The sequence below is a fragment of the Photobacterium sp. S4TG1 genome, assembly GCF_036040035.1.
Classification (GTDB): domain Bacteria; phylum Pseudomonadota; class Gammaproteobacteria; order Enterobacterales; family Vibrionaceae; genus Photobacterium.
This window is the reverse complement of the sequence record NZ_JAYXUH010000005.1, coordinates 1-230,686: the sequence shown is the minus strand read 5'-3', so window position 1 is coordinate 230,686 and position 230,686 is coordinate 1. Positions and strand designations below refer to the sequence as shown.

Annotated in this window: 207 protein-coding genes, 1 pseudogene and 1 riboswitch (1 of these 209 cut by a window edge); of the genes and pseudogenes, 74 read left to right on the top strand and 134 right to left on the bottom strand. The window is 36.7% G+C overall.

The features are described 5' to 3' along the window. The 8 genes from VXS03_RS09240 to VXS03_RS09205 form a co-directional block, all read right to left on the bottom strand. Window positions 1-282: the start of a response regulator transcription factor gene (locus tag VXS03_RS09240; RefSeq protein WP_327763378.1), read on the bottom strand. The gene continues 378 nt to the left of window position 1, outside the view; the window shows 282 of its 660 coding nt (coding positions 1-282); it begins with the start codon at window positions 280-282; its stop codon lies beyond the left edge, outside the window. Beyond that, the gene (gene vxrA, locus VXS03_RS09235) at window positions 257-1,696 is read right to left on the bottom strand and encodes a sensor histidine kinase VxrA (protein ID WP_327763377.1); all 1,440 of its coding nucleotides are present in this window, start codon (window positions 1,694-1,696) and stop codon (window positions 257-259) included. The genes VXS03_RS09240 and vxrA overlap by 26 nt, the downstream gene beginning before the upstream one ends. Before the next feature lie 171 nt (window positions 1,697-1,867). Further along, the gene (pntB, locus tag VXS03_RS09230; protein ID WP_080155971.1) at window positions 1,868-3,244 is read right to left on the bottom strand and encodes a Re/Si-specific NAD(P)(+) transhydrogenase subunit beta; all 1,377 of its coding nucleotides are present in this window, start codon (window positions 3,242-3,244) and stop codon (window positions 1,868-1,870) included. Window positions 3,245-3,254: 10 nt separating this feature from the next. Beyond that, window positions 3,255-4,808, bottom strand: a complete 1,554-nt coding sequence (locus VXS03_RS09225; RefSeq protein ID WP_327763376.1) for a Re/Si-specific NAD(P)(+) transhydrogenase subunit alpha — start codon at window positions 4,806-4,808, stop codon at window positions 3,255-3,257. Between the two features lie 376 nt (window positions 4,809-5,184). Beyond that, window positions 5,185-5,463 carry an HlyU family transcriptional regulator gene (locus VXS03_RS09220; RefSeq protein WP_327763375.1) on the bottom strand — a complete coding sequence of 93 codons (279 nt, stop codon included), beginning with the start codon at window positions 5,461-5,463 and terminating at the stop codon, window positions 5,185-5,187. Between the two features lie 339 nt (window positions 5,464-5,802). Then, complete coding sequence (locus VXS03_RS09215; RefSeq protein ID WP_327763374.1) at window positions 5,803-5,997, bottom strand: hypothetical protein; 195 nt, start codon at window positions 5,995-5,997, stop codon at window positions 5,803-5,805. Window positions 5,998-6,227: 230 nt separating this feature from the next. Next, window positions 6,228-7,979 (bottom strand): bifunctional metallophosphatase/5'-nucleotidase, encoded by a 1,752-nt coding sequence (locus VXS03_RS09210; protein WP_327763429.1) that lies wholly within the window; start codon window positions 7,977-7,979, stop codon window positions 6,228-6,230. A gap of 234 nt (window positions 7,980-8,213) precedes the next feature. Then, window positions 8,214-8,609, bottom strand: coding sequence for a VOC family protein (locus VXS03_RS09205; RefSeq protein WP_327763373.1), 396 nt, complete (start codon window positions 8,607-8,609; stop codon window positions 8,214-8,216). Between the two features lie 148 nt (window positions 8,610-8,757). Here VXS03_RS09205 and VXS03_RS09200 point away from each other — a divergent pair, with 148 nt between their 5' ends. Further along, on the top strand, window positions 8,758-10,431 hold the full coding sequence (locus tag VXS03_RS09200; protein WP_327763372.1) for a DUF2813 domain-containing protein: 1,674 nt from the start codon (window positions 8,758-8,760) through the stop codon (window positions 10,429-10,431). A gap of 172 nt (window positions 10,432-10,603) precedes the next feature. Then, window positions 10,604-11,602, top strand: coding sequence for a sensor domain-containing diguanylate cyclase (locus tag VXS03_RS09195; protein ID WP_327763371.1), 999 nt, complete (start codon window positions 10,604-10,606; stop codon window positions 11,600-11,602). Window positions 11,603-11,691: 89 nt separating this feature from the next. On the opposite strand, the gene VXS03_RS09190 is transcribed toward VXS03_RS09195, so the two are convergent. From VXS03_RS09190 to rlmF, 14 genes are all read right to left on the bottom strand, one after another. Further along, window positions 11,692-12,246: a DUF3833 domain-containing protein gene (locus tag VXS03_RS09190; protein ID WP_327763370.1), complete on the bottom strand. Its 555-nt coding sequence runs from the start codon at window positions 12,244-12,246 to the stop codon at window positions 11,692-11,694. A 47-nt stretch (window positions 12,247-12,293) separates the two neighbouring features. Further along, window positions 12,294-12,791, bottom strand: a complete 498-nt coding sequence (locus VXS03_RS09185; protein WP_327763369.1) for a hypothetical protein — start codon at window positions 12,789-12,791, stop codon at window positions 12,294-12,296. After that, window positions 12,788-13,303: a DUF2878 family protein gene (locus tag VXS03_RS09180; protein WP_327763367.1), complete on the bottom strand. Its 516-nt coding sequence runs from the start codon at window positions 13,301-13,303 to the stop codon at window positions 12,788-12,790. Before VXS03_RS09180 ends, VXS03_RS09185 begins: the two co-directional genes overlap by 4 nt. Then, on the bottom strand, window positions 13,303-14,541 hold the full coding sequence (locus VXS03_RS09175) for a cyclopropane-fatty-acyl-phospholipid synthase family protein (protein WP_327763366.1): 1,239 nt from the start codon (window positions 14,539-14,541) through the stop codon (window positions 13,303-13,305). Before VXS03_RS09175 ends, VXS03_RS09180 begins: the two co-directional genes overlap by 1 nt. Before the next feature lie 14 nt (window positions 14,542-14,555). After that, a complete protein-coding gene (locus VXS03_RS09170; protein WP_327763364.1) occupies window positions 14,556-15,386 on the bottom strand; it encodes a DUF1365 domain-containing protein in 831 nt (276 codons plus the stop codon). Beyond that, complete coding sequence (locus tag VXS03_RS09165) at window positions 15,379-16,653, bottom strand: NAD(P)/FAD-dependent oxidoreductase (RefSeq protein ID WP_327763362.1); 1,275 nt, start codon at window positions 16,651-16,653, stop codon at window positions 15,379-15,381. The genes VXS03_RS09170 and VXS03_RS09165 overlap by 8 nt, the downstream gene beginning before the upstream one ends. Then, window positions 16,650-17,396 carry an SDR family NAD(P)-dependent oxidoreductase gene (locus tag VXS03_RS09160; RefSeq protein WP_327763361.1) on the bottom strand — a complete coding sequence of 249 codons (747 nt, stop codon included), beginning with the start codon at window positions 17,394-17,396 and terminating at the stop codon, window positions 16,650-16,652. Before VXS03_RS09160 ends, VXS03_RS09165 begins: the two co-directional genes overlap by 4 nt. Then, on the bottom strand, window positions 17,393-17,830 hold the full coding sequence (locus VXS03_RS09155; RefSeq protein WP_327763360.1) for a nuclear transport factor 2 family protein: 438 nt from the start codon (window positions 17,828-17,830) through the stop codon (window positions 17,393-17,395). The genes VXS03_RS09160 and VXS03_RS09155 overlap by 4 nt, the downstream gene beginning before the upstream one ends. 24 nt (window positions 17,831-17,854) lie before the next feature. Beyond that, window positions 17,855-19,351 (bottom strand): deoxyribodipyrimidine photo-lyase, encoded by a 1,497-nt coding sequence (gene phrB / locus VXS03_RS09150; protein ID WP_327763359.1) that lies wholly within the window; start codon window positions 19,349-19,351, stop codon window positions 17,855-17,857. A gap of 28 nt (window positions 19,352-19,379) precedes the next feature. Beyond that, window positions 19,380-20,180, bottom strand: coding sequence for a MerR family transcriptional regulator (locus tag VXS03_RS09145; RefSeq protein ID WP_327763358.1), 801 nt, complete (start codon window positions 20,178-20,180; stop codon window positions 19,380-19,382). Between the two features lie 46 nt (window positions 20,181-20,226). After that, window positions 20,227-21,174 carry a YbgA family protein gene (locus VXS03_RS09140; RefSeq protein ID WP_327763357.1) on the bottom strand — a complete coding sequence of 316 codons (948 nt, stop codon included), beginning with the start codon at window positions 21,172-21,174 and terminating at the stop codon, window positions 20,227-20,229. Window positions 21,175-21,374: 200 nt separating this feature from the next. Further along, complete coding sequence (locus VXS03_RS09135) at window positions 21,375-21,962, bottom strand: YceI family protein (RefSeq protein ID WP_327763356.1); 588 nt, start codon at window positions 21,960-21,962, stop codon at window positions 21,375-21,377. 51 nt (window positions 21,963-22,013) lie between these two features. Then, window positions 22,014-22,559, bottom strand: coding sequence for a cytochrome b (locus tag VXS03_RS09130; protein WP_327763355.1), 546 nt, complete (start codon window positions 22,557-22,559; stop codon window positions 22,014-22,016). 158 nt (window positions 22,560-22,717) lie between these two features. Beyond that, window positions 22,718-23,740 (bottom strand): 23S rRNA (adenine(1618)-N(6))-methyltransferase RlmF, encoded by a 1,023-nt coding sequence (gene rlmF / locus VXS03_RS09125; protein WP_327763353.1) that lies wholly within the window; start codon window positions 23,738-23,740, stop codon window positions 22,718-22,720. A gap of 260 nt (window positions 23,741-24,000) precedes the next feature. Between rlmF and VXS03_RS09120 the strand changes: the two genes are divergently transcribed. After that, entirely contained in the window at window positions 24,001-25,134 is a 1,134-nt protein-coding gene (locus VXS03_RS09120; protein ID WP_327763351.1) for a transporter substrate-binding domain-containing protein, read from the top strand. A gap of 85 nt (window positions 25,135-25,219) precedes the next feature. Here VXS03_RS09120 and viaA read toward each other — a convergent pair whose 3' ends face one another. Further along, entirely contained in the window at window positions 25,220-26,677 is a 1,458-nt protein-coding gene (gene viaA / locus VXS03_RS09115) for an ATPase RavA stimulator ViaA (protein WP_327763350.1), read from the bottom strand. Window positions 26,678-26,737: 60 nt separating this feature from the next. Further along, window positions 26,738-28,393 carry an ATPase RavA domain-containing protein gene (locus VXS03_RS09110; protein ID WP_327763349.1) on the bottom strand — a complete coding sequence of 552 codons (1,656 nt, stop codon included), beginning with the start codon at window positions 28,391-28,393 and terminating at the stop codon, window positions 26,738-26,740. 398 nt (window positions 28,394-28,791) lie between these two features. On the opposite strand from VXS03_RS09110, the gene VXS03_RS09105 reads away from it, so the two are divergent. Further along, window positions 28,792-29,613 (top strand): phosphate ABC transporter substrate-binding protein, encoded by an 822-nt coding sequence (locus VXS03_RS09105; protein WP_327763348.1) that lies wholly within the window; start codon window positions 28,792-28,794, stop codon window positions 29,611-29,613. A gap of 112 nt (window positions 29,614-29,725) precedes the next feature. On the opposite strand, the gene VXS03_RS09100 is transcribed toward VXS03_RS09105, so the two are convergent. The 3 genes from VXS03_RS09100 to VXS03_RS09090 are packed head-to-tail and all read right to left on the bottom strand — an operon-like array spanning window position 29,726 to window position 32,047. Beyond that, entirely contained in the window at window positions 29,726-30,583 is an 858-nt protein-coding gene (locus tag VXS03_RS09100; RefSeq protein WP_327763347.1) for a sulfurtransferase, read from the bottom strand. 9 nt (window positions 30,584-30,592) lie between these two features. Beyond that, complete coding sequence (locus tag VXS03_RS09095; RefSeq protein WP_327763346.1) at window positions 30,593-31,153, bottom strand: nucleotidyltransferase family protein; 561 nt, start codon at window positions 31,151-31,153, stop codon at window positions 30,593-30,595. A 45-nt stretch (window positions 31,154-31,198) separates the two neighbouring features. Then, window positions 31,199-32,047, bottom strand: coding sequence for a DUF5718 family protein (locus tag VXS03_RS09090; RefSeq protein ID WP_327763345.1), 849 nt, complete (start codon window positions 32,045-32,047; stop codon window positions 31,199-31,201). A gap of 200 nt (window positions 32,048-32,247) precedes the next feature. Between VXS03_RS09090 and VXS03_RS09085 the strand changes: the two genes are divergently transcribed. Both VXS03_RS09085 and VXS03_RS09080 read left to right on the top strand, forming a co-directional pair. Further along, entirely contained in the window at window positions 32,248-33,375 is a 1,128-nt protein-coding gene (locus VXS03_RS09085; RefSeq protein WP_327763343.1) for a S1 family serine peptidase, read from the top strand. Between the two features lie 110 nt (window positions 33,376-33,485). Continuing rightward, window positions 33,486-34,424, top strand: a complete 939-nt coding sequence (locus VXS03_RS09080) for a precorrin-2 dehydrogenase/sirohydrochlorin ferrochelatase family protein (RefSeq protein WP_327763342.1) — start codon at window positions 33,486-33,488, stop codon at window positions 34,422-34,424. Between the two features lie 78 nt (window positions 34,425-34,502). Here VXS03_RS09080 and VXS03_RS09075 read toward each other — a convergent pair whose 3' ends face one another. Beyond that, complete coding sequence (locus VXS03_RS09075) at window positions 34,503-34,976, bottom strand: DUF1097 domain-containing protein (RefSeq protein WP_327763427.1); 474 nt, start codon at window positions 34,974-34,976, stop codon at window positions 34,503-34,505. A gap of 240 nt (window positions 34,977-35,216) precedes the next feature. Between VXS03_RS09075 and nagZ the strand changes: the two genes are divergently transcribed. Continuing rightward, complete coding sequence (gene nagZ, locus VXS03_RS09070; protein WP_327763341.1) at window positions 35,217-36,221, top strand: beta-N-acetylhexosaminidase; 1,005 nt, start codon at window positions 35,217-35,219, stop codon at window positions 36,219-36,221. 55 nt (window positions 36,222-36,276) lie between these two features. On the opposite strand, the gene VXS03_RS09065 is transcribed toward nagZ, so the two are convergent. From VXS03_RS09065 to VXS03_RS09050, 4 genes are all read right to left on the bottom strand, one after another. Next, entirely contained in the window at window positions 36,277-37,785 is a 1,509-nt protein-coding gene (locus tag VXS03_RS09065) for an EAL domain-containing protein (RefSeq protein WP_327763340.1), read from the bottom strand. Window positions 37,786-38,752: 967 nt separating this feature from the next. Beyond that, a complete protein-coding gene (locus VXS03_RS09060; protein ID WP_327763339.1) occupies window positions 38,753-39,232 on the bottom strand; it encodes a hypothetical protein in 480 nt (159 codons plus the stop codon). A 157-nt stretch (window positions 39,233-39,389) separates the two neighbouring features. Then, window positions 39,390-40,076: a VC0807 family protein gene (locus VXS03_RS09055; RefSeq protein WP_327763338.1), complete on the bottom strand. Its 687-nt coding sequence runs from the start codon at window positions 40,074-40,076 to the stop codon at window positions 39,390-39,392. A gap of 243 nt (window positions 40,077-40,319) precedes the next feature. Then, window positions 40,320-41,084 carry a hypothetical protein gene (locus tag VXS03_RS09050; RefSeq protein ID WP_327763337.1) on the bottom strand — a complete coding sequence of 255 codons (765 nt, stop codon included), beginning with the start codon at window positions 41,082-41,084 and terminating at the stop codon, window positions 40,320-40,322. A gap of 560 nt (window positions 41,085-41,644) precedes the next feature. On the opposite strand from VXS03_RS09050, the gene nagA reads away from it, so the two are divergent. After that, on the top strand, window positions 41,645-42,778 hold the full coding sequence (gene nagA, locus VXS03_RS09045) for an N-acetylglucosamine-6-phosphate deacetylase (RefSeq protein ID WP_327763336.1): 1,134 nt from the start codon (window positions 41,645-41,647) through the stop codon (window positions 42,776-42,778). Between the two features lie 76 nt (window positions 42,779-42,854). On the opposite strand, the gene VXS03_RS09040 is transcribed toward nagA, so the two are convergent. Beyond that, complete coding sequence (locus VXS03_RS09040; protein WP_327763335.1) at window positions 42,855-43,277, bottom strand: NADH:ubiquinone oxidoreductase; 423 nt, start codon at window positions 43,275-43,277, stop codon at window positions 42,855-42,857. Between the two features lie 840 nt (window positions 43,278-44,117). On the opposite strand from VXS03_RS09040, the gene VXS03_RS09035 reads away from it, so the two are divergent. The 4 genes from VXS03_RS09035 to VXS03_RS09020 all read left to right on the top strand — a co-directional run bounded on the left by VXS03_RS09035 (window position 44,118) and on the right by VXS03_RS09020 (window position 47,425). Beyond that, window positions 44,118-44,774: a hypothetical protein gene (locus VXS03_RS09035; RefSeq protein ID WP_327763333.1), complete on the top strand. Its 657-nt coding sequence runs from the start codon at window positions 44,118-44,120 to the stop codon at window positions 44,772-44,774. A 238-nt stretch (window positions 44,775-45,012) separates the two neighbouring features. After that, window positions 45,013-45,930, top strand: coding sequence for a DUF368 domain-containing protein (locus VXS03_RS09030; RefSeq protein WP_327763332.1), 918 nt, complete (start codon window positions 45,013-45,015; stop codon window positions 45,928-45,930). 182 nt (window positions 45,931-46,112) lie between these two features. Continuing rightward, the gene (locus VXS03_RS09025) at window positions 46,113-46,709 is read left to right on the top strand and encodes an SCO family protein (RefSeq protein ID WP_327763331.1); all 597 of its coding nucleotides are present in this window, start codon (window positions 46,113-46,115) and stop codon (window positions 46,707-46,709) included. A gap of 452 nt (window positions 46,710-47,161) precedes the next feature. Then, complete coding sequence (locus VXS03_RS09020; RefSeq protein ID WP_080156012.1) at window positions 47,162-47,425, top strand: Lpp/OprI family alanine-zipper lipoprotein; 264 nt, start codon at window positions 47,162-47,164, stop codon at window positions 47,423-47,425. Window positions 47,426-47,677: 252 nt separating this feature from the next. On the opposite strand, the gene VXS03_RS09015 is transcribed toward VXS03_RS09020, so the two are convergent. The 3 genes from VXS03_RS09015 to VXS03_RS09005 form a co-directional block, all read right to left on the bottom strand. Continuing rightward, window positions 47,678-48,583 (bottom strand): L,D-transpeptidase family protein, encoded by a 906-nt coding sequence (locus VXS03_RS09015; RefSeq protein ID WP_327763330.1) that lies wholly within the window; start codon window positions 48,581-48,583, stop codon window positions 47,678-47,680. A gap of 284 nt (window positions 48,584-48,867) precedes the next feature. Further along, entirely contained in the window at window positions 48,868-50,001 is a 1,134-nt protein-coding gene (locus VXS03_RS09010) for an acyl-CoA desaturase (protein ID WP_327763329.1), read from the bottom strand. A 91-nt stretch (window positions 50,002-50,092) separates the two neighbouring features. Then, entirely contained in the window at window positions 50,093-50,575 is a 483-nt protein-coding gene (locus tag VXS03_RS09005) for a hypothetical protein (protein ID WP_327763327.1), read from the bottom strand. 145 nt (window positions 50,576-50,720) lie between these two features. Between VXS03_RS09005 and msrP the strand changes: the two genes are divergently transcribed. The 5 genes from msrP to VXS03_RS08980 all read left to right on the top strand — a co-directional run bounded on the left by msrP (window position 50,721) and on the right by VXS03_RS08980 (window position 58,407). Continuing rightward, on the top strand, window positions 50,721-51,734 hold the full coding sequence (msrP, locus tag VXS03_RS09000; protein ID WP_327763325.1) for a protein-methionine-sulfoxide reductase catalytic subunit MsrP: 1,014 nt from the start codon (window positions 50,721-50,723) through the stop codon (window positions 51,732-51,734). Beyond that, window positions 51,734-52,405, top strand: coding sequence for a protein-methionine-sulfoxide reductase heme-binding subunit MsrQ (gene msrQ / locus VXS03_RS08995; RefSeq protein WP_327763324.1), 672 nt, complete (start codon window positions 51,734-51,736; stop codon window positions 52,403-52,405). The genes msrP and msrQ overlap by 1 nt, the downstream gene beginning before the upstream one ends. Window positions 52,406-52,595: 190 nt before the next feature. Then, window positions 52,596-53,939 (top strand): MATE family efflux transporter, encoded by a 1,344-nt coding sequence (locus VXS03_RS08990; RefSeq protein WP_327763323.1) that lies wholly within the window; start codon window positions 52,596-52,598, stop codon window positions 53,937-53,939. 436 nt (window positions 53,940-54,375) lie between these two features. Further along, entirely contained in the window at window positions 54,376-56,673 is a 2,298-nt protein-coding gene (gene pflB / locus VXS03_RS08985; protein ID WP_327763322.1) for a formate C-acetyltransferase, read from the top strand. A 264-nt stretch (window positions 56,674-56,937) separates the two neighbouring features. After that, window positions 56,938-58,407, top strand: coding sequence for a DASS family sodium-coupled anion symporter (locus tag VXS03_RS08980; RefSeq protein WP_327763321.1), 1,470 nt, complete (start codon window positions 56,938-56,940; stop codon window positions 58,405-58,407). Between the two features lie 86 nt (window positions 58,408-58,493). Here VXS03_RS08980 and VXS03_RS08975 read toward each other — a convergent pair whose 3' ends face one another. Next, window positions 58,494-59,516: a methylenetetrahydrofolate reductase gene (locus VXS03_RS08975; protein WP_327763320.1), complete on the bottom strand. Its 1,023-nt coding sequence runs from the start codon at window positions 59,514-59,516 to the stop codon at window positions 58,494-58,496. 262 nt (window positions 59,517-59,778) lie between these two features. After that, window positions 59,779-60,093 (bottom strand): divalent-cation tolerance protein CutA, encoded by a 315-nt coding sequence (cutA, locus tag VXS03_RS08970; protein ID WP_327763319.1) that lies wholly within the window; start codon window positions 60,091-60,093, stop codon window positions 59,779-59,781. A 301-nt stretch (window positions 60,094-60,394) separates the two neighbouring features. Between cutA and VXS03_RS08965 the strand changes: the two genes are divergently transcribed. Then, the gene (locus VXS03_RS08965) at window positions 60,395-60,751 is read left to right on the top strand and encodes a YibL family ribosome-associated protein (RefSeq protein ID WP_080156023.1); all 357 of its coding nucleotides are present in this window, start codon (window positions 60,395-60,397) and stop codon (window positions 60,749-60,751) included. A 169-nt stretch (window positions 60,752-60,920) separates the two neighbouring features. Then, window positions 60,921-61,028 (top strand): hypothetical protein, encoded by a 108-nt coding sequence (locus VXS03_RS08960; RefSeq protein WP_045036908.1) that lies wholly within the window; start codon window positions 60,921-60,923, stop codon window positions 61,026-61,028. Between the two features lie 11 nt (window positions 61,029-61,039). Here the strand turns inward: VXS03_RS08960 and VXS03_RS08955 are convergent, their stop codons facing one another. The 3 genes from VXS03_RS08955 to VXS03_RS08945 form a co-directional block, all read right to left on the bottom strand. Further along, complete coding sequence (locus VXS03_RS08955; RefSeq protein WP_327763316.1) at window positions 61,040-61,798, bottom strand: SDR family oxidoreductase; 759 nt, start codon at window positions 61,796-61,798, stop codon at window positions 61,040-61,042. Between the two features lie 107 nt (window positions 61,799-61,905). Further along, window positions 61,906-63,105 (bottom strand): enoyl-CoA hydratase/isomerase family protein, encoded by a 1,200-nt coding sequence (locus VXS03_RS08950; RefSeq protein ID WP_327763315.1) that lies wholly within the window; start codon window positions 63,103-63,105, stop codon window positions 61,906-61,908. Between the two features lie 152 nt (window positions 63,106-63,257). Beyond that, complete coding sequence (locus VXS03_RS08945) at window positions 63,258-63,539, bottom strand: hypothetical protein (RefSeq protein ID WP_327763313.1); 282 nt, start codon at window positions 63,537-63,539, stop codon at window positions 63,258-63,260. A 256-nt stretch (window positions 63,540-63,795) separates the two neighbouring features. On the opposite strand from VXS03_RS08945, the gene VXS03_RS08940 reads away from it, so the two are divergent. After that, window positions 63,796-64,929 (top strand): hypothetical protein, encoded by a 1,134-nt coding sequence (locus VXS03_RS08940; RefSeq protein WP_327763311.1) that lies wholly within the window; start codon window positions 63,796-63,798, stop codon window positions 64,927-64,929. 70 nt (window positions 64,930-64,999) lie between these two features. On the opposite strand, the gene VXS03_RS08935 is transcribed toward VXS03_RS08940, so the two are convergent. The 6 genes from VXS03_RS08935 to ppiC form a co-directional block, all read right to left on the bottom strand. After that, window positions 65,000-65,350, bottom strand: coding sequence for a hypothetical protein (locus tag VXS03_RS08935; protein WP_327763309.1), 351 nt, complete (start codon window positions 65,348-65,350; stop codon window positions 65,000-65,002). 164 nt (window positions 65,351-65,514) lie between these two features. Beyond that, complete coding sequence (locus VXS03_RS08930; RefSeq protein WP_327763307.1) at window positions 65,515-65,985, bottom strand: hypothetical protein; 471 nt, start codon at window positions 65,983-65,985, stop codon at window positions 65,515-65,517. Window positions 65,986-66,107: 122 nt separating this feature from the next. Further along, window positions 66,108-66,617: a superoxide dismutase [Cu-Zn] SodC gene (sodC, locus tag VXS03_RS08925; RefSeq protein ID WP_327763306.1), complete on the bottom strand. Its 510-nt coding sequence runs from the start codon at window positions 66,615-66,617 to the stop codon at window positions 66,108-66,110. Window positions 66,618-67,106: 489 nt separating this feature from the next. Continuing rightward, on the bottom strand, window positions 67,107-67,556 hold the full coding sequence (locus tag VXS03_RS08920) for a GNAT family N-acetyltransferase (RefSeq protein WP_327763304.1): 450 nt from the start codon (window positions 67,554-67,556) through the stop codon (window positions 67,107-67,109). A 261-nt stretch (window positions 67,557-67,817) separates the two neighbouring features. Continuing rightward, window positions 67,818-69,335 (bottom strand): hypothetical protein, encoded by a 1,518-nt coding sequence (locus tag VXS03_RS08915; protein ID WP_327763302.1) that lies wholly within the window; start codon window positions 69,333-69,335, stop codon window positions 67,818-67,820. A gap of 460 nt (window positions 69,336-69,795) precedes the next feature. Next, the gene (gene ppiC / locus VXS03_RS08910) at window positions 69,796-70,077 is read right to left on the bottom strand and encodes a peptidylprolyl isomerase PpiC (RefSeq protein WP_327763301.1); all 282 of its coding nucleotides are present in this window, start codon (window positions 70,075-70,077) and stop codon (window positions 69,796-69,798) included. A gap of 312 nt (window positions 70,078-70,389) precedes the next feature. Here ppiC and VXS03_RS08905 point away from each other — a divergent pair, with 312 nt between their 5' ends. The 3 genes from VXS03_RS08905 to VXS03_RS08895 are packed head-to-tail and all read left to right on the top strand — an operon-like array spanning window position 70,390 to window position 72,615. Further along, window positions 70,390-70,632 (top strand): PepSY domain-containing protein, encoded by a 243-nt coding sequence (locus VXS03_RS08905; protein WP_232585121.1) that lies wholly within the window; start codon window positions 70,390-70,392, stop codon window positions 70,630-70,632. Next, window positions 70,629-71,288, top strand: a complete 660-nt coding sequence (locus tag VXS03_RS08900; RefSeq protein WP_327763299.1) for a response regulator transcription factor — start codon at window positions 70,629-70,631, stop codon at window positions 71,286-71,288. The genes VXS03_RS08905 and VXS03_RS08900 overlap by 4 nt, the downstream gene beginning before the upstream one ends. After that, window positions 71,278-72,615 carry an ATP-binding protein gene (locus VXS03_RS08895; RefSeq protein WP_327763298.1) on the top strand — a complete coding sequence of 446 codons (1,338 nt, stop codon included), beginning with the start codon at window positions 71,278-71,280 and terminating at the stop codon, window positions 72,613-72,615. The genes VXS03_RS08900 and VXS03_RS08895 overlap by 11 nt, the downstream gene beginning before the upstream one ends. 100 nt (window positions 72,616-72,715) lie before the next feature. On the opposite strand, the gene VXS03_RS08890 is transcribed toward VXS03_RS08895, so the two are convergent. Continuing rightward, entirely contained in the window at window positions 72,716-73,015 is a 300-nt protein-coding gene (locus tag VXS03_RS08890; protein WP_327763297.1) for a hypothetical protein, read from the bottom strand. A 235-nt stretch (window positions 73,016-73,250) separates the two neighbouring features. Here VXS03_RS08890 and ltaE point away from each other — a divergent pair, with 235 nt between their 5' ends. Beyond that, complete coding sequence (gene ltaE, locus VXS03_RS08885) at window positions 73,251-74,255, top strand: low-specificity L-threonine aldolase (RefSeq protein ID WP_327763426.1); 1,005 nt, start codon at window positions 73,251-73,253, stop codon at window positions 74,253-74,255. 224 nt (window positions 74,256-74,479) lie between these two features. Beyond that, window positions 74,480-74,938 carry a hypothetical protein gene (locus VXS03_RS08880; RefSeq protein WP_327763296.1) on the top strand — a complete coding sequence of 153 codons (459 nt, stop codon included), beginning with the start codon at window positions 74,480-74,482 and terminating at the stop codon, window positions 74,936-74,938. Window positions 74,939-74,943: 5 nt separating this feature from the next. Here the strand turns inward: VXS03_RS08880 and VXS03_RS08875 are convergent, their stop codons facing one another. Then, entirely contained in the window at window positions 74,944-76,656 is a 1,713-nt protein-coding gene (locus VXS03_RS08875; protein ID WP_327763295.1) for an SgrR family transcriptional regulator, read from the bottom strand. Between the two features lie 362 nt (window positions 76,657-77,018). On the opposite strand from VXS03_RS08875, the gene VXS03_RS08870 reads away from it, so the two are divergent. Both VXS03_RS08870 and VXS03_RS08865 read left to right on the top strand, forming a co-directional pair. Beyond that, on the top strand, window positions 77,019-77,759 hold the full coding sequence (locus tag VXS03_RS08870) for a nitroreductase family protein (RefSeq protein ID WP_327763293.1): 741 nt from the start codon (window positions 77,019-77,021) through the stop codon (window positions 77,757-77,759). 99 nt (window positions 77,760-77,858) lie between these two features. Then, window positions 77,859-78,245, top strand: a complete 387-nt coding sequence (locus VXS03_RS08865; protein ID WP_327763292.1) for a hypothetical protein — start codon at window positions 77,859-77,861, stop codon at window positions 78,243-78,245. A 15-nt stretch (window positions 78,246-78,260) separates the two neighbouring features. On the opposite strand, the gene VXS03_RS08860 is transcribed toward VXS03_RS08865, so the two are convergent. The 4 genes from VXS03_RS08860 to VXS03_RS08845 form a co-directional block, all read right to left on the bottom strand. Then, window positions 78,261-78,632, bottom strand: a complete 372-nt coding sequence (locus VXS03_RS08860) for a VOC family protein (protein WP_327763290.1) — start codon at window positions 78,630-78,632, stop codon at window positions 78,261-78,263. A 162-nt stretch (window positions 78,633-78,794) separates the two neighbouring features. Beyond that, window positions 78,795-79,409: a nucleotidyltransferase family protein gene (locus tag VXS03_RS08855; RefSeq protein ID WP_327763288.1), complete on the bottom strand. Its 615-nt coding sequence runs from the start codon at window positions 79,407-79,409 to the stop codon at window positions 78,795-78,797. 373 nt (window positions 79,410-79,782) lie between these two features. Next, on the bottom strand, window positions 79,783-80,241 hold the full coding sequence (locus tag VXS03_RS08850) for a GNAT family N-acetyltransferase (protein WP_327763287.1): 459 nt from the start codon (window positions 80,239-80,241) through the stop codon (window positions 79,783-79,785). Window positions 80,242-80,755: 514 nt separating this feature from the next. Next, window positions 80,756-81,190: an Ivy family c-type lysozyme inhibitor gene (locus VXS03_RS08845; RefSeq protein ID WP_327763285.1), complete on the bottom strand. Its 435-nt coding sequence runs from the start codon at window positions 81,188-81,190 to the stop codon at window positions 80,756-80,758. Window positions 81,191-81,433: 243 nt separating this feature from the next. Between VXS03_RS08845 and VXS03_RS08840 the strand changes: the two genes are divergently transcribed. The 3 genes from VXS03_RS08840 to VXS03_RS08830 all read left to right on the top strand — a co-directional run bounded on the left by VXS03_RS08840 (window position 81,434) and on the right by VXS03_RS08830 (window position 84,447). Further along, entirely contained in the window at window positions 81,434-81,955 is a 522-nt protein-coding gene (locus VXS03_RS08840) for a hypothetical protein (RefSeq protein ID WP_327763284.1), read from the top strand. A gap of 193 nt (window positions 81,956-82,148) precedes the next feature. Next, the gene (locus VXS03_RS08835) at window positions 82,149-82,688 is read left to right on the top strand and encodes a heme NO-binding domain-containing protein (RefSeq protein WP_327763283.1); all 540 of its coding nucleotides are present in this window, start codon (window positions 82,149-82,151) and stop codon (window positions 82,686-82,688) included. Between the two features lies 1 nt (window position 82,689). After that, window positions 82,690-84,447, top strand: a complete 1,758-nt coding sequence (locus VXS03_RS08830) for an ATP-binding protein (protein ID WP_327763281.1) — start codon at window positions 82,690-82,692, stop codon at window positions 84,445-84,447. 20 nt (window positions 84,448-84,467) lie between these two features. Here the strand turns inward: VXS03_RS08830 and mrdA are convergent, their stop codons facing one another. Next, window positions 84,468-86,477 carry a penicillin-binding protein 2 gene (gene mrdA / locus VXS03_RS08825; RefSeq protein WP_327763280.1) on the bottom strand — a complete coding sequence of 670 codons (2,010 nt, stop codon included), beginning with the start codon at window positions 86,475-86,477 and terminating at the stop codon, window positions 84,468-84,470. Between the two features lie 231 nt (window positions 86,478-86,708). Here mrdA and VXS03_RS08820 point away from each other — a divergent pair, with 231 nt between their 5' ends. Together VXS03_RS08820 and VXS03_RS08815 are read left to right on the top strand one after the other, a co-directional pair. Continuing rightward, entirely contained in the window at window positions 86,709-87,323 is a 615-nt protein-coding gene (locus tag VXS03_RS08820; protein ID WP_327763279.1) for a 3'-5' exonuclease, read from the top strand. 130 nt (window positions 87,324-87,453) lie between these two features. Further along, a complete protein-coding gene (locus VXS03_RS08815; RefSeq protein ID WP_327763278.1) occupies window positions 87,454-88,500 on the top strand; it encodes an endonuclease/exonuclease/phosphatase family protein in 1,047 nt (348 codons plus the stop codon). Window positions 88,501-88,609: 109 nt separating this feature from the next. Here VXS03_RS08815 and VXS03_RS08810 read toward each other — a convergent pair whose 3' ends face one another. Next, window positions 88,610-90,058 carry a DEAD/DEAH box helicase gene (locus VXS03_RS08810; RefSeq protein WP_327763277.1) on the bottom strand — a complete coding sequence of 483 codons (1,449 nt, stop codon included), beginning with the start codon at window positions 90,056-90,058 and terminating at the stop codon, window positions 88,610-88,612. 168 nt (window positions 90,059-90,226) lie between these two features. Beyond that, window positions 90,227-90,385: a DUF2986 domain-containing protein gene (locus VXS03_RS08805; RefSeq protein WP_419182542.1), complete on the bottom strand. Its 159-nt coding sequence runs from the start codon at window positions 90,383-90,385 to the stop codon at window positions 90,227-90,229. A 236-nt stretch (window positions 90,386-90,621) separates the two neighbouring features. On the opposite strand from VXS03_RS08805, the gene VXS03_RS08800 reads away from it, so the two are divergent. After that, on the top strand, window positions 90,622-91,242 hold the full coding sequence (locus VXS03_RS08800) for a DJ-1/PfpI family protein (RefSeq protein ID WP_327763275.1): 621 nt from the start codon (window positions 90,622-90,624) through the stop codon (window positions 91,240-91,242). 10 nt (window positions 91,243-91,252) lie between these two features. On the opposite strand, the gene VXS03_RS08795 is transcribed toward VXS03_RS08800, so the two are convergent. Next, on the bottom strand, window positions 91,253-91,579 hold the full coding sequence (locus tag VXS03_RS08795) for a DUF1840 domain-containing protein (RefSeq protein ID WP_327763274.1): 327 nt from the start codon (window positions 91,577-91,579) through the stop codon (window positions 91,253-91,255). Window positions 91,580-91,801: 222 nt separating this feature from the next. On the opposite strand from VXS03_RS08795, the gene VXS03_RS08790 reads away from it, so the two are divergent. Then, the gene (locus VXS03_RS08790) at window positions 91,802-93,196 is read left to right on the top strand and encodes a hypothetical protein (RefSeq protein ID WP_327763273.1); all 1,395 of its coding nucleotides are present in this window, start codon (window positions 91,802-91,804) and stop codon (window positions 93,194-93,196) included. 11 nt (window positions 93,197-93,207) lie between these two features. Here VXS03_RS08790 and VXS03_RS08785 read toward each other — a convergent pair whose 3' ends face one another. After that, window positions 93,208-93,654, bottom strand: coding sequence for a hypothetical protein (locus VXS03_RS08785; protein WP_327763272.1), 447 nt, complete (start codon window positions 93,652-93,654; stop codon window positions 93,208-93,210). Between the two features lie 297 nt (window positions 93,655-93,951). On the opposite strand from VXS03_RS08785, the gene VXS03_RS08780 reads away from it, so the two are divergent. Continuing rightward, window positions 93,952-94,134 (top strand): hypothetical protein, encoded by a 183-nt coding sequence (locus VXS03_RS08780; RefSeq protein ID WP_327763271.1) that lies wholly within the window; start codon window positions 93,952-93,954, stop codon window positions 94,132-94,134. 73 nt (window positions 94,135-94,207) lie between these two features. On the opposite strand, the gene aroG is transcribed toward VXS03_RS08780, so the two are convergent. Next, window positions 94,208-95,260: a 3-deoxy-7-phosphoheptulonate synthase AroG gene (gene aroG, locus VXS03_RS08775; RefSeq protein ID WP_327763270.1), complete on the bottom strand. Its 1,053-nt coding sequence runs from the start codon at window positions 95,258-95,260 to the stop codon at window positions 94,208-94,210. 451 nt (window positions 95,261-95,711) lie between these two features. Here aroG and VXS03_RS08770 point away from each other — a divergent pair, with 451 nt between their 5' ends. The 5 genes from VXS03_RS08770 (at window position 95,712) to VXS03_RS08750 (ending at window position 100,246) form a co-directional block, all read left to right on the top strand. Next, the gene (locus tag VXS03_RS08770; RefSeq protein ID WP_442957433.1) at window positions 95,712-96,449 is read left to right on the top strand and encodes an amino acid ABC transporter ATP-binding protein; all 738 of its coding nucleotides are present in this window, start codon (window positions 95,712-95,714) and stop codon (window positions 96,447-96,449) included. A gap of 10 nt (window positions 96,450-96,459) precedes the next feature. Next, window positions 96,460-97,260, top strand: a complete 801-nt coding sequence (locus VXS03_RS08765; RefSeq protein WP_327763267.1) for an amino acid ABC transporter permease — start codon at window positions 96,460-96,462, stop codon at window positions 97,258-97,260. Between the two features lie 28 nt (window positions 97,261-97,288). Further along, window positions 97,289-98,104, top strand: a complete 816-nt coding sequence (locus tag VXS03_RS08760) for a transporter substrate-binding domain-containing protein (RefSeq protein WP_327763265.1) — start codon at window positions 97,289-97,291, stop codon at window positions 98,102-98,104. A gap of 35 nt (window positions 98,105-98,139) precedes the next feature. Beyond that, window positions 98,140-99,045, top strand: coding sequence for an ABC transporter permease subunit (locus tag VXS03_RS08755; RefSeq protein WP_327763424.1), 906 nt, complete (start codon window positions 98,140-98,142; stop codon window positions 99,043-99,045). A gap of 376 nt (window positions 99,046-99,421) precedes the next feature. Further along, on the top strand, window positions 99,422-100,246 hold the full coding sequence (locus VXS03_RS08750; protein WP_327763263.1) for a DUF2797 domain-containing protein: 825 nt from the start codon (window positions 99,422-99,424) through the stop codon (window positions 100,244-100,246). 88 nt (window positions 100,247-100,334) lie between these two features. On the opposite strand, the gene VXS03_RS08745 is transcribed toward VXS03_RS08750, so the two are convergent. Together VXS03_RS08745 and VXS03_RS08740 are read right to left on the bottom strand one after the other, a co-directional pair. Then, a complete protein-coding gene (locus VXS03_RS08745; protein ID WP_327763262.1) occupies window positions 100,335-101,045 on the bottom strand; it encodes a putative ATP-dependent zinc protease in 711 nt (236 codons plus the stop codon). A 97-nt stretch (window positions 101,046-101,142) separates the two neighbouring features. Further along, window positions 101,143-102,033, bottom strand: a complete 891-nt coding sequence (locus VXS03_RS08740) for a phosphotransferase (protein WP_327763261.1) — start codon at window positions 102,031-102,033, stop codon at window positions 101,143-101,145. 600 nt (window positions 102,034-102,633) lie between these two features. Between VXS03_RS08740 and VXS03_RS08735 the strand changes: the two genes are divergently transcribed. Beyond that, the gene (locus VXS03_RS08735; RefSeq protein WP_327763260.1) at window positions 102,634-104,280 is read left to right on the top strand and encodes an ABC-ATPase domain-containing protein; all 1,647 of its coding nucleotides are present in this window, start codon (window positions 102,634-102,636) and stop codon (window positions 104,278-104,280) included. 197 nt (window positions 104,281-104,477) lie between these two features. Then, the gene (locus tag VXS03_RS08730) at window positions 104,478-105,776 is read left to right on the top strand and encodes a DEAD/DEAH box helicase (RefSeq protein ID WP_327763259.1); all 1,299 of its coding nucleotides are present in this window, start codon (window positions 104,478-104,480) and stop codon (window positions 105,774-105,776) included. Window positions 105,777-105,895: 119 nt separating this feature from the next. On the opposite strand, the gene VXS03_RS08725 is transcribed toward VXS03_RS08730, so the two are convergent. Together VXS03_RS08725 and VXS03_RS08720 are read right to left on the bottom strand one after the other, a co-directional pair. Then, the gene (locus tag VXS03_RS08725) at window positions 105,896-106,915 is read right to left on the bottom strand and encodes an HAD family hydrolase (protein ID WP_327763258.1); all 1,020 of its coding nucleotides are present in this window, start codon (window positions 106,913-106,915) and stop codon (window positions 105,896-105,898) included. Between the two features lie 76 nt (window positions 106,916-106,991). Then, window positions 106,992-108,842, bottom strand: coding sequence for a beta-ketoacyl synthase (locus VXS03_RS08720; protein WP_327763257.1), 1,851 nt, complete (start codon window positions 108,840-108,842; stop codon window positions 106,992-106,994). Window positions 108,843-109,006: 164 nt separating this feature from the next. Here VXS03_RS08720 and VXS03_RS08715 point away from each other — a divergent pair, with 164 nt between their 5' ends. Then, complete coding sequence (locus tag VXS03_RS08715; RefSeq protein ID WP_327763256.1) at window positions 109,007-109,987, top strand: GlxA family transcriptional regulator; 981 nt, start codon at window positions 109,007-109,009, stop codon at window positions 109,985-109,987. Window positions 109,988-110,068: 81 nt separating this feature from the next. Here VXS03_RS08715 and VXS03_RS08710 read toward each other — a convergent pair whose 3' ends face one another. Beyond that, window positions 110,069-110,350: a hypothetical protein gene (locus VXS03_RS08710; RefSeq protein ID WP_327763255.1), complete on the bottom strand. Its 282-nt coding sequence runs from the start codon at window positions 110,348-110,350 to the stop codon at window positions 110,069-110,071. 260 nt (window positions 110,351-110,610) lie between these two features. After that, window positions 110,611-111,225 (bottom strand): histidine phosphatase family protein, encoded by a 615-nt coding sequence (locus VXS03_RS08705; RefSeq protein ID WP_327763254.1) that lies wholly within the window; start codon window positions 111,223-111,225, stop codon window positions 110,611-110,613. Between the two features lie 442 nt (window positions 111,226-111,667). Between VXS03_RS08705 and VXS03_RS08700 the strand changes: the two genes are divergently transcribed. Continuing rightward, a complete protein-coding gene (locus tag VXS03_RS08700; RefSeq protein ID WP_327763253.1) occupies window positions 111,668-113,554 on the top strand; it encodes an FAD-dependent oxidoreductase in 1,887 nt (628 codons plus the stop codon). 98 nt (window positions 113,555-113,652) lie between these two features. Here the strand turns inward: VXS03_RS08700 and VXS03_RS08695 are convergent, their stop codons facing one another. From VXS03_RS08695 to VXS03_RS08675, 5 genes are all read right to left on the bottom strand, one after another. After that, on the bottom strand, window positions 113,653-113,943 hold the full coding sequence (locus tag VXS03_RS08695; protein WP_327763252.1) for a putative quinol monooxygenase: 291 nt from the start codon (window positions 113,941-113,943) through the stop codon (window positions 113,653-113,655). A 3-nt stretch (window positions 113,944-113,946) separates the two neighbouring features. Continuing rightward, complete coding sequence (gene nfsB / locus VXS03_RS08690) at window positions 113,947-114,600, bottom strand: oxygen-insensitive NAD(P)H nitroreductase (protein ID WP_327763251.1); 654 nt, start codon at window positions 114,598-114,600, stop codon at window positions 113,947-113,949. Window positions 114,601-114,730: 130 nt separating this feature from the next. After that, window positions 114,731-115,582 (bottom strand): patatin-like phospholipase family protein, encoded by an 852-nt coding sequence (locus VXS03_RS08685; RefSeq protein WP_327763250.1) that lies wholly within the window; start codon window positions 115,580-115,582, stop codon window positions 114,731-114,733. Between the two features lie 215 nt (window positions 115,583-115,797). Beyond that, window positions 115,798-116,058, bottom strand: coding sequence for a 4Fe-4S binding protein (locus VXS03_RS08680; protein ID WP_327763249.1), 261 nt, complete (start codon window positions 116,056-116,058; stop codon window positions 115,798-115,800). Then, complete coding sequence (locus VXS03_RS08675) at window positions 116,051-116,656, bottom strand: molecular chaperone TorD family protein (protein WP_327763248.1); 606 nt, start codon at window positions 116,654-116,656, stop codon at window positions 116,051-116,053. Before VXS03_RS08675 ends, VXS03_RS08680 begins: the two co-directional genes overlap by 8 nt. A 144-nt stretch (window positions 116,657-116,800) precedes the next feature. On the opposite strand from VXS03_RS08675, the gene VXS03_RS08670 reads away from it, so the two are divergent. Genes VXS03_RS08670 through VXS03_RS08660 form a run of 3 tightly spaced genes read left to right on the top strand, consistent with a single transcriptional unit; the run spans window position 116,801 to window position 120,728 of the window. Next, complete coding sequence (locus VXS03_RS08670; RefSeq protein ID WP_327763247.1) at window positions 116,801-119,245, top strand: DmsA/YnfE/YnfF family dimethyl sulfoxide reductase; 2,445 nt, start codon at window positions 116,801-116,803, stop codon at window positions 119,243-119,245. Further along, window positions 119,245-119,874, top strand: a complete 630-nt coding sequence (locus VXS03_RS08665; protein WP_327763246.1) for a DMSO/selenate family reductase complex B subunit — start codon at window positions 119,245-119,247, stop codon at window positions 119,872-119,874. The genes VXS03_RS08670 and VXS03_RS08665 overlap by 1 nt, the downstream gene beginning before the upstream one ends. Next, window positions 119,874-120,728: a dimethyl sulfoxide reductase anchor subunit family protein gene (locus VXS03_RS08660; RefSeq protein ID WP_327763245.1), complete on the top strand. Its 855-nt coding sequence runs from the start codon at window positions 119,874-119,876 to the stop codon at window positions 120,726-120,728. Before VXS03_RS08665 ends, VXS03_RS08660 begins: the two co-directional genes overlap by 1 nt. 91 nt (window positions 120,729-120,819) lie before the next feature. Here VXS03_RS08660 and VXS03_RS08655 read toward each other — a convergent pair whose 3' ends face one another. The 4 genes from VXS03_RS08655 to VXS03_RS08640 all read right to left on the bottom strand — a co-directional run bounded on the left by VXS03_RS08655 (window position 120,820) and on the right by VXS03_RS08640 (window position 123,359). Continuing rightward, window positions 120,820-121,209 (bottom strand): DUF2541 family protein, encoded by a 390-nt coding sequence (locus VXS03_RS08655; protein ID WP_327763244.1) that lies wholly within the window; start codon window positions 121,207-121,209, stop codon window positions 120,820-120,822. Window positions 121,210-121,492: 283 nt separating this feature from the next. After that, window positions 121,493-121,705 (bottom strand): hypothetical protein, encoded by a 213-nt coding sequence (locus tag VXS03_RS08650; protein ID WP_327763243.1) that lies wholly within the window; start codon window positions 121,703-121,705, stop codon window positions 121,493-121,495. A gap of 93 nt (window positions 121,706-121,798) precedes the next feature. After that, window positions 121,799-122,059 carry a hypothetical protein gene (locus VXS03_RS08645; protein ID WP_327763242.1) on the bottom strand — a complete coding sequence of 87 codons (261 nt, stop codon included), beginning with the start codon at window positions 122,057-122,059 and terminating at the stop codon, window positions 121,799-121,801. A 271-nt stretch (window positions 122,060-122,330) separates the two neighbouring features. Next, window positions 122,331-123,359: an ion channel gene (locus tag VXS03_RS08640; protein ID WP_327763241.1), complete on the bottom strand. Its 1,029-nt coding sequence runs from the start codon at window positions 123,357-123,359 to the stop codon at window positions 122,331-122,333. 412 nt (window positions 123,360-123,771) lie between these two features. On the opposite strand from VXS03_RS08640, the gene VXS03_RS08635 reads away from it, so the two are divergent. Continuing rightward, the gene (locus VXS03_RS08635) at window positions 123,772-124,077 is read left to right on the top strand and encodes a hypothetical protein (protein WP_327763240.1); all 306 of its coding nucleotides are present in this window, start codon (window positions 123,772-123,774) and stop codon (window positions 124,075-124,077) included. Window positions 124,078-124,141: 64 nt separating this feature from the next. Here VXS03_RS08635 and VXS03_RS08630 read toward each other — a convergent pair whose 3' ends face one another. The 16 genes from VXS03_RS08630 to VXS03_RS08555 form a co-directional block, all read right to left on the bottom strand. Next, the gene (locus VXS03_RS08630) at window positions 124,142-124,429 is read right to left on the bottom strand and encodes a hypothetical protein (protein WP_327763239.1); all 288 of its coding nucleotides are present in this window, start codon (window positions 124,427-124,429) and stop codon (window positions 124,142-124,144) included. A 56-nt stretch (window positions 124,430-124,485) separates the two neighbouring features. Further along, a complete protein-coding gene (locus VXS03_RS08625) occupies window positions 124,486-124,728 on the bottom strand; it encodes a hypothetical protein (RefSeq protein WP_327763238.1) in 243 nt (80 codons plus the stop codon). A 129-nt stretch (window positions 124,729-124,857) separates the two neighbouring features. Continuing rightward, on the bottom strand, window positions 124,858-126,093 hold the full coding sequence (locus VXS03_RS08620) for a RidA family protein (protein ID WP_327763237.1): 1,236 nt from the start codon (window positions 126,091-126,093) through the stop codon (window positions 124,858-124,860). Window positions 126,094-126,206: 113 nt separating this feature from the next. Beyond that, window positions 126,207-127,913, bottom strand: a complete 1,707-nt coding sequence (ureC, locus tag VXS03_RS08615; protein WP_327763236.1) for an urease subunit alpha — start codon at window positions 127,911-127,913, stop codon at window positions 126,207-126,209. Further along, the gene (gene ureB / locus VXS03_RS08610) at window positions 127,906-128,232 is read right to left on the bottom strand and encodes an urease subunit beta (RefSeq protein WP_327763234.1); all 327 of its coding nucleotides are present in this window, start codon (window positions 128,230-128,232) and stop codon (window positions 127,906-127,908) included. The genes ureC and ureB overlap by 8 nt, the downstream gene beginning before the upstream one ends. 9 nt (window positions 128,233-128,241) lie before the next feature. Further along, complete coding sequence (gene ureA, locus VXS03_RS08605) at window positions 128,242-128,544, bottom strand: urease subunit gamma (protein ID WP_327763233.1); 303 nt, start codon at window positions 128,542-128,544, stop codon at window positions 128,242-128,244. 647 nt (window positions 128,545-129,191) lie between these two features. After that, window positions 129,192-129,809 (bottom strand): YoaK family protein, encoded by a 618-nt coding sequence (locus tag VXS03_RS08600; protein WP_327763232.1) that lies wholly within the window; start codon window positions 129,807-129,809, stop codon window positions 129,192-129,194. 240 nt (window positions 129,810-130,049) lie between these two features. Then, window positions 130,050-131,156 carry a polysaccharide deacetylase family protein gene (locus VXS03_RS08595; protein WP_327763231.1) on the bottom strand — a complete coding sequence of 369 codons (1,107 nt, stop codon included), beginning with the start codon at window positions 131,154-131,156 and terminating at the stop codon, window positions 130,050-130,052. 303 nt (window positions 131,157-131,459) lie between these two features. Further along, complete coding sequence (locus VXS03_RS08590) at window positions 131,460-131,933, bottom strand: ankyrin repeat domain-containing protein (RefSeq protein WP_442957432.1); 474 nt, start codon at window positions 131,931-131,933, stop codon at window positions 131,460-131,462. 81 nt (window positions 131,934-132,014) lie between these two features. Next, window positions 132,015-133,523 (bottom strand): catalase, encoded by a 1,509-nt coding sequence (locus VXS03_RS08585; protein ID WP_327763230.1) that lies wholly within the window; start codon window positions 133,521-133,523, stop codon window positions 132,015-132,017. Window positions 133,524-133,991: 468 nt separating this feature from the next. After that, on the bottom strand, window positions 133,992-135,011 hold the full coding sequence (locus tag VXS03_RS08580; RefSeq protein WP_327763229.1) for a transposase: 1,020 nt from the start codon (window positions 135,009-135,011) through the stop codon (window positions 133,992-133,994). Window positions 135,012-135,153: 142 nt separating this feature from the next. Further along, entirely contained in the window at window positions 135,154-136,398 is a 1,245-nt protein-coding gene (efeB, locus tag VXS03_RS08575) for an iron uptake transporter deferrochelatase/peroxidase subunit (protein WP_327763228.1), read from the bottom strand. 13 nt (window positions 136,399-136,411) lie between these two features. Continuing rightward, a complete protein-coding gene (locus tag VXS03_RS08570; RefSeq protein ID WP_327763227.1) occupies window positions 136,412-137,314 on the bottom strand; it encodes an EfeM/EfeO family lipoprotein in 903 nt (300 codons plus the stop codon). Next, window positions 137,307-138,143, bottom strand: coding sequence for an FTR1 family iron permease (locus VXS03_RS08565; protein WP_327763226.1), 837 nt, complete (start codon window positions 138,141-138,143; stop codon window positions 137,307-137,309). The genes VXS03_RS08570 and VXS03_RS08565 overlap by 8 nt, the downstream gene beginning before the upstream one ends. Beyond that, entirely contained in the window at window positions 138,140-138,487 is a 348-nt protein-coding gene (locus tag VXS03_RS08560; RefSeq protein ID WP_327763225.1) for a cupredoxin domain-containing protein, read from the bottom strand. Before VXS03_RS08560 ends, VXS03_RS08565 begins: the two co-directional genes overlap by 4 nt. A gap of 72 nt (window positions 138,488-138,559) precedes the next feature. Further along, window positions 138,560-139,117 carry an iron transporter gene (locus tag VXS03_RS08555; RefSeq protein ID WP_327763224.1) on the bottom strand — a complete coding sequence of 186 codons (558 nt, stop codon included), beginning with the start codon at window positions 139,115-139,117 and terminating at the stop codon, window positions 138,560-138,562. 351 nt (window positions 139,118-139,468) lie between these two features. Between VXS03_RS08555 and VXS03_RS08550 the strand changes: the two genes are divergently transcribed. After that, entirely contained in the window at window positions 139,469-140,215 is a 747-nt protein-coding gene (locus VXS03_RS08550; protein WP_327763223.1) for a substrate-binding domain-containing protein, read from the top strand. Here the strand turns inward: VXS03_RS08550 and VXS03_RS08545 are convergent. The 3 genes from VXS03_RS08545 to VXS03_RS08535 are packed head-to-tail and all read right to left on the bottom strand — an operon-like array spanning window position 140,187 to window position 143,019. Next, a complete protein-coding gene (locus VXS03_RS08545) occupies window positions 140,187-140,954 on the bottom strand; it encodes an ABC transporter ATP-binding protein (RefSeq protein ID WP_327763222.1) in 768 nt (255 codons plus the stop codon). The two genes, VXS03_RS08550 and VXS03_RS08545, sit on opposite strands and share 29 nt — an antisense overlap. Then, window positions 140,954-141,952 (bottom strand): FecCD family ABC transporter permease, encoded by a 999-nt coding sequence (locus tag VXS03_RS08540; protein WP_327763220.1) that lies wholly within the window; start codon window positions 141,950-141,952, stop codon window positions 140,954-140,956. The genes VXS03_RS08545 and VXS03_RS08540 overlap by 1 nt, the downstream gene beginning before the upstream one ends. After that, complete coding sequence (locus VXS03_RS08535) at window positions 141,949-143,019, bottom strand: ABC transporter substrate-binding protein (RefSeq protein WP_327763219.1); 1,071 nt, start codon at window positions 143,017-143,019, stop codon at window positions 141,949-141,951. Before VXS03_RS08535 ends, VXS03_RS08540 begins: the two co-directional genes overlap by 4 nt. 301 nt (window positions 143,020-143,320) lie before the next feature. Between VXS03_RS08535 and VXS03_RS08530 the strand changes: the two genes are divergently transcribed. Beyond that, window positions 143,321-144,601, top strand: coding sequence for a dicarboxylate/amino acid:cation symporter (locus VXS03_RS08530; protein ID WP_327763217.1), 1,281 nt, complete (start codon window positions 143,321-143,323; stop codon window positions 144,599-144,601). Between the two features lie 245 nt (window positions 144,602-144,846). After that, window positions 144,847-145,698 (top strand): hypothetical protein, encoded by an 852-nt coding sequence (locus VXS03_RS08525; protein WP_327763216.1) that lies wholly within the window; start codon window positions 144,847-144,849, stop codon window positions 145,696-145,698. Between the two features lie 120 nt (window positions 145,699-145,818). Here VXS03_RS08525 and malG read toward each other — a convergent pair whose 3' ends face one another. The 3 genes from malG to malE (VXS03_RS08510) form a co-directional block, all read right to left on the bottom strand. Beyond that, window positions 145,819-146,709 carry a maltose ABC transporter permease MalG gene (gene malG / locus VXS03_RS08520; RefSeq protein WP_327763215.1) on the bottom strand — a complete coding sequence of 297 codons (891 nt, stop codon included), beginning with the start codon at window positions 146,707-146,709 and terminating at the stop codon, window positions 145,819-145,821. A 10-nt stretch (window positions 146,710-146,719) separates the two neighbouring features. Next, a complete protein-coding gene (gene malF, locus VXS03_RS08515; protein WP_442957436.1) occupies window positions 146,720-148,279 on the bottom strand; it encodes a maltose ABC transporter permease MalF in 1,560 nt (519 codons plus the stop codon). 141 nt (window positions 148,280-148,420) lie between these two features. Next, the gene (malE, locus tag VXS03_RS08510; RefSeq protein ID WP_327763213.1) at window positions 148,421-149,602 is read right to left on the bottom strand and encodes a maltose/maltodextrin ABC transporter substrate-binding protein MalE; all 1,182 of its coding nucleotides are present in this window, start codon (window positions 149,600-149,602) and stop codon (window positions 148,421-148,423) included. Window positions 149,603-150,015: 413 nt separating this feature from the next. Here malE (VXS03_RS08510) and malK point away from each other — a divergent pair, with 413 nt between their 5' ends. Further along, window positions 150,016-151,125 carry a maltose/maltodextrin ABC transporter ATP-binding protein MalK gene (gene malK / locus VXS03_RS08505; RefSeq protein WP_327763212.1) on the top strand — a complete coding sequence of 370 codons (1,110 nt, stop codon included), beginning with the start codon at window positions 150,016-150,018 and terminating at the stop codon, window positions 151,123-151,125. Window positions 151,126-151,197: 72 nt separating this feature from the next. Here the strand turns inward: malK and VXS03_RS08500 are convergent, their stop codons facing one another. From VXS03_RS08500 to VXS03_RS08485, 4 genes are all read right to left on the bottom strand, one after another. Then, a complete protein-coding gene (locus VXS03_RS08500; RefSeq protein ID WP_327763211.1) occupies window positions 151,198-154,005 on the bottom strand; it encodes an amylo-alpha-1,6-glucosidase in 2,808 nt (935 codons plus the stop codon). 75 nt (window positions 154,006-154,080) lie between these two features. After that, a complete protein-coding gene (gene malE / locus VXS03_RS08495; protein WP_327763210.1) occupies window positions 154,081-155,265 on the bottom strand; it encodes a maltose/maltodextrin ABC transporter substrate-binding protein MalE in 1,185 nt (394 codons plus the stop codon). Between the two features lie 71 nt (window positions 155,266-155,336). Next, the gene (locus VXS03_RS08490) at window positions 155,337-156,239 is read right to left on the bottom strand and encodes a MalM family protein (RefSeq protein ID WP_327763209.1); all 903 of its coding nucleotides are present in this window, start codon (window positions 156,237-156,239) and stop codon (window positions 155,337-155,339) included. Between the two features lie 65 nt (window positions 156,240-156,304). Then, entirely contained in the window at window positions 156,305-157,723 is a 1,419-nt protein-coding gene (locus tag VXS03_RS08485) for a carbohydrate porin (protein WP_327763207.1), read from the bottom strand. 250 nt (window positions 157,724-157,973) lie between these two features. On the opposite strand from VXS03_RS08485, the gene glgX reads away from it, so the two are divergent. Beyond that, entirely contained in the window at window positions 157,974-159,926 is a 1,953-nt protein-coding gene (gene glgX, locus VXS03_RS08480; protein WP_327763205.1) for a glycogen debranching protein GlgX, read from the top strand. A gap of 78 nt (window positions 159,927-160,004) precedes the next feature. On the opposite strand, the gene VXS03_RS08475 is transcribed toward glgX, so the two are convergent. From VXS03_RS08475 to VXS03_RS08460, 4 genes are all read right to left on the bottom strand, one after another. Next, entirely contained in the window at window positions 160,005-161,639 is a 1,635-nt protein-coding gene (locus tag VXS03_RS08475) for a glycoside hydrolase family 13 protein (RefSeq protein WP_327763422.1), read from the bottom strand. Window positions 161,640-161,672: 33 nt separating this feature from the next. Beyond that, window positions 161,673-163,655 (bottom strand): 1,4-alpha-glucan branching protein GlgB, encoded by a 1,983-nt coding sequence (gene glgB, locus VXS03_RS08470; RefSeq protein ID WP_327763203.1) that lies wholly within the window; start codon window positions 163,653-163,655, stop codon window positions 161,673-161,675. 13 nt (window positions 163,656-163,668) lie between these two features. Continuing rightward, complete coding sequence (gene malQ, locus VXS03_RS08465; RefSeq protein ID WP_327763202.1) at window positions 163,669-165,852, bottom strand: 4-alpha-glucanotransferase; 2,184 nt, start codon at window positions 165,850-165,852, stop codon at window positions 163,669-163,671. Window positions 165,853-166,005: 153 nt separating this feature from the next. Further along, window positions 166,006-168,465 (bottom strand): glycogen/starch/alpha-glucan phosphorylase, encoded by a 2,460-nt coding sequence (locus VXS03_RS08460; RefSeq protein ID WP_327763201.1) that lies wholly within the window; start codon window positions 168,463-168,465, stop codon window positions 166,006-166,008. A 320-nt stretch (window positions 168,466-168,785) separates the two neighbouring features. Between VXS03_RS08460 and malT the strand changes: the two genes are divergently transcribed. Continuing rightward, window positions 168,786-171,500, top strand: coding sequence for an HTH-type transcriptional regulator MalT (gene malT / locus VXS03_RS08455; RefSeq protein WP_327763199.1), 2,715 nt, complete (start codon window positions 168,786-168,788; stop codon window positions 171,498-171,500). A gap of 77 nt (window positions 171,501-171,577) precedes the next feature. On the opposite strand, the gene VXS03_RS08450 is transcribed toward malT, so the two are convergent. Both VXS03_RS08450 and pulA read right to left on the bottom strand, forming a co-directional pair. Beyond that, window positions 171,578-173,314: a glycoside hydrolase family 36 protein gene (locus VXS03_RS08450; protein WP_327763197.1), complete on the bottom strand. Its 1,737-nt coding sequence runs from the start codon at window positions 173,312-173,314 to the stop codon at window positions 171,578-171,580. Between the two features lie 180 nt (window positions 173,315-173,494). After that, window positions 173,495-176,809 carry a pullulanase-type alpha-1,6-glucosidase gene (gene pulA, locus VXS03_RS08445; RefSeq protein WP_327763195.1) on the bottom strand — a complete coding sequence of 1,105 codons (3,315 nt, stop codon included), beginning with the start codon at window positions 176,807-176,809 and terminating at the stop codon, window positions 173,495-173,497. Between the two features lie 329 nt (window positions 176,810-177,138). Between pulA and VXS03_RS08440 the strand changes: the two genes are divergently transcribed. Together VXS03_RS08440 and VXS03_RS08435 are read left to right on the top strand one after the other, a co-directional pair. After that, entirely contained in the window at window positions 177,139-179,136 is a 1,998-nt protein-coding gene (locus VXS03_RS08440; protein WP_327763194.1) for an LTA synthase family protein, read from the top strand. 354 nt (window positions 179,137-179,490) lie between these two features. After that, on the top strand, window positions 179,491-180,534 hold the full coding sequence (locus tag VXS03_RS08435) for an oxidoreductase (protein ID WP_327763193.1): 1,044 nt from the start codon (window positions 179,491-179,493) through the stop codon (window positions 180,532-180,534). A gap of 170 nt (window positions 180,535-180,704) precedes the next feature. Here VXS03_RS08435 and VXS03_RS08430 read toward each other — a convergent pair whose 3' ends face one another. The 4 genes from VXS03_RS08430 to VXS03_RS08415 form a co-directional block, all read right to left on the bottom strand. Beyond that, complete coding sequence (locus VXS03_RS08430) at window positions 180,705-181,154, bottom strand: PTS sugar transporter subunit IIA (protein ID WP_327763192.1); 450 nt, start codon at window positions 181,152-181,154, stop codon at window positions 180,705-180,707. Beyond that, on the bottom strand, window positions 181,151-182,407 hold the full coding sequence (locus VXS03_RS08425) for a PTS ascorbate transporter subunit IIC (RefSeq protein ID WP_327763191.1): 1,257 nt from the start codon (window positions 182,405-182,407) through the stop codon (window positions 181,151-181,153). Before VXS03_RS08425 ends, VXS03_RS08430 begins: the two co-directional genes overlap by 4 nt. A 12-nt stretch (window positions 182,408-182,419) precedes the next feature. Then, window positions 182,420-182,689 carry a PTS sugar transporter subunit IIB gene (locus VXS03_RS08420; RefSeq protein ID WP_107188138.1) on the bottom strand — a complete coding sequence of 90 codons (270 nt, stop codon included), beginning with the start codon at window positions 182,687-182,689 and terminating at the stop codon, window positions 182,420-182,422. A 247-nt stretch (window positions 182,690-182,936) separates the two neighbouring features. Beyond that, window positions 182,937-183,422, bottom strand: a complete 486-nt coding sequence (locus VXS03_RS08415) for a hypothetical protein (protein WP_327763189.1) — start codon at window positions 183,420-183,422, stop codon at window positions 182,937-182,939. Between the two features lie 387 nt (window positions 183,423-183,809). Beyond that, a riboswitch (TPP riboswitch) is annotated at window positions 183,810-183,911 on the top strand. 107 nt (window positions 183,912-184,018) lie between these two features. Between VXS03_RS08415 and thiD the strand changes: the two genes are divergently transcribed. The 7 genes from thiD to thiE are packed head-to-tail and all read left to right on the top strand — an operon-like array spanning window position 184,019 to window position 189,641. Further along, entirely contained in the window at window positions 184,019-184,861 is an 843-nt protein-coding gene (gene thiD / locus VXS03_RS08410; RefSeq protein ID WP_327763188.1) for a bifunctional hydroxymethylpyrimidine kinase/phosphomethylpyrimidine kinase, read from the top strand. Further along, window positions 184,851-185,618 (top strand): ABC transporter ATP-binding protein, encoded by a 768-nt coding sequence (locus VXS03_RS08405; protein ID WP_327763187.1) that lies wholly within the window; start codon window positions 184,851-184,853, stop codon window positions 185,616-185,618. Before thiD ends, VXS03_RS08405 begins: the two co-directional genes overlap by 11 nt. After that, the gene (locus VXS03_RS08400; protein ID WP_327763185.1) at window positions 185,611-186,417 is read left to right on the top strand and encodes an ABC transporter permease; all 807 of its coding nucleotides are present in this window, start codon (window positions 185,611-185,613) and stop codon (window positions 186,415-186,417) included. The genes VXS03_RS08405 and VXS03_RS08400 overlap by 8 nt, the downstream gene beginning before the upstream one ends. A 57-nt stretch (window positions 186,418-186,474) precedes the next feature. Further along, the gene (locus tag VXS03_RS08395) at window positions 186,475-187,437 is read left to right on the top strand and encodes an ABC transporter substrate-binding protein (protein ID WP_327763183.1); all 963 of its coding nucleotides are present in this window, start codon (window positions 186,475-186,477) and stop codon (window positions 187,435-187,437) included. Window positions 187,438-187,448: 11 nt separating this feature from the next. Beyond that, entirely contained in the window at window positions 187,449-188,162 is a 714-nt protein-coding gene (gene tenA / locus VXS03_RS08390; protein ID WP_327763181.1) for a thiaminase II, read from the top strand. Beyond that, on the top strand, window positions 188,155-188,988 hold the full coding sequence (gene thiM, locus VXS03_RS08385) for a hydroxyethylthiazole kinase (RefSeq protein ID WP_327763180.1): 834 nt from the start codon (window positions 188,155-188,157) through the stop codon (window positions 188,986-188,988). The genes tenA and thiM overlap by 8 nt, the downstream gene beginning before the upstream one ends. Further along, window positions 188,985-189,641 carry a thiamine phosphate synthase gene (gene thiE / locus VXS03_RS08380; protein ID WP_327763178.1) on the top strand — a complete coding sequence of 219 codons (657 nt, stop codon included), beginning with the start codon at window positions 188,985-188,987 and terminating at the stop codon, window positions 189,639-189,641. The genes thiM and thiE overlap by 4 nt, the downstream gene beginning before the upstream one ends. Window positions 189,642-189,753: 112 nt before the next feature. On the opposite strand, the gene VXS03_RS08375 is transcribed toward thiE, so the two are convergent. Next, on the bottom strand, window positions 189,754-190,074 hold the full coding sequence (locus tag VXS03_RS08375; protein WP_327763177.1) for a YkgJ family cysteine cluster protein: 321 nt from the start codon (window positions 190,072-190,074) through the stop codon (window positions 189,754-189,756). A 239-nt stretch (window positions 190,075-190,313) separates the two neighbouring features. Here VXS03_RS08375 and VXS03_RS08370 point away from each other — a divergent pair, with 239 nt between their 5' ends. Further along, window positions 190,314-190,961, top strand: coding sequence for a MarC family protein (locus VXS03_RS08370; protein WP_327763176.1), 648 nt, complete (start codon window positions 190,314-190,316; stop codon window positions 190,959-190,961). A gap of 211 nt (window positions 190,962-191,172) precedes the next feature. After that, the gene (locus tag VXS03_RS08365) at window positions 191,173-192,777 is read left to right on the top strand and encodes an ABC-F family ATPase (RefSeq protein WP_327763175.1); all 1,605 of its coding nucleotides are present in this window, start codon (window positions 191,173-191,175) and stop codon (window positions 192,775-192,777) included. 145 nt (window positions 192,778-192,922) lie between these two features. On the opposite strand, the gene VXS03_RS08360 is transcribed toward VXS03_RS08365, so the two are convergent. Next, on the bottom strand, window positions 192,923-193,897 hold the full coding sequence (locus VXS03_RS08360; protein ID WP_327763174.1) for a Gfo/Idh/MocA family protein: 975 nt from the start codon (window positions 193,895-193,897) through the stop codon (window positions 192,923-192,925). 148 nt (window positions 193,898-194,045) lie between these two features. Between VXS03_RS08360 and VXS03_RS08355 the strand changes: the two genes are divergently transcribed. Further along, complete coding sequence (locus tag VXS03_RS08355; RefSeq protein ID WP_327763173.1) at window positions 194,046-194,546, top strand: peptidylprolyl isomerase; 501 nt, start codon at window positions 194,046-194,048, stop codon at window positions 194,544-194,546. A gap of 88 nt (window positions 194,547-194,634) precedes the next feature. On the opposite strand, the gene VXS03_RS08350 is transcribed toward VXS03_RS08355, so the two are convergent. From VXS03_RS08350 to VXS03_RS08330, 5 genes are all read right to left on the bottom strand, one after another. Beyond that, window positions 194,635-195,003 (bottom strand): DUF3703 domain-containing protein, encoded by a 369-nt coding sequence (locus VXS03_RS08350; protein WP_327763172.1) that lies wholly within the window; start codon window positions 195,001-195,003, stop codon window positions 194,635-194,637. Window positions 195,004-195,056: 53 nt separating this feature from the next. Next, entirely contained in the window at window positions 195,057-195,380 is a 324-nt protein-coding gene (locus VXS03_RS08345) for a YbjQ family protein (RefSeq protein ID WP_327763171.1), read from the bottom strand. Window positions 195,381-195,476: 96 nt separating this feature from the next. Then, window positions 195,477-195,758: a hypothetical protein gene (locus VXS03_RS08340; RefSeq protein ID WP_327763170.1), complete on the bottom strand. Its 282-nt coding sequence runs from the start codon at window positions 195,756-195,758 to the stop codon at window positions 195,477-195,479. A gap of 135 nt (window positions 195,759-195,893) precedes the next feature. Further along, window positions 195,894-196,214 (bottom strand): hypothetical protein, encoded by a 321-nt coding sequence (locus tag VXS03_RS08335; protein WP_327763168.1) that lies wholly within the window; start codon window positions 196,212-196,214, stop codon window positions 195,894-195,896. 261 nt (window positions 196,215-196,475) lie between these two features. Beyond that, a complete protein-coding gene (locus VXS03_RS08330; protein WP_327763167.1) occupies window positions 196,476-197,375 on the bottom strand; it encodes a DMT family transporter in 900 nt (299 codons plus the stop codon). Between the two features lie 221 nt (window positions 197,376-197,596). Between VXS03_RS08330 and VXS03_RS08325 the strand changes: the two genes are divergently transcribed. Both VXS03_RS08325 and VXS03_RS08320 read left to right on the top strand, forming a co-directional pair. Then, complete coding sequence (locus VXS03_RS08325) at window positions 197,597-199,063, top strand: C69 family dipeptidase (RefSeq protein ID WP_327763166.1); 1,467 nt, start codon at window positions 197,597-197,599, stop codon at window positions 199,061-199,063. A gap of 216 nt (window positions 199,064-199,279) precedes the next feature. Next, window positions 199,280-200,413, top strand: coding sequence for a ribosomal protein uL16 3-hydroxylase (locus tag VXS03_RS08320; RefSeq protein WP_327763164.1), 1,134 nt, complete (start codon window positions 199,280-199,282; stop codon window positions 200,411-200,413). A 74-nt stretch (window positions 200,414-200,487) separates the two neighbouring features. Here the strand turns inward: VXS03_RS08320 and VXS03_RS08315 are convergent, their stop codons facing one another. From VXS03_RS08315 to tssB, 17 genes are all read right to left on the bottom strand, one after another. Then, entirely contained in the window at window positions 200,488-201,162 is a 675-nt protein-coding gene (locus tag VXS03_RS08315; RefSeq protein WP_327763162.1) for a DUF3313 domain-containing protein, read from the bottom strand. A gap of 96 nt (window positions 201,163-201,258) precedes the next feature. Beyond that, window positions 201,259-201,690, bottom strand: coding sequence for a thiol-disulfide oxidoreductase DCC family protein (locus VXS03_RS08310; RefSeq protein WP_327763161.1), 432 nt, complete (start codon window positions 201,688-201,690; stop codon window positions 201,259-201,261). A gap of 100 nt (window positions 201,691-201,790) precedes the next feature. Beyond that, window positions 201,791-202,903, bottom strand: a complete 1,113-nt coding sequence (locus VXS03_RS08305) for an NADH:flavin oxidoreductase (RefSeq protein WP_327763160.1) — start codon at window positions 202,901-202,903, stop codon at window positions 201,791-201,793. Window positions 202,904-203,272: 369 nt separating this feature from the next. Then, a complete protein-coding gene (tssM, locus tag VXS03_RS08300) occupies window positions 203,273-206,815 on the bottom strand; it encodes a type VI secretion system membrane subunit TssM (RefSeq protein ID WP_327763159.1) in 3,543 nt (1,180 codons plus the stop codon). Window positions 206,816-206,833: 18 nt separating this feature from the next. Beyond that, window positions 206,834-208,285: a type VI secretion system protein TssA gene (gene tssA, locus VXS03_RS08295; protein WP_327763158.1), complete on the bottom strand. Its 1,452-nt coding sequence runs from the start codon at window positions 208,283-208,285 to the stop codon at window positions 206,834-206,836. Between the two features lie 13 nt (window positions 208,286-208,298). Then, window positions 208,299-209,003, bottom strand: coding sequence for a type VI secretion system-associated protein VasI (gene vasI / locus VXS03_RS08290; protein WP_327763157.1), 705 nt, complete (start codon window positions 209,001-209,003; stop codon window positions 208,299-208,301). Then, complete coding sequence (locus VXS03_RS08285; protein WP_327763156.1) at window positions 208,973-210,508, bottom strand: sigma-54 interaction domain-containing protein; 1,536 nt, start codon at window positions 210,506-210,508, stop codon at window positions 208,973-208,975. The genes vasI and VXS03_RS08285 overlap by 31 nt, the downstream gene beginning before the upstream one ends. Window positions 210,509-210,513: 5 nt before the next feature. Next, window positions 210,514-213,135, bottom strand: a complete 2,622-nt coding sequence (gene tssH / locus VXS03_RS08280; protein ID WP_327763155.1) for a type VI secretion system ATPase TssH — start codon at window positions 213,133-213,135, stop codon at window positions 210,514-210,516. 9 nt (window positions 213,136-213,144) lie between these two features. Continuing rightward, the gene (gene icmH / locus VXS03_RS08275) at window positions 213,145-213,939 is read right to left on the bottom strand and encodes a type IVB secretion system protein IcmH/DotU (protein ID WP_327763154.1); all 795 of its coding nucleotides are present in this window, start codon (window positions 213,937-213,939) and stop codon (window positions 213,145-213,147) included. A gap of 5 nt (window positions 213,940-213,944) precedes the next feature. Further along, complete coding sequence (gene tssK / locus VXS03_RS08270) at window positions 213,945-215,279, bottom strand: type VI secretion system baseplate subunit TssK (RefSeq protein WP_327763153.1); 1,335 nt, start codon at window positions 215,277-215,279, stop codon at window positions 213,945-213,947. 1 nt (window position 215,280) lies between these two features. Beyond that, window positions 215,281-215,745: a type VI secretion system lipoprotein TssJ gene (gene tssJ, locus VXS03_RS08265; RefSeq protein ID WP_327763421.1), complete on the bottom strand. Its 465-nt coding sequence runs from the start codon at window positions 215,743-215,745 to the stop codon at window positions 215,281-215,283. A 21-nt stretch (window positions 215,746-215,766) separates the two neighbouring features. After that, window positions 215,767-217,140 carry a type VI secretion system-associated FHA domain protein TagH gene (gene tagH, locus VXS03_RS08260; RefSeq protein ID WP_327763152.1) on the bottom strand — a complete coding sequence of 458 codons (1,374 nt, stop codon included), beginning with the start codon at window positions 217,138-217,140 and terminating at the stop codon, window positions 215,767-215,769. A gap of 12 nt (window positions 217,141-217,152) precedes the next feature. Beyond that, the gene (gene tssG / locus VXS03_RS08255) at window positions 217,153-218,178 is read right to left on the bottom strand and encodes a type VI secretion system baseplate subunit TssG (protein WP_327763151.1); all 1,026 of its coding nucleotides are present in this window, start codon (window positions 218,176-218,178) and stop codon (window positions 217,153-217,155) included. Further along, window positions 218,142-219,908 carry a type VI secretion system baseplate subunit TssF gene (gene tssF, locus VXS03_RS08250; protein ID WP_327763150.1) on the bottom strand — a complete coding sequence of 589 codons (1,767 nt, stop codon included), beginning with the start codon at window positions 219,906-219,908 and terminating at the stop codon, window positions 218,142-218,144. The genes tssG and tssF overlap by 37 nt, the downstream gene beginning before the upstream one ends. 2 nt (window positions 219,909-219,910) lie before the next feature. Further along, window positions 219,911-220,348 carry a type VI secretion system baseplate subunit TssE gene (gene tssE, locus VXS03_RS08245; RefSeq protein ID WP_327763149.1) on the bottom strand — a complete coding sequence of 146 codons (438 nt, stop codon included), beginning with the start codon at window positions 220,346-220,348 and terminating at the stop codon, window positions 219,911-219,913. Window positions 220,349-220,352: 4 nt separating this feature from the next. Then, window positions 220,353-221,825, bottom strand: coding sequence for a type VI secretion system contractile sheath large subunit (gene tssC / locus VXS03_RS08240; protein WP_327763147.1), 1,473 nt, complete (start codon window positions 221,823-221,825; stop codon window positions 220,353-220,355). 38 nt (window positions 221,826-221,863) lie between these two features. Next, window positions 221,864-222,361: a type VI secretion system contractile sheath small subunit gene (tssB, locus tag VXS03_RS08235; RefSeq protein WP_327763146.1), complete on the bottom strand. Its 498-nt coding sequence runs from the start codon at window positions 222,359-222,361 to the stop codon at window positions 221,864-221,866. Between the two features lie 487 nt (window positions 222,362-222,848). Between tssB and VXS03_RS08230 the strand changes: the two genes are divergently transcribed. The 6 genes and pseudogenes from VXS03_RS08230 to VXS03_RS08205 form a co-directional block, all read left to right on the top strand. Beyond that, on the top strand, window positions 222,849-223,202 hold the full coding sequence (locus VXS03_RS08230) for a PAAR domain-containing protein (RefSeq protein WP_327763145.1): 354 nt from the start codon (window positions 222,849-222,851) through the stop codon (window positions 223,200-223,202). A 286-nt stretch (window positions 223,203-223,488) separates the two neighbouring features. Next, the gene (locus VXS03_RS08225; protein ID WP_327762240.1) at window positions 223,489-224,007 is read left to right on the top strand and encodes an Hcp family type VI secretion system effector; all 519 of its coding nucleotides are present in this window, start codon (window positions 223,489-223,491) and stop codon (window positions 224,005-224,007) included. A gap of 109 nt (window positions 224,008-224,116) precedes the next feature. Next, window positions 224,117-226,183: a type VI secretion system Vgr family protein gene (locus VXS03_RS08220; RefSeq protein WP_327763144.1), complete on the top strand. Its 2,067-nt coding sequence runs from the start codon at window positions 224,117-224,119 to the stop codon at window positions 226,181-226,183. After that, window positions 226,171-226,968, top strand: a complete 798-nt coding sequence (locus tag VXS03_RS08215; protein ID WP_327763143.1) for a DUF4123 domain-containing protein — start codon at window positions 226,171-226,173, stop codon at window positions 226,966-226,968. The genes VXS03_RS08220 and VXS03_RS08215 overlap by 13 nt, the downstream gene beginning before the upstream one ends. 149 nt (window positions 226,969-227,117) lie before the next feature. Further along, a complete protein-coding gene (locus VXS03_RS08210) occupies window positions 227,118-230,114 on the top strand; it encodes a hypothetical protein (protein ID WP_327763142.1) in 2,997 nt (998 codons plus the stop codon). An 83-nt stretch (window positions 230,115-230,197) separates the two neighbouring features. Then, window positions 230,198-230,686 (top strand): annotated as a pseudogene (locus VXS03_RS08205) (hypothetical protein); the annotation flags it as partial.

Genomic DNA, 230,686 nt, shown 5'->3' with positions numbered 1-230,686 from the left:
TGCACCTGAATCAAGCCCGATCACTTTATCATTAATAGAAACCATGGCTGTTAACAAAATAACAGGCACATATTTCTTCTTTAACCAGCCTGATAAGTAATCAAGCGAGTCACCTTCTGGCAATTGACGATCAAGTACTACAAGATCTGCATCACGCCATAAGGCATCAACTTTAGTGGCACAATCAGCATATAAGCAATTGTATCCAGCTTGCTTTAAGCAATCGAGTAAACCATCAGCAAGGTTCCGGTCATCTTCAACCAGTAGCAGAGTTTGATTCACACGGAATCTCCAAAATAAACGTTGTAGGCGGACCAATAAGTTTCATTCGTCCCCCCATTCTATTAATCATCGATTCAACAATAGTTAAGCCCAGGCCTAAGCCCTGAGAACTAACAAATGGTTTTCTTAAACGAGACCAATCTTTTGCACTCAGTTGTCCTTCATCTTGAACAACCAATTTCAAAATCCCGTTTTTATACGATGACGATAAGCTAACAGGCACTACGCCATATTTATGAGCATTGGACAGCAGGTTATCAAGACAAGTTCCTAGCCAATAAATATTAACAAGAACACTTCTATCTTCTTCTAATTTTAATATAACATCATATTTTTCAGTGAGATAACCCAACCATTCATTTAATGACTCTACATTCTGAACACTTAATTGTTGCTGATTTGCTTGAAGGTAATCTTTACTCGCTTCTGCCAATTGTCGTAATCGGCGAGAATCTTCAGTCAAACGACGGAACTCGTCATATAACCCTTCGGGTAATTCGTCAAAATGACGTCTAAAGCCTTCAACAGTCATTGCTAAGCTAGCAATAGGTGTTCGTAATTCATGGGTCAATATTTGTAATACTAACATCCGCTCTTCCATCGTGCGACGACGAATACGGAATCTATAAATCACCCAACTCAATAACAAACCAGCATTCATCACCAGTAAGCCTATTAACAAATAATAGGTTACATGTGACTTATTATCTTCACGCCAACAAATATTGCCATTTTTCGCGAGACAAAAATCATTTTCATCTAAACGCTTAAAATGTAATTGGTAGCGATTAAGCGTTTTTGTCCATGTAACTTGGCCAAAAACACGGTATTCATTATCATTACGAACCCAAAGTTCGCCATTAGATATAAAAAATTGCGCACCAGAAATGAAGGCATGGATCTCATCATTCTTCATTCGCTGCAACCGCCCTAAAATCGTTGTTGCAACAGCTATTGGACGTTCTTTTATATGCAAATATTTACTGTATTTTATCGCCATATCCGGATGTTTTTGAATATAACGGTAAGCATAACTACCACCACCGGGATGAATATACCCTGAACGTACAAACCAACTCGATGGTAATTTTGTCTTGAAACATATTGCACGAGTAAATACAACTGGCTGAGTGACCAGTGGTGATAACGGCCACGGTCCCTTACAGTTTAATGAATTATGGTACAACTGACGTAATGCATTCAGTGGGTATTCATTCGTTTGCGGTAATAATGTTTCAGGTACTAATAAGGGGCCTGGGTATAAGCTCTGAAGTTTACGAAAATCGTATGTTGCTAAAGGCTTATGTTTTAATAGATCAGAACGAACCGCATTTAACCGTTCTGGAAATGTTTGGGCTTCTGCAAATGACGCAGAAGAAAAAAATAAAGAAAAGACTAACACATACGTTTTCATGCTTGTAGCTTAACATTATAGAACAGTGTTTTGTCAAAAAAATGTCAGAGCAACAATTACTTGAAACAATAATCTTTACCTATAACATTTAAATTAAAAATACATTCTATTATTTATTGAAAAAAAAAAGCCACTCAACCCTGAGTGGCTTTAATTATAGTACGGATATTTTTATAAATGTTCAAGAATAGATAGACATGACGCTTTTGCATCACCAAATAACATTTGGCTATTTTCTTTAAAGAACAATGGGTTTTGAACGCCCGCATACCCCGTATTCATAGAACGTTTGAATACAATTACATTGCTTGCATTCCATACTTCAAGCACAGGCATGCCAGCAATTGGACTGTTTGGATCTTCCATTGCAGCAGGGTTTACGGTGTCATTGGCACCAATAACTAATACCACATCAGTTTTAGGGAAATCGTCATTAATTTCATCCATTTCTAATACAATATCGTAAGGTACTTTTGCTTCCGCAAGTAATACGTTCATGTGACCAGGTAAACGTCCCGCTACAGGGTGAATACCAAATCGAACCTCTATGCCTTGCGCACGCAGTTTATCCGTGATCTCATGTACAGGGTATTGCGCTTGTGCAACCGCCATACCGTATCCAGGAGTGATAATAACTGACTTAGCATCTTTCAGTAATTCAGCCACTTCTTCTGCTGTTGTCTCACGGTGTTCACCATATTCTTCATCTGACGCAGGTGCTGCACCATCAGAACCAAATCCTCCGGCAATAACACTCACAAAAGAGCGGTTCATCGCTTTACACATAATGTAAGAAAGGATGGCGCCCGAAGAACCAACTAATGCACCCGTTACAATCAGAAGATCGTTTGCAAGCATGAAACCTGCTGCTGCTGCTGCCCAACCTGAGTATGAGTTAAGCATTGAGACCACGACTGGCATATCAGCGCCACCGATAGAGGCAACCAAGTGGTAACCAAATGCAAATGCTATCAGTGTAACAAGAATCAATGCCACCATTGAGCCTTCAGCTTTCACAAACCACACTAGCAATGCAGCAGAAACAAGTAATGCAACAAGGTTAAGTTTATGGCGATGTGGTAACTGAAGTGCAGATGAAGACACCAAGCCACGTAACTTAGCAAAAGCGACCAATGAACCAGTAAAGGTAACTGCACCAATGAAGACACCAAGGAATACTTCCACTAAGTGAATATTAAGCAGTGCGCCTTCTAGCGGTTGATGGTGTAAAAAAGTATTAAAACCAACCAGTACCGCAGCCATACCAACAAAGCTATGAAGCATTGCAACGAGCTCTGGCATTTCGGTCATTTCTACTTTTTTAGCGTAGAAAATACCAATTGCACCACCAATAATCATTGCCAGAATGATCCAAACTGTCGCTTGCGAATCTGGTCCAAAAATAGTGGCTACTAATGCAATAGCCATACCCGCAATACCGAAGTAATTACCTTTTCGTGCGGTTTCTTGCTTGGACAGTCCAGCAAGTGACATGATAAACAATACGGCAGCAACAATGTATGCCGCTTGTACGATTCCTGCAGACATGTATTACTCCTTATTTATCTTTACGGAACATTTCTAGCATACGTTTAGTAACCGTAAAGCCACCAAAAATATTGATACTAGCAATGAGAACAGCAACAAAAGCCAACACGGATACGATTCCGGAGCCTTGTCCTATTTGGAGTAATGCACCTACAATAATGATGCCTGAAATTGCGTTTGTTACTGACATAAGTGGTGTATGTAAAGAGTGGCTAACGTTCCATACAACGTAATAACCAACAACACATGACAATACAAATACAGTGAAGTGAGCAAGGAACTCAGGTGGCGAGTAATGGCCAATCCATGCAAATAATGCAATACCTGCCGCCATCATGCCGTATTTCTTTATCGGTGACATAGGTTCAGCTTTTTTAGGCTGTACTTTCTCTACCGTTTTAGGTTTCTGTGCAACAGCAGAAACTTTAATTGGTGGCGCCGGCCATGTAACTTCACCCGCTTTAATAACGGTTAAACCACGTAAGACTTCATCATCAAAGTTAATATCAATCGTGCCATCTTTTTCTTTACATAGCAGTTTTAATAAATTGACTAAGTTTGTGCCGTACAATTGTGAAGCTTGTGTTGGTAAACGACCAACCATATCGGTGTAACCAATAATTTTAACGCCATTGGCTGTCGTAATTACTTTATCAGCTTCAGTGTAAGCACAGTTACCGCCATTTGCTGCCGCTAAATCAACAATCACACTACCCGACTTCATTGAGTCGACCATTTCTTTGGTGATCAATTTAGGCGCTGGACGCCCCGGAATCAGTGCTGTTGTGATGATAATATCAACATCTTTCGCTTGCTCTGCATATAAACGCTCAGCCGCTTGGTTGAATTCATCAGACATTTCTTTAGCATAGCCATCACCCGTCGAAGTATCTTCTTTGAAATCGACTTCGAGGAATTCAGCCCCCATTGATTCAACTTGCTCTTTTACCTCAGGACGAACGTCAAATGAGCGAACTATCGCACCTAAACTTCCTGCGGCACCAATCGCAGCAAGACCGGCTACACCAGCACCAGCAACTAAAACTTTTGCTGGTGGCACTTTACCTGCAGCGGTAATTTGCCCCGTAAAGAAACGACCAAATTCATGAGCCGCTTCAACCACAGCGCGGTAACCTGCGATATTTGCCATTGAGCTTAATGCATCAAGGGCTTGTGCTCGTGAAATACGAGGCACTGAATCCATCGCCATGATGTTAATATTTTTTGTTGCCAGTTTTTCTAATAACTCAGGGTTTTGCGCTGGCCAAATAAAGCTAACGAGACTCGCACCCTCTTTTATTAATTCAAACTCATCAATGCCAGTAGCCGGATTTACCTGTGGAGCATTCACTTTTAAAATAAGATCAGCTTGCCATACAGCTTCAGTCGTTGCTAATTCAGCACCTGCGGCTTCAAAAGCGGCATCATCAAAGCTCGCTAATGCACCCGCGCCATGTTCAACAACAACGCTGAACCCCATTTTTAATAACTGCTCAACCGTTTTCGGTGTGGCAGCAACTCGCGTTTCGTTTGCGAGGACCTCTTTTGGTACACCAATCTGCATTATTATTCCCTGAACATTGGCTATAGATAAATATTTTTTATCTAACCTTAAAAGCAATAGCAAGCTTTTTACAGTTAAAAACAAAAAATTCCACAAATTTCATTAATAAATAACATTAGCGTCATCTTATCATGAAAAATAAGCACCTTTTCATCCGTGATAAAGAGGTTAAAAAACATGTATTACATAACGTTAGTTATATTAACTAAGTCAAAAAATCAACTCAGCTCATATATCAATCAGCCTTGCTCTAAACATATTTAAAACGAAATATATTTAACAAAAAAGCAACACTTAGCTGCTTATTTTTAGCGCTAAAAATAAGATACCCAGCAAAGCGCGCTATTGCAATGAAATATGTTGTATATATGTGGATTTATTTAAACATTCGCTCACCGGTTTGATCGATAAACATTTGTGCTTTTTTCAGCATAAATGTTTCAGCATCAGCACGTGACGGTAAAATATCAGAACGTATGAAGTGGTGTGTCTGCATTGTGTCATTGATTTTTTTACAGATACGTCCAGCAATACGAAATTGCCCACCTTCCATTTGTGGCTCGGGATAAATCAAATAACCTTTATATTCAATGGGTTCAATTGTTGCTGTTTTAGTTGCCGTCTTTTTACCAAATAACCAAGAAAATAATCCCATAACTACCCCATCTTCGTTTATTAATTATCTTTTTATCAACGTAATGCTAAATTTTCACTAATGCTAGCCCTAGTTTTAAACTGACCAATTTCTGTTTTTACGCTGTCTATATACATTTTTTTATATTACAAAATCAATACTATATACTTTTATCTCGGTAAAACATTAGTTTATAAATCAGAAAAGTAGATCACAATTATGAGAGTAATATTATTCGCAACAATAACCGTTATTACAGACATAAAAAAACCAGCACAATGGCTGGCTTCTTAAATTCTTATATGTAAGCAACGTTAGTAAGATCGTTCACCTACCTATACCATTAATAATAAAAAGTAATTAACGGTAAAGACCAATGTCTTTTTGAATATGTACTGGTAGATCAGAAACATTACGTGTTTTTGGTATTGATACTGCACGGCTAAATAAAATGTCACGGGCGTGGACAAATAGGCCTTTTAACGTCAATGAATATGTTTTTTGATCATTCATTACTGTTGTTGGAATAGAATCAAAATCAAATACCTGTGCCATACTGCCTCTTCGGATTAGCCGTTATCAATGAGATTGGCAGCATAATAACGTAACGCCAAAGAGATTGAACAATGACATTATTTAGCGATTAGGATTAGATAATCTAATCCAAAAGGCTAAAACAAAACCGATACCACTAGCACAGAATATCTCACTAAAAAAGCTAAAACACGCCATATTAATAGCGATTAATACAGTTTTTTAACTCATAAAATAATAACTAATAAGGATCAATTCTCACGCTTATCACATGGAATAAATACGGTTAAATTTTCGCTTGGTTTATCAAATGTACCTTGCTGTTTTGCAAACGCTTCAAATGCATCAGACATTGTTACATTAAGGGCTTGTGGCTCTAACACGTAATCAAGTAAAGGAGCATAACCTTCTTTTCCTGCTGCAGTATAGCCAGATGACACAGAAGTATAAACATCATCATCATTAACGGTCAGCCATTGACCATTAGTGTAGTATTCTAAACGTTCAATTCGCTGCCCCTTTGGTGCGCCGCAACGATAAAGATAGCGTAAATCTGCCACATAAGGAAAACTACCATCACCTGTTCCCTCAATATCATTATTAATAGCATTATCAATCGCACCTTCAAGTGCTTGACGAACACGTAGACCGCGTACGCTATACATCATAATTCCAATTGCAAAAGGTAATAATCGTCCAGCGACATCTGCAGGTGTTATCTCACCAGGGTTAAATGAACACCTTACGCCACCAGCATTATGAATACCAAAATCAATATGATGCCCAAGCTCTCGAGCTTGCCAAACAAAGCTTTTTACTACCCAAGGCGCAATATCACTTGGTCCCTTTGCGTCAGGCACACGAATATGACGCAGAGGCTCGTTAATACGGGCAATTTTATCTGTTTGTAATGCGCGCACAGCTGGACGGTAATGTTGATTTAGAATATTTTCTATACTTGGATCTTTTATCGCAAAACGAATATTAGGCTGTCTTAATAGATAATCACGAACTTTATTATGATTATCATGATCAAGATGTTGAGTTCTTCCGGCATCAATCGTAAATTTACGCCCAAGTAAAAGCTGATTACACCCAGTTGCACTTTCTACACTGCCATCAGCATTAAAAACGATAGTTAATTGACCAAGAGCTAACGCATTACACCCAGCTTGAACCACACAAGTATTATTAACCATGAAGGCATATGTATCGGTTTTACCATATCCGATATTAGTAAAATCACCTTGCATCGTATGAGAATGGCCACCAATAATCGCACCAATACCCTCAACCTCTTGGGCTAATAATAAATCACGGTCATAGCCTAAATGACTTAACACAATAATTTTATTGACACCTTTTGCATTAAGTAATGCAATTGTATTTCGAGCAACGGTAGCTACATTACGAAAAGAGGTATCAGGATCAGGATTAGCGATTCCCGCCATATTTTCAATCGCTAAACCAAAAATAGCCACAGGTTCATCATGCACACTCTTAATCAAATAATGTGCAGATTGGGTCGCGTTATCATAAGCATAAACATTGGCTTTATTACGCAGAGGATTACGCTTTGTTTGATCTTCTTGCGATAAATCCCAATTGCCAGCTAATAATGGAAACGCCGTATGATCTAGAAAATCAGCAACAATATCATTGCCCATATCAAGCTCATGATTCCCTAAAGCCATCGCCTCAACACCAATAGCATTGAGTAAAACTGCATTCGCCATACCCTTATAAAGTGAAAAGTATAATGTGCCTTGAAAACAATCACCCGCATGTAAGAACATGAACTCACGCTTATGAAGTAACGCTTCGTGCTTAATTTCTTTAACTACAGAACAAACACGAGAAAAACCACCACAACTGGCATAAACTGATGTCTCGGTATTTAATACATCAGCAGAGAGTGACAAAGAAATCGCAGAAGGCTCAAAGTTAGAATGTGTATCATTAATATGAGCAAAAGTGATTGTTGCTGCGTGATTAACAGTCATAATAATTTCAGTTCCTCCAGAACCATCGGCATCACCTAACGACTGATTTATAACGCTCACTGCATTACAAAAATAAAGATCGTCACTAAATAAGAAACCAGATTACATAAAACGACATGAATATGAGATCTTTATCAAAATATACCATCTTTTGAAGAAAAACACTGAGTGAATAACCCATTTACACAATAGTGCTGATTTTAATTCACTCAGTGGGCTTAACGTCTTTAATGATTATAAGTAGCGACCATGACGTTGTAGAAATTCAATTTTGTAACCATCAGGGTCTTGAACAAAGAAAAATTTAGCTAATAAAACGTCGTCACGAAAAAATTCTTTAATTTCAGCAGGATTGTAATCTAGTGCGACTAAGTTTTGATACTCAGCTTCAAGATCATCCACAGCAACCGCAATATGACCATAACCTGTTCCATGAGTATAAGGTTCAGTTGTGCCCTCATTCCATGTTAATTCAAGTTCCATGTCATTTTCTTCATTACGTAGGTATACCAAACTAAAACCATCAAAATCTAATCGCTGTGCAATATCTAAGTTTAATGCTTTTTTATAAAACTCTAGTGACGCGTCAAGATCAACAACACGAATCATAGAGTGAATAATTTTAGCCATCTGATCATCCTTTATAATTGTTTTCGTTAAAAATTCATGCACGCTATAGTAACTTTTTTAATTTGAACATTGTATCAATAATGTGAGCAAACCGATCCCTTTCTGATTATCTCTGCGCTATGTTGTAGAAAAAGAAGAAGGAAAAATCATGCATTTAGAACGTATTGAAATCGCTGGTTTTCGAGGAATTAAGCGACTCTCGCTCTCATTTGAAGAATTGACCGTTTTGATCGGAGAAAATGCATGGGGGAAATCATCACTGCTTGATGCTTTAAGTTTAGCCTTATGCCCAAGTGCTGAATTTTACGAAATGAAGTTTTCTGACTTTCATGTTGATCATGCTATTGGCCATGAACGTGCCTCTTCCTTGCAAATAGTGCTACGCTGGCATGAAGACTATCAAGGCGAATATCGTGCTCGACGCTATCGCGCTTTTGATCCCTTCTGGAGTGAACAGCATCATTTAAAACATCTCTATGTTCAGATAGAGAGTCATATTACAAACGATAAAATTATTACCCATCGGCATTTTTTACATGCTGATGGGCATGTTATTCAACATCCTGATACCGATAAGTTTTTACGACAATTAATGGTTTTGCATCCCATCGTCAGAATTCGTGACGCACGTCAGCTTGAACATAGTCATGCAGCCACAACTTCAGCTCACAATACGACAACAATACCACCAGCAAAAAATCGAGAATCCGATCGCATTCAACGTCGACTTGATAATACTTGCCGTCGCTTGATGACACAGCCAGGACATGTGAGCGCCGCAGAAATTAAAAGTAGTATTAATACATTACGGTCATTGGTTGATCACTACTTTGCTTTTGCGCCACATACTCGTACAAAAGCAGAACCTCACACTTATTATCCACTAGATAACCAATATGACGATCAATGTCTAAATCCGTTTGATCAACTGGTACAACCCAAAATGACCAAACAAGCTAAGTTGATTTTAATGGGCTTATTAAATGCCTATATTCGTGCGCGTGGTCCTGTTGATCTAAAACGTATTTCACGCCCAATAATGATCTTAGAAGATCCTGAAGGACGATTACACCCTATCATGCTCCATCAAGCGTGGGCATTTATACAAAATATGCCGATGCAAAAAGTATTAACAACCAATAGTCCTGAACTATTAAGTGTCGTTCCACTGACAGCCATTAAACGTCTACAGAGAACGCCACAAAAAACAGTGGTACATGGCGTAAATAATGGTGAACTTAGTAAAGATGATATTCGTAAAGTCACCTTTCATGTCCGTATGCATCGCCCGAGTGCGTTTTATGCACGCGTCTGGCTTCTTGTTGAGGGCGAAACTGAGGTTTGGCTTTTTAATGAAATGGCACACCTTACTGGACATAACCTTGTTGCTGAAGGTATTCATGTGATTGAGTTTGCTCAAAGCGGGCTAAAACCACTGATTAAGCTTGCTCGTTTATTAGGGATTGAATGGCATCTTGTCGCTGATGGTGATCCAGCAGGACGAAAGTATGCCGATAAAGTGAGATCATTATTGGATAATGATAGTGAACGCGAACGCTTAACCGTACTTCCAGCCAAAGATATTGAACATTTCCTCTTTAAAAAAGGTTACGAGCCTTTATTTCGTCAACTTGCTAACATTTCAGATAATGATCAAATGCCTATTCGAAAAATCATTTATCGTGCTTTAAAAAAACATGCTAAACCTGACGTTGCCTTAGCCATCGTAAAATATACCCGCGAGTCAGATTCAGACAAAATGCCATTATTAATTCGTTGGGTGTTAAAAAGAGTAATAATAATGGCAAGAGGTATAATTTAACTGAATGCATTAAATTACATCAAATGCATATATATAAATAATTGAAAGTTAGATCACGAAATAAATATAATTATAAATAAAGGATATTTCTATTCTCTATGATAATTAGTATAGTATGTTTCATAAAAGAAAATTAGATTAATAGATTTACCAATACCATCAGGAATATAATGTGTCAGCTGAATTAGTTACAGCATATCGTTCATTTAACAAAATACTGAAACGTTTACCGGTAGAAAAATCTCTGCCTGATATGCTATCACAAGTTATTGAACTAACAGAAGAAACCTTTAATCACCGTCAAACGTCGATCTTTCTTTATGACGATAGTGAAAAAAAATTCACTCCATTTATAAATAAAGACAGTCAACCAATCTGTAATGAACGTTTTATGGTCAACCCTGCTCAAGTACATTTTGAGTACATTTGTTCAAAAAACAAACTAATAATCTCAGAAAATATAACCAGTACTAATGAGTATCGTGAATATTACAGCCTCAAGACTATTAATAATTTTAATTTTTGCTACGGTCAGCCTATTTTATCGTCACAAAATAAAATTTTAGGCATCATATATTCTCATTGTCCTCATCATTCTTCTATGACAGACAATGAGTGTGAATTACTGGATATGGCAGCAACCGTTTGTTCTATTTCAATTGAAAAAAACAATAAAGAACAAGAGCTTGAATATCTAGCTTCATATGATTTCTTGACCAACATTTGGAACCGTCGTAAGTTTTACCATCAAATAAGCCAAGCGATCATTAATATCAAATTGAAAAACGAATACCTTATTATTTTTTATCTTGATATAAACAAATTCAAGATGATCAATGATCAATATGGACATCATTTTGGGGATCGGATTTTAAAAAAATATGCATCTAAGTTACAGAAATTTAGTAAAAAAACAACGGGGGTAGCTCGTTTAGGTGGCGATGAATTTATTATTTATAGTGAAGAAAGTAGTTTAGTTGCTGCTAATATTAAAAAACATAAAGTTTTATCTGAATTACAACAAATAGACGTTGATGGTGTGCATATTACTGCTTCTATTGGATCATATTGTATTCACTCAAAAAATATAAACAATGCTAGCATAGACAGCTTAATTCATAGTGCTGACATGTCTATGTATAACAATAAGCATTTATCACGTTCATGCTAATTAATATATTATATTTTAGAATGTTATATATGACATATTATTTCTTGCATCTATCTTTAAAATTTCACCTTTAAATTCGGGTTTAAATATTACTTTTGAAAAAACAATGTCACAGAACCAACAGTGATCCCCCATTTCTTCATTTTTGCCACGTTAAATAGCTGGTTATTATCTTGATAGAACATCCAATCTTCAAATTTAATATCGTATGTTGTGCCATCAATATCCATTGCTAATGTATATTGCCAATGTAATGCATTTCCTTTCTCATAACCGACAGCTTCACCAACAACATCGTCAGCAGTACCAAGATAACGACCATCAACTTGTTTAGTGATCGTCCATATTCGCTGTTGGGTTGTTTGATCATCAAATAAAAAGTCTTCAGTAAGCACCAATTTGTTATCTGTTATTACACCATTGAGTTCTACATTAAACCGACGTACTTGTTGTCCTTTATAATCTTGTACCATTCCCCAAGCTTGACTCCGTCCTTCAAAAAATTGAAATAAATCAAATTTAGGTTCTGTATGTGCATAATCTTCAATCGATGCAGTACACCCATTGAGTAACAACGCTAATACACATCCAAGCAACCACTGTAATCTCGTCTTTGGATAAGGATAAATAGAATGAGAAGACATAATCTGTTCCTTTTAACGGGTTATCATCTACGTATGTTACTTTGAGTCTATTGGCCAATGAGTTTTAAACGTAACTTAGGATAAGCGGTGTTGGTTGATAACCAAATATCAATGAAAGCGTTACTTAATGCTATGGATAATGGTTTACCTAAGGGTTTGCCTGCTTGGTAAAAACGTCCCCCGGTCGCATCTTTTACAAACACCAACCTATCGCCCTGTTTTACGTTCGGCCATTGTTGCGCTAACTGATTAAGCCATTGCTGTCGTTGTGGTGACGAAATACCTAAATGTTGCCATTGCTTACCTGTTGCAATAAGAAGATCTTCTTTATCAATATCGCGTAAATAACGAATAACCAGCGCTACATTGGGATCACTAACATTGTATTTTCCTGATGGGGTTTTAAGCTGAGCGATATATATCTGCCACCAACCCCATTTTAACGTCGACTCACCCACTATCGGCCATGTATACCATGCTGAAGCTTGCACTGATGAGCAGAAAAAAGTCGTCATCAACAGTAATGTTATTAAATAACTTTTCATACTGATCCTCTTTTACTCATTCGTTGTAATAACCACAATAAATAGCGGCTATAGAAGCTCCAGACGATTGCAATACCGATAAATGTAACGAGCTCACCGTAAGGCCATGTAACAGCCCCTAATGTTAATCCTGTCCAATAGCTGATGGCGCCGCCAAGACTGCCGCCAACGATTACTCCCCAGATTGGCAATCTTTGTATTTGATCACGCATAATCCACACCAAAGAGGTAAATCCTAGCCATAATAAGATTAGCCACAATGGTATGAAATAACTAAAAAGTGCAAACAACGGTTCAGGTGGCAAAGGAAATTGCATCACTCCTAGCTGAAACAGAATGTAATCACCACTAATACCAATAGCACTTGCCAATAACGCATAAGGAAAACAGCGACGATAGAATAACCAACAACCAATAAGCAGTGACATCAATATCGTCACATACTGGTATTGCCCCCATACCGCAAGTAACCAAAACAGGTTAAACCCTAGGCCTATCGCAATATATTTCATTATTCACGCCACTGAGGACGACTAGCTAATAATTGAATCGTACTAATGCTACGCTCTAAAAATCCGCCTTCGCAATAGCAGAAGTAATAACGCCACATTCGCATAAAACGTTCGTCATAACCGTAGTGGTTTAAGGCCTCACAGTTTTTATTAAACATGATGTGCCAATCAGCTAAAGTTTTCGCGTAGTCTAAACCAATATCTTTAATATCACGTGTTACAAAATCACTGTGTGATGTTAATTGTGACTGTAATACACTGATTGACGGTAGAAATCCGCCGGGGAAGATATGTTTTTGAATAAAATCAACATCTTTGCTATAGCTTTTATAACGTTGGTCAGCAATGGTTATGGCTTGAATAGCAAACAAGCCATTCGGTTTAAGTAATGATTGGCATTTCTTAATATACGTAGATAAATACTGCTTACCGACGGCTTCAATCATTTCAATCGACACTAATTTGTCATATTGACCGGTTAAATCACGGTAGTCTTCCAGTAGTAAGGTGATCTTATGCTCAAGACCCGCTTGTTTAACTTTCTCTTGCGCCCATTGGTATTGTTGCTTAGAAATAGTCGTAGTAGTGACATGACAACCATAATGCTGCGCCGCATAAATTGCCATTCCTCCCCAGCCTGTTCCTATCTCTAATAAATGATCGTGTTCAGTCAGCTGTAATTGCTCGCATAATCTTGCCATTTTATTGATTTGTGCTTGTGCGAGCGTGTCTGATGCTGATAAATACACACCAGCAGAGTACAACATTTTATCATCAAGAAAGTGACGATATAAATCATTACCTAAGTCATAATGCGCGGAAATATTATCTTTCGCTTTTTCCTGACTGTTTCTACGTGAGAAATGACTAAACTGTTTAATTAAACGGGTTATCCAACCCACTTTTGCTTCTATTTTATCCAGTGTCGCCATATTACGAGCCAGAATACGCACCACATTGGTTAAATCTGAACTATCCCACCAACCATCTATATACGCTTCTCCTGCACCAATACTGCCATCAGTTAATAAACGTTTATAAAAATGAGGGTTGATAACTGTAATACTCGCTTGCAAACTTGCTTGTTTATCGCCAAAGAAATGGGTATCTCCGCCTTGTTCTGACAATGTTAACCCGACATCTGATAGCTGACGTAATATAGTAAAAATCAATCGACGTGACCTATCATGGCTAAATAAACCTGTTGATGTTGCCGGCTCTAACTCACTTCTAAGCATAGTTTATTCCCTTACTATTCATTGTCATGATGAGGATGATCATAAATGGGTGCTCCTTTACGCCACAATTTAAAGGCTTGCCAATATATGCCGACCACCACTTTAATCGTCATCATTGGTGTAACGAACAAATGCCGCAGTAAAATTGCAGTCGTAAAAGGCTGCTTTTGCATTGCTAACGTGGCATCAAAGACTTTTATTGGATCATCTTGCTTATGATTGCTATTTTCATCAAAAACCTTTTCATCCTCTCGATGAAAGCTATCTTTTTTAGAGTGCACCTCCAGATGGATTTGAACAATGCTATCAGGCATAGATAGCTGCCAAACATAATCTTGATCCATTGGATTAAATGGTGAAACATGAAATGCTTTGTCATCAGTAAAATACTTTTGTTGCCAATATTGCTTGGCGGGAATTGCATAATAGTGACGTTGGTTCCAAGGCGTATTACTCACTTCTGCCAAAACATATTGCCAACGACCTTGCTGATCAAAAACGTAATACATATTCAATGGACTAAAATACAATCCACCATAACGTAGATGACATAACATGCTGACCTTGCCACTGATACGTTCACCCGTCAGTTCAAAAATTTTATTCTCAACTGCCAAGTTAATATTTTCAGCACCACCAATATAATCTTGACGACGAAAGCGAGCAAAATGAAACCAGGAACGCCCAAATCCAGTTACCCTGTCACATAGCGCGTCAATTTCATCAACGTCGAGATACACCATAAACATTGAATAGCGAAAACGGTGCAATACGGGTGTAAAGCGTCGATGCCTAACATGGCCACTATAAATGCCACTATTAATAATAGGCACAACATTACTCATATGCATTTACACCATCAGCATGTGTTATTGCCTCAATAACATCTAACGCACTTTTAACGCCATCCTCATGAAATCCGTTATACCAATAAGCACCACAGAACCATGTATTATCTAGACCATTAATCAAATGCCGTTGTTGTTGCGCTTTAATACTACTGAGATTAAACACCGGATGAGCATAAGTAAATTGGCGTAATATCTTACTGGGATCGATAGCTTGCGTTTGATTTAACGTCACACAAAATGTTTCAGGAGCATCAATACCTTGTAGAATATTCATATTATATGTCAACGCAGGAAGCTGGTGGAGTGACCCATTATCCGTTAATGGTAAATGATAATTCCATGAAGCCCATGCAGCTTTCGCATCAGGTAAAATGCTGGCATCTGTGTGTAGGACAACATCATTATCTTGATACGCCATGGCAGACAATATCTGCTGTTCATTTACGCTACTATCAGCTAACAGCGCTAATGCTTGATCACTATGGCATGCAAAAATTACATGATCAAAAACGTCCACATTGTCGTTTACGGTGATATGAATTTGCTCATTAATACGACTCACCTGCTGGACAGGAGAATTTAATCTAACGTAGGGAGCAATTTCTAACAGTATCCGTTGCACATATTCACGTGAACCACCAGGGATCACATACCACTGCGGACGATTTACAATATCAAGTAAGCCATGATTTAAGAAAAAACGCAGAAAAAAGCCTAGCGGCATATTACGCATATCTGCTAGTGATGATGACCAAATTGCAGCGCCCATCGGTAAGATATAATTCTCTGTAAAATAGTCACTTAAACCATGCTGCTGTAAAAAATCTCCTAACGTTTGTTGTTGCTCAATATCTTCATAAGCCGTTTGTTTTGCCAAGCGATTAAATTTGGTTATTTCATATAAGAAGTGGAAAAATTGCGGTTTAAATAGATTCTTTTTCTGAGCAAAGAGTGAACTCAACCCATGACCATTATATTCCAAGCCATTATTTTCATTATGAACACTAAAGCTCATTTCACTGGCTTGCCTTTCAATATCAAGCTCAGTTAATAACTGCTCAAAATTAGGGTATGTTCGATCGTTAAATACAATAAACCCTGTATCAATGGCATATCGACCACTCGCAACCTCAATATCTACTGTTGCTGTATGCCCACCAGCATAATCATTGGCTTCAAATAGCGTAATACTATGCTGATGGCGTAAATACCATGCAGAAGTTAACCCTGAAATACCGGATCCTATAATTGCTATCTTCATGACGCATTCCTTGTCATCCGTTGAATAATAATCCGCTGTAAAGCAACAGGAAATAAAGCAATCGCTTTTAGTAATAAGGTGAATTTTATTGGAAAATGAACTTCTGCTTGTTGCTTCTCAATTCCCTGCCGTATTTTAAGCGAGGCATAATCGCAATTGACAATCATCGGCATTGGAAAGTCATTTTTGTTGGTGAGCGGTGTTGCAACAAATCCGGGGTTAACTAAAGTAACCGTCTTAACCTTTTCTTTTAAATCTATCGCTAAACCATTAGCTAAGTAAGATAAAGCTGCTTTTGAAGCGCCATAAGCTTCAGCGCGAGGTAAAGCGGTATAAGCGGCGGATGAGCTAATAAAGACCAGATGCGTTGCTGTAGTAAAACGAGCTTGCATCGCATCTAAGCAATGAATAATGCCAAAAAAATTGACCTCAAATACACGCTTAAACAGACTACTGTCAATCACGCCATTATCGACATATTCGCAGGTACCTGCATTTAAAATAATAAGAGTAGGTAGAGTTTCAATCTGAGCTAATACTTGCTTTGTTTGCTCTATGTTGGTGACATCAAATACTAACGGGGTTATTTTACCGGTTGAGGCAACATCAATATTAGTAACTAACTGCGCTAACCGTGATTGGTTCTGACCACACGCATACACATGACAACCATTATTTGCATAATCTTTCGCTAATTGCAGACCAATACCTGAGCTTGCACCTGTAATAAGTACCTGTTTCATTGGCCTAACCTCAGTTTAATGTGTTTAATAACACGACCAATAACAGGTAACCCTTCATATAGCATCGCCCCTAAATCAAAAAAATCACGATGATAAATGATCCGTTGCTGCTCAATGGTAAGTTGTGTACATCCCGCTAAAGTCTGCTGTTTACCTTGCTGTAAACGTGGGTGTGAAAATGTCATAGTCCATTGCAAAAATGCATTATCACCATCAACAACAGCCTGATTAATAGTAAAATTACAATAATTGATGTTACTATAAAGTGTGGAAAAATAATGCTGCAATGCGTCAATACCAACAATATGATGGGCAGGATCTTCAAATACAATCTCTGAGTGATAGACATCATTGAGTAGTAATAAATTGTCTTTATTAAGCTGACAATAAACTTCAATAAACTTATTAATTACTGTGTTATTGGTTGTAACCATAATAATGTCCTTATTATTACCTAGTTATGCCTCGTGTTGGTTATCATAGTCAGTTTTAGCTTGTTTATAATGTTCAATCGCTAATAACCGCATTTGTTTATGATCAACAATCGGCTGCGGATAATCGATACCATGAAAACCAGACCATAATGAAGGTGCATGAATATATTTATCAGGAACAGACTTAAGTTCAGGAATCCATTGACGAATAAAATCCCCTTTGGGATCAAACCGTTCACTTTGCATGGTGGGATTAAAGACTCGAAAATACGGTTGAGCATCCGTTCCCGTTGATGCTGCCCATTGCCAACCACCATTATTTGAGGCTAATTCACCATCAATCAATTGCTGCATAAACCACTGCTCACCAATACGCCAATCACACAGTAGATCTTTGGTTAAAAAACTTGCGGTGATCATCCGTAAACGATTGTGCATCCACCCGGTTGTTGCTAATTGCCGCATTGCAGCATCAACAATTGGAAAACCTGTACGTCCTTGTTGCCAAGCAGAGACATGTTCCCGATTTTCTAACCACTGCACATTATCAGTGTACAATTGAAAAGGTTGGTTTTTACTTAAACGATCATAACTGTCTAACAAATGGTTATAAAACTCACGCCACACCACCTCACTTAACCAAACAAAAGCACCGTTATCTTTATTTATTTCAACGCATTGCGGTATGGTGTGAACTAAAGCAGATAAGCATTGACGAGCAGATAAAGCACCAATGGCCAAATAAGGTGATAAACAACTGGTACCATCAACAGCAGGAAAGTCACGTTGTTGCTGGTAATATTCAGCTTTAGTTTCACAAAACATCTGTAATCGTTGTTGAATAGCCCCTTCATCTACAGGCCACAATACGCTGTCTTGTTTGGGGTAGTTAAAAGTTTGAATATGACCACTCGCTGCAAGATTGCCCGTCAGCAGTTCAGTACATAGCGAACTTGGCGTTACCACGTCACTATTTGTAATAGGTTGATAATCATGTGTTAAAAATTGCGCTAACCATGCATTTCTGTATGGCGTAAACACTTTATACATCTGTTGCTGTTTGGTGACCACGCTACCAGGAGGCAAGACGCAAAAATCATCACTGCAATACCACAACTTATCTTGTGCCAGCAAAGCCTGCTCTACCGCACGATCTCGTTGTTTTTCATTCCAACCATATTGGCGATTACAATACACTGCATTAATTTGGTATTGCTGACACAAATTAAGAATAATGTCAGTTGCCGCAGAAAAGTCATCCCCTTCAAGGATGAATAATGGAATATTGATATCATTAAACTGTTGCTTAACAACTTGCAATCGGCGCTCAATTAAATCAATTTGCCGTCCTGAAGTATAATGCTGATACCACTGCATAGGCGTTGCGATATAGATAGCTATAATCGGTAAGCCTGATGCTATAGCCTGATTTAAAGCAGTATTATCAGTAACACGTAAATCAGCCCGTAGCCACACTAATGCATGATCTGTTGTGGTTGATAATTGAGGCTCAGTATTCATTCTATTATCCCTATGCCATCATGTGTTATTACAGTCCGTGAATTATTTTTATGCTGCCAACAAAATACAGCTTCACGCCAGTTTCTTGCTGCACCATGTCAATATCAGCCAGTTGACGTCGGCTCAGTTTAGTCTCGCCCACGACCACAAGATTAACGATATTACGTTCACGTATACACGCAGAGAGACCCGTTAATCGTCCTGATAAGTTTGGCATAATAGTGACGCCGTCACCTTTATAGCACCATGCTAGTCCTTGCTGCCAAATCTTATGACTATTGCATTTATCAAAACTAATCAATAAACACGTCAGTTTCTTTTCATTGTTTATTTTGGAAATAACATTAATAAAACAGATAGTTAAAACAGATACCCACAAACTTTTTTGTACTGAATATAAGGGGTTAGCTTGATGTTCAATAACAGCACTCACCTCGGGTAATAAGCGCTGCTGAATCACCTCATAGGGATAAATTTTTAACGCTTCATTAATTAAACGTTCTAATTTAAACCCATTTAATGCTTGTACTGCAGCAATAATATCGTCAGTTATATCTAATGCTTGCTGTTGCTCTAACCTTGGATCCACATCGCCAGCTAACAAGGGTTTCACTTTTCCAATAGAAACCCCTTTTGCAAGCCAGTTCAGGATCAATGTAATTTTGCTTATGTCGCCTTCGGTATATAAACGGTGGCCTTGAGAGGTACGTTGAGGAACCAAAAGACCATAACGACGTTGCCATGCTCGTAATGTTACAGCATTAACCCCTGTAACATCAGAAACCTCACTGATTGTAAATAATTTAGTATCTTCAGTAAGATCACCCATAAAACCTCTTAAAAATAATTACAGCTATCACTAATACCAACTAATTTTACAATGCATAACGTAACTTCAAACTTTCAGGGTAAAGATCTAAATATGCTTGATCAGCGAGATAATTATCAGGATAAACCGTTAGGTAATGATTAATCAGAGTTAACGGTGCAATTAAAGGCAAAAGCCCTTCTCGATAACGCATGATGACATCGCGCAATTCGGCTTTTTGAGGTTTATCTAGATCACGCTTAAAATACCCCTGAATATGCATTAATACATTGGTGTTATTTTTACGGCTAGCTCTATTTTTTAATGCATCCATTAAACGTTGGCGGTATTCAATAAAGAAAGCACTTAAGTCATCCCATTTATGAATATCAGAAACAAAAGGGCCTAATGTACGGTAGGCTTGTGGATCATGCGCCATTAAGCACAATTTATAGCGAGAATGAAACTTGATAATACTATCGCGTGTTATCCCGCCAGCAACAGAGCGGTATAAATCATCAAGAGCGTAAATACGAAAGATAAAATTTTCACGTAATACCGGATCTTGTAAACGACCATCTTCTTCAATCGGCAGCCACGGCATTTTATCCATTAAGCGTTGTGTAAAAATACCGACGGCTCCTCCTGGAATCGAATTACCGTTATCTAGATATAATTTCACTCGCTCCATGCCACAGGTTGGTGATTTAGCGCAAACAATATAACCGCGTAAATCTTTGAAACTGGGAATTTGATTGTCTGCAAAAGTAACCATTTCATCGGTATAATCAAGGGTGTGATCTTTAGTGCCAACCAAAGCAATACGATCACCATTATCTTGTAAACGAATAGTAGGTCGTGGAACCGTCATTCCAATGCCAACTTCTGGACACACGGGTTTAAAATCAAAATATTCACTCAATTCTTCGTCAGCAAAACGGTTTCGCTTATGCCCACCATCAAAACGTACTTTTTGACCCAATACACAAGCACTAATACCAACAGGAATTCCCATATTGCCTCCAAATCAGCACAAACGAGTTGTACAAATGTTAAAAGTTGTACAATAAATGTAGCCAAAATGAATTGGTTGTACAACTTTTTTTTCTGTACAACTAAATGACAAAGTTATTAGTAAACATTAGCCCTAAATTACAGCCATTAAAAAACGACCATTAGGTCGCTTTCATAATATTTTATTGATTTGCTTATTAATTAAAGACGAATGCCTTCAACATTAAGCTCTAACTCAACCATTGTCGATGCTGGGCCTAAATCTGTTTCAATATCATAATCTTTCAATGCAATCATTGTAGTACCGACAAAACCACGGCGATAGCCGCCCCATGGATCATTACCTGCACCAATATTTTCAACATTAATCGTGACAGGTTTTGTTACTCCATTTAAGGTTAAATCTCCTATCATAGTAGCTTTACCATTACCGAGGTCTTTAAAGGAACGGCTAACAAAACTCGCTTTAGGAAACTTATCAACATTTAAAAAATCTTTACTACGTAGATGCTTATCTCGTTCTGCATGGTTTGAATCTACACTTGCTGTTTCAATATTAACTGTCACTTTTGATGCTTCAGGTTGATTTTCATCATAACTAAACTGCCCATCAAATGTATTAAAGCGCCCCACTAGCCAGCTGTATCCTAGGTGCTGGATTCTAAATTGAATAGAAGCGTGAGAGCCAGAAGTATCAATTTTATAATCGTCAGCTAAAGCGACAGAAGATACACATGCCGCAGCCAATAATGTTGCAGAAATCAAAGTGGTTAAAAGGCATTTTTTCATCATAATCTCCATTTATGTTGTGATATGTCTAATTAAATAAATCCATTATTGTTAAGCTTTACCTAGCATGCGCTTTAATGTGTCATCTTTATCTAAAAAGTGATGTTTTATCGCACCAATAGCATGCAATAGTGTTAAACCGATCAGTGTACAAGCACCATACCAATGAATAGTACCAGCGATATCTTCTTGATTTTTAATGTTTGTTAACGTTGCAGGCATATCAAATAAGCCGAAAACACTAATAGCACGCCCATCTGCGGTTGAAATTAGATATCCACTAAGCATCACTATTATTAACACACCATACAGTGCCCAATGTGTTTTTTTTGCAAGCCATTTCTCCCATTTTGCATGGATTGAAATAGCCACAGGTGAAGCCGTTAACATTCTAAATATCAGCCTAATCCCTACAAAAAATAGTAAGATCAAACCAATACTCTTATGCGTGTCTGGTGCTGTTTTATACCAAGCATGATAATAATTTAATTCGACCATCCACCAGCCAAGAGCAAATAACCCTATTACGGTTGATGCAACGAGCCAATGAAGCCATATAATAACGGGATGCCAGTTCTTATGCGGTCCATTTTTCACGACTATCTACTCTCTCCAAATCAAAACCCTAAAATCCCTGCTTAAATAATAACCAAATTAAACCGTTCTATGCATTTTTTATCATTATTTTTGTTTAGGCATAAAAAAGCGACCTCTAAGGTCGCTTATTATCAATACGATAATGTATTACTGAAATATTATGCCCAGCGTTCTGCTTGCCATTCAGCTTGTTGTTCTTCATTTAAGAACGTCCATGCAACAACACGCGAGATTTTCTGACCTTGTGACATTTCAATGGTTTTCACTTGGAATGCGCTGACTTTTTCAAGCTGCTTATAGATAACACCAAGGTTTTCTTTCTTAGAAACAAGAGTTGTAAACCAAAAACATTGTGTTGCTTTAGTTGCACTTTGGTTGATCATCTTTTTAATGAAACCTACTTCACCACCTGTGCACCACAATTCAGCCTTTTGACCACCAAAGTTAAGCACTGGCGCCGCTGACTCAGATTTCGCATTAAATGCCGAAAGCTTATTACTACGACCATGGGCTTGACGCTTTTTATTTGAGTTAGCCGCAAGGTTACGTACTTTGCGCTCAGATCCAGCCATCGCTTCAGCTTCTGAACCGTGGAACGGTGGATTACACATTGTAAAATCAAACACTTCTTCATCGTTGATCATATCAGTAAAGATATTATCAACATTATCTTGAAGACGGATCTGAATAGCGCCCTTTAAGCTCTTATTATTGGCCGCAATAAATTTAGCTGACTTAACGGCTAACTTATCAATCTCAGAACCAACAAACTGCCAGCCATAAACACGATGGCCAATAATAGGATAAACACAGTTTGCGCCGATACCGATATCTAAACCGCGAACACCTTTACCTTGTGGTACGGCACCACCATTAGATTGTGCCAATAAATCGGCAATGTAATGAATATAATCAGCACGACCAGGGATAGGTGGGCACAAAAAGCCAGCAGGAATATCCCAGTAGTCCACATGATAAAAATGCTTTAATAACGCTTTATTCAATGTTTTTACTGCGAGTGGGTCAGAGAAATTTACGGAAAGATCGCCATAAGCATTTTCACTAACATATTGCGCTAACTCAGGCGTTGCTTGAGTTAATGTCGCAAAGTCATAACGCGCACGGTGTGGGTTACGTGGATGTAGGCCTTGTTTAGGCTGTGAGGCTTTCTTTTGGTTCATCTTTGCTACTCGCAGGAATCAAATACAATTAAGCGGTGCATTGTACATGTTAAAGCTCAATAGCCTTAGTATATTAATGATCAAATGCACAAAAAAAACACAAACATATATACAACACCTTTTGTTATTAATAGGATTAACATTACCACTAACCTATTGATAACAAATACAACCCATTAATTCAAATTAACAATAACTCAGATTATAACTATTATTAAATATGTATACTTAACAATCATCTGTTTGCTAGGAATGATGCTATGACAATAACTACTCCATCATCTCAGCTATATTTTTCATATTTGCATGCCTTATTATTCATCTCAGCCATGGGTGTTTTGACACTATTATACTCACCAAAAATACAAGCTGAAGAATCAATTAATGATAAAACATTACTCGTGGGTACTTATTCTTGTCCACCTTTTGTTATGATTGATAAACCCGATGATTATCAAGGGCTAACGTTTTTATTATGGGACAATATAGCAACCAATCTTAATTTAAAATACCGTGTTAAAGAGCTACCACTCAAGGAATTATTAGAAGCCGTTGCCAGTGGCAAACTCGATGTCGGTTTATCTTGTATCTCTATTACACCAGAGCGTGAAGAGTTATTGGATTTCTCTCACTCTTTTTATGAAACTAATCTTGCCATCGCTGTAAAACAAAAAAGCCACTGGGAAACATTCACTGGTATCATTTTTAATAAAAAACTATTACAAATATTAGCCATTGTTGCGATTGCCGCTTCAACCGTAGGTGGTATCTATTATTTACTTGAACACCGTGTAAATGACAAACTTTACTCAATGCAGTCACGCTCAGCACGGTTAGTTGAAGGATTTATCCTAGGACTATTATTTATCACTAAAGGCCCATTCAATTATTACGAATTTAAAACATTAACCGGACGAGTTGTCACTGTATTACTAGCCGTTTTTACTACCTTATTTATTGCGAGTATTACAGCCGTGCTCGCAAGTTCATTTACGTTAGGTTTAATCAATAATGATATTAAAGGCCCAAATGATTTAGATAATGTTCTCACCGGTGCAAAACAGTCATCTACCTCATCAGAATTCTTAACTAACCATAGTATTATTCACAAAACCTATCCAACCGTGTCTGAAATGTTAAGCGCGCTAAATAGCGGTGAAGTAAATGCCATTGTTTATGATGATGCTATTTTGAGGTACCAAATAAAAAAAGCACAAAGCCAAGGCGTATTTGAACAATTACAAGTACTTCCATACCAATTTGAGAAACAAAATTACGGCATCGTACTCGGTGAAAATAGCCCTTATGATGAAGAAATTAATCGAGAGCTACTACAATTTAGAAAAAGTAATCAATGGAAAAAAACGTTGATCGAATATTTTAAGATCAAATAATACGACATATAGTTATTTAAACAGTAACAACAAAAAGGAGTACTAATGTACTCCTTGTTTTATCTATAACAAATTAGAAACACACTTAACGCCGTTTCAATAAGCGTCCAAGTTGGCTTAATGTTGATGGATGATAAGACCAACAATGATCAAACAATTCTAATAACTCAGGATTGCCATATTTCGATAAATTCACAGCATGAAAACGGTTTTTCTGCTGCTTTAACTTCTGAACTCGCGATTGCATTACTTCAGGTTGGCTTGGTGCAATAAAGTCAGATAATACGACTAAATCAGCGTTTTTATATTTACCCGCCGCCATCAGATCAATTGATTGATCAAGTACTGGTCCTAAATCTGTACCACCATGAAAGGAATACGATAAAAAGTTCACTACTTCATGTAAACCATCTTGTTTTGTCAGTTCGTAAGTGATCTGTTGTGTTGAAAACATAATGACAAAGCAATCACGCTCTTCAACAAGTGCTATTTGCATCAAACCATAAGCCAATGCTTTAGCGCAGTTTTCTGGATAACCTGACATCGAACCTGATGCATCAATGCAAACAATAAAAGGACCTTTAGGTTGATCAACCTGCTTGGTTTGTCGTTTAAAAGCTTTTACTTTTCGCAGCTTACGTTGAGTCCCCTGCATGCGATAATTCATTAACCGTTTATCCGCTAAGTGCTTATAAAAAATCACTTCAAGCTCAGGGTAAGCTAAAAACATCGCTTCATTCGGTAATAGCTTGGTCAAGTCATCACTTTCATGGATGCCAACAATATCATCGGTGACATTGTCACTTATTTCTTCCACCAGCTTCATTTGTTCTGATTTCACCCGTTCTTTATTAGGATCATCAACTTCACTGGCCATACGACCTAATTTTTCAGCTATTTCTTGAAGGCCATTATTCTTTTTTAAGAATGCAGCAATTTTCTTCATCACATCAACATCAGTTTTAGTCAGCTTTGCTTGTGCCATATCCCACAAACGTCCAGCTTTACTGACATCACCAGCATCGGTCACTGTTGCCATTTTCTTCATGGTTTCAATGCGTTGATACAAATCTTTTAATAACTGATCCTTTTGATCTTCAACTTCCGACTCTTGTGCTTCTCGCAATGCGTGAGCTAAATAGTCATACCACTTGTCACAAAAAAAACGTTGAAACATCGGATTATGTTTACTTTTTTCTGTTGCAAGTAAGCTTTTCGCTTTGAAGTAAAAAGCCGATTGTCCTTCCAATTGCTTAACGATTTGCTCTGAGTGTGCAAAAAAATACTCTTTATTCCATGTGCAGACTTGTTGATATAAATTAATCTCATCACTGAATTGTTCGACAACCGTACCTTTGGCTGTTTTTCGAATCATCTGGCCACGCCACTTCATGATTTGATTTTTCATCGCCGTTTTAACACCTGGGCTTGCTTCTGCAGCCATAAGAAGTTGTGGTCTAACCATAACTTCATGGACAGCAGAATCAATAATACCTGACTCTGCAAGCATCAAAGCAAAATTTAATCCTTCAGATACTGGCATAAGCATCTATCCTTTACTGTTTTTTTTACCACATATAACAATACTATTTTTATCTAACTATCATTGTTTTGAAAAATAGTCATTCATATGAGTAATTCTAAAGGCACTCTTTTCTGCTGTTAATTTCAGTTCTGCTACTTTATCAACACAGTCATTAAGGCTTTGTTCTATTAACGCTGGAAAATCATGACTAATGAAATTATGCGGTAATGCACCATGGAATGACGTCCGCGCTTTAATCACATTATGCTCAGAGTCCGTAATTTTAGCCATTGCCTGATCTACCAGTTGCTGCCATTGTTGCTGCTGTGAGCTCGTTAAGCCTTTATTACCAGTAACACCGACAAGAACAGGACGATTAGCAATGTCTTTAATGACTAATTGATTTTCAGCATCTATCTCAAACTGTAGTCGACATAAATGGGTATTTTTATTTACAAAGCCATAAATATCACATTTCCCCGTTCTAATTTTTTTATCAAACTCATCTCCATCAACATACACCCAACGGCTATCCCCCAATTCTTGCTCTGATACCGAGGTATTAGATTGAAGCATAACAAGCTTAATCATGCGTGGATTGTTATTGATATTAAATCGTGTTGCTGTGGCAAAATTATATTTAAACCATTCTTTACGCATTGTACTTTCACGAGTAAAAGTGACAACTAATTGGGTGCAGATATCTTGGTTGATATTATCAATAATAACATGGGCATCTTTGGCGTCAGCAATAGCATCTTGTTGATTAAAAGCATATTTAGTTGCGAACTCCTTCATAATACTCACAATCACATTACGCGATTCAGGGCTATGCCATAAGCAATCTTGCAACAATAATAAATCCAATGGATTGATATGGTCACGACCGTTAAAAAATGCACTCGCTTTTAATAAACGTACTGATTTTTTCCAGCGACGATCAGAAATATAAAGCTCACTCTCCGTTGCCTGCTCAATACTTTCTCCAGAACGCGCTTCTATCATTGATTTTAACTGATAAATTTTTTCAAAAAGGGGATCAGTTAATGTCACATCTTCAATATATGCTTGCCAACTATGGTATTCATCATCTTTGATGGTTAATGACGGATCAATCGCCGTTAATGTTGCCCCATCCCCCATAAGCATTGATTTGAAATTACGTTTTTCTTGAATTCGATTAACGAACACTCGAACTAGCATACGGTCATACAACGCATCTAACCCACTATCAGCATCGGGTAATTCATTTGACGCCGTTATTAACAATCGCATTGGTATCGGCAGAATATTTTGACCGTTTTTAAATGTTCTTTCATTCACTACAGTTAGCAAGGTGTTTAAAATAGCCGGTCCTGCTTTCCAGATTTCATCAAGAAAAACCACTTGAGCCGTAGGTAAATAACCCTCTATTAATCGAACATATTTACCATTGTCTTTTAATTCTTGAATAGATAATGGTCCAAACACTTCTTCTGGGGTTGAGAAGCGTGTCATTAAATAATCGAAAAACTTACTGTCATCAAATGCTTGAATTAATCTTTTTGCAATTAAGCTTTTTGCAATACCAGGGGGACCTAATAGGAATACACTTTCGCCAGCTAACGCGGCTAATAGACATAATTTGATGGTTTCTTCACGTTCATAAACACCATTAGAAAGCCCACTGATCAGCTTTTGAATGCGTTCTGATAAAATAGCTTTATTGGGTGCTGCTGTTGCTACTGTAAGCATATATCCAACCTTGAATTCTTTTCTTACCCTACATGGTATACCGTAAAGGGTGTTTAATGACTTAAAACCACACCTCTACGTTGCTGTCTTGTTACCGTTATAGCATGATTTGTGTGCTGATTCATCTTATATGCACTTTTAACAATTGCGGTGTTTATGTGAAAATAATGATTTAAGGTAGCATTGATGTATATTCGCGTTAATCCACATATAGACTAATAAATTTATTATACAAATCATTACCATACTCAATTTATTCGTTTTTAATATTTCTTTTAATACAACGTGAATCCTAACTTAAGTAGAGTTAAGTTGATAAAATCACTGTTTGAGTTTCATATAATCGTCACATACACGTAATAACATATTTGCTTATCATCCACCAATGGAGCAAAGCAATGCTAACCAAGGCAACTACCCTCTGGGCACTTTGTACAACACTTGCATTTAGCGCTCAAGCTAACACTACCGTTACCATCGCAGGTTCAACATCCGTCAGCCATATTATGGATATTTTAGCTGAACACTATTCAATGCAATATCCTAATAGCAAAATTAATGTACAAGGTATCAGTTCATCTGCTGGTATCGTCGCATTGCAAACGGGTACTGCCGAAATCGGCATGAGCTCACGTACTATAAATACCGATGAACTTGATGATAATTATACGATCACACCTATCGCACATGATGGAATTGCATTAGTCGTCAACCCCACCAACCCAATTAGTAATATCACTCACTCACAGGTTGATAATATTTATCATGGCATAACAAAAAATTGGCAACAAGTCGGTGGAAATAATGCAAAAATTGCAGTTGTGAGCCGTGAAAATGCATCAGGCTCTCGATCTTCATTTGAACACTTTATGCAATTGACTAAGAATGTGGCTGGATTCACCGTTTCTGACATCAATCCTGATGCATTGGTGGTAAACACTAATGGTATGGTCAAAAGTTTAATCGCACGTAATCAACAAGCAATTGGCTATCTCTCCTTTGGCTCTGTTGATAGTTCAATTAAACCACTTTCTTATAACGGAGTAACACCCACAATCAGTAATATTCGTTCAGGTGAATATAAAATGTCTCGACCATTTTTAATCATGTATAAGAAGCAAGGGCTGTCAGAAAATGCCATACAATTTATTCAATTTTTAGCGTCTGATGATGCTAAAAAAATCATTAACAATAATGGCTATATTGCTGAACCAGCGTAATTTATTAACATCTAAAGGTAATATGGCTTTTAGTGAAAAAGATCACTAAAAGCCAATACTAAGTGTCTGCGGTAAGGTTGAAATCTACGTTATTAAAATCTACTAACAGTCGTTATTTCACCACAGGGTACTTCTCATTTGCGCCCCATTCTGTCCATGAGCCATCATAAACAGTGACATTGTCACGTCCAGCAAGTTGAGCTGCTAAGGCCAAAATGCAAGCGGTAACACCAGAACCACAACTAAAAATAAGCTGTTGGTCAGCAGAACTCAAAGCATCAAATTTCTGCTGTAATTGCTCTACAGGTAAAAAATGACCATCCGTCAATAACTCGCCAAAGGGTAAGCTTTTAGCATTTGGCATATGCCCACTACGAAGCCCCACTCGCGGCTCTTTAACCGTTGCTAAAAATCGTGCAGTTGGGCGCGCATCAATGATTTGAACACCCATATCATCCAATCGTTGACACAATGCATCAGCATCAATAACCCAACTAGGTCGATAATTAGCACTGAAATCTCCCACGACATTAGATAGAGGTATGCCCGTTTGCGTCGTATACCCAGCTGCTAGCCAAGTAGGTAATCCCCCATCAAGCACTGATACATTATCATATCCCATCGCCTTGAACATCCACCATCCGCGAGGTGCTGAAAACATCCCTTGACTATCGTAAATGACAACATGACTGTTATTATTCACGCCTAATTTTGCGACTTCTTGAGTGAATAATTCAGCTGATGGTAACATATGCGGTAAATCAGTATTCTGTGCTGCTATTTGATGGTTAAAATCAAAAAAACGTGCCGTTGGGATGCGAACATCAATAAACTCTTGTTGAGGATCACGAGGCACGTCAGGCATAAATGCACTGGCATCTAAAACCACAATGGATTCAGATAATGAACCATCACATAATTGCTGATTAAGCCATGCAGCAGAAACTATATTATTTGCAGGGGATAGCATAAAAAATCCTTAGGAATACTCCGCAGTTAAAATAATTAACTTTGGCCACAATACCTGCCACTTTTTGTCTCGAATACGCTGTTGATAAACGGCAGGTCTTGAGTAATGTGGATTGATGCTAACATGTAATGACCAGTTATGCTCTAATCCATATGCAGCCGTAAAAATTAAGTGGTTATCAACCGTTAACTGCACACCAACACACGTCGGGACTTCAACCCAACGAGAAATAGCATCTGCACTATTTCGATAAGGTAAATGCTGATGCTTTAAGTGCATTCTTGCTTGATTTTTCACTTCCCAGTTAACCATCGGGAGTTGCTGTTGCAATAACACTGCGTAATGCGCTTCCGTTGTTAATGAACAATCATCAGGATCAAAATACACCACATCAACATCATTTAATGGTGTCATCGGTAAATGATGTAAATGATCCCAAATAGCATTACGAACAAAACCAGCAGCAATAAACCAATCAGGTAAATCCAACCTTTGTACGGCACGTAAACACGACATTCTAAAAGGATCTGCTTCTATAACAGCAGCAGTATTTGAAATTAAATCAGCCATATAAATTAAAATCCTTATTGATACGTCATGGAAAACAATAATACGTTACAATGTAACAACTTGTTGAATTAATACTGACATACCATCGCCATTAGCTAAATCATGAGTGGTTGCCATTTGCATGATTTCTTCAGCATCATAGCGATTACCATCGTAGACAACCACAATACTTGTATCACCAGTTTGTAGAAAATGGGTTTCACCATATGGAGTATAACGTGTCGCTCCAATGCTGATCAGCGCTTGAGTTGGATAATGACTTTGCTCTAACAACTCAGCAATATTTTCAGTAGGTCCAACATCTTGTTGGTGGTTCATTCGTTCAATGATCCAGTCTAATAACCTCGTATGAAAATAACTGTAATCGATCACTGCACTATCTTCACCATAGCGATGAATTTCGCCATGACGACAATGAAAACTTGCAATACGATAACTGTCTAAAATACCGCCAACAGTAAGATTATCGATAGCAATAAGATGTTCGCTCATCCCTTTACTATTTGTGCCCCAATTTTTCTTTTCACTGATTTTTTTCGCATTAGGTTTTCGAATTGAACAATCATTATAAGCACCGAACTGACGTGGAATTAAATCTGATACCGTTTTGTGGCCATCATCAGCATTAGTCGTGTATATAACATCACAAACCAATGCGACTTCAGGTTCAATTTGAAGATTATCTGCATCATTTGGAGGGCTAATGCTTGTTGATGACAATGGGTATGTTGCTAATAACCCTGTACTAATGTTAGGAAGATAAAAAGGAAAAATAGCTTTAGGTTGTATCACTTCTTTTACTTCAACAGTTACAAAATCAGCCGCTTCACCCGCCTGTTCTAAATGTCCCGCAAAATTGCCTGCCACACCAAAACCAATACATTGATTAAACACGATTTATCCATCAATAAGCAAAAAATAGTTGCTTATAATAAGCAAAATTTACGTCATTTTCCGTTATCAAGTTAACAATTATTCTAACTCAATAAACAACATTCTCATTTTTGATTTAACTTTAGTCACAATTTCATCAACTAGTTAATCTTCCGCTAACTACACTGAAGATAATGGGAAAGGTAAGATAAGGAAGAATAATGCGCTTACGAATAGAACAAAACATAACCCGTTATTTTTTTATAGTCTTACTTATAGTAACGAACGCTCATCATGCCATTGTATTTGCAGCACAACCTACACCAAAAGCAATAAACAGTAATCCTGCCACGCGTTATGCACCATTATTATTACCGTGGCAAGCAGCAATAACGTCATCAAATGTAACATCTATTTTATGTGGTGCTGTTATTATTGATGAATATTGGTTAATTACCGCCGCCCACTGTACCAAAAATTATATTCGTCATGTTATTGCTGGAACGTCAACAATTCCTCGGCAAAATTCGCAACAACTCGATCCAAAATATAAATTCACTATCGCACATATTATAGATAACCCTAATTATAATAAGGGAATATTTGCTAATGATATTGCATTAATCCGTGTTAATCGCTCTTTATTTACTGTTGCTAAACCTATTGTTATTGCGTCAGTAAATGAACAAATAGCAGCTAATAATATTTTTGATAATAACTGGGTAATATATCAAAACTCAACAGCAAATCTTATTGCATCTGGCTGGGGGAAATCAAATAGTGACACGAGTATCAATTACCCGAATCAATTACAACTCATCACGCTAGCAGGTGTTCCCGATCAACATTGTAATGGCTTACAAGCTAACAAATCACATATTATTTGTGCTGATTCAAATATTGATGGCCTTCTAAAAGACGTTTGTAGTGGCGACTCTGGTGGCCCTTTAATTTGGCAAAACCAACAACATATTGCTAATAGTGACTTTGGGTTACGTGTACTTGGCATCGTTAGTAACGGCGCTTTGTGTGAACAAAGACTCAATAATCCGACACAGCAGTACCAACAACTGCATGGACAATATACCGAATTAGCAGCATTACGTATTTGGATTGAAGACACTATTAAACAATATGACAACCTGCCCCACTTTTCTTTAGCCACACACTATAATTCACCTAATTACAAGTACGATCCTTTTATCCTTGCTGATGATTACCCTCAAGACCAAGATCTTAATCTATTATTAGTTTCAACACAGCCTCAATCTGCTGGAAATATACCAATTAAAGTTTTGATTATGCTTGTAGCAATTGCTTTATTTCGAAAAAGAATCAATTTATTATAGAAGTGTAGATCTAACTGTCTATTTATGAATAATAAAAAATACATTATTGTCATCGATAATTATTACGTAATAATAGACCTACATTGATATTTAAATATGGATATTATTAAATGGACTTCTTTCCTATATTTCTAAAAATAAATAACAAAAAAATCTTAGTTATCGGTGGGGGTGACGTTGCTTGTCGAAAGGTTGATTTATTATTAAAAGCACACGCTGATGTCATTGTTGTATCGCCACAACTGCATCCACATTTACAAATGCTATTGCACCAACAACTGATTACACATATCGATCAACCTTACCAATCATCACTACTTAATGGCGCAGATCAAGTGTGGGCAACAACCGATTCAGCACCACTTAATCACCAAATTTATCATGATGCTAATGCATTAAAAATTTGGACAAATGTCGTTGATGACCCGACATTTTGTGATTTTATTACGCCATCAATGGTTGATCGCTCTCCAATTCAAGTTGCTATATCTAGCGGTGGTGCTTCACCGGTATTAGTACGTTATTTACGTGAACGATTAGAAACCTACTTACCACAAAATCTAAGTCTACTCGCATCATTTTCAGGCAAACAACGTCAGCGTATTAAGCAACATTTTACTACCGTAGATGAACGCCGAAAATTTTGGGAACAATTTTTCAGATCAAATATCGTCGAAAATGCACGAACAACGGAAGAATTAGAGGCTGCTTTCCAGCAATTATTAACTGAGAAGACTCATTGTGGCGGTAGTGTTTATCTTATTGAAACAGGTCATGATCCTGAATTACTTAGCCTTAAAGCATTAAGATTAATGCAACAATCAGAGTATGTTCTTTACCATAATGACGTAGCCGATGTGTTTGTTGATTTATGTCGACGAGACGCTGATCGTGAACAATGTGACCATAAAAATATTCAAGCACTCACCGAAAACCTTATACAGCAAGGGATCCGTGTTTGCATACTAGCAACTAAAGATAACCATCGCCCAGGTATTAAAAAATACTGTGCCAGTCAAAATGGTATTTTTGTTCCTATTTTTGGTTAAAGCATTTTGACGCTAAACTAAAAACGCAGAACTAGCGTTCTGCGTTTTGTTATCAATACTTATTACTTATCTCAATTTTTAGTTATTTATTTGCTCATAATTAGGCGATATTTTGGCATGTAACCATATACCCGTTGTTTTCATCAAATAACCAAAGATCACACCAACAATGAGAGATGGAATAACTAGTTTCCAGTCACCCGCAGCAGCAAATGTCGCGCATGAGCCAATAAATGTACCGGGAATAAAACTTAACCAGTGTTTTTTTGCTTGGGCACACATCATAAATGCAACAAGAGCGGTAATGACATAACCAATGATTTCTATATTGACCATTGTGGAAAGCTTAATTATTACCATAGCCCAAAAAACACCACTTAGGTTAGTAGCAATACTTAATCCAACCCCTTTCAGTCCATCTCGTTGCAAAGCAAAATATGTTGTACAGCCTAAAAAGCCCCCCCAACTCAGTAATCCTAAAGAAACAGCAACCCAGCCCCATATTCCAGAAAGAATACCCGTTGTTAAAGCAATCGCAATAAGCAAAGACATCATTGATCCCGCATCAATTTTCAATGGTGCGTAGTCTATATTAACCAGAGCTGCACTTGAAACGATTTAGATCACATTCAGATAAATAATCTTACATTCAGTTACTATTTAAAGTGATACATATCACTGCTTAATTTTCTGTATCAAGGACCAAAAAACACAATAAAATCCAGATTAAAAATTGCGGTTATAGCAAACTATGATAATTTGTTCGTTCTATTTGTTTGCTGGAGTGTCTTCATGGGACCTTTAATGCTTGATGTTTCAAGCTATGAACTTGATGCAGAAGAACGTGAAATTATTCAACACCCTACTGTTGGCGGCGTTATTTTCTTTGCTCGCAACTACGATAATCGCGATCAACTTCGAGCACTGATAAAAGATATTCGTAAAACAGCAAAACGCCCTCTTATTATTGGCGTTGATCAAGAAGGTGGACGAGTACAGCGTTTTAGAGAGCAATTTTCTATATTACCTCCTGCTCGTGCATTTGCAGAATCAGACAATGGTTTAGCACTTGCAACAACTGGAGGATGGCTAATGGCCGCTGAATTACTAGCAATGGATATCGATATCAGCTTTGCGCCAGTGTTAGATTTAGGCTTTGACTGTAAAGCTATTGGCAATCGTGCTTTTTCTGATAGTCCGTCCGATGTTATTCGTTATGCCTCTGCTTTTATTGATGGTATGACAACCGCTGGTATGGCAGCTACAGGTAAACACTTCCCTGGTCATGGTGGCGTTATCGCTGATTCACACCTCGAAACCCCTTATGATTCTCGTGATAATATCAAACAACATGATATGACCGTATTCACCAATTTAATAAGTAACAATAAACTTCAAGGGATCATGCCTGCACACGTCGTATTTGATACTTATGATGAACGCCCAGCCAGTGGTTCTGAATATTGGCTAAAGCAAGTACTCCGTCAAGATTTAGGTTTCAACGGTGTTGTATTTTCTGATGATTTAAATATGAAAGGTGCTGATGTATTAGGTAATTATAGTGAACGTGCAGTAGCAGCCCAACAATCAGGTTGCGATATGGTTATGCTATGTAATAACCGAGAAGGTGCAGTCCAAGCATTGGATGGATTACCACAAACTCAAGTTACTATTCTTAACACATTATTGAAAAAGCCAACGCCTGAATTTAATGCATTAATGCAAACCAGAGAATGGAAACAAGCGCAACAATCTATTTCACACCTAGTCGAGACATGGAATAATAACAATAACTAATCGACTAAAATCTATTGCACTTTATTCTTTATCAAATTTGAAGGATAAAGTGCTTTTAGTTATTGGCTTGATCTTGTTTAAAATAGTCATGAAACTGTTCAAATCTTAATGGCTCTGAAAAATAAAATCCTTGCTGTAGATAGACACCATTGTTTAGTAAATATTCAGATTGTTCTTTAGTTTCAACACCTTCAGCTATCATCTCCATACCTGATTTTTTACCAAAAGCAATGATTGAATCTAATACTGATAATCGATGATCATAAATACCAATAGTATCAACGAACATTTTATCAATCTTTAAACTTTGTAGTTTCAAATGTTGTATATAACTAAAACTTCCATACCCTGTACCCGCATCATCTAACTTTACATTAATACCTTGTGCTTTTAGATAATCAATAACGGCAGCTGCTTTATCAAGATCAGTGAATGACATTCTTTCTGTAATTTCAAAAGCGATTAATTTTGGCGAAATTGATGATTTAATGATTAAATCAACCGCTTTACGCATATGTTTTTTATCTTCTAACTGTTCAGGAACAAGGTTGATACTTATCACCCCTAAACTTTTGTTCCAGTCTAGTGAACTTAATTGATCTAATGTCTTTTCAAGTAAAATTTCAGTAATAGGAATAATTAAGCCATTATTTTCAGCATAAGGAATAAATTCATCCGGTGATATTAATTCTTTTTTGTTAAACCACCATCTTACAAGTACTTCACAACCATACATTTTATTATTTTTAACATTAATAATTGGTTGATAATATGGAATAAACTCTTTACGCCTTATTCCTTTTATAATTAGTGAATGTAATGATATTCTATGCTTTATTGACCTATTTATAATGAAGAAAATAACCAAACCAGTTAGCCCTCCAATAATAAATAATAACGGTTTTAAGTCCATAGAGATCAGCGATAACAAATGAGGATCAACATAATTTTTTAATATCAAACTATTTTTTAACACTTCTACATTTAAAGCTCGCTGTGATAAAACATGATTTTCTTCATTTTTATAATGCTCATCTTTGCTATTATCAGGTACTGAAACGACAGTTAATATACAGTCGTCACAATTTTTATTATTGATAATTTTTGATATTATTGGTTCAAAATCAATTGATACACTGCCTTTTGTATCTTCCCAGACTAATGAAAGTATTGATTGCTCTTTTTTATTATTAATAGCCCATAACGATATGTTATCTTGAAGTTTTTTAATAAACATAGCTTGTTTACTATGTTTAGGCTTAGCATTAAAACTTGAACAATAGATACCAGCACTCGTCTTTATATCAATGTTTCTAATATAATAGTTATTATATGTTTTTGTTTTTATATATTTTTGGTCACTTTTACCACAATTAAAATTAATATTATTCACTAGTTCTGTTATCAGTGAATGATACTCTCCGATATTTGAACTGTAGTTATCAATCAATTCATTAGACATAGTGTCTAATTTAGAAGACAGCTGTTTTTTTGCAATATAAGGTGATAATGATGTAAAACTAATAGCCATAAATATAACGATGAATATAGCAACAACTGTCATAGTGCTAGTATAATCCGCTATTAATCGACTTTTAATCCACGATCTTATTTTATATAAACCACTCATTATATTTATAATATTACTCTACTTTTAATACTTCCGATTATATTGCGGATACTAACTTATATTATTCTTATCAACAATACTAATATACATACATTTTAAATAGAAAGGATTGCTATTATATTAGTATATTTAATATAATAATTATTATGTATCAAGAAAGTATAAAAGTACCATTTGGTACTTTTACCATATCATATCAATGATAATCAGTATAAAAATTATTTATACATTAGCACTATAAACTATCTTTAGAGTAGTCGACAGATTTCGAACATTTCTTTTTTTCTTTCATGATTATATAAAACGCACCAACAATAAACGCTACGGTGAGTATAATTTCCATAATTGACCTTTATATCTATTAAAACAAAATTAACTGATAATTTTCAGCTCATAAGTCATTGGAATCTGAATATCACTCGGCTCAAATCCTCCAATAACTTACATGATTGTACTAACTACAGCTTAAATAAGTTATAAAGTTGTGACAATTTACGGTTAAAATTTACGCCTCACACAACATATTGCATAAAACTCACGTCAGACCTAACATTTTTATTCACGAGGGTTATAATTCACTAAGTTAAAAATAATAAACTCAGCACTAAGAATATGAAAACAAAAGCATAATATTCATTTAGCTTAATGTTGTATGTTATTAACAATAGATAATAATAAGCACTCCTCAAACACTACGGGAACCATTTCGCTTTACTTCATTGATTATTAACATAATGTATTATTAATACCCATTACAGGTATAAATACTCTTTATTAACTATAGTATTTAATACCATGAAAATCTTGTTCTTAATAAATAAGAAGAAGAAAAAGCAAAAGCTGTAGATATTAAACTCTTACTTATCAAAATATTACACGTTTTCTTGGCCTATGGGACGTGTTACTCTTGTCGAATAAGCTCTAAACGCTCAACATCAGCATAAAATGCCACCATTTTGATTCTACTAATTGCATATTCAAAACTACTTTTTTGGCACATCAAGTGTTGAGATGATGCAATCCAATCTCGAGGGTGCTGTACTGCTTTACTATTATATTGTCGCTCTAATTCTGTGCAGTTTGCATAACGCTGACAAGCGTCATACCGCTCTTCTTTTAACTCTAACCAATGTGCTTCAAATTGATATAAAGCATTATGTAATTCATTCAAATTATCGTTGGTGATTTTTCCTTTAAGAGCATTGACTTGCTGTAATTGAAAATAAATAAAATCATTAAAATAATCTTTAGTTTGAGGCGCTAAATATGTACCACAATACTCTCCATGGTGAATATTAGTCCTTTTATTTAATTCGGCAACGTCAGCAGTTGAACATGCTATGGCTAAAAATAATGTACAGAGTAATGAGAATGGTTTCATATTACCCTCCAATAATAAATATTAACCTCAGTATGACTTACTCACTGTTAGGCTGCTTTAATTTTATCAACCTTCTTATAATTAAGATTATTACAAACAAAAAAACCAGCAATGTCGTTCACATTACTGGTCCTTAAATATTTTGAAACGAGATAATTTATTGTGTTTTAAAAATCTGTACCGTTTCAAGTTTGGTCATTTTACGAATTTGACGCCAAACAAAATAAAATATTCCAATCATCATAAGCATTGATGGTATAGCAATAACGGGATAGCTTAATAGCGTCATACGACCAAGCTCTTCATTAAATGCTTCAGTTCCAGATGGACTTGTTACTATCACTGTAGCCAAAATATAGTTCATAACGGAAGAAAAAACGAAGGTGCTTGCAAATAAGTAATTAGATTGAACTAAGCAGCGATCAAACGCTTGCTGCTGATCGTATTCCATTAGCTTTTGCTTTATTAGACCTAAATTTAAAATACCTTCATTAAATATCATTTTAGTAACGATAGGATATTTAGTAAAAGTTGACCCGAGAACGACAACACCGATAATACCGGGTATCAATGCTTCTTTAACAGCTAGCCATTGAGTGTCAAGTTGTAAAACACCGATACCGCCAGTAAGTAATACACTCACAATACCAAGTATTGCTATAAAGTTGAGTTTCTTATTTTTTAATAACTCATAACTACCAAATGCAACAGGGAAAGCCAAAGCGACTAACAATGCCCCAACTGAACCTAGACGATCATCGCCACTCATCTTCATTAAAATGATTGACGGAACAACAACGTTAAAAATAATTTCATTTAACGGATTGGTTTTCTTTTCAGCCATAATTCCTAATAATTTCCTTTATTCATAATTATGTCACTTTGAATTTATCTCAATAAAAATACGTCTATTCCTTATAACTTATCTAAAACTATCGTTGGTATTATAGTAATTTTAGTAAAAGTCACAGAAACCGCTATTTCTTTGTTTTGATTGTTTCGTTTCTCAACATTACTGTAAAGCACAATATCGTTACAAATCATTAAAATGTTGTTCAATAAAGCAACGTTATCAAGTTAGTCATCATCAAAAACTACCATTTACGGTCAAACTAGCTATAACAGCTAAAGTACACGCACATGCTAATATTGCTAATACTGGTTTAGTTTTAGTTAACAATGACATTAGCCATAATCCTGTGGCTGCAATCAAACATCCCATGCTGACCATACGCCAGATAAATGGTAATAAAAGACCTGTCTGAGTTTGCTCAACAAGAGTGGTTAAATCTAAACACGCAACAATAAAGATAATAACACTAATTAATGTACCAAATAACGGTAATGCAATATTCAATGGATCAACTTTATGCTGTGCTTTTACTAACATTGCATGCGCTAACAGACTTCCACCAAAACCAATACTGAAAATTGTTATTATCATATAGCCAACATGACCAGCGTTAGCACTAAAACTTAAAATATTAATGACATAAGCAATACTCCACAATAGCATTACACCAATAATAAGTTTACGCGATCCATCTTTACCAATCAGACGATTTTCACACAAGCTATAAATTAACGTTAATGCGACAAACACTAAAACAAACACAACTGTATTAGAGTTTGTCATACTAGTGCTTGATGTGAATGCCATCAAGCTAGCTTCTCGTATTAACAATGAAGCAATCAATAACCAACTAATAAAAGGTAATACCTTCATTACTCGATCATGTTGTCCAAAGCATAATTTACCTGACAGCATTACCCCACCAATAATGATGAACGCCCCTATCGAAAATTGCTCTAGCACTTCAGACAATAATATTGACCAATTATTCCACTGCATTTTAACTCCTAATACAGCTTTGCTTAGGCATAAGATATTGGCCGATATAACCAATGTCTCATACCGTAACGTATTTTAGTAAATCGCTATTTTGCCTAATTGTCTGAATGAGTGCAAAAAGCTTTGGTGCAAAAGAATAAATTCATTCACTAAAATAAGCACTATAAGCATTTATAAAATCTATAAAAGTAATAGGTAACAACACTCTTATCTATAAAGTATATAAATTTCAGTTTTCTACCAGAAACCTCATTCAGTTACAGGATAAATTTTACTTTTGTATGATATAAATTTAAAAAAGATAACTATCATAGAATTTTTAGCATTTAATAGGATAAAAGATTGACGAGAGATGATTGAAACAGGTATCTTATTTTTTATAGAGAAATAAGATTTAACTTGGTACATAAAATCTCATTTCAAACCAATTATTCGGTGCTCTATCTATCATGTATAGCGTGTTGTTCTCATTTGAATAGAGACTCACTCGATATAGAGTAAAATCACCATTTTGCCTGTTAATTTAATCGTCAGGCTATAGAATTAAAGTGAGTAATCAGATGTTTGCAATTATTAACACCAACGTATTCGATGGTAAAACGATTCTAGAGAACCAAGCCATCTTCATTGAAAACGATCTTATTTCACGTATTGTTCCAATGTCTGCGGTATCTGAGAGTGAATTACCACAAGAAACGTTTGATGCAAAAGGCTTACTCGCCTCTCCTGGCTTTATTGATGTACAACTAAATGGTTGTGGTGGTGTATTACTTAACACTGCTATCTGTAAAGAAACACTTGAGACGATGAATCAAGCAAACTTAAAAAGTGGTACAACCCAGTTTTTACCAACATTCATTACCAGCGATGCTGAATCAATGATTGAAGTGCTTGATATGGTTGGAACAATAGAAAATCGTACACAGCAAGGTGTGTTAGGTTTACACCTTGAAGGCCCTTTTATCAGTACAGAAAAGAAAGGCGCACACCGTGAAGAATTCATTCGTGAATTAGATAAGAATACAGCGAAATATATTGCTGATAACGCAGATAAAATTTGCGTATTAACAGTAGCACCTGAAAACACATCACAAGAAGTAATTGATATTGTTCGTAATGCAGGTATTACCGTATCACTAGGTCATACGAATGCTACTTATGAGCAAGTTGCAGAGAAGAAAGGCCTAACTATGGCAACTCACCTTTATAATGCAATGACTCCACTAGGCTCTCGTGAACCAGGTGTTGTTGGTTACATCTTTGATAAAAAACCACATGCGGGTATTATCGTTGACGGTATCCATGCTTCATACCCATCAGTCCGTATTGCACACGAAATGTTAGGTGAGCAACTATTTATGGTAACGGATGCTGTTGCTCCTGCAGGCACAGACATGACTGAGTTTGATATGGCTGGTTTACAAGCTTACGTAACTGACGGTAAATGTCACTACAAAGATGGCACTATCGCAGGTTCAGCAGTAACGATGGAACAAGGTCTTAACAATCTTATCGATCATGTCGGTCTTTCTCGTGAAGAAGCATTGCGTATGGCTACGTTATACCCAGCAAAAGCAATCAATATTGATAACGAATACGGCTTACTAAAAGTGGGTTACAAAGCAAATATTACATTGCTTTCTGATGACAACCAAGTTAAGCATGTTTACCAAATGGGTAAAAAAGCATTCTAATTTAAATTTAGATCTAAAAAAGCAAAAGGCTGCCATTCAATGAATGACAGCCTTTTTAATATTGCTTTAATTATGATTAAATTTGCGATGTTGTCGTCGGTGGAGTTATTAATGCTGCAGTACGTTTTATTGGCGTGGTAAAAACCACAGTATTACGTTTTTCTGCTACAGTCATTTGATATTCTCGCAATTTGAAATAGCCATAACTCACCACTATCGAGAAGAATAAATAAGATAACGAAAATACAAATGGTGAACTGAGTAAATTCGCTTTAACAACCCATATCACTCCTATCACAGTAATGGCTAATTTTGCCATCATTGCTACAAGCAACATCAGTAAAGCTAATTGTGGAAAACGGGTCGCACGAAAAGCTAACCAATATGCCGTTCCAATTGCAATAGCAGCAATACCAAACCCAGCCATAAACGAATGAAAATGCTCACCGGACAGTATGCCTGCAACAATGGATAACAATATAATCAACCCAAATATCATATTATCCTCACTTATAATATTCACAAAACATCTCGATATAGTCTCTGACCGTATTTTCTCACCTAAATATCAACTTGTATATATGGAGTAAAAGATTCCATTTATGGTGACATGAGACAACCTATCGCAAAAAAATCTAAGTAATTGTTATTAAATAATTATAGTCAATAAATCCATTGATAAAACACTTAATAACGATAACGTTAGTTTATTACAAAAAGGAATATTTCAGGGCTTAATGCTACAAAAATAACACTTAACAGTTATTCCTATAACAAATAAGCCGCAAAAATGGCTATGTATCCACATTTAATCGTGAATAATAAGATTGGGGGTTTTATTTTTTATGACGGGAGAAAAACCGCTATAAGTATGGATAAACTTATAACGGCTTCAAAAACTAATGAATAACAATGAGCATGAAGATACCAATAGCCAATGTTATTGCACCAACGGTTAGTAATAATTCAAAAATATGTTTGTCCATATTACACCACACATTCAGTTACAGCGTAACTTATTATAATTAATAAGTACCCTCGATTTCTTATGGGTAATCGAGGTATTAACTCTTTGTTTCTGTAATAATAGTATAATTATTAATACTAAATATTAGCTGAACAACTCTCACCTGAATGTTAAAAAACATATAGAAACTCATTCATTAGATTAATTTTTATTGTACTTAAAATTGCGACCGAACATACATTATTATTACTTAGTTAACATTGTTTGCGATATTATTATTTATTCACCATCGCAAATCATAGTAATAAACTTGATACTTATTCTTCTAAATCATACAGTTAAACTAATATTCGTTGTATTGTTATCATTTATATGCACTTAATTTACGCTCTGTCTTTTATTTTTTATGCAGCTATAAGCCTAGTAACAGAATCAACACTGGCCGCTTCTATCAAACCAGTAGTTAAACTATCACCAAATCCAGTAACACAACATACAGTTGAATTGCCATTAAATGAGTATCATTCTTTAGAAATTCTGGCATTGAAAAATGTAAGTAGCAGTCAAGTTCCTCGCCCTTATGACATCCTATCAACAAACGACAATATGCTGGCAGATATCAATCACAACAATATACGGGATGACTATGAACGACTATTGCTTAAACAGTATCAACGACCTGAATATGTAGCGATGGGGATTTTAGCAGCAGCGCACTGGGACCGCCTAATAGCGACACATAAACAAACAGATCGTATTCTTTCAATTACAGCAGTTACCTTAATTGCTAATAATATCGCCATTAATCAATGCTATTATTCGCTACAACAAATAGATAGCAGCTTAATATCCCCGATATTAAATTATTTTAATACTGAGCAACGTCTCGCTCTTAAAGATCAAGCAGAAGAAAAACTATTGGCTATTATTGCCGCATCTCCATTCACGATAACTTTTGAACCGCAGCCATGTCAGAAATTTACGCTCTTAGCTGAATCAATGTTAAGAACCACCTTCGTATCATTATAATTTCTGTTGTATAAAGTTTTATTTCAAGGCGTTGTTAGCTCAATGGTTAAATTGACATAAAAACGACACTGCAATTAATATGCTGTGCCATCATAATAAATTCAATAATATCCACTAGCTGTATATTTCTTTTTTTATAGATAGAAAAATACTATATTTATGATTTGATAGTGGTTTTTAGTAGTTCGCTGTATAATGTTCGACCTAAATTATTCAGCTATCACAGTTACGGAATCCAATGAGTAAAATATCAACCTTTTTAAAAGGCATAGCGATGGGTACGGCAGATGTTGTCCCAGGTGTGTCAGGCGGTACTATCGCATTCATCACCGGCATTTACGATACGCTGCTTGAAAGTATTCGACGTATCAATCCAAGCTTAATTAGAGTAATCCGCAATGGCGGCATTAAAGCTGCATTTGAACACATCAATGGCACCTTCTTAATCTGCTTATTTGGTGGCATTTTAACAAGTATCTTTACTTTAGCAAAAGTGATCACTTGGATGCTTAATACTCATCCAATTCCATTATGGTCATTTTTCTTTGGTTTAATTATCATTTCAGTCATCCATATGCTTAAACAAGTCGAAAAATGGAGTCTTGGTAGTTTTATAGCTATTATCCTTGGTATTGCATTTGCCTATGGTATTACTGTGCTACACCCCGTAGCGATGGATCCGACGCCATTAAATATCTTTATTGCGGGTGCTATCGCTATCTGTGCAATGATCTTACCTGGTATCTCTGGTAGTTTCATTTTACTGTTACTTGGTATGTATGCTCCTATTCTTGCAGCTGCAAAATCAGTAGATATCTTCACACTTGGTTTATTTGCTGTTGGCTGTGTTGCAGGTCTATTGACATTCTCTCATGTCTTGTCGTGGATACTGCGTAATTATCGAGATCTTGCTCTAACGCTACTTACTGGCTTAATGATCGGTACCTTAGGTAAGATTTGGCCTTGGAAAGAAGTCTTAACATGGCGTACAAATTCACATGGTGAACAAGTACCACTACTTGAGCATAATTTATCACCGTTTAATTATGAAACTGCCACAGGCCATCCAGCATTGCTTGGATACGCTATCGCTGCAATGATCTTAGGTCTTGCTGTGGTATGGGGACTTGAAAAATACGCTGAGCGTAACGACTAATCGTTAGTCCCTTTTAAAAAACATTATTAAAGAGTAGCCTTCTGGCTACTTTTTTATTCTTTAATCTCTTAACCATGCCGCCACATCACAAAAAATTACTCTGCACCTACCTTTTATAAACATCTCTATTCATAATCCATTTGTTCTACATAGATTATCAAGAAACATTTAAGGATGAATGGATGAAATACCAATGGTTAGTTCTTGCTTTGGCTTTAGTTGCAGGATTGTTTGCCAGCTACATGATGGACAGCAACGATCCAGAGGTTGCTCGTGAACCTTACTATCCAATGAATTATTTAGAATCAGGGACTGAAGTCATTGACTTATTCGCTCCTGAAGATAGGCGTATTCGTTTAGTCTATTTTGGCTATACACAATGTCCAGATATCTGTCCAACCTCACTAGCCGTATTGTCAGCGGCTTTAAAGGCAATACCTCAACAACAGCGCGATAAATTATGGCCTATTTTTATTAGCCTTGATCCAATACGTGACACACCCGATAAAACAGCCCAATATGCGGCTTATTTTGATGCTTCAATTACGGGAGCAACAGGAACCGAAGCACAAATTAAATCATTAGCTGATACATACGGCGTACTCTATATTAAAAACGAATTAAAAGACTCTGCAATAAAATACGTTATAGATCACAATTCTTATTTTTATTTTTTAAAACCTTCTGGCGAATTAATTAAAAAACTTCCCCATATGGCAAGCCCAACTCAATTAATCGCAACCATTCCGGTAATAACATCATCGGTAACCAAAGAATAAGTGATCAAAGAAAGCGTCAACATAAACAATTATAGTCAACATATTCCATATTTATTATATTGAGCACTTAATGACCTATTTTAAATTTGTATAATATTAGGAATACTCATTTTTACCACTGCTTTTTTGCTCGCTTTTTAATCTCTTATGTTATTTATTTGAGTATTGGCAAAATTTTACATTTCCCTGACTTTAGGCGTTATTAAAAACGAGAAATTACTTGTAACTCCTTATATTAAGCGGAGTTACGCTCAATCCAATATAAATATAAATGCAAAAAAGCGGTTAAATATGTACTTTTTTTATTCAAAAACGCGAGCGATATCGGATTTTTTTTTCTTTGCTGAAAAAAATTAATGAGCAATTATAATAAGTTATGCCATAATGAATTTGCCAACTCAAACTTTATTCAACAGTTGTAGTGGCTAAATCAATATGGAGATTATATAAAAATGAAACGTACTGTATCTATCTTAGCTGGTGTTTTACTAAGTGCTTCTCTTGTAGGTTGTTCTAGCTCTGATGAAGTAAGTCAAATGCAGCAACTAACTAACAAAGTTGACACACTATCTGAGCAAGTTAGTGCGCTACAAGGTCAACAAGACCAAATCGTAGGCGCAGTAAATGATTCTCGTGCCGCATCTGACGCAGCATACCAAGAAGCAATGCGTGCTAATAAGCGTATCGACCACATCGCTGGTTCATACACTAAGTAATCCAATACTTAGCTACAAAATATCTAAAGAGATGGCTTATGTCGTCTCTTTTTATTTATACGTATTTTGAGTTGTTATTATAAATAGCCTTACTAAATCCTTTCCATATTGTTTCAAATAACAAATCAAATACAGCCATCAATAATATAAAGTTAATTCATTATTAATGTGATGGTCACACTTTTATTATCCAAATAATACGCAAAAAAAACGAGATAATACTATCTCGTTTATAGGATAACGACTAACGGACTATGATTTTAAAATAACAGGAAGACCTGATTGTTTATCCAGTTCTGAATATAGTCGTTTAGTAGCTTGAGTATCGCCTTCTACATCTTTCAATAAGACATCTGGAGCATCAAGGTTTTTCTTCACCCCCATCTGCTCCTCACTCTTTGACAGTGGGGAATGAACCTCAACAATTAACTCACCGTCTGGATCTCGTGATGTTTTTACAGGTTGGTTAATAATTTGGACTTGAGTACCAAGGGCAACATGTGGGAACAGCCACTCCACATCCCATGGGTTCATACGAATACAGCCACCACTAACGCGCATACCGATACCAAAGTCTTTATTAGTACCATGGATAAGGTATTCGCCATGGCCGTAAGCCAATCGCATTTTATAATCACCCAATGGGTTATCAGGCCCAGCAGGGACAACAGCAGGAAGAATATCCCCTTTTGCTGCATGTTCTTTACGGATTGAAGCTGGCGGTGTCCATGTTGGATTTTTTACTTTTTCACTAATGGATGTTGTCATACTTGGTGTTTCACGGCCAACACGACCAATACCAATCGGGAAAACGTATACAATTGAAGCGTCATCTTTCGGAAAATAGTAAAGACGTAGTTCAGCAAGATTGACCACGATGCCTTTGTGCGCAACATCCGGCAATATAACTTGCGTTGGTATTTGTAATAACTTCCCTGGCTGTGGTAAAAAAGGATCTACACCTTTGTTAGCGGCCATCATTCCAAGAAAGCCCACGTTATACTTATTTGCAATATCAGCAAGGCTATCCCCTTGCTTTACTTCGTAATATTCTGCTGTACCAACGATATTACTACCATTGGTCGGTAGCTTATATTCAATTGCATGCGCTGCGGATGAAGCTAAACATGTGAGTGACAAAAGTAATGCGCGGTACACGACAATATCTCCGGTTAAGATCTTACAAACATTCAATCATGGATGTAAAACGCTGTAAGTAATTATACATACAATAACTATATTTAATTATTACATGTGTTTTTAAGCTTTACTGCCATACTACTTGATATTATTTTAATCTACTAGTTTATAGATAACAGTAAATCGACAATAATATTGCTCACAACAAGCTAATGAACAGCATGATAGCGTTATTTGATTATAACCTCTCATAAAAAAGAGCTGTTAAATCTTGGTAAGACCTAACAGCTCAATCATTATTTTTAAATAGTATATTGCTGGAGTAAATACTTCCAATCTCGTCGTTGTTGGTTTAATTTCTGCCTAATCAACTCATACTGTTGCATAAATTCAAAGTTTTCATAATTGTTCGATATTTTCTTTTGTTTCAAATCTATTAAGCGTTTATTTACTTGGTAATAATCAGAAATTTTACTCATTAAGGATTCATATTCAAATTGTAATTGTTGCAAACGCGCACTGTTATTTGGTAATGATTTCAATTTGTTCTGTAACCGCATAAATTCCATTTTAGTCCGCGTTTTTTCTATCCTATCTGCAGGAGTGACTTTTAAGTTTGTTGTCCACCCAAACCATGAACAACTCTTGATCAACCATTTTGTTGGATCAAACTGCCACCAGCAAATACCGTTGCGGTAATCATTTTCAAAAATATGATGATAATTATGATAGCCCTCACCAAATGTTAACCATGCAATGATGCCATTATCACGCGCACTATTTCTATCGGTATAAGGCTGAGCCCCCCATTTATGGGCCAATGAATTAATAAAAAATGTCGTATGATGACTTAATACCAACCGTAGAACACCAACAAACAGTAAAGCGCCCCATAAATCACCCAGCAACAATCCTATTGCGACAGGAACTCCAATATTCATTATTGCGGCTAATAATAAGTAATATTTGTGTTGCCAAACCACTATAGGATCTTGTTGTAAATCAATGCAATTTGAGTAGTCGCGATAACGACTTGCTTGATACTGTCTTAACATCCAACCAATATGGCTATAAAAGAACCCTTTTTTAGCTGAATATGGATCTTTACTATTATTATCAACATAGCGGTGATGAGCTCGATGATCAGAACACCAATGTAGAATACTATTTTGCAATGCAAATGCACCACCAAGGGCAAACATTACTCGCAAAAAACGATTGGCTTGATAACTTTGATGTGCCCATAAACGATGATAACCCGCTGTAATTGACATACCACAACAACAAAAGGCCATAATAGTCATCACAACAAGCGTCAGATCGAGATTATTAAAATAGAGATACGCAGGCACACCAACAATGGCGATAACAAATGTGAGTGTAAATAACGTTACATTTAACCAAATAATGGGGGGTTTTTGCTGTTGAGGTCTCATCCTTGTTCACCTTATTTTCAGCGTACACATGTAAGCCACATTATACCGACCGCTTCACTGATTCAACTAACCAGCACGATTAGCCTTACTACTACGTCAATAATGTGATTCCAACCACATCAAAACGAGCATTTATGTAACAATAATGACTATGTGAGGCTTGAAAATACCCTGCTGGCATCGTCTCTTTTAATCCGGCTTTTACTAAAGTGGTATGTTCTTCTCGTGTCATAATGACATATTCAAGATGTTCATCAATAATTGACTTAATATTTTCAATTGTTGCTTCATCATCACGTACTAAGGTTTTTAAATGCCCAGTGATCACCGATAACGGCATCATCATCTCTCTTACAAGCAATTTTCGTTCCTTAATATGATTAGCAGCAACTGTTCGCTTACCAATATTAAAAATCTGTATCCAATCAGGTTTACCTTGCTTTGTGACCAACCCATGTTGATAGCAATAATATGACTCTAAAAACGTGCGTAAATGACTATACCGCTCGGAATAGACTTCCAAATAAATATGTTGTAATTCAAGGTCAGCATTAAAACCATTGATTTCACTCATGAGTATTCCTTTTTATTTGCTTGTTTTTATTTACTATTTTTGAAACCAATAATAAAAATTAACTGTTTTTGAAATTTTTGTCATGTGGTTACGGTCTACTCAAATGACAATAATTATCATTTTTAATATTATCAGTAGGTCGCTTATGCAAATTAAAGTTCGCCCTCGCTGGGCATTAACAGAAAGCCAAGTTACGCCAGAAGATGTCTATCATCAACGGCGATCTATTTTAAAAAAACTGGGGATTGCAGCGGTTGGATTGCCACTATCAACCAATGCCCACGCTGGTTTATTTGATTTTATCTCATCTTCAGAAGAGCCGACAATTGATCATCGTCGACAGTTAACAGGAACATCTTCATCATTATCAGATACAGCATTGTCGCTAACACCAGAAGATAAAATTCTTCATTATAATAATTTTTATGAGTTTGGTACGGATAAATCATCACCAGCAGTGCGCGCTGAAAAATTTATTACAGATCCTTGGAAAGTCACTATTGATGGAATGGTAAATAATCCATTTACTCTCGACTATGATGACTTGTTTAATAAATTTACCTTAGAAGATCGTATATATCGCTTCCGCTGTGTTGAAGCATGGTCAATGAATATTCCGTGGATAGGCTTTAGCTTACGCGACATCATTAAAAAAGCCGATCCACAGCAACAAGCAAAATATGTTGCTTTTGAAACGTTATATGATCCAAAACAAATGCCGGGACAAGCATCATCTCGTCTTGGTGGCGGCATTGAATACCCTTATGTGGAAGGTTTACGAATTGATGAAGCCATGCATCCACTGACCATGATCTCGGTGGGATTATATGGCAAAACGCTCGCTCCACAAAATGGGGCTCCCTTGCGGCTTGTTGTACCATGGAAGTATGGCTTTAAAAGTATTAAATCGATTGTGCGTATCCATCTTACTGATAAACAACCACCAACGACTTGGAACCGTTTAGCACCGAGCGAATATGGTTTTTATGCTAACGTTAATCCTAACGTTGATCACCCTCGCTGGAGTCAAGCAAGCGAACGGTTTATCGGCGCAGGTAATGTCTTTAGCAGTCGCCGCCAACCCACATTAATGTTTAACGGCTATGCTGAAGAAGTGGCTGGATTATATAAAGGTATGGATTTAAAAAGGAACTATTAATGCTCACTGACTATGTTCAAAAGTACCGTCTGACCCCTTCTCGCATTCTAATGCTAAAAGTTATCATCCATATGGTGACATTATTCTTTGTTGCATTGTTAATTTATAACACGTTCAACGGTGGGTTTGGTGCTGATCCGATTAAGGGTATTGAACATTTCACAGGTAAAGCAGCATTAAATACATTGATATTGACACTATTACTGTCACCACTAGCAAAGTACTATAAACAAGGAGGTTTGATTCGTCTAAGACGATTATTAGGTGTATACAGCTTCTTTTGGGCGGCACTTCATCTTAGTGCCTACCTTGCTCTAGATCTAAATTTTGACTGGTCTTTATTAGGCAGCGAGATAATAGAGCGCCCTTATCTTGCCATTGGTGCCATTAGCTGGATTATCTTATTACTATTAACACTCACATCAACACAATCAATGCAACGTCGTTTAGGCAAGCATTGGCAACAGCTGCATAATTGGGTATATCTGGCTTTAATATTAAGCCCAATTCATTATTATTGGTCAGTGAAATCTGGTCTTATTGAACCATCGATTTATTTGTTCATTTGTGCGTTGCTGCTGTATTGCCGAAAACAAAAAATATTAAAATGGTTTACAAAAGACAACAAGCCATTGCAGAACAAACCGGTGTCAAAAACACCAAACCGTTAAGCCTTTTTATATTAAATCCAAAGGCAGAGTTACGGCTCTCCTTTGGGTTTTGCTATAACAGATAAGATCATCAAAACCACGTGATCCCGACGCATAAATACAGTTACTTAGATTGACTAACCCCATCAAGCCACAGACAATACCCACAATTTTTTACATTCAAATCTGCGGTTCACATGGAAGCTGTCCAATGACAATATCAACACCCTCACCCTTATCTTTACGTGATGATTCAATTTTCCGTCTTTTTTGGCGCTATACCTTACCGACCATCGCGGCTATGCTTATCACAGGTATCTATGTTGCCGTTGATGGAATGTTTGTGGGGCATTTCATAGGAGAAGATGGCCTTGCGGCAATCATGCTAGGCTACCCTATTGGCTCTATTCTTTATGCTATTGGTGCCATGATTGGTATGGGAGCATCAGCATTAGTCTCGATTAAAATGGGAGAAGATAATACTCAACAGGCACGTTATATTGTTGGTAATGCACTAACACTTTGTATTGTTGCTAGTCTTATTTTTTGCTCGTTAGGTCTACTATTTGGACAAGATATTCTTGTTTGGATTGGGGCTAAAAATCATATTTTAACAATGGCAACAGAGTATCTATTTTGGTATTTCATCATGGGTGGGTTTGCTATTGTTTCAATGGCTTTTTCGGCATTATTGCGTAACGATGGTCAACCTAATCACGTAACGCTAATCATGATATTAGGTGGTGTATTAAATATCGTTCTCGATTGGTTGTTTATTGTCGTTATTCCTTGGGGATTAACCGGCGCCGCTATTGCTACTATGCTATCGCAAGCCGTTACTTGTATTTTATGCTTGCACCATTTTTTCACTGACAAAACAGAATTACGCATTGACTGGGATAACCTTAAAATAAAATGGGATACTGTATTTCAAATACTGAAATTAGGTACATCCAGTTTATTAATGTATCTGTACCTATCTGTGGTATTGATACTGCACAGCAAAGCCTTTTTATTGGTTGGCAAACCCATTCATGTCGCCGCCTACAGCATAGTTAGCTACACAGAAGCATTCTTTTATTTGATTTTTGAAGGCATAGCTTTAGGGACTCAACCCATTGTCAGCTTTAATACTGGTGCGGGCCTGAAAGATCGCGTTATTAAAATTCGAAACCTTGCATTTACCATTACCTTATTAATCGCTGCAATTGGCGTTATTATTTTATATAGCATTCCAGATACCGTGGTATATATGTTTGCAGGCAATAACCCACTCCTTCAACCTGAAGCAGTTAAAGGTATGTCGCTTTATTTTTGGGGACTTCCTTTTGAAGGGATATTACTCATAGGTGCGACCTACTTTCAGGCAGTCAATATGCCCAAAGAAGCCTCCCTATTAACAGGAGGAAAGCTCATTCTGATTTCAATTATTATATTTGTACTTGCATATACAGTGGGAGTGACAGGGGTTTGGCTTGCATTGCCGACTTGCAGTGCTTTACTTACACTATGGATGGTATTTAGATTACGTAAACTATCCAGAGCTATTGCATAAATAGAACATTAACTTACGGTTATTACTATAAAATCGTTATTTAATTATGAGTGACGATTTTATGGTTCACTGATCCCTACAACACAGTCTTACCTATAATATAACTGGCTCTACATCATAACTTTTCTCCGCTACAAAGCACTTATAATAATTTGACCAGACAATTTATGCATAAAAATCATATGTAAAATGAAAACCATTCATTTTACTCATATAGTTATTAGTCATACTATTATTTCAAGGTTAAAAGCAGCATATCACACCCAAATATGGTTCAAGATAACTGCAACAATAAAAACCAACCTATTAATATTGAAAGTAATAACCAGTACCTCAATCAACATTTATTACATTGAATAAATTGCACTAAATAAAAAGAGAGCAATAAACAACATTGCTCACTCGCATTCAAATTTTCATTATAGAGGTAAGTAGTATGACAATCCCAACAACTGACATGCTTGATGCATGGCGTGGTTTTAGTAAAGGCGAATGGCAAACTAGCGTTAATACACGTGACTTTATTCAAACTAACTATACGCCATATGAAGGTGATGAATCTTTCTTAGCCGAAGTAACCGAGACAACCACTACGTTGTGGAATGATGTAATGGAAGGCATCAAGCGAGAAAGCAGCACTCACGCACCGGTTGACTTTGATACAGACTTACCTTCAACCGTTACCTCTCATGGTGCTGGCTATATTAACCAAGATCTTGAAACAATTGTCGGCCTGCAAACAGATAAACCGCTGAAACGTGCAATTATCGCCAATGGCGGTATTCGCATGGTGAAAAGTTCATGTGAAGTTTACGGTCGTGAATTAGACCCAATGGTTGAAAAAATCTTTACTGATTACCGTAAAACACATAACAAAGCCTGTTTTGATTTATACACCAAAGAAATTATAGCTTGTCGTCGTTCTGGTATTATCACAGGTTTACCTGATGCGTATGGTCGTGGCCGTATTATTGGTGATTACCGCCGCTTAGCACTATACGGTATTGATTTCCTTAAAGCCGATAAATTAGAGCAATATAACTCAACTCAATCTTTCCTTGAACAAGGCCAAGATTTAGAAAAAACCATGCGTCTACGTGAAGAACTTGCCGATCAAGTTCAAGCACTAGAAGATATTCGCACAATGGGGCTTACATACGGCATTGATATGTCTTTGCCTGCTAAAACAGCTCAAGAAGCCATCCAATTTACCTACTTTGGTTATCTTGCTGCTGTTAAATCACAAAATGGCGCAGCAATGTCGCTTGGCCGTACATCAACATTTATTGATGTCTTTGTTGAGCGTGATATCGCTAACGGTTTAATCACTGAGCAGCAAGCACAAGAAATGATTGACCATTTCATAATGAAACTACGAATGGTGCGTTTCCTACGTACACCAGAGTACGATTCATTATTCTCTGGCGACCCCATTTGGGCAACAGAAGCAATGGCCGGTATGGGTGTTGATGGTCGTACATTAGTCACTAAGACCACATTCCGTTACCTACATACTTTACATACAATGGGCCCTGCTCCTGAGCCAAACATGACTATCCTTTGGTCTGAGCAACTGCCTATCGCCTTTAAGCAATATGCAGCTAAAGTCTCCATTGAAACATCGTCTGTTCAATACGAAAACGATGATCTAATGCGCCCTGATTTCAACAACGATGATTACGCTATCGCATGTTGTGTAAGCCCACAAATTGTAGGTAAACACATGCAGTTCTTTGGTGCGCGTGCCAACCTTGCTAAAGCATTACTGTATACCATCAATGGTGGTGTTGATGAGAAATCACAACAACAAGTAGGCCCTCAGGTTGCTAAAATCACGGATGAAGTGCTTAATTTTGATACGCTAATGCCTCGTTATGATGCCATGCTAGATTGGTTAGCAACTCAATATGTCACCGCACTTAATATTATCCATTACTCACATGATCGCTATAGCTATGAAGCGTCACTGATGGCATTAATGGATCGCGATGTTCGCCGTACTATGGCTTGTGGTATTGCAGGCCTTTCTGTTGTCGCCGATTCGTTAGCTGCTATTAAGTTTGCCAAAGTAACACCGATTCGTGATGAAAATGGCGTCGCTATCGATTTTGATATTGAAGGCGATTACCCTAAATTTGGTAATAACGACGCACGTGTAGATGACATTGCTTGTGATCTCGTTGAACGTTTCATGAAGAAAATTCAAACGATGCATATGTATCGTGAAGCCATTCCAACACAATCAATCCTAACCATTACCTCTAATGTTGTATACGGTAAGAAAACAGGTAATACACCTGATGGTCGTCGTGCTGGTATGCCATTTGGTCCAGGTGCGAACCCAATGCATGGGCGTGATGAAAATGGCGCAGTTGCTTCATTAACCTCAGTATCAAAACTGCCATTTGCTTATGCGAAAGATGGTATTTCTTATACTTTCTCTATCGTACCAAATGCATTAGGTAAAGATGAAAATACACAAAAGCAAAACCTTGCAGCATTAATGGATGGTTACTTCCACCACGAAGCAGCAGGCACAACAGACGGTATTGAAGGTGGCCAACACCTAAACGTGAACGTATTAAACCGCGACACATTATTAGATGCAGTTGAACACCCAGAGAAATACCCTCAGCTAACTATTCGTGTATCAGGTTATGCCGTACGTTTTAATTCTTTAACACGTGAACAACAGCAAGACGTAATTACTCGTACATTTACCAGTAAAATATAACAGCAGCAATAAAGATAGCGATAAACAAAATGGCATGACTACCTAGTTTTGTTTGTTATCTAGCGCCACCTTATACTTAATAAGGTGGCGTTTTTCGTTATACTTCATAGATAATAGCCAATGTACTTATTGCATAAAAAACAACCTATTTAAGATTAAAAACCTGTCTTTTCTCATTAATATTAATGCAAATAACATATTAAGTAGGAATTATTAAAATCACATATACCATATAGGGATACACAACAACATAACTAGAAGATCATGACTACAACTGCCGTTAAAGAATCCTTACCGCCAGAACCTTTCTTTGCCATCAAAATAATTCCATCAATAATCATTGTATTGCTCAGTACTCTCAGCTGGCACTTTATCGATATACCGTCCGAACTAAATATTGCCGCCTTTCATACCGCTATTATTTTTATTGCAACCATTGTCGCTATCGTTGCTAATGTCTTACCAACAGGTGCCGTTGCCGTTATTGCTGTTTCAGCTTATGCCGTCCTTCATGCTGGTGGCGAAACCTCAGCTAAAGCGGCAATTATGGCAGCAACCAGCAACTTTAATAATGTCTTGATTTGGTTAATTGTCATTGCCTTTATGATTGCTCGTGCCTTTGCTAAAACAGGCTTAGGTAAACGCATTGCCCTTATCTTGCTTAGTTGGTTTGGACAATCATCTTTACGCATAGCTTACTGTTTGGGCGTAGCCGATTTTCTTATTGCCCCAGCAACACCAAGTAATACTGCCCGTTCAGCCATTATCTCCCCTATTGCAGACTCACTAGCTAAAGTCATCAACAAAGATGATCACAAGCTGGGTCAATACCTTATTTCTTCAGTGAGCGCCATGAACGACGCATCAGCAGTAGGTTTTCAAACAGGATTTGCGGGGAACCTTGCTTTAGTCGGGATAGCCGCTTCAGTTGCTGGCATTAATATGACCTTTAGCCACTGGGCACTGTATTTATTACTACCAGCTGTAATTTTACTATTAACGATCCCCTTTATTCTGTTTAAATTTATTAACCCAGAAACAAAAAAAACGCCACAAGCTCCTGCTTATGCAAAACAAGCTTTACTGCATTTAGGCCCAGTTAGTATTGCTGAATGGAAATTAATCGCGGTCTTTATTGCATTAATTATTATGTGGGTCGGTGGACAATCCTTACATTTGCACTCAACCACATCAGCATTTATCGGTTTATCTGCCTTATTAATCTTAGGTGTTTTAAATTGGAATGATGTCAAATCAGAAAAAGGCGCATGGGATACGCTAATTTGGTTTGCAGTGTTAATGGGAATGGCGAGTCAGCTAAAAAAACTCGGTTTTACTGCTTGGGTCGGCCATGGTGTTTCTGATTTAATTAGCCAATATATGGGCCATGCTAGCTCCACTGTCATTTTAATTGTCATGATGATTTTCTACCTTGTAACCGCCTACTTCTTTGCATCAGGTACTGCAAAGGTTGTTGCTTTAGGTCCGGTGATTATTGGCTCATTAATGGCTTTAGGTGTTAGTCCTTTAATCTCAATTTTAGCCGTAGCGGGAATTACAAATATAGGTTGTAACCTTACAACCTATAGTCATGCGCGCAATCCATTATTGATGGGTTATCAATATCATAATGATAAACAGTGGATGAAAATTGGCTTGATAATCTCTGGTGGTGGTGCCGTAATATTTATGACTTCAGGCATTATTTGGTGGTCGATCTTAGGTCTAATGTAAGCCATCAGTACCATCATCTCAGCGTACAAAAAACAGCCCATACCATGGTAAATCGGTATGGGCTAACTTTCCTGCCTTTACTATAACTAAATCAATGCAATTGATGCATTCGCTTTAGCTTGTAATGTTCGAAACTCATGTTTAGCTAAATGACTGTCCATTGATGCGCGAAGTAATTTATACAATAAAATAGACCCATCAATTTCTTCTTTACGATTGGTTAAACTTTCAATATTAAGCCCCAATGGTAAATCATATTCAACCACTGCATCTAAAATTTGATTAAGGCTATTGCAGCACATTTTAATCGATTCATGTAATGGATTTGTCGCATTTAAAATACGTAAACTGGTTGCCTCAGGCACACTCACACCTAACCATTCAATAAACTCTAGTGTCTTAGCGCTACCACATGGTGAAAACGTTAATAAAATACGCTGAGGTTTAATGCCATCTTGCTTACATTCAATCGCATAACGAGTCAAAATATCAATTGTTGCCTGAGTGTCATAAATAGCCTGAGAAATAAAGAAATTACACCCTTGTTGATATTTTTCAATTAAACGTGCGTGTTCATTGCCTTTTTTAGCATGACGTTCAGCAATCATAATGCCGCCAGTAAAAAAGTTATTTTGATGCTCGGCCAATGCTTGATATGCCGTAGATAACGGCAACGATACTTCATTTTTCGCTGATGGACTTCCAACCAAGACAATGTCTCGTACTTGATATTCTTGCCACGCTTCATTTAGCCACTCATCAAAAGCCTCGGTTTCTGATTGTACAACACTTTTATAAGTAATCACTGGACGCCCAGTTTTCTTATTAAGTAACGATGAATAATAGCGAGGATCATGAGTCGACTTGAATGGAAATGGACGCGGTTTTTGGGTCCGTGAAACTTCATCTTGAATGTCATACACAATTAAACCATCAATAGCGAGATCTTTAATACGGTTCACTAAACGATCTGCAATACCTTCAACTTCATCTAAAGGCGTATTGGTTTTTGGAGGCGTTGTACCAATAAAATAAACACCGCGTGTAATATCGTTATAACGCACACGTAATTCAGATTCTGCATTTGTTTCTAACGCTTGATTTACCATTAATAATTACTTCCATGTATTGTCATCGGTCTTAAATGTAGCCATAGATCATCAAACCGATGATGACAAATATTCCCTAACAACAGCGTCCTCACAGTGCACTATCGTTAACATCCTTGTATTAAAACTATTATATCTTCCAGAAAGATACTAATTATTTAAATGCATAAATTAGTTTCTTTTTCAAAATACCTTGTTTCCTTTGTACCTAATCGCTCTCTATAAATCAAAATATATCCGTTATATTTTCAATCATATAAAATCACACACAGGTCTGATCTATCCATGATAAGTAGTCTACTGAACCCTTTATTATCGGTAGTTGGATAATTTCAGGCGTTTCATAAAGGTGGTGTTTTACTATTACTGCTTGTACCTGCTCAAACAGATTCATTTTCGTCTTAATAATTATTTGTTGCTCTTGATCGCAGTTAATCTTCTGTTTCCAATGGTAATAACTTTTAATCGGCATAACTTGAATGCATGCCGCGAGGCGCTGTTCAAGTAGAGCATTAATGATTGTTTGACCATTTTCATCATCTGAAAATGTAGTAACAATGACACAATAATTTGTCATTTTTGTTCCTTCTAAAAACTCATGTATTAAATTAATAATCAAATATTAGTGATAAATGTTATCAGAGCGATTCATCGCCATCGTTTTTAGCCAAATTTGTTGATAACAATGAATGGCATCGATATATCTAAATAGAGAAAGAGGCACATATCTCCATAAAAATGCAATTTTGAGCAAAAATAGTTGCTGGATAGCGATCCAGTTATCAAAAATATAATGTATACTAGCGGCAACTCAATACCTAATTCATCGTAAACACTACGATTTAGTGTATTGCGAGTGTTAATACAAAGGTAATGAAATGAATTTAAACCAAGAGCTTCAAAATCTTAACAATCGTATGGACAAGTGCCAGCGTAAACTTGCTGCTGCTATTCAACGTGATGATAAAGTTATCATCAAGCAGTTTAAAGATGAGCTTCTTAGCCTTAACAAAAAAGCGCAAAACGTTAAACACCGTAAGTCAACAGAAGTAAGTGGCAAAAGTAAAGATGTAAAATCTCTTGCTTTTAATCGCGTGTTAACTAAAGCAGAACAAGCAGACATGGGTAAACTGAAAAAATCAGTAAAAGACCTTGTTGTTGTTCACCCAATGACGGCTCTTGGTCGTAGCATGGGTATTAAAGCTGTTACAGGTTACGCACCAAAAGCATTCTAATATCTGTTTACAAGGTAACTTATAAACAAATATTGCCGAAAGGCATAAAAAAGATCGTCATATGACGATCTTTTTTTATGTCAAAAATACAGCCATACCTTAATATTAATGCTAATTAATCCATAAATTGAGGTAGAATATATTCTTTCATCGTTATTTGGACTTCCCAATGGAAAAACTAATGCCGTATATGGCAAAATTCGCATTTGGTCTATCAATGATCATGTTTGTTGTTGGTGGCGTTTTAGCATTAGTAGCACTATACAACCACTTTTGAGTAGACTGTGATTACAACCGTAATCCACCGTCAATCTCAAGTACCCTGCCGGTGAAATAATCATTTTCGATAATAAATCTCACCGAATGGGCGATTTCTGTTGGCTCACCAATACGTGCTAGCGGAACCATCGCCAACATACGCTCAATCATGTCATCATTAATTTGTGCAGCCATTGGCGTATCAATCAAACCCGGTGCAATTGCAGCAACTCGAATGCCATATTGTCCAAGCTCACGCGCCCAACCGACAGCCATCGTCGTTACTGCCGCTTTTGATGCAGCATAGTTTGTTTGACCGATATTTCCTGCACGAGCTGCACTAGAAATATTGATAATCACGCCTTTGGTTTCATTTTCAATCATCCATTTAGCCGCTTCTCTGCCACACAAAAAAGTACCCGTAACGTTAACATTCATTACCGTTTGGAATTGATCTAATGACATTTTACTTATGCCCGTTTGATCTTTATGTACCAATAAACCATCATCCAGGATACCAGCATTATTAATTAGAATATCAATATGCTCAAAATCTTCCATGATATGAGTAAAAGCCTCTTCTACCTGATCTTCACTCGTCACATCCGCTTCATAAATTCGCGCCATGCTATTAAGCATATGACATTGATCTTGTGTTTGTCTTAGCCCTACTGTATTGACATCAATTAAAGCGAGCTGTGCTCCCATCTGTGCAAGCGTCACTGCCATCATTTGCCCAAGCCCTTGACCTGCTCCAGTTATGACAATAACACTATTCTCAATGTCCACGTTAATTCGCTCCTAAACCTAATTTATACATATTTCAAAAAACACTGATTAACATTAACAACTCGAAAAAATGGATAAATCACAAAACTGTTTCATTATTCGAGTAGTCATATTAAATCAGTTAATGGATTTGCTTGTTGCTGCCATAACGGCGTAAATAAACTATCAACTAAACGACTATCAACGGTAGAAATAGTCTTATATAACCACTGTGGCTGAGCATCTTTATCAATGAGTCGCGCTCTTACACCTTCTTTAAACTCTCCCACTAACCCACATCGAACAGACAGAGATAATTCCATCTTAAAGCATTCAGCTAAGCTTGCTTGTTGGTATTGTTGCATTTGCTGAAAACAGATGTGAGCTGATAATGGGCTTCCATTGGCAAGGGTTTGTTTTGCTTTTTCAAGCCAACATCCCAACCCGTCAATAGCATTAATTTGTTGGTAAACAATCTCAAGCGTTGGTGCCACACACGCCGCTTGAATTTGTGGAAAATAAGGGATCATTTGACTTGATGGCCGCTGACGTTCTGAATCTGTCGCAATCTCAGTTAGCATTTCTGTTATTACCACTGAAATTTGATTTTCTGCTACATTTTGCCACGGATAATGCTTCAACAGTTTAATCAAACGCTCGCGATCTTTATCAACAATAAGGTGATCTGCCATTGCTAAATCAAGCGCATCACTTGCATTAACATCAGCCCCTGTTAGACCTAAAAATAGGCCTATTCCAGCAGGAAGCTGATTTAAAAACCACGTTGCACCCACATCAGGATATAAACCAATATTTATTTCAGGCATTGCTAACGACGCTGACGGTGTGACAACGCGATGGCTAGCACCAATAAAGAGCCCTAACCCTCCCCCCATCACTAACCCATTACCCCAAGCAATAATCGGTTTAGGGTAACTATGGATCAGATAATCACAGCTATATTCAACTGTAAAATAATCAACCAAAAACGGCTTAGCTAAATAGCTATTTTCATTGTTAGCGCGATGAATATAATCATCAACTGTTGGCATCGCCACTTGCTCTACAGCAGCCAAAGCGGGATCGTTTTCAATAGCATAATAAAGCGCTCGAATATCAGCACCAGAACAAAATGCTTTTTCACCAACAGCTTGAATCAACACACTCACAATATTTTCATCATGTTGCCAATGCAATAATTGCTGTTGAATCGTTCTAAGCATTGTCAGTGTTAATGCATTTAATGATGACGCATTATTCAGTTCTAGCACACCAATTGCATGACCACTACCGCATCGAATTTCAAATATATTTACCATTCCAGTCATCCTTAAACCTCTTTAATAATCCATTCAATTAGCAATAATATGCTATTTATAGCCTCTAGCAGGGTGATAGTTAAGAAATAGTGTTGAAAACAGAGTTTTCAATTTTATCGCGGCATAAAAAAACACCAAATACTTTAAGCGTAAGTACATGATTAGCCATCATAATCTCTGGATTTCCTAGCTTCAGACTCACATTCTGCAACGGTATCCCATAATAATTTTTCTCGTATACGCTGTCGTTCTAAATTGGCGTTAATACCGTCAATAACATTTTGATCCATCGGACCTAAATAATGATCTGTTGTATCAGTGACAATAACGCGAAGTTCTTCCATTGTAGGTAAACGGTTATTCGATTCTTCAAAGTCATCAAAAATGTCATTAACTTTCCCTGACACCTCTTGTTTGATTCTTTTAAATTCAGAACTATCCATATATACCTCCAGAAAAACCACACTAATAATAGTAATAAACGATCGATTAAAAGCAATTGCTGGATCGCATTTATTATATTAATCTATCAAAAACAAACAATAAACATACACTTTTAATCATATCACTTAACAAAATAAATATAGAATATTACTCTACACTATATGTATTTATAGCTAATTTCTTAATCAGTATAGTTGTCCTATACGACATAAAAATGAAATTTACACGACATAAAAGTAAGGATATGACACTCTTTTGAAGACTCTCAATCACACTATTCAGTCTTATCTCTCTTTTCCATTATCATTGTGCTTTTTTTATACAGCAACGGTTAATGCAGATTCTCTTGATCATAAATCCTTAGAGAATCCTCAAACAGAAACCAGAACATTACCACAGACAACAACTACGCAGTCTAACGACAGCAACGACAGCAACGACAGCAACGACAGCAATACAATGAAACAATGGATTGACAACTCTCAGCAATCAATGACTGATTCTGTACACAATGTTGGGGAATATATAGATCAAAGCTTAACGAAAGATGAAGATGAAGCAGAACTAACCAACCGTAGTTATCTCCGTATTCGCCAGCGATCAATATATTCGTATCGAGGTAAATTAGAAAATGATTTTAAAGTTTACTTTAAGCTCGATTTACCACATGTAAAGCGAGATTGGAAATTGATTCTAGATTCAGAACCTAGCGATTATGACAGTCTAGAAAGTAAGCAACGTGGTATAGCCTCTGGAAGTAAAACTCAGAATGGGGATACTGTCGGTGGTTTTAGACTTCAAGATGCACAATTTGGTAACTGGAGCTCTGATTTTGATATTGGTATTAAGCTCAAATTTCCCATCGATCCTTTTGTCAAAACGCGCCTTACACGTGTTGATAATATCAGTGACAACTGGACAACCCAATTAGAACAAGAATTATTCTATTATGATTCAAAAGGTTTTGGTTCTCTCACTCAATTAAGCGGATTTTATGCCCTAACCCCAGATCACAAAAAAATTTTTAGAACCACAACCAGCGCACAATATTTACAAGAAGATGATAAGTGGGAATTAGTACAACAATTTAATGTTTATCAGCGAGCAACAGAAAGGGATTTATTTGAGTATTCTATGGGAATAAGTGCAGATACCGATGAAATGAAAGAAATCACTAACTATTGGGTATCGGCTGAATGGAAACGACGTGTGTATAAGCACTGGCTTTATCTCGCGGCACGTCCACAACTTGAATTTCCACGAGATTATAATTACCACGCAAATCTAGGCATTATGATTGAAATTGAAATGTTCTTTTCTAAAAACCGTAAAATTGATGAATTAAAGCGTTATATTCCTAAGCCAGTAAAATTACGCAAAGAAACATAACTTTTACAACTAAAAACACCTTTACGTTATGAGGAACACTGCCCTTCAAACCTAAAGGTGTTAGTTTCAATTACTTCTTATTCTGCTGTGAAATCGGCATTGTGTCGTTAATCACTACTGGGCCTAGTCCATTAACACAGCGTTGATAACCTTGCTTCCAACCTTCAACATATTTCATTTTCTCAACCCCTTTCATATCATCAAGGATCATTTTAGAGGGTTGCCATTGATTATTCATTGCATCTTTACAACCATCGTTATAACCGTGTTGAATAAATTGCTGGTTAAGTGTGAGAGGCTTGGCTGCTTGCGTTGCGGTTTCTTTTGCTGCCGCTGTTGCAGAAGATGTGGATGTTAACACTGACGAACTACATCCAGATAAAAGTGCAAACAGACCAACTATCGCCCATGAATAACGCATATTTTTACCTTACAAATCAAAATTAGCTATTTGGGCTCATCATACCCCAATATCCCTTAATGGAATATTAATCTTGCTATATTCTGCTTAATAGTTTTGTTAATACGACTTACTGACTATTTTTTATTCGTAATATATTACTGTATTTAATATTCAACCATTAACTAATGATGCTGTAATCTAACCGCTATATTGTTATTAATTATCATCGCAATAAACAATATAATAAATGTCACTAAGGCTACAGGTGCACCATATTGTAGAGACAAAGTGCACAAATTATATACATTTGATGAGATTAATGTTCCTGAAGAAAAGCTTGATAAAACAATCACATTAATGGCACTTAACCCTGCAAACAGGCTCACCATAACAAGAGTTTGATATGACTGTCTTTTTATTGTAAACAGCTGATTAGTCCGTGTTGCTTCAAAAAGAAATTTCTGCCCTAAAGAGTATGACACTAACAACAATAACGTACTGTAAAACAAAGAAAACCCAAAAATCGAAATAGGATAGAGTACTTTACTTGAACCCAATAAATACACAAATTTTGCCGCTTCTAAAGCACTATAAAAAACAATAGCGGCTAATGAGTAAAATACTATTTGGCGTACAAGTCGATGTATGTTCATTCTAATAACCTAACAAAACCTAAATATAATACAGACAGTTAAATGCTTTAAATTTAACTCCTTTTATAACGCCAATAAAAAAGCGCTGAATCATCAGCGCTTTCTTCAAACGTTATCGTGTATTATTTTATCACACCACATACCATACGTGCACCACCACCACCAAGCGGCAGAGGGTGATCTGAATGATTATCACCTCCAGTGTGAATCATTAATGAGCGCCCTTTCAAATCTGATAATTTTAATCGCGGTGCTAGTACAGGCTGAACAGCATCACCTTTATTATTAACATAAAGAGGTGGTAGATCTCCTAAATGATTGTCATCCGTCCACGAGAAGCCATGCTTGCCCGTTTTCATAGGATCATAATGTCCACCTGCAGCCCCACCTAAAATAGTCTTACCCATTTTTTCAGTCGTACCACATGATGGATTTGTATGAACATGAAAACCATGTAACCCTGCTGGTAAGCCTTCCAAGTGTGGTGTAAAGACTACACCATATTTTGTTTGTTCAGCTGATATCGTCCCAGCCACCATACCAGAGTTAAGATCTGTCATCTTAATTGAAAGATCTGCTGCACTTGCACTTGCACTCGCTAAAATCAAAGCGGAGAGTAGTAATTTTTTCATTGTTATAATCCTTATAGAAACTCATTTAAAACATATTAGTGCATAACTGAACAATACGTTATTGGTGGCATATTTTTGCCAGACAAAAATATCCACATCCAGTAAAAATGTATAATAGTTAATACTTATGAGCTTAATAGAAATTATCAATGAAATATTTTAGAAGAAAATATCACCATCAAAGACGGTAACGAACAGAATATTTTTACCCATACAAACATAATAAATAGGTAGATGTGCTAAAAAAGATAATTATTTTGCGATAATTAAATAAATTATTAATTTTATTTAATTATGTGGAAATAAAAAATTTGGGAATAAAAAGCAGGAGTCATAGGTACATGCGGGCATTCAAATTTTAATAATTAACAAAATAATAAGGTATCATGAATCTGAAGTAAAAAGCCTCGAAATAGTTTTGAGGCTTTTATCATCATTAGAGATAATATTAGTATATTGTAAGTAATAATAAATTATTATACTGATGATTTATTTTAAATGTTTTAAGTAAGTGAAAAACTCGACATCTTTTTCATAATCATTTTTTTCATATAGATTTTGAGCTTTAAGGTTATCAACAGCCGTGCTTAGCATAATAAACGATGCGTCAGTTTCTTTAGCAAGTTCATCTGCTTGATTAAGGAGTAACTGAGCCACACCATGAGAACGTGCAGATTCGGCAACAAACAAATCATACAATAACCAGGTACGATTCATTTCTAATGAACAAAATAATGGATATAACTGAGTGAAGCCAACATAGTTATCATCTTTATCTACAATATAATAAATCACTGATTCATTATTCGATAAACGCTCTTCTAAATATTTTTGTGGATTCTTCTCTGAATAATCAACATGGTAAAATGTTAAATATTCTTTATATAATGGTACTACTTTATTAAGATCGTTTAATGTTGCTTTTTTTACTGTAAACATAATACACCTCATTATTTTTGTTTATTAAATGCCTTATAAATTTCACATTCAATAAAATTATACACAATATAAGATTTATAATATGAGTTACAAATATAAATTCATCTCATATGAATATATCCACGGTATAATATACTTCTGAGTTGATATTTATCGCTCACAGCTCAATCATACCTAAGATTATAATAGATATTCTATTGCTTTGTTTTATATTCACCATAAAAAAAGGTGTCAAAAATGACACCTTTAATTAAATTTTATTTAGCGACTTTTAATGATAAATGTATCTACGCTATCATCCTTATCGCCTTTAGATCGAACAACACCTGTAATATATTCATTATTCTTACCGTTAATATAGGCAAACAGCGAACCATACGTTCCTTCGCCCTTTTCTATTACAATCGCTGTTATTTGACCATTGTTAGGATCAACATCCAAATTGACACACTCATAAGCATTAAGTTTAACTCTCGATGATATCTGGCATGTTTTAGCGTTTACATTTATAACAATAAAATAATTACTTGGCTTCAGACTATCCTTTGCTCGATACCAAGCATATTTCCCAGCATATTCTGAAAGATTATTATTGTTCTTATTAAAGCGCTGTTTCACACCAAGTATATAGCGAGTTGCAATATCAGCACCTAAGCAATTAACTTCACACTCACGTGCATATTGAATTTTACTGATAAAACTTGACAATATACCATTTGAATACGAAGTAAGCGTTACATCTACAACACTATCTGGCATAAATTGAGTATTGTTATTTTTATAACCATCAACTCGAAGGGTATTGTTAATAACATTTACTGTAATTGGATCATTTGCACTTGTATATAGATTAATATCATTGTTACTGGTCGATTCACCATTCATAAAATCAAGTTTAAAATTAGCTAATTCAGCTTGATCGGTGCTAGCATTATAATCAATATTTGAATCAACTATATCAATAGCCTCTTCAGTAACAGTATTATTATCAGTATTGTAAGTATTCTTCAATTGCTTAATGATGACGCCATTAGTTATATTAAACCACGTTGTTGTAACTGCCTTTAATGATTTATTTTCTTCAACCGTTTTAAATTTACCTGAATTATAACTAACCCCACCAGCCTCAATTTTTTCCAAACCAAGATATGTTGTTGTTACTTTAGTTGGTATGACCACGATTTGATGTAAAGCATTATCAAAAACTTTTGTATTAAATTGTGAACGAGTTTGCTCGTTTTTCTCTAAATTAAAATCGAACTGAACATTTCTATCCATGTAATGAAATGTTTTATACTTATTATTATTGTATAAAATACTTTCATCAACCTTCGTTATTACTTTATTTGGCACATCAACAATATAATATTCAGTATGCACATTACCATTAGCATCTTTATATTTTAATTTATGAGAGATTTTATCTTCATACTCAAGATGCTGGTTAAATACATTAACAGTCGATTCATCAAGTTGATGATCTGCCGTTGTTGCAACATATTTTATACTCGCGCTACCATTTTGATACATATCAACATGAAAGAATGTTATCGCGGTATCTTTAGGATCGACAGCAACTTCCGGTTCAAGTTTTACAACAGGTTTGACTACTATTATCGGTTTATCTATTGCGGGTTTGATTATAGTTTTTACTTCAGTTGGTTTAACCACCATCGGCTTCGTCATTTCTGGCAACGTCGATTGCTCAGTCTCTGAATCCCCCCCACCACCACAACCTACCAAAGATAAAGCGCCTAGTAAGACAACAACATTACGCATAAAAATACTCAAAATGGATTACAAAAAAAGATTTAAATCCTTTTATCACCATTTAAATACATTACAAACATATAAATACATGTAGCATTATCAATAAGTATAGAATCAAAATAAATAGAGCTAAAATCAATATAAAAAACAAAAAAATCCATATTTTACAGTTATTTATAAATTACCTTAAGGGCAAGAATATCTATATATTTATAAATATAGCCTTGCTAAGGATCGCTTCGAATAAATACGATATTGATCGTATGTCTATTTTTAACATCGACTAAACTGATATTTAGTTAGATTAATTACTCTAATTATTAATAGCAGTAATAATTATCGACTAAAGTCATTTTAAAAAACGTGTTTAAATGCTCAACATTAAAGATGTGATTAGTAACAACAGAGCAAGAAGAATGGCAATTAAGCACTAATGGCAGGCATAGAACCTGCCAATTAGTATCATAAACTATGTGCGGTATAAAACCTTGATAATATGGTAACCAAATTTTGTTTTAATCGGGCCGATAGGCTCTAGCACTTTGCCACTAAATACGGCTTTATCAAATGCTGGTACCATCGCACCTTTTTTAAACTCACCTAAATCGCCACCTCTTTTACCTGATGGACAAGTAGAATATTTTTTAGCAAGCGTTTGAAATTTTGCACCTTTTTTAAGTTGCTCTAAAACATCATCGGCTTGTTCTTTATGTTTTACCAGAATATGAAGTGCTGCTGCTGTTGAAGCCATGCTAATAAACCTATTGTCACTATACTAATAAAGGGCTTGCTTAATTACGGTGATTATCGCATTAGTTGATATAAAATGCTAATACCTCACGTTATGTTATAACATTGAAAAGGTGAAAAAATTTAAAGGCTTACAAATTAAAGAATCCATTTATAATAGTACTATTCATTTTCCATTCATGGCTACTTGGTTACAGTTATAAATATGAAAAAACATTACAAATATTTATATCTAATTGGATTTATCAGTCTCATAAGTTGTCAGGTGTTTGCCTCCCCTAGTGCTGATATAGATGAACATCACGATAATGTTATGGATGCAGTAGCCCAAGGACTCATTCAGCCTTTTTCTGCACTGCAACATAAAGTACAGCAGCAGTTATTAGCTCGTATTATTCGCGTTGAATTAGACAAAGATGATGATGAATGGATCTACGAATTAAAGCTTATTGATGGTAATAACAATATAATAAAAGTCGAGTATGAAGCCCGTACTCTTAAAATGATAGAAATAAAAGGTCGCCATCTTGAAAGCGTCCTTAAGGTTCCAAAATGAAAATTCTAGTTGTTGAAGATGATGTAACATTAGGCGAACAAGTTGTCGCAGGTTTAGAACAAAACGGTTGGGTTGCTGAGCACTCCATAGATGGTATTGATGCACTTTACCGTGCAACATCAGAGCCATGGGATGCGATTGTGCTTGATTTAGGTTTACCCAAACTAGATGGCATTACCGTTTTAAAAGGCATTCGTGAAGAAAACGTTAACTGCCCTGTCGTGATCCTAAGTGCACGAAATGAGCTAACACAACGTGTTGATGGCTTAAATGCAGGTGCAGATGACTATCTCACCAAACCCTTTCAAATGGTCGAGTTAGTGGCACGCGTACGCGCCCAATTACGCCGTGCAACAGGTAATGTATCACCCGTGATTCAGGCTGGTGATTTAAGCTTAGATACCCGCACCTCAAAAGTAACCTGGCAAGACAATATCATTGATTTAACCGCACTTGAATTTAAAGTGCTGTCATACCTAATGCATAACACTGATAAAGTGATCTCGCGTACTGAACTAGTTGAACATATTTATAAGCAAGATTTCGACCGTGATTCAAACACCATTGAAGTGTTTATTGGCCGTATTCGCCGCAAAATTGGTAATGATGTAATCAAGACAGTACGTGGTCTTGGATATCGTATCAATGCTAATTAACCTACCTAAAAATCGTCAACCCAGTATTCGTAACCGACTGCTGATTGCTGCAGCAGTCTGGTTATTGGCGATTACATTAGCAGCGGGCTACCTTGTTCCTACTTTTATAAAAACCTACTTAATTGAACAAGAGAAATCACAGCTCTATCTTTACATGGATCAAATTACAGCCCAAGTCGATATTGATAAACACGGTCAATTGTTTGTTGATGGTCGTCTATCTAACCCTCGCTTTAATTTTCCATACAGCGGTTTATATTGGTCATTAAAGCTTAATCACCAAGTATTACGTTCGCGTTCATTGTGGGATACCACGATAAGAGGCAATGCCAAAAAAGGCTTTGAAGGGCCTAACAATCAGTCTTTAATTGTTGTAAAACGTAAATTTAGCTTACCCGACAGTGATTACCCGATTGAATTATCCGTTGCGGTGAATCAAGATAAACTCATTAAAACATTACAACAATTGACTCATGGTTTATGGGTTATTCTCATCATCATGGCCATTGGTATTTTAGTCCTCACAACGTTACAAGTAAGTTGGTCCTTATGGCCATTGCGTAAACTTCGTAAAAACCTTATCGAAGTTCGAGAGGGTCATTCAACTGAGCTTACAGGGCTTTATCCTGTTGAAATTCAGCCTGTGATTGATGATCTAAATGCACTGTTGTTTCACTATCAAGAGCTACTGCTACGAGCAAGAAACCATTCGGGTAATTTATCTCATGCGCTAAAAACTCCAATTGCTATCTTGAATAATGAGGTATCGCTATTAGATCCAACTACACAGGCCAAACTTGCCCCAGCCCTGCAACAATTACAACAACATATTGATTACCACTTAGGCCGCGCGCGTATGGCTGGTACGATGAATATTCTCGCAACAAAAACAGCATTATCACACCGTATTGATGCCATTTCATTAGCGATGGATAAAGTCTATGCGCATCGGGGAGTTGTGCTAGTTAATGAGCTAGATAGTGATGTAGTGATTGCGGTTGAAAAAAGTGACCTAGATGAAATGATCGGTAATATCATCGAGAATAGTTATAAGTGGGCAACGAGTTTAATTCGCGTTTATCAAGAACCTATTGTAGATGGGAATATCGTGTTAGTGATTGAAGATGATGGACCGGGTATTGCTCGTGAAAAATGCAAACAAGTATTAAAACGTGGTGTTAGATTAGATGAAAACACTCCGGGTACAGGACTTGGACTCAATATCGTTAACGAGTTAGTACACAGTTACCGTGGTGATTTAGTGTTAACCAATAGTACTCTTGGTGGTTTAAAAGCCATGCTTTATTTGCCCATTCCTCGAAAGTAAACCTTCGCTATCAATAATCATCTATAACATAACAAGCCCTACAACAAATCATGCTTGTAGGGCTTAATTGACTTTCTTTACCATCTCTTTTTCCTAGAACCTACAACGCTCGCATTAAAATTTCAAAATCTTCTTGTGCTGATTCAATCAAACATTGAAGCTCTTTTGCATCTTGATTAGTGAGATCCAATTGCCAACAAACCTGCTCTGCTTCTCGACACACTAGCAATGTTTTCATACCTGCTTTGTTGAACCACAATTGCGAAAAATCCGCTTCACAAAGGGCATCATTTTCCGTCATTATCACTTCTAGCTTCCCTGTTGGAATAACACGTACAGAAGCATTACCTTGCTGATTGCCGCACAAGGTAAAGTTTCGTTGCTCAATTAACATCATCATTTTCTCCTTGTCTCTTATTAAAATGAGTGCAGTACACCCAGCCACATAACATATCTAAGTGTAGATTCATAAGTCGATACTGGGGATATTTTACTTCTATTAATAGTTCTATCATTTCATATACTTGATTCTTCATACTATCAAGTTCATCAGAAAGATAACTTTTGTTATAGATCATTCAAATAACGCAGTGATATATTAAAAAAACATAACAAAGGAAGATAAAAATTAAATGATAGATTTCCGCTCAGATACAGTAACTCGCCCATCAGATAAAATGCGCCAAGTCATGGCCTCTGCCCTTGTTGGTGATGATGTTTATGGTGACGACACAACCGTTAACGATCTTGAGTTATGGGCCGCAGAACGTCATGGTTTTGAAGCTGCTATTTATTGCACCTCAGGCACCCAAGCCAACTTACTTGCATTGATGGCACATTGTGACCGTGGCGATGAATACCTTTGTGGCCAACAAGCACATAACTATAAATTTGAAGGTGGCGGCGCAGCAGTATTAGGTTCAATTCAGCCTCAACCACTAGAAAATGATGTTGATGGTAGCATTCCATTCTCAAAACTAACGGCTGCTATAAAGCCATTAGACCCACACTTTGCACGTACTAAACTGCTTAGTCTTGAAAACACCATCAATGGTAAAGTGTTGCCATTAGAATACATTCAGCAAGCGCGTGAGTTTGTTAATCAACACGGCTTACAAATGCACCTTGATGGCGCGCGCGTTTATAATGCTGCTGTTGCCATGAATGTGGATATTACAGAAATCGTCAAATACTTTGATTCTTTTACGATTTGTCTATCTAAAGGCTTAGGTGCGCCTGTTGGCTCTTTATTACTGGGTGACAAAGCCTTGATTGCCAAAGCTCGCCGCTGGCGTAAAGTGCTGGGTGGTGGCATGCGCCAAGCGGGTATTATTGCCGCAGCGGGTAAATTAGCATTAACTGAAAATGTTGAGCGTTTAGCTGACGATCACCATAATGCGCGTTACTTAGCTGAGCAGTTAAATACTGTTAATGGATTTAGTGTTAACTTAGAACACATTCAAACTAATATGGCGTTTGCAAAGGTCGAGCAACACATTGATCAACCCCAACTGATCGAAACGTTAAAACAACAAAACATTTTAATCAGTGGCGGAAATCCAATGCGTTTTGTTACTCACCTAGATATCACAACAACCGATATTGACACTTTTATTGCAGCACTAAAAAGCGCTTTGTAATAAACGATTAATTCGCTGACGAAAACGAATAGCCCATATCTCGCAGCTATGAATATGGGCTTTATTTTAATTTTAGAAATACATCACAACCCACTAAAGAAACGTTAAAATTCCCCCTCGCTTTTACGATCCTAAACTACGCTTATATGTAGTATCAATATTAAATAAAACGCCACACCACTACATATATACTGATGCTTCAATCGCTAAACAAGGATGAATATATGGATGATTTACAATTATGGGTTGTCACCATAAAAACATGGTACAGCGAAAATAATCCACATAATCTTGAACTTCTTATCGCAATCATTAGCGCTACCCCTGCGAGTTTATTTACCGCACCAGAGATGCCTCAAGATAATCATAAATATGAAGAAGCATTGGCTTATTGGCTTGATGGGTGCAAAAAAATCAGTCAATTTCATCGTCAACAACAGCCCGATCTTGCTTTTACCTATCTCCAATTACCTTATGCCAAGTTACAAGCGCTTATCTGTGACCCGCAGCAAAGTGCTACCACAAAACGTTGGGGCTTAAAAAAGCTTGATAGCATCATTGTGACCTTATTAAAGTTTTGCCAATGCCAGCAACCACTGCACTGGCAACAACAAAGTCGTGATTTGATCGATTTACATGTTATTTTTATGGCGGCACAACAACACCTAAATCTTAAATATTAAAGCCATTATTGTTGCGATGACTGGGGCTTACTCCATACAGATTTAAAATCAAACCAACCAAGTAAGTTCGACTCCATTCCTTGTAGTTGTACGTTATCATCAACACCAAGCCAATTATGGAAAAGTGGTATAATTTGCCCTGTCTGCGATAATGTTTCGCCAATAATATCACTAGGGAACTTAGCGGCTGACGTTGAACGCCATTCACTGATCACCTGCTGTAATTGCTTAAATTCAACGCTCGGCATCACACGCTTAATATGATTAAAATTATGTAACCATGCCAAAATAGCATCACTACGATTACTTCCCAGACTCATGCCATTAAGCCAAATATCAATTTTTTCAGCGTGTTTTCCTAGTACGATATCTTCATAGCTTAATTCCATTATATTGAGCCGAATACCATCTTTCATCAGGATTTTTTCAATCAAAGAAGCAACATACGGATAGATGGGATGCTCATGTTGATAAGCCAATGTCACCACTCTTTTATGCGGTATAACAACAGCTTCAGGTAATTGTTGCGTATGAATCCAACCAGGTAATAACCCATAAGCATTAAACAGCTTAAAATCCCCTACCTGTGTTAAATCCATCTCACGCATCACATTTAAACTATATAACCGCGATTGAAAATAACGTAACCACTGAGGATCTTGCGCTAAACCAGAAATACGGTTCAACAATAAGAAGGTACAGCCTTGATCCATAGATAAACGTGATGAAATATGAACATGTTGCTCAAGTTTATCCCCCAATGTCGGTTGTAAATAACACGCCGCAAAATGATTTAATATCCACACTTCAACCACATCACTTAACGCTCTAAAACCAAAGTAATGCTCAAACGCTTCCAACTTAAATCGTTGTTTATCATTAACCGCGACTTTATAAGGACCTGTACCAATAGGAAACTTTTCATAATTAGGCAACGATGCATAATTAGCCGGCTGAATCATTGCGCAGGTATTGGCTAATAAATCAGGAAAACGGAAATCATCTTGAGTCAGGTAAAAATCAATAATATTAATAAATGGTGACGACACTTTGTCGATATGTGCAAATAAAGCCAGTTGCTTCACTTCTGAAAAAGTAGCAAAAATATCGTTACTATCAAGTAATCGACCATCATGAAACCGAATGGCTGGCCGTAAATAAAAGCGCCAATGGCGGGGTGTTATTGCTTCCCATGAATGAGCAATATCGCCAATAACGGTTTCTTGTTCCCCTTTTTCCTCATTTAGCTGCGTTAGACCACTGAAAATTTGCCTTACAAGATGTTGTTCCGAACGACGTAACGGCTTTAAAGGTGTGATATTTTCAAAGCTACGATAATAAGGTAAACGAACAATTTGCTTACCTTGATGATGTGAAATACCTAACTGTTCTTGAATCAATTGTACCAATTTTTCAGCGTTATGATCTAAGGCAACTAATGCAGGTTCAAGCTTTCCTTCCGCAACCAATTTACGGGCATGATTAAGCTGTAACTCACTGTCTGTATTATTAAAAATGAGCCGTGACTGCTTACCTCGCCCCACGGCAGGTTGCCAGTCAATCCAGCCTTTTGCAACCATCTTATTGATCACCATTCGCACGTTACGACGCGTGCAAAATAAGACTTCAGAGATATCTTGTAAATTAGTCTCGGTGCTATCACCGCTGAAGTGATTATAAAGACGTTGAAATTGCAATTTAAGACGTTGACCACTCATAAAAAGGGGAACCTTATTTATTAATTTATGCTCTTTTAACTTCTCTACTTTAACTTAAAATAGAACATGTCAAAACAAAAACGTGTCATCACAGAGTAAAATTACGCATGTTAACTCTGTGGCGTTTAATGTACTGACAAGGTTAATGAACATTGTCTGCAATGTGTTCCCCCAAACCATTGTGACTCCTGAGTGATCATTAATAACACTGGTTGATGTTATAGCTTTATAGTATCAGCCAGTCTTTCCTCTTTTCTTGCATCAAACTTTGTATTCCAACACAAACATGGCGACAGAAGTTGCTAATTAAATCAAATATAGGTAAAAACATACTTATCTATTACTTAATACTCATTCTCATCATGTCTGAATCTATTTCTCAACCTTACGATTTTTCCTCTTTAGTTCACAGTCGCCGTTCGGTACGTAAATATGATTTAACGGCCGAGTTTGATTATCAAGCAGTTGCTCGTGCTTTAGAATTAGCCGCCCTTTCACCTAACAGTTCCAACATGCAGCTGTGGCAGTTCCACCGCGTGATTAATGATGATAAACGCCAACAATTAGCCACGCTTTGTATGGGTCAAAATGCAGCTAAAACCGCTAATGAATTAGTCGCGTTTGTGATCACACCAGATAAATGGCAACAGCGCACACGTATCAATGCTGCCCACATTCGAGAAATGTTTAAAGGCCGTGATGATAAAGCCTCTAAACGCGCTCTTAAATATTACGAAAAGCTGATCCCGTTTGTGTATCGCAACGACCGATTTGGTCTTTTGGGCTTAGGTCGTCGCTTGATCTGCGCATTTTTAGGTAGAAACAAGCCGATGATGCGCGAAGTGAGTAAAGCAGATTTACGGGTTTGTTTGCACAAAAGCAGTTCACTGGCAGCAATGACATTTATGATGGCAATGCGTGCCGAAGGCTATGATACGTGTCCAATGGAAGGATTTGACTCTAAACGTGCGAAAGCTTTACTTGGCCTTAAAAGCAGCGATGAAATTACCATGATTGTTAGCTGTGGCAAACGTACAGATGAAGGTATTTATGGCGAGCGTCAACGGGTTGATAATCAAGAGATCATCATTACGCATGCTTGATAGTTTGACTCACCGAATACACAAGCAATAAAATATAAAGGCGCACGGCATTAATATTCTGTTATATGCGCTATCCCTTAGTTAGTAAGAGTAATTCAAATGTCTAATGTCGTTCAGCTTTCTATGTTCAGTCAGAATAAAAAGACGAACACTCCCCCACCAGCCAAATCATCAAGTCCTAAAGCATTAAGGGAACAGGCGGTATTACAACAGCAGAATCGTTGTTATTTTTGTGGCACACGTAAAGAAACCAAAGATCTTAACTGGCTTAATCAGGTTGGTTTTAAACAAAAAGCACATGTTGTTTGTGGTAGCTGTAGTTCTGATGCTAAATCGCGTCCAATGGATGAACTTCGAATAATTCTGGCACTAAAAGCAATGGATTTTAGAACCATTAAGATTCAGCAATATATTGAGTTAAGAGAAAAAGGCATTCATATAGATGGTGTTCGTGATTACAAGTTCTACTTTGAAACTATTGAGTGATTGTAGCTTCATCTATTATGGTTCTGACTTAAATTCTATCGGATTACCATCAGGATCATATGCTAATACAATCTTTCCCCAATCAAAAGTGTAATACTCGGCTTTAATTCCATGTAATTCAAATAAAGCCAAAACTTGAGTGACATCCGCTACATCAAACCTAATTATTATTGGATTTTTATCGACACCTTTAGGCAATGGTGAATATTGACCTCCAGTTTCTATAAGTAGATAGGAATTTCCAAATGCCAATTCAGACATAGCAAAATCCCCCTCTGTTTTATCAAAAATAATCTTTAAGCCCAAAATTTCAGAATAAAACGTAAGACATTCTTGGTATCTTTCCGTCTTCAAGATAATCCCTGTCTTAAATGGCTCTAATTGCATGATCACTATTCCTTTATGAGTAATAGAGCCATAACGCTGCGCAGAGTAGTGGCAACTGTAGCTAACTAAATTTACCTCTTTCATAATAGAAGGCAGTTTTTTAAGCTTGAGTTCTAACGTAATTGGAAGTGTTGATATTTAATTTATGCATATTCCAATCAGCTACACCGTTATAACAAATACAGTCAATTTCTTCAATTTTTCAATATCCTGTGGTTCTTCATATACATCAGAAAAAAGTTCAAATGCAACCTCATCATTCGCTTCAAGCCATGAGAAACTTTGTTTTGATCCGAAATACCAAAGTCCGCGTAATATAAAATACGACGGTAAAAGATCAGATTGAAGCCAAGCTTTTCTATAATTTCCCTCAAGCCCTCCTTTACTAGCTTGCTTTAATATTTTCTGCCTTAACTCGATAAAATTCTTCTTATCTAAATGACTTAACGGAGATGGACCTTTTTGATATTCTTTCTCAACTTCGCGTACTAATCTTTGACCAAGACCTCGTTTATCGATAACACAGCACGCTTTACGCAGTTTTATAAATTCAACAACCTCGTTCATCAACTCTGTCGGATATACCCAAGCATCAATAAATACGCCATGATGGTACCTCGTATCTTCAAACATTTCCGACCCATCAACAAAGCACGCAAGATCCACATCACTCTCTTCGAATGCATCTCCTCTAGCTCTTGAGCCATAGAGAATTACAGTATGGGGGTTGTACTTTTCAACCATTTCATTTATTGCAAGCTTTGTTTCTGTATCCATAAAAATAAAACCTTAAAATTTAATATGTTACACCAAAACAACCAAGCTTGACCTTTGAATAAGCCATAAAATAACCAAAACCCTGCTTCCAATGTTCAACTCTTGTAGCTACATGTTGAAATATTTCATCATCATTATAAGGCGCAGATTTTGGTAGGTATTAACTTATCAATGGACAAGACATGATCTCCTTATAGATATCAATATTCTCAATCATTACAAGTTCTAATAGTAACCGTTCTGTTTCTATCATCCGTATGTCCTCCTAATTTGTATAAGGCCACGATAACGCGTACTGAACGCTATAATTACCAAGCCAATTACACTTTAAAGCACAAACGTAAAGTATATTAATACCATATTGATAGTTATGTTATGCGCACTTACTTAAATAAACCCTTACAAACCCAAATTCTTCGTCTTTTTCTTCCCTATCAATTAACCAACCATTTTTAAGATAAAATTGAATAGCTTGATCATTACCTTTGAAAGTTTCAAGGAAATAAATTTGATGCCCCAATAATGCCATTTCACTTTCAACATTTTTGAGAAGATAAGAGCCAAGGCCTGAACGTTGAATTTGAGGGGAAACCATTAAAATATGCACGAAGTCATTTTCAAACGCACAATAACCTTGAATTTCATTATTCAATGAAAGCACAACACAGTTTGACAGTTGCTTTTCAACTTCCTTATCTGACTCACCACTATTAATAAACCAATCAACGCCTTCATCACCTAAAAAAGAACGATAACAAGTATTAATCGTGTCTCTAGCTAATTCTTGGATTGGTGCTAAATCAGACACCTGAGATTTTCTAATATTTCCCATATCACCTTTCCTTTTCTAGCGTATAACGCGTTTATTAACATGTAGACACGTCTTAAAAGTTAACATTTAACACTCTGAATATAAAGATAATACACAATAATAAATGTAATAAATCGTGTTGGAATATTTGTAATATCAAAAATGCTAACTTATTATTTTATTAGACATACTTTAGCTAAAATAGCGAAAAAAACGTCTTGATACAATTCTGTTAAGGTACGAAGCTATCCGTGATCTATTCATCACGTGATTGAGATTAAAAGACGTCAATGAAATAGTAATTCTACAACACGCTGATAGTAGATTCCCTATCTCGTTAGTAACCTCACTGTAGGGAATGACGGGGTGAGTTGAGCATTCACTAGTAGGAATATTTATGTTTCACCACAGAAACACTGGACACCCATATGTATACGATTCAATGAATATTTCAGCTTGTGGAGAACAAACAGAGCCCTCAGCACAAGACTGAACGCTCTATTTCGAATAACGACTAATTGTAGCGCGGTGATTTTTATTGCCAATTAGGATTTTGACTCAAGGCTTGTGTGAAGACATCTTTCACTTGCTGATCAGGCTCACCAATATATTGATATGTTGCATAAATACTTGGGGTATTCAATGCATCAGGCACATCTTTTACATGCACTATCATTGAATATTTTTTATTATTATCAGTCGTTAAAGTGATCATAAAATCACTAGCACAATCATGAGGTTTACAAAAAGAAACGGCATCGTATGTATGACCCCCCATAACAATAGCTTCCAAGGGTGAAGTCACAGTACTGTCTTTGATCCAATCCGGAAGTTGCTTTTCAACACTCGCTACCGATTGACCTGCATTTGCTGTCGTCGCTTTTGCCTGTGTTTGAGCTGATGGCGTATACGAAAAATTACACCCTGCCAGCATGACACTCATCGCTGTCACTAATACCAATTTTTTCATTCTGACTCTTATACCTAATAGTTAGGTTTATAATTAAAATATAAGTAATCAACATCATATAGCGATATTATTGATAACACCCATTACTTTATTCTTTTAGATGCGCATTGAATGTTGATAGCGCATACTTTGTTCAATCACAAAGCAAAATAACGAACGTTTTTATCGAAAACAATCGAATAGCATACCTTATTACCGTAATTTAGGTTATGGTATCGGCAATTGAATAAAAGAAGTGATGATATGCCACTAATTACAGAAAAACTGATTACTTTAAAAAACGCGTGGATGGCTAGCCACATTACTGATGCTGAATTTCCAACCCCATTAAGTGAACAAGGTTTACATCTGTATCAACTCGCGCACTCAGAACTGTCTACGCAGATTATCGACTCAATTATCTCTCCAACTGAATCATCGTTAACATTTTACCCTGTAGATTGTCACCCTCTCACTATCCGTTATGCATTAGTGTATTCAAGCTATTGGCAACAAGAAGAGCAACAACAAGCTCTTGTTGAATACTTAACTCAAATTATGTTTGAAACTGATGAAAATGCACAACTTTATGTGGGTTTCTATAACGGCAAACCAGCCGCAACAGGTATGATTTATACCGACATTAGCGATGGCAATAAAGTGGCTTTAGTAAGTGATATCCATGCACTGCCCCTTTCAAATCAAGCCCAGCTAGCACAAGACATGGAGCAGTATTTATTACAGACGGCTCAACAAGCAGCAACAACGGTTGTTCTACAGAAATAAAATAAATGATCAAGATGTAATAATATTGCATCTTGATATTTTTATTGCTGTTTCTCTCAAAAGTGTAATGTTATCGACATGTGTTTTTGACGCACAGATAAACTCTGCCATAATTACTAATACAATTTAATTTACAGCGGCTAGTTGCATAACGGTCATGTCAGTTACATACAATTAGATAATAAGGGTTGATATGAAAGGAATCATTTTCACTGAGTTTATATCTATAGTAGAAGACCAATTTGGTTTAGAAATCTGTCAACAAATGTTCGAAAACGCTAATGATGCGGGTATTTATACTGCAGTTGGCAGCTATGATCATCGACAGTTAATTAAGCTCGTCATGAGTTTAAGCCATATAACCAAGATTCCAGCACAACAACTTCAACAAATATATGGCCGATTGGTTTTTCCTACCTTGCTGAAAACCCTCCCTATTCCTGATATTGAAAGTGATGATACTTTCAGTTTTATAGAAAAAGTAGAACATCATATTCATATTGAAGTTAAAAAACTCTACCCTGATGTAACACCACCTAAATTTGTTTTTAGCAACAAAACACAGTCAACGATGACAATGGATTATCATTCCGCCCGTTGTATGGGACATGTTTGCATGGGTGTATTAGAAGGCTGCGCAAATTATTTTAATCAATCAATAACAATTGCAATGCAACCGATGAATACATCAGAAAGCCATGTTCGATTTTCATTAACACTCAATGGTGACTAACATGGACACAAAACGCCATATTATGTTATTAAAGCGTAAATTAGAGCGAGAATATTCATCGCGTATTATGGCTGAGAAATTATTAGAGATGAAAAGTCGTGAGCTTTTTGAAACTAATACTATATTAGAAAAGTCATTAGAAAAATTACGATTACAAGCGGAGTTAGATTCAGCTCAACTTGCCTATCAAACAAAAATAGAAAACTTACTGCTTACGTATGCGCGGCTATTTCTAAAACAAGCACCTTGTCGTGATAATATTCAACAATTAATCGAAAGCCTCATTGATGGTCACTACATTACAGCTTGCTATATTTCCATTATGCCTATTGAAAATATCATGATTAGTGGTGATTATTGTGGCGGTCGAGAACAAGTGTGGCTTCCACCAGCGGCACTAAAAAATCAGATTTCACTTTGGGATTCAACGACCAATCTTTACTGGACGGCACTGATCAATAACAACGATATTGTAGGGTATTTCGCGGCAAGAATATCGGCACCAAAAAATAGAATAACAATTATTCAACAGCATCTAGCACTATTCTGTGAATTATTTCGTTCCGCTATTGGGCGTCAAATCACCCTTAGCCGAGCAATTCATGCACGTCAACGTGCCGAAGATTCTGAACAATCAACCCGTGATTTTTTAGCGATGATTAATCATGAATTACGCACACCTCTTAATGGTTTATTAGGCACGGCAGAACTATTACAAGACACAGAACTAAATCAAAATCAAAGTAAATTATTAACAACTTTAAATCATTCAGGTGAACTGCTACGCGCTATTATTAATGATTTACTAGATTACAGTAAAATAAATGCTGGCATGTTAGAGCTAATAGAAAAACCATTTGATAGTCATTTATTAGTCATAAAATTAAGGGATATATTCTCTCATCGAGCCTTAGAAAAACGATTAGATTTTACTATCGACTATGACACCACTATTCCGCGTTCAATTAATGCAGATGAAGATCGTCTTAAACAAATTTACGTTAACCTGATAGCGAATGCGATAAAGTTTACTCACCAAGGGTATGTGAGAGCTAAATTTAGCTGGCGAAATAATTGCCTCATATTTACCGTGGAAGACAGTGGTTGTGGTATTGAAAAACAGCAGCAACATAAGTTATTTAAGCCATTTAGCCAGATAGATATATCAAGTAAGCGTAGTCATGAAGGAACAGGACTAGGCTTAGCAATATGTAAACAGTTATGCGAACAAATGAACGGTGATATTACCTTATCTAGCGAAACTAATAAGGGCACAACATTTTCAGTATCATTACCACTAACAATCAGCACGCTTGATGAAACACTATCAAATCACCCACCGATTTCACATCAAGCATTACAACAATTAAACATTCTGGTTGTTGAAGATTTAAAGACTAACCAAATGATCATTCAGCTAATGCTTCAAAAACACGATATCAATGTCACAATTGTCGATAATGGTCAGGCAGCATTAGATATTATTGCTAATAAATCGTTCGATATTGTACTCATGGATTGTCGTATGCCAATTATGGATGGGTATTGTGCAACCAAGGTATTACGCAAACAAAACTTTACCAAGCCCATTATAGCCCTAACGGCAGGTACAACAACGGCAGAAAGAGAAGCTTGTATTGATGCGGGTATGGACGACATTTTATGTAAACCTTACATGGCGGCAGAATTACTGGCAATGCTTAATTTATGGGGCGATAGATCATATCAACGCCATTTAAGCCATGAGAGCAACAGTTAATCTCATGGCATTATCTGTAATCAATTATGGGTCAATACTGTATTTTCAGCCTTCGTTACTACCTTAGGTACGTCATTAGTTAATCCCGAAAGTGTTGGCGATGGCTGCTGCACTAACTCATCAGGCTGAGGACTTAATGTTGGTTTCAATAATACGTACTCCATGATATCTCGTGCAAATGGAGCAGCATGCCACCCCCAGCCACCGTGTTCTAAGACGACTGTTACTAAAATATTCGGATCATTAGCAGGCGCGAAACCGGTAAACAACGCATGGTCTTTAAAATGTTCGGCTACCTCATTCGCATTATAATGCTCGCTATCTTTCAATGAATACACCTGACTCGTCCCCGTTTTTCCCGCAACTTGAAACGGCACATTTTTGAACATTTGACTGGCCGTTCCTTTTTCCACTACAAGCTCCATGCCTTTTTTAATTATTGCCCAATCTTTTTGGGGAACAGAGGTCAGCGGTTTAAAATCAGCAAAAGTAACAGGTTGCTGAATTTTACCATCAATAATATCTTTTAATAAATGAGGTCGATGTTCAACCCCATCTTCTGCAACAACCGATGTTGCTTTAGCTATCTGTATTGGCGTCGCAGTCCAGTAGCCTTGACCAATTCCGAGTGGTACGGTGTCCCCTTGCATCCAAGGTTGATGAAAACGCGCCATTTTCCATGCTCGCGTTGGCATAATACCTGTAGAGTCTTCATCTATATCAATACCTGAATGCTGACCGTAACCAAATTTGGTCATCCACATTGATAATCGATCAATACCTAAATCATAAGCCACTTGATAAAAGTAGGTATTCACTGATTTTTCAATCGCTTTATAGATATCAACATTGGCAAATCCTTGCGCCCTGTCATCTCTAAATTTACGACTTTTACTGTTAGGGATCCGCCACCAGCCATGGTTGTTACGCACGGTATTTACTGAGATAACCCCCGTTGTTAATCCTGCCGCAGCTAGCTCAGGTTTAACGGTTGAACCCGGTGGATATAAACCTAATGTGGCACGATTCATAAGCGGACGTGCGGGATCGTTAAGTAATGCCGCATAAGCTTTTGAGGAAATACCATTAACAAACAAATTCGGGTTATAGCTCGGGCTTGAAACCATAGCTAAAATCGCCCCATTTTTGGGGTTCATAGCCACGATAGCACCACGACGAACTTTGGTTACCATTAAACCTGTTGTAGGATCTTTTTGCTGTAGTGTCAGTAATTTTTGAGCATAAAGTTGTAGATTAATATCAAGCGTTAATTTGAGATCTTTTCCAGCCACCGGTGGAATATAAGATAATGTGCGTACAACACGGCCATGACTGTTAACTTCAACTGTCTCATAGCCAGTTTTACCATGCAGTAAATCTTCATAGTAGTGCTCAATACCTAACTTACCTATAGTACGAGTTGCCTTATAATTATCATATTTACCGCTCTTTTTTAAAGCAGCAATATCACGATCATTAATTTTCCCGACATATCCTAATAAATGCGTTAATGAGGAGCCATAAGGATAATAACGTTCAAGATGAGCATCAACATCAACCCCTGGATATTCAAATTCATTAACCGAAAATACCGCCACTTGTTTATTGTTCATGTGCGAAATAAGGGTGACAGGTTTAAATGCTTGTACTTGTAATTTCGCTTTATTGAAAGCCACTATCTCTTGTTCTGAGATGCCCAAGAGCTGTTGTAGTTGAATTAACACTTGTGATAAATTTTTTACTTGGTCTGGAATTATTTCTAATGAGCAAACGGGAATATTATCCGCTAATATCACCCCATTACGGTCATAAATACGCCCCCGATTAGGCGCGACAGGAATAAGTTTAATACTGTTGTTATTTGAGCGCGCTTTATATTCACTGTAATCTTCTACTTGTAAATGATAAAGGTTGGCAATTAATACACAGGTTAAAATCAAAATACCAACAAAAGCTTGAATCGCTCGTCGAATGAATAAGGCTTTTTCTTGCTTATGATCGCGAATCTGGCGGTAGCGTTTGTTTTTCATAGAACGTTTATTGACTCATAATCGAGGGCGATAAATTGCTAATCGTCAAATATAACACTCTATTGATACTTTTATAGAATACAAAATGTCACTCAAGCCCGATAACGAATAAAAACACACTTATTTGTTTAAAAATACAGCATTAAAAGTGGCATAAAATTGACTAGTTGCAATTTACAACTGAACGGATAACGCTACAATACTGTTCTTCTTATCGTTAAAGATTTACAAATGTTTAATTCTCGTTCTGCCAATAGCGTTATCGTACTCGACTTTGAAACCACAGGCTTATCACCAACCCAAGGTGATCGAGCAATTGAAATTGGTGCAGTTAAACTTGAAGATGGTCAGGTAGTCGCGCATTTTCAGCAATTAATGAACCCAGGCTTTCGTGTCAGCAGTTTTATCGAGAGCTATACTGGCATTAGTAACAATATGCTCCGCACTGCCCCTTGCTGTGAAGATGTCATGGTTGAATTTGCTGATTTTATTGGTGATGCAAACCTTGTTGCTCACAATGCCTCTTTTGATCAACGTTTTTTAAATGCAGAACTCGCGTTAATTAATCGAAAATATAGCGATCAATTTGCGTGTTCTATGCTTATTGCACGACGTTTATATCAACATGCTCCAAACCACAAACTGGGCACATTAGTTGATTATAAACATATTCATCATGATGGCGTCTTCCACCGTGCATTAGCCGACTCCGAAATGACCGCCCGCTTATGGTTAGCAATGATTGACGATATAAAACATCAATATGGAATTGAAGACGTATCGTTTGGGTTAATGCAAAAATTTGCTAAAACACCGAAAGCCAATATCAATAAATTATTCAGTTAACGTGCATTAATTTACTTATATCAAAGCACCGCTGTCATTAAGACCTCACTCTGGTATGCTACATATCAATAATTTAACGAAATCATAGAGCCGAGTTATACAGTTCGGCTATAGTTATTGAGAGTGTAGAGTGTCTGACGTAAATCAGCCTTCTTATGAAGTGCCATTACCCACAGTTAAAATTGCCAGTTTTAACTTATTGAATTATCTTGAGCCTCCGATGGCTTATTATGATTTTCAAAATATTTATACCATGGAGCAGTGGCATAAAAAACAAGCATGGATAACACGATTTCTTGATAAAAACCGACCTGATATTATTGGTTTTCAAGAAGTATTCAGTAGCGAGAGTCTACAATCTTTGTTGGAAAAAGCAGGTTATCCTTATTATGCGGTAATCGATTCTCCCACAGTGATTGATGATTTTATCTACCGTAGCCCTGTGGTAGCCATTGCTTCTAAATTTCCAATCACTGAAGTCGCAGCAATTACAGCAGATCAACAAGCCGCAGCAATACTTGGGTTAACGGATTTTCATTTTAGCCGAAAACCACTTAGAGCCACGATTGATATTCCTCACATAGGCTTGACTGATTGCTATGTCACCCATTTCAAATCCAAACGTTCCCTGTTTGACGATCCACTACCTGATACCATTGTACCAACAAATACTGCATTATCACGGTTTGCCAGCCAACGCTTAGGCAGTTGGGGCTCTGCTCTGCTACGGGGCACCGAAGCGAATTTATTATTACTAGCGATACTTAAACAACGTGAAGCCAGTACACATCCAATGCTACTTATGGGGGATTTTAACGATGAGATTTCAAGTTCATGTTTAGAACAACTTATTGCTGGAAATGTGTTTGGCATGTCAGACAGTGATATTGAACGTTTAATTGGCTATTACCGTTTATACGACAGTTGGAATTTATTTACTCATAACACCGAACAAGTTGACTTACCTCGCCCACCAACGCACTACTTCGGAGCTAAAACCTCGGTACTTGATTATATTCTATTATCACAAGAGTTTAATGCTCAATACTTAGGATCATTATTTGAGGTCAGCGATTACCATACTGAAAATAAACATTTAATTAATAGTAGTTTTGATGAAGATGGCTATAGTACCGATCATGCCATTCCATGTGTGACGTTGTCACTTAGAATGTAACACCAGCTAAAAAAGACATAAAAAAACCAACGCCAATGACAAATTATCATTACACGCTGGTTTTTTATTACAACGACTCTTTAAACTAACGGCTTAACGTTAGTGAATATTAGTTAGTTGTTGCTGCTGGCTTACGGCTACGTTGAGGAGCACGACGACCGTCGGTCTTTGGCTTTTCATCATTGTAACGACGCGCTGGCTTGCCATCAGTTGCTTTAGGTTTAGCATCTGTTGGACGCGGCTTACGTGCTGGCTTTGTGCCTTCTGCACGTGGAGCGTCATCACTACGTGGCGTTGGTTTACGACGCGTGGTTGGCTTGCCGTTTGAACGTGGACGTTTTTCACCATTCGCTGCAAATGATTGCGGTTTCTTTGGCTTTTTAGGCTTCAGTGGACGCGTATCTAACTTTGATGCAGGTAGTTTGTTGGTTGGTTCGAAACCTTCAACAATTTCACGATCTAATATTTGCTTTGTTAGACGTTCAATTGCAGCTAAATCACCAAATTCATCAGCGCATACTAATGAAATCGCCTCACCCACACAGCCAGCACGACCAGTACGACCAATACGGTGAACGTAATCTTCTGCTACGTGTGGTAGATCGAAGTTCACCACTTGTGGTAATTGTTCGATATCAAGACCACGAGCTGCAATGTCTGTTGCAACTAGTACACGAATAGCACCTGACTTAAAGTTAGCCAAAGCTTTAGTACGTGCACCTTGGCTCTTATTGCCGTGGATTGCAGCCGCTGAGATGCCACGGCTTTCTAAATGCGTAGCTAGGCGGTTTGCGCCATGCTTTGTTTTAGTAAAGACTAATACTTGCTTCCAGTTACGCTCACTTAATAATTTTGTTAATAAGTTCGCTTTTTTCTTTTGATCAACAGGACAAATCCACTGCTTCACTGTCGGTGCAGTTTGGTTTCGTGGGTTAACATCAATCTCAACTGGATTATTCACTAAACCTTTAGCAAGTTCACGAATTTCATCAGAGAACGTTGCTGAAAACAGTAGGTTTTGGCGTTGTTTTGGTAATAGCGCTAAAATTTTACGAATGTCACGAATAAAGCCCATATCTAGCATACGGTCTGCTTCATCTAGCACGAGGATTTCAATATCACGGAATTTAACCGCATTTTGACTATGTAAATCCATCAAACGACCAGGTGTTGCCACTAAAACATCAGCACCCTTACGCATACGTACCATTTGTGGATTAACTTTAACGCCACCAAACACAACAGCAGAGCTGATTGCTAAATTTTTGCCGTAAGTTGCAACACTTTCACCAACCTGAGCTGCAAGTTCACGCGTCGGTGTTAACACAAGTGCACGAACATGATTTGAACGAGCAGGTTGACCACTAGATAATTTTTCTAGTAGCGGCAATGTAAAACCTGCTGTTTTGCCTGTACCCGTTTGTGCCGCCGCCATGACATCCTTGCCTTCCAGAATAGCTGGAATTGCTTGCGCTTGAATTGGGGATGGTTTTTCGTAGCCTTGCTTAGCAACGGCTTCAAGAATTGGGGCGGATAGGCCTAAAGAGGCAAAACTCATAGCATCTCTCTTTGTATAAATTAAACGCATAATAGCGTAGTAGATTGCTCATCTAATGATAAGCAAGCAACACCCTATAATTAATCATAGGCATGATGCGAAAAAACAGAAAAACGACCAAAATCATGTTTCTGTTTAAGATATAAAATTCATGTTGTTAACTATTGATTAAAGTGCAGATTCAGTATCACTATCAACAGTAGTATCAGATGTTACATCTGCAGTTTCAGTAACCTGTGCAGCTTCTTCATCAAGCTTGGCACGTTCTGCTTTAGAAATATAACGAGGCTTATTGCTTTTATTAAGCTTAGCATTCGCCTTCTTCATTCTCTTTTTTAACGTTTCGTTAATTTTTTTCTTTCTATTCATAGTCGTGTCAGCTGATATTTTGAGCCATTTTCAAACAGGGGGCTGATTGTAATCATTCGTAGCTGAATAACAAGCATTATCCTCATAATGCAATTATAAATGCCAAATTATCATCTACAACACAATGGATCATGATTAATTAGGCTATTACTAATAGCATCTATTAATAACATTAGATTTATTGCAAGGTATATATGATGTTAGAACAACAAACAGTAACGGTATTACTTTTTGAGCAATTTGAATTACTCGATGCTTTAGGGCCACTGCACATGTTTGGATTATTGCCTGAACATTATCAATTACAAATAATCACAACGAATGGACAGCATGTTACTAGTACGCAAGGTATTAATATGCAACCCACATTGAATTTTAATGACACTATCAAAGCGGGTATCTTGGTAATTCCAGGAGGAGCAGGTGTACGATTTGCCGCACATAATAAAGATATTTTAACTTGGCTAAAACAAGTCGCACCACAGCAACACATTGTCTGCTCTACATCGACAGGTGCAGCTTTGCTTGCAAATGCTGGTTTATTAGACAATAGCAATGCCACTACCACCCAAAAGAACCTTGATTGGGTGTCTCAATTTGGTAGCAATATTCAGTGGCAAACATCAGCACGTTGGGTACGTAATGGAAATATTTTCACCGCATCAGGTTGTTCTGCCAGTATTGATATGTCATTAGCTATTATTGGTTACCAACATGGTGATTCGCTTGCCCGCCGCATAGCAGCAGACACTGAATATTTGTGGCTCAACGATCCTAATGATGACCCTTTTGCTCCATTGCATTTAGTCAAATAACAAATCGAGACTACTGCCACATCACGTAACTTTTAGCTAGAACAGCCGCTTTTAATAGCTCTATCAGTGGAATTGCGCGCACGTTAATACTAATCTCAGGTTCTTGTTCATTTTCATCATCATTCTCAATCGCTTGCTGCTGCTCTTGAGCGGCTCGTTGCTGTGCTACTGCAATGACAAGATTTTTTTCTAAATTTACAAGCGCACTCTCAACATCCTCGGCAACTATAGCTCCTGGTATATCTGTTGTATATTCCATCATCTTAATTAATGATTGTGCATTATCACCAAACATTGTGACGTCATTATGTGTTTTACAAGTAAACGTAACTAACATTATTGCCTCCAATTGATTTATACCCAGTTGTCTTGTTTAGACATTTAACCACATAAATACTTTCATCACATTAAAATCACACCTTGTTTCATAGGGAACAATCGCGACTAAGCATACGCTTGTATATGCTATCAATGTCGGTATAATCCGCTAATTAGTTAATAATTATAAATACAGTGGAATATGAACATCTCGCGCAATTTTTTTATTATTATGTTATGCATGGTTGCAGGCTGTGATAAAGAGAGCCATATTGATTATTCTTCTTTTAATATCCAACCCGAAATTATTCCCGATCAAAAACAACAAGGGTTTATTATTACTAATAAATGTAGTCCATTTAAAACACCTTTAGATTTTAAAAATCTTGAATATGCATCTAAATCGTTAATTCGCTCTAACTGGTTATCTAATCCGCATTATCTTGAAGATATAAATAATTTAATCTATCAATTTAATCAAACACATATAGAAAATGCTGCTATATTTATTCAAGCTCTAAATAATAGCGCATTAATATATAAGAAAAATATGATTGAAGTTAATATTATAAAAAGAAAACTTCAAGCAGAAATCAATTCTAAACTGATGTATTACCAACACGAACTAGCATCTGTAAATGCTCACCTAGATATAGTAAAAAAAGATGAAAAACAACACCTTAAAGAAATAACCCTCATAAAAAACAAGATCAAAGAAAAACAAAAATATTATATAAAGCTTCGTCGCTCATTGAATAATGATTTACAAGAAATCTTACTTGATGATGTCCTTACATTAGATCTAGTATCTAATATTAAGTTTAAATATAAAAAAGATAAAACACTGCATTGTTCAAAATATTTAGGCGAGTATCGCCAAATCACTTTCACATCACCTGATATATGTGTTTATTATAATAAAGAAGAACTAATTAGTAAAATACCACAGAAATATCAGTCAAAAATAAATCTTATCATGAACACATATGTACCAGAATTATGGAAAACAATGGTACGTCTTAATGGTTATTTTGAAGCGAATTATAATAAACAAGTTTTTGACCATTACTTACAGAAAGATCTCATGGTGGCAAATAATAATTTAGCAATCAAACGTACTATTAATATGGGCAAACAATCCCAACATATGATCGATAACTATATTCAGCAATATAAGAAGTTAACGATTGCAATGGAAAATAATATCGATAGAGCACTGCTTAACGAGCAAAACCAAATTAACATTTCAAGTAAAGCATTTTATCAAAAACTATCACCGTTACTATTGAGCAATAAAATTAAAGATCCTATCGTTAATTTCTTGATACTTTATAATAACAAAGTGTTAGTAACAAAACTGACGCAGGAATATGCTACAAAAATCCTTAATGAATACCCTAAAGAGTTAACTTTTAACATTGCTAGTAATGGGAATTTTATACTTCCCCAAATACGCGGAAATAATTACAAAATAGTTATTGATGTTAATAAAAGTTACAGTGTCATTTATAACGGTCATAACGTACCCGCACCACCAAAAGACTTCAGCCAGAAGACCCCTAACACAACATCGATGAGGCATAACCTGAACCAAATAATCAGTCGGCAATTATTTAAGCAATGGTATAACAGTTAACAATAGTATGGTTAAAAGCCAAGACTTTTTGCGCTTTTTATCCATGCCACAGCTGTTGCTGGATCTTTGTTAGCCTCAGGAATTATTTCTATAATGTGGACAATTGTTGCACTATTACCACTACAATTTGCATCATAAGGTGCAATGAAAGTATAGAAAAGTGGTTGATGTGAATCAGATAAAGCACACCAATGGTTAATTAGCTCCCCTTTTCTTTCATGACATACCTTGGAAATAAAACGTTGATAGTTTATGGTTTGCTGTTGATGAGTGTCATTACACCAAATTTGTTGATAGTCCATATATCCTAACGTTGGATGATAAAGAATATTTTGTTGCGGTTGTTGATAAACTGTTTGCTGATTAATATAGATTTGAGTTGCTGAAATGGCACTAGAATGCTTTGAATAGAGATTATCGGCATAAGTTACGTTCGTGTACTCCCCCAAAAAAAGCATTAATATCAATATACTTTTGATGTTGAATATCCATTTTAGACTATGCATCATCTTCTCCTTACTCAATGATAAAAGATGAATATCGACACATTCAACGATTAACCAAATGTATCTCCCTCTTATTATTGATAACAAACTTAGAAAATAACAGCATTTTTAGTAAACAACATTAACAAATAGTGTCCCATTAACTGTACATTTTAAATTTTTAACTTACATAAAAATAATATCACCACATATACTTAACAAGTAAAATCGTGTTTCACGTTACCATCATAAAAGTAACCTGGAGTCATTATGAATAAAAAAACACTCATAGCTGATACCCATGATATTTTTAATGCTTTTATCATTAACGGCCTACATCATGATTATTATATATACTGTCAATTTCCGTTTAATGAAAATCTGGTAAATCAACATGATTATGGTAATGAATTTGATATTGAGTTTAACGATGGATATCGATATTACCAATAAAAAAGCCCCTACTTTATACTAAGTAGGGGCTTCAAAATGCGTATTTATTTAAACTTATTAAATAAATAAACCACTATTTTTGGCGGCGAATTCTGACATCTGTAGCAAGTTGACGTAAAACTTTGTCAGTATCATCCCAGCCAATACAGGCATCAGTAATACTTTGACCATAAGTCGGTATTTTGCCATCAACGATATCTTGACGGCCTTCAACGAGATGACTTTCAATCATTACACCAAAAATAGCATGATTACCGCTAGCTATTTGTTGGCCAACATCCTCAGACACAATCACTTGTCGTTGGTATTGTTTTGAACTATTTGCATGGCTGAAATCAATCATCAATTTATTACGTAAACCGGCGTCCATAAGTTGCTGTGTAATTGCATTAACATCGCCAGCACTGTAATTAGGTGCTTTACCACCGCGTAATATAATGTGGCAATCTTCATTACCAGCCGTAGCAACAATGGCGGAATGGCCATATTTAGTCACAGATAGGAAATGATGAGGCGCGCTTGCTGATCCAATAGCATCCGTGGCGATTTTGATATTACCATCAGTACCATTTTTAAAACCAACAGGACAAGATAGCCCAGATGACAGTTCGCGGTGCACTTGTGATTCTGTTGTTCGAGCACCAATCGCACCCCAACTAATGAGATCCCCCATATACTGAGGCGTGATCATATCTAAAAATTCACCAGCAGTAGGTAAACCTAAATCTGTAAGATCAGCTAATAATTTTCGACCAATACGTAAACCATCATTCAATTGAAAACTATTATCCATATATGGGTCATTGATAAGCCCTTTCCAACCAACTGTTGTTCGTGGCTTTTCAAAATAAACTCGCATGACAATCTCAAGATCGTCTTTAAGTTCATCCCTTAAATTCTTCAGCTTTTTTCCATATTCTAATGCTGCTTCTGGATCATGAATCGAACAAGGTCCGACAATCACCAATAAACGGTCATCTTGATCATTGAGAATGTTATGAATTGATTTACGTGATTCATAGACGGTTTTAGCCGCAGCATTAGATGCTGGAAACTTCTCTAACACTGCAATCGGTGGTAAAAGCTCTTTAATTTCACTGATACGAATATCATCCGTTTGATGCATATTTTTACTTCCTATAATTCCTTTTAATACCCAACGATTAGCTTGCAGAGACAAATAACCATATAATATTAATCATGATACATTTGTTTAACTTATCTTTTAAAAACTCAGAGTGCAAACGGTTATTGAATCAAATTTTGCATCAATACATCAGTTTTACTATCCACCTCTGCACTGTTTCACATATAAATGACAATGTATGAACAGAAACATCAAAAATATAGGATATATTATTACACGTAAGAATAGAAACACGGTAAAATATACTCTTGAAAATTATTAATAATCAAAAATTTTATACGCAAAGAATATGCATGTGCTCAATGTGTTATTAATATTACATTGACCAAATATTGACATGTTAATTCAATAAATATGTATTCTTTAATCATAAAAAAACATAACTAAAGATCATATAAATAGATGTCTATTAAATTTAAGGAATGCCGTGTTGCTAGAAAAAAACATAATCACATTTAATAATGTTGACAAATGGTATGGCAATTATCATGCACTCAAAAATATTAATCTTTCTATTACTAAAGGTGAAAGACTGGTCATTTGTGGACCATCGGGTTCAGGAAAATCAACATTGATTCGCTGCATAAATGGATTAGAAAAATATGATAATGGTGAGGTTACAGTTGCTGGACATGTATTAAACCACAAGCAACTCCATACTATTAAAGGTCAAGTTGGTATGGTTTTTCAGCACTTCAATTTATTTCCTCATATGACGGTTTTAGATAATCTAACTTTAGCTCCTCGTCGCGCATTAAAAATGTCAAAAACAGATGCCGAGATTTTAGCTCGTAAGTTTTTAGACCGCGTTAATATTGGTCACCAAGCGGATAAATTTCCAGGGCAACTTTCAGGTGGTCAGCAACAACGTGTAGCGATTGCCCGTTCTTTATGTATGAAACCCAATATATTGCTTTTTGATGAGCCTACTTCTGCCCTTGATCCGGAAATGATTCGTGAAGTTCTTGATGTTATGAAAGAACTCGCTGATGATGGCATTACTATGGTTTGTGTAACGCATGAAATGGGCTTTGCTCGTCAAGTTGCAGATCGAGTAATATTTATGGATCAAGGTGAAATTGTTGAAATAGCCCCTCCTACGCAATTGTTTGATAATCCTCAGCATACGCGTACACAACAATTTTTAGAAAATATCCTTAGCTATTGAGATCAAAATAATGACCCACAATACGCGATCTCGAATTCCTAAAATTATCGCTATTTGTTTACAGGTGATTTGTGTCGCTTCTATCATCATGTTACTACTCAATAGCGGTGCAAAAGCCATGCATTATCATTGGCAATGGTACCGTATTCCTGAATATCTTTGGTTTAAAGAAGATGGCCAATGGTACCCAGGTGACTTACTTGAAGGCTTAATGATAACGCTGAAAATTTCTAGTATCAGCTTAATCTGTACTATTTTTATCGGTTTTATCACAGCATTATTACGCATGTCTGACTCTATTGTCGGCCGAAGCCTAGCTCGTGGGTATATTGAGGTAATTAGAAGCACACCTTTACTTGTGCAAATATACTTACTGTATTTTGTCTTTGGCCCGGTATTAGGCATTGATCGCACCACTACGGCTATTTTAGCGCTGTCTTTATTTCAAGGGGCTTATAGTGCTGAAATTTTTCGAGCCGGACTACAAGGGATCCCTCTTGGTCAGCTTGAAGCCGCAGAAAGTTTAGGTTTATCACAAATTGATAGTTACCGATTTGTTGTTATTCCACAAATGTTTAGAAAAATAATTCCACCGCTCACAAATGAAGCCGTCTCATTAGTAAAAAACTCTTCCATTGTAAGTATTATGGCTATATTCGATCTGACAACAGAAGGACGTAATATTGTCGCAGACACTGCAATGCCATTTGAAGTTTGGTTCACTGTGGCAGCAATTTATCTTTGTATAACTTTAACATTATCAGCATTAGCCGTTTGGCTAGAGCGTCGTTTAAGTATCCCTAATCATTAAATTTATATGCACATCTATGGAGAAAGCTATGAAACGCTTTATTGCGGTATTAATTACCGTTTTTACTTGCTTATTAGGTGCTAACAATGCCTTTGCAGCAGACGACAGTAATGCACTACAACAAATAAAAGAAAGCGGTACATTACGGGTTGGTCTATCAACATTTGTTCCTTGGGCTATGCGTGATAAACAAGGCGATTTAATTGGTTTCGAAGTTGATGTCGCTAAACGTTTAGCGGCTGATGCTGGATTAAAGGTCGAGTTCGTACCAACCGCTTGGGATGGTATTATTCCTGCGCTATTAGCAGGTAAATTTGATGTTATTATTGGCGGCTTAACCATTACCCCTGAACGTAATATGAGTGTACTATTTACTCATCCATACTCATATTCTGCGGTTCAAATGGTTGCTAGCAAAACACTGGCATCAAAAATGACCACGATTGCTGACTATAATAAGCGCAGTGTAACAATTGCCGTTCGTAGCGGTGCTTACCCAGTTCAAACTGCACGTAAGTTATTTCCAAAAGCAAAACTACGTCAGTTTGATGACGAAACTCAAGCATTCCAAGAAGTACTTAATGGTAATGCGCAAGCTGCACTAGCATCAACACCAACACCAGAGCAAATGGTTATTAAGAATCCAGATAGCTTATTTATGCCATTTAAAAAGCCATTAACGCGTTACGCTACCGGTTTTGCGATTCGTCAGGGCGACTTTAACCTACTCAATTTCCTTAATAACTGGATCCTAGTACGTACAGAAGATGGGTGGTTAAATAATCGTTACCAATATTGGTTTAAAACAACTAACTGGCAAAACCTGGTTAACGAGAATAATTAATAATGACTGTCGCTAAAACGTCAGGTGGCAAAATAATGCAGGAGGGATCATGCCCTCCTGCAAAGCGTCGCTTTAATTTAAAACTAAATAAACTCGATATTATTTTATTGATTATTATTGGTTGTTTTCTGGGCTGGATAGCTTATCGTTCTTCTATAGGTATTCATTACCATTGGCATTGGCGTCAAGCATTTGAGCGCATTTTCACATCCAGCCATGATGGTGGTTTACCTTATTTTATACTAGGTATCATTAGCACTATTCGGGTCAGTATTTGGGGAATGATCTTTGCCGCTACATTTGGTTTGTTACTCGCTCTGGCCAACCTCTCACCCTTTAAAATAATACGCATTATTTCAAGTAGTTACATTCAAATATTGCGAAATATTCCGCCACTTGTTTTTGTGTTTATTTTCTATTTTTTCATTTCAAACCAGTTAGTACCATTACTTGGTTTGAGTGGTATTTTTCGTCACTATAATGGCCAAGAAAACGCATTACAGGTTGTTTTATTTGGACACAGTAACCTATGGGAAAACCTATTTTCAGGGGTTCTATGTGTAGGGCTTATTGCGGCAGCTTATATTGCTGAGATTATTCGTTCAGGCATTAATACTATTAGTAAGGGGCAATGGGAAGCGGCAGATTCACTTGGCTTGTCAACCTATAGTCGATTTCGATTTGTTATATTTCCACAAGCATTAACAGCTATTGTTCCGACACTAGCGGGACAATTTATATCAATCGTAAAAGATTCATCCATTATTTCATTAATTTCGATACAAGAACTGACTTTTACTGGCTCTGAGATTGCTAACTCCTCTGGATTTATCTTTGAAATATGGCTCATTGTTGGTGCCGTTTATTTTTTATTATGCTTTAGCTTATCACTGCTATTTAGAAAGCTAGAAAAACACAGTTCACGTCATTTACAACATTAATAAATAGATATTATAAAACCCAAGAATAGTCAATATTCTTGGGTTTTCTTGTTTTTAACTTTCATTTTATAATAGCTTCATCGATTGAACGTAATAAATAGGTTTACACCCACACTTATTGTAGGTTTGTTATTTGTAAATATTATGGATCTGCTTGCTACTTACTATTTTTATATAAGCATTTATTAGCCTCTTAATTTTATCTTTCATATTTGACCTCTTCACGATGACAAATGAATAGTTCTTTAATTATAGTCAATATTTATATATTAAAAGGGAATTCATTGAATTATAACGTCCACTCTTTAGTCTCAATCCCCCCAAGATATTTAGGTCTTGTTTCAAATCACTGATACACTCTAAAAAACATTTAATAGTGAGCATGAGCATGCAAGGTACACTCAGTAAAATGAAATCATCACTTGGAGATATAGTTGATTACTATCTCCCAATTGGTGAGCAGCAGCTACACCTTAATCCCTATATTGGTAAACAACTAACTCTCACCCATACAGGAAATATCTTTTGCTGTTCTTGCGGGAAAAAAACCAAAAAAAGCTATTCTCAAGGGCATTGTTTTCCTTGTATGAAAAAACTCGCAAGTTGCGATATGTGCATAATGAAACCAGAAACTTGCCATTATGCTCAGGGAACTTGCCGAGAGCCACAATGGGGTGAAGAAAACTGCATGGTGCCTCATTATGTTTATCTTTCTAATACATCTGCTCTTAAAGTTGGTATCACTCGCCATACTCAGCTTCCAACTCGCTGGATTGATCAGGGTGCAACTCAAGCTCTTGCAGTATTAAAAGTAAAAACACGCCAGATATCCGGCCTTGTAGAAGTTGCGATTGCTGAAATGGTGGCAGATAAAACCAATTGGCGCACAATGTTAAAAGGTAATAATGACGATATCGATTTACAGCAACAAGCTCAATTATTGTTACCACAAGTCAAGCAGAAATTAGCTGAAATCACTGCTGAATTTGGCGAAGATGCAATCGAATATTTAGATAATAGTATTGTGGATATTCATTATCCTGTTGATCAGTTTCCAACTAAAATAGCATCGCACAATTTTGATAAAGAGCCTGTTGTTAGTGGTATTCTTGAAGGAATTAAAGGTCAGTATTTATTGTTTGATACTGGCGTGATTAATATTCGTAAGTTTGGTAGCTACGAAGTTATCGTTACTGAATAGAGCGCACTAATCTACAACAAAAAAACGGCATGTATCTTAAATAAGATCAATGCCGTTTCTTATATCGCTAGCTTAATATTAAAAAAATTTACTTTGCTTGTGGCTGCACGTATTGACGTTTGCTATTCTGTACCGCGACATCTCGCATAAAGTTTTCACCTAAAACAACCCCATTACCGCCATCAATCAATTGATATTCAACTTCATCATTACGATCGCCTAATTTGGTTCGTAGTGATACGACGGGTAATCGTTTTCTATCATCAGATTTTGACCATGATTTTACTGGGTATTTATACTCTTTTCCTTGAAAGTTAAACTTCACCCAGTTATCACCATCACGCTCAAATTCCACTAAATCTTTAATACCAATACGAGACGTTGGTGATTTAGGATCAATATAAGCAGAAATATGTTTAGTTCCTGATAATATCAGCACCCACTCATGGTGGCCTAAAACTAACATACCGTCTTTAGTTGTCTTTGGTGTTGCCGTCTTTTGTTTATGATCAACAGAAGCTAGCTTTGCTGATGCCGTTGACGCCGTGATTTTATCTGTTGTCACATCCTTTTTAACTAAAGCCTGTTGATGCTTTTGGGATGCTTTTTTTTCAGCGGCAGCAGTTTGTGCTTTTGCAGCTGCTTTTATTTCAGCAGCCGTCACCATTGATGCAAATGCTAATGGTTTAGTAATTGGCTTTGCTACCGATGCTGTAGTTTGTTGCTCATCTTCGATAGGTAATTGCTGAGCACAACCAAAAAGAAACAAGGTTAATAAACCTACTGCCGTTTTCTTCATAAATCACATCTTCCTTTACATTTTTACAAACCATAACTAACCATAATACCTAGATTCATGTTATGCCAAATAATTCTATGTTGTCCAAGGTATATCTTTATTGTATTACTGATTCATATAGCGAAAATTTATTGGTTAACCATTGTTCATTATACCAACCCATATTGCGACTATGTTTAGCGTCATCCCATAAACTAAAAAAATGACGTCGCGCTTCAAAACCATCATCTAAATGACTTTTTTCAAGATAACGTTCTGCGATATGTAAATCACTACGTACATCGAATAAATGAATAACATCCAATTCTCGATGCTTAAAACCACTATCGCAAGGATCTAATAATCCTGCAACTTTGAACGTGACTGGATCAAATAGCACATTCGCAATATGGCAATCATCGTGTACAAAAGATGACGACTCATGTGCAATCGGTGCTAAAACTTTTGTTCGACTTTCCCAAAGATCAGCAAATTTCTCTTTTAATTTTGTGCTAAAAGGTGAACCAGCACTCATCAAATAGTGGTATACACTTCCCATCCAATCATCAAATGCTGAGCTTAAACTCTGACTAAATTGACCATTTGACAGTTCAAACCCCTGTGGATGCTGGTGTTCATGTAATGCCAATAAAATATCAGTATAATCTTCTCTAAATGTCATTACCGCTTTAGAATCTTCAGGTAATTGGTGCGCAGAGACCCCATCTAACCAATCTAAGACGATATAATCATACCCATCTTCTCGGCCAAATAAATAAATCTCAGGCACAGGGCATGACACAATTTTACGTAACTGCACTAAACTCGCGACTTCTTTACCAATACGCCCTACTTCACGCGAAAATTTAACTACAATTTTCGACTTCCCTGAGGCAAGAAAAACTACCCAACCATAAAAGGTTTCCTGAATATCACACACATCAGCTTTACGACGAAACATAGAGAAAAAAGCGTTTTCGGCAATGGCTTTAAGCTGGGGTTTATTCATAGTTGTTACCTTGATAATCATTGTTACACAATACAGATAAATTATACCAAAAAGGAATAACTCATTGGTTTTATGTAATTTTTTGTTGTTTTATCTTTTAAGAATGCATCATAACAGCAAAGATAACCAGTATTGAGTAATAGAAAAGATGAAAATAGTTTACTTTTACTTACAATTTCATTTTTAGTACTAATAATCACTTCTAACAAACAACATTTTAGTGTTCTAAACTATATTGAAATTTTTATATAAATTTAATTAATTCATCAGACCTAAAAAAACAACAATAAACATATACATACAATGAATAAATATTCCAATATAGCATTTACAGCCATGTTGGCAGAATTTATTGTTCCTATGGCTCATAAATAAAGCTTTGCTTCATAATGACCATCTCAGTACTAGACCGTTTTAGTTGCTATAATATTTCTTTACATTTTGTTATTTATTCGTTCTAAAACATTTGAGCTTTGGGACGTTTTTTTGTGACCTAGATAAAGTTTTCATGCTAAAAGTCAGGGTTTAGTGTAATATCCAGCGACTAGAGCCAACCTCATTATGCGCTCTGTATTTAATAACGAACGATATCGGGGCGATATGCAATTACTCGAAGCCAAACTCCATAAAATTGACCGTCATAACTACCGTAGCTATTCAAGTATGCGCGGTGAATATCACTTTGTTGATTTCGACTTTTTTATCGATACCGTTCAGTCGGATCCTTTTGCGCCAGCTTCTCGCGTTCGTGCCCGTCGCGCTTGGTCATTAACAGACCTTGAATGGCTACGTGAAAAATCGACTGATTATCAACGTGCAGCTCGTGATTTTATTGCACGCTTCTTTGCTGAATTATCCCAGCAAGATAATGCTGTCTTAATTGACATGCCTGGACAAACCATTCTTGATCGCACTTCCGTCGTGTTTGATGAAGAAGGCATTGAATTACGTTTCCGCATTAATCTGCCTTCTGATGGCCGTACTATTATTGCGAAAAAAACCCTTAACCTACTGACCTTTTACTTACCAAAGATGATTCGTCGCGCCACTATTGCACGTGAATTACCTATGGATGAGTTACAACGTCACTGTGAAGCGGTTGAAGATCAAGTTGCGCTACGTAGCCAACTTAAACAACATAAATTATTGGCTTTTGTTGCCGATGGTAGTTTATTACCTCGCCTTGCGGGTAATAGTGATTTACCACTTACAGATGCAGTGCCATTCCTAAGTCCTGATAATCTAGCCGTAGAATTAGAAGCGCCCCATAAAGGCAAAATTCGTGGTATGGGTATTCCTGAAGGTATTACACTGATCGTTGGTGGTGGTTTCCATGGTAAATCAACGCTGCTAAGTGCTATTGAACGCTCAGTATATGATCATATACCAGGCGATGGTCGTGAGTATGTAGTTACCAATTATGCTGCGGCTAAAATTCGCGCTGAAGATGGTCGTTGTGTTCACAATGTTGATCTATCACCTTACATCAGCAACTTGCCAATGGGTAAAGACACAACTGCTTTTAGCAGCCAAAATGCGTCAGGTTCAACATCGCAGGCATCATGGCTACAAGAATCAATTGAATCAGGTGCTGAAGCCTTATTAATTGATGAAGATACATCAGCGTCTAACTTCATGATTCGTGATGAGCGTATGCAAGCACTAATCTGTAAAGAAGACGAACCAATTACACCATTAGTTGACCGTATTGCACTGTTACGCGATCAACACAACATCTCAGTAATGTTGGTAATGGGTGGTTCTGGTGACTACCTTGATGTTGCTGACACTGTGATTCAAATGCACAACTATGATGCCGTTGATGTGACAGAAAAAGCACGTGCTGTGGTAGCGTCTCACCCAACACGTCGTAAGCAAGAAGGAACAGAGGTTATTGTTCATCCTCGCACACGTCAAATAAACCGCAGTGCATTACAAGCAATGCTAGAAGAAGGTAAATTCCGTATTCAAGTTAAAGACAAGACGTCTCTTCGTTTTGGTCGTGAATACATTGATTTGCAAGCATTAGAGCAAATTGCTCATTCTAGCCAACTATTAGCTATTGGTTACTTATGGTTCCAACTCGCACAAACAAAAGGTTGGGAAAAAAATCCTACTCGTGCGTTTGCCAATATGTTGCACGATAATTGGGCTGATATGATGCCCAAATATGGTGAAATGGCTAAACCTCGTGTCATTGAAGTTATGGCGGTATTAAACCGCATGCGCAAAGCTGAATTTAAGTAAGCTTTCTGCTGTCATCAATGATGCTATCAACCCCGCGTAATGCGGGGTTTATATTAGCTCAGGATACGGTAGCGCAATAATCTACAATCAATTATAATATGCGGTCATCATTTTATTCGCGGATTACATTCATAAACTCACCATAATCATTAGTTTATGAATGTAATCGGCATAGGCCGACAGTTTAGGAACACAGCATGTCATTTTTATCTCAAGGTTTTTCTCCAGAGCTTGTTAAAGCATTAACCGATATTGGTTACGAGAAATTAACCCCAATTCAGCAAAAAGCAATTCCTCAAGCACGACGTGGTGCTGACATTTTAGCTTTAGCACAAACAGGTACAGGCAAAACTGCAGCCTTCTCATTACCTATTATTCAAAAATTATTGGATAAGCCAGCAACAAAAAGCCGTTTTAACGTTCGTGCATTGATTCTTGCACCAACGCGCGAATTAGCTGAGCAAATTTCAGTAAACATTAACGATTACGCTAAATACACCAACATTAATTGTACGGCTGTTTTTGGTGGTAAAAAAATGGCAACGCAAGAAAAACGCCTAGAGCAAGGTGTTGATATTCTAGTTGCGACACCGGGTCGTTTAATTGAACATATGGAACAACATAACGTTTCATTAGCTAACCTAGAATTTTTAGTATTTGATGAAGCAGACCGTATGCTTGATATGGGCTTTATCGGTGCGATTCGCGTTATTCTAGAAGATATTCGAACAAAACCCCAAACTATGTTGTTCTCTGCGACATCATCAGCACAAATGAACGCATTAGCAGCCGATATTCTTCGTAAACCACAACGCATTACAGTTACACCAGAAAATAGTACAGCTTCTACCGTGGCTCACGTGGTATACCCTGTTGATGAAGATCGCAAACGTGAAATGCTATCTGAATTAATTGGTAAGAAAAACTGGCCTCAAGTACTTGTATTTGTAAACTACAAAGAAACAGCTAACCAACTGGTTAAAGAACTAAAGCTTGATGGTATTAAAGCGGTTCTTTGTCACGGTGACAAGGCACAAAGTGCTCGTCGTCGTGCATTAGAAGAGTTTAAAGAAGGTAAAGCACGCGTTATGGTCGCAACAGAAGTTGCTGCTCGTGGTTTAGATATTCAAAACTTGCCTTATGTTGTTAACTACGATATGCCATTCCTTGCAGAAGACTATGTTCACCGTATTGGTCGTACAGGCCGTGCGGGACAAAAAGGTAATGCAATATCATTTGTAAGCCGTGAAGAAGAATTAACATTAGTTCAAATCGAACGATTGATTAATCAACGTATTCACCGCGTACAATTAGAAGGCTACGAGCCTAAGAGCCGTGAAGCCTTAGTTGAGCGAATGAACACTAAAGCCGCTTACCGTGATCGTGCGGGTCGCCAAAATAACCCGACTCAAGATCAATCAGCTGCAGAGCGTCGTGCACGTTTACGCAAAGCTATTAGCAGTAAAGCAACTAAAATCACTCGTTTGAAGAAGTAATTTAAACGAGACTAAACACGATAAAGCCGAGCTAAGATTACACTCTTACTCGGCTTTTTTAGTACAGCTTTACAGGCGTGTTGTATCTCCTCAACACTACGTCACAAAAGAAAATCTAACTATAATGGACGGCGTTCCGCTTTCGTAGGAAAAATACGACACCAATCATCTTTCATATCAACCACTTGCCATTTATTCTGCTTTGCCGCTTGCATCAATGCAGGTGTAAATTTACCTTCAAAAGAATCAGCACCATATTGCCATTCACGCTTGCTATCAGTGTGATGGATTAGCATACCTAAGCTTGCCCCTTTTTGAGATGTTGTCCATGAAAGCATTGCTTTATCGCCAGTCGAGTTGCCAACAGCAAAAATAGGACGTTTACCTATAATCGTCGCAATATTGATCGCCTTTTGTGGGCCGTCATCAATATACACCAGCTTATTATTTTTAATTAATGAGCCATCTTTGTAAGTGTAACCAAACGCAGTACCAATCACATTTTCAGCTGGAATGTGATAAATAGCTTCACTCCATGGTTTAACAAACGCACCACCAGCACCAGTTACAATAAATACCTTAAACTGATGTGCATGGAGATAATCAATCAACTCTATCATCGGTTGATAAACAAGATCAGTATAAGGGCGCTTAAAACGAGGTGATTGCGCTGTTGAAAGCCAATTTAAAACATCTTTGTTATATTGTTCAGGGGTTAATCCTGCTTGTGATGTAGCAAGAATAGGCAGTAATGCCCCCCAACCTTTTGCAAAAATAGCTTTAGTGTCGTTATCTAATACCCACTTATACGGTGTTTCTGTTTTCCATTCAGGGTGTTGCGCACTCTCGTGCTTTATTTGACTAAAGGCAAACAAAAACTGCGTATAAGTTGGTTTTTCAGGCCATAAAGTTCCGTCATTATCTAATACCGCAATACGGGCACTGGGTTTTACAAAATCAGGATTTCCAACCGTTGTCACTTCATTGACAAACCGCGTGATCGCACTACGGCTAGCACTATTGTTCCATAATGACAGCACATCGCTATTATTTGAACACGTCGCACTATAAGCTGACGTTGATACAGCAAGTAAACTGGCAACACCAATCCATATCGCTGCTATTTTTTTTCTAGTCACAAACCTATGATCCTTGTTATTCATTTTTAGTATTAAAAAAGCAGGCCATAAATAACCTGCTTTCTGTTTTCTTCTTCTAATTATACTCGGCGTAAGGATTAACACTATGTAATGTAATCGCGTGCTCAAACTCAGACAATTTTATCGCATCTGGTGTAATGGTAACTGAATGTTCATCCATCACCGCTTCACCAAATTGATAGCGAATAGTTTCTTGCCCTTGACATGCATTATTATCATTACGGGTTGCAACCGCTTTAACTGCCTGATTACGAACCTGATAAGCCGCCATTGCATCAGAGCCATATTTCGACGTTAACATTGCAAGTGTTTGTTGAGGAGATAACACAAGTCCAGATGCATTATTACCACCAAACCCTTTAGCGTTAAGAATAACGGCTTTGTAATCTTGGCCACAATCACCGGCAAAAGTGTGCTGCGTTAGAATATTAAGATTTGATTGGTGTACATCATCTGCAATGTGATCAATCGTATTAATTGCAGGTAACCAGCCGTATTGCCACACACCTAATGACGCCACCAGTTGATCGCCTGCAGCGGCACTCATTGAATGACCAACATACGATTTAATCGCAGCAACAGGCCAGCTTTCAATACCAAATGTTTTAGCAACTTCATTGAGAATATGACTTTCAGTCACGCGATTTTGAGGAGTGCCGGTGCCGTGTGCTTGGACAAATGTTTGTTTTACGCCCTCTTCACCAAGAATAGCTTTTGCTAATGCTGCGGCTTTTGCCACTGTGACGTAGTTGCCCACACCTGGCGCTGAAATTGACTTTTTATTCGCATCCGCATTAACAAATACATCAGCCACAGAGCCATAAATATTAGCCCCTAGCTCAAGTGCAAGTTCATCATCCATTAACACTACAAATTGTGCAGATTCTGCCATAGTGAAACCAGCATTTGATGAAAATGGTCGGCAAGCACGTCGATTATCGACGCTATCAGTACCATCAAGGGCTTTTAATTGTTCATCTTCTGCCAGCGCCCCCATCACGCGGAAACCTTCCATGATTTCGGGAACAACAGGTGCTTCAGCATTACCGACAATCACAACTTTCGCTTTGCCGTGCTGAATATCATGCATACCTTGACGTAAGTTATATAAGAACGTCGCACACGCCCCCATATTTGTGCCAGTTGCACCAATACTATTAATCACATAACCATTAATAAAGTCAGCAGGCATTTGCGCTAATGATAACGCCATCATCTTAGAGCTTACACGGCCCCCCGTAAGATGCGCAGCAATCATGCCACCCAATGAGTTATCGTCAATTTGTGCTAAACCGCTGCCCGCATATACTGATACTTCATCAGGTTTGATATGACGTAATACTTCATTCCAATCAAAACCTAATGAATTAAGTGCATCAGACGCACCATAGACAGTTAGCGCCAAACCACGAGGATGGAAACGAGAATTATATAATTTACTCGGATCAAAACCAGCGGGAATATTACCGCCACTCGATACAGGAAAAGCAATACGGCCTTCAACTAGAGCATCAAAATTACCGTTTACCGTAATAACAGCTTTTGTACCTTGAATATCAACTTGCCAATTACTTGGAATATGATTAGGTAATTTCGATTTACGTAATGAAAAGGTGATTTGATCATCAGCTGAATTAAGATTCGCTTTGTATTGATAAAGCAAATTATCCGGATCAAATGAATCAATACGGCGCACACAAGTGCCCGCTTTAATTGCAGTAATGATGTCTTCAGTAATAGCACCATCGTCACTCAATCCCATACGACGAGCGAGGTCTTGCCATGTTGATTGCATTGTCTCTTCAGATAGCACATCAGCAATCATCAGTTTGTAGTTATGAAAGCCAGAACTGCGACCAGCAGCATTAATGCCACCTAAACCAACAATTAGCGGTAATTTTGCCATTTTAATATCCTGAGATCGATTTAATACACCGTTTAAAATAGAATATCAGTATTAACCTGTGATTCATTCTATATTTGTGCCAAAATCACTGGCATTTCGGCCATCGGTACGAAAACATTACAATGATGTGTGTTTTATGCACAATTATAGTCAGAGGTGGAATAATGAAAGTCGGTTTTATACTATTTCATAGGGCATTAATTACAGGGATTTCATTAAGTGCAGAAATGCTAACCAGTGCTGCTAGCCTTCGAGATCGTAAGACGCAGCAACAATCCCCATTTGAGATTAAACTAATTGCATCTAGCCTTGAGTCTCCAACTCTTACCGCAGGTATTCGTATTCAACCGAATATGACCTTTGAAGACCCATCTAACTTTGACATTATTATTGTGCCACCGATGTGGGGTAACCCCATCTCATCACTATCAAAACACCCTCAAATTCCCGCTTGGCTTATTAAACAATATCATAATGGTGCACAGATAATTGCAACAGGTACTGGCGTAACTTGGCTGGCTGAAACTGGTTTGTTGAATAATCAAACGGCAACCACCCACTGGTATTTTTATGACAAATTCTCTCAGCGTTACCCACAAATAAAACTTAATCGTCAAGCTTCTATCACTTCAGCTAATGGGTTGTACTGTACTGAAAGTATTAACTCACAAACAGAAATGGTGCTTTATTTAATTTCTAAATATTATGGCCAAAAAATTGCTGATACAATTGAAACCCATTATGGCCATGAAATCAGTAAATCAGGTCATCAGCCTTTTTATGAAATTGGCGGCCAGGTGCAATTTGATGAATCTATCGCACAAGCACAAGATTGGATGCAACGCTATATGTCATTACCGTTAACCTCTAAGCAAATAGCGCAACATTGTGAATTACCACTTCGAAGTTTTAACCGTAAATTTAAAGACCAAGTCGGCCAAGCTCCACATCAATATCTTCGTAAAATTAGAATGGAAACAGCTAAAGAATTATTACGAGACTTTGGAATGTCATTATCTGACGTATCAGAACAAGTAGGCTATAAAGATGCTTATCATTTTTCAACACGATTTCAAAAAGAGTTTAATATTACGCCATCGCAATACCGTAATATGGTAAAAGCAAAAGCCTATAACGTTCAATAATTATCATGGAATAGACAATCAAAAACGCCTAGCAATAATAGCTAGGCGTTCTTAGTATAATAAGTGCTTCTATGACATCGATTAAAACTTTCGACTAGTCACATCTTCGCATTCACCATCAATCACATTTGCAGTCGTTTGACGTTGCTGACGGAACACACTGTTCATAGTTTCATCTTGGCCAGCAAAGCCTTCTGTAAAGTTACTTTCTTCGTATTGCATGCCTTCAGCTGCAAGTTTACGTTTAATAAATGGCTTAGCAATCATTGCCGCAATACCAAGAAACAATGCCATAATCGCAGCAAAAGAAACTGCAAATAAACCGACTACAACAGCAAAAAAACCAGTAAGTAAATTTCTCATGGACACGCCTCTCTAAAATTTCATCAATCAGGCCATTAGGTTATCCTAACGTTTATCTCTTACCTGATAAGTCTGCTTATACAAACATTCATTAAATACTTTTATTATCTGCTTAGATAATAGCTTTCTATAAATGAACCAACAATGAACATAAGCATAAATTTGTTATATAAACTGTGTTTTATTATACTTTATGCAGAAATGAAAGATAAATTTTATAGATAGATAAAACGTTACTATTAGTTTGCTGTTATGGCAGTTTAAACGGCAAAGGCAGCAACACTGTGAATATCACACTGAATACGACTAATTTTATCGTTAGCCAATAAGAAATAAGCGTCTTGTGGCAAATCTTGAGAGAAGACTTCATTGTAAGTCATACCGACATAAACCCCCCTAAATACAGCCCCCGTTAAACCATGCGAAACAACAATAACGTTTTCAGGCACTGAAATATCGGCTAAAAAATCTTCAATGCGATCTTTAACGGCATAATAAGACTCAGCATTTGGTGCCATTAAATACCAATCGTGCTGCTCAAAAAGTCGTGGCTGTTTCGCTTTAAGATCTGGAATATAAGTTTGTTCCCAATCACCTAAACAAAATTCTTGTAAACGTGCATCTTGCACAATCGTATTAGTATCAATACCTATTTGTTCAGCAACTATTTTTGCGGTTTGCATCGCACGACCTAATGGGCTTGAATATATTGTCCATTGACGCTTATTGGCTAATTTATTTTGTAGAGATAAGCCGATCGCAGCAGCTTGTTGTTGTCCTAAGTCCGTTAGATTTGAATTACAATGTCCTTGTAAGCGCTGTTGTGCATTAAAAACTGTTTGACCATGACGTAATAAAAATATGCTTTTTGACATTGTTCCCCCTTGCGTGAGCTTTAGGTTATACCATCAAAGCATCCCCAACAATAACAAACCGAAAAACAAACACTAATAAATTACATTTTTTACGATTACGCTCGACGTTTATTATAAATAAAATTCCTATCAACCCGCCACAAAGCAAACGATTACTATTTTTAACCGACTAATTTAAAACATAAAAATCAAAAAAAACTCTGCTAACCACTCTCTTTATACCTATAAAGCATCATGCTATGATGCCGTTCCTATTTAGCCAACGAACATATAACAGACAATTTAATACGTCTAACCTCTGCTTTGTTATAAGCAATTCGCATCTTTGGCTTATACGGATATAGCCTTTAAGTAATTCATAAAATAATTAAAAATCACTGAGAAACACTAACGACATCAATACAACTTTGTTCTCAGCTGATAAAAATAATAGAGACTATTAATGGTAAATATCATTATTGACGGTAACACATTCAAGGTAAATCAAAGTCTAACCTTGCTCAAAGCAGCTGAAGAATGTGGCATTACAATCCCATCACTATGTAGTATTGACGGTTTTCATCACAACTGTGATTTATGTGATGTTGAAATAGAGCACCGTGGAACAGTAAAAGCATGTCGTATTCACCCGAAAGAAGGGATGGTCGTTACTACAGCATCGACAGCATTAATTCAACGACGTAAACACGCACTAGAACAAATTTTATCCGCACCCAATATCAGTTGCAGCGTTCCACCTTGCCAAGTCGCTTGTCCTGCAGATGTTGATATTCAATCTTATCTCTACTTTATTGCAACCAATCAGCCACAAAAAGCCATTGAAGTCATCAAAAAAACACTGCCAATGCCATTGTCTATTGGTCGTGTGTGCCCCGCTTTTTGTGAAGCTAAATGTCAACGTAAATTAGTCGATGGTTCGATCGCGATTCGCCAAATCAAACGCTACGCTGCTGACATTGATTTGGCATCATTACACGCTTATACCCCAGTCCAAAAAACAGCTAAAGCGCAACATATTGCTATTGTAGGTGCAGGCCCCGGTGGATTAAGTTGTGGTTACTTTCTTAGTAATGAAGGTTACAACGTCACTGTTTTTGAGTCGATGCCTCAAGCCGGTGGCTGGCTACGCTATGGTATTCCCGAATACCGCTTACCCAAAGCTATTTTAGATCAAGAAATTGAGATCATGTGCCGTAATGGTATGAAGATTGAAACGAACAAAAAATTGGGTACTGATTTTACTTTATCATCATTACAACACAACTATGATGCTGTCTGCTTAGCGGTTGGTGCTTCACTTGCCAGTGAAATGCATTATAAAGGTACCGATCTTAATGGGCATTATCTTGGTGTTGACTTTTTAAAAGATCAAATACTGGATAAACGCTACACCATTGGTAAAAAAGTGGCCGTTATCGGTGGGGGAAATACAGCAATTGACTGTGCACGAACAGCGTTACGCTTAGGAGCAGACACCACCCTTATCTATCGCCGCACCCGTGATGAGATGCCGGCTGAATTATATGAAATTGAAGAAGCGGAACATGAAGGGGTTAAATTCTTATTTTTAACAAACCCTGTCGAGAATATTGCTGATAACAATGGTCATATTTGCCAAGTGAAATTAGAAACAATGGCGTTAGGTGAACCGGATGCTTCTGGACGCTGTTCACCAAAAGCAACCGGTGAATATATCTATGCAGAATTTGATACAGTAATAGCGGCTGTATCACAAAAAACCGATACTGATTTTTTAAATAACGATACCACAGAGCTACCAATGAGTCGTTGGAATACACTCAATACCGATGAGCACACCATGTATTCTGGCGTTGATAACATCTTTGGTATTGGCGATTTTCGTCGAGGTCCAGCGACAGCAATCGAAGCCATCGCAGATGGCCGTAAAGCCGCACAAGCAATCGATATGCAATTTGGTGGCAACATGGAAAAACTCTACACTGAGTCATTCCGTGAACGCAATGTGACTCGTGGACATTTAATCCGCCCGAATCATGTCGACAAACTTAAAAATATTATGCGCTCATTACTTGCAGATAATAACGCAACCGATATTGAAGCTCAGCTTGAACATGCCTTAACACACGTTATGCGTAATAAAATGTCAGAGCTACACGTACATGCTCGTCATTTAAGTTTTAATGAAGTAGAGACAGGCTATAGCCATAGTGCGGCGATGAATGAAGCTAAACGTTGCCTAAGCTGTGGTTGCCATGATGGTAATGACTGTAAGTTACGCCATTATGCAACAGATTATCATGTTGATAAGAAATTAATTATCAGTGGATTACGCCCAATAACGGCTTAACTATAATTTTATTATAAAAAATATTTTAGTCATAAAAAAGCCACTGCCCGTGTTTGTTGTAACAGCAAACACGGTCAGTGGCTTTTATTTAGGCTAAATTAGCCAACCAAATTCATTGGGCGCAATTTCACAGACTCAAATAATTTATATTCTTCTGCTGTGGTTAAAAAATTCAAAAAATGCGCACTTTCTAAATGATCATCAAGATGTGCTTGAGAAAGCCACACTTCTTGCATTACAAATAAACCTTCAACATTTTGATCAACGAATAACTGGTAGCTCTCACAACCTTTTTCTAAATGCGTCGGTGCAATCAACGATTCTAACAATGCTTGTGCTTTTTCAATACAGCCTGGATTTGCTTTAATTTCTGCTAATAGGTAAATCATTGTTTAACACTCCGTAAAAATTTGTTCGTCATGCCAACGTGATTTAGGTACGTTAGCATTAAAATCATCTGCACTATGATAGCCAACAGGCACGACCACTAAACTAGTAAAGCCTTGTGGGCTAAGATTAAACTCTTCATCTAAAATATCACGATCAAAACCTTCAATAGGGACAGCATCAATACCCATCGCAGCAACACCTAATAACAATGAACCAATATTCAAGTACACTTGTTTTTGCATCCATTGATCAGCATCACCTAAGCTTTTTCGATGTAAGTCAACAAAAAAAGTACGTCCATCAATCATACGTTGTTTTGATTGTTCGTTAGAAAAACGGCCATCTTGCTGTTCAGCTGCTAATAAGTCATTTAGATAATCATCATCAATAGCTATTTTTGAGCAAAAAACGAGCACATGTGATGCATCCAACATTTTGGGCTTATTGAAGACATAAGGCCCTTCCGCTGCTTTGGCTATACGTTGCTTAGAATCATCAGTTGCTGCGACAATAACATGCCAAGGCTGTGAATTTACACTAGAAGCACTTAATCGAATCAACGCTTTGATTTGTTGTAATTGATCATCTGTTAATTTACGTGATGGATCAAAGACTTTGGTTGAATAACGCTTTTTTGCAGCATCAACAATAGTCATATTATTTTCCTAGTACGATACGTTCTTTAATCCATACCATACTCTTTCATGATAAAAAGGAAAACCTCTCTAATAATTAGTCGATTTTCCAAAATCACATTTATACAATATTACATTTAAACAGTAGGCGTTAACTCAACATCAAATCATCATCAATCATTTTAAATCCAGCCTGACGACCCAGTTCATACCCTACATTCAGTTTTTTTACGTCGCGCGTTAAACGTTTTATTAAAAATTCTTTATTCGGTACGATAGCCGTAATACGACAATCAGCAGGTGGATTACGAATAAAATACAATGCTTTATTATAACGTGATTCTTTTGTGAGAAACTCTTGACCAAACACTGGAGTTGTTTTAAATATTTTACGTGTTAGCCAAGGAACTTGATGGCTATGAACAAAATTAGCCTGTGCGTGCGACAAAATAACCGTAATATCACGTGCACCGCGACGATAAGCTTCAATTACAGGTATCGGATCAGCAATACCACCATCACTCATGGCAATACCATCTACTTTAGGAAAATTTCGATAAACAATTGGTAAGGCGCATGTCGCTGTCATCAAGCTTTGTAGGTTGTCCCGCTTAACTTCGATGTAGTCAGCATTGCCCGTGACAATATTGGTCGTAGTGGCAAATAAAGGAATACCTTGACTTTCATATTTGTCGATTTCTAATGGTAGATTATTAATACTTTCAGACCATAACCAGTCAATATCGATGAGGTTGCCACCTTTAGCAAAACGAAAATAATTAATAAACGCTTTGCTACGTGCATACTCAGTAATGACTTGATAATTTCGCTTATGGTTTTTACATAAGTAGCCCATTAACACCATTGATCCAGCCGACACACCAATCGTAAAATCAAATGGGTTATAATCTTTTTCTAGAAATGCATCTAAAACACCCGTAGCAAAAATACCACGCATGGCACCACCTTCAACAACTAAAGCACGCTTAGGTGTATCAGTCATAAACATTTATCCTTATAAGTCATGAACCAATTAACATTTAATTGCATATGGAATTAGAATATCAATATAAGGCAAATATTACTGCACCGAATAACAGAAACTGCCTCTTTTTATTGCATCCTTAATTTTCATAGGTATATAGCAACTAACAATAGTATGTTTAGTCAACATATACGTTATTTCAACTTATAAAAATAAAGTAGGATCAATGCTTATTACTCATTTATTGTGATTGCATTGATAAAACAGGCATCAAGGCATTGTTGGCAATGTGTACACTTTGTACTATCAATCGTTGGCTTTTTATCTACCAACCATGAAATGGCCTGCTCAGGGCAGACATCAGCACAACTTTCGCAATAACCATAAAGATTATCGCAAGTATTACTAATAACTAATCGTGATGGTGCCTCAACAGGTTGACGTGCAAAGTGGGTAAATAATTGGCGTCGACTATATTGCTTTGATTCACGCATTAAAATATATCTTACCTGGTACTATTTCAGCATTAAACGTTTCTGTAAGAGCCACAATAAAAGCTTGTCCTAACTCAGCTAACTCACGGTAAGCTCCAGAAGGAGCCGCTTGTTGAAGTAGCGTTAAGTAATGTGGTGCCCAAGGCAATAAATGTTTAGATAACAGTTCAGTAACCGCATCCAAATTATTATCTTCAATTAAACTTGCGATCACCATTAGCATGAGCCCGAATTGATCTTCTGGTTCATTGTGACTCGTTTCAAATTTAATGCCGTATTGTTGCAAAAATTGTCGAAAATGTAGTGTTGAATCCCCAAAGACGACAGACTCTTTATCTAAGTAAACCGACCCCCATGGTGGCGCTTTCATCTCCCCTATTCCAGTAAATAATTCATCATGCCATACCGATAAAGTATGGGGATCCGTGGCCGAAATTGCCGCTATCGTGGTATCAAACTGAGTAAAACCAGTATGATCCAAGCTTAATACTGCACTAAGGCCAACTGTTTCATACTGACTTGGATGGTAATAAAACAACCCACCAATAACCCTACTCAATGTTTTTATATTTTCCATATCGCTACAAATGAACATCATTTCTCATAATCTATTAATTTACATCGTTAAGTTAATAATGCGTTGAAACTATCTTACATATATTGACATAAAACAATAAATGATAATTTTATAAAGGCATACTTTCTCCTCACAAAACAAAAAGCAATGTCTTAAGGGGATAATGTGACAGATTCAAAAAAGCCACTTAGCGTCAGCCGTCGTAGCGTGCTAAAAAGTGGGTCTTTATTAGCAGCCGCTGCTGGAGGAATGTCCCTACCATTCACTAGCGTTAAAGCGATTGCCAAAGAAACCCCAGCAAAACCCGATGAAAAGATTGTGTGGTCATCATGTACGGTGAACTGCGGTTCTCGCTGTCCTTTACGTATGCATGTCGTTGATGGTGAGATAAAATATGTTGAAACGGATAACACAGGTGATGATGTTTTCAACCATTCTCATCAAGTCCGTGCCTGTCTACGTGGCCGTTCAATGCGTCGTCGTGTCTACAACCCTGATCGCCTTAAATACCCATTAAAACGTATCGGTAAGCGTGGTGAAGGTAAATTTCAGCGTATTAGTTGGGATGAAGCATTCGATATTATTGGCAACAGCTTAAAACATACCATCAAAGAATATGGTAATGATGCGGTTTATCTTAACTACGGTACAGGCACACTTGGTGGCACTGTGACGAAAAGTTGGGATCCATCTAGCACGCTAATTGCAAGAATGATGAACCTTTGTGGTGGTTACCTAAACCATTATGGTGACTACTCAGCAGCCAATATTGAGCGTATGAGTGACTTTTTCTACGGTTCATTTATTGATAACAACAGTGTTGACGATGTGCAAAATGCTGACTTGTGCATTATGTTTGGTAACAACCCAGCTGAAACGCGCATGTCTGGTGGTGGCCAAGTTCATAGTTTTGTTGATGGCCAAAAAATCAACCATACCCGTACAATTTGTATTGATCCTCGATACACTGATACCGCTGGCGGTCGTGAAGATCAATGGGTTCCAATTAAACACGGAACAGATGCCGCTTTATGCGCCGCTATTGCCCATGTATTAATTGCTGAAAATAAAGTTGATCAAGCTTTCCTTGATAAATATTGTGTTGGTTATGATGCCAAAACATTGCCGGCATCAGCACCGAAAAACGGCAGTTACAAAGACTATATTGTCGGTAATGGCGACGATAAAACACCAAAGACTCCCCAATGGGCTGCGCCTATTACAGGTATTCCTGCTGACATTATCATTAAATTAGCCCGTGAAATTGGTAACTCAAACCGCACTTACATCACGCAAGGTTGGGGATTACAACGTTCAGCTAATGGTGAACAAGCTTGTAAAGCAATCATGATGCTGTCACTTCTGCGAGGCCAAGTGGGTCTTCAAGGTGGTGGTACAGGAGCACGAGAAGGTAGCCATAGTTACCCTTTTGTTCGTTTCCCTAAAGTCGCTAACCCGGTAAAAGCCTCTATCCCGATGTTCCTTTGGACTGATGCGATTTTCCGTGCTCATGAAATGACCGATAAAACAGACGGCATCTTAGGCGCAGAAAAACTCAAAAATCCGATTAAATTTATCTGGAACTATGCTGGTAACTGTTTGATAAACCAGCATTCAGATATCAACCGTACCCATGATATTCTACAAGATGAAAAAGCCTGTGAAATGATCGTTGTTATCGATAATCACATGACCTCATCCGCTAAATATGCAGATATTGTTCTACCTGACTGTACTACATCAGAGCAATCTGACTTCTGTATGGATGGTGCTGCTGCATCTATGCCTTATTTCATCTTCGCTAGCCAAGCCATCAAACCCCGTTTTGAATGTAAGCCAATCTACGACATTATGTCTGGTGTGGCTAAGCGTATGGGTGTTGAAAAAGCCTTTACTGAAGGACGTACTCAAGAGCAATGGTTACAGTGGATGTATGCTGAAACTGTTAAGCAAAATAATGACGCAAACTTACCTGATTACGACACAATGCGTAAACAAGGGATCTATAAGAAACAATTTGATCGTCCGTATGTGCCATATGAAGATTTCCGTGCCGATCCCATTGCCAATCCACTTGCAACACCATCAGGAAAAATTGAAATCTATTCCGAACAGCTAGCAGTTATAGCAAAAGAATGGACCCTAAGTGACGATGAAAAGATCACTCCTATCGCTGAATATCATTCAACGTTTAATGGTTGGGATTCAAAAGATCGTGAACAATTCCCGCTGCAATTAACGGGTTTCCACTATAAAGCTCGTGCCCATTCAACTTATGGCAACGTTGATATTTTAAAAGCCGCGGCGCCACAAGAATTATGGATGAACCCTATTGATGCGACTCCTCGTGGCATTAAAAATGGCGATCTTGTCAGTGTCCGTAGTAAACAGGGTGAAGTGAATGTTCGCGTAAAAGTAACACCTCGTATTATGCCCCATGTTACCGCTCTTGGAGAAGGCGCTTGGTATTCACCTAATAGTAAAGGTGTCGATCAAGCAGGTTCAATTAATGTATTAACCACTAGCCGTCCAAGTCCATTGGCGAAATCTAATCCATCTCACACCAACCTTGTTGAAGTGAAACTTGTGAAAAGCATGGGAGTTGCATAATGACACCGAAAAAACAATACGGCTTTTACATCGATTCAAGTAAATGTACGGGTTGCAAAACTTGTCAATTATCGTGCAAAGACAATAAAGATCTAGGTATTGATCGTAACTTCCGTCGAATCTATGAGTATGTTGGAGGTAACTGGAGTGAGAACAATGGTGTATTCCGCCAAGATGTTTTCTCCTATTACCTATCGATTTCATGTAATCACTGTGATGATCCCGCTTGTACAAAAGTATGTCCGTCTGGCGCAATGCATAAGCGTGAAGAAGATGGCTTAGTGGTCGTTAATGAAGATGTTTGTATAGGCTGTAAATATTGTCATATGGCATGTCCTTATGGCGCACCACAATATAGCGAAGAAAAAGGTCATATGACCAAGTGTGACGGCTGTTTTGAACGCGTCGCTGAAGGGTTAATGCCTATTTGTGTTGATAGTTGCCCACTGCGTGCGATTGAGTTTGGCGAGATCGGCGAATTACGTAAAAAATACGGCACTAACGCTAATTGTGCACCATTACCTGATTCAAACATTACCCATCCAAACTTAATCATTAAGCTAAATCCAAATGGTAAACCCGTTCATGATACCAGTGGATTTCTACAAAACCCTCGGGAGGTAAAATAATGTTGTATCCTGAATTACCTTTAGTCGTGTTTACTGTGCTGGCACAAACTGCTGTTGGTGGCTATATCACTATGGCTGGCCGTTTATCTCAAATGGACTCAACAGCAAAACAGCGTCAACCACTAGTGCTTAGTATGTTTATTTTATGGGCTTTTATGGCCTTAGGTTTCGCCGCATCAACCATGCACCTTGGTAGCCCTTTACGTGCATTTAATGCATTAAACCGTGTCGGTCACTCAGGTTTATCAAACGAAATCCTAACCGGTAGTTTATTCTTTGCTTTAGGTGGTATTTATTGGCTTGCAGAACTGTTTAAAATAGCAAGTGAGCATGTATTAAAAATCGCCCGTATTGTTGTTACTATTGCTGGTATTATTTTTATGGCAGCGATGATCAAAGTCTATTTGATCAATACCGTTCCGGTATGGGATAGCAGTTTTACTTATGTTGAGTTTATTGGCACTGTATTAATGTCAGGTGTATTACTTGGTTACGTGCTATTGAACCTAACAGGTGCTGCCAGCCCTACACTAAATGCTAAATTAGCCACATTTGGTGTCGTGATAATCTTACTTCATCTTGTGATAACAGCGTGGCAATTAGTGAGTATAGCTGAAATAACAACGTCAATTCAAACAGGTGCCGAGCATTTAGCTATCTACTCAGGTTCAATTATTACCCGTTTAATCTTACTCGTTATTGCGGGTGGTTTGTGGTTATTCTCTGCATTTAAATCATCACAAACGACATCTGTTACGGCTCTAAGTAGCCTTGCTTTTGTGATTATGTTTGCTGCAGAAATCATCGGACGAGGCGTGTTTTACGGCTTACACTTTACCGTAGGGCTATTATAATTTAATCGATTATATCAAGTTTAGAATAACGAAATAATAATGCCATATTGCCTCATCTATCAGTGTCACAGATAAGGCATATGGCTTTTTTTTAATCTTTTTGACGACCGTAAACTTTAACACCAGCACGTGTACCGTCAGAATTGCCGTACACCTCTAACTTCTTCACACAACGTTTGTATGAAAACTTACGCCAACTTGTTTCCTGGTTTTTCTTCAGATCACGATAAAAAGAGATATTACGCGTTTCACCATTTCTAAACGTTACTTTAATACGTTCTAGATGTAAGTTACGCTCTGCTTTAACTTTAATGGCATCGGTATTACGACACACTACTAATGGTATTTTTGCGCCATGCTCACCGATTTCAAGTAAAATAGTACGTCCAAGTGTAATTTGGTCATAGGCATGTGCTGCAGACATGCTGCCAAAAAAACTTACAGCAACAAACAGATAAGAAACCGCTTTTTTTATAGTCATGATCTAATTAAATAAATGAACGAGAAATGGCCGCTATCGTAGCCTAAATTCACAAAAAAACGAGTCATCATTTAAAATTTTAGTAAAACAATGATCACACATTGCTATTACCAATATTTAATAATGCGTCAATATTAACTATAAAAAATAATCTCCATTGATTTTCATTGTTAATTAAACATTATAAAAACATTAACCCCATTTATTTAACAAACTTGACGTGTTTTTATTTATTAAAAACGATGAGTTATCTGATAACCCATCGTTATTTATTAATCTATTATTAAGCTGCTGTTTTATTATTTAAGTATGATTTAACAGCTCGAAAGCTTGCCGCAAAAGTGAGACCTATGGTAATTAGTGGAAAAACAAACATCAGCGGTTTTAGCGTTGTCATAATCGCCATAGCAGGTTCTGTCGTTGGTTGATAAAGAGGAACATAGTAGATAATGCTATAACTAAAAAAACGGTTGCGACAATCACACCAAATAGCCATGATTCATCCGTCAATTGAGCAAAAAGTCTTCCATAACGTTCAGCGCCTGATTTACTTATACCAACCAATTTCACCCTCCTTTATTATTTTTATTTAGTTACGGTATAAAGTAACAATATGTTGTGTACTAAATTCAACCATATCGCCATTAACAAACGTAACTAATCCAATATCGGTGCTATCGTCAATCACTTCCCCTTTAATGATTTCTGAATGGCACTCTATAATCTTCACTTTGATTTCATCACGATTTGAACGAAGTTTTACGGTTTCTCCCACTTCAATCGGCTTATAAATATCAACCGGTGCTTTTCCAAAAAAAGATCTCGGCCCTTTTACATCATCCCACTGCATCGTCATTTCCTTATGATGAATACCTACAAACTTACCTTTATTTCATTCTAATATCGCAAGAATAATTTATATAATCGTTTTATTATCACTTTCATTGACTCTTTAATTAACAATCTAAGGCTATAATTTATATAACTAAATATTGCATCATGTTAATCATTACTAAACAATACAAACCTAGTGGCATATTATTATCTGTAAATTGTTTAAGAGTATATTAAACAAAAGCTGTTCTGTGACTAATCCCACAAAATCACAAGTGACTTATGTGCTACCAAACTAAATCAATAATACGTTCATCAGCAATGTAATAAACAATATCGCCAGCTTTCAATATTGTCGTTAAACTAGGATTAATCTCACAAGTTTTACCTTGTTGCTGCACTGCAATTATGATAGCTTCATGATGCTTTTTAAATGTGTAATATATTGATTCTAAAGTGATATCAACAATATTTTCAGGAACCTCAATTGAGTATTGAGTTTGACCTTTATGTGCACTTACCAACTCAGAATGAATAAAACTTGAACCTTTATCTATAACTGATTTAGCCACTAATTCCGTTGATAATGAGGAGATACATTCTGAATTAGGACAGTATTTATGTAACAAATCTCGTTTAATCGCATCATCAAAGTGCGCCACTAAATGTGCATCACTATTTTGTTCAGCAATAAATAAACTCACGGTTAATGTTGCATCGTCTAAATCAGTATCTACAATTACAGCACTGGCAGTTGAAAGACTGGCACGTTCCATTTCAATAGCATCTGTAAATGAATTAACCCGTACAAAGTGTACATCAGTATCAAAGGGGGATTCATCATATTCACAAGAAACCACCACGACTTCACGTCGCCCTTGTTCTTCCCTTTTTAACATCTCAAGTAAATGAGGTGTACGACGACTATTAATACCTATAACAATAATATGATTATCTAAATTCAAATTTTGTTTACCTCTTCGATTTGCACGCCAAAAATCAGTAAAAAAAACGGCTATTTTACCAATTGATAATGCGAATAATCCTACACCACACGGAATAATAAATAAGGCTGCAAATAGTTGTCCTTGTGCTGTTATTGGACTTAAATCACCATAACCAACAGTACTACTGGTCGTCACTATATAGTAAATAAAACGAGCTATTTCATCAGTTAAATGTGCTTCATGCGTAAAAACCAATCCAAACCAACTTAGTACCACATACCCACTGACAAGTAGCATTAATGTATATCTATTAATGGCCATAAAATGCTTATCAATGATCTGTTTTATGAGCTTTAATAGCGTATGCATATCCCTTCCCTTTGATTTATATAATGTTCATAGTGTAGCGAATACTAACGCCACTGTATGTTGCCATGGGTAATATTTGTGAGTGTGATACACAGTCATGTCCTTTCTTCTATCTAACCATATAATCACTTTATTCTAACTAAACTTTTATTTTTTGATTAAATTTTAATCACCCATATGATTTTTAACTGTTCGATCTTGATCTTTTAATATTTAAATTTTCAGGATTTATTTAGATATTTGCGTATCTTTATTTACTTATCATTATCTTATGAGTGTTTTTTGAATTAATATCTAATTTAATATAAATTATTAATAATTTGGCTTCGTTTTCTTATTTGCAATAGGTGGGTAATTAGAATTACAATAAAAAAATAATTTATTTATGTAAAATCAATAAGAAATATTAACTATGTATTTTAAAGTCACAAACTTAAATAATCTCTCAGATATTGAACTTGAATTTAGTATTTTAAACAGCTCTAATCTCATTGGATTATCTGCATTTGAGCGCTATAATTGCATTCGGTTAGTTCTTGCTATTTTAGATTCATCAATTCAAGCAATAACGGATATTTCATTTGATAAAGTATCCATCATCATTAATAAAGATGAAATTATACATACCGTAACTTACACTCAATTAACCAATAAATTTTACTATTCTAGTTGCCAATATAATAACAAACATCCTGCTATTTTAAATTTTCTTGAGTAAAAAGCAGTATGCCGATAACTATTTAATTAATAATTATCGGCATACTGCTTTTTAATGTTTAATATTATCCGTAAATTTCTATCTTTTCAGGGTAGTAATATTCGCCTTTATCATCATAAGCCTGACGTTCAGAACAAATTGATACGGTTCGAAAAGACACAGAATTACACTCAAGACATTGAATTATTTGGTTTTTACAATTCCAATATACATCTTCATCAGCTGTAGTCGTACCAAATTGCTCAATTGAGGCTAATATGTAATGTTCGGTTACCTTAATGCACTGATTACACATTACGTGATGCTTACTTTTATCACAGTTAATAACATTAGTATCATATATTATATTCATGATTATATTCTCTGGATACTTTTACTCTTTTCTCTTCATTATTTACATCAATAAATCTATTTTACAATTTGTTGCTTATCTAACCATCTTAAAATTGTTGAATGTGCTATTTGAATATTTGCATTCGTAATTAACCACCGTTGAAGTTCAGCAACGCTAGCCCCCGCTTTATAAAGTTCTAATAATTCATATTTAAACTTATCAAGTCTAGATACTCTATTAACAGATTTTCGATTGCGAATAGCTTTCGTTTGAGCCTTCAGTGCTAATAACTCTGATGCTACATTAAAATCAGACATTAACTCTCCATTTATAATAACTGAATGGTTGAAAAAGTAATACATAGTCCACAATATCGCCTCAAAATAATTACAATTCTTTTAAAATGAGGCGATTTTTAAATTTTTTAGTTTATATTGTGTTCTATATTATTGAGGGGGTGTACTTTCACAATTAGATACAACTATATCCATTTGAATAAGAGCATCCATTGGTATTGCAGATACACCTATAACAGTTCTGGCAGGAAGTGCCTCTTCAAAAAATGATGTATAAATTTCATCAACAAGATCAATATCCTGTATATTTTTAAGCTGAATATTAACTTTCACAATGTCATCCATAACATGATCAACACTTTCGATAATAGCTTTAATATTATTGAGACATTGCTTTGTTTGCGCTTGTATATAGCCATCTACAACTGTTAACGTTTTAGGATCTAATGGCAATTGCCCTGAAATATGATTGTAATGAGAAAATGCCACTGTATGCGAATAAGGCACTGCTGGTGCATTTACACTATTACTTGCTTCGATAACAAGTAAGCGACTATCTTCAGGTAATTGTGGCGGTGTACCATCGCCATGTGATACCACAGTGTCAACTTGTAATAATGCACCTACAGGTAAATCCTCAACAACAACGAAAGTTCGAGCTGGAATATAATCACCAAAAAATGTATTACAAACATTATTTATAATGTAAACATCTTTAACATTTTTAATATAAATCGTTGTTTTCACTACATCATCAAGAACATGATCAATACTATGTAATATAGTCTTTATATTATTTAAACATTGCTTTACTTGTGCTTTAATATCACCATTAATAATTTCATTCGTTTTAAAATCTATCGGTAATTGAGACGATAAATTATTATAATGAGAAAATGCGACTGTTTGCGTTGCCATCTTATCACTTGGTGCATTATCTGTATTTCTAGAGACTTTAATTAATGCACAAGGTTGTTGTGGAGCGGTTCCATCTCCATTTGAAATTAACGCATCTATCTGTATTAACGCATCATCATCAGGTAAAGCCTCAATAACAGCAACAGTACGTGTCGGTAAAATATCATTGAAAAAGGTTTTGTATACTTCATCTATTATCTTAAGATTAGAAATATCTTTAATAAAAATATGAATTTTAACCACATCATCCATGGTATGATTAATTTTTTCAATAATGGCTTTAATGTTATTTAAACATTGTGTAGTTTGTTCTTTTATACCACCTATAACCATTTTCCCCGTATTAGGGTCTAGCGGTAATTGAGCTGATATATTATTATAATGAGAAAATGCAACACTTTGAGTTGAGACTAAATTTTGGGGTGCATTTTTCGTATTTCGTGAATTTTTTATAATATTATGTGCCATATTATATTTATCCTAAAATAGTTTATGTATTATTATTTGTTTTTGAATTATTTTATAAGGTAAATAAGAAAAGCAGAGTATATAAAGTAATTTTTTCCATTTTTAATTTTTATCTAAAATAACATATAGTTTTGAGCTAATGGTAATTCATACATTGGTTCACATTCTAAAAGCTCACCATTTGCCCACACACTAAATGTTTTAGGATCTACTTTAATTTCAGGGGTACAATGATTATGAATCATATCTTGTTTTGATATATTTCGAGTATTCTTAATACCACTAATAATTTTTTGTAACTGTAACTTTTCAGGAAGTCCTGCATCAATCGCGGCTTGAGACATAAAAGTAATCGACGTCTTCATTTTCGCTTTGCCGTAAGCCGCATACATTGGGCGATAATGAACAGGTTGTGGTGTAGGTAACGCACCGTTAGGATCTCCCATTTCAGCCATTACAACCATACCACCTTTAATAATTAATGATGGCTTAATACCAAAAAATCCAGGGTCCCAAAGAACAAGATCGGCTAATTTTCCACATTCAACCGAGCCTACATCATGAGACAAACCATGAGTAATGGCTGGGTTAATGGTGTATTTAGCAATATACCGTTTGATCCTATTATTATCTGATTTACTAGAGTCTCCTTCCAATGCACCTCTTTGAACTTTCATTTTATGAGCTGATTGCCAAGTGCGGCTGATAACTTCTGCAATTCGCCCCATAGCTTGAGAATCAGAAGTCATTAATGGAATAGCCCCAATATCATGCAAAATATCTTCAGCCATCATGGTACCCTTTCTGATTCGCGATAATGCAAAATCCAAATCTTCAGGTATTTTAGGGTCTAAATGATGACAAACCATGATTAAATCTAAATGCTCATCAACGGTATTAATTGTATAAGGCATTGTAGGAGTAGATGATGATGGAATAATATTATTCACGCCACATGCTTTTAAAATATCAGGAGCATGACCACCGCCAGCACCTTCAGCATGATAGGCATGTATAGTGCGATCATCTAAAACATCTACCGTATCTTCAAAAAAGCCACTTTCATTTAAACTATCAGTGTGTATCGCAATTTGAATATCGTATTCTTCAGCCAGTTTTAAGCTTGTATCGATGGTCGCTGGTGTACACCCCCAATCCTCATGTATTTTTAAGCCCACAGCACCCGCTAAAATATGTTCTTTTAATGCTTCAGGCTCACTGCTGTTCCCTTTACCTAATAAACCCACATTAATTGGAAGTTCATCAATAGCTTCAAGCATGCGATGCATGTTCCAAACACCAGGAGTCATATTCGTTGCAAGGCTTCCTGCAACAGGGCCAGTACCACCACCAATTAATGTTGTTAAACCACTGGATAACGCTTCTTCTACCTGCTGTGGACAAATAAAGTGAACATGCGTATCAACACCACCGGCTGTAATGATTTGTCCTTCACCTGCAATAACCTCTGTGTTCGGACCAATAACAATATCAATATTCTCTTGAATATCTGGGTTACCCGACTTCCCAATCCCAACAATACGACCGTCTTTAATACCAATATCAGCTTTAACAATTCCCCAGTGATCAATAATAACCACATTGATAATAACAACATCAACACAATGCTCACTCGTTAACTGGCTTTGCCCCATTCCATCACGAATGACCTTACCGCCACCAAACTTCATTTCTTCGCCGTATTGCGTAAAATCTTGTTCTATTTTTGCCCATAATTCAGTATCCGCTAATCGAATGCTGTCACCAACGGTTGGACCAAACATTGAAATATAATCATTTTTTTGAATAATATTAGTCATTTTTTTGTCCTGCTTTTTGTACAAACTTCCCTTGAAAACCTGCGATGTTTTTTGCTCCAGAAAATTCGACTAACTCTACATCCATTTTTTGTCCTGCAAGTACTCGAATTGACATACCTGCAGCAATATTAAGATGGTAACCTTTTGTCAGTTCACGATTAAATTTCAGCGCATAGTTTGTTTCATAGAAATGATAATGTGAGCCAATCTGAACAGTTCTATCACCACAATTTTCAATAGAAATCGATATTGTATTTCTATTTTCATTAATACAAATTTCATTTATTTGTTTATTACAAATAATTTCACCCGCAATCATTGCTATCTCTTATTTAATTGGATTATGTATGGAAATTAATTTAGTGCCATCAGTACAAGTACATTCAACTTGAACATTTACAATAAGATTCTTTATTCCTGGGCGAATGTCATCAGCGCTTAATAACGTAGTGCCATAATCCATTAATTCAGCAACAGTTTTACCTTCCCTTGCACCTTCGACAATCATTCCAGAAATATAAGCAACCGCTTCTGGATAATTTAATTTCAGATTATTGTCTTTACGCATCTTAGCTAATAAAAATGCTGTAAATAACATAAGCTTATCTTTTTCTCTTGGCGTTAACTTCATTGATTTATTGTCTCAATATTTTATTAATAATGAAAATTATTTAACTTTTATAAATTTAAATCAAGCACTAATGTTACTCTTATTTAATATTGATTGTTGCACTTATAACTTAAGGTTTTTATATAACACATCAATAAACTCAAATAACAAGAACAGAAATTTATGCCTCAATAAATTATAAGCATATTATTTAATAACTTATAATAATGGCACAATTAATCACGCATATTTTTGCATCTACAGATATATTAATTAGTTATAAATATAAATAATTAAATAATTAGAGGTTTTTTGATTACACCTAATATTAGGCTTAATTGTCCTTTCGCAAATAAATTACATCTTTATTTAATTACTAGCAAGTAATATATATATCAAAATAATTAAGTATTTCACACTTTGAGCGCAAAACTAAAAAATGCGCTTTAATAATATTAAAATCATTATGATTAGATCATTTTTATTCTTTTATATAAGCAAAAAAAAATTGATAATTAATTTATTAACAAAATATTAACATTAAAGATGGCAAAATGAAAAACAAACAGAATTAAGTTATTTTGTATTAAAAATCAAATGGTTAAGAAAAACAAAAATATATTATCAAAACAAAACCAAGCCAATAAGCATGCTTGTGCATAGTAAGACTAATCTTCATTCGTCAAATCTTTTAACCAAAAAAGGAGCCCTGCAATGCACAAACTTAACACGGTTGGTACAACTAATGCATAACTTAATGAGAACGTCATCAATTGACTGCCAACAATCGCGCCAATAAAAATAGACAGCCATAAGCAAAACTGTTTAATAAAAATGTTTTTATCACCTTGCCCCAATAACAGCATTGCAAACTCCCGTCCGGTATTGGCAAGAAAAGCTGTCGCAAATGTTAGTGGCATTGCTTTACTGATAGTGATCCTTAATGCAATGTTTTGTATACCCATAGCAAAAGCTAGTATAAAGTTCGTTACCATAGGTATAGTTATTGGTTCGATAAATACAGTACTGCAGAGCAAGACAGAAACAGAACTCATCACTAACCAACGGTAATTGTTTTTCTGCAATACAGCAATCATTTCACCGACAGTGATACCAGTAACAAACAGCAAAATCACCCCTATATAAGACATTGATTGCCCATATTGATGGTTAGAAAGCAACATCGCTACATGCGTTGTATTGCCACTCATAAAAGAGACAAATAAACCATTTTTAAGATGAATAAAGCCAATAGCATCAACAATACCGGCTAAGAACAATAACATGAAGGGCATCGCTGCCAGAGTAGCAGACTTAATTACGGATAGATTCAATGGCTTATAAGGTCTATAGAAATAATAATGAACTAAGTATTACATTTATTTTATATATTTAACATACAGCGAAGTATCAACATATGAACAGATTAGATACCGACAACATAACTCGCCCGTTTTTGATGTCAAAAACATTAAAATGGCGACTACATATATGCACTCGCCATAAAATAATAAAAAGAATTTATCTTATTTACTTAAAAACTCTTCAATTTGTTCAGAAGTAAGATCAATACCCATTTTATAATATTCACTGATCTGACTAGCAGTTACAAAATAGGTATTTGGATATGATGCTTTAACTTCATCGATAAATGCATTTAAGCCATCCACTTCAGCAGGAATAGATAAAGACTGGCGATGTAAATAAATACCAAAGGGTGGTCGTGACGTATCATTATAATGATTTAAGAAATTTTCCATCCAAATGTTCTTCGCTTCATCAGCAGTACAACTTTGATTACAAGCACCAAATACAGTATCCATAACATTTACAATTTTGCCATTGATGTATTTGTGACCCATAAATAATTGATTACTTTTAGGCTGTGTTGCTACGGTATATTTAGGATAACCACCATCTTCCCAATTAAACTGCTCTTTTTGAGTAAAATCACAATGTACGTTATCCCAACCACCAGGTGCTGATGTACAATGTCGAACACCTTTTCTTGGTAACGTTTTCTCTGGTGGTGCAGACAATGAAGAATCATAGTTAATATTTAATTGATTCATTATTCCTTGTAAGTGGCTTAAAGAAACATTCTTATTATCTCGATCCCAGCCACTGCTGTTTGTATCTAAAAATGGCGCTCTAAAGCCTTTGATTTTATCGTTAGGAACCCCTGATGCCACCAAGAAGTTATAATTATTTTTTAGCTCATTTTCAATTTGAACTTGTGTTAACGGCTCACCTTGATTTCCCGATGCAATAGCAGGATGAGAATAAGTATGTAAGGCAAACTCGTGCCCTTTCTTATATAGATTATTGATAGATTGAGGGTTACTTACACATTGAGGATTACCTGTTGTTAAGCCATCATCATTAACACAAACAATATCAAGCATGGATTCATCATATATCCACCCGCCGGCTTGCTGCACAACATTGACATAAAATGTTACAGGAATAGAACTATTCAATTGAGCAACACTTTTTTCCATCTCCTGGTTCACACCATCATCAATACTAATAACAACAAATTGTGGCTTATTAGTTTCTATTGATGCAAAAGTAGAAAATGACACTGTTGTTAATAAAAGACATACTAAATGTTTGTTTTTCAAGCTGAACATAATGACCTTAAAAATATAAATAAATTTCGGGGGCATCATATATTAGTATGCATCACGTTCAATATTATATATGTAATAGATTATGTCGGTTTTAATTGATATGTAACATTTAGCATATTAGTTATATGTAAGCTTATGATTAGACTAATTATATAACATATTAATAAGTGTAACTGCTTTCATATCTAATATATCAAAAACTAAACAGCCATATTATCTCTAAAAAACTGATACAAATCCCACGAATTAAACGTTAAATAGTAGTGAGAATCTCATTGTAGAAATGAATAGTTAATTGATTACCTACAACGTCGGTTTTTTAAATGTTTCTAATACTTTTTGTTGTCCAAATAAAGTAGCAAACTCTGTCAGACTTAATCCTGATTTATTTCGATGATCACCATAACTGCAATCAGCCTTATATAACGTTTTAGCTATTTTCACTTCACCTTTGATTAATGCCCCCATAAATGCAGTATTTCCTCTTTTGTCTTCAATACAAGCATTAGCACCTTCTTTAAGTAATAAATCAACTGATGATTCATGACCGTAATAAGCTGCAACCATCAATGCAGTATAACTCTGAGCATTAGGCTCATTGATAGGAAATCCAGCATGAATAAATTCATTTAGTACTTCATTATTTCCAACTCTCGCAGCGTCAAAGAATAATTCGATCAACTGCTCAGAATCTTTTTTATGACTATCTAAAGCCATTGCGAAATTTGATACAACTAATAGCAAAAGAGAAAATGTAATATAAACAATATTTTTCATTTCCGTAGCCTCTAAAAAGAAGAAACTTACAAAGATACTAATCGGGGGGAATTAGCAAAACTCTTTGTAAGTTAATATTATTTAATGATTTTTGTTAATTATTTTTTCTAATGGAATATGCGTTGCTTTAGCTAAGCGCATGCCATAGTTTTCATCAGCTAAGTAAAAATAACTCACCATTTTAACTTTTATTGCTTCATTATTAACTTTATTTAAATCACCAGAAAGATTATGAATAAGATCTGTTTTATCTTGCTCACTCAGACTTCTATAAAAAACACCTGCTTGATAAAAATCACGCGGATTTGCGATCGCTTTTTGTTGAATCATACCGCTGAGTTTTGTTTCAACATTTTTATACTGCGGATCTTCTGATAATTTTATATTATTACTTGGTTCATAGTTAATATTTGAATCATTTTTAGCGTTATTACTAAATCCATCTTGATTATAATTATTCACCTGAGCTAATGGACGATTTATCGGTAACTGAAATTGATTTACTCCAACACGATGCATTTGCGTATCAGCGTAAGCAAACAAACGCCCTTGTAATAATCGGTCTTCAGATGGTTCAATACCAGGAATTAAATTAGATGGTGCAAAAGCTGCTTGTTCCGTTTCTAAAAAGAAATTATCAGGTACACGATTTAAGGTCATCGTGCCAACTTTTTTATCCGGAATATTTAACCATGATTTAGTTGCATCTAATCCGTTATATTGAAGTTTACTCATTTGCTCTGGGGATAATACTTTTACATATAGATCCCATTTAGGATAATTACCAGCCTTTATCTCTGTGTACAGATCGTTGGTTAAGTGGTTAAAATCTTTCCCCTGAATCTCAGCAATTTCATTTGGTCTAAGGCTTTTTACACCTTGCTGGCTTTTCCATTGAAATTTAACATAGTTAACATCGCTTTGCTTATTAATCCATTTATATGCGTGAACACCAAATCCATCCATCGTTCGATAACTAGCAGGTGTTCCTAAATTACTATAAACCCATGTCAGCATATTAGTAGCACTAGGTTCTAAACTAAAGAAATCAAAAAAGCGGTTTGGATCCTGTATATTAGTAATTGGAGATGGTTTTAAAGAGTGAACCATATCAGGAAACTTAATCGAATCACGTATAAAAAATATCGGTAAGTTATTACCAACTAAATCCCAATTTCCTTGTTCAGTATAAAATTTTGTCGCAAAACCTCTAGGATCCCGTAACGTTTCAGGAGACCCCTTAGAATGGATTACAGTTGAAAATCTAACAAAAACGGGAGTTATCTTCCCTTTCTCAGCAAAAGGAGCAGATGATGTTAAATTAGAAAAATCTGATGTTGCAACAAACTCACCATGTGCACCTGTACCTCGAGCATGAACAACACGCTCTGGAATACGCTCTCTTGCAAAACGCTGAAGTTTTTGAATGAGCTGAACATCCTGAAGAAGTACTGGACCATTTGCACCAGCAGTTATTGAATTCTGATTATCGCCAACAGGAGCACCATTATCTCTCGTTATTGTTTGAGCTTGTAATGATCCACTAACTAACACTGTCGTTATTAACAATATATTATTTGACGTTCGCATAATTATTTCCCTTATAAAAACATTCCATTAACACACATATCTATACCTAACGAATTTTTACTTCGTGGCAAAAGTATATTGATATAACTAAAATGTATAACTGTTAATACCAATGACACTAATAGGAATTAACAATGAAATTTTTACAGGAAAATCAATGCCATTAATCTTTAATCACAAAGATAAGACAAAAGAGAAACAAATACTTAAGGAGAATTTTTTACTCTTGATGGACTAAAACAGCATTAGCAAACAACATTAGGACAGCCAGATCTTTTTGTCAGGACAGCCACTCCTTTTTATACAAAAATAGCTACAGCGCACCAAATAGAGTGCCGCTCAATGGCCTTTATGGTTAATGCCTTATCACCTAAAACTAGAAATTAGCTATTTTCTGTCTAGCAAGATCGTAAAGTCCCACAATAAAGATTATTGCGGTGAGTAACGTCTTCAATCAGATACTGTTTATTAATTAGGGTGCAATTTTTGACTGGCTATTTTACCTTTACACCAACGACCACCAAAATATTGTTGGAATGCACACATTCGCAACCATTTACCGCTCGCATTGGTATAATGCTCCATAAAGTCATCACTATTATCTAGCCACGCTTCAGCATTGACACCCATTTGTTGTAATAATTTAGGTTGATTCATTGGAATTAAGCCTTTTTTATCCTCACGAATATTACGACCAGTCCAATCAATCAGCTCTAAATAATCAGCAAAAGCAAATTGGATCCCTATCTGCTTAGCCTGATGTTCTGCCCCAATGAAAGGCAATAATCCAATTTTAGAATGCTTAACTGATGATGAATTTGAAGCTGTTTTTTTTATTATAGCTGTTTGATTATATTCCACGATTCGCTGTTGAATTGAAGTAAAATCAGAATCTTGCAACGATGTCGTTAATCCTGCACGGATGGGATTTAAATCAACATACATCATACAAGAGAGCAATGCTTGTTCGTCTAACAGCGCTTGAGATTTAAATCGTCCCTCCCAAAATGCACCAGTACATTCATCTTCTTTGTTGGCTTTACGTGCGATTTCTTCATTTAAACACCGCATAAACCAACTAATGCTGCCTAATCGTAACTGCCATTCTGCAACTAATGTTGATAAAGCTTGTTTTTTATCTATATCGACATCACCATTATTAACAAAATCTACCGCAATAGGATGACCATTAAATAACTGCAACCAACGCGAAATAACCTCTTGAGGTGATAACGCCTGTTGTTGCTGTATATCGATCTTTAATACTAAATGATAGTGGTTATTCATGACGGCATAAGCGCAAACATCAATACAAAACACCTCGGACAATTGCTTGATTTTATTAACGATCCAGCCACGTCGATGTTGATAATTCTTACCACTATATGGATCATCTCCACACAAATAAGCCCGCCGAACGCAACGATTAATAATATGATAATACGGGGTGATTTGAGGTTCGATTAATTTACGTCTTGAGACAGTCATTTCTTCCACCATAAGCAACTTGAAGCTTAAGTGTAGTGGCTTATTGAGAGTCTGCAATGTATTGGCTGTCCAAGCTTTTCTAGCTTTTGTTAAACAATTCGTGTGGCTGTCCAAGTTAGACCATGCTTTTGTTTCTTATGTGTTAAACAACCTCACCAAGCAACACTTGACCAAGATACTCCCCCTTAATTTTCACTCCTGGAAGTACAAAATAATAACTGCCGCCAAAGGGTTTAATATAACGTTCTAGCGGTTCGCCATTGAGCCTTTTTTGAGTATCAATAAAACCTGTTTGAAGATTTTTTTGGTAGGATACAAAAATAAGTCCCATATCTAACATACCAAACGTATTTATGCCTAGTGAGTAACTGTAACTACGACGGCGTAATTTTGCCGTGTACCTCTCTGGACTACGAGGCTCAGCTCTGCGCATATGTGAATTAAACAAAATACGATCCCCGTGTGGGTCTGTCTCATATTTAGGCGAATCATGCTCGTGCTGCATTCCAATAGGAGCACCTGTAATTTTATGGCGACCAAAATCATTTTCTTGATCTTCTAAGGGTGTCCTATCCCAAAATTCAAGATTAAAACGGATTAAACGAACTGCTTGGTAGGAACCACCAACACACCAGTTAGGTTCTTTATCTTTATCCGTAACCCATACTAACTCATCCATCAAATCAGTATTATCAGCAGGAGCATTGCCAGTACCATCTTTAAACCCAAATAAATTTATCGGTGTTGTTTTATTATCAATATCACGTGACGGTAAAAACCCATCCATTTTCCAGCGTGGAACCATATACATACTCGTATGCTGTAAAATATCACGCAAAGCATAAACCACACTCTCAGGACTATTTGCACAAATCTGTAACCCGATATCCCCTCCGCACCAATGAGGATCAAGTTGGTCATTAGGAAAGCTTTTCATTGCTACTAGGTGACGTGGCTTTAATTGCGTTAATCCAAATCGAGAATCAAACAAGCTCGCCCCTAAGGAAACGGTGATGGTTAATGAATCAGGATCTAAGTGCTCGCCCAACATTCCAGACTCTAAAGGAGGCATCTTATCAATTTTATTCACAGGTAAATTTTCAGATTGCGTTAAATAAGCAATTCGAGTCGTCAGCACTTTAAAGAGCATCTTAAGCTCAGCTAATGTCATTGCTGTTACGTTAAAACTAATAAATGAAACATTTTTTTGCTCTTTCGTAATCACTCCTGCTTGATGTAGACCCTGAAAATCAATCTGCTGTTTATAATGACTTTCAGCCTCACGCTCTTGTGCTGCTATTGCTGGAACAGTAAGAACAGCACTACCAATCGCCAATGTTTTTAATGCATTACGTCGAGATAATTTAAAACTTGATAGTGTTTTCATTTCATTTATTTCCTTATTTTGAGTACTCATACTTGTAATACACATCAAGGTTTAATGTTGCCCTTAGTGTTGCTAATAAATAGGCTTGTTGTGTTAAAACAGAAAATAATGCTGCTTTATCTTTTAAACTTAAATCGTTATAAGGTTTATACTCGTTAGTATTAAGTTTATAGCTCTCTATAATTCCAATTATTTTTATATAATTTTTCATTATTGGCATTGATGTTGAGTGTGGTACGAATAACATTATTCTATCAAAAATATATTTAGAACCTTCTATATTAGCGGCAATATCAGTCAAATCAGAATTACTGTAGATATTTTCTTTACCGGCAAGCTTAGTTTCTAATATCATTTCAATAAAATCAGATGACGACTGAATCAGTTTTACAATATCAACCTGTTCTGTTTCAAGTCTTCGTTTTATATCATTTACGTTCATCAACAATTCATCAACAGCGATCAAAGTCGCTTTTATGTTATGTTGATTAAATAATAGATATTCAACCAGATGAAACCCCTTGAAACGGTAGTCTGTTACGCCGTCAAGAAAATCACTAGAGCGAGAATTAATAATCCGATCGGTATGACCAAATAATCGAATAATAGGCCGAACAATTTCATAATATTGATGTGCTTGAATGTAAGCCTTCTGAGCTTTCATCACATGATTATCTTTTAAGTTCTGCTTTAAATTATTTAACTGTAAAATCGTATTGCCAATATTTTTAACTGCATAGGTCATGTAATCCGTGGTTATTTTCCGGTATTTTTCAGGGGTAGGAATATCACCTTTAGCAATAATAATCTCATTACCTGTTTGTACAGGGGATCGTAAAGCCTTTGCAATAACGTTTTGTGAAAAAAACAGCCCAAACATTAGATAAACAATGGAAATGCTTGCTTTATTACGCATGCTTTTTTCTCCGTACAAACAAGGCTACAATAACAACCCAATACGAAACAAATACAATAACACTAAGCCAAATAGGTTGTGAACGATAACCAAAAAAAGCATTTAGTAAATTGCCAACAATACCAGAATCATCAATAAATCCGGTCGTATTCCAAGCCGGTAAATAAAGAAAATCAGGAATAGAATAATCATATTCAAGAAGCAGATTGATGATCTCTTCTGCGCCTTTAAGTAATAGTGACACCGCAAGGAATAACAGTAAAACACCAGTGGTATTAAAGAATACTCGCCAAGGAACATGATGATTTATCAATGAAAATAGATACAATGTCAGCGCAGCAATTACGATTCCCCCAGCGACTTCTGCAAAGAAATCAACAGCATTATTCGCATTAAGAGACATGATAAAACCAGAAAGGAACACGACTATTTCACTACCTTCACGAGCAATCGCAATTGCAACAATAAAAGTTACCCCCCACCAATTTCGTTTTCCAGTTTTCTGTTCTAATCCAGAGACAATGTCAGATTTCATCGAATGACTATGGCTATTCATCCAATAGACCATCTGCACAATTAACACACAAGCACTAAGCTCCATAAATATCATAAACAACGATTGGCCAGTGTCATTTAAAACATTAAAAACGCCATAAATGAGCAGTGCCAATAAAATAGAGCAGCTAATACCAATAACTACCCCCCCCCACAGATAACGTAACCCATTACGACTATCAATATGCTGTTTAATCCAGGCGTAAATAATGCCAATTAATAACAAAGCTTCTATACTTTCACGCCAAATTACAAATAAGATTTGTCCCTTCATTGGCTTTGCTCTTTAGCTATGATCTTTCCATGTGGTTGATTTAAATGAAAGTCATCAAAAAAGGTATACGTTCCTTTTCTAAGCGGAGCAATAATCACGACAGAACTCGCGCCTGGCGCTAACACCTTTTCTTTTCGTAATTGAGTACTTTCAAATTCAGCGGGTTGGTTACCTGTATTTGAAACTTTAATACGAATAATTTTATCAATCGGTACATTTAAAACAGAAGGGATAAACTCACCATTATTAATTTTCAAATAAACTGTATATTTTTCGGCAGCGTAAGCAGATATTGGTGAAAACAAATAAAATGATAGAATAATAAGTGATAAATACTTTTTCATTTTGCCTCAATATTAACTTAATAAACAAAAAGAAGGGAAGCAGATCCTTCCCTTGTTATTTACATATGAATATTAATAACTGCCTTTACGTCCAATACCTGCATAATTAAATTCCCAAGATACATCAAAAGGCTTAAACCAAGGTGCTACACCAGTTTCTTTATCAATATGGCGGAAAAAAGGTGCATTTTTATTATATGATGGTGGATAAATGGTAAAGCTCACTTTATATTTTCCTTTTCCATCGAGTTTAATATTTTTACCATAATGAGGGCCATCACTGGCAACCATTGGCATAAACATACCCGACTGAGTGGTTTCTTTCTCTCCTAATTTAGTGACCGAATATTTAATAGTTAAATATGGAATCCAATCTCCTTCCGCAAATCCATTTGGGTTTTCATCAACGGAATGTATATCTGCCTCTAAATGAATATCAGCCTTATCCGCGGATAATTGATCCATATTATTACCAGCACCTTCCATATCCATAGTAATTGGCTGTAAATAAACCCCTTGAATTTCCATTCCATCTTTAATTGTGGGCTGGCCTAAAGGGTATTCTTGAGAAATGGCAGTAGCTGAAAACAAAATTAAAGTCGATGTGATTACGATAGGTGTTTTTTTCATTATCTATTCCCTGATTGACTACAATAAAGGTGGTAATGATATTGATTATCGTTACGATCAATCAACCATTATCGTCAAACCAGAATGAAAACTAAGTTTTACAAAAAAATCACAATTAGCCATATTGCTTTACCTAAATTAACGATTAGATATATAACAATCAATGAATTATGTTATTAATTTTATAAATAATGATATCCCCTTAGCGTAATAAATATCGATAACTAGTTAACAAATAATCTTTTTATAAATACGATTATATTAATAATAAATATTATACATAGCGATATTTTAAGCATAATATATTTATATATTGTTAATCACGCTATTTTAAACGATTGGATAGCCATTATGAAAACTCAACAACCCGCTATAAAAATTTTCGCCGCAGGTAGCCTTAGTGCAACAATGGCTAAAATAAAATCACAATTGGAACAATTAACCCAACGTTCAATAACATTTACTTTTGGCCCAGCGGGCTTATTATGTAAAAACATACAATCAGGCATGGACTGTGATCTCTTTCTATCTGCAAATATGGCTCATCCACAACATTTACAATCCATTGCGACAATGAAAAACATAATGCCTTTTTGCCACAATAGTCTTTGCTTAACCATTGCCCGTCGTCATTATCAACCACATAAAACATGGCTCGATTATATTAGCGATCCAACATTATTATTAGCGACATCAACACCAAACTGTGATCCTTCTGGTGACTATACGTGGCAATTATTTGACAAAATAGCGCAGTACAATAAGCCATTAAGTGACTATCTAAAAAAAACAGCGCTACCTCTGGTTGGTGGAGTTAATACGTTAACCGTACCTACAGAGTACACCGCTGCGTCGTTTCTTATTCAGCACCATAACATTGATATATTTATCGGTTATTCTCACTATCAATCGATTCTAACAAGTGATCCTGAATTAATAGTGATCCCTATTCCTGCTCAAGATAATATTTTTGCAACTTATGGCCTTGCATATAACGATGAACTTGCTCTTCCTATTGTTAATTACTTACTTTCAACTTCAGGGCAACACTGCCTTCAACAAGCAGGTTTTAATTCAATCCATCAAACAATGGAATAATGGTTTGATAAGGTTGTTGATCAACAATAAAAGTCGCTTGTTTAGTATTAACACCATAAGCTTGTTGAAGATTAGATAAATTCAATATTTTCTGACAATTACCAAATAACCATTTTCCTTGAGGCAATAATAACAACGCTTTATCTGCGACTAATAACGCATGACTAGGATCATGAGTTGTAAATATTACACACTTATTATCTCGGCGAGCCAATGTTTGCAGTAATCTCAATACTGTTTGCTGATTATGTAAATCTAATGCTGATGTAGGTTCGTCTAATGCAATCACGGCACAATCAGCCACTAATGCGCGAGCAATTAAAACCAACTGTTGCTGACCACCTGACAACTGCGTAAAAAGACGATTAGCGAGTGATGAAATACCTAAATCAGCCAGTACAGCTAAAGCCCGTTTTTCATCATCACCGGATGGTTGAAAGAACAATCCTATTTTTTGCGCCACCCCCATTAATACAACGTCAATTACATGATAACAAAAAGCGAATGCACACGACTGTGGTACAAAACCAATTCCACCGCAAACAGAAATATCACCAGCAAGCGCCGATTGAATATTCACAAGGTTATGTAATAGTGTTGTTTTTCCTCGACCATTAGCCCCTAAAATGGCACATACCTCACCTTGATGACAAACAAAATTCATTGGTGAAAAAAGCGGAACATTCGGTCCAAATTGTAATTGATCAACCGTTAAACGAATCTTCAAATGTGATGTCATTATTGTTGGCCTCTTTTTTCTCTGGCCAGTAAAAAGATAAATAATGGTGCCCCCAATAACGCCGTAATAATACCTAAAGGAATTTCAGCCTGACTTAGTGTTCGTGCAATATCATCCACAATAATCATAATCCCTGCCCCCATCCAAAACGACATAGGTAATAATCGTCGATGATCAGCACCTACAACTGACCGCGCTAAATGTGGAACAACTAATCCTATCCAACCAATACTTCCACTAACGGCTACTTGAGCCGCAATTAATACTGCACACAATAATAATACCCATTGTCTTAATCGAGTGACCGATACACCTAACGATCTGGCGTCGATATCTCCTAAGGACAAAATATTAATACGCCATCGTAATTGGTATAACACGCTACCCGCGAGAAATAGTGGTATTAATAGTAATACTACTTTGTGCCAATTAGCGGTTGCAAAACTGCCTAATAACCAAAAAACAATACTGGGTAATTTTTCTTCAGTATCAGCAAGGTATTGAACTAAATTTACCAAAGCCGCAAAAATACCACTTAAAACAATCCCAAGCAGAATTAGCATCAATCTGTCATTTTTGCCTAATAAATTAGCCAATACATAAATGATCACCAGCGCTAATAAGCCAAAAACAAACGTCGCCCCCATCATTAAAGCCGTAGGAAAACCCAGTAATATTGCTAAAGTGCCACCAAATGCAGCACCAGAACTCACACCTATAATATGTGGATCAACAAGAGGATTATGAAAAACACCTTGTAATATTGCACCACTAAAGGCCAAACAACCACCAACACAAAGTGCAATAACAATGCGAGGTAAACGAATAGACCAAAGAACATGATGAGCTAAACTATCGTTTAAAAATGGATGTGAAAACTCATAGTAAAGTTGAGATAGTGATAACGGATATTGACCTAACGTTAATGAAAACATCACAATCATCGTAACGGCTATCACCGCAATAATAGTGTCTTTTTTATATAACGAATATTTCATTGAATATAAGCAGTACGATAAAACTGACGGTAATAACGCTGAACTTTTTTATTTAAATCAATATCTTTAAATAATTTAGGGTACAGTTTCTTTGCCATCCACCACTCACCCAATGCGATAGCTTCTGGCATAGGGTATCCCCACGCTTTAGCATATTCAGGCATCAAATAAATTCGCTGATTTTTAACCGCATTAACCCACTTAAAATTAGGTTCATGATTAATTTCTTTTATAACATCAGGGAAGCGATGTTGAACAAAAATAACCTGTGGGTTCCAGGTTAAAATTTGCTCCATCGCAACTTGGTGATAGCCTTTTAATGTCAATGCTGCAACATTATCGCCACCAGCACGCGCCATCATCACCCCCGTATATTTCCCTGAACCATAAGTGCTTAAATCCGGGTTTGCCATATAAACATGAATTCGCTGACTAGGTTTAATTGTCGCTAACCGCTGCTTCAATTGATTTTGCTGTGCAAATGTAGCATCAATCAATGCTTTACCTTGTTGAGGCTTATTAACCACCGCGGCAATTAGCGGTATTCCTTCAACTAACCCTTGATCATAAGCCGATTCGTCGTCTTTTAACGTTGGATTTAGCTTACTTCCTTCTGAGTTAGGAGCATGACGTAAAGAAATAGCAATAACCGGAATCCCTTCACTTTCAATCTGCTTAATCATTTCAGCGGGAGCGTAATTAGCAACAAAGACCACTTGAGGACGCGTTGCTAAAAGGCTCTCGATATTAACCTGAGTTAAGTCCCCAGGCGTTGGCATAGTAACCAGTGACGGTGCTAAACGAATATAGCCTTCACCTAGTTGTTTTTTCCAACTACGTTGAATACCAACAACCTTATTTAAAGCATCTAATTGATTAAGAATATTCAGCGTTTGATGCTGTAAAACGACAACACGATTAACATTATCGGGTATTTCAACCAAACGCCCTAGTTGATCGATAATATGACGAGCAGCATAACTAGAAGGTGAATTAATCAATAAAAAAAGGAATACAGTTATGTGTAACATATGATAACGCGGAGAAAAAAGCTTATTTTTAAACATAGATTCAGTTCATTAAAACGATATATAACAAACTATACATCGATATTTTTAATCTTTCAATTTAATTTATTCAACGTGGCTTTTTACAATCAAGTTTTACATAAAATAACTAATTATATAAATCCCTTTTTATATAGACATCAATAATCCGCCATAAAATAAATTAGCTTTAAGCCTCATTAAAAATTCTTATTAAAGTGATAATAACTATTAATTATTATTATCAAAATAATGACGTTAATATTGTAGCGGTAACAAATAAGTCTCCATAAAATATCCATAGATTTATAAAAAGGACAATATGAAAAGTATAAACACATTAACTAAATATATTTTAATATTTATGTTATTAGGAATTGGTGTTGGATTTATTATTAATCAATCAGTTGAACCAAAAATACAGCAATCCTGGTCTGACAACATCACGTTACTAACCGACGTTTTTTTAAATTTAATAAAAATGGTTATCGCACCACTAATATTTTGCACATTAACATCAGGAATAATGAAATTAAAAGATATATCAGCCATTCGTAATATTGGTGGCAGAGCAATTTCTTGGTTTATTATTGCATCGGTATTATCAATCTTCATTGGCTTGATCATGGTTATATTAATTAAACCAGGTTCAGGCATGAATTTAATTTCAACTAATGTACAATCACTGAATATTGATACCAATAGTTTATCATTTAGAGCATTCATTTCTCATATGATTCCAACCAGTATTGTTGGTGCTATGGCGAATAATCAGATATTACAAATTGTCATTTTTTCTTTATTTTTTGGCGTCGCGGGAGCATCCATTCCTCAACAACAAAATGAACAATTAGTATCATTATTAGAAGCTATTTCTAATACCATGCTAAAAGTGACCAATATTGTAATGCTGTTTGCCCCTTTTGCTATTTTTGCTTCTATTTCAGCCATTATTGCCACTCAAGGTTTAAATGTTCTTTTAAATTACACTCAATTTATTTTTGGATTTTACACAACTATTTTGATTACTAGTCTGATTTTAATTGGTCTTGGCTATATCTTTATCAAACAACAAGTAATCACCTTAGTTTCAATGCTAAAGAATCCCATTTTAATTGCATTCTCTACCACAAGTTCTGAAGCAGCCTATCCAAAAACATTGGAGCAATTAATTAAGTTTGGTTGTTCTAAGAATTTAGCCTCTTTTGTACTACCATTGGGATACTCTTTTAATCTCGTTGGTTCAATGTGTTATTGTTCTTTCTCAGCCATGTTTATTGCACAGGCATATAACATTTCGCTATCTAATTCAGAGATATTCACTTTAATGCTCACTCTCATGCTGGCATCAAAAGGCATTGCTGGTGTTCCACGTTCTGCCCTTGTTGTGTTAGCGGCAACGCTACCAAACTTCCATATTCCCGCATCAGGGATCTTATTACTAATGGGCATCGATCATATTCTAGATATGGGTCGTTCAGCCATCAATGTATTAGGTAACGGTATTACAACGGCAGTAATTTCTCATAATATCGAAGGATTACCAAATCAAGATCGTGATTTAGACGATCCTTTACTTGAAGCTGCAAAAGTTAATAGTTAGCCAATGTAGACTATTCCTAATAAGGGTTGTTTAGCAGCCCTTTTTTCGATTATTTACCTTAACCCCCACTCCAGTCATGCATCATCTTTATAAATTACACTAAACGTATACATCCCTCTATTTCATGATTGAGATAACGATGTTATTTCTTTTCAATTACCGCTCACCCACGTATATTTAGTCCACTTTTTTACTCTGCTGTTACTCAGCCGATATCAATACCTCAAAGCATAAAGGAGTATGCAATGCATCAAACAATAACGTCATTACTTATCATTGATCCTCAATACGACTTTTATGATGTTCCATTACATGAGCAACTCACTTTAGGTGCTCAATCAACGTCGATCTCTCCTTCTCTTCCTGTTCCTCATTCGTGGGAAGATGCTCAACGGCTTGCTACATTCATTGATAGTAAACAAAATAATTTTAACAATATCGTTGTAACCCTTGATAGCCACCATAAATACGATATTGCTCACGCAGTTTATTGGCAAAATAAGCATGGACAACATCCTGCTCCATTTACATTGATTAGCCATCAGAATATTGTCGATGGTTTATGGCTACCGACCAATTTAGAACTACTTGATCACGTACTAGAATATACTCAATCCCTTGAGCAAACAGGCAAATACAGCCTGATTATTTGGCCAACACACTGTGTTATTGATTCAGTAGGACATACCATTGTTGCCCCAATTAAGACAGCAATTAATGCTTGGGAAAAACAAACTGCACTTTTTCATCACACCATATCTAAAGGTGAAAACCCACATACAGAACACTACGGTGGTTGCGAAGCCGAGTACCCACTACGCGGTGATATAAAAACTCAGTTTGATCCCCAATTAACAACATTAGTCGTACAAAGTGATCGCGTCTTTATTTCAGGACAAGCCCTATCTCACTGCGTCGCCAGTACCGTTGAACAAATGGTCGATAAATTACCATTTGCTGACATTAAAAAATTAACTCTTCTTATTGATACCACCAGCCCTGTAACAGGCTTTGAACAACAAGCACAAAACTTTGTTGAAAGGATGATGGCTTTAGGCGTTAACATTGCTAACACAACGGATCTTATGCCAGGCTAAAAAACAAATATTATTTTATAGTTAAATAAAAAATCCGAGAAAATAAATATTCTCGGATTTTAAGATTTAAATAACGTAATCATAATACTATTATTTAAGCATCGTGTAATAACGCTATATTTAACCTTTTACACCACCAGAAGTTAATCCACCAACAAGGAACTTCTGCGCAAGTAAAAAGACAATCGTAATCGGTAATGCAGAAAGTACAGCAGCCGCTGCAAAGTCACCCCATAAGTAGTTTTGGGGATACAAGTATTGCTGCATACCAACGGCCAAAGTGTAATTATTGACATCTGATAATAATGTAGATGCAACAGGCACTTCTGTTACAACACCAATGAACGAAAGAATAAAGACAACAGCTAAGATTGGTACTGATAGTGGTAATAATACTAATCTAAATGCTTGCCATGGTGTCGCACCATCTAACGCTGCAGCTTCTTCCAATGAACGATCAATTGTCTCAAAGTAACCTTTAATGGTCCAAACATGCAAAGCAATACCGCCTAAATAAGCAAATATCAGTCCACCATGCGTATTTAAACCTAAGAATGGAATATATTGTCCTAAACGATCAAACAGTGCATACAATGCCACCAAGGCTAATACTGCAGGGAACATTTGAAATACCATCATCCCTTTCAAAATATTCTCTTTGCCTTTAAAACGTAATCGAGCAAAAGCATAAGCACTAGTTGTCGACATAGCGACAATTAATACTGATGTTATTGTTGCGACCTTAATCGTATTCCACAGCCATAGTAAAACAGGAAATGGAGGTGGGGTTACTGAACCATCAGCATTTTCTACGGTAAAACCTAACGCTAATTTCCAGTGATCTAATGTTGGATTACTTGGTATTAATTCTCCACCAGAAAAATTACCTTCTCGAAATGATATTGCAATAATCATCAATAATGGAAAAATGGTAATTGCTAAGAAAAGCCATAACACTGCATGTGTTGCCCATAACCGATATTTTAATGATTTAGGCTGAACTATCGCCATGACCGACTCCTTAGTCTTGTGATAACTTAGTAAATTTTAAATTAAGTAATGCCATACCAGCAACCATGACAAAAATAATTGTCGCAATTGCACCAGCTAAGCCAAAGTCTTGACCACCACCTCCTTCAAAAGCAATACGATAAGTATAACTTACTAATAAATCTGTATAACCCGCAGGCTCTGAAGTATTAATCATATTTGGACCACCACCTGTTAATAACTGAATCATGACAAAGTTATTAAAGTTAAAAGCAAAAGAGGCAATTAACAGTGGTGTTAAAGGTTTAATCATTGATGGTACGGTGATCTTCATGAAGTTCTGAATAGGCCCAGCACCATCAATAGCTGAAGCTTCATATAAATCATCAGGGATTGACTTTAATAACCCCATACATAAAATCATCATATAAGGGAAGCCTAACCACGTATTAACGATAACGACCATCATGCGAGATAATACAGGATCAGAAAACCATGCGGGTTTAATTCCAAAAATAGAACTTAACAGCATATTTATCTCACCAAAGCTTTGATTAAATAACCCCTTAAAAATCAAAATTGAAATAAACGAAGGTACAGCATAAGGTAATATCAATAATATTCGGTAAAAACCACTGCCTTTTAATGGTTCCCATTGTACGATACAAGCTAAAACCATTCCTAAAATAAGTGTTAAAGCAACCGCTAGAAATGCAAATACAACCGTCCAAATAAAAATCCCAATAAAAGGTTCTTTAATACCATCATCTTGAATAACACGTTTAAAGTTATCGATACCCACATCAACAACAAATCCTGGAGAAATAGGCTCCCCAACAAAACTCCCCTTACTATCAACAGGTTGATAAAAACCTGTTTCCATATTTGGTTTATAAAACTGATCTGTTTGATTATTTAATAATGTACTATTGTCAGCTTGCTTAGTAAATAATGGATAATCAGACGCGAATTTACGCAACCCACTCATTCTAATATCTTTACCATCCGGTAATTCTAAAATTAAACTTGATATTTGGTTACGATTTTTAACTATCTCTTTTATAGGTAATTTTTTTCCAAAAGCTTGAACGATTACATCTAATTTAATAGCAACAGGATGAGCTTCATCATAATTTTTTATCGGCGTTGTATTACCAAAAGCTTCTGCTATTGGTTTTAATTTTACCGATTTATTATTAAAATCAATTAACCCTGTAGATAATAATTTACCACTATCATTAATGATAATTTGATAGCCATCACCTGCTTTATAAAAATCAAAATTATAGTTTTTCCCTGATTGGAATGTACGTTGTTCTAATATTGATTGTGTTCGTTCCAATGTTAATTGATTAGTTGCACTATAATTAGTAAACGCTAAACTTACGGTATATAACAAAGGGAATATAATAAATACGATCATTCCAGCAATACCTGGGTAGATATAACGCTGGGCATACATTTTACTGCTACCAAAGATATAAACAGCTAATGCAGTAAGCACTACTGTTAACAATGCAAAAGCGACTTCACCTTGAGCATACATTAAAACTGTTGCGTAGCCATTTACTAAGGCAATCAAACTTAAAATAAACCATTTAACTTCTTTTTTATATTTAAATGATTTATTTTTATTATTCGATTCAAATAGCTCGAGCTCTTGAACTGACTCCATATCAATATCCTGCATTCAGATAAAAATATAGGGGAATCACTTCCCCTAATAAAGAAATTACTTAAGCATCTGTTTCGCGCCAGCATCTAACGCATCTTTAACACTTTGGCGACCATCAACAACATTTTGAATCGCATTACCTTCTGCATACCAGAAAGCCGTCATTTGAGGAATATTAGGCATAATATCGCCCTGCTCTGCATTTTGCATCGTGGCAGCTATACGGCTATCTTTACCAATTTTCTCTTGATACGATTTTAGAGCAACCGCACCAAGGGGTTTATCCTGATCAACTTTTGCTAAACCTTCATCAGTTAATAAATAGTTCTCAAGAAATTCAATGGCTAAATCTTTATTTGGAGACGCAGTACTAATACCTGCAGTTAACACGCCAACAAAAGATTTAGATGGATGGCCATTAAACATAGGTAAGATTGTGACACCGTAATTTAGTCCAGTTTTATCAATATTACTCCATGACCATGGACCATTGATTGTCATTGCGACATTACCTTTATTAAATTCAGCTTCTGAAATACTGTAATCCATATCAGGTGAAATTACTTTTTGATCAACTAATGACTTAATAAAGGCCATACTGCGTTGGGCACCCGCATTATTGATGCCGACATCTTTAGCATCATAACCATCTGCCGTTTTCTTGAAAGCATAACCACCATCAGCAGACAAAAGAGGCCATGTAAAATACGGTTCACGTAAGTTCCACATAATTGCTTTTTTGCCATCTTTGGCTAATTTTTTATCAATCGCAGCTATTTCTTCCCATGTTTTAGGTGGATTTGGGACAAGATTTTTATTATAAATTAAAGAAAGAGATTCAACAGAAATTGGATAACCATAATATTTGCCATTAGATTTCACTGCATCCCAGGTAAAATCAGAAAACTGCTGTTTAAATTCAACCGATGGTTTAATTTCTTGTAATAGACCAGATTGAGCATAGCCACCAAAACGATCATGAGCCCACATAACGATATCAGGACCATCACCAGATGCAGCAACTTGAGGAAATTTATCCGCAAGATTGTCAGGGAAAGCAACCGTTACCTTAACACCAGTGTCTTCTTCAAATTTTTTACCAACTTCTGCAAGACCGTTATAACCTTTATCACCATTCACCCAAATGGTCAGTTGCCCTTCTTCAATGGCTGCTGAAACATGAAATGAACTTAGCGCTGCAATGGTGCATAAAGCAACTGTAGTGAGTACCTTAGTCATTATCTAACATCCTTCATTGTTGTTATTGATCTTATAACGTCATGCAAAGGACATAACGTTTTTCTAAGTCTATTTTCTATAGTTAATAACAAAGAGACATCCTCCTATACTCTACGCCCCCACTTATCTCTATCCAAAAATGTGAACTTGACCAACTTTGGACGTGAGCTATATCTCAAAAAAATATCAATATGTGATGACATGCACAGGTTAAAATCGTAAATAAGCCTTTTTTCTTCGTAATAATTAAAACACTTATCTGCATACTCCTCCCCTATCATCCCCCTTTATAAAGGTATAAGGAGGAGGATGTAATGACTATTAACTATCACGTAAACTTAGTCATATTAGAGCTAGCTTTTGTATAAATAACAGAAGATTAGTCGGTTATAACCAATAGAGGAATAGACACAATGACGAGTGTCACTTTACGAAATGTATGTAAAGCATATGGAGATAACTTAATTTCCAAGAACGTTGATCTAGAAATTAAAGATGGCGAGTTTGTTGTCTTTGTTGGTCCTTCAGGCTGTGGTAAGTCAACGTTGCTACGCTGTATTGCTGGATTAGAAGATATTACATCGGGGGATTTATTTATTGGTGATAAACGAATGAATGATGTTCCACCCGCACAACGTGGTGTGGGTATGGTCTTTCAATCATACGCACTTTATCCTCACTTAGATCTCTATGACAACATGTCGTTTGGCTTAAAATTAGCGAAAGCAAATAAAAATGAAATTAAACGTCGAGTATCAAAAGTCGCAGACATCTTACAATTAACCCCCTTACTTGATCGTAAACCTAAAGCACTGTCAGGAGGACAACGTCAACGTGTCGCTATTGGCCGTACATTAGTCTCTCAACCTGCTATCTTCTTACTCGATGAACCACTTTCTAACCTTGATGCCGCTTTACGTGTACAAATGCGCATTGAAATCGCTAAATTACACAAACAACTGGGTTGTACCATGATATATGTTACTCACGATCAAATTGAAGCAATGACAATGGCTGAAAAGATCGTCGTATTAGATGGTGGTTATGTATCACAAGTTGGTAAACCATTAGAGCTTTATCATTATCCTCAAAACCGCTTCGTTGCGAGTTTTATTGGTTCACCAAAAATGAATTTCATGAGCGTAACCGCAATCGAAACAGAAAAAGATCAAGTTAAGGTAAAAATGGATAACGGTAAGTCATTTTGGATCCCTGTTGATGGTACAACAGTTATTCCAAATACACGTATGTCATTAGGTATTCGTCCAGAACACCTTGTTCATTGTGAACACAGTGATATCTGTATTGAAGGCATAGTGCAAGTTGTTGAAAAGCTTGGTTATGAAACACAGGCTTACATTAGTCTAAATGATATTGATGCTGAATTTGTGTGCCGTCATAGTGACACTTTAGACATTAATGCCGGTGATAGTTTTCAGGTAGGTATTCCACCACAACGTTGTCACCTATTCCATGATGATGGTAAAGCATGTCGTCGTTTATACGAAGAAGTAGGCTCTTAAGCTTTCTTCTTTCATAAGTAAATTAAAAACTCACTTCATCTTACAATGTAGTGAGTTTTTTATTCTTGCTATTTATGCGTCGGTATTAATTGATTCTTGTTGTTTAACTTGCCGTTGTAACCAATGTTGAGTTTGTAGTACTTGATGCCTAATGTTCAAATCCGGTTTTGTAAATGAAAGTTGACCAATCCATGCCTGATAGCTTGATTGAATTTTTTCTAATTTATATTCGACACCATCAAAGAATAATTGAACTAAAGATGGATTAAAGATTAATTCCATTTTTTGACTACTTACTGGTAATATTGCTTGATACTTTGATTTATCGTCAGCCGTAAACTGTAATACTAAAGATAGATTATTCTGCTCTAACATTGTTAATACATAACACTGTTCCCCTTTTGAATTACTTTTAAAATCAATCAATAGACGATGACTAACACCAACCTTAATTTCCGCATGAAAATTATGCCATTTACTAGGTAAAGAAGGACAAAGAGTAATAATACCTTCAATCAAATTGGGTTGATAACCTAAATAATCTTGAAAACCATTTCTCGTAAACTCTGAAACAGACCATGCTTGAGCATATGTTCCTGATAACGTTATATTCTGTTTATGATCAAGAAATGCATCAAGATTTTCACTCATTGTACCTCGATGACCATGATATAAAATTTGATCAACTAAGTTTTTTGTCAATGAATAAGCAAAATCATCATAACCATATAATGTTAATGCCGTCACAGTAAAACCCGCATTCCATCCCCAAATCGTTCCATTATGATAGGCGGCATCTTTATGATATTGTTGTTGATTATCATGATAAGGGTGAAACTGCGGATCATATTGTGATAATGAGGTTATTCCCCAAGGAAAAAGTAACTCAGAAACAGTATTCGAAACAACATAAGCACCTATTTCACGATCAATAAAATCTTGCTCATAAGGAATGGTTACAGCCAATAGCTGATTAGGTCTAACTTTCATATCTCGCTGACCATCGGCTTTTATACAATCTGCTAATTGATGAGATTCTAATTCCCAAAATAGCGGTGTGAAATTTTGTTTTACCCTATCAGCTAATTGTTGATAATGACGTTTGCTGTCCATATCACCATTAATATCCGCCAATTTTATCGCCACTTGCAGACTGGTATACCATAACACTTGAATATCATTCGCACGATTTCCACGAGATGACCAAGGATAAAGACCCAATAATTTTGCATCCATCCATGTATCTGGATCTCTATGAGTCATTAAACCTAGATCATCTAAGTAATATTTTTCGACACCAGCAATGTACGTTTGTACCACAGGATAAATTGTTATCGCAAACCCCCGATCACCACTATAACGAAGATAGTCCCATATCCCTCTAATCATCCATGGGGTTCCATCCGTTGTGTTATAAATCATTTCATCAAATGACGTTACACGATTAGGAATACGACCGTAATGGCAATGATCAGAATCGGTCATTTGCCACTGTGAAAAACGGTTGATAATATTTTTTGCTTCGTCCATGAATCCATTAACTAATGAAATACCAGGTAATGCGATAAAGGTGTCACGCCCCCAACAATCTTTAAACCAAGGTAAACCAGCCCATATTCCATGACCGTATTCTGTTGATACAAAAACTCTACCAGATAATTTTGACCACATTAATGCTCGGTTATATTCAATATCTGACGTCCAAAGATAAGTATTTGTGAGTACATCATAAACCGCTTGTTTATGTTGGGTTTTGCCATCGTGGGCAAGCATACGATTAGCAGCAGATATAGCGTCAGCTTCGCTATCAGCAAAAGTAATATACACTGTTATTTGTGATTCTAAGTTTTGAGAGCTAATAATAGGAATAACTTGTCGTCTATCAAATAAAGCTGTTTCAATTAATTCAGAATGCAGAGAATCATCAGACTCTTCAAAAATAAAGGACTTATCCGCACATATAGCAATAAATTTTGGTAGTTTATTTTGAGAATAATCAGATGAAACTTTATAAACGGCCCCATTATTAAACGTTGAAACAACAGATTCAGAAAAATTGATGTTTAATTGAGGTGCAATAGATAATATTGCTGGATATTCTGATTTAATAGATAAAGCAATACATCGTTGTTGCGTTTTAGTCGCAGAAAAAAGCATTACGGTATCATTGCAACTATTTTTATATTCAGTATCGTAGTAATGTGTTACACCGTAAGGAAAAATATCAGCATCAATGGCATTTATTTTATTATTCAATTTTTTATTTATAAATGAAGCAAATCCGCCAACTATCCATCCTTGCTTATGATTATATTTATTTCCAATAAATGAATAACTATGACCTTCATAATATCCATCAATATTATCACCAAAAATAAAAGGACACGTTGTCCTATTATTAATTGCAAGTTCAGAAAATAATGATGTCGAAGCTAATACCCAATGCTGTTTCTTTTTTATTTCGGTACTACAAGCATTAATAGGAAACGATTCAGATAATAAATTACGAGACAAATCACTTCTTATATATTTATTTAGCGACATCTTAACTTCGAGGGAGAATACATTATCACTAACAATGACTTCAAAACAATAGCATGCTAAGCTTTTGATATTAATAGTTATATCATTCCCAATTCCTTTAGCAGATAGTAAATGAATTGGCCTATCTAACTTACACTCTACCTCTTTTATACTATCAGCAGTAAAACTAAATTCCTCTGAACCATTTATATCTGATATTTTAAAACGATATTGTAATGGCAATAACATTAAATATGCTTGATAAGTGCCGTCTGTGACTTTTTTAAACTGCGTGTCATTGCCCCAGCCATTAAATGTTCCTTTTAAATAAAGATTATTATCTAATAAAATACTCATCTTTTTATTTCCTATACAAAAACACTCCAAAAAAGGATCTTTTGAAGTGTTTAATATTATTAATGTTGGCCTATATTATCGAATTTGTTTTGCCGCAGAATCTAAGGCATCTTTAACTGTTTGCTTACCTAATAAAGCATTTTCAATTGCAGCCCCTTCTGCGAACCAATAACCTGTCATTTCAGGTATATTTGGCATAATTTCACCATTTTCCGCATTAATCATCGCAGCTGCAATTCGACTGTCTTTTTCTAATATTTTTTGATATGACTTTAGTGTTACAGCACCCAACGGTTTATCATTATTAATTGTTTCTAAACCACTATCAGTAATGACATAGTTTTCTAAAAACTCAACTGCAAGATCCTTATTTAAGCTTGCTGAATTAATACCTGCACTCAAAACACCAACAAAAGGATTTGACTTACCATCATTTAAAGTTGGTAATACGGCAACACCATAATTTATATTTGATTTATCCAGATTACTCCATGACCAAGGTCCATTAATCGTCATGGCAACATTGCCTTTATTAAACTCAGACTCTGCCACGGCATAATCCATATCCGCACTTATTACTCCTTTTTTTGCTAATTCCACTAAAAAGGATAACCCTGCAATACCCGCTGCATTATTAACACCAATTTGAGTACTATCGAAGCCAGTTGATGTTTTTTTAAAAGCATAACCACCATTGGCTGATATTATAGGCCATGTAAAGTATGCATTTTTCACATCCCACATTATGGCTTTCTTACCTTTTTTAGCCATTTGTTGTTGGATGCTGTAAAGTTCTTCCCAAGTGGTCGGTGGTTCTGGTAACAAATCTTTATTATAAATAAGAGAGGGAGATTCTAATGCAATCGGATATCCGACAAGCTTACCGTCATAAGTAACAGCATCCCAACTAAAATCAACAATTTTATCTTTAAATTCTTGCGATGGTTTAATTTCAATCAAAAGTCCTGATTTTGCATAACCACCAAAACGATCATGTGCCCAAAAGATAATATCAGGACCACCTCCAGTTGCAGCAACTTGAGAGTATTTTGATTCTAATGATTCAGGATATTGAACATTCACTTTAATCCCTGTGTCTTGTTCAAACTGTTTACCAACCTTAGCTAAACCATCATAACCTTTATCACCATTGATCCAGACGGTTAACTCTCCTTCTTGCATTGAAAAGGCGGTTATTGGAAATAAAAACACACTCGCTAATACTGTACAAACTAATAACTTAGTATTTAGTTTCATCATCTACAACCCTTATGGTTATTAAATGCACCATTAAACATCCCTGTAATTCTATTTTTATACGGTGTAATACTTTATTTAACCAATTCAATAAAAACTGATTCAGCCGATGTAGAACCTGCTCGTTTAGCTTCATTTAATAACTGCAGTGCTTTTTTGATGTCCTTATGTTTAATTGCGGTTGTTATTTGTTGATTATAAAACACTTCCGTCTCTGGCAGCATGGTAATATTTGAAGCAACAATAGCTGAAGCTACAACAGGGGCTGGTGTTATTACTTTAGGCCTAACAGATAAATCTGCACTTTTTGCTGTTACTTGAGGAGCTAAAACAGGAGAAGATGCCCGATAACTTTTTAATTGTGTTGGCTTAAAGGCTAAATGTAATTGCCCCGTTAATGTATATTTAATTTCAGGATCAGTAACGATAGGACGCGGTAAGCCTAATTCTTCAGCACGCACACGTTCAGGATGGGGAATAGTGATTGTATCACCACGATATTTTTCAGATGAGTAAACAATCATATAAGGTGTTTTTGTTGCGGTCATCATGATCGTTTGTTGGTAAGCTGCACGTTGTAATAAATTAGAAGATGTTAAAGAAAAACCCTTTAAATCAATTGTTTTTACTGGCTCAAAATCTTTATTTAACAAAATCACTGTAGGAGCAAAAACTTGATCGTTACGAATAATACTGTCTAATTTCACCCGCATTTGTTCTACATGTGAAGGTAAAGAAAACGCAGCAAAATAACTTTTACCATCAGGAAATTGACCAATCTGTGATTGGGTATTAATTGCAACCGATATCTCTGTGCCTTGTAATGGTATCCATGAAAATTGGGAATAAGATGAACAGCAAGCGGCTTGATTAATCATTAATGGCACATTATTTGTCGATACTGTATTAGTATTACTACATCCCACGATACTCAATAACGCCATGATTAAAGCTATACGATTTTTCGAAATTTTCATATTATTATCTCCTCATTATAATTACAAAAGGCAGCTATTAAGCTGCCTTTAATAAAGATATCGCCTTAGAACCAAATTTCAGCTTGAATACCAAATACAAATTGATCTTTCTCATTTGCGTCAGTAATACCAATAGCACCAGCGGCAGCCTCATCAGAAGTACTAACCCATGTTACATAAGGTTTAATTTGTGGGCGCCCAAAGTAATCAGCATTAACAGTAAAGACAGGAGCAAGCTCTAAGCTATAGAAATTAGTGGCATTATCTTCGCGCCCCCAATTATTGCCATTTACTTTTTCAATTGCATACGACCCTGTCATTTCCACACGGAAGTTATTATTAACTTTATAAGTAGGACGGAATGCGGCAATAAAGCGAGTAACTTTATCTTTGCCATCAGCCGTTGCTCCCCAGTTCATATCTTGTGGTGCCCAGTACGTTAATTCAGATCCCATTTGCCAACGATTATTAATATTTAATACACCGTATGATGTCGCAAACCAGGATTTAGAATCTTTTAGCCAATCACCACTCCACTGACCAAAGTTTACACCACGGTTAGACGCCATACCGTGACCGTAAGCTAATGCTGTTTGTGTCCAACCATCCAAGCCGTAATAATCTCGGTTATACGTTACAGCAAAACCATAACCATCTTTAGCTTGATCTCCTGTTAGTTTTTCATCTGCGCGTTTCATGATTTTAGCGTCAAAATCAAAACTACCACCTAATGCTTTTACATTGTAATAATACAAATCTAATGAATGTACCGTCGTACGATCACCATCGGCTGGACGCGCAGGTTGAAAATCTGGGCTTTCCCAATTAATTCCATAACCCGCTTCAGGATCTGCAGAGACTAAGGCAATACCCATTTTATTTTCATTAGCGAGCGTCGTCTCAAAACCAGCTCCCATACCTGATGATTGTTTCCAAAATTCACCGGTTAAAATGCCAGCAGCACGATTAAAGTAACGACGACCAGCCCAAATTTCAGTACCATCCCCCAAATAAGGTAAATTAGCTAAAGCAACATATGCCTCTTTAACTTCAAATTGCGCAACTGTATTGGTTTTTTCTGCACCAGGAGAGCTATAGTAGTAAGAATCACCATTGCCATACTCTGCACGAACAACAAAATCACTCTTTACTCCATTTGAAAATGACGTTTTCTTCTTAACAACAAATTCAACTTGGTTAGCACTCTTACCTGACGTGCCTGCCGTTCGATAATCAGGCTTACCTAATTCAGAGTCAAATGATTGAAAATCAGAATTAGAGCGGTAGTTCATCGAACCATAACCATTCACTTCCCAACCGTCGGTTAGCATCTCTACTGTCGATTGCGATTCTACAGATTGAGTATCTGCAGCAATAATATCTGCTTCAACATTATTCGAACTCTGTGTTTCTGCTGCAAAAACCGCCGTCGATGTAAGTGCGGTTAACAATGCTGCTGCGATTGGCATCAATGTGAATTTCATTCATGTGTCCCTTATGTTTGTAATAATAAGCGGGTGCTGTAGGGCAACCTTTAAACCTAGTATTCCCTAAAACCATGAATGTCAGCATCATCCTCTTTTAATTATTTATAAGGATGATATTTAGGGCGTAGAAATATCTCACTTAAATTAGTTGGTGATATTCGTCACATTAATGAGGATGATAAGAAATATAATATTTAGTAGTAAAATAAAAGTAACAATATAGATAATGAAAATTAGAGATAATTAAATGAAAATAAAGCAAGGCTCGCCATTTCCTTTAGGGTCAACATTATATAATGATGGCTGTAACTTCTCTATTCATAGTCCAGACAATATCATTTCATTAATTATATTTACAAATAATAATGACTACTATGAATATAGTTTGAATACTGATGACGAAATTATATATTATATTTTTATTCCAAATATAATATCTGGCACTCAATATGGCTATAAAATTACCGATAATAATGGTAATAGCCGTCTCTTACTCGATCCTTATACCCATAAATTAAGTAAGCCTTTAGAGTATTATTATCCTTTAGACGCAGAACAAAGCTGGACACTATCCAAATCGGTCGTTGTTGATCATGCTTTTGATTGGGAAGAAGACCGCTTTCCCAACCACCCTATTGAAAAAACAATACTATTTGAGTTACACGTCAAAGGATTCACTCAGCAACACCCAACGATTACCCCATCTTATCAAGGTAACTATTTAGGCTTGTGCCAACCTGATCTTATTGATTTTTTTAAACAACAATCGATTACTAGTATTCAATTATTACCTATCGTTGCATTTGTTACTGAGCCACACTTAATTGATAATAAATTAGCCAATTATTGGGGATATAACAGTGTTTGCTTTATGGCACCTCATCCAAATTATGCAAAAAATGATGCCGTAACAGAGCTTAAATTGATGGTAAAAGAATTGCATCGGCATGATATTGAGGTGATTTTAGATGTGGTTTTTAACCATACAGCAGAAGGTGATAATAATGGCCCTTGTTTCCATCTAAAAGCCCTTGACCATCATTATTATCTTCGTAATGAACACAATCAATATATCAATTATACAGGTTGCGGTAATACCCTAGATTTAACCCACCAAGCAAGTCTAACACTGGTGTTAGATAGCTTACGTCATTGGGTAAAAGAATATCACATCGACGGTTTCCGGTTTGATCTTGCCACCACACTTGGCCGTGATCATGAGAATTTCTCTGCACATAATGCGTTCTTTATGGCTGTTGCTCAAGACCCTATTTTACAAAAAATAAAACTTATCGCTGAACCTTGGGATATTGGGCCTAATGGATATCAACTAGGAAACTATCCAGATAAATGGCATGAGTGTAATGATAAATTCCGTGACATAACAAAAAGCTATTGGTTACAACAACCTAATTTAGCTAAAAATTTTGCAACCCGTCTAATGGGCTCAAGAGATTTATTCAGTGCTAGCCGCTGGCCTCAAAAACTGCCGGTCAATTTCATTACCTACCATGACGGCTTCACGCTTCAAGATATCGTTTCTTATAACAACAAACACAATGAAGCGAATGGTGAAAATAATCGTGATGGACACAGTGATAACCGTTCGAATAATCATGGTGTTGAAGGTGATACCGATAATCCCGCTATTTTATTATTACGAGATCAACAAAAACGTAATTTAATGGTTTCTTTATTATTTAGCTTTGGTATTCCACATCTACTTGCTGTTGATAGTTTATCTCATAGTCAACAAGGTAATAATAATGCATATTGCCAAGATACAACGATTAGTTGGGCAAATTGGAATTTATCTAAAATAGATAACGCTTTCCAAAAATGGCTTGCTGATATGATCTCTATTCGCCAACAAATCATGCCGGATGTTATTCGTGCATTCAGTAATGAAAATAGAACAAAAAATAGTATTACTTGGTCAAACGCTAGTGGTATCCAAATTACACCACAACAATGGCTCGATATTGATCATTTTTCTTTATATATTAATCTATTTAATAATCATGGCGAATTGCTCTATTTAGTTAATGGAACAAATAGGCCCCTAACCTTTAATTTACCCGTCGGCAGCAAGTGGAATATTGTGTGTGATACCAGCACCAAAAACATAATTATCGATGATATTAATGTTTCTTATCTTCAACCCGCGCATTCCATATCTATCTTGTATCGTTCAAATTAAATAAATCAAAAAATAAAAATGCCGACGAAATTAACGTCGGCATGATTATAACCAGTTATTGATTAACTAAATAATTAACTAAACAATTAACGCAGCAAATGATTCATAAGGTTGTAGTAACAGTTTATTAGTAAACTGAACATGTGGTTCATAATTATTAATTAACGTTTCTAAGCACCGATGCGATAAAGTGTCAGGTAATATAATCTCTACTTTCTGATCACTAAAGTTATTCATAACTACTATTTGCTGATGGTCATCTTCTCGTATGTAAGCAAAAACCTGCCCATGCTGCTCTAATAGCGGTACAAACCGACCACTCACAATCAACGGAAAGGCACGTCGTAACTCAATAAGTCGTTGATAATGATAAAAAACAGACTCTGTATCATGCAGTGCCGCTTCCACATTTATTTCTAGATAATTCGGGTTGACCTTTATCCAAGGCTTCGAAGTTGAAAAACCCGCATAATCTGAACGATTCCAATGCATTGGCGTACGAGCATTATCACGGCTATTTTCATGTACAGCGGCTAGCATCGTTTCTTCAGACACACCATTTTCAGTGCGCTCATGATAAAAATTCAATGTTTCAATGTCACAATAATCATCAATAGAATCAAACGCAACATTGGTCATGCCAATTTCTTCACCTTGATAAATATAAGGCGTGCCTTTCATCATATGCAATGTTGTCGCTAGCATTTTTGCTGATTTAACCCGATATTGCCCTTCATCACCATATTTAGACACAATACGAGGCAAGTCATGATTATTCCAAAACAGAGAATTCCAACCTTCATTATCTAATTCAACTTGCCATTTAGTTAACACTTGTTTTAATGCTGGCAAATTAAAATCAATCGGTTGCCACTTATCACCATTTTTCCACGTTAATGTAATGTGCTCAAACTGAAAGACCATGGATAACTCGTCGCGCTGTGCGCCACTGAATAATTTAGCAATGTCAGGCGTTGCTCCCCATGTTTCACCCACCGTTAACAAGTCTTTACTACCAAATGTCGCTTTATTCATTTTTTTCAATAACGGGTGCAGGTTTGGACCATTGCCTGTAATACCCTTATCTACTTCTTTACCAATCAGATCAATAACATCTAATCTAAACCCGCCAATGCCTTTATCTATCCACCAATTCATCATATCAAATACAGCATGATGAACCGCGGGGTTCTCCCAATTTAGATCTGGCTGACGTTTGGAGAATAAGTGATAGTAGTATTCGCCTGATTGTTCATCATATTGCCATGCACTCCCCCCAAAGAGTGATCCTTGCTCATCTGGGGGTGTACCGTCTACATTAGGCTTTCGCCATACGTAATAATCTCGATATGGATTATCTTTTGATGATTGAGCAGCAACAAACCATGGATGTTCATCTGAGGTATGGTTAACCACCAAATCCATAATGATTCGAATCCCTCGATACTTGGCTTCATCTAACAATTGCTGCATATCAGCCATAGTGCCAAATTCAGGCGCAATATTCTGATAATCAGAAATATCATAGCCGTTATCATCCATTGGTGAGCGATAAACAGGTGATAGCCAAATAACATTAATCCCTAAGTTTTGTAAATAATCTAACTTAGAAATGATGCCCTGAAGATCACCGATACCATCATTATTTGAATCACAAAAACTACGGGGATATATTTGATAAACAACGGCATCATGCCACCAATTTGTTAATATACTCATGATTGTCACTTCCTATCACTGTATCCGTTATGCGGGATTAGGTATGAATCGATAAAATACGGTTGCTAATGGCGGTATAACCATAGCGATTGAATAAGGGAGGCCATGACTGCCCTTTGCTTCAGTTTTAATTGTTGTGATCAGTGAATAATCACTGCCACAATATAGAGAATCATCAGTATTTAATATCAGTTCATATATTCCCTCTAATGGCACACCAATTCGATATTGTTCTCTTGGAACTGGTGTAAAATTAGACGCAACTAATACCTTATTCTCAACAATATCAAACCGTTCATGCACTAATAAACTGTCATCGCCTGCATCACTAATTCGCCATTCAAAACTAGCAGGATCACAATCTAATTGGTATAGCGCAGGGTAAGCACAATACATATGATTTAAATCTTTAACTAACTGCTTCATTCCTTGATGACGTGCAAATTGCAGTAAAAACCATTGCAATTGATCATCATGATTCCATTCCGCCGTCTGCCCAATTTCTGTTCCCATGAAGTTTAATTTTTTGCCAGGCTGACCGTACATATAACCTAAATATGCCCGTAAATTTGCCGTTTGTTGCCACTCATCACCTGGCATTTTATTCATTAACGAGCCTTTACCATAAACCACTTCATCGTGTGATAGTGATAAAATATAGTTCTCACTGAAAGCATAAAGTAACGGCATCGTAATAGTATTATGATGATAACGACGATAAATAGACTCTTCTTTTATATAAGCCAAACTGTCATGCATCCAGCCCATATTCCATTTAAAGCCAAAACCTAAGCCGCCTAAACTTGTTGGTTTAGAAACACCAGGAAAAGCGGTAGATTCTTCAGCTATCATCATCGCATTCGGGTAATGGGAATAAACTTCTTCGTTGATCCAGCGTAATAAACTGATCGCATCATAATTATAATTACCGCCATCAGCATTTGGGATCCATTCACCGTCATTACGGGAATAATCTAAATACAACATCGATGCCACAGCATCAACGCGTAAGCCATCAATATGAAAATGCTCAAACCAAAATAATGCATTTGATACTAAAAATTGGCGTACATGATCACGCCCATAATCATAAATATAGCTTTTCCAATCTTGATGCCAACCTCGACGAGGATCGGGATCATTATAAAGTGCTGTACCATCAAAATTAGCAAGACCATGCTCATCAGCAGGGAAATGGGCAGGAACCCAATCCAACACAACACCCAGCCCAGCTTGATGGCATTGATCAATGAAATATTTAAAATCATCAGGCGAACCAAATCGGCTTGTTGGTGCAAATAAACCAATTGGTTGATAACCCCATGAACCATGAAATGGATGCTCTGAAACAGGCATTAACTCTAAATGGGTATACCCCATTTCAGTTAAATATGGGATCAATGTTTGAGCTAATTCACGATAGGTATAAAAATCGCCATTATCATGACGTCGCCAAGAGCCGACATGCAATTCATAAAAAGATAATGGTTGCTGATGTTTAGCCGTCACAGGTCGCGTTTGCCACATTTCATCTTGCCATTGGTAACAAGATTGTTGATAAGTTAATGAGCAAAACGACGGATACTGCTCTGCATAATATCCCCAAGGATCAGTCTTATCCGGTAATTGATTACCATACTGATCGCTTAATTGGTATTTATAGCGTTCACCAGCCTGTAGATTAGGAATGAATATTCCCCATAAACCACTATCAATATTAGGTTGCTGCAACCGAGTTAATTGACACTCTTTAGCATGCCAGCCATTAAAATCACCAATAACCGCAACACTGGATGCATGCGGGGCATACACTAAAAAACGAACACCAGCAACAAGCGCACCATTAATCGTAACTTCACGAAATTGGGCTCCCATTTCGTTACACATAGCAGCAGGATCACGTAATAATTCAGCGCAAGGTAATAATGTTACTATTTGATTTAAATCACAGTAAGCAGCCCTTTCGAGCTGCTGTAAATTATCACTGTGAAAAGTCACAGACAAATTCATATAATCCTTTACCTTAATCTGCTTTATAACTCGCTTTTTCACGAGCTTGATTTAAACGCTGAGTTAAACGTTTGATCGTCTCTCGAGTAAAAATATCGTCTAGATTTGTTGATAACTTACGACGCCAGTTTGGATATTCATTAACCGTACCTGGAATATTAACGGGCTTATCCATTTCTAACCAATCTTCTAATTGCAAACTTAATAATGCACTAGAACTTTCCGCCAAATGCACTTGCATAGCTTCACTTAATACACGATCCATCGGTACGTAGGCGGCATCAAGGCCAACACCTTCTGGTAAATTACCATGCCAATTAAGACTATTTAGAATATGCTGCTTACTCTCTGCACGAGAATTAAATAGCTGAGTTAATTGTTCACTATTAGGATAAAGCCCTAGTTCTTTGCCCATTTTAAGATCATCACAATGCCAAAAACCACGCAGCGTTGGCATATCATGGGTACACAATGCTGCCATTGATTGTGGTGAATAATGTGCTGGTGAATAAAAACCACCGTCTTCTGCTGTTTCAAAAAAGAATACTTTATAAGAATGAATACCTGCGGTAGCCAATTTTTCTATAATTTCATCCGGTACTGTACCCAAATCTTCACCGATAACAGTACATTGATGACGATGACTTTCTAATGCAAGAATTGCCATCATGTCATCAACAGGGTAATACATATAAGCGCCCTGTTTGGCAGTTTCACCTTTAGGGATCCACCATAATCGTAATAGACCTAAAACGTGATCAATACGCAGTGCTCCACAATTACGCATATTGGCACGTAATAAATGAATAAAAGGCAAATAAGCCGTTTGTTTTAACACTTCAGGATTTAATGGTGGCAAACCCCAATTTTGACCTAGCGGACCTAAAATATCAGGTGGCGCACCAATACTTACATCTTGACATAGCGCACCATGATCCGCCCACGTCTCAGCACCAGAATCACACACACCAACGGCTAAATCTCGGTACAAACCAAGAGTCATTCCTTTTTCATTTGCTAATTCGTGTACTTCTGCAAGCTGTATATCAGCTAACCATTGCAGATACATATATAATTCAACTTGCTCATATTCTTGAGCAATAAAATCTTGTACTGCTTGGTTGCCAAAGTGACGATATTGCTCAGGGAAAACAGGCCAGCCCCATACATCATCATTCTCTTGCTTTAAATGAGCATGCAACGCATCAAACGTCGCTTGATGTAATAAGCTCTCACCACCGTCAGAAACAAACTGTAAAAATTGCTTTGCTCTTTCCGTTTTTTTATCCAAATGACGAGTAACAAATGTCTGATATAACAGCGGCAATACAGCCATTTTTAATGATGACACTTCGCTGTAATTAACCCAACAAGTATCACGAACTGCACTTAATCGTTGTTGAAATTCCGCACTGCCCACTAACTGCTGAGCTTTATCATTTTGAGCAAATTCAGCCACTGAGCTAACATCAATATAAAGCAGATTTAACCAACGACGAGATGATGGACTATATGGACTTGCACCCTCTGGATTAGCAGGAAAAAGAGAATGTATTGGATTTAAACCAACAAAATCCCCGCCAGCATTAGCTACATCAATAACCAATTGTTTTAGGTCACCAAAATCGCCAATACCCCAGTTATGACTAGTGCGAATAGAATATAGTTGAACGCTAGTTCCCCATATTTTTTTATCATCTAATAACGGTTGTTGTTTATAGCAAGCTGTCGGTGCAACAATGAGAGTCATTAAATACGGTGATTTACGACGCTTACGTGTTAATTCAAATTGGTGATATCCACAGGCTAATTCAGGCAAAGAAAATACTAATGGCCCTCCTTCTGATCGCATATCACTCACTAATTGCGACTGTAACCAACCTTCAAAAACTTCACCACTTTCTGCGATTAAACGCCAACTAAAATCGCTCACTCTTGCGCTCGCACCTAATTGCAGCTCAATGTGGACAGGCTCACCACTACGAACAACTTTTACATCAGCTAAGACTTCAACACGATTATGTTTAGTACTTGACTCTAATAGCATTTCATCATTACGTACGTCATATCCTAACGCTGCTAATAAATGACGTAACGTTTCGTCTGCAACTGGGGTTTCTTCTCCCCAAGCACTAATATAACTATCAGCAATTCCCGCAGCTTTTGCCACTTGTTTTAATACTTGGCTATCTTTCATTGTTTTCTCCATAAGCGGCAATTATTTCCACTACGATGCTATTTATCACGATCAAATTATTAAAAATTTAATCCGTTAAAAAATAAATATTATAAAATAATAAAAAAAATAATTAGCATTGATGCCATGTCTGGCATCAATGCAGAATTAATATTACTTAGGCAGTGCAGTTAGTTTCCAAATATTGTTTACATAATCACGAATACTTCTATCAGAACTAAACTTACCTACTAATGCAGTATTTAAAATAGTCTTTTTAACCCACTGAGTTTGATTACGGTATTCCGCATCAATACGATTATGTGCGTTCACATAGTCAGCAAAATCAGCCAGAACTAAATAGGGATCGCCGCCCTCTAATAGGTTATGACGAATATTAGAAAACGCAGCACAATCCGTAACATCAAATTCATTATTATCTAATAAATTAATGGATGCTTTTAATAAACTATCTTGCTCATAATAAGCATGGGAGTTGTAACCCTCAGCTTTTAGTTTTTCAACATCATCAACTAATAAACCAAAGATAAAGATATTGTCATCGCCGACTTCTTCACGGATTTCAACGTTAGCACCATCCATCGTACCAATCGTTAATGCACCATTAAGTGCTAACTTCATATTACCCGTACCAGAGGCTTCTTTACCAGCAGTTGATATTTGTTCTGATACATCTGCCGCAGGAATAATAATTTCAGCTAAGCTAACGCGATAATCAGGCACAAAAACCACTTTCAGCTTACCCTCTAAGCGAGGATCATTATTTACTTTATCGGCTACTTTATTAATGGCATAAATAATATCTTTCGCTAAGGCATAACCCGGTGCTGCTTTAGCTGCAAAAATAAATACTCGAGGATGCATATCAAATGTTGGATCATTTAATAAACGATGGTATAGCGATAATATATGTAATAAATTTAAATGCTGACGTTTATATTCATGTAGCCGTTTAATCTGCACATCAAAAATAGCATTCGTATCTAATTCAATATCCAGATTTTCAGCAACCCAATCAGCAAAACGTTGTTTATTTTGTTTTTTTATCTCAGCAAAACGCTGCTGAAATTTAGTATCATTGGCAAACTGAGAAATTGCTTCTAATTGTTCCAAATGTGCAGGCCACTCAGTACCAATTTTTTCACTAATTAAAGCTGATAATTGTGGATTACAATATTTAAGCCAACGACGAGGCGTAATTCCATTGGTCACATTTTGTAAGCGACCTGGAAATAATTCATCAAACTCTGGGAATAAGTCTCGTTTAACTAATTCTGAGTGCAGCGCTGCCACACCATTAACAGCATAAGTACTTGCCACACAAAGATTCGCCATACGAACCATCCGTGACTTACCTTCCGCAATAATAGAAAGTTTGCGTTTTATCTCATTATTTCCCGGCCATTTAGCTTCAACTTGCGCCATTAAACGATGATTAATTTCAAAAATAATCTCTAAATGGCGAGGTAATAACTCACCAATTAAAGTTTCACTCCATGTTTCTAATGCTTCAGGCAACAATGTGTGGTTAGTATATGCAAAGGTTTTTGAAACAATTTCCCATGCATCATTCCAACTTAGTTTATATTCATCTAATAACACTCGCATCAACTCTGGAATAGCAATCGTTGGATGGGTATCGTTAAGCTGTATCGCTTCAAATTTTGATAATGTATTAATTTCATGACCATTTTTTAGATGGCGACGAATAATATCTGCAATAGAACAAGCACAATGGAAATATTGTTGTGTTAAACGTAACACTTTACCTTGATCATGATTATCATTTGGATACAGTATCTTAGTTACATTACCAGCCGCAATTTGTGTCTGCTGTGCGCCAACATAATCCCCATCATTAAACTTAGCTAAATTAAAAGGTACAGGTGCTCGACATTCCCATAAACGTAACGGAAATACCGACTGGTTTTGATAACCAATAATAGGTAAATCCCACGCAATACCTTGTAATGTGACCGCAGGATTCCAACGACGATGCTGCTGTCCTTTTTCATCAGTATAAGTACTAACATCACCATATAGGCCAACTAATTGATTTAATTCAGGTCGTTGAACTTCCCACGGATAGCCTTCAGCTTCACGCCATGAATCAGGTAATTCAAGTTGATGGCCATCAATAAACGACTGTTGGAATAAGCCATATTGGTAATGTAATCCGTAACCAACAGAAGGAAATTCTTGTGCTGCTAATGAATCCATAAAACAAGCGGCTAAACGACCTAAGCCACCATTACCTAATGCAGGATCTCGCTCTTGTTCCAATAAATCAGTTAATTGCAGACCAAGTTCTGCAACGGCATCATTAATATTTTCATATAAACCAAGACTAATTAAATTATTGCCAGTTAAACGACCAATTAAAAATTCTAATGAAAAGTAGTTAACACTGCGTGTTTTAGCATTAGCAACCCGTTTTTCTGTTTCAAGTAAATTACCAGTGCTTATTTCAGCCAGTGCTTTACCTACCGCTAAATACCAATGTTTATCACTAGCAGTTTCAATATTTTGAGCATAGGAAGTAACTAAATATTTTTTAACTGAAGCCTTAAATGAGGCTTTATCAAATTGTTGTGCTTGACCACGCTTTGTCATTGTTCTGTCTCACTGTAAGATTTAATTGATTGGTGCCTATGCTGCACTGATTCAAGTAATCAAACATCATCCTACTAAAAGGATTATGGGGAGGAGAATAAAGGGCGTAGGAATAACTTTGGTAGTCTGTGAATAAAAATCAGGCAGTTAATCGAACTATTATGTGAGTAATCTCAAATTTATGGGGATGAGAACACCTAGAATGATGAGATATCTTGTTTGTATCGAACTGGGGGTTAAAGTATGCATCAATAGTAATACGTTTATCGTATATGTTCCTATGTCTAGCCTTAAATGATGGATCTTTAAAGAGCTTAATTATGTGGATACCTTCTAAACTTACTCGCCCAGCAAGATTGCATAACGCAATCTTACGCCCTCGCCTCCTTGAAAATCTTAACCAAGCTAATAATTATAGATTAGTCCTGTTTCGATCACCTGCAGGTTATGGAAAAACCACAATGGCTGCACAATGGTTAAAAGATATTCCACATACTGGTTGGTTTAATATTGATGAAAACGATAATGAAAGCTTTCGTTTCGTTAATTATTTTCTGCAAGCAATAAATAAAGCCACTAATAATAGCTGCTTAAAAACCCAAGCCATGGCTGAACGCCGTCAATTTGCCTGTATTACAACCTTAATCAATGCGCTTTTTGCTGAATTAGCCGATTACCAAGAAATATGTTACATCGTCTTAGATGATTATCATGTAATTAATGATGACAGTATTCATGAAGGAATGCGTTTTTTCTTAAAACACATGCCTGATAATATTACACTTGTTGTCACTAGCCGCACGGTTCCACCACTAGGCACTGCAAATTTACGTATTCGTGATTTATTACTAGAAGTTGATCATGATGGCCTTGCTTTTGATGAAGAAGAGACCCAACGCTTCTTCCACCAGCGAGTGACGGATCACGTTGAAAGCCAATTACTCAGTAGCTTACGTCAACAAGTTGAAGGTTGGCCGTCAGCATTACAATTAATCGCCTTACATGCGAAACAAAAACCGAATTTATTAGCAGATTCAGCACATTCATTAGTTAATTTTAATCGTAGCCATTTATGGGATTATTTAGCTGAAGAAGTCTTTGATCAACTGAGTGAAGATATCAAAGATTTCTTATTACATTGCTCAATATTAGATATGTTTAATGCTGAGCTAATCACCGAATTGACCGGACGATCTGATGCTTTAGCAATGTTAGAATCACTTAACCGTTTTGGCTTATTTTTAACACCACTTGAAGGCGATAATAATTGGTACCGTTTTCATCATTTGTTTGCTGAATTTTTGCGCCATCAACGATATGCCACGATCCCTCAACAACGGTATAAATTGCACGAAAATGCCGCTGAAGCCTGGATAAAACAACATAATTATCAACAAGCACTCATTCATGCGCTGAAAAGTGAAAATCAACCATTACTAATGGATTTATTATCCACTCATGGTTGGAGTATGTTCCATCAGGGTGAACTAAATTTACTTGAAGATGCTATTAACAAACTCAATCAAGACGTTTTATTTAGTTCGCCACGTTTATGTTTACTAAAAGCATGGTTAGCACAAAGCCAGCATCGTTATAATGATGTTGGAGAACTATTGTCAAAAAGTGAAGCTGAACTCATTGCTCGCAAATTAACGATTGATGATGCAATTCAAGGCGAGTTTAATGCATTACGAGCACAAGTTGCGATTAATCAAAGTAAGCCCCAGCAAGCACTTAAATTAGCAGAATTATCTTTAGGACAACTTCCTGCAACAACTTATCGTAGCCGTATTGTTGCAACATCAGTTATTGGTGAAGTTCACCACTGTTTAGGTAATTTAACCCAAGCATTATCCATGATGCAACAAACTGAAAAAATGGCACGTCAATACCATTTTTATCATCAAGCATTATGGGCTTTACTTCAGCAATCTGAAATTCTCATCGCTCAAGGCGCAATTCATCATGCTTTTGAATTACTGGAAAGTGCGACGAAGCTCATACAAGAACAGCATTTACAGCAAGTTCCATTACATGAATTTACTCTACGTTTAAAAGCACAAATTTTATGGTGCTGGCATCGTTTAGATGAAGCAGAACAGTGTACTCATAAATGTATTGAAATTTTAACACCCTTTGATAAATCAAAATCATTACACGCATATTCTATGCTCGCCAGAATTGCAATTTCTAGAGGTGAATTAGACAAAGCAACCCGCTACCTTGATATATGTAATGATTTAGTTAAAAATACCTCATATCATATTGATTGGCTCGCGAATCATGATTTTAGCTGCCTTCTTTATTGGCAAATTAAAAACGATACTGATGCCATTAGTGAATGGTTAAGAGGTATTACTCCGCCGCAATCATATTGTAATCATTTTCAACAATTACATGCCCGTAATATTGTCAGAGCTTATCTTCTATTAAATGAAATAGACCTAGCACAACAGTTACTTAATACTATGCAACAATATTGTATTGAACATGATTTATACACAGATCATCATCGTAATGCCATCATTCAAACAGTACTATATAAACAAGCACAACAAACACAACAGGCATTAACTACTTTAAATGAAGTGCTTATTGTCAGTAATCACTCCGGCATGATCAGTGACTTTTTATGCGTAGGTGATGATGTCAATACATTACTCCAAACACTTGTTGAACATAAAAAATTAGATGAATTAACGCTCCACCGATGCCAATATTTATTACGAGAAATGACCAGTAAAGAACGGGCTCGCGTCGTACATTTTGATGAAAATTTTGTTGATAAACTATTGGCTTTGCCAAATATTCCAGAACTTATTCGTTCGAGCCCGCTCACACAACGAGAATGGCAAGTTTTAGGGCTCATCTATGCCGGTTATAGCAATGAACAAATATCAAATGAACTTGATGTCGCCGCCACAACGATTAAAACTCATATTCGTAATTTGTATCAAAAATTAAATATTATTAATCGTCATCAAGCCATTGAAACTGCTGAAAGTTTATTAAAACTAATTGGGTTAGCAGCATAAAAAAATCCCAGCAATAATCATCTATTGCTGGGATTTTCACTTACCGTTAGTTGTTATCAACTAAAACCAAAAGAAAATTAAGCCTTAACGGTATAAAATACATGACTTCCTAATCCTGATCCCATTTCTATTGTATAAGTAGACGTGTTTTTAGCGACACACGCCCCACTCCAGAAATCAAACCAATCTGTCGCATATTCTGCCTCTAATAGAACCTCTTGTTCGACATCATCAATATAATTAAACGCAAAATACAGCTGCAGCACTGAGCCACCAGTCAATGGTAAGGCTAATTCTGCGGTTGTTAACCTTAAATCTTTGAATACTGAGGCATGTTGCGTTAATTGTTGACGATGAACTAATCGTAAAAAACTCTGCTGAGCAAAACTATTCCATTGCGCTAATGGATCACCTGATAATAATAAGCCACCAGCCGCTAATAATACGTCACGATGAAATAGATAACTGTGGTGATCTGTTTTTTGATTCACAAGATCAACAAGCGTCGCGCAATCAGGATCAATATGCCACAAACTCAAATGCTGCCAGCTACGATAAAATGTCTCTTGCGCGATTTGACTAAAACGATGATCATTACGCTCAACATCATCAGAAACGCGCATCGCATCCACTAAACCAAGTGATGGCCACATTGGTGCATTACACCCTAATAACCAAGCCGTTCCCGCCCCTTTTGCAATCGCTTCCATTCCCAAACGATAAGCAGTAACCCCTGTACAATCCCGTTGATAACGCTGCCCTTTCAACGTACCCCAATAATTAGCATCAAGCTTAAACAGTTCGACGCCCCATTCTTCACGCATTGTTTTTACTACGTGAGTTAAATGCGCTTGAACTTGTGGGTGAGAAGTATCAAGAATATACCAAGGCGTACACCGCCAACCGCCATAGGTTACTGTTTCTGCTTTTAATAATTCACCATTATGATGACGAACAAACCACTCGGGATGCTGTTTAAAAATAGTTGAACTTGGCTCTGCAATAAATGGAGCAAGCCATATAGCTGGCTTCTTCCCTTGCTGTTTAATATTAGCAATAACTGTTTTAATCCCATTCGTAAAACGATCTGACGGTGTTAGCCAATCCCCCATGTAAGCCTGATAACCATCATCAAGTAATACCCACTCAATGGCGGAATTATCACCGTCCATTCGGCTTACATTTAAGTCTATATCTTGTGCGGAAACCCCAGCATAATAGGCATACCATGAACACCAACCTATTGGAGATGCGAGCTGTTGATTTCGTTTAGGATGATTAACATTAATTGCCTGTGCAAAAAGCTGATATACCTCATCAAGGCTGGTTCCTACGATGGTAATAATATTTTCAAGGGCTAATAGATCAGACTCATCAACTTGGTATTGGCAATACTCACCATCAATAAACGCATGCACCGCTTGATCATGAATTTCAAAATACCCCGCAAAACGACGGCATGATGTAAATCCAAATAACGTGAATGTCTTATTTTGTTCAATAACAAGATAGTTATAATAACGATTGGGCGCATCTTGCGGATAAATACGGTATTCACTATTGTTATCTGGGCATCGGCCAATCGCAACAGGTTGATCAATCGTACCGCCTGTTTGAGCTAACATTTGAAAACCATCGCCAATAATCGTTTCGGTGCCTTTGTAAGGGAAAGTAAATCGTCCAATTTGTGTGTGTGAACTTAATATATGAGTGGGATTGTCTAGCTGGTAACAAGGAAGAAATTGCTCATGCTGCAAAGAAATCACAATATGTGCCGCAGGTTGGAAAACTATAGCATTTAGAATACAGGACATTTTATAACTTCAAGAATAATAAAGGATTATCTACTCTACCTGTACTGTGCCCCTACAAATTGAGATCGTTTACACAAATTAAAGATTTCAGCATAAGATAACCTTCTATTCCCAAAAAAAAGAAAAGCTCTTTGTCTTATTAAGACAAAGAGCTTCACTGATAATTTTATTGTATCTATCTTATTGAAGGACAGGTAAACCTGATGAGCGAACATTTCCTCGAGGCATAACAAAGACTGCAGGAGTCCACGCAGGAACGGTTAATACACTGCCGTTAACCATCGCTCCCTTAGCCAAATCAGATTTATATTTATCGCTTAAGTCAAGCCCTGTCATGCCAATATCAAATGATTGGCTGTCAGGGCTCGCATTAATCACAATCGCCATCGCATCAAGCGTTGGATCAATATCTTGCATTCCTTTGCCATTATTAATCGTCATAACAATCAAACCTGGTTTTTGCATTGTACCTGTATTATGGAATGCCACCCGTTTAATTACTTCCGTTCCTGTTCCTAATGTTATTAGTGGATAACGCTGACGTAAATTGGCAAGATCGAGGTAATAATCCAGCATTTGTTGGATCTCTTGGTTATTTGGTTTTGCATTTGCGCCACTGCCATCAATGATTTGCTCAATAATAGTATAGTTATCACCATCTTTATCTTTACGTGGTAAGCCTTTATTCCAGTTATTATCTTGCAATGTAAAATCAACATTATTGTACCAATCACCAGAATCGTAAGAGTCTCTTTGCATTGATTTAGAACGTAATATCTCAGATCCCATATGAGTAAATGGTACACCTTGACCCAACATTGCTGTTGCTAACGACACCGCCTGCATGCGTACTCGTTGATTAGCTGTTACTTCATAAGGAATCTTATATTGTTGATTATCCCATAGCGTTTGGTTGTCATGCTTAGAGACGTAATTTTGAATTTCAGTAGGATCTTTTGCATAGCCCGCGGGTTGTCCATTGTAATCAAGTTGATCACCTCGAATACGTTGACCTTGCGCGTTCTCAAACTGGAATGCCTTTAGATTGCCCGCCATGCCTAAACGGACTAAATCAGCGGAATGAAGTGCACTTTCTTTACTGGTTGTACTCATCTTATTAGGTTGGACATAAGCGCCATTACCAAAACCTTGATTTTCTCGCAGAGCATTACCACCGTCAAATGGACCGCCACCACGAACTGCATCGCGAAGACGATCAGAGAAGCTGCCAATACCCGTTCCAGCTAAATGAGGCTGTGTTGCCTGAATAAATAAACGATCATTAGCAACCTCACCAAAGTTCCAGCCTTCACCATAGAAATATGTTTGAGAATCCACAGCTTGTACTGCAACTAATGCATCTTTCATTTGCGCCAAAGGATGATGTCCCATGAGATCAAATCGAAACGCATCAATTTTATAGTCACGTGACCATACCACCAGCGAGTCTTTAATTAGTTTCGCCATCATCGCGTGTTCTGGTGCCGTATTAGAACAACATGTGGAATTCTCTACCGCACCAGTTATTGGATTTAAGCGGTTGTAATACCAAGGAACAATTTTGTCTAACACCGAAGTTTCACTTATCGGACCCGCAGAATTTGTGTGGTTGTAAACAACATCCATCACTACATTCATCTTAATATCTTGCTTAACCGCTTTAACCATTTCTCGCATTTCTAAAATACGGGTTTTGCCTTCGGCATTTGTGGCATAAGATCCTTCTGGCGCCGTGTAATGAAAAGGATCGTACCCCCAGTTAAAGCTATCAGTTTCAGATATTAGTTGATTAAGCATCTGTACTTTAGGGCTCTTTTCATTATCGTTGTTTTGTTCACGAGCCAATACCTCAGCAATGGTTAGATTATTATTACAATCACCACTAAATAATGAACTAGCAACTTTAGCATTAACCTTACATAAACTAGAGAAAGGTTGATTGATATTAGCGACTTGCTGTGGATCTTCATTAATAGTCGCAATATCAAAAACAGGTAATAAATGTAGATGCGTAACGCCATTGTCACTCAATTTTTTAAGATGATTAACAGGCACAGAATCACGTTGTGTAAACGCTTTAAACTTACCGCGATATGCTTCTTTTGTGGATTGGTCATGCGCACTAAAATCACGCACATGAGCCTCATAAATCACAAAAGAACTCGGATTTGATTGATCTCTTGGACGTACTAACTCATCCCACCCTTCAGGCTTTAACGTTGAATCATTGAGATTAACAACTTGGCTGTATTTAGAATTCATCGCTAAGCTTAGTGAGTATGGATCTGTCACTTGGTATTGCTCAACATTGCCAGAGACCGGATGGTACACATTAACTAAATAACGATAATACGTTCCATCTTTTGCTTTATCGGTAATGGTAGACCAAACACCTGATTGCGAATCAAAATCCATCTGCAATCGTCCCAGTTCTTTCTTGTCATCATTAAATAAAACCAAAACGATGTTTTGCGCAGTCGGTGCCCATAATTTAAATTGCACACCATTATTAGTAACCGTTGATCCTAATTGTTCTGATTGGGCTTTAGGTGCAAACAATTGATCAAGTACACCGGCTGATTGAATTTTAGTACCCGCTAATACTGTGCCTTGTTTATCAACGGCTATCACAATATTTTCAGCTTTAACAATGGATCGCATATCAATATCATGGGGAATAGTATAAGCCTGTTGACCTGCAAGATAAGGGAAACGAATTTCTTGTTGTGCCGTTAATTCAGTCGGTTCTAATACCAGATAATCCGCAGTATATTGATAACTCTCATTAGGCTGAATACCACCTTTTAATGATACATACATCCGTACTTGATTAGCACCACTCGCACCATTCCACACTAACGTATTTTGACCAATAAGATGGGCTTCAGCGTTGGCAACACCAGACATAACAATAAAAGCTTCTTCACGCGAATTTTTTGCCCTAGTGTCGCCCGCTATATATGATGCGGTACGATCAGGTATTTGAGTAAAATCTAACCGAATATCACCACCTAACGGATCAGCTAACTTGTCATCGCGTAAAATAAAATTAATACAATTAGTATTGCCATCTTTAAGATTAATCTTCCAATACGGTCCTAAATTATCAACCCCTACCGGTAAGTTTTGAGTATTATCCCATGAACCATTCACCATGTTATTTGCAGCGCGATCGCATTGTTCATTATTCCATATATGAAGACTATAATTAGCAAAATTATTACTACGGGTTGTTCCTGATTTAGCAACATAATAAACCACCGCCTCGCCATCTTGAGCTTGTATAGGCTCAGATACTTCACCAACACGATTTAATGTAGCTATCGGACCATTTGTTGGCGGTAATTCAATCGCAATCTTTGGCGGATTTGTGGTATCAAAATAGGCGTTATCATCAACCACCGTTGACGATGAACTATCATTACAACCACTAATAATGAGGGTTGAAATAATAGATAAGATGGAAGACGCAAGTAATGAACGCTTAAAAATCATGCTAATATCCTTATGGAACATATTGAAATTGCATGCATCATAAAAAAAGACCATCACTACACATTGTGATAAAAAGCATTAAATTGCTAAATAATTACTCTTTTTTATTCGTTATTAGCAACCTATCACGTTCGGTAGGGCTACAAAGATTTTCAATGAGTTTCGATACAATAAACGCTCATAAAATATAGATATTAGAACAATATATTCTCAATATAACGTTAATATTTATTTATTAATGATAATTTTATCTATAATGAAACTTTTTCTAAAATCAACTATCAAACTATCCATTTGAAACAAAACGAAATTATTTAAGTAGTTAATTTATGGATTTTTTTTCCTTGTTAGATCTAATCAAGCAGATAACTGGCATAATGTTCCCTATAGTTATGTTTTTTATTTCTGGCATTATCATATTAACAATTTCACGCACCTTTTTATGTATTTGGCAAAATGAACGTGTTTCTAATGCACGGGGCTGGAGAGTAATATTTATTTCTGGGTTGCGCATGGATATTGTAAGTATGTGCTACTTGGTCATATTACCTTGTCTTATCACACCTCTTATTATTGGCGTTCCTTATTTAAATCATATTTGGTTAATTATTCTTTCCTTATGGATCACAATAGGATTATGGCTATTAGTTTATATGGAAGCAGCAACACCATTTTTTATTAAAGAATATGATGTACGCCCAAACCGCCTATTTGTTGAATATCTCATCTATCCCAAAGAAGTAATGAGCATGATGTGGAGCGGTTATAAACTTGAGTTAGCACTGGGTTTAATCATTTCATTAACAACACTTTACTTTGGTTGGATATTTTCAAACTATCTTATTCAAGACCTTCAAACACCCAACTGGTACTGGCGTCCCATCATTGCCCTAAGCAGTGTTGCTTTATGTGTAATAGGCGCACGTTCGACATTCGGTCATCGCGCTATAAATCCATCCATGATTGCCTTTTCACATGATAATCTCATGAATGATTTTCCATTAAATTCAACGTATTCAGTTCTGTATGCAATGAAACTAATGCGAAAAACAGTTGATTCATCCACTATTTATCCCCCAATAGAAAAAGAAGACATTATTCAGACTATGCAGGAAAATAGTCAATTACCCGCAGATGCTTTCAATTATCAGCCACTACCAACACTTGCCTACCACAAAGCAAGTAATACAGGTAAACGTAAGAACATCGTTATTTTGCTACAAGAGAGCCTTGGTGCGCGTTTTGTCGGTGGATTAGGAGGCTTACCATTAACGCCAAATCTCGATCTATTAATGCAAGAAAGTTGGAATCTAACTCGACTGTATGCCACAGGAACACGTTCAATTCGAGGGATTGAAGCTGTTACTACTGGCTTTTTCCCTACACCAGCTAATGCCGTTGTAAAATTACCTAAAAGTCAAAATAATTTTTATTCAATGGCTCAAACACTTAAAGATGAAAATTATCATACTCAATTCATTTATGCTGGCGAAAGTCACTTTGACAATATGAAAGGCTTCATGCTAGGTAATGGTTTTGTTGATATCCAAGATTTACCCACATTTAATAATCCAGAGTTTATTGGATCATGGGGCGCGTGTGATGAAGATCTTTACAACAAAGCACATCAACAATTTAGTATGCTTTCTCAACAAGATAAGCCCTTTTTTAGCTTAGTATTCACAACAACAAATCATTCACCTTATGATTATCCACAAGATAAAATAGAGCCGTATAATCAACCTGCAACCACGCGAGAAAATACCGTTAAATATTCAGATTACGCACTGGGTAAATTTCTAGAACAAGCTAAAAAATCAGATTATTGGGACGACACTATTTTTGTATTGGTAGCAGATCATGATTCGCGTGCTTATGGTGATCAAATAGTACCAATAGACTGCTTTCATATTCCTGCGGTCATTTTTGGTGGCGGTATTTCTGCATGTGAGGATAATCAATTAGCCAGTCAACTTGATTTACCACCAACGTTATTATCAATGGCAGGCATTAATGCTTTTCACCCAATGATGGGTAATGACCTCACCAAAGAAGTAGAACAACATAAGCAAAGAGCCATCATGCAATACCACAATAACTTTGCGTGGCTAAACAAAGATAACCATGCTGTTGTCTTTCAGCCAAACAAAGATCTAATGACCTTTCACTATGAACCGACAACTCATGCATTGATACCACATGAATTACCAGACAGCGAAATAAAAACAGCGAATGCATTCGCGTTATGGGGCAGCTTGTCTTATAAACAAGATTTCTATCAATGGGACAAAATAAAGGCTGCACAAGCTAAAAACACTCAAAATTAATATACCCGCCGCTTTAAGACTTAAGGACAGCCATATATTTGAACACTTTTATGGCTATCCTGTCTTTCACTATCTTTCTTGAAACAAAGAGTAAAATGTAAATTAGTACTGATCATCTAAACAGCGATGTGTTGTGGCTTAATGACATTTACAGCTCTAATCTATAATCCTATGGCTGTCCTATCTTTTGTCCTTTTTAGCTTTGCTAATTAATAAGTGTTTGTGCATTATTGTACCCGTCGTTTAAATTTCAAAACGCGTCTATAAGTGATTATAGGTGAGTCACATCATCATAACTCTTCTTTCTAAATTAAATAACTAGCAGCTTTTATCCAACAACTGAGCGTGACTATTATGACCTTTTCTTCCATCAAAACCGCTATTATTGGCTACGGCTTTTCAGCAAAAACGTTTCATATTCCCTTTATTAACACCTTACCTGAATTTGAATTTACAGCAGTAAGCACCCGTAATCGAGAAGCAGTCAATCATGATTGGCCCAATGTACAACATTATGAAGCTGCGCCAGATTTATTGAACCACTCTGATGCTGAGCTTGTCATTATCACAGCCCCTAACGACGTTCACTTTGAACTTGCTAAACAAGCACTTGAAAACGGTAAGCACGTCATCATAGAAAAACCATTTGTAACCAATATTGCCGACGGTGAAGCATTAATTGCCCTTGCCGCAGAGAAAGACCGAATATTGAGCGTGTATCACAATCGCCGTTGGGATGGTGACTTCTTAACAATTAAAAAGATGATTGAAGAAAAACGTTGTGGTGATTTAAAGCATTATGAATCTCATTTCGACCGTTTTCGACCAGAAGTTCGTCAACGTTGGCGTGAACAAGCCACCAATGGTGGTGGGCTTTTGTTTGATTTAGGCTCACACCTTATCGATCAGGCACTGGTACTATTTGGTGTTCCTGATGCTATTACCGCACAATGCGAAATCATGCGCGAAGGTTCAACAAATATCGATTACTTCAATATTGTTCTGCACTACCCTAATCATTTAGCGACCTTACATGGTGATTTATTCAGTGCTGGTCCAAACAAACGTTTTACGGTGAAAGGCACGCAAGGAAGCTATGAAAAGTACGGCTTAGATCCACAAGAAGCATGTTTAATTGCAGGCGTTTTACCTAACAAACCACAATGGGCAAATGAAACACCAGAACAATATGGTCATTTCTATGATGCAGATGGCGTCGAAACCATTACAACTGAGTCTGGTTGTTATCAGAAATACTTTCAAGAACTTGCTTTAGCGATTAACACCAATACAGCGCCACCTGTAACCGCAGCAGACGCGTTATGGAATATTAAGCTGATCGCACTCGCAATGGAAAGTAGCCGCCAAGGCAAGACACTCACGATAGATAAATGGTGATAGTGATTAATTAAAACCGTCATTTTCTTTATCAAGCCAAAGACAGAGCAGCTATATATTCACATACTTTTATGGCTGTCTTTTTTATTTTTTAGCAATTATGATACTAATAGCAATTGATTAAGATATAACAAAGGCTACCTCTTAGTAGCCTTTAATTATTTACAGCTTTAATATTTTCTTAAAATATCTATTATATCAATTTTTCTTTCTGCATGAATCAGAGCCTCAATATCTTCATCATTTTGAAATAATTCAGATAATGCCATAATTGTATTTATATGATTATCTGAATCTATTGCAGCTAATGTTATTGATAAATACACATTTCCATTATCTTCTGATTCTAAATCAACACCATTCTTAAAAATTGTGACTTGAAGTGCGGCCTCATTTACACCATCTTCAGGTCTAGCATGTGGCATCGCTATTTTAGGAGCAAGTACATAATATGAACCAATTTCTTTATGTTTTTGTTTAATTGCTTCTAAATAACAAAGATCTACTTTTTTATTCTTTATTAGAACTGAACACATTAAATCTAATGCACAATCAACAGTTAAATTCTTTTCTGACGTAATAACAATACCATCATCACCAATTAAATCGAATAAACTCATGAAACAATCCACCCTAAGAATAATCCAACAACGCCAAAGTCAAAATCAGAAAAAGTTGTAGCTTCTAAACCTAATCCGCCTAAGACTGGAAGTAATAACATTGGTAAGATAGAGATACAGATACCTTGTGTAAATGAACCAAGAATTGCTCCACGTAAACCACCCATTGCATTTCCATATACTCCAGACGCACCTCCGACAAAAAAGTGAGGAACAACACCAGCAACAATAACTGTCCATCCCATCATTCCCTGTATACTCATTATTAATAAACCAGCAGAGAATGAAGATAAAAAACCAATTAATACAGCATTAGGAGCCATTGGAAATACCATTGGACAATCTAAAGCAGGTTTTGCACCAGGTACTAATTTATCTGAAATCCCCTTAAATGCTGGTACAATTTCTGCTATAAACATTTTCACACCTTGTAACACGATGTAAACGCCTCCAGCAAAAATTAAGGATTGCATAAATGTAAAGACTAACCAATTTTGACCACCAGAAATACTTTCAACAAATTCACTGCCAGCAAATACAGATGCTAATAAGAAAAATAATATCATCGTTGTTGCTATAGCTACTGGTGTATCACGTAAAAACATTAAACTCTTTGGTACATTAATATCTTCAGTAGATTTAGATATATCACCAAATTTACTACCAATATAGCCAGAAACAACGTAAGAAAGAGTTGAAAAATGTCCCATTGCAAGCTGATCAGTACCCATTACTTTTGCTGTATATTTCTGAGCAATTGCTGGCATAACAACCATCAAAGAGCCAACAATAATCGAGCCTAATGCAACCAATATAGTGCCTTTTATACCTGCTGTTGATAAAATAACAGCAACCAACATCGACATGAACATTGTATGGTGACCCGTTAAAAAAATATATTTTAAAGGTGTAATTCGAGCCAAAATAATATTAACAATGAAAGCAAAAAACATAATTAATGCCATTTCATAACCAAATGCATCTTGCGCTATGGCGACAATTGCTTCGTTATTTGGAATAACACCACTAACACCAAATGCTTCTGTAAATATTGTAGAAAAGTTATTTAAGGCACCAATTAAAGCACCAGCACCAAAACCGAGAATTAAATATCCCATTACAGTTTTAATTGTGCCTTTTAAAATGGTTGATATATCAGATTTTTGTGCAACTAACCCAATAAAAGCAATTAAGCCAACCATAATTGCTGGCTCTTTTAATAAGCTCAGCATAAATTCAAAAAAATCAACCATAATAATTAGTCCTTAAATTAAAGCAATTAATTGTTCTTCGATAGATACTTTATCAAAAATATTTTTAAGGCTAATAATATTAACTTTTCCTACCGCTTCTAATTGAGTTGCTACATCCGTTGCAGCTACCCATATATCAGCATTACTTGATAAGGCTGACGATAGATCTTCATGATCAACTTCTGCATCTAAACTGATTTTTTTTATTACATCTTTAACTGCCATCTCCATCATTAATGAAGTACCTAATCCATTTCCACATACAACTAGAATCTTTTTCATTTTATATTCTCTTTAGTAGGATATTTAGGCATGAACTATTTCATTACCTTGTTATTATGCAGAAATATTAAAGGGTAAAATCTCAAAAAAAATAGACATAAATCACAAACACAAAATGAGATTGTGACGCAGATCTACTTAATATATTATTATTAATAAAAAAGTTTATTAGCAATTTATAAGATAATCAAAATTGTGATGGGCATTATACTATTATATAAATTAGTAGATTAAACATATATATCTATTATTTACCATAATCTGTCAGCATCTTTTTCAATAACGTATTTATGTCTTTAGTTTTTTTATTTCTTTTAGTAAGAGAACTTAACGATATTATCTCTTTGGATTCTTCTTTTATAATTTTATCTTCATTCGCTTTTAATTTCATTTTTTGCACTGTTGGTAATAATAATCTAACTTCTTCACCGCTATCATTTATCAACAATACAATATTTTCTGATTCAACTTGTACAATAGTTAGTAAACCATGTTTCTGTGATTTGATTTTTTCACCAACCATAATAGATTCAGGAGGTACCGAGCGGTCCGCTAACAGCCCACTTCTTAACTTTGCAGCACTAATAGATCGAATGTTTCCCGTATTTTCGAAAAAAACAATAACTGTGTGTGTGTTGTAATATTCAATAACACGAACCAAACCATATTTTTTAGTGCTGAATATAGCGCCATTTTGCATATCTTGCGGCGCAGCCATTTTTTTAGCTAACATACCTTTTCCTATCCATACAACTAAGTATAATTTTCACTTTTCTTTTAATATTATATACATATAAAAAAGTAAGATAAAATGCAATTTTTACCTATTTATACTTTTTTATATTGTCGATAGCATTACATTTAACCAAGAAATACAGTATATGCTTATCTACTTACTACGTATTTAAATATATATAAATACGTAGTAATAAACACTTTCAATTTATGATGTAAAAAAGTAACAACTTTTTACGCTCTCCATAAAAAACCACTTCAGCTCACAACAATAAAACATTCACCAATTTAATATGTTATGTGTTAACAATCTCGCGTAGTATTCGTAACGTGTTATTTCTTAATAAAATAGAGTGACAATTAAATTATTCTGAATTAGGATAATTGCCATTAGTCGGGGGGCGTTAAGCTGAGATCACTGTAAATGGTGGGACCCGTTGAACCTGAACCAGTTAGCACTGGCGGAGGGAACTAACTATCAACGGATTATCAACGTTAATAGATGCAAGCTAAGTCAACTGCACACTCTCATGCCGCAGTTTACACTTCCCGCTTGATAACTTGTTCCTGATGCTAGCGCGTAAGGAATGAAGTATGCCACACACCCCATCATCGCATCACACAACTACCCCTATTGTATTGACGATTGCAGGATCAGACAGTGGCGGCGGCGCGGGGATTCAAGCTGATATTAAAGCCATTTCAGCAACAGGTAGTTATGCTTGCTCGGTTATTACGGCGATTACCGCCCAAAATACGCAAGGTGTTAGCGGCATACTTGCCATTCCTCTTGATATGGTTGAGCAGCAGCTGGACGCCGTATTCAGCGATTTAAATATTCAAGCCGTCAAAATTGGCATGCTCGCCGACAGTGATATTATTCGACTAGTTGCTGCAAAAATTCGTCATTACAAACCACCATTTTTAGTCATTGATCCAGTAATGGTAGCCACCAGCGGTGATGTGCTATTACAACAACAGGCTATAACTACTCTCAAAACAGAATTGCTACCACTGGCTGATATTATTACCCCTAACCTACCAGAAGCGGCGGCATTAACAGGTTTAGACATTCCACAATCACTGGCTGATATGCAAGCGATGATCAGTGCATTACGAGAGATTAATCCTCATGCAGTGTTACTCAAAGGTGGGCATTTAGAACAAAGTAGTGATAGCACTGATTTACTCATTCTCGCCTCTGACGTTATTGAGCTGACAACACCTCGCATTAACACTAACAACACTCACGGCACGGGTTGTACTCTGTCTGCGGCTATCGCATCTTATTTAGCTCAAGGCAATGATCTTACAACGGCAACTACCTTGGCTAAACGCTACATTACTGCCGCCATAACCGCTGCCGATGAACTCAATATCGGCCATGGTCACGGCCCTGTGAATCACTTTTTTGCAGGTCATCATCATGTGCGCTGATCTGGAAATCACCATTACTAATGGCAGTTTACGCTATCACTCAACGAAAAATGACCAGCAAAATAATGCGGTAATTGAAAACCTTAATCTAACTATTGCCGCCAATAAATGGACTTGTCTGGTGGGTAAAAGTGGTTGTGGTAAAAGCACCCTGATCAAGTTTTTAGCCGGATTACTCAACGAAAGTACCCAATGGCAAGGTCAACTGACAATCTCAGATAATCAGCCTTTAACAGGACGAGTCGCTTATATGGCGCAACAAGATCTGTTATTGCCTTGGTTAACGGTATTAGACAATGTTTGTATTAGCAGTAAGTTCGGTCATCACGATTCAATACCCAATTTAAAACAACGGGCAATGACATTATTAGAACAGGTTGGTTTAGCCGATAAACACCAGCTATTGCCACAACAATTATCGGGTGGTATGCGCCAGCGAGTCGCCCTTGCGAGAACACTATTACAAGACCAGCCGATTGTATTGATGGATGAACCTTTCTCCGCATTGGATGCCGTCACCCGTTATCGCTTGCAAGATCTATTTGTAAACTTACTCAAGCATAAAACCGTGGTGCTGATTACCCATGATCCTCAAGAAGCTATTCGATTAAGTGATCAACTGTATATTTTGCAAGGCGAGCCAGCTTTTGCATCTGCGTTATCGTTACCCGAGTCATTACCTCCACGACGTTTTGATGCAGAATCAGCAAGCCACCAGCAACGTATTTTTGACATATTGGCACACAATCATGACTGATATTACCCGTTTAATCGCTACCAAATCGCCGCGTCAACAACGGCCCCCACAGCGTGAACTTGCAACACCGATACGATTACTGATCAGTATTAGCGTGCTACTTGGATTATGGCAACTCACCGTGATGGTGTTTCACTTACCGAGCTTTATTTTACCGCCGCCATTGGCTGTAGCGCAGCGGTTAGTCTCCCGCTATGACGTTCTGTTAAGTAATACTTGGGTGACCAGCCAAGAGATCATTCTAGGGCTAATTCTCGGTTTATCATTAGGGTTATTTTTTGCCTTACAGATGCTGCTCTTTAAGCCCGTTAAGCGATGGTTATTACCATTATTGATTGCCAGTCAAGCCATTCCTGTGTTTGCTATCGCTCCGGTATTAATGCTGTGGTTAGGCTATGGCATTGGTTCAAAAGTAGTAATGGCAGCGTTAATTATCTTTTTCCCTGTCACCACATGCTGCTATGACGGCTTACGTAATACCCCTACAGGTTACCTTGAATTATCAGCCACCATGGGCGCAACTCAGTGGCAACAGCTTAAATATATTCGCTTTCCTGCTGCACTACCGGCATTAGCTTCTGGCATTCGAGTCGCGGTGGTGATTGCACCGATTGGTGCAGTCGCTGGCGAATGGGTGGGCGCGAGCAAAGGCTTAGGTTATTTAATGCTACAAGCCAATGCACGGATGATGATTGATGAAATGTTTGCCGCACTGTTTATTTTATCACTGTTATCAATATCGCTGTATTTCATCACGGACAGATTATTAAAACGCCTGATCCCGTGGCAACTGTCGTAACAGGCTAATGCTTTACCTAATACCTATTTTTTAGACTCACTCTTTAAAGGATCTATTGTGAAACGTATTTTGTTAATTACTTCAATCATGTTATTGCTGTTTGGCCTATCGGTGAATGCAGAAGCTGCAACCGCTTCCCAAAAACTCACCAAAGTAAGCCTAATGCTTGATTGGTTTGTTAACCCAAATCATGGCCCAATTATTATTGCCCAAGAACGCGGGTATTTTAAACAACATGGAATCGAGGTTGATATTCAGCAACCTGCCGATCCATCTTTACCACCGAAATTAGTCGCCGCCAATAAAATCGATCTTGCCGTTTCTTATCAACCCAATTTAACGATTGATGTCGCTGCTGGCTTACCTTTAATTAAAACCGCCACTCTGATTGCGACACCACTTAATACATTGATGGTACTAAAGAAAAGCGGCATCACTGATTTATCACAACTCAAAGGTAAAACCATTGGTATTTCAGTCGCAGGCAATGAAGACGCCACCATTGGCACCATGCTGGCTGATCACGGTGTGAAATTAAGTGATGTCAATATCGTTAATGTCGGCTGGGCACTATCATCTTCATTAGCATCAGGGAAAGTTGATGCTATTTGGGGCGGATTACGTAACTTTGAAACCAATCAATTAGCGTTAGAGGGCTACCCAACTACGTCCTTTTTCCCTGAAGAGAACGGTATTCCTAGTTATGATGAATTGATCTTTGTTGCCAACAGCAAACATTATAACCGCCAAGCGATCACCGCTTTTAATACTGCTATCGCACAAGCAACCACCTATATCATCAATCATCCAGATGCTGCGTGGAAACAGTTTATTCAATACGCACCCGATACGTTAGATAACAAGCTTAACCATAATGCATGGAACGATACGTTAACGCGGTTTGCTTTGCGTCCTGCGGCTGTCGATTTTAAACGCTACGATGATTACGCCCAATTTCTATTTAAACACCACGTTATAACGCAACAGCCCCAAGCCAAAAATTATATTGGCAGCTTCTAAGGAGAGATCACATGACATACCAAGATTTAATTGATGCTTGCCAACCCCAATGGACCACTTATATCCAGCACCCATTTGTGATGCAACTTGGCCAAGGTACACTGCCTCACCATTGTTTTATGCATTATTTAAAGCAAGATTTTTTATTCTTAAAACAATATGCACGCGCTTATGCGTTAGCAATTTATAAAGCTCGCACTTTAGCTGATATGCGCCGTGCATTACCAAGTGTGGCCGCTTTGCTTGATCATGAAATTGCTCACCATATTGATTACTGTGGTGCTTGGCATTTAACCGAACAAGATATGGAACAAGAGCCAGAAGATGTCGCAACAGTCGCTTACACCCGTTATGTATTAGATGCCGGTATGCAAGGGGATATCATTGATTTATATGTCGCCCTTGCGCCGTGTGCGATTGGCTATGCGGAAATTGGCAACTTGCTGGCTAATGATACAAAAACTGTGTTTGACAATAATCCCTACCGTAGCTGGATCGCGTTATATAGTGGTGAAGAGTACCAACAAGGAGTTGCCACCGCGACGGTATACCTTAATAACCTCCTTGCGGAAATTTCACTACACAGTCAACGAGGTCAACAACTGGTTCAAACCTTTAAAGTCGCAACTGAAATGGAAATCGCGTTCTGGCAACAAGGACTCAATGCCGGAACTAGCAACACAAGGGCTATTAACCATAAATCAGGAGCTGTCGATAATGCATAACTCATCACAACACACAGCGACTTCAGCGTCATTAACTGAAAGCATTATCACGGCACTGACTCTGGTCAGAGAACAAAAACCATTAGTAGTTAATATCACCAATTATGTAGTGATGAACAATACTGCTAACGCTTTATTAGCCATTGGCGCGTCACCTATTATGGCGCATTCACGTCAAGAAATGGCTGAGATGATGCACATTGCAGGATCATTAGTGATCAATATTGGCACCCTTGATAATGAATGGATTGAACGGATGCTATTTGCCGTTGAACAAGCTAATGCCAATAATAAGCCGATAGTGTTAGATCCTGTCGGTTGTGGCGCAAGTGTATTACGCACCCAAACGGCCCGCACTCTGGCAGCGAATGCCAATAATCTGATCATTCGTGGTAATGCATCTGAAATCATTGCCCTTGCAGGTGAAACTAGCCAAACCAAAGGCGTTGATGCGCTTGATAGCAGTGATACCGCATTAACCGCCGCACAAGCGTTAGTCGCGCAGTACCATGCCAATGTGGTTATCTCTGGTGAAGTTGATTATGTAGTGACAGCGTCACATACCATCAGCCTTAGTAATGGTCATCAGATGATGCCTTATGTCACTGGTATGGGCTGTTCATTAACCGCATTAACAGGTGCATTTGCGGCTATTGGTGAAACTTCAGGGCTGGCGGCTACTGCAATCTATGCCATTGCAGGTGAAATTGCAGCAGAACAATCAGCAGGTCCTGCATCATTACAGCTCAATATTATTGATGGTTTATATCACATCAGTGCCGAGCAAATTCAGCAGCGACTAAATATGGCAGTAGTAGCGTCATGATAACCCGCAATCACAATCCTTACTTATTGTATTTAGTGACTGACGATCAGCAGAGCCTCAGCAGACTTGAACATGTTGTGCGGGAAGCCGTTGCGGGTGGTGTGACAATGGTACAAATTCGTGAAAAACACGGTGATGTACGGGCATTTATTCAGCGCGCTCAAACCGTTAAAGCGATTCTGCAACAGGCTTATACGGCAACAGGTCGTCATATCCCCTTAATCATTAATGATCGAGTAGATGTTGCCTTAGCGGTGGATGCTGATGGGGTACATTTAGGCCAAACGGATATGCCTGTTGCACTGGCTCGACAACTGTTAGGGAAAGATAAACTGATTGGACTGTCAATTGAAACTGAGCAACAACTCACCGACTGCGCCAGCCTACCGATTGATTACATTGGACTTAGCGCTATTTTTGCAACAGCGACTAAAACCAATCTGATCACTCATTGGGGATTGGAAGGTCTGCAACGTGCAGCAGCAATATGTCCATTTCCGATTGTGGCGATTGGTGGCATTAATCACACTAATTTGACTGAAGTGATAACAGCAGGAGCTGATGGGGTTGCGATTGTTTCAGCAATAAGTCATGCCGACGATCCTTGCCAAGCGACAACAGAAATATTAGCCGCCATAAGCACTAATAAATAAAACAGAATAACGTTAGTTTCTACAATAAATATAAATAACAAACAATAATCAAAGTAGCTGAATATACCTTGGTTATTGTTTGTAACATTAGTTAAATAGCGATCAACTTATTTTAATCTTGTTGTGGTGTTCGTGGTGGCATTGTTGCTCGTTCTATACTGCACTCATACGAGCCCATTTCAAACTCACGGCAAATCCACGGTCGATTTTCATAAATAGTACAAAGCAAAGTATCGCGATCGACAGCGGCACACCAGCCATCATCAAGGCGTAGCATTACTTCACCGCCCCACTCATCAATATCAATGTATTCTTCAGGTACACCTGTGTCTGTAATGATCATTACTTCCAAACGGCAACAGCATGCTTGGCAAGTACTGCAAGTCATGGTTGGATCCGGTTCAATGCTTATATTGGTTATATCTATGGTCATATTTATCATCGCCATGTTTTCTTGCGCGCATAGTAACGCAAACCTCTATTAAAAACACGGACATCATAGTAATGACTTATACCGCGATTAACCTAAGATGTAATTTATAAATAACGGTTATTCCTATTTTAGCGATTACTTTTATATTATTCACTTCCTATATAGATTTACGTTCATATCCTAAAAATCCATGCTATTGTAATAAAATCAATAACAAAATTTTAACCTAAAGGATGGTTATGCACGATATTACTACAATGACAGTCACGGTATTTATGGGGTTCTTTGCCATGATGAATCCCATTGCCAATACCGCTGTTTTTGTCGGCATGACAGGAAGTCAAACGCCAGAGCAACGTAAAAAGACCGCCTACAAAGCCCTTACCGCCGCTTTTTTTATCATCGCCACCTTTTGTCTTTTAGGTAAAGGGATCTTTGAATTATTCAGTATTACCCTACCAGCTCTACGATTATCCGGCGGTATTTTAGTCTTTTTAGTCGGCTATCACATGTTACAAGGTGATAGTTCAAAAATGCATTCGGAATCTAAAACTGATGATGCTAACGATGAAAAAGACATTTCTATTTCGCCACTGGCATTACCGATTCTTGCAGGCCCAGGTACTATTGCGACAGCGATGAATTACTCAGCATCAGGTTCATTTCTACATACGATTATTACAATTGTAGCTTTTGCGACCTTATGTTTAATCACCCTCGTATGCTTTCTTTATGGTCCGAAACTGGTTGATAAAGTCGGTGAGGCGGGGATCACAATTACCACGCGTCTAATGGGATTAATTTTAACGGTTATCGGTATGCAAATGTTAATTCAAGGCGTACATGATGCTTTCTTGTTGTTTGATACTGCTAACTTAGCGAAATAATCCACTTAAATTCATCGCCCTTCCTCTTGATAACAGCCTTAGTCTTTCTTTTTACAAGGCTGTTATCTTACATTGGTTACATTTTCGCCCTCGACATTTACAAACAAACTTCTGTATAATGCGCCCCCTTACACATCATCTCTGTTTTCGTGCGTCTTCTTTTGGCTGTTACTGCCAAAAAATCATCGAATAAAACTGCTAGGAATACCTCTTGATATCTACCGCAAACATTACAATGCAATTTGGTGCTGAACCATTATTTGAAAATATTTCAGCTAAATTTGGTAACGGTAACCGCTATGGCCTTATCGGTGCTAATGGTTGCGGCAAATCAACCTTTATGAAAATTCTTAGCGGTGCGCTTACACCAAGTGCGGGCAACGTGTCTATCTCTCAAGGACAACGTTTAGGTACCCTAAGCCAAGACCAGTTTGCATTTGAGCAATACACGGTTGTGGACGCGGTTATCATGGGTGATGCTGCATTATGGAAAGTAAAACAAGAACGTGACCGTATTTATTCTCTGCCAGAAATGACAGAAGAAGACGGCATGGCTGTGGCTGAACTTGAAAGCGAATTTGCTGAAATGGATGGCTATACGGCAGAAAGTCGGGCCGGACAGTTACTTATTGATGCGGGTATTGATGAAGAACTGCATTACGGTTTAATGTCACAAGTAGCACCAGGTTGGAAATTGCGGGTGTTATTAGCACAGGCATTGTTCTCAAACCCTGATATTTTGCTACTTGACGAACCAACAAACAACTTGGACATTCACACTATTAACTGGCTTGCTGGCGAGTTAAACCAGCGTAAATGTACCATGATCATTATTTCTCACGACCGTCACTTCCTAAACTCTGTGTGTACTCACATGGCGGATATCGACTACGGTGAGCTACGTATTTACCCAGGTAACTACGAGAAATTCATTGAAGCATCAACGCTAATTCAAGAGCAACTATTATCTGAAAATGCGAAGAAAAGTGCTGAAATCAATGAGCTACAAGATTTCGTAAACCGTTTTGGTGCCAATGCGTCAAAAGCAAAACAAGCAAGCTCTCGCGCTAAGAAAATGGATAAAATCAAGCTTGATGAAGTGAAGTCTTCAAGCCGCTTAAAGCCATCATTACAGTTCAAGCCGGGTAAAGCACTTTACCGTCAGGCGTTGATTTTAGAAGAACTGGCTCATGGCTTTGATGGCGAAACCTTATTTGAAGGTGGCGACTTAATCCTAGATGCGGGCTCTAAATTAGCTATCATCGGTGAAAACGGCGTTGGTAAAACAACCATGCTACGTTGTTTAGTCAATGAACTAAAACACAACCATGGTGTTATCAAGTGGTCTGAAAACGCATCAATCGGCTACTGCCCTCAAGATAGCTCAGCAGACTTTAACAATGATTTGGGTATCTTTGATTGGATTTCACAATGGCGTACAAAAGATCATGATGATCTAGCTGTACGTAGCATTCTGGGTCGCTTACTGTTCACTGCTGATGATATCAACAAGAAAGTAAGAAACTGTTCTGGTGGTGAGAAAAACCGTTTATTATTTGGTAAGCTAATGATGCTAAATATTAACGTTCTGGTTATGGATGAACCAACAAACCACATGGATATGGAAGCAATTGAAGCGCTAAATAATGCCTTAAAAGTGTACGAAGGTACGTTAATCTTTGTTAGCCATGACCGTGAATTCGTCTCATCGCTAGCAACACGTATTATTGATATTCGCGATAAAAAAGTGGTTAACTTCCACGGTACATTTGACGAATACATGTCAAACCTTGCTCTTGAAGAAAAAGTCGCTTAATAACGCTACTCAGCAAGTTATGCCATTGGTATAACTTGCTGTATTTCTTTTACTGCTTTTGTTACTTTTACTTTAATAATACTTAATGTAGTTACACACTGCGCATAAAGTGACAACGTCACTCATTGAAGTACACCCTATCATATTAACTTGCTACTATCTGTGACATTACCCATCCAGTATGAGCTGCAGTTACCCCTGTCGATGGATGTGGCTTACCTTCTAGCAACTGTTTACGCATATTATCCACATGATACAACTGAATATTAGTGGGATTTTCAATTACGATCTGCTGTTGTTTATCAGCGGTGATCACTTCTATTGGCGCTTCATCAAATACTGAAAAGTGTATTTCACCTTGGCTACCATATATCACCACTTTATCTTGGCGCGAATAACCACCAAAATTCCAACTACCACTGCCTGTCACCCCATTGGTATGTAACCAGCATGCACTCACAGCATCTAAAGCGCTATATAAGTGTTGTTGATTTATACCTACACCTTTTACTGTTGCAAAATCACCTAATAAATACGCAAACAAATCTAATCCGTGGCTCGCAAGATCATCAAAATATCCACCAGCAGCAATCATTTTATCGGTGCGCCAATTGTATTGTTGTGAAAGATCCATTGGATTTGCGGGTTTATTCAAATGCCAACTGATATGACGTATATCGCCAATATCACCATTTTCAAGCAACTGTTTTACATGATTAAAACGCGGTAAAGAACGACGATAATACGCAACAAACAAAGGTGTTTGTGCCATTTCAAACGCATCAACAATAGCTTGGCAATCGGCATAACTGGGAGCAAGAGGTTTTTCAACACAACAAATCTTTCCCGCTTGTGCAACTTTTAATGCTAGCGCCTTATGGCTATCAGGCGGGGTTGCGATATAAACCGCATCAATCGAAGGATCATTAATTAACGCATCGGCATCAGCATAAACCGCTGCAATGTTATGTCGAGCCGCATAATCTTGAGCTAAGGCTTGGTCGCGACGTGTAACTGCCGCTAAAGTGAAATTTTCCACTTTATGGTAAGCAGGACCACTTTTAACTTCGGTTACTGCTCCACAACCAATCATGCCCCAGTGGATCATGTTCGTGTTCATTATCTGAGTCCTTTTGATTTTATTAATAACGCTTATCTATTAAAAATAGTGTATTACAACGATAACCAGCACATATGATCTGTGTTAACTACAGTTTATGATATAAATTACGTATACTGCGAGCAACCACCTTAACTAGATAATCCTCATGACAAGCATTACTTTGATCACCAATGTCGGCAATATCGATATCAACCTTAATAAACAAAAAGCCCCTGTTACTGTACGTAACTTTATTCAATATTGCCGTGATGGCTTTTATAACGACACAATTTTTCACCGTGTTATTAATGGCTTTATGATTCAAGGTGGTGGTCATACTGCTGATTTAATCGAAAAGCCAACTCGTGATCCCATTGTAAATGAAGCAAATCGTGGCCTTAAAAACACGTTAGGCACCATTGCAATGGCCCGTACTGATGCGCCGCACTCAGCAACCGCACAATTTTTTATCAATCTCGCGGATAACGATTGTCTTGATTACACAGCAACAACTAATAATGGCTGGGGATATACGGTTTTTGGTGATGTGACAGCCGGAATGGATGTGGTCAATCATATCGCGCAAGTAAAAACCACAACAATAGAAGATTATGAAGATGTTCCATGTGAGGCTATCGTTATTAATCAAGTAGTTATTAATGAATAATGAGTGACTTTATGTCTGATTAACTGATTGTAATAATAGATAGGGAGCGTGTGAATGATTATCACCGCTCCAGTTACAATCTAATCAATTATTTTTTATAACGTTTTGTTTTAACAATAATTTCGGCATGTTCTGCAGATATTGGCATCACTTTTAACGCATGTACATTACTACCGCCGGTATTTCCTATTGGTACACCATCAATAGCAGTTAAGAAAGCAGCACCAATAATACGAATAAGCTGACCATTAATTTCTTTAATATCACGCTGCTTCAATGCCCACCGTAACATTAAAAAATGCACCTTAACATGCCAATACGTCGATTCTTGTCCAAGCACATGCGCATTTTCTAAATGTCTAAATTCCGCTGCTGTATCGCCTTTTTTCTGGGCTCGATACGAGCGCATTATTTCTCGCTTAATATAGGGTGCTATATTATGACTAAAATTACTCATTGTCCCTCCGAGTCATTATTCATCCTTAAATAATTAGCCTGCGATGGTTGTTTTTATTGACGTGGTTGCAGTGTCACTGCGGTGCCAAATGCTAATAGTTCACATGAGCCATCCATGATAGCACTGGTGGTAAAGCGAACACCAACAACAGCATCAGCGCCTAAAGCTACTGCATCCTCCTCTAACCGTGTCATTGCTTGGCTGCGAGCCTCATTAAACATCTCGGTATACCCTTTTAGCTCACCACCAATAATCGTTTTTAAACCCGCCATAATGTCACGGCCGATATGCTTTGATTGCACAATATTACCGGTGACTAAACCCAGTATAGCGACAATCTCATGCCCTGGGACAGTTTCAGTTGTCGAAAAAATCATTTTGTGAAACTCCTCTTAAATCACGAATGCAACCGTTATTGATAAAATAAATAATCATGCTCAATCGCTATCTATGTTCTAGTTATGAGTATAATATTATTTCTTGTTAATCATCGTCTTATAACCACTGATAAGCAAATTAATCATAGTAGTAATAAAATTAGAGTTATTGTATTCTTCCATTACATAAATAAAATTAGACTTATAATGCGCAACCGCTTCTGCGTTAGTGTCAGCCAAAATCACATCATCTTCCACCTCAAATCCTGCGGCCAACAATTGCTCTTTCTGCGTAATAAATTGTTTATCTGCCATATCTAAATAAGTGAACTTCTCACGATTTGAATGCGGTAAACAAAAAAACTGATATTTAGCCATCACATATTCACTGCCATCATTAGTTATTCATTAATAGCATATTATCATCACCAACAACGTCTTTTTAATCACACTATTTTGATTAATCTCACAAAAAATAATAACGTTATAAACTCAATAATTAATAGCACCTTTTTATAAATCGCTACAACTGCAGGTCACCGCTGGAAAATACGTCATTTTATTTTTACTAAATAGTGCTATTGCCGTTTTTATTATAGCTAAAATATCTTTTTCATTATTAATTAATGGTTGCTCATAAATCCAACCACCACACCCATAACCCACAAGTGGCAAGCTTTTGCTGTCTATCGATTGATCTTCAGCAATTTCGACAATAACAGTGGTAGAGGTTGAAGATAAGCACCATGAATAACCTTGTACTTTCCCATAACCAGTTATTTTTGAATCAATATTAATCTCACCGCTATAATTTTCATTGTTTATTTTAATCATTATATTGACCTACTTTTATTATTAATAAAGGCTTAAAACGTATCATATTAACTATCGTAAGAAGCTTTAAATATAAAGAACAAAAAAACATATCATAATCCTTAACGACTTGTTATATATAAACAATATTTACATATAAGTTTTCATGTCATAGCTTGAAGATTATTAAACAATGCTATAAATATACTAACGGATAATAATTACACCTGCGATATCTAATAATGATCAATTAAATATCACAGGTTTTTAAACAACTATAAACTAAGCCGTCGTTGCTTTATTCGCACGCAGACTACCAATAACATTCACTAATGCACCTATGACTATCATCGTTCCTCCTGCTAACGTCCATGCTGACGGCACTTCACTAAAGACTAACCAACCTAAAATGATCGAGAACACCACTTGAATATAAGAATACGCAGTTGCTTTACTTGCCACTTCTACTTTCATCGCTTTAGTTAAGCCCACTTGACCAAACTGGGTAAAAATACCTACAAATAGCAGTAAGAAAAAGGCTTCTTTGGTTGGCATAACAAAATCATCACCCAGTAATAACACCGATAATGGTAATGCAATCAATGGGAAATAAAGAATAATTACCGAGCTATCTTCCGTGCTACTCAGGCGCTTAACAATAATATAAGACACACCACTTCCAAACGCGCCAAGTAGTGCAATACCAATACTAAATAGTGGCAGTTGTTGAACGTGATCTAATGTGAGTCCAGGCCCTACCATCAGTAATAACCCCATAATTGAACATACAATACAAATAATAGTGCTTATATGGACTTTTTCTTTCAGGAAAAGGATCGCTAATACTGCTGTAAAAACAGGATTGAGGTACTGTAAAATGGTCGCTTCAGCTAACGGTAATGTTGAAACAGCATAATAAACACAAATTAATGACAATGAGCCCGTAACACCGCGGGTTAATAATAACTTGCGATTATTGCCCCTGATATCAATTCGTTTACGTTTAACGTCAACATAACTAATAAGCAGTGATACCACGGCCCGCGCAGCAACAATTTCAAACACTGGAATGCCATAAGTGTGGACTAATTTCACACAACTCGACATCAATGCAAAGGCTAGTGCTGACATCAGCATATATCTCACGCCAATGGGTATTTGATTTAAAGAAAAATTGGGCATAGGGAGCAGTTCATTAACATAAACAATCATTTTATGAAAAAAAACCTCAACCTCGCAAGTGTTATATCATCCATACCTGTTTATGATTTGTATTATTATATTGGTGATTACGGTTGAAAAATGAACTGAAAATTAACAAGATGAGATTGTCATTACTGATATGGTCATTTATGCCAACAAGCATAAAATCAATAGTCATTTTATAAACTTAATAAATTACTATGAAAAAACTACCTTTATTAGCATGTGCAATTGCCAGTTTACTTGGCACTCAAGCAGCAAATGCATGTACGACTCTGCTTGTTGGTGACCAAGCTTCAACCAATGGAGCCTATTACATGGCACGTAATGAAGACTATAAAGCTGTCTGGGCTAAACATTTTGTTCTTCATCCTCATACCATAAACCAAAAAGGTGAATTTCACTCCAATACAGACAGTTTTACTTATCCTTACCCAAAAGTATCTTTCGCTTATACATCAATGCAAGATTGGGATACCCATGATAAAACTATGGGTGAAGTAGGATTAAACTCAGCAGGTGTAGGTATTACCTCAACAGAAAGCCTAACTAACAGAAAAGCAGCACTGGCCGTCGACCCTTATAATGTTAAAAATGGTATTAATGAAGATTCAATCGAAAATGTGATTTTACCTCGTATTCACAGTGCTAAAGAAGGCGTTAAATTACTAGGTAAAATCATTGAAGAGCGAGGAGCATCACAAGGCTTTGGGGTTGGCTTTATTGATAAAACCGGAATTTGGTATTTAGAAACAGGTAGCGGTCATCAATGGATGGCACGAAAAATACCTAAAGATGCTTATTTCATTTCAGGCAACCAATCACGTTTAAAACAATATCTACCGAATAACAGTGATTATCTCGCCTCTCCAACATTAGTTTCTTTTGCTGAACAACATGGTTTGTATGTTGCAAAAGCTAATCAACCTTTTGATTTCCATGATGCTTATGCCACCACTGGCGGCCAAGAAAATATCACCTACAACTACCCTCGCGTATGGATTGCACAACATATTCTAAACCCTGGGCTTAAAACACAAGTTGATAGTAACCAGCCTGATTACCCTGTCTTCTTAACGCCGACACATAAGATCTCACTCCACAAAGTAGAAGAAATTATGCGTAATCATTATCAAGGCACAGCAATGGATCCGTATGCTAACAAAAATCCATTAGGCCATTATCGTCCAATTTCTGTCTTCCGTTGTGCTGAATCACATATCATTGAAGTACGCCCAAATCTACCGATTGCGATTGGTGAAACTGAATACATTAACTTAGGCATGACAGCGCTTGGGGTTTACATTCCTTTCTATCAAGGAACTACAGAGATTCCCTATGGTTATGATATCGGTACAGATGTCGCGAGTAATGGTTCTATCTTCTGGGATATGCGTAAACTACAAACCTTAGGTATGGCGAATTGGAAACAAAACGAACCTATTATTCGTGCTGCCTATGATAAATACGAAGCGGATACCGCTATTGCTCAGAAAATAATGGAGCAGAAATACCTTAGCCTTTATAAGCAGCATCCAGAACAAGCGACAGCTTTAATTAATAAATTTGAAAAAACTGCCACAGATAATGCATTAAAAGTTACCAATGAATTGTTTACGACACTAACTCAAAAAGCAGATATGGCGTCACACTTCGCAGGGGCATAACCTGAAACGTAACCTAATCTATAGTTTGAAATAGCATTAAGCCTTAGTACTTATTTAACCTTTAAAAGCGTCATTGTTGGCGCTTTTTTGTTACATTCAGCAAGGGCTCATGCTTGATCATAATCTTCCCCACCCGCGCCCCATCAAAAACAAATCATATCCCCACTAACGGATTACGTTATAATCACCATCCAGCTCAACAATAAATAGAATAATATGTACCAATTGACGTTTTCATTTGAAGAATTTCTTGCCGAGTTTTGGCAAAAGAAACCCACCATTATCAAAGGCGGTTTTAAAAACTTTGTCGATCCTATTTCAGCAGATGAACTCGCTGGACTGGCAATGGAAGAAGAAGTTGATTCGCGTTATATCGCTAAATTAGCCGACGCTTGGGATGTGCGTCATGGACCGCTGACTTTTGATGATACACCCGCAGATAATTGGTCATTCATTGTTCAAGCAGCAAACCATTGGCATGAAGGTGCTGCGCAACTGATCACTCCATTTCGTCAGTTACCCGGTTGGTTACTAGACGATCTAATGATCAGCTACTCAACCCCTGGCGGTGGTGTTGGTCCTCATATCGATCAGTATGATGTATTCATTACTCAAGGTTCGGGTAAACGTCATTGGCGTGTTGGCCCTAAAAAAGACGATTACGAAGAAGAATGTCGTCATCCTGCATTACGTCAAATAAAAGGTTTTGAGCCTATTATTGACGATATTTTAGAACCCGGTGATATTTTATATATTCCGCCAGGTTTCCCGCATGATGGCTACGCAATTGAAACATCAATGAGTTTTTCAGTGGGCTTCCGTTCACCAAAGAAACAAGAATTATTAAGCAGTTATGCCGACTTTGTGATTGCGAATGATATTGGTGATGTGCACTATCATAATCCAGCATTACCAGCTCGTGCTAACAACGGTGCTATTTTGGCAGAAGAAGCCAAAGATCTAGAAAACATGATGCGCAGTGTGCTGGATCACCCACAATTATTAAAACAATGGTTAGGTGAGCATCTAACACAAAATCGTCATGAACTTGATGTAATGGCATCTGAGCCGCCATGGCAAAATAACGAGACTTATCAGTTCTTAGAAGACGGTGAAGCATTTAAACGTATTGGTGGTTTACGTGCGTTTTATCATCCAGATCAAGCTTATATTGTCTATATTAATGGCGAGCAATATCAATTACCTCCAGAGTGTGCTGATGCCGCTAAATTATTGTGTGATGAAGAACAAATCACTCATGCACAATTAGGCGAACAACTTAATAATCCAGCATTTTTAGCAATGTTAACCCAGCTAATTAATATTGGTTATTGGTATCCTGTTGAATAAATAACACAAAAAAGGCGATTAGAAATAAGATCTAATCGCCGCTTACGGATTATTTTATTATTGAAGCAATGTGGTTACTGTTTATATTGCGCCAGAGTCAAAGATAATCGCTTTACCCACCAATTGATTGCATCTTTAATATCATCAGAAGAATCAATCATCGTACTCAAGTCTTTATTGCCGCTTTTACGATCAATCGCCGCCATGATTGGCTCACCAGTTGTCGCATCTCTGATCAATATTTCCATTGACGCTGAACCAACATTGGTATGCTCACCTGTAAGCACTTTTGAAATGGTTGAGATCCCCAACCCTACAGGTAATACACTACTTGTGATCGCTAAAATAGGATTAGGTGTTTGCACATTGGTGATCGCAATCGTCACCCGTAATGTTTTGGGTTGTGGCTTTTCCACAACGGTTAGCTTTGTATTTAGAGATTTTAACTGATTGATAAAATAATCTTTTATCATAATAATGTCAGCTTCTGATAAGTGATCACTCTTTTCTTTATCAAGCACGATATACACTTGATCATAAATAATATTATCGTACTGTGCTATTTTACGTTGCAGTGAACGCTGATTAAATATACCCCGTTGTGCCCATACTAAATCAACCCCATCCTTTGGGCCTTGGCGAAAATCTTCAAAGGTTGTAAATGTCTTTGGTTTCACTATTTGGTGATCATTTGCACAACCACCGACACCTAAAATAACGAGCATTAATAACCAAATATTGCTTTTCATTGCTTTACCTTACGTCCATGTAGTTAAATACAGTACTCCATACTATAAATTAATAATCAACACGATGCAAAGGTAATGGCGCTGGTATCAGCTGGTTTATATAAAACGATCACTAATATCGTGACTTGGCAATAAACATTGGTTTGCTTTTCCAAAAAGTACATATCTATTTTGAGCTATTTTTTTATAAATAAAATCACGAATAAAAACAGGTATATATTTCAGTAATCTAACCCAGCGCCACTTGCCACCTAAACGCTTTGTAATTTCAAAAATAGCATTACTGCGCTCAAAAACAACACCGTCAGCAATGAGGATCACCGTTTCATCTTCAAGCGCATTGATCTGATATTTTTGCTGTAAATACATACCAACCGCAGATTGAGCAGAACAAAATGAAAATAATTTTTGAGGATCTCTGTTAATGATAAATAACACCGAACGTTCACATAAATGACAAATACCATCAAAAATAACGATATTTTGACGTTTCTCTATGTTTACGAGATCGTGATCACTAATATTCATTTTAGGTTATCTCTTCAGCCAAACGAACCCAATAATACCAGTAAAAAAAAGAGCTAACACATAGGTTAGCTCTTTTTAGTTATTCAACTGAAGTTATTAATTATAAACGGGCTAATTCTGCTTTGCGGGTTTTATTTGTCACACAGAAATTACCACGACGGGTACGACACTTTGAACAACGTTCACATTCAACGTCAGCCTTATAGCCATCTAACCAACGTTTGATTAACTTAGGCTCAGATAATAATGGGCGTGATAATGCGAAAAATTCAATACCTGTATTATTCGCCATCGCTTCAATAGCATCAAACTCACTTAAGCCACCAACAGTAATCACTGGCACATCAACATCTTGGCTGATTACATCACCGTATTGGTGAAAATAACCTTCAGATTCAATTGTGTAGCCGTCATAAGACTCGCCCACCATGGTGTCAGCTTTGCCATGCACATTACCTGAAATAACAATCGCATCCACACCAACCGCAGCTAGTTTTTTACAAATAAGACGTGTCTCAGCAAACGTTAGTCCACCATCAAAGAATTCAGAGGCGGTTAATTTCACCAATATAGGGAAATCATCACCGACTAGCGTTCTAATTTTCGCGTAAATTTCTAATAGAAAGCGCATACGATTATCAAGGCTACCGCCATACTGATCGTCGCGTTGGTTATAATACGGGCTTAAAAACTGGTTAATTAGATAAGTATGTGCCGCATGAATTTCAACACCATCAAAACCCGAATCTTGCGCGCGTTTAGTCGCTAACGCAAAAGCTTCAACAATATAATCAATGTCTGCTTGAGTCATAGTCTGACCTAATGTTTGAGTACCTTTCTCGCACACTGCACTAGGAGCAAAGATCACACGCTCACCAAGGTTATAAGTGGTTTTTGTGCCGCCATAAGCCAGTTGCATCACGATTTTAGAATCGTATTGATGAACAAGATCTGTTAGTTTTTGATATTCTTCGATGAACGAGTCGTTATACATCCCCATCATGCCAGCATTGGGTTTTTCTTCTTCAACAATATTTGCATAACCCGTTACAATCAGTCCCACTTCCCCTTGTGCAAGCTCTTCATAAATAGCATAAAGCTTATCGGTCATATGGCCATCTTCTGTTGCCATATTTTCCCATGTTGCACTACGAACAAAGCGGTTTTTTAATGCCATGTTGCCAATACGGGCTTCTGTAAATAAAGTACTCAAATCACGTCCTCTTAAATATCATGTCGTCTTATTTTCACCAACGCCATAAAAACAAAAAGAACAGCATTATTGAGCTGTTCTTTTTTAAGTATTTTTATCATAAACGCTAAGCTGGCATGAATAATACCGTGACTACATCTAAAAATCTTTAATCTAGATTAAGATAATGTCAGTTGTATCGACTATAACTTCCCGCTCCCTGATAATTTAATATGCTACAACACTCAAATATACCTATTGATCATGATATTAGGCCTAACTAAAAATCATTGTAATATTTTGTCTAAACATAGATAGAAAAAGCTGCACAAGGCAGCTTATTCTTTATAAATGAAACAGTAACTTTAAATAATTACAATAGAAATTTAATTAATAAAGTGTCTTACTCAGCTTAAAATTCCTAAATAAAGACGATGTAAATGGATTAGCATCCTCTTCTGTATTTAGTCGGTAAACAACGTCACCGCCATCAACAGTAAATTTATAATCAACGCTCGTTTCGCTAGCACCTACAACCTGCCCTCGTTCAAGAAGACGGAAAAAAGCCCATGGTCCTTGAATCGTAATAGCTCGCGGTGATAAATTCGCCGATGCTGGTACTAATGATAATTTAGATATCGAAGAATCCCGTAATGTATTGGGCCAAATGAGTTCTACAGGTCGACGAGAACCATGACTATATTCAATATATTGTCCATCAACATTAATAACGCTACGACGTTGGTTAGCACTTAAATTAATAGGTTCAAGTGTAAATTCAACATCCAATATTCCTTTACGATTAAAAAATGCTTGCTGAATCTTTTTCGCATTAGCAAATTGCTTCAGTACATCACTACGTAATAAGGATGACTTATTAGTACTATTCATATCCATTGAGAGCTTGTCATCAATGAATAATTTCAGCTCATTATTATAAAAATTATCCAATGTACCATTAGGTGCAAAGAAAGCTTCAAAATCCTTTAACGAGACATCTTTCGATGTATTATTAAATGGATAGCGAGACATTAACTTTTGTTGATATTCTTTATACACATCACTTTGCCAACGTACTTCAACATACTTAATCGCTTCTTGTTTAACCACATACCAACTTTCTTCTGCGATATCTCTAACTAAATTATCAAGTGGCTTGGGTAAATTAGTTGCTATTTGTTGAAGTGTATAAATAGGATCATTGTCTTTTAATGCAAGCCTATCTTTAGTTGCTTCTAACGCTGCTTTACCCCTATCCGGTGCATCTTGAATCACTTTCATATAATGATAAAGTTGCTGTACTGAGGTCATCACTTCTTGTAAATACGCAGGTTGTTTATCATTGTTATCTAATATTAAGTCTATATCAGTAAACGGGGTTGCGATCATTGATGCTACTTGATATTGCGGTGACGTCATTAACGCCAAACGCGCTTTATCATTTTCAGGTAATGTTGGAAATAACTGCGTATTTATATCAACAGTTTTAATAAAGCGCTCTATTGGCTGCTTATGTCCAACTATATTACTCAAAATAGTTACAGCTTCATTAATGTCTGAAAAATATTTAATTTCAATATTATTTAATGCTAATTGCCATGTATTCACATAATCATCAACATACAAATCACGAATTTTCTGGCGTAATACTTGTTTATCTTCAGCACTAAATTTAGCAACGGTTGACTCACCTAAAACCCAACTATCTACAAGAGCGACATCAGACAAAGACTCAACTTTAGGTAAAAAATAACTATTAAAGCCTTTTTTAGTCAATAACTGTGAAATGTTTAAAGCAGCATCTTCTATGCGCTGACCAAACACGATATCAAACACTGGACCAACCGATTTTTTAATATTTAAAGGAGCGCCAAGTTCTTGCTTTGCTGTATGCTTTAAATTGTCATAAACACGATCAGCTAAGTCTACAGAACTAAGATCTTGTTGAGTTCCTTCAATTAAATTATCGTATGGCTTCATGACTAGAGCAGCATTTCTATTGCCATCATTACGTAGACCTTGAAGATCAGTGTACTCTAATGAATAATTTAAATGAGCAAGCAACTGCTCTTGAGTTTTAGCATCATTAGGAAAAGCATGTTGCCAACCCTTTGAAAAATATTGCCTTACAACATCATCCTGCCGCCCACTACGATCGGTTAGCATTCGAAATACTCGCAATGCTGATAACTCTTGTTGCTCTGAATTAGCATCATTAATATCGACAGCAAGTTGTTTCATTAATGAAGGCAAGAATTTAAATTGTAATAGTCCTAAATAGGTTTCTTCAACTTTTGGTCCAATCTTATGCCCTTGATAGAGACCCATATCAGACACAAACTTCGGTTTATCTTGAAATACACCAAACTCTAGTGTTGCTTGACGAATTGAATTTAATGATGCTAATAACTCTTGTTCTGAACGCATCAACTTAACGTTTGAATATTCATTTTTAAATTGATTAACTTGACTCAGTACTGCATTTTCATGAGCAATATTCTGAGTATAATAACGCTGCCATCCACCTATCAATAATACAGATGCAATACTGCATGCTAATACTGACATCCAGAGTACTTTTGTTTTATGTCTGATAACACGTAAACTGTCAGATGCAATACCCGCTTCTGGATAAATAATTTCATTAAAAAGTTTCTTTACGAAAAAAGTGGTCGAGTTTTTAGAGTGTTGTGCACTATTAATCGTATTTGATAAACCGTAACGACGAGATGCTGCATCAACGAACACATTAGTTGGTACTCCTTGCTGATAAACAGACATAAAGTAAATACCACGAATTAATGCCGGTGTTGAAAATTGATCACTCGCAAAAGCATCTTTTAATAACTGCTTTAATACATCATGTAACCCAGCGACTTGACGAGAAAAGCTGTAAATAGCACTACGCTCTTCAGTATCAACAGCATGACGTAATACAAAGGGTAACGAATCGTTAACACGTTCAATAAACTGAATATAATTTTGATCAAATTCAGTTAGCCAATAATCGAAATCCTTTGCAGTATTAAGAGAAAAAGTAAAACCCATTACTTCTTCACGCTGACTCTGAGTATAATTACGGAAATAGGGCTCAAAACCATGCAACAAATCTAATTTTGTCAGCGTAATATACACAGGCATTCGTGTTGATAATATCTCCATCAACTCACGTAACCGAGCTCGTAATAAATTAGCGTATGCAAGGCGCTCTGCAACAGTTGAACTCGCAAGATGCTCAATATCAAGCGCAATAACAACCCCATTTAATGGTCGCTGGGAACGCGTTTTTTCTAGCCAATTAACAAAGTTAAGCCATAAGCGTCGTTCCATCTCTCCGCTATTATTTTCTTCATTTTGACGTTGCGTCAATAATTCACCATCAGGATCAATCAATACAGCGTCATCACTAATCCACCAATCAAAAGAATATGGATTTTCACTTTTTCGTCCTGATGCACGCATGATACTAGAAAACACAAAATTCTGGCTAGAACGATTAATCAGGCTTGTTTTACCTGCGTTTTCTAACCCTAAGACCAAATACCAAGGCAAACTGTATAGATAATTACGTTTATTTAAATTTTGTTTTAGCTCACCCATAACTTGGTTAAGTTCAATCTGCTGACGCTCTTCTAACCGTTTAATAGGATCTTCAACTAATCTCTCTTCGTGTGCTTTATCTTTATTTATACGTTGTAAACTATGCCATTGCATCAAGCCCCATACCGCAAAACAACACAATGAAAAAATAATACTTAAAACAAGTCGAGATGTAACAGTAACTAAAGGTTGTTGATCTGCAATCTCTAACCAAGGCCCTGCCCACCAAATAGCAATATTAATTAGAATAAATGTCGCTAACATAATTACAGGTAATGATGTTTTAAAATTTGAAACTAGCCTGAAACCGATTGATCTTATTAAATTCCACATTTTATATTTTCCCTGTGGTTATTCCACTGCAATATTATTTTTTATTTGTTCAATTAATGACGGTTCCCATTCTTCAACCGACATTGTATTTACTTGATGATATAATGTTTGATATTGATCTAATGCCATTGCAGACAATGCGTTAGCCTTCATTACATCGGCAGATAATAAACGCCAATAAAAAGCATCACGTGGCTCTATAGATTGTGATAATCCTTCATTTAACATTTTAAGAGATGGTGCTATTCCCTCATCTTGTGCTAATACAAGTGCCTCATTTCTTTTATCATTCCAACAGCCGACTTGGTTAGCTTCTGCTATATTAAAACCCCCTACAGAGCTATCTAACCACTTCAAGGTCATTTCGCTAATAAATGGAACACCTCCTTTAAATGAATAAGCTTTCAATGCTGGTAATCGTTGCATAAAGCGTTGTAATTCATCTTTAATAATCGAAGACCATGAATCTTTTCCTAACGCTGTTGCTATGCGATAACTTAAAAAATGTCCATCTAACCAATAAGGGGCTTTCGTTAAACTTTCTTCGACTCGGCGCCACAATTCAATATCAGCTCCGCGCTGTAAGCCTTCTTCATAATCGCTAATACGATCCAATGAAACAGGCATTAACTGTGTTTCTCCATTAACATTAGCATCAGGTAAACTCTGGATTGAATACCACATTGCAAAACGGCGAATACGAATACTTAGCATCACTCCGTCACAACCAAGATCAGAAAGGCACTCAACCGCTTTCAAAAGTGATATTTTGAAGTTACGATCATTACTACTATCGATATCTAAATTAGGGATTGGTGCCGATATCTCTGATATTAAATTCGAAGCTGCCATCATATTATTAGATAAATCTAACCCTGAATTTAAAGTTGCCTTTGGCATTTCAAATTTATGGGTACTATTAACTTTTGCTAATTTATGGTGTAAACGTGCACTAATATCATCAACAACGTCTACTGGTAACATCAGCTTTTCAGCATGCAGATAGAGATCTTGTAATAACGTTTCTAATTCTGTTTTAAGTTCAATATCAAATAAACTACTATCTAACTTATCGGCAGCAACATATGTTCGCTGACAAATTTGATTAAAAAACTTTTTACGATGAACTACACCTCGTTCCCCTGGTATCGGTTGGCATTCAAACCAAAAATGCGAAATGAAATCGATGAGTACACCAATAGATAAAGTAAAACGTTCAGGGGTCGGTTTATATTGTAAGCATTGCATCAATACAGTAAGAAGCTTGATATCTTTTGATTTAGTCGAGAGTAAATTTACAACATTTTTTTCAACGTCATCCCATTGAACTTCACCATGAGATAGCGAGCCTACCTTCATCATTTGACTATCAATAAAATTAAGTTGAGGATCATCCCTCAAGCGCTCACCAATAGGGTTATCTACTGTTATTGGAGAAATTAATTGCTCTCTTAAACTCATCATTGACATATAATATTTCCCCCTACCAACGACAAGTTTCTCGCATTGGTTTTAAAGCCTCTGCAAGATTTTTATTATCAAACTCTAAATTATCTATACCCGCCACATCAGAACGCAATATCAGTTGTGGCGAAGTAATCATCGCCTTTATTGCATCTATTGCAGGTATACCTCGACCTGAACGCAACAAGTAACCACTGTCATCACTGATCCAATCTTGCGTTACAACAGGAGAGCCAGGGATTGATACAGTAACTTTTCCCGCTTTAATTGGATGCGGTAAAATTAATTGAATACGCGTTATTTTTTCAAAACAAGATAACATCAAAATTGGAGCCAATTGAGTCTTAGGTTGTGAAGAAACATTTATTGCAGTTGCAGTTAACCACATACGTGAAAAGTCATTCCCTTCATCTTGCTGATTTAAAATAAATCCTTCTTTTTCTCCACGATTTTTTTCACTATTAACAGCTCGTACCCATGATGGAGAGTACTGAACAACCTCCTTACCTATCAATGCGTTAGATATTACTGGCGGCGTATTTAAAACACTATCAAAACAGTGTAGCCTTTCAAGCTTTGATTCAATATTTCGGCATTGTTGAGCCTGCTCTAACGTAGTCAATAGATTTGATTGCGCAGACACTAAACAGGGAACGAAAGCCAAACTTAGCGATAGTACTATCCATTTCATTATCATCTGATCTGGATCTCCAATTTTTGACATTTATGTGCCAATGTTCGTTTAGGTAAACCTAAACTTGCCGCAGCTTTGGCACGATCACCATTATATTGTTCTAATCGATTCCGAATAATAGCTTTTTCGTAAATTTCTAAAGCAGTACGTAAATCATTAATCATTGAAAAATCATTATCATTAGTAACAAGCTTCTCCACTTCCATTTTTATACCCAATGGAAGCTTAGTGATAAATGCTGATTTTTCAATCAACACATCACACTGAGTTTGCACACAAGCAAATTCAATTAATGACCGTAATTCACGGACATTGCCCGGATAATCTAGACTTTTAAGTTTATTAAGTGCCGAAAGTGACAAGCCTAAAATATTACGTTGTTCACGATCGTTATATTGGTGAATAAAATAAGTTGCTAATTCATCAATATCATTTAATCGACTATTTAAATTTGGTACCAATAATGGATATTGGTATATACGATAATAAAGATCTTGCCTAAAGCCGCCATCATTCACGCTCTGACGTAAATTAACATGAGTTGCAGCAATTAAACGAAAGTTAGAGGATTGTTCTTTATTCGATCCTAATGGGCGATACTGACATGTTTCCAACACACGTAATAATTTAGCTTGCAAAGCAAATGGCAACTCACCCATCTCATCGAGAAATAATGAACCACCATCAGCTTGGGCAATCAATCCCTTACGGCTAGTCAATGCACCAGTGAATGCGCCTTTCTCATAACCAAATAATTCACTTTCAAGTAGATTCTCTGGTATTGCAGCGCAATTAATAGCTACAAAAGATTTATTACGACGAGAAGATAAACTATGTACTGCTTTTGCTACCAGTTCTTTACCTGAACCAGTTTCTCCCTGAACAAATACCGTAAGATTAGAACTAGCAGCTATTGCTATCTGCTCTCGCAACTGCTCCATAACCGCACTATTTCCAATCAATTTACATGCCATATCTAACCATGCATTTTTTTCCTGTTGCTGCGCTTTTAACCGTACAATAGAATCACTCAATTGTTGTTTATGCGAATTTTGCATATCCATATCTTTAAGTAACGTCCACTGCGCCACAAAAGCATCACTAAACTCATGCCAATTGTCGTCTGTCAATAATCCATTAATAATATCTTGCTTACCGATCAGTATTTGAATTGCAGCAATTTGTTTATGACTATTAAATAATGGTGAAATTAATAAACTACTATTAATATCAACCAGGTCAGCCAATTGCTTAAATGCTTTATTCTGTTGCCAATAAACCAACCGATTATGATCAAGTAAAATCAATGATGCTTGCTGTAAGACATGGGAAAATGGATGATCAAAATCATTAACATCCCACACCCAATCTGTATTATCAGCAACAGATAAGGCTCGACCATCCTCTGTTGGATAAACAATATAGCTAGCCGTTAACACTAACTCCTGTTTTAAGGTAGTGTTATAAAACTCAGTCAGCTTTACTCTATCTCGATAGTTAATTAATGCAGATATACAATGAAGCCATTGTTGCATGACAATTACTCCACTTCGCCGCTGAACTGCCCATTTTCAACCGTTAAACGAATACGGTTAATAGCCTCACGGTGTGCAAGTCGATTCAATAAAGCTAAAGAAACAGGTGGTAACATCTGTCCTTCAATAATAGCTTCTAACATACGCGCACCATTTTCTGCACGTGTCGCCCGACGTAAAATCTCTTCAATTAGACAAGGCTCAATGATCACCTCAGCTTTATAACGCGTTGTTAATAACTTCTCTAATCGTGATAACTTACCGCGGACAATCTGTTCCAACACGTCTTTATTAAGAGGTAAATAAGGTACGACTTCCATACGAGCTAATAATGCTGGCTTGAAAAAAGCAGATAATTCTGGATACATTTGCTCTTCTAATAGCTCAGGACGAGCGGCATAATCGACTATCGTTTGATAACCAAGGTTTGACGTTAAGAAAAACACAATATTTTGACAATCAATAATACGACCTTCACCGTCCGCTAATTCGCCTTTATCAAAAGCTTGATAAAATAAATTCAACACTTCGGGATGCGCTTTTTCAACTTCATCAAGCAACACAATTGAATATGGTTTTTTTCGCATAGCTTCAGTTAGAACACCACCTTCACCAAAACCGACATAACCAGGAGGAGAGCCAATTAAGCGAGAAACAGTGTGCTTTTCCTGGTATTCTGACATATTGATAGTTGTTAAGAATTGTTGCCCACCATACAGTTGCTCTGCTAGTTGTATCACTGTTTCTGTTTTACCGACGCCACTAGGACCAACTAATAAAAAAGCCCCTTTTGGCCGTCCTGGGCGACGAAGATCAGCACGTGCAGTTAACAAATGACGATGGATCCCTGCAATTGCCACATCTTGCCCTTTAATCGCTTTTCCTAAAATACGAGGTAATTCAGTAATTTTAGTCAACTCATCAGTGTTCATCTGATCAACAGGTACCCCTGTCCAATCAGCAATAACCTGAGCAATTTGTGCAGCATCTACTTCTGGATAAATGAACAATTCATCATAAGGAATTTGGTCAAGTTGAGTATAAAGATCAACTAACCTATGTCGTAGCTCATCCTCATCAGCAGATAACTCTTTTAGATCAACAGAGCCCACTAATTCTTGAGAGAGAACCTGTCGACGCGTCTCAATGATATCAGTCACTAGTGTTTTTTGTTGTTGCCACGCTTGATATAAAGACTCACACTCAGCTTGTTCTGTATTTTCAGTTTCTATTAAAGCAGCTAAGCGTGCTTCATCTATCGATAATCCTAATTGCTGCTGGCGATGGATCATCTTTATTTCTAACTGACGTTGATGATAGCGGCTCTCTATTTCTGAAATACGTCGTGGTGGAGCACTTAAATTGATTGCGATACGCGCACAAGCGGTATCTAACACATCAATCGCTTTATCAGGTAGTTGACGACCAGAAACATAACGAGCGGACAACTCAGCAGCAGCACGTAAAGCATCATCACTAATTAGTACGTTGTGCGCATTTTCATAAACACTATGTAGACCACGCATAATGTCAACTGCTTGTTCTGTTGTTGGCTCATCAAGTTTAACTAATTGAAAACGACGCGTTAGAGCAGGATCTTTTTCAAAATACTTTTTGTATTCTTTCCATGTCGTTGCCGCGATCGTGCAAAGTTCACCACGAGCTAGAGCCGGCTTTAACAAATTAGCAGCATCACCGCCACCTTCTTGATTACCTGCTCCTATCATTGTATGGGCCTCATCAATAAATAAAATGATAGGTACCGCCGAATGCTTTACTTCATCTAATACAGATTTAAGACGCTTTTCAAATTCACCCTTAACCGAAGCACCAGCTTGCATTAATCCAAGATCGAGAGCCCATAATTCTACTTGTTGTAATGATTCGGGTACTTTTCCAGCAACAATACGTGACGCAAGCCCTTCAATAACGGCACTTTTACCAACACCGGCATCACCAACAACAATGGGATTATTTTTTCGACGTCGACATAAAATATCAATCATTAAATTAATTTCATTATCACGACAAAGAACAGGATCTAATTTTCCTTGGCGAGCTTGTTCGGTAAAATTTGAACAAAAACGAGCAAGAGCACTATTACCTGAAGCCAAGTCTGATGTCACCGATCCAGATGTAGCAGTAGCCACTGGTGTCTCAGATGATTCGACAACTAAAGATGTAAATTGTTTACGGAATGACTCACGGTTAATATTTTCAAAGATTTTAATTAAATTAAATGCCAAATAACGATCTGGACGAATTAATGTCGCTAAGAATATAACACCTGAACGTAATTCAACTTCATTCATTTCAGTTGATGTAAGTAACCACGCCTCTTGTAATAACTCAACCAACAAAGGTGAAAAAGATGGATAAGTATCATTCCCTGTTTCATGTGGCATCGCGTCACCACACATTTGCTTAATAAGTTCACTATTTAAGCCAGCATGATTTATTAAAACTCGCACATCAGATAATGGGTTTTCTAAAAGAGTAAATAAAAAGTGTTCAATCGTAACTTCATTATTTTCTCGGCTCATACACAATGCAGCAGCTTGTTCTAATGCAAGTTTTGTTTGTGCATTTAATTTATTAATTAGTACAGGAAGTTCAATTCTGATCACAGTAATATCCTATTGAAGTATGTGATTAAGCTGCATTAACACATCTGTTGATTTATTATTTAATAAAAATAAATACACAATAAAAATAGCCAACCAAGATAAAGAAAAACCAGAAAATATAGTCCAAAGAGGTATTTCCTTGGTTAATTTATATTTTTTTGCAGCTACATGTTCAATAGCCGACGTCAAAGGTTGAGGTTCTTCATCTTTTAAACGGCGCAAAATTTCATAAAGATTAGCAATGACCTTATCAAAAGCTTCTTTGCCATTATTCATCACCTTATATCTACCCTCAAACCCTAATATTAAGCAAAGATAGATAAACGTAAGCAAATCTTGGTATCTCTCAGGTTCAGTTTCCAACCGAGAAAGAATAGAAAAAACTTTTTCTCCCCCCCACGTTTCATTATGGAATCGAGTAAGTAATGAATGCTCGGCCCAAGCACTATCTGCTCCCCAAGATGTACTCATTACTGCTTCATCAATAAATGAGCATAGAATATAACGATAAGCTAAAATAACGGCATGTTCATAACCAGCTTCAGTAAGTTCAACTTCAATTGCTTTAATTTCTTCAACAGCTTGTTGATAAATTTCTTCAATATTATCGCAACTTCCTAAATGTCTAATACGTAAAGCCATACCTAATAATGGTGTCGCCGCATCAATAAATAAATTAATATTATTCCCACGCAACTGAAACCAAAAATCTTGATCTTGATTGATATCATCTACATTATCAAACAATAAATCGTCATAACTGACATCACGAATATAACCGTTTTTCTTTAGTGCACTATCCATAATAATTAACTCCGAATAGCCCAAAATTGAAGATCAAGATCGGGAAAATCACCCGCAACATGGAATGCAAAACCACTTGAATTAATAAACATTTTCCATGCAGAACTGGTCTTATCAAGCTGGAAATACGTATAACCAGCATGATAGGGCAACTGACGTGGAGCAACCGGCAATTGTGATAATGGAACACCTGGTAGTTGCAAAGAAATAAGTTCACGTATTTTCTCAACTGATGCGATTTTCGTCTGCTGCATAAACAACTTACGTAATTCATCCTGAGGCATACGAGCCCGAACTGCCAATATAAATTCAGCATCAATAACAAGGTTAGTATCTTGAATAGATGCCACCATAAGACCATATTTACGCTTATGGAGTTGAATAGATACTGCACGAGGCTCCAATACAATACTTAATGCTTGGCGTAACATTAACATTACAGGTATAAAAGAGAGCTCTGGCATATCATGATCATAACTACTAAATTCTGCCGCTATCCGGCTTTCATCTGTAAACGTTGCAAGCTCACCACAAATAGACGTCAATTCTTGATATAACCTTTCAGGATGAACACCACGTAAATGTGAAATATGCTGTAATTTAGGTTGAGTGCGATTTAGCATTTGCAACAACATAAAATCAGCGACATCTGCAACTCCACCTTGATTTGATAACCCAATACGTAATGCAATATTTTTTGCACGCTCTCGCATTAACCCAGCCATTTCACCAATGAAACGCTGCAAACGTGGTACTGCTTTCACATTAACGTGACAAGGAATAAACTTATCATCTAGCATTACACTACCATCAGGTCGTTTTTCTAGAATACGAGCAATAGCAATAGAAGCATAAGCGCTACGATCGTCCTTGCCCAACATTAGCCTAATACTCGTTGAGCTAACATCAATCAAACAACTATCGCCTTGTAGGGAATGAATATCTCTCACTTCTTCACGTTTAGACTTATAACGAGTCATACTACTAGAGTTGTTCCAGTCTACCTCCGTCAGAAAATCACTTCGTAAAGGAATCGCTAAATAAACAATTTGATTGGCAAGTGAGCTATCAATAATTTCTAATGCATCAGGTAACAAATCTTGCTGAGGAATATTAAATGATGTCCCATCTGGCATAATTCCAGCGGCTCGTTCTATTGCAATACGACCAAAACTCAAGAATTCTAAATTTAAACTTAATTCTGTTATACCATATAAATATAAACCAACAGAGTTAAGTCTTTCGTCGATCACACTTTCAAAATAGCGTTGCTGTTGTTGAAAATGTTGAGGCTTTATAAAAAGCCCCTCATTCCATATAACTCTGCTTCTTGATGACATATTACTCAACCCTATCCAACATTACTTGATTGTCTTTTATATAAATAAGTAGATGATAATCTCTACCCAATGTTTTTACTTTTACCGATTTCTTCCAGTCACTATTATCACTGTCGGAAAAAAATGCCATAACACCAATATATCTAGTCGTATCATCTAATTTTATTTTTTCAATAAATTTAAACTTACTGGGTAGCAATACATAATCATAATCATCAACATAATTACTTTTCAGTGCTTTTCTATGATTAGTTGCTAATTGATCATAAGATGCCGAACTGAACATTGAATCATCTTCAAGTTCAAAAACTTTTAATTCTACAGGTGATGCTTCTTCATTATTATTTATATTTATCGAGTCAGTGGTAACCATACTTATTGTTACTGTACTAGGCTCTAAAGCTGGTTCATATTTAGAGCTACATCCAACTAAAAATAATATCGATATATATATGGCAGCATGCATCAAAGAAGAGAAGTTCACAGTCTATACCTCCTGCTGTTTCTCACGCAGGTTCTTATCATAAGATTGATCAAAAATTTCCCAAAATAACTTTTCAAAACCATGTTGACGATTTGATGTTAGCTCTTTATGGTAATTCTGATACATTCCCCAAGCCCATGCTTCAGGTGATTCGTTCATTATTTGCCCTGAACGGCGATAACGTAAAAAACGACGCATCAAGACCTCCGGTGAAAAGGCTTGTATGATTTGATTTAAAGCATCATTAATCGCAATATGTACCGCTTCATTATGATCTTTAACCGTACGTAAACTTTCTTCAATCGCTTCGGGGCCAGATAAATGAACTAGACTACGTTTGTTATCAAACATAACCTGTATTGTTTCGTTATAACTCAATCCTAGCCGTAATGGATTATCTTCAATCGGCTGTAAATTTTTATTCATTACACCATAATGGCTAATATTTACTTGTTGATGAAGTTCAATCAATCCTTTCACTGCGGCTTGTAATGATGCTCCCATTTCCTCAGAAAGCATTTGCATATCAGCAAGGTTATCACTATTACTTGTTCGTACGCCTAATCCACGAAATAATGGCCCCGTTAATAAATGATTTTCATCATGAATTACAGCAGATTGATTATTTGAGTAAGAAAACTCTCGGCTCATTTCCTCTTCAAGTAAATCCAGTGTATTATCGTCCATTATCTTATCCTTATTGATATATGTTGCCGTATTAGATGGCTTTAAGCTCTCATTAATATTCGATTTAAATCCACTTAACGAAATAGCTGAAGTCAGATCACGATCAGTATCTGCTTGTATTGTTCTATCATGACCAAACCACTGTTGTTGACCATTAATTAATGACTGGGTATCTGATGGAGAATGTTGTAATACCAATTCAGTATCTAAATTTTGTTTTAAGGCATCAAGTGCAATTAAAGGATCATCAATAGCAATCTCTTTCTCCTCAACTATCAAATCTAGTTCATCACCAAATAAATCGAAATGTTCTGAGTCAGATAACATTTGTCCTATATCTTTATCCTTGCCCCTAAACAAGCTATCAACAGAAACTCGAATCAAATAAGGTCCAAGGGAAATAACATCATTTTCATTTAATCGAGCATGCTTATCCCAACCAATCGGCATTCGAGCATCATTAATATACGTTTGGTTAGAAATATCTGTTATGCAAAAACATCCATCAACAAATGATATTTGACAATGAGTCGACGCTAACTTCCCTTGGCGATCTTTAAGACACCAATCGCTAGATACACTGGAGCCAATCGTTCCTCCGTTAGTAGAAAACTCTTTTGTTGCAGATAGACCGGGTTCTAAATACTGCGTATTAGTAATTTTTAGTTTCAAAAATCGCGGCTCAGCCATATGTTTATCCTTTTACTGACGAACTTGGATACAAACTTTACAATCTTTATCAACTTGACCTAAGAAAGAAGACCAACCTAATGATACAGTTGAATTTTTTCCTAATTTAAATAATGGTACTTCGTCTTCTTTAAGCTCTAATTCCAAATCAAATGCCATTTGCTCACGAAGAATAAATTCAACTAATTTACAAAATGACTCAAATTCTTTGCCTGAAGGTAAAAAATCATTAAACCGTTCTTGGGTTAATCCTTTAATCTCAATAACAAATTTACCTGTGCAATCTCGAACTTTTGAACCAATAATCGTACTGTTACCTAACGCACTGTTAGCCATACCAAGACACATTCGCTGATGGGCGGGTATAGCCACACTACGCTCTTCCCACTGCCGAATAAAAACATTATCTAAATCAAAGCAATGTGCGATAATTCCTGAAACTACTTGCGGAGATCGACTTCTGCCCGCTAGAGTGCCAGCATAAGACAACATTTTTCCCCAATTAATAGCCGTTTCGCTACGTAATTCATCATCAGCAAGACCAACAAAAGCAAATAGCTGAGATGAAAATCCGTCATTAGCATTTCCTTGAAAACGAATGTAGTAACGGTATTTACGCCAAATACGATAAACTAGAGCCAATAATCGATTATTAAAAAAATCGAGAAAGTGACGACGAACACCGGTTTCACTTTCTGTCGCTATTTGTTCTAGTAAAAATCCGGGTAAAGGTGATTGCGCACCATTTAAACCAAAAAAAGTGGTTTCAATACAAAAACCGCCTTGCTCTAATAGCTCTAATTTTGATATATCACTTATTGCAAATCCTAAGCTAGGATTAGCCTTAAACAACAAGCGACAATTTGCTTCCCATCCTTCACTATCAGGATCTTGTTCAGCTAAGTTTTGTAATAACTCAACTAACTGATAAAAATCATAGGATCGCGCTTGTTTTTGTAATATCGCTACTTTTTCTGATGTTAAATCGATATCATCAAACATTAAATCAAGGGCTGTAGACCCACTTGCGTTCCCCATGAATACCGTTCCTGATTCACACTATTAATCACAATAAGCTCATGAAATGAATTAATACTGGCATATAATGAGAAAAAACGGCTCAGCACACTACCAAATAAATACAAATCACCTTCTGAACTAAAAGCCTCCTGATTGAGTTCTAACTCAGACTGTAAACCTCTAACAGGTAACCCATTAATAATTCTATCTATTGGTTTAGAGGTTATTTTTAGAATCCCATCAAGGCGTTGTTTTGCTACACGCTCGGCCTGTCGATCAACAAGAGCTCTAAAGTCATACGCACGTAACACAGAACAAAGTGCATCTTTCGATAATAATGAAAGATAATTCAGCGATAAATTAGAAATCAACGTCCACAATAAACTACCATCTAACGTTGGCCTTAACGGTTGTGTTGGCTCTGTAATATTAGAAAAAGTAGCAAATGATGGCGAGCTATTAGTCGGGACACAAATATCACCCAAACCTAATTCCAACGGTAATTGTCTATTTGTACATGTTAGCTGTAATGAGATAGCTTCACTAAATCCGATACTTTGAGTCTCATCACCACGTACAAAAGAAATATAATGGTCAAAACCATCATTACGCATACTGTCTTTAACTCTGGCACGGTAATAAAGAACTAAGCGATGACGAGATCGCTCTATTTCATGCTGAAAACTTTCAAAAGCAGTATAAACACGTTTTTGCCCTCTCATTCGTGATTCATGTGTTTCTTGTTGACCTTGCACATAATCAATATTAAATATCTCAAAATGAGTAGGAAAACGACTTGAAGGCATTATTCTATATTCAGAACGTTTTCCTGTGAGATCAATAGGATCAGCGTCATGAGAAAATAAATTAATAACCGGCGTACAAAATAATTTAAAACACTCATCACGGACACGAACATCCGTAGGTAATGTCTTTGAAAATACAAATCGAAGGTGAAACACATTACCCATATCTGAAGTAATAAAACGATCTAAATTTTCCACATCACCAAATAAAAATGCATCAGGAAACGTTAAATATTCTTGTAAAATTCGATACCCTTCATATACATTCTTTGGATATGGCATCACTGCATCGGCACTTTCAAAACCACGACTTTTAAAATTTGATGCAGGTATAGAGAATTGCTTATCTCCACATATCAATTCAATATGTGATAAATAGTGATTCAGCCATAAATAAAGCATTTGAGCACTATAGTGTTGCCCTCCAATAAAAAACTGTATTGTTTTTAGATTAATATCACTAAGGTCTTGCTCACCTAAAACATCTAACGTCAAATCAATCGTTGAAGATTCACGACTATGTGTCGTCGATATATCTGCCAGTTTTAATGGATAAATATCTACATCTCTGCAAGTTTTAAATCTACATACAGTTTCTAGTACAGCTTTGCTATCAACATCAGTATTGGCTTTTATTATTTGACGAACACTGATCGCTTTTTCAATCGGTAAAAACTGAACAATACTAAAACTAGGTACAGGACGTAAATAATTAGGCCATAACATATTAATGATGGAGTGCGTTAACTCCGGGAATTCATCCTCAACCTTTTCACGTAAGCGCGAAGTTAAAAAAGCAAACCCTTCTAATAAGCGCTCAACATCAGGATCTGTATTTTTCCCTTGCAAAAAACGGGATAGTTGGGGATGTACTTCTGTAAAAGCACCCCCTTGCTCTTTTAAAAAAGCCAGTTCATCTCTAAAGTATTTTTCTTGTGACAAAATCAAATTACTCGGTATTTACGATTGTTATCCAACAGTAAATCAATACGTACTGATTCATGTAACGCGCTAGAATTAATACTAGCGGCAATGTGGAAATAAATATTTAATGGACTTCCATCATCAGGTATATATTGAATATCGATCTGTTTTAATCGTGGCTCATAACATTCAAGACAATTACGAATGGCTATTTTAATCTGTAGTGCCAGATCATGAGTCCCCAATGTTGCATCATTAAAATCAATTAAACCTAACTGTGGCGCACTCATAGCCTCGCCAAGACGACTATTTAGCAATTGCGCTACATTCCGTTTTATTGAATCTAATATTTGCTTAATTTCAGGAGCTTTCGTCATTGTTATTTGAGGTGTATCAGTCTCTAAACGTTCAAAGAGACTGACACCATAAGCTCTATCTGCTAGCTCAATATAGGACATTAAATTATGCCTGATCTAAACGACCAACTAGCGACAATTCAAAGTTTGCCCCCATATATTTAAAGTGAGGTCGTACAGACAATGCAACTTGGTACCAACCTGGATCACCTTCAACATCTAGAACTTCAATTTTTGCTGCACGTAATGGACGTCGGCTACGAACATCTGCAGGTGGATTTTCTTGATCTGCAACAAACTGTTTAATCCAAGCATTCAACTCACGCTCAAGATCTTGACGTTCTTTCCAAGAGCCGATTTGTTCGCGTTGTAACACTTTTACATAATGTGCGAGGCGGTTAATGATCATCATATAAGGTAGTTGAGTACCTAATTTAAAGTTCATTTCATCTTCACGTCCCTCTTTTGTATTAGGGAACGCTTTTGGTTTTTGAATTGAATTGGCAGAGAAAAATGCCGCATTATCACTACCTTTACGCATCGTTAATGCAATAAAGCCTTCTTCTGCTAATTCAAACTCTTTACGGTCAGTGATCAAAACTTCTGTTGGTATCTTAGCTTGTAACTCACCTAAAGATTCAAACAGATGAACAGGAAGATCTTCAACAGCCCCTCCACTTTGAGGACCAATAATATTAGGACACCAACGGTACTGCGAAAAACTATCGGTTAAACGCGAAGCTAATGCAAATGATGTATTCCCCCATAAATAATTATTATGAGAATCACTAACATTTTCACGATAATTAAATGTTTTTGCCGGATTATCATTAGGATCGTATGGGGTACGCAATAAAAAACGAGGAGCAGTTAGAGCAAGATAACGTGCATCATCGGAATCACGTAATTGACGCCACTTAATATAACGAGGACTATCAAACGTTGCTTTTAAATCTTTAATATTTGGTAATTCTTCAAAAGATTCGATACCAAAGAACTCAGGAGCAACACCAGAAATAAAAGGGGCATGGGCCATAGCACCAACAGCACCTATATACTGTAATAATTTAATATCGGGTGATGATGGAGTAAATGCATAATTACCAATAATAGCCCCAATAGGTTCACCACCAAATTGACCATAACCAGAAGAATATACATGCTTATATAAACCCGACTGAGACGCTTCTGGCGCAAACTCAAAATCGTCTAGTAATTCGTCTTTAGTTACATTTAATATTTCAATTTTATTGTTTTCACGAAAATCAGTACGATCAACGAGCATTTTCACACCACGCCATGCAGATTCAATTTTCTGAACTGCCTCGTTATGCAAAATCTCATCCATTTGAGCGCTAATCTTACTATCAAGTTCAACGAGCATTTGATCGACAAGCGCTTTATTGACTTGATCAACACCATTCTCACTACCTAGTAAATTTTCGATAAAGGCAGCAACACCTTTTTTTGCAATATCGTAGCCATCATCATTTGGTAGCATGCGAGTTTGAAGCATAATTTCATCAAGTAAGCTACCTTGAGTTGCATTTGACGATTCAACAACTTTTTGTACAGACATTTATTGGTCCTTTAAAAGAATTAAAACAACAGAAATAATTACTGTTCTGTTTCACCACTAACAAGTTGCAACTCACTTAATAACTTTTCACGAGACTCTTGAGACTCAATAAGCTCTTGAAGACAAGAACGAAATGCAGGAATATTTCCAAGTGGCCCTTTTAAAGCAACTAACGCTTCTCTTAACTCAACTAGTTTTTTTAATTCTGGGACTTGCTGACTAATTGCATCAGGAGAAAAGTCATCTAGTCCTTTAATCGAAAGTGAAATAGATAAATCAGAATCGTCATCAGATAATTTATTTTTAATTGCTGTCGTCAACATTAAATTACTTTCACGCATAACTGATTCGAAATTGTTTTTATCAATTAATACAGCTTTACGATCTTCAATTGCAGTATTTTCTTCTTGACCTTTAAATTCGCCGATAACTAATGTTTTTAATGGTAATTCGACTTCTGATTGCACATCACCGCTATGGGGAACATATTTAATATTAATACGCTCTTTTGGTGCAACGCTGCCTTCTTTCGACATATTTTATCCCTGTTATATTTATTTTTGAATCAAACTAGCCATTTGAAATCGTATGACAATAGCCTTATGTTGCATAAGGTTCGAAGCGAATTAAACCTCTAATATCACAATCATTCAAGTATCAACATCCAGAAATGTATACAAGATACAAATACAAAAAAAACAAAAAACAAAAAATAAAAATACATATTTTACAAAAATATTTTATTTTACAAAAAGTTAAGAAAATCCTCTCATATCTTTACTTAATTCATCACCATCACCACATAAAAATATAACTCATTGTTTATAATGAAATATTTTCAAAAAAAATATATTTTTAGAATGGCTTCACAAAAATGAAATGTATACAAAAACAACAATCACAACTGATATTTTGCAACAACATGCACCCAATTAATAAACATCAACACTAATCAGGCAAATTATTGCCTATTTTTTTAATGTGTTACCCTAATTACATTTATTACTATGGAATAATAATTAAATGAATGATGTCATCACGTTAGGCAGTAAAACATCAACAGGAGGTACTGTAATATCAGGTAACTCAAATGTAATGATAAATGGACAGCCAGTTGCGCTCGTTGGTGATACAGCAACTTGTCTCTGTGGTCGAAAAAATTGTAAAGGCCAAGGTCCAATAGTGGCTCAATCCCCCCGAGCAGCAAATGTCAATGGAATAAATTTTGCTCGTGTAGGTGATCTTGTAAATACAGGATGCGGCAGTTGTTTTCTTAATCCAAGTTCACATACTGTCAGCCTTAATACCAACACAGCTAAACCCGCAAATATGGGAAGCGGCATTAAAATAGGGAACAAAGTGCATATTAATAATTAAATTAGACATAACTCTTATCTATCACTATCGATGGCATCAAACAGTATTGATAGTGCCTTTTTTATACTTTCAAAAACTTTACACATTGAATATGAGCAATAACTTGCCTGGTGAGCAAGTTATTGCCCACCCCAAGCAACAACTTGCCCAGAAAAACTAAAACACTGAGCAAGTCAAATTAAAATAATTAAAAAAAACAATAACTTAAAAAGATCAACAACATGGCATACTTAATGCTTATACCATTAAATAATGATTTTATTTTTAGCGTATGAAGGACATTACAATGCCAACTCCATGTTATATCTCTATTCAAGGTCAAACTCAGGGCAACATCACTGCGGGTGCATTCACTGCAAATTCTGTCGGCAACATTTATGTTGAAGGGCATGAAGATCAAATGTTGGTGCAAGAGTTTAAGCACATTGTAACCGTGCCAACTGATCCACAATCAGGTCAACCTGCTGGTCAGCGTGTCCATAAACCTTTCAAATTTACCGTGGCATTAAACAAAGCTGTGCCGTTAATGTACAACTCATTGGCTTCTGGTGAAATGTTGCCAACGGTTGAACTTAAGTGGTACCGCACATCTGTTGAAGGTAAACAAGAACACTACTTCACAACCACGTTAACCGATGCAACGATTGTGAATATCGACAATCAAATGCCACATTGCCAAGATTCAACCAAAGCTGATTTCACTCAGCTTATTGAAATCTCAATGGCTTACCGCAAAATTAATTGGGATCATACGGTTTCTGGCACATCGGGTGCTGATGACTGGCGTGCTCCGCTAGAAGCGTAAGAATCAAATAATTATTGCCCGTACTGCCTCCAGTGCGGGCTTTTGTCGTTTATGCCTGTGCTAAGGCATTCATTCATCGCTTTAGCATAGGTTTAATTGAGGTAATATCATGGCACAACAAACAGGATTACAATTTACCTTCACGGTTGAAGGACTTGATGCATCAACATTTGCTGTGACTGAATTTAAAGGCAACGACACCTTGTCTTTACCTTTTTCTTTTACAATCAATTTAGCCAGCCGCAATCCCAATTTAACGCCAATTGAAACCATTGATCGTAATGCGGTTCTGACAGTTTGGCAGCAGGGTGAATTACAACAACAATGGCATGGTATAGTGCGCCAATTCACTCAAGGCGATACCGGCCATAGCCACACAATCTATCACGTTGAATTTGTGCCACCTTTGGCACGGTTAGCCTTACGTCAAAATAGCCGTATTTTTCAAACACAAACGGTGCCAGAAATTATTTCTATCTTGCTGCAAGAAATGGGCATTAATGACTATGGTTTTGCGATCAGCCGCCAATTAGTACAGCGTGAATATTGCGTACAATACCGTGAAAGTGATTTAGCCTTTATCGATAGAATTGCCGCAGAAGAAGGGATTTTTTATTACTTCAATCACGACAATAACAAAAACACCCTCATTTTTAGTGACGATACTCAACACGCTGTCAGTCTCGTTGAGCCTCTGGTTTACAACAGCCGTAGTGGTGGTCGCAGTAGCGTACCGTTTATTCGAACTTTTGCGCGTAATACCCAAATTTGCTCATCATCCGCTCAGCTAAAAGATTACAGTTTTAAAAAGCCGGCTTATAGTTTTTTACAAACTTCAGTAGCGAAAGAAGCAGATTACCAACAAACCACCTATGAGCATTTTGATTACCCGGGTCGTTATAAAGACGATGCCAGTGGTAAACCTTTTGTGCAGTTTCGAATTGAATCTCTTCGACGCGATGCTCAGACCGCGAATGCCAAAAGTAATGTACCCACTATTCTTCCCGGCGTGAAATTTACGCTGCAAGAGCATGATGATGAAACCTGTAATCGTGATTGGTTAATCATTGCCGTTACCCATGTTGGCACTCAACCCCAAGCATTAGAAGAAGCCGGCGGTGAAGGTGCAACAACCTATAATAATGAGTTTGTTGTCATTCCCGCTCATCGTCCTTGGCGTCCGCCGTTTAATGCCAAACCCACCGTTGATGGCCCACAAATCGCGCTGGTTGTTGGTCCTGAAGGTGAAGAAATTTATTGTGATGAATTTGGGCGTGTCAGAATTCAGTTCCCTTGGGATCGTTACAGTAACAGTGATGATAACGCCAGCTGTTGGGTGCGAGTTTCACAAGGTTGGGCGGGTAGCCAATATGGTATGGTTGCCCTGCCTCGTGTTGGCCATGAAGTCATTGTCAGTTTTTTAGAAGGTGATCCTGATCAACCGATCATCACTGGCCGTACTTATCATGCTACTAACCAGCCCCCTTATGAATTACCTGCTCATAAGACCCGCACTGTTTTACGCACTGAAACCCACCAAGGTGATGGCTATAACGAACTGCGTTTTGAAGACCAAGCCGGAAAAGAAGAAATCTACGTTCGAGCGCAAAAAGATGTCAATGTCTTAGTTGAAAATGACCGTACCGATAACATTAAACATGATTTACACCTTGATGTAGAAAATGAGCGCTTTACCCAAATAAAAATGAATGATCATTTAACGGTTGATGGTGAAAGTCGTCAGCACGTTAAAGGTGACTCTACCCTCACCGTTGATGGCAACCTACACATGAAACAAGGTAAAGCCTTGTTACTCGATGCAGGTAATGAAGTGCATTTAAAAGCAGGCAGTAAAATTGTCATTGAAGCCGGTGCGGAGTTAACCCTTAAAGCTGGCGGTAGCTTTATCAAAATTGATGCATCTGGTGTGTCAATATCAGGAGCTGCAATTAACCTCAATTCAGGCGGTAGTGCAGGTAGTGGTTCAGGCTATGCGGGTGTTTCACCATTATTACCGGGGGCGGTTGAAGCGGCTGCTCAATTAGAGAAAGTATCTCCTCTCTTTTCAGCCGCTCTTTTAACAGCAAGCCGAGCAAATATTCCGCTTTTGCCTCTATGCGGTTTGCAGACTGACGGTCAATGCCAACGAGGGGAGCAATGTTTATGCAAGAAATAACAACCCAGAAATTAATCCAAGACATGATCCCAACACTTATTGATAGCGGATTTATGCTTTATCTCGTTATTGAGAGTATGGACGTAACCAATATAAGTGAACTCATCAAAAATGATGAAAAAGAAGCCCTATTTATCAACACGCGCTTCTCATCTGTAATGGATGCAAGCCCATATGTAGTTTGTCTTAATGACATCAATATTGATCTTCTAAATCATATACTCAAAGAACTCTCTGGAATAATCATTGTATCAACACTGCCACTTAACGAGGTAAGACACCTGTTATCACATTATTTAGAAGTGAACAGTGAAGAACTTGGCGCGACATATTTGAGATTCTATTCACCTAGTGTGTGCGTTTCATTATTAAAGCAGCAACCAGAAATATTCTATGGCTTTAGTGTTATTTCACCTCTAATGACACGAAATAATTGGGGCTATAGTAACTTTCAACAGTATGATTTAAAAAAGAAAACAATAACCATTACTGATCATACAACACAAATTATGATGCTAAATCGTTGGGGGGCATGGTTAAGTTCACTCCCCACCTGGCAACAAAAAACAACAGAAGATATTTCAAAAGGCTCAGAAACTATAGAAACATTAGTCAGTAACCAATTGAGAGATCAAATGTTATTAGAAAAATGGCGCACATTACTCGCAGACAATATAAGAATTATTGGTACCGCAGAGTTTCAAGAATTACTACGCCAGCCTTCAGATGAAGATATTCGCTATGACGCAGTAATTCAATTAATTGCCGCACACCAGTTCTCATAGTGTCATAAAAAATATTTTCATGGGATGTTAATACTGATGATGTAAATAGCGATAAATAAAATAATCGATGACAAAGCACTCAATTCTATTGATAAAAATCAGAACATAACACCAGAACCCTATCATCAATTAAATTAAGAAACGAAAAAATGAACAATTCAGACTCAACCTCTTCAATAGAGGATAGAAAAGTCACTCAGCTACCACCAAATGATAAACAGCCGATTGGTGCTGATCAAATTTTATTTCCTAGCAATATAAGAACGTGCTCGAAAGACACAAGTAACAAAGAGTACGAGGATATTGCTTACTTTATTGAAGGAAATGCGTTTTATTTATTAGACGAATCAGCTTGTAATTATTTTAAACAAGCAGAAAAAAAACTTCAGGGAGCCAAAAATCCAGAAGAACTAATGAAAACCTTAGCTCAATCTAATATTCTTGGTGGTCTTCTCAGTGCTGATATCACGTCATTCATCGCTGACGTCGACAAGGCAGATTACCAAGAACTTGAAGAATGGCTTAATAATCCATTACCTCACCTCAATGAAAGTACTAACGCGTATGGTGCTGCTGAATGGGTAAAAGTACAAAAGAAAAAACGACAAGTCATTCTAGATAAAGCACAAGCAAAAGCGAAATCAGAAGGATATATCTTTGAAGATGGGTCACTTTATAGCTACCGAGAACCAAAAATAAAAAAAGCAATTAAACGTTACCTCGCTGCTAGAGAATCATTTCTGGAAGAATCCAATATCACTCCTCAGGTGCAACTTGAGATATTAAAAACACGCTTACAATCTCTCAACAAACTAAACATTGTTGGTGGTTACCATGTAAAAGAAGCAGCAGAATACGCTCAAAAATATTTATTAAAACAAATAGACAACACAGAAAAACAACTTGAAGCGTTAACGACAAGCATAGAAGAACTTGCGATATTGGGTATAGCAACACCTGAACTAGCCTTAGCTGGAAAAGAGGAGTTACCAGCAGGACAACAACATTACGCTCAATATTTTGATTACTTAAAAAAAGCCAAAGAATTTGAGGAGTCTCTTCACAAGCGACTAAAAACACTGTTAAAAGCAACAAACAGCTATGCAATACCACCTAATAGCCTTTTTAATAGAGAATATGAGGTGTTAAAGCAACAACAAAAAGAAGCTATAAACATTCACCTTTCAGCCATAAAGAATATTTTCAATATGTCTAGCTCACTTTTTTTACTGTGGGATGCGGAAGATTATCGTCAAAAACCAATAAAATATATTGTAAAAGGTAATTTTCCTTTACGGGAATATATTCTTGGCAGCAAAAAAGAACAAACTGGTGAAGGTGAATTTGATCAATTACGCTATATTAGTCTCAATAACATACCGCAGCCAAATAATCGTGCCAATAAAGACATATCACCAGAAGAAAACTCTGGTGACACAATTGAGCGAATGTTAGATTGTAATGTTACAAAGTTAGCTATTGAAGATGAGTGGTTTGATAAAAAAGGTTTATTCAATGTAAATGCGTTTTGTGACGCGCTAAAACATAAAAATATTCTAGTAAAAAGCCTCGTCGAAAAGGAATCATCAAAAACATGGGGCAAAGCCGTTACTAAAGTTCTTTTTTCAAAAAAATTAAAACAGCGTTTATCTCCTTTTGATGATAGTAAGCAAGCTCAATTTTTTAGAATGACGATGCTATCACTAGACACCGGAGTAGGAAATCCACTGGAGATTTCAGCGACGAGAAGTAATGGAAACAACATAGCCATTGAAGCTTTACCTATGGAAGTCCAATCTGAATTAATACTCGCTAAAGGTGAAGTTAATATAACCAAAATGTTAACAGGCCAACCTTTTATTAAAGTACCTAAGAAAACTATTTCCGATACAGATCGGAACCAAAAAATAAAGCTTAAGTATTCTGATAAAGGCCAAAAAAAGATTATTAACTTTCAGTTTGGTGCATATCAGGCTCTTATGTACTGTAAAGCTTGGGGCTTTGCTGGAGCAAGTATTGCATTAGGTAGTAAAATTGAATTTGGCGAAGATGGCTTTATGATCCCAGATTTATTTCAAGTCAATGATGGGCAACTAACACACAACCTAGAATTAGGATTGAAGGCAGGTCTAGAACTAGGAGGATTTCTTTTATGGTATCCCCCATCAGGTTATCCCGACTTTTTAGTTGATAAAACAAAACGCTCACATCAATTAATCAAAGGCGCTTTAAAACTCGAAAGTAGTATAACCGCCGAAGTACCGATTCGCTTTCGTTTTGCCAATAAGAAATTATCGATTGGTATTAGTATTGGCCCCCCCTCTACCAAACTGTCTTTTGAGGGAGAAATCAATCCAAGCATGGTCGGAGCATGTGTTTGGCAATTTCAGCGATTATTAAGACAAGCACACTACCATCGCATTGATATTGTTGAAAATGATGAAACGTTTAAACAACTATCTCTGTTGAGTAAAGGGATTCTTTACAGTCAATTAAACATTGGTTTATTTTTAGCAAAACAAAAAGACACTTTCGACCAAATTTTAGATATTTTTGAAAGAAGCTCCGCTGGCTTAGTCGCCTATACCTTGATTAACGGAGATGACAAGATATTAGCTGAATGGACACGATTGTTAGTTCCCGAAGCATTAGGGCCGCTATTGTATACATTAGTTTCTTTACCTAAAGAATTTAATGTAATAGATAAGAATCCAATTAAAATCGAAAAAAATGAAGCATTACTGATGCAACAATTGGCACTGTGTAAAGTAATTAACTGGCTTGGTAATAACCATATCATGAGCACAGAGCAAAAAGCCGCAACCAGACAAATGCAAAAAGCGCTTGAGAGAATGAACCCTAACAGCAAAGTGTCTAAATCAAATGATGTGAAAATGAATGATTTCCTTGTCAACAGACGCACTATTATAAAATTCATGGAAAAGGATTTTGATGTAGACATGAAAAAGCTCTATAACCGTAAAAACTCAACAAATCTCTACAAATATCTAAATAATGGTAAATTTTATATAGAATTTGACGCGTTAACAATCAAGTTATTCGACACTTATTACAAAAACAAAGATAAATACGCGAATGCCGCCTTTGATGAAGGATTAGCCCCTTTCAACAATGCCCATAATTAAATTTACTATTACTATTACTATTGAGCTTTTGAGGCTAACAAAGTAATGGTTACAACACATATGAACTTAAGGATTAATGAATAATGCAAAAGATAAAAATAGGCTATCGATGGTTATTATGCCTGTGCTTATTGTTTGTTTCACAAACACAGGCTCAAACATTCCCAGCACCAAACACTATGTCTGTTGAGAATGCCTATCAATTAGGGGGGTTACTTGTAGACCAATATAAAATTAAACAAGGGCAACCTTATTTGAAATACGCGGCCGACAAGGGTAATGCAGAAGCAGCTTTAGCTTATTCTCGAAGCCTATCAACAAATGTAATGGTTCTTGGCCCCCAAGAACATGAATATGCAGTTAAAGCCGCCAAACTTGGAAATGAAGATGCAATGCTAACACTTTCTCTGAATAGAAATATTTTTGGAGATAGAGAGGAATTCAGAGTCGCATTACTCAAAAACTTAAAAGAAAAAGCAGAACAAGGTAATGCTGATGCGATGCGAAAACTATCTCTTTTGTATTTTGGTTCTTCAGAGGAGCTTGATTGGTTAAAAAAATCAGCAGAGCAT

Excerpts from the sequence above, each read along its gene's own strand:
- VXS03_RS08335 (WP_327763168.1), bottom strand. The coding sequence starts at position 196,214 with ATGATTAAAATAAACAATGAAAATTATAGCGGTGAGATTAATATTGAT.
- VXS03_RS08870 (WP_327763293.1), top strand. The coding sequence starts at position 77,019 with ATGTCTGAATCTATTTCTCAACCTTACGATTTTTCCTCTTTAGTTCAC.
- VXS03_RS08555 (WP_327763224.1), bottom strand. The coding sequence starts at position 139,117 with ATGAAAAAAACACCTATCGTAATCACATCGACTTTAATTTTGTTTTCA.
- VXS03_RS09080 (WP_327763342.1), top strand. The coding sequence starts at position 33,486 with ATGGACTTCTTTCCTATATTTCTAAAAATAAATAACAAAAAAATCTTA.
- VXS03_RS08630 (WP_327763239.1), bottom strand. The coding sequence starts at position 124,429 with ATGAATATAATATATGATACTAATGTTATTAACTGTGATAAAAGTAAG.
- VXS03_RS08325 (WP_327763166.1), top strand. The coding sequence starts at position 197,597 with ATGAAAAAACTACCTTTATTAGCATGTGCAATTGCCAGTTTACTTGGC.
- mrdA (WP_327763280.1), bottom strand. The coding sequence starts at position 86,477 with ATGAAAAACAAACGCTACCGCCAGATTCGCGATCATAAGCAAGAAAAA.
- VXS03_RS09025 (WP_327763331.1), top strand. The coding sequence starts at position 46,113 with ATGAAATACCAATGGTTAGTTCTTGCTTTGGCTTTAGTTGCAGGATTG.
- nagA (WP_327763336.1), top strand. The coding sequence starts at position 41,645 with ATGTTTGCAATTATTAACACCAACGTATTCGATGGTAAAACGATTCTA.
- VXS03_RS09190 (WP_327763370.1), bottom strand. The coding sequence starts at position 12,246 with ATGTCTTCTCATTCTATTTATCCTTATCCAAAGACGAGATTACAGTGG.
- VXS03_RS08795 (WP_327763274.1), bottom strand. The coding sequence starts at position 91,579 with ATGTTAGTTACGTTTACTTGTAAAACACATAATGACGTCACAATGTTT.
- malG (WP_327763215.1), bottom strand. The coding sequence starts at position 146,709 with ATGGCGATAGTTCAGCCTAAATCATTAAAATATCGGTTATGGGCAACA.
- VXS03_RS08460 (WP_327763201.1), bottom strand. The coding sequence starts at position 168,465 with ATGACAAAGCGTGGTCAAGCACAACAATTTGATAAAGCCTCATTTAAG.
- efeB (WP_327763228.1), bottom strand. The coding sequence starts at position 136,398 with ATGAAAACACTATCAAGTTTTAAATTATCTCGACGTAATGCATTAAAA.
- VXS03_RS08645 (WP_327763242.1), bottom strand. The coding sequence starts at position 122,059 with ATGCAGTGGGATGATGTAAAAGGGCCGAGATCTTTTTTTGGAAAAGCA.
- VXS03_RS08875 (WP_327763295.1), bottom strand. The coding sequence starts at position 76,656 with ATGAGTGGTCAACGTCTTAAATTGCAATTTCAACGTCTTTATAATCAC.
- VXS03_RS09050 (WP_327763337.1), bottom strand. The coding sequence starts at position 41,084 with ATGCAGTGGAATAATTGGTCAATATTATTGTCTGAAGTGCTAGAGCAA.
- icmH (WP_327763154.1), bottom strand. The coding sequence starts at position 213,939 with ATGGATAGTGCACTAAAGAAAAACGGTTATATTCGTGATGTCAGTTAT.
- VXS03_RS08665 (WP_327763246.1), top strand. The coding sequence starts at position 119,245 with ATGACACCGAAAAAACAATACGGCTTTTACATCGATTCAAGTAAATGT.
- VXS03_RS08405 (WP_327763187.1), top strand. The coding sequence starts at position 184,851 with ATGTGCGCTGATCTGGAAATCACCATTACTAATGGCAGTTTACGCTAT.
- VXS03_RS08215 (WP_327763143.1), top strand. The coding sequence starts at position 226,171 with ATGCAAGAAATAACAACCCAGAAATTAATCCAAGACATGATCCCAACA.
- VXS03_RS08560 (WP_327763225.1), bottom strand. The coding sequence starts at position 138,487 with ATGAAAAAGTATTTATCACTTATTATTCTATCATTTTATTTGTTTTCA.
- VXS03_RS08800 (WP_327763275.1), top strand. The coding sequence starts at position 90,622 with ATGATGTTAGAACAACAAACAGTAACGGTATTACTTTTTGAGCAATTT.
- VXS03_RS08895 (WP_327763298.1), top strand. The coding sequence starts at position 71,278 with ATGCTAATTAACCTACCTAAAAATCGTCAACCCAGTATTCGTAACCGA.
- VXS03_RS08225 (WP_327762240.1), top strand. The coding sequence starts at position 223,489 with ATGCCAACTCCATGTTATATCTCTATTCAAGGTCAAACTCAGGGCAAC.
- thiE (WP_327763178.1), top strand. The coding sequence starts at position 188,985 with ATGATAACCCGCAATCACAATCCTTACTTATTGTATTTAGTGACTGAC.
- VXS03_RS08375 (WP_327763177.1), bottom strand. The coding sequence starts at position 190,074 with ATGACCATAGATATAACCAATATAAGCATTGAACCGGATCCAACCATG.
- tagH (WP_327763152.1), bottom strand. The coding sequence starts at position 217,140 with ATGGCTGAGCCGCGATTTTTGAAACTAAAAATTACTAATACGCAGTAT.
- VXS03_RS09175 (WP_327763366.1), bottom strand. The coding sequence starts at position 14,541 with ATGCTTAGAAGTGAGTTAGAGCCGGCAACATCAACAGGTTTATTTAGC.
- VXS03_RS08695 (WP_327763252.1), bottom strand. The coding sequence starts at position 113,943 with ATGATTTACCTATTAGCAGAAATTAAAGCAAATCCAGGCTGTATTGAA.
- VXS03_RS08730 (WP_327763259.1), top strand. The coding sequence starts at position 104,478 with ATGTCATTTTTATCTCAAGGTTTTTCTCCAGAGCTTGTTAAAGCATTA.
- VXS03_RS08930 (WP_327763307.1), bottom strand. The coding sequence starts at position 65,985 with ATGAACATACATCGACTTGTACGCCAAATAGTATTTTACTCATTAGCC.
- VXS03_RS08330 (WP_327763167.1), bottom strand. The coding sequence starts at position 197,375 with ATGCCCAATTTTTCTTTAAATCAAATACCCATTGGCGTGAGATATATG.
- VXS03_RS08535 (WP_327763219.1), bottom strand. The coding sequence starts at position 143,019 with ATGTTTAAAAATAAGCTTTTTTCTCCGCGTTATCATATGTTACACATA.
- VXS03_RS08355 (WP_327763173.1), top strand. The coding sequence starts at position 194,046 with ATGACAAGCATTACTTTGATCACCAATGTCGGCAATATCGATATCAAC.
- VXS03_RS08650 (WP_327763243.1), bottom strand. The coding sequence starts at position 121,705 with ATGGCTATTTGGTGTGATTGTCGCAACCGTTTTTTTAGTTATAGCATT.
- VXS03_RS08660 (WP_327763245.1), top strand. The coding sequence starts at position 119,874 with ATGTTGTATCCTGAATTACCTTTAGTCGTGTTTACTGTGCTGGCACAA.
- VXS03_RS09155 (WP_327763360.1), bottom strand. The coding sequence starts at position 17,830 with ATGGTTACAACCAATAACACAGTAATTAATAAGTTTATTGAAGTTTAT.
- VXS03_RS08920 (WP_327763304.1), bottom strand. The coding sequence starts at position 67,556 with ATGTTTACAGTAAAAAAAGCAACATTAAACGATCTTAATAAAGTAGTA.
- VXS03_RS08230 (WP_327763145.1), top strand. The coding sequence starts at position 222,849 with ATGAATGATGTCATCACGTTAGGCAGTAAAACATCAACAGGAGGTACT.
- VXS03_RS08340 (WP_327763170.1), bottom strand. The coding sequence starts at position 195,758 with ATGGCTAAATATCAGTTTTTTTGTTTACCGCATTCAAATCGTGAGAAG.
- VXS03_RS08975 (WP_327763320.1), bottom strand. The coding sequence starts at position 59,516 with ATGGTAAATCAAGCGTTAGAAACAAATGCAGAATCTGAATTACGTGTG.
- VXS03_RS08805 (WP_419182542.1), bottom strand. The coding sequence starts at position 90,385 with ATGAAGAAGGCGAATGCTAAGCTTAATAAAAGCAATAAGCCTCGTTAT.
- VXS03_RS08760 (WP_327763265.1), top strand. The coding sequence starts at position 97,289 with ATGAAACGCTTTATTGCGGTATTAATTACCGTTTTTACTTGCTTATTA.
- VXS03_RS09165 (WP_327763362.1), bottom strand. The coding sequence starts at position 16,653 with ATGAAGATAGCAATTATAGGATCCGGTATTTCAGGGTTAACTTCTGCA.
- VXS03_RS08685 (WP_327763250.1), bottom strand. The coding sequence starts at position 115,582 with ATGACTGATACACCTAAGCGTGCTTTAGTTGTTGAAGGTGGTGCCATG.
- VXS03_RS08590 (WP_442957432.1), bottom strand. The coding sequence starts at position 131,933 with ATGAAAAATATTGTTTATATTACATTTTCTCTTTTGCTATTAGTTGTA.
- VXS03_RS08945 (WP_327763313.1), bottom strand. The coding sequence starts at position 63,539 with ATGGATAGTTCTGAATTTAAAAGAATCAAACAAGAGGTGTCAGGGAAA.
- VXS03_RS09085 (WP_327763343.1), top strand. The coding sequence starts at position 32,248 with ATGCGCTTACGAATAGAACAAAACATAACCCGTTATTTTTTTATAGTC.
- VXS03_RS09035 (WP_327763333.1), top strand. The coding sequence starts at position 44,118 with ATGCACTTAATTTACGCTCTGTCTTTTATTTTTTATGCAGCTATAAGC.
- VXS03_RS08905 (WP_232585121.1), top strand. The coding sequence starts at position 70,390 with ATGGATGCAGTAGCCCAAGGACTCATTCAGCCTTTTTCTGCACTGCAA.
- VXS03_RS09010 (WP_327763329.1), bottom strand. The coding sequence starts at position 50,001 with ATGAGACCTCAACAGCAAAAACCCCCCATTATTTGGTTAAATGTAACG.
- VXS03_RS08810 (WP_327763277.1), bottom strand. The coding sequence starts at position 90,058 with ATGAGTTTTGCCTCTTTAGGCCTATCCGCCCCAATTCTTGAAGCCGTT.
- VXS03_RS08840 (WP_327763284.1), top strand. The coding sequence starts at position 81,434 with ATGCCACTAATTACAGAAAAACTGATTACTTTAAAAAACGCGTGGATG.
- glgB (WP_327763203.1), bottom strand. The coding sequence starts at position 163,655 with ATGAATTTGTCTGTGACTTTTCACAGTGATAATTTACAGCAGCTCGAA.
- VXS03_RS08620 (WP_327763237.1), bottom strand. The coding sequence starts at position 126,093 with ATGGCACATAATATTATAAAAAATTCACGAAATACGAAAAATGCACCC.
- VXS03_RS08835 (WP_327763283.1), top strand. The coding sequence starts at position 82,149 with ATGAAAGGAATCATTTTCACTGAGTTTATATCTATAGTAGAAGACCAA.
- VXS03_RS08540 (WP_327763220.1), bottom strand. The coding sequence starts at position 141,952 with ATGAAATATTCGTTATATAAAAAAGACACTATTATTGCGGTGATAGCC.
- VXS03_RS08935 (WP_327763309.1), bottom strand. The coding sequence starts at position 65,350 with ATGCGTTATTCATGGGCGATAGTTGGTCTGTTTGCACTTTTATCTGGA.
- VXS03_RS08640 (WP_327763241.1), bottom strand. The coding sequence starts at position 123,359 with ATGCATACGCTATTAAAGCTCATAAAACAGATCATTGATAAGCATTTT.
- VXS03_RS09205 (WP_327763373.1), bottom strand. The coding sequence starts at position 8,609 with ATGGCTAAAATTATTCACTCTATGATTCGTGTTGTTGATCTTGACGCG.
- VXS03_RS08710 (WP_327763255.1), bottom strand. The coding sequence starts at position 110,350 with ATGAGAAATTTACTTACTGGTTTTTTTGCTGTTGTAGTCGGTTTATTT.
- VXS03_RS08320 (WP_327763164.1), top strand. The coding sequence starts at position 199,280 with ATGTACCAATTGACGTTTTCATTTGAAGAATTTCTTGCCGAGTTTTGG.
- thiM (WP_327763180.1), top strand. The coding sequence starts at position 188,155 with ATGCATAACTCATCACAACACACAGCGACTTCAGCGTCATTAACTGAA.
- VXS03_RS09065 (WP_327763340.1), bottom strand. The coding sequence starts at position 37,785 with ATGACAGTTGTTGCTATATTCATCGTTATATTTATGGCTATTAGTTTT.
- VXS03_RS09055 (WP_327763338.1), bottom strand. The coding sequence starts at position 40,076 with ATGGCTGAAAAGAAAACCAATCCGTTAAATGAAATTATTTTTAACGTT.
- VXS03_RS08820 (WP_327763279.1), top strand. The coding sequence starts at position 86,709 with ATGTTTAATTCTCGTTCTGCCAATAGCGTTATCGTACTCGACTTTGAA.
- tssB (WP_327763146.1), bottom strand. The coding sequence starts at position 222,361 with ATGTCGAAAGAAGGCAGCGTTGCACCAAAAGAGCGTATTAATATTAAA.
- tssE (WP_327763149.1), bottom strand. The coding sequence starts at position 220,348 with ATGTCCTATATTGAGCTAGCAGATAGAGCTTATGGTGTCAGTCTCTTT.
- VXS03_RS08855 (WP_327763288.1), bottom strand. The coding sequence starts at position 79,409 with ATGGATACAGAAACAAAGCTTGCAATAAATGAAATGGTTGAAAAGTAC.
- VXS03_RS08435 (WP_327763193.1), top strand. The coding sequence starts at position 179,491 with ATGACCTTTTCTTCCATCAAAACCGCTATTATTGGCTACGGCTTTTCA.
- VXS03_RS08890 (WP_327763297.1), bottom strand. The coding sequence starts at position 73,015 with ATGATGATGTTAATTGAGCAACGAAACTTTACCTTGTGCGGCAATCAG.
- VXS03_RS08525 (WP_327763216.1), top strand. The coding sequence starts at position 144,847 with ATGCATCAAACAATAACGTCATTACTTATCATTGATCCTCAATACGAC.
- rlmF (WP_327763353.1), bottom strand. The coding sequence starts at position 23,740 with ATGAACCAAAAGAAAGCCTCACAGCCTAAACAAGGCCTACATCCACGT.
- VXS03_RS09135 (WP_327763356.1), bottom strand. The coding sequence starts at position 21,962 with ATGAAAAAATGCCTTTTAACCACTTTGATTTCTGCAACATTATTGGCT.
- VXS03_RS09100 (WP_327763347.1), bottom strand. The coding sequence starts at position 30,583 with ATGCTATCCCCTGCAAATAATATAGTTTCTGCTGCATGGCTTAATCAG.
- VXS03_RS09120 (WP_327763351.1), top strand. The coding sequence starts at position 24,001 with ATGACAATAACTACTCCATCATCTCAGCTATATTTTTCATATTTGCAT.
- VXS03_RS08860 (WP_327763290.1), bottom strand. The coding sequence starts at position 78,632 with ATGCAATTAGAGCCATTTAAGACAGGGATTATCTTGAAGACGGAAAGA.
- VXS03_RS09075 (WP_327763427.1), bottom strand. The coding sequence starts at position 34,976 with ATGTCTTTGCTTATTGCGATTGCTTTAACAACGGGTATTCTTTCTGGA.
- cutA (WP_327763319.1), bottom strand. The coding sequence starts at position 60,093 with ATGACAAATTATTGTGTCATTGTTACTACATTTTCAGATGATGAAAAT.
- VXS03_RS08360 (WP_327763174.1), bottom strand. The coding sequence starts at position 193,897 with ATGAACACGAACATGATCCACTGGGGCATGATTGGTTGTGGAGCAGTA.
- VXS03_RS08220 (WP_327763144.1), top strand. The coding sequence starts at position 224,117 with ATGGCACAACAAACAGGATTACAATTTACCTTCACGGTTGAAGGACTT.
- VXS03_RS09215 (WP_327763374.1), bottom strand. The coding sequence starts at position 5,997 with ATGGCACAGGTATTTGATTTTGATTCTATTCCAACAACAGTAATGAAT.
- VXS03_RS08550 (WP_327763223.1), top strand. The coding sequence starts at position 139,469 with ATGAAAACTCAACAACCCGCTATAAAAATTTTCGCCGCAGGTAGCCTT.
- VXS03_RS08735 (WP_327763260.1), top strand. The coding sequence starts at position 102,634 with ATGCAATTACTCGAAGCCAAACTCCATAAAATTGACCGTCATAACTAC.
- VXS03_RS08345 (WP_327763171.1), bottom strand. The coding sequence starts at position 195,380 with ATGATTTTTTCGACAACTGAAACTGTCCCAGGGCATGAGATTGTCGCT.
- VXS03_RS08790 (WP_327763273.1), top strand. The coding sequence starts at position 91,802 with ATGGTTGCAGGCTGTGATAAAGAGAGCCATATTGATTATTCTTCTTTT.
- ureC (WP_327763236.1), bottom strand. The coding sequence starts at position 127,913 with ATGACTAATATTATTCAAAAAAATGATTATATTTCAATGTTTGGTCCA.
- VXS03_RS08400 (WP_327763185.1), top strand. The coding sequence starts at position 185,611 with ATGACTGATATTACCCGTTTAATCGCTACCAAATCGCCGCGTCAACAA.
- VXS03_RS08310 (WP_327763161.1), bottom strand. The coding sequence starts at position 201,690 with ATGAATATTAGTGATCACGATCTCGTAAACATAGAGAAACGTCAAAAT.
- tssK (WP_327763153.1), bottom strand. The coding sequence starts at position 215,279 with ATGTCATCAAGAAGCAGAGTTATATGGAATGAGGGGCTTTTTATAAAG.
- VXS03_RS08765 (WP_327763267.1), top strand. The coding sequence starts at position 96,460 with ATGACCCACAATACGCGATCTCGAATTCCTAAAATTATCGCTATTTGT.
- malK (WP_327763212.1), top strand. The coding sequence starts at position 150,016 with ATGACGAGTGTCACTTTACGAAATGTATGTAAAGCATATGGAGATAAC.
- pulA (WP_327763195.1), bottom strand. The coding sequence starts at position 176,809 with ATGATTTTTAAGCGTTCATTACTTGCGTCTTCCATCTTATCTATTATT.
- VXS03_RS08780 (WP_327763271.1), top strand. The coding sequence starts at position 93,952 with ATGAATAAAAAAACACTCATAGCTGATACCCATGATATTTTTAATGCT.
- VXS03_RS08285 (WP_327763156.1), bottom strand. The coding sequence starts at position 210,508 with ATGCAACAATGGCTTCATTGTATATCTGCATTAATTAACTATCGAGAT.
- msrP (WP_327763325.1), top strand. The coding sequence starts at position 50,721 with ATGCAAATTAAAGTTCGCCCTCGCTGGGCATTAACAGAAAGCCAAGTT.
- VXS03_RS08965 (WP_080156023.1), top strand. The coding sequence starts at position 60,395 with ATGAATTTAAACCAAGAGCTTCAAAATCTTAACAATCGTATGGACAAG.
- VXS03_RS08785 (WP_327763272.1), bottom strand. The coding sequence starts at position 93,654 with ATGCTTTTTTTGGGGGAGTACACGAACGTAACTTATGCCGATAATCTC.
- VXS03_RS08880 (WP_327763296.1), top strand. The coding sequence starts at position 74,480 with ATGGATGATTTACAATTATGGGTTGTCACCATAAAAACATGGTACAGC.
- VXS03_RS08700 (WP_327763253.1), top strand. The coding sequence starts at position 111,668 with ATGGTAAATATCATTATTGACGGTAACACATTCAAGGTAAATCAAAGT.
- VXS03_RS09180 (WP_327763367.1), bottom strand. The coding sequence starts at position 13,303 with ATGAAATATATTGCGATAGGCCTAGGGTTTAACCTGTTTTGGTTACTT.
- VXS03_RS08900 (WP_327763299.1), top strand. The coding sequence starts at position 70,629 with ATGAAAATTCTAGTTGTTGAAGATGATGTAACATTAGGCGAACAAGTT.
- tssA (WP_327763158.1), bottom strand. The coding sequence starts at position 208,285 with ATGTCAATGATGAGTTTAAGAGAGCAATTAATTTCTCCAATAACAGTA.
- VXS03_RS08680 (WP_327763249.1), bottom strand. The coding sequence starts at position 116,058 with ATGCGTGAATCAAAGCAATATAGTCGACGCCAATTATTTACCCACTTT.
- VXS03_RS08655 (WP_327763244.1), bottom strand. The coding sequence starts at position 121,209 with ATGACTATAAAAAAAGCGGTTTCTTATCTGTTTGTTGCTGTAAGTTTT.
- glgX (WP_327763205.1), top strand. The coding sequence starts at position 157,974 with ATGAAAATAAAGCAAGGCTCGCCATTTCCTTTAGGGTCAACATTATAT.
- VXS03_RS08210 (WP_327763142.1), top strand. The coding sequence starts at position 227,118 with ATGAACAATTCAGACTCAACCTCTTCAATAGAGGATAGAAAAGTCACT.
- vasI (WP_327763157.1), bottom strand. The coding sequence starts at position 209,003 with ATGTCAAAAATTGGAGATCCAGATCAGATGATAATGAAATGGATAGTA.
- VXS03_RS08450 (WP_327763197.1), bottom strand. The coding sequence starts at position 173,314 with ATGTCCTGTATTCTAAATGCTATAGTTTTCCAACCTGCGGCACATATT.
- VXS03_RS08960 (WP_045036908.1), top strand. The coding sequence starts at position 60,921 with ATGGAAAAACTAATGCCGTATATGGCAAAATTCGCATTTGGTCTATCA.
- VXS03_RS08720 (WP_327763257.1), bottom strand. The coding sequence starts at position 108,842 with ATGGCAAAATTACCGCTAATTGTTGGTTTAGGTGGCATTAATGCTGCT.
- VXS03_RS09160 (WP_327763361.1), bottom strand. The coding sequence starts at position 17,396 with ATGAAACAGGTACTTATTACAGGTGCAAGCTCAGGTATTGGTCTGCAA.
- malE (WP_327763210.1), bottom strand. The coding sequence starts at position 155,265 with ATGATGAAACTAAATACTAAGTTATTAGTTTGTACAGTATTAGCGAGT.
- VXS03_RS08350 (WP_327763172.1), bottom strand. The coding sequence starts at position 195,003 with ATGAGTAATTTTAGTCATAATATAGCACCCTATATTAAGCGAGAAATA.
- VXS03_RS08635 (WP_327763240.1), top strand. The coding sequence starts at position 123,772 with ATGTATTTTAAAGTCACAAACTTAAATAATCTCTCAGATATTGAACTT.
- VXS03_RS09110 (WP_327763349.1), bottom strand. The coding sequence starts at position 28,393 with ATGCTTACAGTAGCAACAGCAGCACCCAATAAAGCTATTTTATCAGAA.
- malT (WP_327763199.1), top strand. The coding sequence starts at position 168,786 with ATGTGGATACCTTCTAAACTTACTCGCCCAGCAAGATTGCATAACGCA.
- phrB (WP_327763359.1), bottom strand. The coding sequence starts at position 19,351 with ATGAATACTGAGCCTCAATTATCAACCACAACAGATCATGCATTAGTG.
- VXS03_RS08740 (WP_327763261.1), bottom strand. The coding sequence starts at position 102,033 with ATGAATAAACCCCAGCTTAAAGCCATTGCCGAAAACGCTTTTTTCTCT.
- VXS03_RS09005 (WP_327763327.1), bottom strand. The coding sequence starts at position 50,575 with ATGAGTGAAATCAATGGTTTTAATGCTGACCTTGAATTACAACATATT.
- VXS03_RS09220 (WP_327763375.1), bottom strand. The coding sequence starts at position 5,463 with ATGGGATTATTTTCTTGGTTATTTGGTAAAAAGACGGCAACTAAAACA.
- VXS03_RS08845 (WP_327763285.1), bottom strand. The coding sequence starts at position 81,190 with ATGAAAAAATTGGTATTAGTGACAGCGATGAGTGTCATGCTGGCAGGG.
- VXS03_RS08490 (WP_327763209.1), bottom strand. The coding sequence starts at position 156,239 with ATGAAAATTTCGAAAAATCGTATAGCTTTAATCATGGCGTTATTGAGT.
- ureA (WP_327763233.1), bottom strand. The coding sequence starts at position 128,544 with ATGAAGTTAACGCCAAGAGAAAAAGATAAGCTTATGTTATTTACAGCA.
- VXS03_RS08425 (WP_327763191.1), bottom strand. The coding sequence starts at position 182,407 with ATGGTTGATTTTTTTGAATTTATGCTGAGCTTATTAAAAGAGCCAGCA.
- VXS03_RS09095 (WP_327763346.1), bottom strand. The coding sequence starts at position 31,153 with ATGGCTGATTTAATTTCAAATACTGCTGCTGTTATAGAAGCAGATCCT.
- tssC (WP_327763147.1), bottom strand. The coding sequence starts at position 221,825 with ATGTCTGTACAAAAAGTTGTTGAATCGTCAAATGCAACTCAAGGTAGC.
- ppiC (WP_327763301.1), bottom strand. The coding sequence starts at position 70,077 with ATGGCTTCAACAGCAGCAGCACTTCATATTCTGGTAAAACATAAAGAA.
- VXS03_RS08850 (WP_327763287.1), bottom strand. The coding sequence starts at position 80,241 with ATGGGAAATATTAGAAAATCTCAGGTGTCTGATTTAGCACCAATCCAA.
- VXS03_RS08440 (WP_327763194.1), top strand. The coding sequence starts at position 177,139 with ATGGATTTTTTTTCCTTGTTAGATCTAATCAAGCAGATAACTGGCATA.
- nfsB (WP_327763251.1), bottom strand. The coding sequence starts at position 114,600 with ATGACTATTGTTGATGCTGCAAAAAAGCGTTATTCAACCAAAGTCTTT.
- VXS03_RS08565 (WP_327763226.1), bottom strand. The coding sequence starts at position 138,143 with ATGAAGGGACAAATCTTATTTGTAATTTGGCGTGAAAGTATAGAAGCT.
- pntB (WP_080155971.1), bottom strand. The coding sequence starts at position 3,244 with ATGTCTGCAGGAATCGTACAAGCGGCATACATTGTTGCTGCCGTATTG.
- malE (WP_327763213.1), bottom strand. The coding sequence starts at position 149,602 with ATGACTAAGGTACTCACTACAGTTGCTTTATGCACCATTGCAGCGCTA.
- VXS03_RS08950 (WP_327763315.1), bottom strand. The coding sequence starts at position 63,105 with ATGACTGGAATGGTAAATATATTTGAAATTCGATGCGGTAGTGGTCAT.
- vxrA (WP_327763377.1), bottom strand. The coding sequence starts at position 1,696 with ATGAAAACGTATGTGTTAGTCTTTTCTTTATTTTTTTCTTCTGCGTCA.
- VXS03_RS09200 (WP_327763372.1), top strand. The coding sequence starts at position 8,758 with ATGCATTTAGAACGTATTGAAATCGCTGGTTTTCGAGGAATTAAGCGA.
- VXS03_RS09140 (WP_327763357.1), bottom strand. The coding sequence starts at position 21,174 with ATGGGAATTCCTGTTGGTATTAGTGCTTGTGTATTGGGTCAAAAAGTA.
- VXS03_RS08915 (WP_327763302.1), bottom strand. The coding sequence starts at position 69,335 with ATGCGTAATGTTGTTGTCTTACTAGGCGCTTTATCTTTGGTAGGTTGT.
- VXS03_RS08545 (WP_327763222.1), bottom strand. The coding sequence starts at position 140,954 with ATGACATCACATTTGAAGATTCGTTTAACGGTTGATCAATTACAATTT.
- VXS03_RS09030 (WP_327763332.1), top strand. The coding sequence starts at position 45,013 with ATGAGTAAAATATCAACCTTTTTAAAAGGCATAGCGATGGGTACGGCA.
- VXS03_RS09170 (WP_327763364.1), bottom strand. The coding sequence starts at position 15,386 with ATGAGTAATGTTGTGCCTATTATTAATAGTGGCATTTATAGTGGCCAT.
- sodC (WP_327763306.1), bottom strand. The coding sequence starts at position 66,617 with ATGAAAAAATTACTACTCTCCGCTTTGATTTTAGCGAGTGCAAGTGCA.
- VXS03_RS08600 (WP_327763232.1), bottom strand. The coding sequence starts at position 129,809 with ATGTTATTGTTCTTAGCCGGTATTGTTGATGCTATTGGCTTTATTCAT.
- VXS03_RS08745 (WP_327763262.1), bottom strand. The coding sequence starts at position 101,045 with ATGAAGAAAACGGCAGTAGGTTTATTAACCTTGTTTCTTTTTGGTTGT.
- msrQ (WP_327763324.1), top strand. The coding sequence starts at position 51,734 with ATGCTCACTGACTATGTTCAAAAGTACCGTCTGACCCCTTCTCGCATT.
- pflB (WP_327763322.1), top strand. The coding sequence starts at position 54,376 with ATGACAATCCCAACAACTGACATGCTTGATGCATGGCGTGGTTTTAGT.
- tssJ (WP_327763421.1), bottom strand. The coding sequence starts at position 215,745 with ATGCATGCTGCCATATATATATCGATATTATTTTTAGTTGGATGTAGC.
- VXS03_RS09145 (WP_327763358.1), bottom strand. The coding sequence starts at position 20,180 with ATGGGTGATCTTACTGAAGATACTAAATTATTTACAATCAGTGAGGTT.
- VXS03_RS08430 (WP_327763192.1), bottom strand. The coding sequence starts at position 181,154 with ATGAGTTTATTCGATTTAATTGGTGATGATGGTATTGTTATTACGTCA.
- VXS03_RS09020 (WP_080156012.1), top strand. The coding sequence starts at position 47,162 with ATGAAACGTACTGTATCTATCTTAGCTGGTGTTTTACTAAGTGCTTCT.
- VXS03_RS09105 (WP_327763348.1), top strand. The coding sequence starts at position 28,792 with ATGCTAACCAAGGCAACTACCCTCTGGGCACTTTGTACAACACTTGCA.
- VXS03_RS08585 (WP_327763230.1), bottom strand. The coding sequence starts at position 133,523 with ATGCGAACGTCAAATAATATATTGTTAATAACGACAGTGTTAGTTAGT.
- VXS03_RS08705 (WP_327763254.1), bottom strand. The coding sequence starts at position 111,225 with ATGTCAAAAAGCATATTTTTATTACGTCATGGTCAAACAGTTTTTAAT.
- VXS03_RS09185 (WP_327763369.1), bottom strand. The coding sequence starts at position 12,791 with ATGAAAAGTTATTTAATAACATTACTGTTGATGACGACTTTTTTCTGC.
- VXS03_RS09210 (WP_327763429.1), bottom strand. The coding sequence starts at position 7,979 with ATGACTGTTAATCACGCAGCAACAATCACTTTTGCTCATATTAATGAT.
- tssM (WP_327763159.1), bottom strand. The coding sequence starts at position 206,815 with ATGTGGAATTTAATAAGATCAATCGGTTTCAGGCTAGTTTCAAATTTT.
- nagZ (WP_327763341.1), top strand. The coding sequence starts at position 35,217 with ATGGGACCTTTAATGCTTGATGTTTCAAGCTATGAACTTGATGCAGAA.
- VXS03_RS08625 (WP_327763238.1), bottom strand. The coding sequence starts at position 124,728 with ATGTCTGATTTTAATGTAGCATCAGAGTTATTAGCACTGAAGGCTCAA.
- VXS03_RS08315 (WP_327763162.1), bottom strand. The coding sequence starts at position 201,162 with ATGAAAAGCAATATTTGGTTATTAATGCTCGTTATTTTAGGTGTCGGT.
- tenA (WP_327763181.1), top strand. The coding sequence starts at position 187,449 with ATGACATACCAAGATTTAATTGATGCTTGCCAACCCCAATGGACCACT.
- tssG (WP_327763151.1), bottom strand. The coding sequence starts at position 218,178 with ATGGGGAACGCAAGTGGGTCTACAGCCCTTGATTTAATGTTTGATGAT.
- VXS03_RS08415 (WP_327763189.1), bottom strand. The coding sequence starts at position 183,422 with ATGTTAGCTAAAAAAATGGCTGCGCCGCAAGATATGCAAAATGGCGCT.
- VXS03_RS08865 (WP_327763292.1), top strand. The coding sequence starts at position 77,859 with ATGTCTAATGTCGTTCAGCTTTCTATGTTCAGTCAGAATAAAAAGACG.
- VXS03_RS08715 (WP_327763256.1), top strand. The coding sequence starts at position 109,007 with ATGAAAGTCGGTTTTATACTATTTCATAGGGCATTAATTACAGGGATT.
- VXS03_RS09225 (WP_327763376.1), bottom strand. The coding sequence starts at position 4,808 with ATGCAGATTGGTGTACCAAAAGAGGTCCTCGCAAACGAAACGCGAGTT.
- VXS03_RS08580 (WP_327763229.1), bottom strand. The coding sequence starts at position 135,011 with ATGACTGTCTCAAGACGTAAATTAATCGAACCTCAAATCACCCCGTAT.
- VXS03_RS08830 (WP_327763281.1), top strand. The coding sequence starts at position 82,690 with ATGGACACAAAACGCCATATTATGTTATTAAAGCGTAAATTAGAGCGA.
- VXS03_RS09040 (WP_327763335.1), bottom strand. The coding sequence starts at position 43,277 with ATGATATTTGGGTTGATTATATTGTTATCCATTGTTGCAGGCATACTG.
- viaA (WP_327763350.1), bottom strand. The coding sequence starts at position 26,677 with ATGCCAGTATCTGAAGGATTAAATTTTGCTTTGATGCTTGCAGAGTCA.
- VXS03_RS08530 (WP_327763217.1), top strand. The coding sequence starts at position 143,321 with ATGAAAAGTATAAACACATTAACTAAATATATTTTAATATTTATGTTA.
- VXS03_RS08570 (WP_327763227.1), bottom strand. The coding sequence starts at position 137,314 with ATGCGTAATAAAGCAAGCATTTCCATTGTTTATCTAATGTTTGGGCTG.
- VXS03_RS08980 (WP_327763321.1), top strand. The coding sequence starts at position 56,938 with ATGACTACAACTGCCGTTAAAGAATCCTTACCGCCAGAACCTTTCTTT.
- VXS03_RS08755 (WP_327763424.1), top strand. The coding sequence starts at position 98,140 with ATGCAGGAGGGATCATGCCCTCCTGCAAAGCGTCGCTTTAATTTAAAA.
- VXS03_RS08485 (WP_327763207.1), bottom strand. The coding sequence starts at position 157,723 with ATGAAATTCACATTGATGCCAATCGCAGCAGCATTGTTAACCGCACTT.
- thiD (WP_327763188.1), top strand. The coding sequence starts at position 184,019 with ATGCCACACACCCCATCATCGCATCACACAACTACCCCTATTGTATTG.
- VXS03_RS08990 (WP_327763323.1), top strand. The coding sequence starts at position 52,596 with ATGACAATATCAACACCCTCACCCTTATCTTTACGTGATGATTCAATT.
- malQ (WP_327763202.1), bottom strand. The coding sequence starts at position 165,852 with ATGAAAGATAGCCAAGTATTAAAACAAGTGGCAAAAGCTGCGGGAATT.
- VXS03_RS09060 (WP_327763339.1), bottom strand. The coding sequence starts at position 39,232 with ATGAAACCATTCTCATTACTCTGTACATTATTTTTAGCCATAGCATGT.
- ureB (WP_327763234.1), bottom strand. The coding sequence starts at position 128,232 with ATGATTGCGGGTGAAATTATTTGTAATAAACAAATAAATGAAATTTGT.
- VXS03_RS08420 (WP_107188138.1), bottom strand. The coding sequence starts at position 182,689 with ATGAAAAAGATTCTAGTTGTATGTGGAAATGGATTAGGTACTTCATTA.
- VXS03_RS08500 (WP_327763211.1), bottom strand. The coding sequence starts at position 154,005 with ATGAGTATTTTATTAGATAATAATCTTTATTTAAAAGGAACATTTAAT.
- VXS03_RS08675 (WP_327763248.1), bottom strand. The coding sequence starts at position 116,656 with ATGATGTTCATTTGTAGCGATATGGAAAATATAAAAACATTGAGTAGG.
- VXS03_RS08595 (WP_327763231.1), bottom strand. The coding sequence starts at position 131,156 with ATGTTCAGCTTGAAAAACAAACATTTAGTATGTCTTTTATTAACAACA.
- aroG (WP_327763270.1), bottom strand. The coding sequence starts at position 95,260 with ATGCATCAAACGGATGATATTCGTATCAGTGAAATTAAAGAGCTTTTA.
- VXS03_RS08370 (WP_327763176.1), top strand. The coding sequence starts at position 190,314 with ATGCACGATATTACTACAATGACAGTCACGGTATTTATGGGGTTCTTT.